Raw genomic sequence first — 208,819 nt, 5'->3', positions numbered from 1 at the left:
GACGAGGGGGTGTCGTTCGGTGCTCCGGAGCGGAAGCTGGGGATCAAGGGGTCGCCGACGCGTGAGGTGTACTTCGACGGTGTGCGGATTCCGGCGGACCGGATGATCGGTGCGGAGGGGACGGGGTTCGCGACGGCGATGCGGACGCTGGACCACACGCGGGTGACGATCGCGGCGCAGGCGCTGGGGATCGCGCAGGGGGCGTTGGACTACGCGAAGGGGTATGTGCGTGAGCGGCGGCAGTTCGGGAAGCCGATCGGGGACTTCCAGGGTGTGCAGTTCATGCTGGCGGACATGGCGATGAAGCTGGAGGCGGCGCGTCAGCTGACGTATGCGGCGGCGGCGAGGTCGCAGCGGGGGGACGGGGATCTGACGTTCTTCGGTGCGGCGGCGAAGTGTTTCGCGTCGGACGCGGCGATGGAGATCACGACGGACGCGGTGCAGTTGCTGGGCGGGTACGGGTACACCCGGGACTATCCGCTGGAGCGGATGATGCGGGACGCGAAGATCACCCAGATCTACGAGGGCACCAACCAGATCCAGCGCATCGTGATGGCCCGCAACCTGCCGTGACCCCACCGGGCACCCGGGCACCCGGGCCGGCCGTCCGCGGCCCGGTCCGGGTGTTCGAGGCCGATGCTATGTTCCGGGAATGAGCGAGAAGGAAGAGCAGGACCAGCCCATGAACGACGGGCAGCCGAAGCCCGCGATGCGCGAGGCGCTGGTCGCCGCCGCCTTCGAGCTCTTCCTGGAACGCGGCTTCGAACAGACCACGATCGACGACATCGTCTCGCTCGCCGGGGTCGGCCGGCGCTCCTTCTTCCGCTATTTCCCGGCCAAGGAGGACGTGGTCTTCCCCGACCACGAGCGCGGCCTCGCGGACATGACGGAGTTCCTCGAATCCGGCACCGGCGAGGAGGACCCGGTCCGGCACGCCGGCGACGCGGCCCGGCTCGTCCTGCGGATGTACGCCGAGCAGCCGTCCTTCTCCGTCCAGCGCTACCGGCTCACCCGCAAGGTCCCCGGCCTGCGCGCCTACGAGCTGTCCGTCGTCTGGCGCTACGAGCACACCCTCGCGCACTACCTGCGCGGCCGCTTCGCCGGGCGCGCCGACGGGCCGCTGCGGGCCGACGTGGTCGCCGCCGCCGTGGTCGCCGCGCACAACCACGCCCTGCGCACCTGGCTGCGCTCGGGTGGCGAGAGCGACTGGGTGGCCGAGGTGGACCACGCGATGTCCTTCGTCACCGACACCTGGAGCGAGCGGCCCGGCGGCGGGGGCGGCGCGTCCGACGGCGCCGGGGCGGGGGAGCAGGACGACGTCGTGGTGCTGGTCGCCAGCCGGCGGGCGCCGCTGTGGCGGATGGTGCAGGGCATCGAGAGCGCCCTCGGCGACTCCCGGCAGATCCGCCAGGACTGACCGCGCCGCCCCCGCCCGCGTTCACTCCGACGGCGCAATCGGGGCGCGGCCGCACCCGCGGGTGCGTGCGGTGCCCCCGGGCGCGGGCGAGACTCGGTCGCAGCACGCGGCCGGAGCCGGACCGGCGCGGGGAACGCGACGGAGGCGGACGATGCCCGAGCCGAGCGCAGGCCCGAGCGGCAGCGACGACCCGACCCCGACGTCCGGGCCCGCCCCGACGCCCGAACCGACGCCCGGCCCCGGCTCCGTCGCGGGAGCGGCCCCCGAGCAGGCCCCCGCCCCGGGCCTGCGTCAGGTCCTGCTGACCAAGGGCTACCTGGGCCTGCTGCTGATCTCCGCCCTGGTCGGTGTCCCCGTCTCGCTGGCCGCCTTCTGGTTCGTCGGCCTGGAGCACCAGCTCCAGCACTGGATCTGGGAGAGCCTGCCCGAGGCCCTCGGCCACGACCGCGCGCCCTGGTGGTGGCCGCTGCCCACGCTGCTGCTGGCCGGTCTGCTGCTGGCCCCGATCGTCACCCGGCTGCCCGGCCGCGGCGGCCACGTCCCGGTGGACGGGCTGGGCGGCCCGCCGGCCCCGCCGAAGGCCGTGCCCGGCGTTGTCCTCGCCGCGCTCGCCTGTCTGCCGCTCGGCGCGGCGCTCGGCCCGGAGGCGCCGCTGATGGCGATGGGCGGCGGGCTGGCGCTGCTCGCGGTCCGTCCGGCCCGACGCGCGGCCCGGCCGCAGTTGGTGCCGGTGCTCGGCGCGGCCGGTTCGACCGCGGCGATCTCCACCATCTTCGGCAGCCCGCTGGTGGCCGCGGTGATGATGATCGAGGCGGCCGGCCTCGGCGGGCCGCGACTGCTGCTGCTGATCATGCCGTGCCTGCTGGCCAGCGGCGTCGGCGCGCTGGTGTTCACCGGCTTCGGCCACTGGACCGGGCTGTCCATCGGCGCGCTCGCGCTGCCCTCGGTGCCGCACAGCGGGGTCCCGGACCCGGGCGACTTCCTGTGGGGCGTGCCGATCGCCGTCGCCGTCACCGTGGTCTGCGTCGCGGGGCAGACGCTGGGCCGGCGGGTGAAGGCGTTCACCACCGGCGACCCCGAGCACGCCGTGGCGCCCCCGACCGCGCGGGGGACGGCACTCCGCACCGTGCTGTGCGCCGTCGCGGTCGGTGCCTGCATCGCCGCGTACGCCCTGCTCACCGACCGGTCGCCGGAGGAGGCGGCGCTCTCCGGCCAGGCGACCCTGGGCACGCTGGCCGCGGACCCGGCGGCCTGGTCGGTGTTCGCGCTGCTGATGCTGACGCTCTGCAAGGCGGCGGCCTGGGGCTTCGCGTTGGGCAGCCTGCGCGGCGGTCCGATCTTCCCCGCGGTGCTGATCGGCGCCGCGTTCGGGGTGGCCTGCGGCCCGCTGCCCGGCCTCGGCACCGCGCCCGGCCTGGCGGTCGGCCTCGCCGCCGCCAGCACGGCGGTCACCCGGCTGCCGGTCACCAGCACGGTGCTGGCGACCGCCCTGCTGGGGGCCCAGGCCCCCAACCTGCTGCCGTTGCTGCTGGTCACCGCCGTGACGGCGTTCGTCGCCGGCGAGCTGGTGCGCGGGCTCGGCGAGCGGCGCCGCTCCCGGACGGCGGCCCCGGCGGCTCCGTCGCGCTGAACCCGTTCGCCGGGGCGCCGCGTTCACATCAAGGGCGGGAGCAGGGCGTTTGCCCGCCGTGTCATGGTCTGGTCGAATGGGCGCCGCAGCGCCCCGGGACAGGTGTTCGTCATGGGGCGAACTGAGCGCACGTCAACTAGAAGGCCCTGGTAGGGGCCTGCGGAGGGGCGTTTCATCCGATGATATGATCACGGCGCTTGCCGGGGGGATCGGGCGGGTGTGAGACGGAATGATCACAGGGGCGGTCCGGGCGGTGACCCCGGTGCGGACGTCCACCGGCCCACCCCAGCCTTGACGGTAAATCAGCAGCTGACCGCCACTCTCCTGAAGAGAGTCCTATGACGCATTCCCTGCAGAACCCCATTCTCTGGGCTCTTCTCGTCGTCCTCCTCGGCGCAATCGCCGTCATTGTCCTCCAGCGCCGGGCCGCAGCCTCGGCCCGACGAGAGTCCGAGGGGCTCAGAGCCCACTACGCCGCGTTGGAGAGCGACTTCTCGCAATCCGTCGAGGCGGCGCACGTGCGCGCCGACGAGGAGACCAAAACGGTCCTCAAGTCCGCCATGCGAACCCTTCAGGGCCTCGCCGCCGAACAGCAGTTGGTCATTTCCCGACTGCAGGACAAGTACGGCGACTCGGTCATCCTGGAGGACCTCCTGGAGATCGACCACACGAACTCGCAGTTCGGACGCCGTGCGCAGTCCATCGCTGTGCTCTGCGACGGCTGGCTGGGCCGGCAGCGCGAGGTGGCCTCGATCTACGACGTGGTCCGCAGCGCGCAGGGCCGCATTCGGCATTTCCGGCGGGTGGAGATTCTTTCCCAGGTCAATTACGGAATCACCAGCCGGGCCGTCGAGCCGGTGGCACTGGTACTCGCCGAACTGCTCGACAATGCTACCAGCTATTCCAGCCCCGACACGATGGTGGAAATCAATATCCGCACCGTGCCGAAGGGCATTTGCATCGTCGTCGACGACGCCGGTATCGGCATGAACGACGAGGAGCGCAGCCGGGCCGAGAAGCTCCTGATGAGTGAGCGGGTCTCCGGCGTCTCCGCGCTCGGGAACCCGCCGCAGTTCGGTTTCGCGGTGGCCGGTGTGCTCAGCGAGCGCTTCGGCTTCGAGACCTCGGTGGACTCCTCCTCGCCCTACGGCGGTGTGCGCGCGGTTCTCCTCCTGCCGCACGAACTCCTCACCGCCATGCCGGAGCAGCGGCCGGCACCGGCGGCCTCCGCCGGCTCCGTCGGCGCCGAGGCGGCGGCCCGCCATCCGTTCGAGGCCGCGACGGCCGCGACCGCGACGACCGGCCCCGACGGCCTGCCGAAGCGGCGCCGCAAGCGGCCGATGGCCGTCGTCCCGGCCGAGCCGGTCCCCGGCGGCGGCGCCCAGGGCTTCGACCCGCAGGGCTTCGGGGCCCCGGCCTACGGCGCTCCGTCCTACGGTGCTCCGGCCTACGGCGCCCCGTCCGCCGGGGCACCGGTCCGCTCCGGAGCGGAGACGGCGGCGATCATGGGCGCCTTCCAGCGAGGCACCCAGTCCGGCCGGGCGACGAATCCGGACGCCGCGGAAACCACGAGCAGCGCGACCGCTGCAAGTAGTGAAGGACATGAGTACCCGTGAACAACGATCTGTCATGGATGCTTGACAGCGCCCTGGAGATCCCCGGAGCCCTGCACGCGGTCCTGATCTCCGCCGACGGTCTGCTGATGGCCCGGACGAAGGAGATCGGCAAGGACGACGCCGACCGGGTCGCCGCCGGGATGAGCGGCGTGCAGTCGCTCAGCCGTTCGCTCGCCTTCTTCTGCAACGGCTCCCAGCACCAGTGGCGGCAGACCCTGGTGGAGTTCGACGGCGGCTGGGTCTTCCTCATCTCCGCGGGCCAGGGCGCCTACCTCGGCGTCTCGGCCTCCCCGGACGTGGACATGGCGGACATCACCTTCCGGATGCAGCAGCTCGTCGGCCAGCTCGGCAAGGCGCTGATGGCGCCGCCGCGCGAGAACCTCGGCGTGCGCCCATGACCACCCCAGGCGAGCAGGCGCCCGACGCCGCCCCGCCCCTGGTGAGACCGTACGTCATCACCAAGGGGCGGGGGCTGCCCGACGACGAGCAGCTCTCCCTGGTCACCCTGGTCACGGCGGCGGGGGACGAGCAGCAGCGCCCCACCCGCCGGCTCTCCCCGGAGGAGCAGGGCCTGCTCGAATTATGTGCCGCGGGCTACCTCACGGTGGCCGAGATCGCCGGACACACCCGGCTGCCCCTGGGCGTGGTGAGGATCCTCCTCTCGGCGCTCAGCGAAGGCGGCTACCTTCTCGTGCGGCCGCCCGTCGCGCGTGCCTCCCTGGTGGACACGCGCATCCTCCAGGAGGTGCTGAATGGACTTGAGGCCAAGTTTGGATGAGCGGGCCTACGTCCGCGACGGAGCCAACCAGACGGCCGTGAAGATCCTCGTCGTCGGCCACTTCGCGGTGGGCAAGACCACCTTCATCGGCTCCATCTCCGAGATCACCCCGCTCTCCACCGAGGAGACCATGACGCGGGCCGGGGAGGCGGTCGACGACCTCAAGGGGGTCAGGAGCAAGACCACCACGACCGTCGCCATGGACTTCGGGCGGCTGACCCTCAGCGACCGCGTCGTGCTGTACCTGTTCGGCACGCCCGGGCAGTTGCGCTTCGTGCAGATGTGGGAGGACATGGCACGCGGCGCGCTCGGGGCGCTGGTGCTGGTCGACCCCGACCGGCTGGCGGACTCCTTCGCCGTGATCGACCTCATCGAGCAGTACGGGCTCGACTACGCGATCGCCGTCAACCGCTTCGACGGCACGCCGGTCTACGAGGAGGCCGCCCTGCGGGAGGCGCTGGACCTGCTGGAAGACACCCCCGTGGTCACCTGCGACGCCCGCGACGAGAAGTCCTCCGCCGAAGCATTGATCAGACTGGTCCGTCACTTGCTGGACCGTGTCCACTAGGAGCAGACATATGGACGCTGAGTCCACCGCACTCGTGCCCCCGCCCGGGTGCCCCGCCCACGGCACCGGCGAACGGATACCCCTGTACGGGCCGCAGTTCGCGGCCGACCCGCAGGCCTACTACGCGTACATGCGCCACTTCGGCGCGACCACGCCGGTCGAACTCTCCCCGGGCGTCGAGGCCACCCTCGTCACCGACTACACCGCCGCGCTGCAGCTGCTGCAGGACCCGGCCTCGTTCCGCAAGGACTCGCGCCGCTGGCGAGACCTCAACGAGGGCCGAATACCCGCCGACAGCCCGGTCCTGCCGCTGCTCGCCTACCGCGCCAACTGCATGTTCAGCGACGGCGTCGAGCACCTGCGGCTGCGCCAGGCCGTCACCGACAGCCTCGCCCGGATCGACACCCGCCGGCTCACCCAGCGCATCGGGCAGATCTCCGACTACCTGATCGCCCAGTTCAGCGCGCGCGGCTCGGCCGACCTGGTCGGCGAGTACTCCAAGCAGCTGCCGCTGTTCGTCTTCAACGAGCTCTTCGGCTGCCCGGCCGACATCGGCGACCGGGTGCTGTTCGGGATCTCCGGCATGTTCGACGGCGTCAACGCCGCCCGGGCCGCCGACGTCCTGATGCAGGCCGCGGCCGACCTGGTGGCGCTCAAGCGCACCCGGCCGGGGGAGGACGTCACCTCCTGGCTGATGCAGCACGAGGCCGCGCTGGACAACGAGGAGATGGTCCACCAGCTGGCGCTGCTGCTGGGCGCGGGCGCCGAGCCGCTGCGCAACCTGATCGGCAACACCCTGCACCTGCTGCTCACCCAGGACCAGTACGCCCACAAGGGCGGCCTGATCGCCGAGGCGCTCGACGACACGCTGTGGGGCAACCCGCCGCTGACGAACTACGCCCCGCACTACCCGGCGGCCGACATGGAGTTCGCCGGGACCAAGCTGGAGGCCGGCGAGCTGGTGCTGGTCAGCATCGCGGCCGCCAACACCGGGGGAGCCGGCAGCAACCGGGCCCACCTGGCGTGGAGCGCGGGCCCGCACGCCTGCCCCTCCAAGGAGCCCGCCCGGCACATCACGGTGACCGCCATCGAGAACCTGCTCAACCGGCTGCCGGACATCGAACTCGCGGTGCCGGTGGACAGCCTGACCTGGCGTCCGGGGCCGTTCAGCCGGGCGCTGTCGGCGCTGCCGACCAGGTTCACCCCGGTCCAGGAGGCGCCCCGGCCCGCCACCGCGGCCCGGTCGGCCGCGCCCGCCCGTGAGGAGCACACCACGGGGGCGCGCAAGGAACGCGGGCTCTGGAGCTCCTTCCTGACCTGGCTGGCGAAGTGACCGGCAACCCGGAAAGACCGGGCGTCCCGACGCTCGGTGAGTTCGCCGCGGGCCAGCTGCGGCGGCTGTGCGAGGTCGCGAACCTCGGAGCGGAGGACGCCCGGACCTACGCGGACGTCCTCACCGGGGCGCTCGGACCGGAGGCCGGACGGCGGCTCGACCTGCCGCCGTCCGGCCGGACCTTCCTGTCCGACGACCACACGCCGGTGGAGTACTCGCTCTCCTTCCGGCCGGACGGCCCGCCCGACCTGAGGGTGCTGCTGGAGCCGGGCTGCGGCGCCGCCACCCTGGAGGAGAACGGCCGCGCCGGACTGGACGCCATCCGCGCGATGTCGCGGCGCTGGGGGTTCGACACCACCTCGCTGGACAAGCTGGAGGACCTCCTCCTGCCGCCGTCCCCGCAGGGGCCGCTGGCCCTGTGGTGCGCCCTGGAGCTGTGCCCCGGCGGCGTCCCCCGGGTCAAGGTGTACCTGAACCCCGCCGCCCACGGCGCCGACCGGGCGGCGGAGACGGTGCGCGAGGCCCTGGACCGGATCGGCCACCACCGGGCCTTCGCGGCGCTGCCGCAGGGCGAGGGCTTCCCGTTCCTCGCCCTGGACCTCGGCGACTGGCAGCAGCCCCGGGTCAAGGTCTACGTCCGCCACCCCGGCCTGTCGGCCGCCGCGGTCGGCGAGCTCTCCCGGATGCCCGCCGGGCCGTCGGCGGACGTGCTCCGGGAGTTCGCCGCCACGGCGGCCGGGACCACGGGCACCGACGCCCGGCTCGCCGGGCTGCCCGTGCTGTCCTGCCACGCCTTCACCGACCCGGCGGCCGACCGGCCGAGCGGCTTCACCCTGCACGTCCCGGTCCGCGACTACGCCCGGCACGACGGCGAGGCGCTGGAGCGGGCGGTGGCGCTGCTCGGCCGGCACGGCATGGACCCGGCCCCGCTGCTGCGGGCCCTGCCCTCCCTCACCGGGCGGCGGCCCGAGGACGGCGTCGGGCTGATCGCCTACCTGGCGCTCGCCCACCAGCGGGGCTGGCCGCCGCGGATCACGGCGTACCTCTCCGCGGAGGCCTACGCCGTCCGGCCGCCGGCCGGCTGACGGGCGGACGGGCAGGGGCTACACCGTGCGGAACTCCTGCACGTAGGGCACCACGTCGATCTGGATCGAGGCGCCCAGCCCCTGCCCGTAGCGCGCGGCGATACCGCTCAGGTAGTCGTCGACCTCCTTGCGCATCACGTCCTCGGACGGCAGGGCCTCCTCGCCGCCGATGAGCCGCGCGACCCAGTCCGCCTGGGCCTCCAGCGCCCGGGTGATGGACCCCACCGGGCGGATCAGGCCGACGAAGTACAGGCCGGGCCGGTCGGGCGCGACGATCCGCCGGTACAGCTCCACCCGGCCGCTCGGGCCGACCGGGCAGTCGGCGGGCAGGTACGGGTAGGACATCCGGTAGCCGGTGCACCAGACGACCGCGTCGGCCTCCTCGGCGGACCCGTCGGTGAACCGGACCGTGCTCCCGGCGAAGGAGTCGATCCCCGGTCTGGGGATCACCCCGCCGTGCCGGATCCGGCTGAAGATCTCGTCGGAGACCGTCACGGCGGAGGAGAAGATCGGATGGTCGGGCTCGGGGAGGCCGTAGTCCGAGAGCCGGCCCCGGGCGACCAGCAGGGCCTGCTCGATGTACTCGCGCCGCTCGGTCAGCGACATCGCGGTGAACCACGGCGACTCGGCGATCACGTCGCACGATATGCCGTAGAGCTGCTTCGGGACGACGTGCAGCCCCCGGCGGACCGACAGCACCGTCCGGGCGGCGTGCCGGGAGAGGTCCGCGGCGATGTCCACGGCCGAGGCGCCGAGGCCCACCACGACCACCCGCTGCCCGCGGAACCCGTCGCCGTCCAGGTAGTCGACGGCGTGCAGCATCCGGCCGGTGAACGACTCCGAGCCGGCCGGTACCGGATCCGGCAGCAGCGGCTCCGCGTTGGCGCCCGAGGCGAGCACCACCCGGGAGAAGCGCCGGGTGCTGGCGACCCCGTGGGCGTCCCGGGCGGCGACCAGCCAGGAGCCGTCGAACTCCTGGCGGACCGACAGCACCTCGGTGCCGAACTCGATGCGCGGCACCAGGCCCGCCCACTCGGCGAAGGCCCGCAGGTAGGAGGCCATCTCGTCGTGCCGGGGGTAGGCCGGGTAGGAGTCCGGCATCGGGAAGGCGGCGTAGCCGGTCAGCTGCTTGGCGGTGTTCAGGTGCAGGGAGCGGTAGCCGGGCCCGCGCTCCCCGGCCTGGGGCTTGCGCCAGATCCCGCCGACCTCCGGAGCCTTCTCCAGACAGACGAAGTCGATGCCCTTCACCGCGAGCGCGTGTGCGACGGCCAGGCCCGACAGGCCCGCGCCGATGACGCACACCGGCGCCCCCCCGGGAGCGTCAACGGCATACGACCCATCCAGGAAATTCCCCACGGAACACCCACCTTCCCATCCACCGGTATGGCCTTCCCCCGTCGGCGCCACCCCTCGGCGGGGCGGCGCCGACAAAGTAAACCTCAGGTCACGGCGAGCGAACAGGGACCAATGGCGTACAAATGGTGCGCGGTTGGGAAACAGACCGGGCGGAGCGGGACGGGAGCCCGAGAAGCCCGAAAACGAAAAGCGGGCCAGGATTTCTCCTGGCCCGCTCAGCGGTGTCCGAGGGGGGACTTGAACCCCCACGCCCGATAAAGGGCACTAGCACCTCAAGCTAGCGCGTCTGCCATTCCGCCACCCGGACGGGGTGTTGTCCTCACGGCTTCCTTCTGTTCGTCGGCCGCGCTGACAGATGTAACTGTAGCAGTGATCCGCTGCCGGTCCCAAAACGGCTCCGGACGGGGGACCGCAGGTTGCGGCGCCGTGTCGGCCCGTTTCACGGGGGTGGATCCCGGTCGGGGGCTGGGAGAGGATGGGCGGACGTGCTCGTGCGACCCGGGTGCAGGTCCCGGGAGTGGCACTGGGGTGCCGGTGCGGGCCAGAGACGAGGAGTGACCGTGAGCGAGCGGAGCGAGTCGGCGGAGCGGGCGGCGGCGCCGAAGGTGACGGGTGAATCCGAGGTCGCCGACCTCTGCCGCGATCTGATCCGGATCGACACCAGCAACTACGGCGACGGCTCCGGCCCGGGGGAGCGGAAGGCCGCCGAGTACGTCGCCGAGCAACTCGCCGAGTTCGGCCTCGAACCGCAGATCATCGAGTCGGCCAAGGGACGGGCGTCCACCGTGGTCCGGATCGAGGGCGAGGACCGCTCGCGTCCGGGCCTGCTGATCCACGGCCACACCGACGTCGTGCCGGCCAACGCCGCGGACTGGACGTACGACCCGTTCGCCGGCGAGATCGCGGACGGCTGCGTCTGGGGACGCGGCGCGGTGGACATGAAGGACATGGACGCGATGACCCTCGCGGTGGTCCGTGACCGGCTGCGCACCGGCCGCAAGCCCCCGCGCGACCTGGTGCTGGCCTTCCTGGCCGACGAGGAGGCGGGCGGCACCTACGGCGCCCGGTACCTGGTGGACAAGCACCCGGGCCTCTTCGAGGGCGTGACCGAGGCGATCGGCGAGGTCGGCGGCTTCTCCTTCACGGTCAACGACCGCACCCGGCTCTACCTGGTGGAGACGGCCGAGAAGGGCATGCACTGGATGCGGCTCACGGTCGAGGGCCGGGCCGGGCACGGGTCGATGGAGAACGACGACAACGCCATCACCGAGCTGTGCGAGGCGGTCGCCCGCCTCGGGCGGCACCAGTTCCCGCTGCGGATCACCAAGACCGTGCGGGCCTTCCTGGACGAGCTGTCGGACGCGCTCGGCGTCGAACTCGACCCGGAGAACATGGACGAGACGCTGCGGGTGCTCGGCGGCATCGCCAAGATGATCGGCACCACGCTGCGCAACACCGCCCAGCCGACCATGCTCGGCGCCGGCTACAAGGTCAACGTGATCCCCGGCCAGGCCACCGCGCACGTGGACGGCCGCTTCCTGCCCGGCTACGAGGAGGAGTTCCTGGCCGAGCTGGACAGCGTGCTCGGCCCGCGGGTCAAGCGCGAGAGCCTGCACTCGGACAAGGCGATCGAGACCGGCTTCGACGGCGCCCTGGTGGAGGCGATGCAGACCGCGCTGCGCGCCGAGGACCCGATCGCCCGTGCGGTGCCGTACTGCCTCTCCGGCGGGACGGACGCCAAGTCGTTCCAGGACCTCGGGATCCGCTGCTTCGGCTTCGCCCCGCTGCAGCTGCCGCCGGACCTGGACTTCGCCGGGATGTTCCACGGCGTGGACGAGAGGGTGCCGGTGGACGGCCTGAAGTTCGGCGTGCGGGTGCTGGACCGGTTCATCGACGCCTGCTGAGCCCTGCTGCGCCCTGCTGGGCACCGGGTGGCGGCCCGCTTCCGGAGGATCCGGGAGCGGGCCATCGCCGTTCTGACAGATCGATTTCCTGTTCGTCGTATCACCGGTCTGGGTGAAGCGGACGGCTGTTCCGTACCCCGTTCGCCGCAACGTCGTTCCTCCCTGTGACGACCCGGGACCGATATCCGGGTGTTCATACAGGAGGAATGATGAAGGTCAAGAAGATCGCCGCCGTGACCGCCGCCGCCGGTGGCCTGGTGCTCGCCGTTTCGGGTGTCGCCTCCGCCCACAGCGGGGCCGAGGGTGTGGCCGCCGGTTCCCCGGGCGTGCTGTCCGGCAACCAGATCCAGGTTCCGGTGCACATCCCGGTCAACGCGTGCGGCAACACCATCAGCGTGGTCGGCCTGCTGAACCCGACGTTCGGCAACACCTGCCTCAACGTCTGAGCCCATTCCGGTCGTTGAGCCGGGCCCCCGGGCGGCGTGCGCGCCGTGCCGGGGGCGCTTGTTTTCCGGGCCCGCCCCATGGTCACTCCGTAATATCCCTCGAAAGGGTGAATGAGGGTCGTGCCGGCCAACCTCCCCAAGGGTTCCTTCGTTCTCTCCCATGCAGCCGAGGACCTCTCCACCCATTCGGAAATTCCGACTTTCGGAGGGTCGTCACGTCGTCTCAAAATGTCAGGGGAAAATATGAGGAACGCAGCCAAGAAGGGGCTCCTCACAGCCGTGGCCACCGGCAGTGTGCTGGCCTCGACCGCCGGCTACGCCTACGCGGGCGCCGGCGCGGAGGGTGTCACGGCAGGCTCGCCGGGCGTCGCTTCCGGCAACTCGGTGCAGGTGCCGGTCGAAGTGCCGATCAACGCCTGCGGCAACACGATCGACGTGATCGGCTTGCTGAACCCGGCCTTCGGCAACACCTGCGCCAACAGCTCGGGGCGTCCCGGCGGCGGCGCGCACGCGGGCGGCGCCCAGAACGGCGGCCACACCGGCGGTGCCCAGAACGGTGGCGGGCAGCCGGGCGGTGCCCACCCGGGCGGTAGCCAGAACGGCGGCGCACTGCCGGGTTCGGGTGCCGCCGGCTCCGGCGCGGCCGGTTCGGGTGCGGCCGGTTCGGCCTCGAGTGCCGCGGGTGCGGCCTCGGGGGTGGCGGGGGCGGCAGCCTCCGGCACGGCCACCGGTTCACCCGGCGTGATCTCCGGCAACAGCGTCCAGGCCCCGGTGCACATCCCGGTCAACGCCTGTGGCAACTCCATCGACGTGGTCGGCGCCCTCAACCCGGCGTACGGCAACACCTGCGTCAACGCCGCCGCGCCCGCGCCCAGCACGCCCGCCGTGCCGGAGGAGGACTGCCCGGAGGAGCACGACCCGCACAACGCGCCGCCGCCCGCCGTGCCGCCGGCCTCCGAGAGCGCCGTCGAAGGCACCCCCCGGGCGGGCGGCCCGACCGAGGCTGCGCCGTCGGCGGCCCCGGCGCAGGCGCGTCCCGCCGCGGCCCGTACCGCCGCCCCGGCCGTGGAGGCCGATCACCAGCTGGCCGCCACCGGTGCCGGCGGCACCGAGCTGCTCGGCGGGGCCGGCCTGGCCCTGCTGCTCGGCGGTGGGGTGCTCTACCGCCGCGCCCGCGCCGGCGCCCGCTGAGCACGCGGGGCGCCTCGGCCCCACCGGACGTACCGGACGCGCGGCGGGCCTGCCCGCCGCGCGTCCGCCGTCACCAGCTCCGGACCTGCCGGATGATCCGCCGGCGCAGCAGCACCGTGCGGCTGCCGTCCGGGAAGAGGCGGAGCCTGTCCAGTTCCCAGTGCCCGTACTCGGCGTGATCGGTGAGCAGTTGGCGTGCCGCGTTGCGGGACGTCCCGCGCGGCATGCGCAGCGACTGGTACTCGTACTCCGGCTGCCGGACCGGCTTCGGTGGGGTCAAAACGCTCCTCCTGTGGGACGCCTGCGAGCAAGCCTACGGCCTGCCTCCGACAGCGGGCCGGGGATTTTTCGACCGCCCCGGCCCGCACCGCACTGACAGCGCATCAGTTCCGTTGCTCCTGGGGACGGCATACCCCCGGCGCGCCGCGCGAAGCGGCACCCGGACGGCCCGCGTGAACGGTCCGCTCGGGCGCCGGGCGCGCGCCGCCGGGCGGCGCCCCGGGGGACAGAACCACGCGGAACGGACATCGGGGGGGAAGTTGCGGTGAAATCGCGGGTGTAGGTGACAACCGCTGTGCGTACCGGCACCGAGGGGAGATAGCGTCTGCTCCATGTCTGATGCCGCGCAGCCCACCATTGCCGAGGTACGCGCCGCCGCCGAGGCGGTCAAGGCCGCCATCGACCGTCATCTGGAAGCGGTGTCAAGCCACAGCGCAGCGGACGATTCCGCTGTGTCCACCGCCTACGAGCAGCTCGCGACGGCGGCCATCGCGTACGACCAACTCCTCTACGAGGTCTACGACGAGGTCACCCCCTTCGAGGTCCCCGGCGACGAGGGCCCGGGCGGGTACCACGGCCCGGAGCAGCCCGAGGCGATCAGTGTGCTGATCCGCCGCGACTACCACGTCGTCGACCCGAAGCGGCTGCGCGCCCAGGCCGAGCGGCTGGACGACTCGCTGACCCCCGGCGGCGGCTCGGACGGCGGCGGGGTGAACGCCGCGATCGGCGTGCTGTTCGGAGAGTTCGAGCCGGACGAGATCGCGGCCCGCAGCGAGGAGTTCGGGCTGGAGGAGGCCGACTCCACGCTCTGGGTGGCGGCCGCCGAGCCGAGCGAGCCGGGCGAGTGGCTGCCGGAGCCGTTCGAGCACGCGGATCCGCAGCTGCTGATCTGCCGCTTCGACGTGAGCGAGGTCTACGACGACGAGGACCTCGACGACTGACCCTCGATCGACCCTCGCTGCCCGAGCCCCGCGCCCCGGCGCGCGGGGCGGAACGGGTGCTTCAGGGGCATGATTTCGGACGTTCCTCGCACCGGTCGACGGGCCCGGCGGTCCGGTCCCGGGCGGGGAGCGCCGCCCACCCTCCCGCCGGGCCCCGGTCACGCACCCGAGAAGCCGCAGGGGCCCCCTCGCACTCCGAGGGGGCCCTGCGGTCGTTCCGGGCGCGCGGCGCGCGGAGGTCGGCGGAGGTCAGTAGGACTCGGCCGCGTTCTCCGCGAGGATCGCGCGCAGCCGGGTGGTGCGGGGCGCCGCCGGGCGCTCGGCGACGGCCTGGGCGAGCGCCGGGCCGGCGGCGTGGACCACCGAGAGGTGGCGCTCGCCGCGGCCGAACGCCGTGTAGACCCACTGCCGGGTGAGCGCCGCGGCCGCGTCGTCCGGGAGCACCACCACCGCGCCCGGCCAGTGGCGGCCGACCGCCTGGTGGACGGTCAGCGCCCAGCCGTGCCGCAGCTTGCCGGCCTCGGCGGGCGGGACGGTGCGGCGCGAGCCGTCCGGGTACTCCAGGTGCAGGCCGGCCGCGTCGCCGTCGAGCACCCGGGCCAGCCGGGTGTGGCCGGGCGCGGGCGAGTCGGCGACCCGGTCGCCCGGGTCGAAGCCGCCGAACCGGCCCGGGCCCGGGTTGAGCCGGGCCTTGGCGGCGGCGTTCAGCGCGCGGGTGCCGGCCCCGCCGCCGTGCCCGGGGGTGAGCAGCACGACCTGCTCGGACGGGATGCCGAGGGCGCGCGGAATGGAGTCGGTCAGCAGCTGGACGGCCCGGTGGACGGCCTCGGCGGCGTCCTTGGCGGTCAGGATGACCACCTCCTTGTCGGGCGCCTCGACCGGCTGGAGCTCGCCGATGCCGATGCCGGAGACCAGCTCGCCGATCGGCCCGAAGTCGGGGGTGCGGGAGGCGACGGCCGGGCAGGCCTTGGCGGCCAGCAGGTCGGCGAAGAACCGGCCGGGCCCGGCCGACCAGAGCTGGCCGGGGTCGCCGCTGAGCACCAGGCGGGTGCCGTCCGCCAGCGACTCCAGCAGGGTGGCGGCCAGCTCGACGTCCAGCAGCGGGGCGTCCAGCACGATCAGCAGGTCGAGCGCGAGCGTGCCGTCGGCGTCCCGGCCGGGGCCGGCGGCGCCGGCGAGCAGCTCGGCCAGCGTGGCGACCGGCGCCGGTGCGGGGGCATCGGCGAGCGGGGCGAGCGCGGCGAAGGCGTCCCGGCCGTGGTCGGTCCAGGTGACGGCCCAGGCCCGCAGGCCGAGGCCGGTCGCGGCGGCCAGCAGGGCGGCCGGTTCGGCGCGGGCGGCCTCGCCGCCGGTGTGCAGTACCAGCGCGCTCTCGGCGGCGGCCCGGACCAGGGCGGTCGCGGAGGAGGACGGGGCGGCGGCCGCGGCGGCCTCCCAGGCGGCCGGGCCGGGGGCGGCGGGCGCCTCCTCGGCGGCCTCCGGGGCACCGTCGGCGTCTCCCTCGGTGTCGGCCTCGGTGTCGGCCTCGGCCTCGGCGTCGCCGTCCTCCGCCGGGTCCTCGCCGGGGACGAAGGTGGACATCAGGCGGACCAGGCCGTCGGCCAGGCTCTCCTCGGCCAGCGCCAGCCGCTCCAGGGCGAGCAGGGTCCGGGTCGGCGGCTCGTCCTCCTCGTCCCCGCCGGCCGCGTGTGCCTCGGCGCCGGTGAGCTCCTCCTGGAACGGCATCGCCCGGCCGTCGACCACGGCGGCCTGGATGGCGGCGGCGGAGTCCGGCACGCCGAGGCGCTCCAGCCCGGCGGCCACCTCGCCGATCTCCAGGGCCGAGTGCCCGCGCAGGGTCGCCTGCTCCAGCAGCCAGCCGACCAGGGCCTGGGCGCGCCGCTGGTCGCCGGGGCCGGCGGCCGGGCCGAGCAGGCCGCGGGCGAAGCCGTCGGCGTGCTCCGGGCGCACGCCCGGCAGGGCGAGCACGGCCCACGGGTCCGCGCGGAGCTGCTCGGCCGCGCCGTCGCCGAACACGGCCACGGCGGCGGTGGCCAGCTGGGCCGGGGCGCCGCCCGAGGTCAGCACCTCGGCGGTGGCCTTGAGCGCCTGCGCCCGCTGCTCGTCGGTCACCGGGCCGCCGGTCCCGGCCGCGGCGGGCTCGGCCGCCGGGCCCTCGGCGCCGTCGGCGGAGCGGCCGACCGACCGCACCTGCTCCGCCAGGGCCGCGACCGCCGCCGCCCGGTCCGCCGGGCCGGCCGAAAGCTCCGCGTCCGACGTCGCCGCGTCCGGCTCAGGCGAGGCCTGCCCCGGAACGACGCCCGAGCCCGCCGAGGCCTCCTCCGGAGCGCCGTTCTCCGCGTCAGTCATCGTCCGCTCCACAAAAGCTCAACTCCACATGCTGGGCGCCGCCCGCCCCTGGTGCGGGCGGTCGGCCGGGTCGGGCCGGTCCGGGGCCGCACGGGGCGGCCGGTCGTCCGGCGGTCGGTCGGTTCGGGCAGGCTCGGGTCACGGGGTCGAACGGCCGCTACAGCTCGCTCCACCCCTGGTCGGGGTAGCGGTGGACCGGCGCCGAGATGTCGTCGAGCGCACCGCGGATCTCCTCCGGAAGCGTAAGCGCCTCCACCGACAGCGCCGCCTGCAACTGCCCGGCGGTCCGCGCCCCGACCAGCGCGCTGGTCACCCCCGGGCGGTCCCGCACCCAGGCGAGCGCGACCGCCAGCGGGCTGCTGGCGAGCCCGTCGGCGGCGGTGGCGACGGCGTCCACGATCCGCCGGGCGCGTCCGCCGAGGTAGGGCTGGACGAACCCGGACAGGTAGGGCGAGGCGCCGCGCGAGTCCTGCGGCAGCCCGTGCCGGTACTTGCCGGTGAGCACCCCGCGCCCGAGCGGGGAGCCGGCCAGCAGGCCCACCCCGGCGTCCCGGGCGGCCGGCAGGGCCTCGCGCTCGATGCCGCGCTGGAGCAGCGAGTACTCCAGCTGCGCCCCGGCCAGCGGCACCCGGCCGTGGTGGGCGTGCTGCCAGGTGGCGGCCTTGGCGAGCTGCCAGCCGCTGAAGTCGCAGACCCCGACGTAGCGGGCGCGGCCGGAGGAGACGGCGATGTCCAGGGCGGACAGGGTCTCCTCGACCGGGGTGGCCGGGTCGAAGGCGTGCACCTGCCAGAAGTCGACGTAGTCGGTGCCGAGCCGGCGCAGCGAGGCGTCGAGCGCGGCGAGCAGGTGGCCGCGCGAGCCGTCGAAGCGGCGGCCGGAGGCCGGCACGCTGCCCGCCTTGGTGGCGATGACCAGCTCGGAGCGGGGGACGAGGCTGTCGGTCAGACGGGAGAGCAGGTACTCGGCGTCGCCGTCGGCGTAGACGTTGGCGGTGTCGACGAGGTTGCCGCCGGCGTCGACGAACTCCTTGAGCTGTTCGGCGGCCTCCTGCTCGTCGGTGTCGCGGCCCCAGGTCATGGTGCCGAGGCCGAGCCGGGAGACCTGCAGCCCGGTGCGGCCGAGGTGACGCTTTTCCATCGGGCGGGCCCTCTCACTGGCCGAAGGTGCGGTGGCGGGGCGCTGCGGGGCGGCGCGCCCGACGGGGACAAACTCGCAGGTGGGACGCGGCGCCCCACGTCGGCTGAGCGTAGCGGCCGGTGCCCGGGCAGGTGTGCAGACCCGCAGGACGATCACCGCCGGGCACACCGGACGGGACCGCGGCGACCGGCGGCCGGAATGTGACCCGCGCCACGCCTACTGGCCAGTAGCATGTCGGCCGGACGCGTCGTCGCGCTCCCGAGCAACCCGACTGGAAGGCAGTGCCCATGCGACTCGGCATCAACCTCGGCTACTGGGGACTCGGCATGGACGCCGACAACATCGCCGTCGCCCAGGAGGCCGACCGGCTCGGCTACGCGGTCTGCTGGGCCGCCGAGGCGTACGGCTCGGACGCGGCCACGGTGCTCTCCTACGTCGCCGCGAGGACCGAGCGGATCGACGTCGGCTCGGCGATCTTCCAGATCCCGGCCCGCACCCCGGCGATGACCGCGATGACCGCCGCCACCCTGGACACCCTCTCCGGCGGCCGCTTCCGGCTCGGCCTCGGCGTCTCCGGCCCGCAGGTCTCCGAGGGCTGGTACGGCGTGAAGTTCGACAAGCCGCTGGCCCGCACCCGCGAGTACGTGGAGATCATCCGCAAGGCGATGTCCCGCGAGCGGCTGGTCCACGAGGGCGCCCACTGGACGCTGCCGCTGCCCGGCGGCCCCGGCAAGCCGATCAAGCTCACCGTGCACCCGGTGCGCGAGCGCATCCCGCTGTACATCGCCGCGATCGGCCCGAAGAACCTGGAGCAGACCGGCGAGATCGCCGACGGCTGGCTCGGCATCTTCTTCGACCCCGCGCACGCCGCGCTCTCGCTGGACCCGCTGAAGGCCGGCCGCGCCAAGGCCGGCGCCGAGCCGGGCCGGGAGTTCGACGGCTTCGACGTCTGCCCGACCGTGGCCATCGCGGTCGGCGAGGACATCAGGGCCGGCGTCGACTCCCAGCGCGCCTACACCGCGCTCTACATCGGCGGCATGGGCAGCAAGGAGAAGAACTTCTACAACCAGCTCGCCCGCCGGATGGGCTACGAGCAGGCCGCCGACGAGGTCCAGGAGCGTTACCTGGCCAAGGACTACGCGGGCGCGGCCGCCGCCGTCCCGCACGACCTCATCGACGCCACCTCGCTGATCGGCGACACCGCCCGGATCGCCGACCGGATGCAGGCCTACGCCGACGCGGGCGTCACCACGCTCACCCTGGCCCCGGCCGGCTTCACGCTCGACGAGCGGATCACCGCGCTGCGCACCGGCGTCGAGGCGCTGGAGCGCGCCGGCCTCGCCTGACGGCCGCCGTCCCGCCCCGTGGTGCCGCACGGGGCGGGACCGCCTCAGAGCCAGTCGTGCCGCTTGAACACCCGGTGCAGCACCACGCAGACCACCACCATCAGCGAGACCGCCGCCGGGTAGCCCCACGGCTGGCGCAGCTCGGGCATGTGCTCGAAGTTCATCCCGTACACGCCGGCGATCATCGTCGGCACGGCGGCCAGCGCCGCCCAGGCGGAGATCTTCCGCATGTCGTTGTTCTGCTGCACGCTGACCTGCGCCAGATTGGCGGCGAGGATGTCCGACAGCAGCCGGTCCATGCCCTCCACCTGGTCGTTGGTGCGGGCCAGGTGGTCGGAGACGTCGCGCAGGTAGGGCACCGCCTCGGCCCGGACGTACGGCACGCCGCCGCGCTCCAGCCGCAGCATCGCGTCGACCAGCGGACCGGTGGCCCGGCGGACGGTCACCAGCTGCCGCTTGTAGCCGTAGATCCGGCCGGCGATGTCGCGCCCCACCCGGCCCGGCGCGAACACGTCCGACTCCAGCTCGTCCAGGTCCGCCTGGATGCCGACGACCACGTCCAGGTAGCCGTCCACCACCGTGTCGCAGACCGAGTGCAGCACGGCGCTCGGGCCGTACTTGAGCACCTCGGGCTGCTGCTCCAGCTGGGACCGCAGGTCCCCGAGCGGGCTGTCGGCGCCGTGCCGGACGGTCATCACGAAGTCCGCGCCGACGAAGAGCATCACCTCGCCGCTGGTCACCGCGTGCCCGCCGGGGTGGTAGCCGAGCGTCTTCAGCGCGACGAACAGCGAGTCCCGGTAGGTCTCCACCTTGGGGCGCTGGCGGGCGGCGACCGCCGCCTCGACGGCCAGCGGGTGCAGGCCGAACTCGCCGCCGACCCGGTCGAGTTCCTCGGCGGTGGGCTCGAACAGGCCTATCCAGACGAAGCCGCCCGGGCCCGCCTTCCGCGCGGCGGCGAGGCTGCCGGCCGGGTCCGCGGGCGTCGCGACCGGTCGGCCGTCGCGGTAGATGGCGCAATGGACGATCATGCGGGCCATTGTCGCCTCCGGGACGCCCCTTGGGGACCAGCCCGGGCCGGGGCGAGGATCCAGGAGACGGGCCCCCGGGGCCCGGGAGGCCGTAGGGTAGGCCCCATGCCCACCCTGCTGCTCGTCCGCCACGGCCGCTCCACCGCGAACACCGCCGGAATCCTGGCCGGTTGGACGCCCGGGGTGGAACTCGACGACGCCGGACGCGCGCAGGCCGCCGCGCTCGCCGACCGGCTCGCCCCGGTCCGGCTGGTCCAGGCGGTCAGCAGCCCGCTGGAGCGCTGCCGGCAGACCCTGGAGCCGCTGCTCGCCGCCCGCCCCGAGCTGGCCGGTCCGGCGCTGGACGAGCGGCTCGGCGAGTGCCACTACGGCGAGTGGACCGGCCGGCCGCTGGCCGAGCTGGCCGAGGAGCCGCTGTGGCGCACCGTCCAGGACCACGCGGCGGCGGCCGCCTTCCCCGGCGGCGAGTCGCTGCGCGAGCTGAGCCACCGCACGGTGGGCGCGGTCCGCGAGTGGAACGAGAAGATCGCCGCCGAGCACGGCGAGGACGCGGTCTGGATCGCCTGCTCGCACGGCGACGTGATCAAGGCGGTGGTGGCCGACGCGCTCGGCCTGCACCTGGACCACTTCCAGCGGATCAACGTCGACCCGTGCTCGGTCACCGCGATCCGCTACACCGCGCGCCGGCCCTTCGTGCTGCGGATGGGCGACACCGGCGACCTCGCCTCCCTCGCCCCGCGGCCCGCCGGCCCCGACGGCCGGGGCGGCCCGAGCGGGGACGCGGTGGTCGGCGGCTCCACCGGCACGGCCTGAGCCGTCCGCCCCGCCCCCGCGCAGCCCCGCCCCCGCCCGGCCCCACCGGGGCCTCGGCTCCCCGGTGCGGCCCCGGAGGTCGTAGGGTGACCAATGGGTCCCCGCGCCGCCGGCCCGGGCACCCCGGACCACCCAGCCCCGACCCCCGACCGAGCCCAGCGGCGTCCGCGGACGTCCACGACGATCGATACGACCCGGAGCGAGAGCGTGACCCGTCAGGTCTTCTTCTACGACCAGCCCGAACGGTTCGTGGCCGGCACCGTCGGCCAGCCCGGCGCCCGGGCGTTCTACCTGCAGGCCAGCGCCCGTGGGCGGATCACCAGCGTGCTGCTGGAGAAGACCCAGGTCGCCGCGCTCGCCGAGCGGATCGACGAGGTCCTCGACGAGGCGCTGCGCCGCAGCGGCGGCTCGGCCACCATCCCGGCCGCCGCCCCGCAGGACCTGCTGGACACCGCGCCGCTGGACCTGCCGCTGGAGCAGGAGTTCCGGGTCGGCACGATGGCGCTCGCCTGGGACAGCGTGGACGGCTGCCTGGTGGTCGAGGCCCAGGCGCTGGTCGAGGAAGAGGAGGGCGAGGAGGAGGGCGCCGCCGTCTTCGAGGACGACGAGAACGGCCCCGACATGCTCCGGGTGCGGCTCTCCGGCGCGATGGCCCGGGTGTTCGCCAAGCGGGCGCTGGACCTCGTCGCCGCCGGCCGCACGCCCTGTCCGTTCTGCAACCTGCCGCTCGACCCGGAGGGCCACCTGTGCCCGCGCGCGAACGGGTACCGGCGCTGAACGCGCCGGCCGCGCGGCCCGCCGACCCGCCGGAGCCGCCGCGGTCCGACCCCGCCGAGGCCGCCGCCCTCGCCGCCGACCCGCCCGGTGCGCTGCGGCTGCTGCGCGAGGGCGCGCTGACCGTGCACGGCCGGCTCACCGACGCCTCCAACGCCGCCCTCTACTGCACCGTCACCGCGGACGACGGCCGCGCGGCCCAGGCCGTCTACAAGCCGGTGGCCGGCGAGCGCCCGCTCTGGGACTTCCCGGACGGCACCCTGGCCGGCCGCGAGGTCGCCGCGTACGAGCTGTCCGCCGCCACCGGCTGGGGCCTCGTCCCGCCCACCGTGCTGCGCGAGGGCCCGCACGGCCCCGGCATGGTGCAGCTCTGGGTGGAGCCCGACCCGGACGCCGCCCCGCTGCTCGCCCTTCAGGACCCGAGCGGCCCCGAGGACGGCTGGCTGCCGATCGTCCGGGCCGAGGTCGGCGACGGGCGCACCGCGCTGCTGGTCCACCCCGACGACCCGCGGCTGCGCCGGCTCGCGGTGCTGGACGCCGTCCTCAACAACGCCGACCGCAAGGGCGGCCACCTGATCCCGGCCGCCGATGGCCGGCTCTACGGCATCGACCACGGCGTCACCTTCAACACCGAGGGCAAGCTGCGCACCCTGCTCTGGGGCTGGGCCGGCCGGCCGCTGCCCGCCGAGGCGTCCGCGGTGCTGGCCCGGCTGGCCGAGCAGCTGGACGGCGCGCTGGGGGAGCGGCTGGCCCCCCACCTGACCGCCGCCGAACTGGACGCCGCCCGCGCCCGGGTGGCCGAGCTGCGCGCCACCGGCGCCCACCCCCTGCCCTCCGAGGACTGGCCCTCCATCCCCTGGCCCCCCATTTAGCTGGTGGCCCGTCGGCCGGACCGACGGTTCGCAGGCGGGCGGGCCCCTTTCCCCGACGGTCCATCGACCCGGTCAGCCGGTAATGGTCTGGACCGGTGCGCTCCCGGGCAGCACACTGCGACGATGGACGAGCAACGGACCACCCCCCACCTGGACCTGCCGCTGCACCGCCTCCAGGTACCGCTGCCGCATCTGCTCCCGTTCGCGATCGGCAGCTTCGACGCGATCGGCCCGCTGTCCCGGGCCGGCTTCCCCCACCGGCACTCCTTCTACGAGATCGTCTACGTCACCGGCGGGCGCGGCGCCCACGTCCTGGACCTGGTCCAGCGGCCGGTGCAGCCCCCGCAGTTGTGCGTGATCGCCCCCGGGCAGGTGCACTACTGGGTGGACGCGGACGACCTCACCGGACAGGTCGTGCTGTTCAACGAGGACTTCCTGCTGTCCCACCCCCAGGACCTCGCCGCGCTGCGCACCCTGGCCTCCCGCCCGGCGGTGCGCCTCGGCGAGCAGGCCGGGCCGATCGCCGGGCTGCTGGCGGACATGGAGGCCGAGTACCGGGCCCGACCGGCCGGCTACCCGGGCGTGCTGCGGGCCAGCCTGCACATCCTCGTGGTGCGCGCCCTGCGGGCCTGTTCGCCCGGCGGCGCGGGCGGGCAGCCGGGCCGCACCCCGGACCTCGCGGCCGCCTTCACCCGGCTGATCGCCGGCCCGGGCGGGCTGCAGCGCTCGGTCGCCTCCTGCGCGCACGAGCTGGGCGTCTCCTCCGGCCATCTGCAGGCGATGGTCAAGCAGGCGACCGGCCGCACCCCGGGCCGGCTGATCCGCCAGCAGCAGACGCTGGAGGCCAAACGCCTGCTGGCCTGCACCGAACTGACGGTACGACAGGTGGCCAGGGAGGCGGGCTTCGGCGATCCGGCGTACTTCTGCCGGTTCTTCCGCCGGGAGACCGGGATGACGCCGGGGGAGTTCCGGACGCGGGTCGGAGGAAATCACCACGATCCCCGGATCACGTCCATCGCGGCGGCTCCGGACGGCCCGTAGGTTGACTGCTGGCCACCGGCGGGCCGCCCGGCGCGAGCGGGCGGCCCGCCGGCCCGGTCCTTGTCATGCCCCCACCATGGCAAGGGCCGCCCCCCGGACAGCACCACCAGATCCCCCACACTCACACCGAAGGAGTCGGCGCATGCCCGCGTCCGAAGAGCCTCTCACCGGGACGGACGGTCCGACCGACCGCCGGATCAGCCGCAAGACCGTCCTCCGGGCCGCCGCCGTGCTCGGCACCGCGCCGCTGCTGGTCGGCGGAGGCGTCGCGCTGGCCCGCGACCGGGTCGGCACCGGCGAGATGCCGGAGTTCACCCCCGAGTGCCACGACGGCGACGCCCCGACCATCGAGCAGACCGAGGGCCCCTACTTCAAGCCCAACTCCCCGCTGCGCACCTCGCTCATCACCGACAGCACCCCGGGCACCCGGCTCACCGTCAGCGGCTACGTCTTCGGCCGCGCCTGCCTGCCGCTGGCCAACGTCCTGATGGACTTCTGGCAGGCGGACGTGAACGGCAACTACGACAACGTCGGCTTCACCTTCCGTGGCCACCAGTTCACCAACGCCCAGGGCGCGTTCAGCCTGACCACGATCGTGCCCGGCCTCTACCCGGGCCGTACCCGGCACATCCACGTCAAGCTCCAGGCGCCCAACCGGCCGGTGGTCACCACCCAGCTGTACTTCCCGAACGAGCCGCGCAACGCCACCGACACCATCTACGACGCGCGGCTGCTGATGAACGTCCGGCAGGTCGGCTCGGCCAAGGAGGGCACGTACGACTTCGTGCTCAACGTGGCGCAGACCCCGACCCCGACCCCCACCGGTCCGACCCCGACCGGTCCGACCACGCCGCCCCCGGGCGGCACCTGGGCCGCCGGCACCTTCTACAACGCGGGTGACCGCGTCACCTACGGCGGCGCCTCCTACCAGTGCCTCCAGGGGCACACGGCCATCACCGGGTGGGAGCCGCCGAACGTGCCGGCCCTCTGGCGGCGGTTGTAGCGGCTCCGGCCGCTGACCGGAGGGTCACGGACGTCCGGTCGGCGGCAGGGCCGGCCGGGCGTCCCGTCCGCCCGCTCCGCCCCGCGAGGCCGTGCGCGGGGCGGAGCGGCGACGCCATGCGGTGAGGGCCGTCCGGTGCTGTCAAGCGCCGGACGCCATCGATCCGGAACCGCTCGGGCCACGAAAGGAAGCGAATCCAGTCGATCTTGCCGACTGGTTAGGCTTTCAAATGTTCGCACGGTTAAAGTCAATGCCATGCATGCCTGGCCCGCCTCCGAGGTTCCCGCCCTGCCTGGTCAGGGGCTCCCCCTTCGAATCCACGACACCGCGACGGGCGGCGTCCGGGAGGTCGTGCCGCAGGACGGCACCGCCCGGATCTACGTCTGCGGCATCACCCCCTACGACGCGACCCACATGGGCCACGCCGCCACCTACAACGCCTTCGACCTGGTGCAGCGGGTGTGGAAGGACGCCGGCCACGACGTCCTCTACGTGCAGAACGTCACCGACGTCGACGACCCGCTGCTGCAGCGCGCGGTCGAGACCGGCCAGGACTGGGTGGCCCTCGCCGAGCGCGAGACCGCGCTCTTCCGCGAGGACATGACCGCGCTGCGGCTGCTCCCGCCGGCCCACTACATCGGCGCCGTCGAGTCCATCCCGTGGATCGTCCCGCTGGTCCAGAAGCTGCTGGCGAGCGGGGCCGCCTACGAGCTGGACGGCGACATCTACTTCTCGGTCGAGTCCGACCCGCGCTTCGGCGAGGTCTCCGGCCTCGCCCGGGACGCCATGCGCCCGGTCTTCGCCGAGCGCGGCGGCGACCCGGACCGCCCCGGCAAGCGCCACCCGCTGGACGCCCTGCTCTGGCTGGCCGCCCGCCCCGGCGAGCCCGCCTGGGACACCGAGCTCGGCCACGGCCGCCCCGGCTGGCACATCGAGTGCGTCGCCATCGCGCTGCAGTTCCTCGGCATGTCCTTCGACATCCAGGGCGGCGGCAGCGACCTCTCCTTCCCGCACCACGAGATGGGCGCCTCGCACGCCCAGGTGGCCACCGGCGACCACCCGTACGCCAGGGCGTACGTGCACGCCGGCATGGTCGGCCTGGACGGCCACAAGATGTCCAAGTCCCGCGGCAACCTGGTCTTCGTCTCGGCGCTGCGCCGCGAGGGCGTCGACCCGGCCGCGATCCGCCTCGCCCTGCTCTCGCACCACTACCGCGAGGACTGGGAGTGGACCAAGGCCACCCTGGACGAGGCCGTCGAGCGGCTCGCCCGCTGGCGTGCCGCGGTCTCCCGGCCGGACGGGCCGGCCGCCGAGCAGCTGCTCGCCGAGGTCCGCGCGGCGCTCGCCGAGGACCTGGACGCGCCCGCCGCGCTGGCCGCGGTGGACCGCTGGGCCGCCGCGCAGCAGGCCGAGGGCGGCACCGACATCGGAGCCCCCGGCCTGGTCACCCGCACCGTGGACGCGCTGCTCGGCGTGGCCCTCTAGCGGCACAGCGGCACACACACCGAAGGGGCGCCGGGACCGAACGGTCCCGGCGCCCCTTCGCGCCGTTCCACGGGTGCCGCGGCGGCTCAGTCGTCCTCGGCGCCGTCCTGGCTCTCCCGGGCGGACGGCGGCTCCGGATCGGCGGGCCGCTCCGCGGTGGCGTGCCCGGCGACCGGCTTCTCCCCGGTCGGCCCGACGTTCTCCCGGCGCCGCAGGTAGCGCTCGAACTCGCGGGCGATCGCGTCGCCCGAGGCCTCCGGCAGCTCGGCGGTGTCCTGCGCCTCCTCCAGCTGCTGGACGTACTCGGCGACCTCGCTGTCCTCGGCGGCCAGCTGGTCCACGCCCAGCTGCCAGGCCCGGGCGTCCTCGCCGAGCTCGCCCGGCGGGATGCGCAGGTCCAGCAGGTCCTCCAGCTTGTTGATCAGCGCCAGGGTGGCCTTCGGGTTCGGCGGCTGCGCGACGTAGTGCGGCACCGCCGCCCACAGCGTCACCGCCGGCACCCCGGCGTGCGTGCAGGCCTCCTGCAGCACCCCGACGATCCCGGTCGGTCCCTCGTAACGGCTCTCCTCCAGGTCCAGCCGGCGGGCCAGCTCGGGGTCGGAGGTGACGCCGCTGACCGGCACCGGACGGCTGTGCGGGGTGTCGCCGAGCAGCGCGCCCAGGATCACCACCAGCTCGACGCCCAGCTCGTGCGCGAAGCCGAGCAGCTCGTTGCAGAAGGAGCGCCAGCGCATGCTCGGCTCGATGCCGCGCACCAGCACGACGTCCCGGGTCTTCGGCTCGGTCACCCGGATCACCGAGAGCCGGGTGGTCGGCCAGGTGATCCGGCGCACGCCGCCGTCCAGCCACACGGTCGGCCGGTTGACCTGGAAGTCGTAGTAGTCCTCCGCGTCGAGCGCGGCGAACACCTTGCCGCCCCAGGTCTCGTCCAGATGCGCCAGAGCCGCGGAGGCGGCGTCGCCCGCGTCGTTCCACCCCTCGAAGGCGCAGACCATCACCGGGTCGATCAACTCGGGAACATCTTCCAGCTCGATCACCCAGCGTCTCCCTCCGGTCGGCCACCGCCGCCCCGCCCGGCCTGAACTGCCCGGGCGCCGGCGGGCCGGATGCCGACGGTCGAACCTCTCGTCACCCATGGAACGCCTCGCTCCATGGTTCCCTACCTGCCCAGCCTACGGGCTTTGAAGCCCCGTTCCGCCGGGCCACCGGGACAGTCTGGGGGAGGGGACGGCCACGATCCACCGGTTATCCGGGCCGTCCGGCGTCCGCCGGTCGCCCGCCCGCGCCGCAGCACGGCGGCGGCGCGATGATGGGAACAGCAGGCTGCGGGAACCGGGCCGGGCGGCAGGGTGCGAGGAGCCGGCGGATGAGCGGATGGCGATGGGCGGGTGCCGCGGCGGCGGTGCTGGCGGCGGGTGCCGCCGGGGCGCTGGCGACGGTGTGGGCGGCCGGACGGCGGCTGCCGGTGGAGCACGTCAGCGGCGGCGGCCTGGAGCTGGCGCAGTCGCCCGGCGCTGTCTGGGAGGTGCTGACCGACGTCGAGCTCTTCCCGGCCTGGCGCCCGGACGTGGCGCACGTCGAGCGGCTGCCCGCCACCGCCGCCGGCCGCCCGCGCTGGCGCGAGGACGGCCGGCACGGGCACACCGTCTACGAGGTGGTGGAGAGCGAGGCCCCGCACCGCCTGGTGACCGGCATCGCCGACCCCGACCTGCCCTACGGCGGCACCTGGACCTTCGTGCTGTCCGCGGCCGGCGACGGCTGCGCGCTCACCGTCACCGAGCGCGGAGAGGTGTACCACCCGCTGTACCGGGGCGTCTCGCACTACGTGACGGGCGAGGGCGCCGCCGTCCACCGCTTCCTGGCCGCGCTCGCCCACCGGATGGCCGGATAGCCCAAGCCCCTATCGCACCCAGTCGCGCCGGTAGTCGGCCCAGTTCTGCTCGGTGGCGGCGAAGTCCACGTACAGCCCGACGCCGAAGTTCCGCCGGTGCAGGTCGTACCGCCCCAGGCCCAGCCGGATGCCCCGGATCCCGGCGGTCACCGTCTCGGCGCCGCCCCAGTGGCCCCACTTGTCCTCCCAGTAGAACGGCAGACCCATCAGCAGGTCGACGTCCTCCGGGGTGGCCTCCAGGGCGAGTTCGGTCTGGTAGGCGTTGTAGCCGCCGTAGAACCCCTCGGTCGGCATGCTGGAGTCGTAGGTCATCACCGCGATCTGGTCGACCCGGCGGGCGGTGGCCGCGAAGTACGCCTGGTCCCACCACTTGCCGTGGCCGGTGAGCGCGATGCCGACGTTGTGCTGGTAGGGCAGCGGGTCGATCTGCGGGGCGGCCACCGACAGCACGGCGCCGCGCCCGGCGGTGACCGGGCGGACCGCGTCGAGCAGGGCCAGCCAGCCCTTGGACCCGGGGCGGATCGGCTCCATGTCGAAGTGCACGCCGTCGAAGCCCTGGTCCAGCACCTGCCCGGCGGAGGCGGTGACCCGCTGCCGGGTGGCGGCGTCCTCCAGGTCGAGGGCGTCCTTCTCCGGCTTCACCTCGTCGCCGAGCCAGCTCTGCACCCGGATCCCGGGCAGCGCGCGGTGCGCGGCCTCGGTGAACCAGCGGGCGCGCGGGTGCACGGAGGGCGGCAGCGAGCCGTCGTGCTCCAGCGGGCCGGTGTGCACGTACAGGTCGCGGATGCCGGTTCCGGCCAGTCGCCGGGCGAGCTCGGCGATGTCGGCGTCACCCTTCCGGCCGTCGACCCAGGCGTGTCCCAGCCAGACCGCGTCCCGGCCCCGGGTGCGGGCCTCGGGGGAGGGGTCGCCCACGTACTGCAGGCGCAGCGCGAGCGCCGCCGAGCCGATCGGCACGGCCACCACGGCGATCGCCGCACCCAGCACCACCAGGGTCTTCCGCCACCGCGACCAGCCGCGCCAGCGCGCCCGCAGCGCGCCCGGCCGGGCCCCGGCCCACCGCAGCGTCCCGCGCACCGCGTCCCGGAAGACTGTCCGGAATTCGGTCATACCGTTGGCTCCCCCCTGACGGCCGAGCGATCAGGATACGGAACAAGTGGTCACCACCGGCCGGGGGCCGGATACCCTGGCCACGTGCGTCCCCGACTCAGCGGGTTCGCAAAGCCGACAGCCGTCGCACCCAGGGAGAAGCCCCATGGCCACTGCAGCCACCCCGTCCGTCACCCAGCAGAGCCGCGCGAACGCGCTGCGCGAGGCACTCGCCACCCGCGTGGTGGTGGCCGACGGGGCGATGGGAACCATGCTCCAGGCACAGGACCCCACGCTGGAGGACTTCCAGAACCTGGAGGGCTGCAACGAGGTCCTCAACCTCACCCGGCCCGACATCGTCCGCTCGGTGCACGACGCCTACTTCGCGGTGGGCGTGGACTGCGTGGAGACCAACACCTTCGGCGCCAACCACTCCGCGCTCGGCGAGTACGAGATCGCCGAGCGGGTCTACGAGCTCTCCGAGGCCGGTGCCCGGCTGGCCCGCGAGGCCGCCGACGCGCACGGCGCCGAGGACGGCCGGCAGCGCTGGGTGCTCGGCTCGATCGGCCCCGGCACCAAGCTGCCGACCCTCGGCCACGCCCCGTACGAGACGCTGCGCGAGGGCTTCCGGCAGAACGCGGCCGGCCTGGTCGCCGGCGGCGCGGACGCCCTGCTGGTGGAGACCAGCCAGGACCTGCTGCAGACCAAGGCCGCGATCCTGGGCGCCAAGCAGGCGCTGGCCGAGGCGGGCGTGGACCTGCCGGTGCTGGTCCAGGTGACCGTGGAGACCACCGGCACGATGCTGCTCGGCTCGGAGATCGGCGCCGCGCTGACCGCCCTGGAGCCGCTGGGCGTCGACTACATCGGCCTGAACTGCGCCACCGGCCCGGCCGAGATGAGCGAGCACCTGCGCTACCTGGCGAAGAACGCCCGGATCGGCCTGTCCTGCATGCCGAACGCCGGTCTGCCGGTGCTGGGCAAGGACGGCGCCCACTACCCGCTGAGCCCGGCCGAGCTGGCCGACGCGCACGACGTCTTCACCCGCGAGTACGGGCTGTCGCTGGTCGGCGGCTGCTGCGGCACCACGCCCGAGCACCTGCGCCAGGTGGTCGAGCGGGTGCAGGGCCGCCCGGTGGCCCCGCGCGACCCGCGTCCGGAGCCGGCCGCGGCCTCGCTGTACCAGTCGGTGCCGTTCCGCCAGGACACCTCGTACCTGGCGATCGGCGAGCGCACCAACGCCAACGGCTCGAAGAAGTTCCGCGAGTCGATGCTGGCCGGCGACTGGCAGGCCTGCGTGGAGATCGCCCGCGACCAGATCCGCGACGGCTCGCACCTGCTGGACCTGTGCGTGGACTACGTCGGCCGCGACGGCGTCGCCGACATGAAGGAGATCGCCGCCCGGCTGGCCACCGCCTCGACCCTGCCGATCGTGCTGGACTCCACCGAGCCCGAGGTGCTGCGGGCGGGCCTGGAGGCGCTGGGCGGCCGCGCGGTGCTCAACTCGGTCAACTACGAGGACGGCAACGCCCCGGAGTCGCGCTTCGGCCGGATCGCCTCGCTGGCCCGTGAGCACGGCGCCGGCCTGATCGCGCTCACCATCGACGAGGAGGGCCAGGCCCGCACCGCCGACAAGAAGGTGGAGATCGCCGAGCGGCTGATCGCCGAGCTCACCGCGGACTACGGCATCGACGAGGGCTCGATCCTGGTCGACTGCCTGACCTTCACCCTGGCCACCGGCCAGGAGGAGTCCCGCCGGGACGGCATCGAGACCATCGAGGCGATCCGCGAGCTGAAGCGCCGCCGCCCGGCGGTGCAGACCACGCTGGGCCTGTCCAACATCTCCTTCGGCCTCAACCCGGCCGCCCGGGTGGTCCTCAACTCGGTCTTCCTGCACGAGTGCGTGGAGGCCGGCCTGGACTCGGCGATCGTGCACGCCTCCAAGATCCTGCCGATCTCGCGGATCCCGGAGGAGCAGCGCGAGGCCGCGCTCGACCTGGTGTACGACCGCCGCCGGGACGGCTACGACCCGCTGCAGCGCCTGCTGGAGCTGTTCGAGGGCGTCACCTCGGCCTCGGCCAAGGCGTCCAAGGCGGAGGAGCTGGCCGCGCTGCCGCTGGAGGAGCGCCTCCAGCGCCGGATCATCGACGGCGAGCGCAACGGCCTGGAGGCCGACCTGGACGAGGCGCTGACGGCCCGCCCGGCGCTGGAGATCATCAACGACACCCTGCTGTCCGGCATGAAGGTGGTCGGCGAGCTGTTCGGCTCCGGCCAGATGCAGCTGCCGTTCGTGCTCCAGTCCGCCGAGGTGATGAAGACCGCGGTGGCGCACCTGGAGCCGCACATGGAGAAGTCCGACTCGGAGGGCAAGGGCACCATCGTGCTGGCCACCGTGAAGGGCGACGTCCACGACATCGGCAAGAACCTGGTCGACATCATCCTGTCCAACAACGGCTACAACGTCGTCAACCTGGGCATCAAGCAGCCGGTCTCGGCGATCCTGGACGCCGCGCAGGAGCACAACGCGGACGTCATCGGGATGTCCGGCCTGCTGGTCAAGTCCACCGTGATCATGAAGGAGAACCTGGAGGAGCTGAACCAGCGCAAGCTGGCGGCCCAGTTCCCGGTGATCCTCGGCGGCGCCGCGCTGACCCGCGCCTACGTCGAGCAGGACCTGCACGAGATCTACGAGGGCGAGGTCCGCTACGCCCGGGACGCCTTCGAGGGCCTGCGGCTGATGGACGCGCTGATCGCGGTCAAGCGCGGTGTGCCGGGCGCGGTGCTGCCGGAGCTGAAGCAGCGCCGGCACGCCCGGGTGGAGGTCGAGGAGCCGGAGGAGGTCAACCTCGGCCAGATCCGCTCCGACGTGGCGGTGGACAACCGGGTGCCGGCCCCGCCGTTCTGGGGGGAGCGGATCGTCAAGGGCGTGCCGTTCGCCGACTACGCCTCCTGGCTGGACGAGGACGCGCTGTTCAAGGGCCAGTGGGGCCTGAAGGCCGCCCGCACCGGTGAGGGCCCGTCCTACGAGGAGCTGGTGGAGACCGAGGGCCGGCCGCGGCTGCGGATGTGGCTGGACCGGCTGCAGACCGAGGGCTGGCTGGAGGCGGCCGTGGTCTACGGCTACTTCCCGGCCAACTCCAAGGGCGACGACCTGATCGTCTTCCACGAGGACGGCACCGAGCGGACCCGCTTCACCTTCCCGCGCCAGCGGCGCGGGCGGCGGCTGTGCCTGGCGGACTTCTTCCGCCCGGAGGAGTCCGGGGTGCGCGACGTGGTCGGCCTCCAGGTGGTCACCATGGGCAACCGGATCTCCGAGGCGGCCAACGAGCTGTTCGCCAACAACTCCTACCGCGACTACCTGGAGCTGCACGGCCTCTCCGTCCAGCTGGCCGAGGCGCTGGCCGAGTTCTGGCACGCCCGGGTCCGCTACGAGCTGGGCTTCGGCGACGAGGACCCGCAGGACGTCAAGGACATGTTCGCGCTCAAGTACCGCGGCGCCCGGTTCTCGCTCGGCTACGGCGCCTGCCCGGAGCTGGAGGACCGCGCCAAGATCGCCGAGCTGCTGAGGCCCGAGCGGATCGGCGTGGTGCTCTCCGAGGAGTTCCAGCTGCACCCGGAGCAGTCCACCGACGCGATCGTGATCCACCACCCGGAGGCGAAGTACTTCAACGCCCGGTAACGCCCGGGTTGCGCAACGTTCGCCCGATCCGGGCGACCTGGGCGTATCCTTGATGATCCTGAACGGGCCGGTCCGCTCACCAGCGGGCCGGCCCGTGCCATCCCCGGGGTCGATCCGGGCACGGACGGAAGGATCCCGCCATGACCACCATCTCCACCGCCACCCAGACCCTCGGCGGCGACGACGGCCGGGGCCTCCAGGCGGTGCTGCTGGACATGGACGGGACGCTGGTCGACACCGAGGACTTCTGGTGGCAGGCCGAGTGCTCGCTCTTCGCCGACCTGGGCTACCAGTTGAGCGCCGACGACCGCGCCCACGTGGTCGGCGGCCCGATGACCCGGGTGATCGACCACCTGCTGAGCAGCACCGGGGTGGACCTGTCGCCGGCCGACCTGACCGTGCTGATCAACCAGCGCTTCGTCGACCTGCTGGGCGGCGGGGTGCCGCTGATGCCGGGCGCCGAGCGGCTGCTCAACACGCTGGCCGCGCACGGCGTGCCGGCCGCGCTGGTGTCCGCCTCGCACCGGCACATCATCGACATCGTGCTCCGCTCGCTGGGCGCCGAGCACTTCGCCTTCTCGGTCGCCGGGGACGAGGTGCCGCGCACCAAGCCGCACCCGGACCCGTACCTGGAGGCGGCCCGCCGGCTGGGCGCCGACCCGGCCCGCTGCGTGGTGGTGGAGGACGCGCCGACCGGGGTGCGGGCCGCCGAGGCGGCCGGCTGCCCGGTGATCGCGGTGCCCTCGGTGGCGCCGATCGAGCCCGCGCCGGGGCGTCTGGTGCTCTCCTCGCTGGAGCAGGTCGACCTGGAGCTGCTGCGCTCCCTGGTGACCTCCAGGGTGTGATTGTCGTCTCATTGCAGGCGGGCGCGACCGCCCGGTAAGCGGACCGGACCGGCCGGTCCGGGGGAGCGCCCGGGGAGAAAACGGGCATTGCCTGACAACTCGTCGGAGAGGCCTGACCAGAGCCCCGCCGCCGTGTCCCAACCGTCACCTGTGCGGGTGCCGGGGGTGCGTGTTCGATATGGCACGCTACTCGGGTTCGTTCCACCCCCGAGCCCAGGCACCGCCGCTGACGGGCACCCCCGTCGTGCCCGCGGTCGCAGCCGGACCGCACCCAGAAGGACGCGACCCGTGAAGACTTCAGCTGAACGACTGGCCGTGCTCGGCTGTGCCGGAATCGTCGCCGCCACGGTGGCCGGCTGCGGCTCGGTCACCGACGCCGTCAAGGGGGACGGCGACAAGGCGATCACCATGGGCACGACCGCGCTGACCACCGCCCTGGACCCGGCGATCGCCTACGACGCCGGCTCCTGGCTGCTGATGCGCAACACCTTCCAGTCGCTGCTCAGCTACCCGGCCGCCTCCAGCGCGCCCACCCCGGACGCCGCGCAGTCCTGCGAGTTCACCGCCGGTGACGCCACCCAGTACCACTGCACGCTCCGGACCGGGCTGAAGTTCTCCAACGGCCACGCGCTGACCGCCGCCGACGTCGTCCACTCGATCCAGCGGACCCTGAAGATCAACGACCCGAACGGCCCGGCCGGCCTGCTCTCGTCGATCAAGTCCGTCGAGGCGACCAATGACACCGAGGTGGTCTTCCACCTCGCCCAGCCCGACGCCACCCTCCCGGCCAAGCTGGCCGGCCCGGCCGGCGCGATCGTCGACCAGGAGGTCTACCCGGCCGACAAGGCGGTGCCGAACGACAAGCAGGTCGGCTCCGGCCCGTACAAGATCGACTCGGTCGAGGCGATGGCCAAGGGCGGCCCGGCGAAGGTCGTGCTGTCGCCGAACGACAAGTACACCGGCGACGCCAAGCTGCGGAACAAGAAGTTCACCCTGCGCTACTTCGACAAGCCGGCCGACCTCAAGTCCGCGCTGGACAGCGGCGAGGTCGACCTCGCCGACAACAGCCTTGAGCCGAACACCGCGGCGCAGATCCTCTCCGACCAGCAGGGCGGCAAGACCGACCTGCGCGTCGTCGAGGGCGACAGCAACGACACCCGCTACCTGGTCTTCAACACCAAGGACGCCACCGCCGGCAACGTGGCCGTCCGGCAGGCCGCGGCCCAGCTGATCGACCGCAAGGCGCTGGCCCGCGACGTCTTCGCGCGCACCGTCCAGCCGCTGTACTCGATGGTCCCGGCCGGCGTCACCGGTCACAACACGGCCTTCTTCGACCGCTACGGCGACCAGGACGTCACCAAGGCCAAGGCGATCCTCGCCGCCGCCAAGGTGCCGACCCCGGTCAAGCTCACCCTCACCTGGTCGCGCTCGCGCGCCGAGGCCGCCGAGGCCGAGACGCTGAAGAAGCAGCTGGAGGCCGGCGGCCTGTTCCAGATCACCGTCCAGCAGGAGCCCGACTGGGACACCTACAAGAAGGGCTGGAACGAGGGCAAGTACCAGATGTACACGATCGGCTGGTTCGCGGACTACCCGGACCCCGACAACTACGTCGCCCCGCTGATCGTCGACGGCGGTTCCTACCACCACGGCTGGGACGACCCGCAGATCAGCCAGAAGCTGGTGCCGGAGACCCTGAAGCAGACCGACCGGGCCGCCGCGATCGGCGCCTACGCCCAGATCCAGGGCATCGTCGCCACCAACGCCCCGCTCGTCCCGCTGTTCCAGAACAAGGCGTTCTTCACCTCGCGCTCCAACATCACCGGCGTGGAGTCCACCGTCGACACCACCGGCTTCTTCCGGTTCTGGGAGATCGGCCGGTCCGGCAAGTAGCGCCCCGCCGCCCTCGGCGGCGCGCGGCGGCACAGTCAGGACGGCGGCCCGCCCGCCCCGCCCGGCCCTCGCCGGGGGAGCGGGCGGGCCGCCGTCCGTCCGCGGGCCCGCCTACAGCGTGCCCGGGCGCACCAGGCCGCTCTCGTAGGCGTACACCGCCGCCTGCACCCGGTCGCGCAGCTGCAGCTTGGTCAGCACATGGCCGACGTGCGTCTTCACCGTCGTCTCGCTGACGAACAGCTCCGCCGCGATCTCCGCGTTCGACAGCCCGCGCGCCACCAGCTTCAGCACCTCCAGCTCCCGCTCGGTCAGCGCGTTCAGCGCCTGCGGCGGCGCCTCCTCGCCCGAGGGCAGCTTGGTGGCGTACATGTCCAGCAGCCGCCGGGTGATCGACGGCGCCAGCATCGCCGCGCCGTCCGCCACCACCCGGATCGCCTGCACCAGCTCCTCGGCCGGCACGTCCTTCAGCAGGAAGCCGCTCGCCCCGGCGCGCAGCGCCTCCACCACGTACTCGTCCAGGTCGAAGGTGGTCAGCACCAGCACCTTCGCCGGGCCGTCCCGCCCCGGACCGGCGATCCGGCGGGTCGCCTCCACACCGTCCATCCGCGGCATCCGGATGTCCATCAGCACCACGTCGGGCTGCAGCGCCCGCACCTGGTCCAGCGCCTGCTGGCCGTCGCCGGCCTCACCGACCACCACCAGGTCGGACTCGGCCTCCAGGATCATCCGGAAACCGGTGCGCAGCAGCGGCTGGTCGTCGACCAGCAGCACTCGGATCGTCACCTAGGACTCCTCGCTCTTCGGATCCCCCGTGGGATCGCCCTCGTCGGACGTACGCGCCAGCGGCAGCGGATACGGCGGGGGCGTGCCGCCGAACTCCGGGCAGCTGGCCTGGTGGTCGCACCAGTCGCAGAGCCGGTTGCGGGTCGCCGGGAAGTCGCCGGTCGCGACCGCCCGGCCGATCCGCTCCCACAGCGCCAGCAGCTTGCGCTCCACCGCCAGCAGGTCCGCCTCGTCCGGGTCGTAGCTGACCACGTCCCCGCCGCCGCCCAGGTAGACCAGCTGCAGCCGCTTGGGGATCACGCCCTTCCAGCGCCAGACCACCAGTGCGTAGAACTTCATCTGGAACATCGCCTTGCCCTCGAAGTCCCGCGAGGGCGCGCGGCCGGTCTTGTAGTCCACCAGCCGGACCTCACCGGTCGGTGCGACGTCCACCCGGTCGATGTAGCCGCGCAGCAGCAGCCCCGACTCCAGCGCCGTCTCCACGTACAGCTCGCGCTCCACCGGGTGCAGCCGGGTCGGGTCCTCCAGCCGGAACCACTGGGCGACCAGCTTCTCCGCGTCCGCCAGCCAGCGGGTCAGCGCCGCGCCGTCCGGGTCCTCCGGGAACAGCCCGGCCAGCTCCGGGCGCTCGCCCAGCAGCCGCTCCCACTGCGGGCGCAGCAGCCCCAGCGCCCGCTCCGGGGTCCGGTCGGCGGCCGGCGAGTCGAACAGCCGCTCCAGCACCGCGTGCACCAGAGTGCCCCGGGTCGCCGCCGGGCTCGGCGGCTCCGGCAGCCGGTCGATCACCCGCAGCCGGTACAACAGCGGGCAGGTGAGGAAGTCGCCGGCGCGCGACGGGGACAGCCCGCTCGGGGCCGCCGCCGGGCGGGGCGCGGCCACGGCGGGGCCGCTGGTGTCGGTCTGCTGCATACCCGAGACCCTATTGCCCTGCGCTGTCATCCCGCTGCCACGGTGCTGCCGCAAAGCGCCCGAGACGGGGTATGAACCCCCTGGGAAGGCGAGGGGCGAGCGCCGGACGCCATCCCCGATCACGTAGCGTGGGCGCACCGGCGCGCGGCGCGCTGCGGGGGCGACGGACGAAGGGAACACGGTGAGCGACTCCAGGGGGCAGCAGACCTCCGACCAGCCACCGCACGGCGGCGGCCCCCGGCCCGGGCCCACACCGCCCCGCGAGCCGGAGCCCCGCGGCGGCATCCTGATGGGCCGCCCCTTCGGCGTGCCGATCTACGTCACCCCGTCCTGGTTCATCATCGCGGCCCTCATCACCTGGGTCTTCGGCGGCCAGCTCGACCGGGTGCTGCCCGACCTCGGCGCCGCCCGCTACCTGGTCGCGTTCTCCTTCGCGGTCGCCTTCTACGGCTCGGTGCTGGTCCACGAGCTCGCCCACACCCTGGTCGCCCTGCGCTACAAGCTCGGCGTGCGCCGCATCCAGCTCCAGTTCTTCGGCGGCGTCTCGGAGATCGAGAACGAGGCCGAACGCCCCTGGCGCGAGTTCTGGCTGGCCTTCGTCGGCCCGCTGCTCTCGCTCGTCCTCGGCGGCGTCTTCTACCTCGCCCTCCAGGCCGTCGAGCTCTCCACCGTCCCCGGGGTGCTGCTCACCGGCCTGATGGTCTCCAACCTCGTCGTGGCCGCCTTCAACCTGCTGCCCGGCCTGCCGCTGGACGGCGGCCGGATGCTGCGCGCGGTGGTCTGGGCGGTCACCGGCCGGCCGATGGCCGGCACCGTCGCCGCCGCCTGGGCCGGGCGCGCGCTGGCCCTCGCCGTCCTGATCGGCCTGCCGCTGATCAGCTCCGCCCGGGCGCTCGACCGCAGCCGCACCGACACCCTGGTCGACGCCGTGCTCGCCGCGGTGCTCGCCGCCATCATCTGGAACGGGGCCACCGGCGCGCTGCGCAACGCCCGGCTCAAGGAGGTCCTGCCCGGCCTGCGGCTGCGCGACCTCGCCCGCCGGGCCGTCGAGGTGACCGCCGACACGCCGCTCGGCGAGGCCATGCGGCGCGCCCACGAGGCCCGGGCCGGCGCCGTCGTGGTCGTCGACGGCCGGGGCGAGCCGATCGCCATCGTCCGCGAGGCCGCCGTGCGCTCCGTCCCCGAGCACCGCCGCCCCTGGGTCGCCGTCGGCCCGCTCGCCCGCGACCTCGAACCCGGGCTGCGGCTGCCCGCCGACCTGGCCGGCGAGGACCTGCTGCGCGCCGTGCGGGCCACCCCCGCCGGCGAGTACCTGGTCGTCGAGGAGGACGGCCGGACCTACGGGGTCGCCGCGCTCACCGACATCGAACAGCGGCTGACCGCCGCCGTCACCGGGCGCTGAAAGGATCACCTGGTAAGCCGGACGGTTCGTTTCCCTTAGGATTGTCCGCATGTCCGAACCGACCGGTGCCGCCCGCCGACGAGGGCCCTTCCAGGTCGGGGACCAGGTCCAGCTGACCGACCCCAAGGGCCGCCACTACACGTTCACGCTCCAGGCCGGGAACCAGTTCCACACCCACAAGGGTGCGTTCCCCCACGACGAGCTGATCGGCGCCCCCGAGGGCACGGTCGTGCGCACCACGGGGAACGTCCCGTACCTCGCGCTGCGCCCCCTGCTCCCCGACTACGTCCTGTCCATGCCGCGCGGCGCCGCCGTGATCTATCCCAAGGACGCGGGGCAGATCCTGGCGATGGCCGACATCTTCGCCGGCGCCCGCGTGGTCGAGGCCGGCGTCGGCTCCGGCGCGCTCTCCACCTACCTGCTGCGCGCCGTCGGCGACACCGGCATGCTCGCCTCCTACGAGCGCCGCCAGGACTTCGCCGACATCGCCAAGGGCAACGTCGAGCGCTACTTCGGCGGGCCGCACCCGGCGTGGAAGCTCACCGTCGGTGACCTCCAGGACAACCTCGTCGAGAGCGACGTCGACCGCGTCATCCTCGACATGCTCGCCCCGTGGGAGTGCCTGGACGTCGCCTCCAAGGCGCTCGTCCCCGGCGGCCTCATCTGCTGCTACGTGGCCACCACCACGCAGATGTCCAGGACCGTCGAGGCGCTGCGCGAGCACGGCACCTTCACCGAGCCGCAGGCCTGGGAGACCATGGTCCGCACCTGGCACCTGGAGGGCCTGGCGGTCCGCCCGGACCACCGGATGATCGGCCACACCGGCTTCCTGCTCACCGCCCGCCGGCTCGCCGACGGCGTCGAGCCGCCGCTGCGCCGCCGCCGCCCGGCCAAGGGCGCCTACGGCGAGGACTACGACAACGGGGCGCCCGAGCCGTCCCTGCAGGAGCGCGCGGCCGCCCGGGCCGCCGCCCGCGCCGAGGCCGCCGAGCAGGTCGACCTCGGCTGAGCAGGCCCCCGGGAAACCTCCCGGAAGGGGTGGTACGGCAGAGCCGTACCACCCCTTCCGCGTTCCCGCACACCCGCGCCACCGCACGGCCGCCCCGGTGTGGGACGATGCTCGCTCATACAGACCACTGGAGGGGACGCCTGGTGGAGACCGCGGTCGGGACGACGGCTGGACAGCAGACCGCCACGGGCCGCAGCGGCCCCCGGCACGGGCGCACCGCCCCCTGGCACTGGGCCTTGACGGTGGCCGGCTGCGCCGCAGTGGTGGCCGCCGCGCTCGCCGCGGGCCCCGCGAGCGGCGCCCCCGGGCCCGTCCGGCCCACCCCCAAGGCCCTCCCGGCCGCGGCCGCCCCCGACCCCGCGAAGGCCGAACTCCCGCTCGACTGCGGACCGTTCCCGGTGACCGTGGCCGTCAGCTTCGCCGCCGACCTCGGCGACGGCCGCCCCGGCACCGTCGCCGCCGCGCACTGCGCCGCCGAGAACGGCACCCCGCCCGACGCCGTCTACCTGCTCGGCCCCGGCCCCGGCGGGCGCCCCGTCGTGCTGGCCACCCTGCTCTCCGAGCGGGAGAACCTCACCGTCAGCCGCCTCGCGCTGCGCTCCGACGGCGCCCTCACCGCCCACGCCCAGGGCTACTCCGGCGACGACGTGCCGCGGTTCGCCCCCGACATCTCGCTCGACCTCACCTGGACGCGCAAGGGCGGCGGCTGGGACCGCTCCCAGACCGCCGCCCCGCTGAGCCTCACTTAGCAGACGCGCCCGCCTACTCCGCGTCAGGCCCGTACACCTCGACGCCATCGGCGGCCCGGCGCACATGGATGCAGTCCCCGGGGCAGTCCTTCACCGAGTCCACCACGTCCTGAAGGAGCGTCAGCGGCACCGGCACCGTCTCGCCGGGCTGCTGGCGCAACTCGTCGTCCTCGCCCTTCACATAGGCGAGGCCGTCGATGTCCAGCTCGAAGACCTCCGGCGCGTACTGTGCGCAGATGCCGTCGCCGGTGCACAGATCCTGGTCGATCCACACCTCCAGCGGCTCGGCAGCCGCCGTCGACTCGCTCACCGACATGATGATTGTCCGCCGTTTCTGTCCCGGGACGCCCCGTCCTGGGGCATTCCCGCCATTCGTACAACGATCGGACCCCGTGCGTCGGTCGCGATCGGATATCGACTCGATCGACGATACATCTGGTCCGCTTTGGCCCGTGCGCGGTGGGTATCCCCCTAGCAGAGGGGAAGCACGCGAGGGCGAAGATCGGACACGCCCGTTCCATCTTTCTTGATCTAGGGGTTTACGGACCCCTGGTCCCAGGTAGGGTCTGGAAGCGTCCAGCTCCCCGGAGGAGGTGAGGACCGTGGCAGCCCACGATGACGACTACAACCGCAGCACCGGCAGGCCCGCTCGTGGTTCCGACGAGGCCGCTCAGGTCTCGTACCTTGAGCAGGAAATCGCCGTGCTGCGCCGCAAGCTCGCCGACTCGCCGCGCAATTCGAGAATCCTCGAAGAGCGGATCGTCGAGCTCCAGACCAACCTGGCCGGCGTGACCGCCCAGAACGAACGGCTCGCCTCCACCCTGCGTGAGGCCCGCGACCAGATCGTGGCCCTCAAGGAGGAAGTGGACCGGCTGGCACAGCCCCCGGCCGGATTCGGCGTCTTCCTCAGCTCCAACGAGGACGGGACGGCCGACATCTTCACCGGGGGCCGCAAGCTCCGCGTGAACGTCAGCCCCAACGTCGACCTCGACGAGCTGCGGCGCGGCCAGGAAGTGATGCTCAACGAGGCCCTCAACATCGTGGACGCGATGGCCTTCGAGCGCATCGGCGACCTCGTCACCCTCAAGGAGGTCCTGGAGGACGGCGAGCGGGCCCTGGTCATCGGCCACACCGACGAGGAGCGGGTGGTCCGCCTCGCCGAACCGCTGCGCGAGATCACCCTCCGGGCGGGGGACGCCCTGCTGCTGGAACCGCGTTCCGGCTATGTGTACGAGGTCGTGCCGAAGGCCGAGGTCGAGGAGCTGGTCCTCGAGGAGGTCCCGGACATCGACTACCGCCAGATCGGCGGCCTGGCCAACCAGATCGAGCTGATCCGCGACGCGGTCGAGCTGCCCTACCTGCACGCCGAGCTGTTCAAGGAGTACGAGCTGCGCCCGCCCAAGGGCGTGCTGCTCTACGGCCCGCCCGGCTGCGGCAAGACGCTGATCGCCAAGGCCGTGGCGAACTCGCTGGCCAAGAAGGTCGCCGAGGTCACCGGCCGGCCCCAGGGGAAGAGCTACTTCCTCAACATCAAGGGCCCCGAGCTGCTCAACAAGTACGTCGGCGAGACCGAGCGGCAGATCCGCCTGGTCTTCCAGCGGGCCCGGGAGAAGGCCGGCGAGGGCACGCCCGTCATCGTCTTCTTCGACGAGATGGAGTCGCTCTTCCGCACCCGCGGCTCCGGCGTCAGCTCGGACGTCGAGAACACCATCGTCCCCCAGCTGCTCGCCGAGATCGACGGCGTGGAGGGCCTGGAGAACGTCATCGTCATCGGCGCCTCGAACCGCGAGGACATGATCGACCCGGCCATCCTGCGGCCGGGCCGGCTGGACGTCAAGATCAAGATCGAGCGCCCGGACGCCGAGGCGGCCAAGGACATCTTCTCCAAGTACCTCAAGGACTCGCTGCCCTTCCACCCGGACGACGTGAAGGAGCACGACGGCTCCGTCGAGGCCACGGTGGCCGCGATGATCCAGTCGGTGGTGGAGCGGATGTACTCCGAGACCGAGGAGAACCGCTTCCTGGAGGTCACCTACGCCAACGGTGACAAGGAGGTCCTGTACTTCAAGGACTTCAACTCCGGCGCGATGATCCAGAACATCGTCGACCGGGCCAAGAAGATGGCCATCAAGGACTACCTCGACCACGGCCAGCGCGGCCTGCGGGTCTCCCACCTGCTCAACGCCTGCGTGGACGAGTTCAAGGAGAACGAGGACCTGCCGAACACCACCAACCCGGACGACTGGGCCCGGATCTCCGGCAAGAAGGGCGAGCGGATCGTCTTCATCCGCACCCTGGTCACGGGGAAGCAGGGCGCCGAGTCCGGCCGCTCCATCGACACTGTCGCCAACACCGGGCAGTACCTGTAACGACCCGGTCCGGGCCTCCCGGAACGCACGCACACCGTCCGGCTGTGGCGCCTCGCGGCCCCGCAGCCGGACGGCGCGTCTCGGGGCCCGCCGGTCGCTACGGCGTTCTAGGCTCGACCCACCGTTCGCGGGCAGACGGCCGGCGTCGGTGTTGTTCAGCGGTACGTCAGTGTGGACCGCCCGCCGGGGGCGGCGCACCGGGCAAGGAGGGCCGCATGACCGTACGGCGCGTGATGGGCATCGAGACCGAGTACGGGATCTCCGTGCCCGGGCACCCCAACGCCAACGCCATGCTCACCTCGTCCCAGATCGTCAACGCGTACGCGGCGGCGATGCACCGGGCACGGCGGGCCCGCTGGGACTTCGAGGAGGAGAATCCGCTGCGCGACGCCCGTGGCTTCGACCTCGCGCGGGACGTCGCCGACGCCAGCCAGCTGACCGACGAGGACATCGGCCTCGCCAACGTCATCCTCACCAACGGCGCGCGGTTCTACGTGGACCACGCGCACCCCGAGTACAGCTCGCCCGAGGTGACCAACCCGCGCGACGCCGTGCTCTGGGACAAGGCCGGCGAACGGATCATGGCAGCCGCCGCACAGCGCGCGCTGGAGCTGCCCAACGGGCAGAACATCCACCTCTACAAGAACAACACCGACAACAAGGGCGCCTCCTACGGCACCCACGAGAACTACCTGATGAAGCGGGCGACCCCGTTCGCCGACATCGTCCGCCACCTCACCCCGTTCTTCGTCTCGCGCCAGGTGATCACCGGCGCCGGCCGGGTCGGCATCGGGCAGGACGGCTCCGCCAACGGCTTCCAGATCAGCCAGCGCGCGGACTTCTTCGAGGTCGAGGTCGGCCTGGAGACCACCCTCAAACGGCCGATCATCAACACCCGGGACGAGCCGCACGCCGACGCCGAGAAGTACCGCCGGCTGCACGTGATCATCGGGGACGCCAACCTCTCCGAGATCTCCACCTACCTCAAGCTCGGCACCACCTCGCTGGTCCTCGCGATGATCGAGGACGCCTTCATCACCTCCGACCTGGCCGTCGACCAGCCGGTGCGCACCCTGCACCGGATCTCCCACGACCCCACGCTGAAGCACCTGGTCACGCTGCGCAGCGGGCGCCGGCTCACCGCCGTCCAGCTCCAGCTGGAGTACTTCGAACTGGCCCGCAAGTACGTCGAGGACCGCTTCGGCACCGACGCCGACGAGCAGACCGTGGACGTGCTGGCCCGCTGGGAGGACGTGCTGGGCCGCCTGGAGCGCGACCCGATGTCGCTCTCGCGCCAGCTGGACTGGATCGCCAAGCGGGAGATCCTGGAGGGCTACCGCAGCCGGGACGCCCTGGAGTGGGACAACCCGCGGCTGCAGCTGGTCGACCTCCAGTACAGCGACGTACGGCCCGAGAAGGGCCTCTACAACCGCCTGGTGGCCCGTGGACGGTTCGACCGGCTGGTGACCGAGGAGGACGTCGTCAGGGCCGTCACCAAGCCCCCGGAGGACACCCGGGCGTACTTCCGCGGGCGCTGCCTGGAGCAGTACGCCGAGCACGTCGCGGCGGCCTCCTGGGACTCGGTGATCTTCGACCTGCCGGGCCGGGACTCGCTCCAGCGGGTGCCCACCCTGGAGCCGCTGCGCGGCACCCGCAACCACGTCAAGGAGTTGCTGGACCGCTGCCGCACGGCGGAGGACCTGCTCCGGGTGCTCTCCGGCGGGTAGCCCGGTGACTTTCCGATCACCACGGGTGAACGCCGGACAAATGGGAATCATCCGGGGAGGCGGCGGACGTTGGACAGGAAGCGCCACCGGCAAACCGGAAGCGGGTTGTCGCACCTTGTGTATAGGGTCGATGCAGCAAGCGACGACCAAACCGTGCCACACGATCGAGCGGGGTGAGGTAAATGGCAAGCAAGGACACCGGCGGCGGCCAGCAGCGGGCGAACCGCTCCTCCGAGGAGGTCGAGGAGCAGGCCGCGGAAGCGCAGAATTCGGATGACCTCAAGGAGCGCCAGGAAAAGCTGAGCGACGACGTCGACGCGGTCCTGGACGAAATCGACGAGGTCCTGGAATCGAACGCCGAGGATTTCGTGCGGCAGTTCGTGCAAAAGGGCGGCCAGTAATCCCGGCCGGAATCCGGGCGGCCGCCCGGCGGCATTCGGGAATTCACGGTTGCGACCGATGACGGCGGACGGGCGGCGGAAGCCGTCCGTCCGCCCGGTCCGGCCCTCCGCCGTGCTGGACAGTGATCGTCCGGCCGGTAGGGTGCGGGCAGTGCGCGCTTCAAGCTACCTGGAAGGAATCGTGTGGAAGCCAACACTCGTGGCACCGGGCGTCTACCGGCTGCCTTCCTGACCCCGGGATCCTCGTCGTTCCTCGATTTCCTGGAGGCCCACCGGCCCGAGCTGATCCCCGGCCGGCGCAAGCTGCCCGAGGGCGTCATCGAGGCCCCGCACGGCACGACCATCGTCGCCGCGGTCTTCGCCGGCGGTGTGGTCCTCGCCGGCGACCGCCGCGCGACCATGGGCAACGTGATCGCCCAGCGGGACATGGAGAAGGTCTTCCCGGCGGACGAGTACAGCGCGGTCGGCGTCGCCGGCACCGCCGGTCTCGCGATCGAGATGGTCCGGATGTTCCAGCTGGAGCTGGAGCACTACGAGAAGATCGAGGGCACCGTGCTCTCCCTGGAGGGCAAGGCCAACCGGCTCACCACCATGATCCGGGGCAACCTCGGCATGGCGATGCAGGGCCTCGCGGTCGTCCCGATGTTCGCCGGCTACGACCTCGACCTCGGCCGCGGCCGGATCTTCACGTACGACGTCACCGGCGGCCGCTCCGAGGAGCGCGGCTTCGCCGCCACCGGCTCCGGCTCGGTCTTCGCACGCGGCTCGATGAAGAAGCTGCACCGCGAGGACCTCACCGCCGAGCAGGCCGCCACCATGGTCGTCCAGGCCCTCTACGACGCGGCCGACGACGACTCCGCCACCGGCGGCCCCGACCTCGCCCGCAAGATCTTCCCGATCGTCTCGCTGATCACCGAGGACGGCTTCCGACGGCTCACCGAGGCCGAGGTCGCCGAGATCGCCGTCTCCATCACCGACCAGCGCCTGGCCCACCCCAACGGGCCGCAGGCCCCGCTGCTCTAGCCATCAACTGAGGAAGGAAGGGACGACCGCCGGTGTCGACACCGTTCTACGTCTCCCCCCAGCAGGCCATGGCGGACCGCGCGGAGTACGCCCGCAAGGGCATCGCGCGCGGTCGCAGCGTGGTCGTGCTCACCTACGCCGACGGCATCGTCTTCGTTGCCGAGAACACCTCCCGGGCGCTCCACAAGGTGTCCGAGATCTACGACAAGATCGCCTTCGCGGCGGTCGGCCGGTACAACGAGTTCGAGAACCTGCGCATCGGCGGCGTCCGCTACGCCGACCTGCGCGGCTACACCTACGACCGGGCCGACGTCACCGCCCGGGGTCTGGCCAACGTCTACGCCCAGACGCTCGGCACGATCTTCTCCTCGGTCGGCGAGAAGCCCTACGAGGTCGAGCTGATCGTCGCCGAGGTCGGCCGCACCGGCGACGACGACCAGATCTACCGGCTCACCCCGGACGGCTCGGTCGTCGACGAGAAGAACTACGTCGTGGTCGGCGGCAACGCCGACTCGATCGGCAACTACCTCGGCCAGCGGCACCGCAGCGGGTTCTCGCTCACCGAGGCGGTCAAGGTCGCCGTGGACTCGCTCGCCCGCGACCCCAACGGCGGCAGCCCGCGCAGCCTCACCCCCGACCAGCTGGAGGTGGCGGTCCTGGACCGCCAGCGCTTCCAGCAGCGCAAGTTCAAGCGGATCCTGGGCGGTCAGCTCGCCCGGCTGCTCGACGGCGACGAGTCCGCCGAGTCGGACGACTCGGACGACACGGGCGGAACCGGCGGAACCGGCGGATCGAACGGATCGAACGGATCGGACGGAACGGAGAAGCCGGCGGCCACCCCGCCCGGCGACTCCGACCAGTAGTGCCCACGGGGTCCCTGCGGCGGCCGGTGACGGCGGCCGCACGGGACCCCGGTGCCCCTGCGGCGGCCCGGACGGGCTTTCGCGGAGGCGGTTTCGGACAGCTCCCATCAGAGAATGGATGGCCCATGGACCGCCGAATTTTCGGGCTGGAGAACGAGTACGGCGTCACCTGTACGTTCCGCGGGCAGCGCAGGCTGTCCCCGGACGAGGTCGCGCGCTACCTCTTCCGCCGCGTAGTCTCCTGGGGCCGCAGCAGCAACGTGTTCCTGCGCAACGGTGCCCGCCTCTACCTCGACGTGGGCTCCCACCCCGAGTACGCCACCCCCGAGTGCGACGACGTCGTCGAGCTGGTGACGCACGACAAGGCGGGCGAACGGATCCTCGAAGGGCTGCTGGTCGACGCCGAGCGGCGGCTGCACGAGGAGGGCATCGCCGGGGACGTCTACCTCTTCAAGAACAACACCGACTCGGCCGGCAACTCCTACGGCTGCCACGAGAACTACCTGGTGGCCCGGCACGGCGAGTTCTCCCGGCTGGCCGACGTGCTCATCCCGTTCCTGGTGACCCGGCAGCTGATCTGCGGGGCCGGCAAGGTGCTGCAGACCCCGCGCGGCGCGGTCTACTGCGTCAGCCAGCGCGCCGAGCACATCTGGGAGGGCGTCAGCTCCGCGACCACCCGTTCCCGTCCGATCATCAACACCCGCGACGAGCCGCACGCCGACGCCGAGCGCTACCGCCGGCTGCACGTCATCGTCGGCGACTCCAACATGTCGGAGACCACCACCCTGCTCAAGGTGGGCTCCACCGACCTGGTGCTGCGGCTCATCGAGGCCGGCGTGGTGATGCGCGACCTGACCCTGGAGAACCCGATCCGGGCGATCCGCGAGGTCAGCCACGACCTCACCGGCACCCACCAGGTGCGGCTGGCCAACGGCCGGGAGGCCAGCGCGCTGGACATCCAGGAGGAGTACTACACCAAGGCGCTGGAGTTCGCCGACCGCAAGGGCATCAACACCGGCACCATCGCCCGGGTCCTCGACCTGTGGGGCCGCACCCTGGAGGCGGTCAGGACCGAGCGCCTGGACGGGGTCGCCACCGAGATCGACTGGATCATGAAGTACAAGCTCATCGAGCGCTACCGCGAGAAGCACCAGATGAGCATGAGCAACCCCCGGGTCGCCCAGATCGACCTCGCCTACCACGACATCCACCGCCGCCGCGGCCTGTTCTACCTGCTCCAGGCCAAGAACCAGGCGCAGCGGGTGACCACCGACCTCAAGACCTTCGAGGCCAAGTCGATCCCGCCGCAGACCACCCGGGCCCGGCTGCGCGGGGACTTCATCCGCCGGGCGCAGGAGCAGCGCCGCGACTTCACGGTCGACTGGGTGCACCTCAAGCTCAACGACCAGGCGCAGCGCACCGTGCTCTGCAAGGACCCGTTCCGGTCGGTCGACGAGCGGGTGGAGAAGCTGATCGCCGGCATGTGACCGGCGCGCGGGCGGGGGGAGCGGCGCGCGGGCCGCGTCCCCCCGTCGGTGTGATCTTCGCGGTGCCCGGTCCCGGTGGTGTCTACCGGGGCCGGGCACCGTCTGCGCATACGCTGTCCGTCGAGTCCGGAGAGCCGACTTTGACCGACAGTTAGGAACGCCGTGCGCCGCACCGCCGGGTTGCTTCTCACCCTGCCCCTGCTGCTGGCGGTGGCCTGCAGCAGCTCCACCAAGCCCGCCGGCCAGGCCACGCCCACGGCGTCGCCGACCGCCGCGCCCACCGTGCCCGCCCCGGTGAACGAGGCCTCGCCGATGCCGACGCTGTCGGGCGGGGGCTTCGGGAGCAAGGCCACCATCACCATCCCCGAGGGGCAGCAGCCCAGCGGGCAGTTCGTGGTGAACACCGTCAGCGAGGGGGACCGCTCCACGGTCAACAAGGGTGACTGGGTGACGGTCAACTACACCGCCAAGGACTGGACCACCGGCAAGGACCTGCCCAGCTCCTACGACTCGGGCGGCAAGCCGCAGCTCTACCAGGCGGGCAACGGGCAGCTGGTGCCGGCCTTCGACCAGAGCGTGATCGGCAAGAAGGTCGGCAGCCGGCTGCTGGTGGTCGCCCCGCCGGCCGCCGCGTTCGGCACCCAGGGCTCCACCCAGCTCGGCGTCGGCCCCGGCGACACGGTGGTCTTCGTGCTCGACATCGTGGAGAGCCTGCCGCCGGACACCACGCTCTCCGGCACCATGACGCAGGCGCCGGCCAACCTGCCGCAGGTCAAGGACAACGGCAAGGCCGCCGTCACCATCACCGTGCCGGCCGGGCAGGCCCCGCCGACCGACCTCCAGCAGGCCGTCCTGATCAAGGGCGAGGGCAAGCAGGTCAAGTCCGGGCAGACCCTGGTCGTGCAGTACACCGGGGTGCTGTGGAGCAACGGCCAGCAGTTCGACTCCTCCTGGAGCCACGGCGGCGCCCAGGCGCTGCAGATCGGCACCGGCAGCGTGATCGAGGGCTGGGACAAGGGCCTGGTCGGCCAGAACGTCGGCAGCCGGGTCCTGCTCGTGGTGCCGCCGGCGCTCGGCTACAAGGACCAGGCGCAGGGCTCCGTGCCGCCGAACTCGACCCTGGTGTTCGTGGTGGACATCCTGGAGGCGGTGTAGCCGCGTGATCCACGGAGATCCCCCGCGCGGGCTGGTTCGAATGCGGGGGGATTCCGTACGCTTGGGCGGGCGCTCGCACGGGCAAGCGCCCGTCCTCATCCTGACCTGTCATACTGCCCTCGCACTGTGGTAGGCGCCGCCGGCGCCCGGGGTCCGGGCGGGCAGTGCGGCAGCACCCCGGCGCCACCACGCCGGCCGTAGACCTCGAAGACCTCGTGGCGAGATGGATGGGGAGTCATGTCTGAGAAAGCGTCGAGCCCGGGCGGGTCCGGTACCGCGCACGGTAACTCCGCCGGAGACCCGGCCGACTCGCGGCCCGGCGGCCCGCTCCCGGGTGACGGTGAGTCGATCATCGTCCCGCCGGCGATCCTGCGGCAGCAGGCCGGGTGGGGCGGGTCAGGGGAGGCGCCGCGGACCGCGACGACGAAGACCGAGGACGCTCCGCAGATCTTCGCTTCCACCGTCCGCCGCCAGGACACCTCCGAGGCCGGGTACGACGAGAACCCGGGCAACGTCGGCAAGCTCGGCGTGATCCTCGGCACGGTGCTGGGCGTCCTGCTCATCGGCAGCGCCGTCACCCTGTACCTGGTGAACAAGGACGGCTCGTCGGACGACGCCGCCGCCAAGCCGGACACCGCCAAGTCCGCTCCGGCCACGCCGACCGCCGAGCCGGTCCCGCCGATCAAGGACAGCGCCAAGGTGCTGCCCAACGTCACCGGGGACTTCGGCACCAAGGCCACCATCGAGGTGCCCGCCGAGCAGGCCGACGGCAGCTTCGTCGTCAAGGTCCTCTCCGAGGGCAACGGCCCCAAGGTCGAGAAGAACTCCTGGACCTCGGTCGACTACACCGGCAAGGACTGGAACACCGGCAAGGACATCCCGTCCTCGTACGACGACAAGGGCAAGCCGCAGATCTTCCAGGCCGGCACCGACGCGCTGATCCCGGCGCTGGACCAGGCTGTCGTCGGCAAGAAGGCCGGTTCCCGGCTGCTCGTCGTCGCCCCGCCGGCCGCCGCCTTCGGCGCCCAGGGCAACCCGAGCATGTCGATCGGGGCGACGGACAACCTGATCTTCGTCATCGACATCCGCAACAGCAACGCCCCGGACGCCGTCGTCAGCGGCACCGTGACCCCGCCGCCCGCGGACTTCCCGCAGGTCAAGGACAACGGCAAGAAGCCCGCCGACATCACCCCGGTGCCGGGCGCCGCCGACCCGACCGAGCTCAAGAGCCACGTCCTCATCAAGGGCGAGGGCCGCAAGGTCGAGAAGGGCGAGAAGATCCTCGTCCAGTACACCGGCGCCCTGTACAAGGACGGCAAGGTCTTCGACTCCTCGCTGAGCAAGGGCCAGGCCTTCTCCTTCCCGCTCGGCGGCGGCCAGGTCATCGCCGGCTGGGACCAGGGCCTGGAGGGCCAGACCATCGGCAGCCGCGTCGAGCTGGTCATCCCGGCCTCGCTCGGCTACAAGGACCAGGCCCAGGGCGACATCCCGGCCAACTCCACGCTGGTCTTCGTCGTCGACATCCTCGACGCCGGTCAGGGCTGATCCACTTTCGGGTGACAATGGTGTGCGTGTGACCTTCGGGGCCGGCCGCGTGGCCGGTCCCGGACGGGCGGCGGGCGCCCGTACCGTGGTCCGGGAACGGACCGGGGTGCGGGCGCCCGCCGCTTGGTCATGGAACGAACCAACCGTGAGATGAGGCACTAGTGAGCAAGCCCGAGATCGACTTCCCGGTCGGCGACCCGCCGGCCGAGCTGAAGATCCGCGACATCACCGTCGGCACCGGCGCCGAGGCCAAGCCCGGCCAGGTCGTCGAGGTCCACTACGTCGGCGTGACCTACGCGACCGGCGAGGAGTTCGACGCCAGCTGGAACCGCGGCTCGACCTTCAAGTTCCCGCTCGGCGGCGGCCGCGTCATCGCCGGCTGGGACCAGGGCGTCGTCGGCATGAAGGTCGGCGGCCGCCGCGAGCTGGTCATCCCGCCGCACCTGGCCTACGGCGACCAGTCGCCGACCCCGGCCATCCCGAAGGGCTCGACCCTGATCTTCGTGGTCGACCTGATCTCCGTCTGAGGACGCTGATCACCAGGGCCGCACCCCCGGTGGGGGGTGCGGCCCCACGTCATTCCCCCCTCGGCTTTTGCGGGGTGTACCGCTACCGGTACGGTCGGTCCCGCCGGGTCGATGACGACGCCCGGCGGGCGCACCCCGCGCGCTGCGCGGCACACCGGAAGGGTCACCGATGGCGATCGCCAAGGCAGAGCGGCTGATGAATCTCGCCCTGTGCCTGATGAACACCCGACGTCCGCTCTCCAAGAAGGAGCTGCGGGAGTCCATCGAGGCCTACCGCGAAGCCTGGCAGAACAGCAGCGAGGAAGCCTTCAACCGGATGTTCGAGCGGGACAAGGACGACCTGCGCGAACTCGGACTGGTCATCGACGTCGACGAGAACGCCCTCGACGGCGAGCTCGGCTACCTCGCCCGCGCCGACCGCAACCGCCTGCCGGAGATCGCGCTCGACGCCGAGGAGGCCGCCGCGCTCACCCTCGCCGCACGGGTCTGGCAGCAGGCGAAGATGAGCGGCGCCGCCAGCGGCGCGCTCCAGAAGCTGCGCGCCGCCGGGATCCCGTTCACCGAGACCGAGCGCCGACCCGCCCTCGAACCGCGCATCCCCGCGCGCGAGGCCGCCTTCGAACCGCTGCTCACCGCCGCCCGCGACCGCCGCCCGGTCGCCTTCGAGTACCGCAAGGCCGGCGCCGCCGCCGTCGAGCAGCGCACCGTCGAGCCGTGGGCCCTGGAGTGCTGGCGCGGCCACTGGTACCTGGCCGGCTGGGACCGGGACCGCGAGGACGCCCGGGTCTTCCGGCTCAGCCGGATCACCGGCAAGGTCCGCGCCCGCTCCGGCGCCTTCCTCGGCACCGTGCCCGAGCACGTCGACGTCCGCGCCACCGTCGCCAAGTTCGCCGGCGAGGGCGCCACCGCCACCGCCGTGGTCAGGGTTCGCCGCGGTGCCGGCTTCCCGCTGCGCACCAAGGCGCTCACCACCCGGCGGGCCGACGACAGCTGGGACGAACTGGAGATCCCGTACGGCAACGGGCTCGGCGCAGACCTCGCCGAGTTCGGGCCGGACGTGCTGGTGGTCGGCCCCGAGGAGCTGCGGGCCGACGTCATCGACCGGCTGCGCGCGGTGGCCGGCACTGCGGAGGGTGTGCGGGTATGAGCGAGCGAACCATCGGAAGGTGCGTCGTGTGCGAGGCGCCCGCCGAGCGTGGCGAGGTGGACGCATGAGTAACGCGATCGACCAGACGCGGCGGATGCTCTCGCTGGTCACCTATCTGCGCGAGCGTCCCGGCGCGGAGGTCGCCGAGGTGGCCCGCGCCTTCGGCATCAGCGAGCGCGAGCTGATCGCGGACCTCAATGTGCTGCCGATGTGCGGCACCAGCTTCCGCGGCGGCGACCTGCTCGACATCGACACCGACGGCGAGCGGATCTGGTGGCACAACGTCGACGACGTCGCCCAGCCGCTGCGGCTGGCCGCCGACGAGGCGACCGCGCTGCTCGTGGCCGCCCGCGCCGTCGCCGGCCTGCCCGGCCTGCGGGCCGGCGACCGTGAGGCGCTCACCCGGGCCGTCGCCAAGATCGAGAACGCGGCGGGGGAGAGCGCCGAGGGCAGCGCCCGGGTCGGCGTCACCTTCGAGGCCGAGAGCCATGTCTTCGCCGACATCGACCGCGCGCTCAGCGAGGGCCGCCGGCTGTGGCTGCGCTACTACTCGCACGGCCGCGGCGGCATGACCGAGCGCGAGGTCGACCCGATCCGGCTGCTCACCGAGGGCCACACCTACCTGGAGGCCTGGTGCCGGACCTCCGAGGACCACCGGATGTTCCGGCTCGACCGGGTCGCCGAGATCAAGGTCCTGGACGTCCCCGCCGACCCGCCCAAGCGCGAGCCGCGCGACCTCTCCGGCGGGCTGGTCAACCCCTCCGCCGACGACCCCGAGGTCGTGGTGGAGGTCTCCTCCGGCGGCCGCTGGGTCGCCGAGTACTACACCCACGACCGGGCCGAGGAACTGCCCGACGGCGGACTGCGGATCACCCTGCGCAGCGCCGACCCCACGCAGCTGCGCCCGCTGGCGCTGCGGCTGGGCCGCGACGGGCGGATCGTCTCGCCGCCGGAGCTGGCCGGACAGGCGCGGGCGGCGGCGCTGGAGGCGCTGGCGCACTACGGGGAGGGGCAGGTCTGAGCCGTGGAGCCCGGTACCAGATTCAAGGTGTACTGCTCGGAGTGCCGGGAGAAGGTGGAGCTGCCGGTCGAGGCGTTCCGTCTGACCTTCGGCCGTACGGCGGCGCAGGCGCACTACAGCTTCGGGTGCCCGCTGTGCGGGGCGGCGGTGCGCAAGCCGGCCGGCGAGAAGATCGTCTCGGCGCTGACCGGGGCCGGGGTGCGGACCATGCGGCTGGTGCCGGCCGAGGGGTGAGCGGGGGCCGATAGGGTGGGGGCCATGTCCTGGATGCTCGTCGCCGCCGTTCTCCTCGCCACCGCCGGCCTGCTGGTGCTCGGCGTCCTCGCGGTCCGGCTCTGGCTGGACGTGCGGGCGCTGGCGAAGGGCGTGGACGCCGCCTCCCGGGCGCTGGCCGAGGCGGCCGGGGACCTCACGGCCGCGGCGGCGGGCCGCTCCTGAACGGCGGACCTGCCGGGAGCGCCGAACGGGGGCACCCGGGGGCTGCTGCTCGGAGGCCGGGGCGCGTTACGCTCTCAGTTGGCTCCTGAGCGCGAACGGGGGCCGCTGTCCTGTTCGGGCGGCCGTCGTCAGCGCGTCATCCGCAGCGGTTACCATCCCCGCAGCGGGCGGCCGGTCGGTGCCGCCGAGACTGAAGGTGGTCGAGCATGCGGGTCTCGTTCACCGCGATCCTCCTGGTCGCGGTCATTGCCATTGTGCTCTTCGGCGCCAAGCGGCTGCCGGAGCTGGCGCGTTCGCTCGGGCAGTCCGCACGGATCCTCAAGAGCGAGGCCAAGGCGATGCGCACCGACGGAAAGGCCGACACCCCGGCGCCGCCCGCCCCGGCGGTGGCCGACGGCGGTGCGGCGAAGACCATCCAGTCCGCCCCGGGTGCGTCCGCGACCGCCCGTCCGGTGAACGAGCAGTCCGCTCCGGACGGCGGGGCGCGCTGAACGCGCGGCACGCGCGACCACTGGAGGCCCGTCGACCGGCGGGCCCCGACGCACGAGTTGAGGACCGGGGTTGAGCAAGCTCACCAAGGCGTCGAAGACGCCCAAGGATCCCGAGGGACGGATGGCCCTCGCCGACCACCTGCGGGAACTGCGGAACCGGGTGGTCAAGTCGGTCCTGGCGATCGTGGTGTTCACGATCATCGCGCTGATCTTCCACAAGCAGATCGAGACGCTGCTGCTCAAGCCGATCCAGCGGTGTACACCGGAATTCCTCGCGGCGCCCACGGGCCGCTGTGCGGAGGTCTCGACCATCGGTCTGACCGCGGGCTTCAACTGGATGCTCAAGGTCGCCCTGACCGCCGGTGTGGTCGCCACCGTCCCGGTCTGGCTGTACCAGCTGTGGGCCTTCGTGGCGCCGGGCCTGCACAAGCACGAGCGCAAGTACACGGTCATCTTCATGGTCTGCGGCGCGCCGCTCTTCCTGGCCGGCGTGGGGCTGGCGATCCTGCTGCTGCCGCTGACCGTCGACGTGCTGCTCTCGTTCACCCCGGAGGACACCACACCGATCCTGCCGCCCGCGGACTACTTCGACATCGCCACCCGGCTGGTCCTGGTCTTCGGTCTGGCCTTCGAGTTCCCGCTGCTGCTGGTCATGCTGAACATGACCGGCATCGTCACCGGCAAGCGGCTGCTGGGCTGGTGGCGCGGCATGGTGATGGGCATCACCGTGTTCGCCGCCTTCGCGACGCCCAGCGCCGACCCGCTCAGCATGCTGGCGCTGGCCGCGCCGATCTGGGCGCTGTACTTCCTCGCGGTCGGGGTGGCGATGATGAACGACCGGCGCAAGGCCCGGCGCAACCCGGACCTCGCGCTGAGCGACGAGGAGGCCTCGCACGTCGACCTCTCGGTGGCGCCGGTCGCCGGGGCCGAGGCGATCGAGGCGTCGAGCACGCCGAGCGCCTCCGGCCAGGTGCCGGCCGCCCGTCACGAGCAGATGGACGACATCACCTGAGCCGGTCCACCCGCTGACCCGGGACCCTGAGCCCCGGCCCGCCGCTTCCTGCGGCGGGCCGGGGCTTTTCGGTGTCTTTCGTCCGTTCCGGGTGGGCGGTCTTGGCAGGTTCGATGGCATGTGACATATTACTGACGTGTCCCACTCCCAGAGACTCCCCGACGTCGTGGTGGTCGGTGCCGGTGTCGTCGGCGCCGCCTGCGCGTACTACGCCGCCCGGTCCGGCCTCGCCGTCGACGTCGTCGACCGCGGCCCGGTCGCCGGCGGCACCACCGGCGCCGGCGAGGGCAACCTGCTGGTCTCCGACAAGGAGCCCGGCCCCGAGCTCGACCTCGCCCTGTACTCCGGCGGCCTGTGGCGCGAACTCGCCGACGAGTTCGGCGCCGCCGTCGAGTACGAGGCCAAGGGCGGCCTGGTGGTCGCCGCCACCCCCGCCCGGCAGGAGGCGCTGCGCGCCTTCGCGGCCGAGCAGGCGGCGGTCGGCGTCACCGCCGAGGAGATCCCCGGCGAGCGGCTGCGGGAGCTGGAGCCGCACCTCGCGTCCGGCCTGGCCGGTGGCTTCCACTACCCCCAGGACGCCCAGGTCCAGCCCGCGCTGGCCGCCGCCCACCTGCTGCGCGCCGCCCGCCGGGCGGGCGCGCGGCTGTCCACCGGCGAGGCCGTGCGGGCCGTGCGGATCGGGGCGGACGGAGCCGTGCGCGGCGTCGAGACCGAGCGGCGCCGGCTGGACGCGGCCGCCGTGATCAACGCCGCCGGCACCTGGGGCGGCGAGCTGGCCGCGCTGGCCGGCGTCCGCCTCCCGGTGCTGCCGCGGCGCGGGTTCGTGCTGGTCACCGAGCCGTTGCCGCGGATCGTCCGGCACAAGGTGTACGCCGCCGACTACGTGGCCGACGTCGCCAGCGGCTCGGCCGCGCTGCAGACCTCGGCCGTGGTCGAGGGCACGCCCGGCGGACCGGTGCTGATCGGCGCCAGCCGGGAGCGGGTCGGCTTCGACCGGACGCTCTCGCTGGAGGTGCTGCACCGGCTGGCCGCCCAGGCCGCCGGGCTCTTCCCGGTCCTGGCCGGGGTGAACGTGATGCGCGCCTACCGCGGCTTCCGGCCGTACCTGCCGGACCACCTGCCCGCGATCGGCGCCGACCCCCGGGTGCCCGGGCTGTACCACGCCTGCGGCCACGAGGGTGCGGGCATCGGCCTGGCCCCGGCCACCGGGCTGCTGATCGCCCAGCAGCTCACCGGCAAGGAGCCCGACCTCGCCCTCGCCCCCTTCCGGGCCGACCGCTTCCCGGCCGAGGACGCCGCCTGAGCCTCCGGCCGAGGCCCGACAACCCCACGATCGGCTCATGAGCTGAACGGAGAACCCCCACCCATGCGCCGTAGCCGCACCCCCGCGGAGCTGGTCCGGGCCGAACCCGGGCCCGCGCACACCATCGACTTCGACGGCCGGCCCGTGCCCGCGCTGCCCGGGCAGACGATCGCCGCCGCCCTGTGGGCCGACGGCGTGCTCGCCTGGCGCACCACCCGGGTCGGCGGCAAGCCGCGCGGGGCGTTCTGCGGGATCGGCGCCTGCTTCGACTGCCTGGCCACCGTCGACGGGCGGCCCAACCAGCGCACCTGCCTGCTGCCGGCCGAGCCCGGCACCACCGTCACCACCCAGGAGGGCCACGGCCGTGCCGACCTCGACGTCTGAGCCCCTGACCGGTGCGCCGCGGCCGTACGACCTCGCGGTGATCGGCGCCGGCCCGGCCGGCCTCGCCGCCGCGGTGACCGCCGCCGACCTGGGGCTGCGCTGCGCCCTGGTCGACGCCGGGCGGAGCACCGGCGGACAGTACTACCGCCACCCCGCCCCCGGCCTCGGCGCCGACCGGCCCGACCGGCTGCACCACGGCTGGTCCGTCTACACCGGCCTCGCCGACCGGCTCGCCGCCCACCGCGCGGCCGGGCGCGTCGACCTGCTCTCCGGCCACCAGGTGTGGGCGCTGGAGCGCGGCGGGGAGCGCGACTGGCGGCTGCACGCCACCACCGGCCCGGACGCCGACGACCGGGCGACCGTCCGGTCCGCCGCCGTCCTGCTCGCCACCGGCGCGTACGAGCGGCAGCTGCCCTTCCCCGGCTGGACGCTGCCCGGGGTGGTCACCGCCGGCGGCGCGCAGGCCATGCTCAAGGCCGGCCTGGTGCTGCCCGGCCGACGGATCGTGGTGGCCGGGAGCGGCCCGCTGCTGCTCGCGGCGGCCTCCTCCCTGGTCACCGCCGGCGCCGAGGTCCCCGCGGTGGTCGAGGCCACCGCGTACCTCGGCTACGCCCGGCGCCCCGGCGTGCTGGCCGCCGTCCCGGCCAAGCTGGTCGAGGGCGCCGGACACGGCTCGGCGCTGCTGCGCCACGGTGTGCGGCTGCGGCCGCGCAGCGCGGTCGTCGAGGCGCACGGAACGGACCGGGTCACCGCGGTCACGGTGGCCCGGTTGGACGCCGCCTGGCGTCCGGTACCCGGCAGTGAACGGCGGATCGAGTGCGACGCGCTCGCCGTCGGTCACGGCCTGGTCCCGCAGATCGAGCTGGCCACCGAGTTGGGCGCGGCCATCCGCACCACGCCCGACGGGACGGCCGCACTCAAGGTCGACGCCCGCCTGCGGACCACCGTCCGCGGGCTCTGGGCGGCCGGCGAGACCTGTGGGGTGGGCGGCGCCGACCTGGCGATCGCCGAGGGCGAGCTGGCCGCGCACGCGGTCGCCGACCGGCCGGTGCGCTCCGCGCTGCTGCGCCGTCGCTCCCGGCTGCGGGCCTTCGCCGAGCTGATGGCCGCCGCCCACCGGCCCGGCCCGGGCTGGACCGACTGGCTGCGGGAGGACACCGACGTCTGCCGCTGCGAGGAGGTCCCGGCCGGGCGGATCCGCGAGGCGGTGGACGAGCTGGGCGCGGGCGACGCGCGCACCGTCAAGCTGCTGACCAGAGCCGGGATGGGCTGGTGCCAGGGCCGGATGTGCGGTCCGGCGGTGGCCTGCCTGGCGGGCGGCGGCGCCGTGCCGGACGAGGTCCGGGCCGACAGCCGGCCGCTCTCCTGTCCCGTTCCGCTGGGCCAGCTCGCGGCCGAGCGGGACGAGCGGGCCGAGTCGTCCGAGCGGGCCGAGTCGTCCGAGCGGGCCGGGCAGGCCGAGCAGGACTGAGTCAGGACCGAACACCGGCCCGGGCCCGTCCGAACAGGACCGGGCCCGGACCGGTCCAGGACCGGGCTCGTCCGAAATCGCCCGGCGGAGCCCCTTGTGTCCGCCGCGCGCCCGCTAATAAAATGTCACACCTCACCAAGGAGTCACCTGTGTCCCACGACATCACCACCCCCTGGCGCGGCATCATGGTCGCCACCACGCTCCCGCTGCGTGCGGACCTCTCGGTCGACTACGACGCCTACGCCGACCACGTCCGCTGGCTGATCGAGTCGGGCTGCGACGGCGTCGTCCCCAACGGCTCGCTCGGCGAGTACCAGACCCTGACCGCCGAGGAGCGCGCCAAGGTCGTCGAGGTCGCGGTCGAGGCGGCCGGCGACGGCTCCCGGGTGATGCCCGGCGTCGCCGCCTACGGCAGCGCCGAGTCGCGCCGCTGGACCGAGCAGGCCGCCGAGGCCGGCGCCGGCTCCGTCCTGCTGCTGCCGCCGAACGCCTACCGCGCCGACCGGGCCGCCGTGCGCGCCCACTACGCCGAGGTCGCCAAGGCCGGTCTGCCGATCGTGGCCTACAACAACCCGATCGACACCAAGGTCGACCTCGTCCCGTCGCTGCTCGCCGAGCTGCACGGCGAGGGCTCGATCGTCGCGGTCAAGGAGTTCAGCGGCGACGTCCGCCGGGCGTACGAGATCGCCGAGCTGGCCCCCGGCCTCGACCTGCTGATCGGCGCCGACGACGTGCTGCTGGAGCTGGCCCTGGCCGGCGCCGTCGGCTGGATCGCCGGCTACCCGAACGCGCTGCCGGAGGCGAGCGTCGCGCTGTACAAGGCCGCCGTCGCCAAGGACCTGGGCACCGCGCTGCCGCTGTACAAGGCGCTGCACCAGCTGCTGCGCTGGGACTCCAAGACCGAGTTCGTCCAGGCGATCAAGCTCTCCATGGACATCGCCGGCCGCCCCGGCGGTCCGACCCGGGCGCCGCGCCTGCCGCTGACCCCGGAGATCGAGGCGGCCGTCCGCGCGGCCACCGAGAAGGCGCTGGCCGAGGGTCTGGCCTGACCCGCACCCAGTAGTTCCGGAGTCCGGACCGGCCGGCTGCGGCGGCAGCCGGCCCCCTGGCCGGGGTCGACCCACCCTCACCCCGCCAGCTCCCCGGAACGACGGGCTCACCCACCCTCCCCACCACCACGGAGCGTCAGCAGATGCGCAGCCGTCACGTCTTCCACGCCGTCGACTCGCACACCGAGGGCATGCCCACCCGGGTCATCACCGGTGGGTTCGGCGTCATCCCCGGCGCCACCATGGCCGAGCGCCGCGTCCACTTCCAGCAGCACCTGGACGAGTTCCGGACCCTGCTGATGTACGAGCCCCGCGGCCACGCCGCGATGAGCGGCGCCATCCTGCAGCCGCCGACCCGGCCGGACGCCGACTGGGGCGTGCTCTACATCGAGGTCTCCGGCCTGCTGCCGATGTGCGGCCACGGCACCATCGGCGTCGCCACCGTGCTGGTGGAGACGGGCATGGTGCCGGTCGTCGAGCCGGTCACCACCGTCCGGCTGGACACCCCGGCCGGCCTGGTGATCGCGGACGTCGCGGTGGAGAACGGCGCCGCCAAGGCGGTCACCATCCGCAACGTGCCGTCCTACTCGGTGGCGCTGGACCGGAAGATCGAGGTCCCCGGCCACGGCACGGTGACCTACGACCTCGCGTACGGCGGCAACTTCTACGCCATCCTGCCGCTCGCCGAGTTCGGCCTGCCGTTCGAGCGCGAGCGCAAGCAGGAGATCCTGGACGCGGGCCTGGCCCTGATGGACGCGATCAACGCCGGCCCGGACCGCCCGGTGCACCCGGAGAACCCGTCCATCCACAGCTGCCACCACGTCCAGCTGCTCGCCCCCGGCTCCACCGCCGAGCACTCCCGGCACGCGATGGCCATCCACCCCGGCTGGTTCGACCGCTCGCCCTGCGGCACCGGCACCTCGGCCCGGATGGCCCAGCTGCACGCGCGCGGCGAGCTGCCGCTCGACCGGGACTTCCGCAACGACTCCTTCATCGGGACCACCTTCATCGGCCGCCTGGTCGAGGAGACCGAGGTGGCCGGGCGTCCCGCGGTGGTGCCGACCGTCACCGGGCGGGCCTGGGTCACCGGCACCGCCCAGTACTTCCTCGACCCCAGTGACCCGTTCCCGGCCGGCTTCCTGCTCTGAGCACCCGGCCGTCCCCGTCTTCACCCCTCCCGTCGAATCCCCCGAAGGGCTGCCCGCAGTGACGATCCGTTCGTACAACCCCGCCGACCCCTCGGACCTCGTCGCCGAGGCGCCCCGCCCCGGCACCGAAGCCGTCGAGGCCGCCGTCGCCCGTGCCCGCACCGCGCAGAGCGGCTGGCTCGCCGCCGGCGCCGGCGCCCGCTCGGCCGCGCTCACCCGGATCGCCGAGGCGGTCGAGGCACACGCCGAGGAGCTGGCCGAGCTGGTCGTCCGCGAGGTCGGCAAGCCGATCGCCGAGGCGCGCGGCGAGGTCGCCCGCACCGTCGCGATCTGGCGCTACTACGCGCAGGCCCCGTTCGCGGCCACCGGCGAGGTGCACGAGACCGCCGCCGGGCCCGGCCTGCTGCTCACCCGCCGCCGCCCGTACGGGGTCGCCGGGCTGATCACGCCGTGGAACTTCCCGCTGGCGATCCCCACCTGGAAGGCCGCCCCGGCGCTGGCCGTCGGCAACAGCGTCGTCCTCAAGCCCTCCTCGGAGGCGATCGGCGTCGCGCTGCGGCTGGGTGAGCTGATCGCCTCCGCCGGGCTGCCGGCGGACGTCTTCACCGTGCTGCCCGGCGGCGGCGCCGAGGGCGGCACCCTGGTCGCCGCGGCCGACGTGGTCTCCTTCACCGGCTCCACCGGGGTCGGCCGCCAGGTCGTCCGCACCGCCACCGAGAGCGGGATCCCGGTCCAGGCCGAACTCGGCGGGCTGAACACGGCGATCGTGCTGCCGGACGCCGACTTCGACCAGGCCGCCGCCCACCTCGCCAACGCGATCGCCGGCTACGCGGGCCAGAAGTGCACCGCCACCAGCCGGGTCGTCGCGGTCGGCGAGGCCTACGAGCCGCTGCGCGCCGCGCTGGTCAAGGCGCTCGGCCAGGTCGACGAGACCTCCTGCGGCCCGGTCATCAACGAGGCCACCCGGGACGAGATCACCGCGGCCGTCGTCTCCGCCCAGGAGGCCGGCGCCGAGGTGCTGACCGGTGGCGGCGTCCCGCAGCGGGACGGCTGGTACCTGGACCCGACGCTGGTCGCCGGGGTGCCGGAGGACCACCCGCTGCGCCGCGAGGAGTTCTTCGGCCCGATCGCCGTGCTGCAGGCGGCGGCCGACCTGGACGAGGCGATCGCGCTCGCCAACGACACCCCGTACACCCTGTCCGCCTCGGTGCACACCGGGAACCTGGACGCGGCGCTGGCCGCCGCCGACCGGCTGAACGCGGGCATGATCCGGGTCAACGCCCCCTCCAGCGGCGTCGACTTCCACCTGCCGTTCGGCGGCGCCAAGGGCGCCAGCCACGGCGCCCGCGAGCAGGGCCAGGCCGCGCTGGACTTCTACACCCAGAGCCGCACCGTCACCCTGCTGCCGGCCGGGGGTGCCTGATGACGGGCCAGACCGACGGCGGCGCCGCCCTGCACATCGACACCGTCGACTACCACACGGCCGGCGAGCCGTTCCGGATCGTCGTCGCCGGTACGCCGGTGGTCCCCGGTGACAGCGTCGCCGAGCGGCGGGCGATCGCCATCGGCGCCGGCGGCACCGCGACCGCGCCCCGGCCGAGCGCGCTGGACGACATCCGGCAGCTGCTCACCCGCGAGCCGCGCGGCCACGCCGGGATGTACGGCGGCTTCCTGGTGCCGGCGGACGACGACGAGGCCGACCTCGGTGTGCTGTTCTGGCACAAGGACGGCTACTCGACCGCCTGCGGCCACGGCACCATCGCGCTCGGCGCCTGGGCGGTCGACTCCGGCCTGGTCGCGGCGCCCGACTACGGCGTCGCCCGGGTGCGGATCGACGTGCCGTCCGGCCGGGTCACCGCGCTGGTCCACCGGGCCGCCGGGCGGACCACCGGGGTGACGTTCCGCAACGTGCCCTCCTGGGTGAGCGAGCTGAAGCTGCCGGTGGAGACCTCGCGCGGCACCGTCGAGGTGGCCGTCGCGCACTCCGGCGCCTGCTACGTCTCGGTTCCGGCCGCCGCGCTCGGCCTCTCGGTGAGCCTCGGCCGACTGCCCGAACTCACCGCGATCGGGCGGGAGATCCGCGCCGCGCTGGCCGGCTCCCCGGCGGTGAGCCACCCGGTCGACCCGCGGCTGTCGGGCGTCTACGGGGTCATCCTGTACGACGAACTCCCGGCGGAGGACGGCACGGTGAACCAGCGCAACGTCACCGTCTTCGCGGACGGCCAGATCGACCGCTCGCCGTGCGGCTCCGGCACCTCGGCCCGGCTGGCGATCCTGGCCGCCGAGGGACGGCTCGCGCCCGGCCAGGAGCTGCGGCACGAGTCGATCGTCGGCACCGTCTTCGGCGGCCGGGTGCTGGCCGGCGGCGACCCGTGGGGCGACGGGGTGGTCACCGAGGTGACCGGCACCGCGCACCGCACCGGCGAGCACCGCTTCGTGCTCGACCCGCAGGACACCCTCGGCGCGGGGTTCCTGCTGTGAGCGGGGACGTGAGGACGGCCCCGGCCGTCGTGCCCGCCCCGGAACCGCCCGGCGCGGCGGCTGAGCCGCTCCAGCCCGCCGCGCCGGGCCCGGACGAGGTGCTCGCCGCGGCCCCCGTCGGGCTGACGCCCGCCGAGGCGGCCCGGGCGATCGAGCGGGTGCTGCTCGACGGGCTGGACCCGGAGGCCGCGCCCGCCCGCTCGGCGGTGCCGGTGCCCGCCGGGGAGCTGCTGATGATGCCGGCCGCCTCGGCCAGGTACACCGGGGTGAAGATCGCCGGGGTGGCTCCCGCCAATCCGGCCGTCGGGCTGCCCCGGATCACCGGCAGCTACCTGCTGCTCGACGGTCCGACCCTGCAGCCGCTCGCCCTGCTCGACGGCATCGCGCTCACCTCGCTGCGGACCCCCGCGGTCACCGCCGTGGCGCTGGACCGGCTGGCGGTGCCGCAGGCCGGGCACCTGGTGCTGTTCGGCTCCGGCCCCCAGGCGTACGGCCACCTGGACGCGCTGCTCGCCGTCCGCCCGCTGACCCGGGTGACCGTGGTCGCCCGCAGCGAGCAGCGCGCCGAGGCGCTGGCCCGGTACGCCCGGGCCCGCGGTGTGGCCGCCGCCGTCGGCACCCCGGCCGACGTCGCGGACGCGGACCTGGTGGTCTGCTGCACCACCGCCCGCACCCCGCTGTTCGACGGCGCGCTGGTGCCGGACCACGCGGCGGTGGCGGCGGTCGGCTCGCACGAGGTGGACGCGCGGGAGGTGGACGAGGTGCTGGTCGGCCGGTCCGCGCTCTACGTGGAGGCCCGCTCGGTCGCGCTGCGGGAGGCCGGTGACCTGCTGATGGCGGGGGTGACCGGCGCCTCGACGCTGTGGAACCTGGGCGAGCTGGTCAACGGCGAGGCGCCGGTGCCGACCGACCGGCCGAGGTTCTTCAAGAGCGTCGGCATGGCCTGGGAGGACCTCGCGGTCGCGGCGGAGGCGCATCTGCGCGACACCGCCTGATTCTCCGGCCGGCGCGGGGCCCGCTGTGGGGCCCGACGCACGGTGCCGGCGCCTCGGCGCTGCGCCGGCACCCACCCCCGGACCCGTTGCCCTGGAACGGGGGGTGGTCGTTGGTGCGACCGGCCGGAAACGCGGCCGACGTGGTGGGACGGGATCCCCCGCCACGTCGGCCGCTTCTTTGTCTTTCGCCGCCCCTCCCCGCGCTGCCCCTGCTCTGCCGCGTCCCGGCTACCGGTAGGTGTCGATCAGACGGGCCAGGTGGCGGCCGGTGAGGTGGAGCGGTTCCTCGCTGCGGGCGACCTGGGCGGCGAGCTCGGCGCCCTCCAGGGTGTTGATGACGGTGGCGGCGAGCTCGCGGGCGTCGGTGAGGGCGATGCCCGCGCCGTGCAGCTTCTCCTCGACGAGGGCGCGCCAGTGGGCGAAGGCCTCGGTGACGGCCTGCTCGATCACCGGGGCCCGGCCGACCGTCTCCAGGGCGGTGGTGGTGATCGGGCAGCCGTCCTGCCAGTCGGAGTCACGCAGCGCCTCGGCCAGCAGGCGGGTGCAGGCGGTGATCGCCTCGGCCGGGTCGTCGGTGCTGTCCAGCCCCGCGCGCAGCAGGTCGGCGAACTCCTGGTCGCCGTGGCGGATCGCCTCGGCGGCCAGCTCCTGCTTGCCGCCCGGGAAGAAGTGGTAGACGGAGCCGAGGGTGGCCTGCGCCTCGCGGGAGATCTGCTTGATGCCGGTGCCCTCGAACCCCTGGCGCTGGAGCAGCCGGGAGGTGGCCCGGACGATCCGGTCGCGGGTGCCGGTGGTGGTCGTCTGCACGGGGTTCGCGGGGTTCACGGGCGTCAGTCTAGCCGGGAATTGAATAGAGCGTTCGTTCCAGTGCTGTGCTAGCGTCAGGCCCTGGATAGAGCGTTCGTTCTAGTCGCCTCCGGAGGGGATCCCCATGTCCGCCGCACCGCAGCAGCACAGCAAGCCGTCCGTCACCCTGATCGGCCTCGGTCCGATGGGCCGGGCCATGGCCGGCGCCTACCTGGACGCCGGATACGCCGTCACGCTCTGGAACCGGACCGCCGGGCGGGCCGCCGACCTGGTCGCCCGGGGCGCCGTCCTCGCGCCGGGCGCGGCCGAGGCGGTCGCGGCCGGCGAGCTGGTCGTGCTCAGCCTCACCGACTATGACGCGGTGTTCGCCGTGCTGGCCGCCGCCGAGCCAGCACTGGCCGGCCGCACCGTCGTCAACCTCAGCTCCGACACCCCCGAGCGGGCCCGCGAGGCCGCCCGGTGGCTGGCCGGGCGGGGCGCCGGGCACCTCACCGGCGGGGTGCAGGTGCCGCCGTCCGGCATCGGCCGGCCCGGGTCGTCCACCTTCTACAGCGGCCCGGTCGAGCTGTTCCGGCGGCACCGCGCCGCCCTGGAGGTGCTGACCGGCGCCGACTACCGGGGCGACGACCCCGGGCTCGCGCAGCTGTACTACCAGATCCAGATGGACCTCTTCTGGACGTCGCTGGCCGGCTATCTGCACGCCACGGCCGTCGCCGAGGCCAACGGCATCCCGGCGGACGCGTTCCTGCCCTACGCCGAATCGACCGCCGCCTCGATGCCGGGCTTCCTCGCCTTCTACGCGCCCCGGATCGCCGCCGGGAACCACGAGGGGGACGTCGACCGGCTCACCATGGGCCTCGCGAGCATCGAGCACGTGCTGAACACGGTGGAGGCCTCCGGGGTGGACGGCGGGCTGCCGCGGGTGCTCGCGGACACCTTCCGGCGGGGCGTCGAGGCCGGGCACGGCGGGGCCAGCGCGACCAGTCTGGTCCGGCTGTTCAAGGGGGAGTGAGGAGAAGGAGTCAAGCAGTGGGCCGCCGACCGTTGTCACCGGGCGGCGGCCCTGTCACCATGGGTCCGGTCACGTGTCGAGATCGCTGACGTATCATCCGAATCACGGAATGTTGCACACTCAACGTAACGTGACATTGTACGCTGGTGTTCTGCACTCACCGGAGGAACACCATGGCCGACCTCAAACCCCGCACCCTGATCTCCGTCCAGGAGCGGCTGCGCGACCAGGTCGCCCACGCCCTGCGGGCCGCCCTCATCTCCGGCGAGCTGCGCCCCGGTGTCGTCTACTCCGCGCCCGCCCTCGCCGCCGACTTCGGCGTCTCCGCCACCCCCGTCCGCGAGGCCATGCTCGACCTCGCCCGCGAGGGCCTGGTCGAGGCCGTCCGCAACAAGGGCTTCCGGGTCACCGAGCTCACCGAGCGGGACCTCGACGACTTCACCGAGATCCGCGCCCTCATCGAGGTCCCCACCGTCGGCCGGGTTGCCCGCACCGCCAACGCCGACCAGCTGGAGGCGCTGCGCCCGCAGGCCGAGGCGATCATCGCCGCCGCGGGCAAGCAGGACCTCATCGGCTACCTGGAGGCCGACCGCCAGTTCCACCTCGACCTGCTCGGCCTGGCCGGCAACACCCGCCTGGTCGAGGTCGTCGGCGACCTGCGCAAGCGCTCCCGCCTCTACGGCCTCAACCGCCTCGCCGAGCGCGGCGAGCTGGTCTCGTCGGCCGAGGAGCACCTGGAGCTGCTCGACCTGATGATCGCCGGCGACGCCCCGGCCGCCGAGTCCTGCATGACCCGCCACCTCAGCCATGTCCGCTCGCTCTGGGCCGAGGACCAGCAGGGGGCGGAGGAGGAGTCCCGCACCGGCCTGCGCCTGCGGGCCCGGTAGGGGCAAACCACTCGTTCGGGCGAAAGCGCCAGGATTGGGTAGGGATGTGGCCCTGAGTCCTACGATGATGTTCCCGACATCGGCAACAAGGAGGATTTCGTGTCCGCCGCCGCAGTGGAAGAACCGTTCGAGCAGCCCACGCTGCTCGAAGTCGCCGAACTGATCTCCGAGCAGTTCGCCGGCTATCGGGTCGAGATCATCGGGAGCCAGATCACCGTGACGCCGTCGCCGAACATGAAGCACGGTCGGTCGGTCAAGCGGCTAGACCGCGTCTTTCTCGCAGCAGGTCTGGACGAAGGCGAAACCGAAGTGTTCCAGGGCATCGGCATCTGGTTGCCCGACGGCCCGTCCGACTTCGCGATTCCGGACCTGGCGATCGTCGACGCGAACAGTGACGACAAGCTGATCGAGCAGAACAGCTACGATCCGGCCATCTTCCGCCTGGTGGTGGAGGTGACCTCCTCCAATCTCAGTGATGACTTGAAGCGGAAGCCCGCCGCGTACGCCTCGGCGGGCGTGCCGGTGTATCTCATCGTGGACCGGACCAACCAGCGGATCATGGTGCTCACCGATCCGCAGAACGGTGAGTACCGGGTGCACGCCGTCCACCACCCCGGGCAGATGTTCGAACTGCCTGAGTCCATCGGGGCGTCGGTGAAGCTGTCGGTGGACGACGTGCTGGCCGCCCAGAAATAGGTCACACCCCCGCCGGGACCGACAGCCTGCCGTCGTTGACCTCTGCCACCTGGTCGACGGCGGTCAGGTGGGTGCGGTCGTGGGTGACCAGGACGGTGGCGGTGGCGCGCTGGTGGGTGAGGGTGGTGAGCAGCTCCAGGACGGCGGCGCCGCGTTCGTGGTCGAGGGCGCTGGTGGGCTCGTCGACCAGCAGGACGGTGGGGTCGTTCATCAGCGCGCGGGCGATGTTGACGCGCTGGCGCTGACCGCCGGAGAGCTGGTGCGGGCGGCGGGCCGCCTGGTCGCGCAGGCCGACGGCGTCCAGCAGCTCCAGGGCCCGGGGGAGGGCGGTGCGCGGTGCGCGGCCGTCCAGATGGGCCATCACCTGGAGCTGTTCGACGGCGGTGAGCGAGGGCAGCAGGTTGGGCTGCTGGAAGACGATGCCGATCCGGTCGCGGCGCAGCGCCGTCAGCGCGGCGCGGTCCAGGCCGGTGGTCTCCGTGCCGTCCACCGCCACCCGGCCGGAGTCCGGGGCGATCAGGGTGGCGGCGACCGCCAGCAGGCTGGACTTGCCCGAGCCGGACGGGCCCACCACGGCGGTGACGGTGCCCTTCGGGACGGTCAGCGAGACGTCGTCGAGGGCGGTCAGCCGGCCGTCGCCGTCCGGGTAGGTGAGGGTGACGTGGTCGAGGACAAGGCTCATCGGGCGCTCCCCAGGGCGGTCAGCGGGTCGACGGAGGTGATGCGGCGGACGGACAGGGCCGCGCCGACCGCGCCGAGCGCGATCATGACGACGGCGGGTACCAGCACGGTCGGGGCGTCCAGGACGAACGGGACGGCGGAGCCGATCAGCGCGCCGAGGCCGGCCGCGAGCGCCGTGCCGAGCGCGGTGCCGAGCAGCAGCAGGACGACGGCCTGCCCCAGCGCGTCGCGCAGCAGGTAGCGGGTGGAGGCGCCGAGGGCCTTGAGGACGGCGATGTCGCCGCTGCGCTGGATCGTCCAGACCGTGAAGAACGCGCCGATCACCAGCGCCGAGATGGCGAACAGGAAGCCCCGCATCAGCTGCAGCGAGCCGTTCTCGGAGGTGTAGGAGCCGATCGCGGCGAGCGCGTCGTCCCGGGTGCGGGTCTCGGTGCCGAGGGTGGCGTCGGCGGCGCCCAGGTCGGCGCCCTCGGTGGTGGTCAGCGCGACCACGGTGGCGTGCCCGGCGCCGCCGGGGGCGGCCCGCTGCCAGTCGGTGAGCGTGGTCCAGACGACCGGGGTGTGGCTGTAGGAGGCGTCCCCGGAGACGGCCGCGACGGTCAGCGGGTGGCCGGCGACGGTGAACGCGTCGCCCGGGCGCAGCCCGCCGAGGTCCTCGGCGGCGGTCTCCGACAGCACCGCCCGGCCGGCGGCGAGGTCGGCGCCCCGCGGGGCCAGCGTGGAGCCGTCGGGCACGCCGAAGACGGAGAGCGCGGCGGTGCGCGGGCCGGCCGCCGCCTTGGTGGTCGCGATGCCGAGCGGCTGCGCGTCGGTGACGCCCGGCGTCCGGGCCCAGCCCTGCCACTGCTCGGGGGTGACCTGGGAGTCGGTGAACGACAGCTTCTGGCCGTCGGCGGGCCGGCCGAAGGCCAGGTGGTCGGCGGACAGGCCGGTGATCGCCGAGATGTTCTGCCGGCCCAGCCCGGCCGTCAGGCCGGACAGCAGGCCGACCAGCACCGTGATCAGCACGATGACGGTTCCCATCAGGGCGAACCGCCCCTTGGCGAACCTCAGATCCCTCCAGGCGACGAACACCGCAAGCCCTTCCGCTCGATCCACTGCGACACTGGAAAGACTCGTCGAAGAAGGGCCCCCCGGGCATCGCACCGGGGATTGCATCCTCGGCATCGAAGGGCAGAAGCGCACGTCAACCTTTCGATTGATGCCGGGCGGCCGCACGCACCCTAGGCTGGACGGATGGCGACCGATCGACTTCGTACCACCCCCGTCGCCCGCGTCCTCCAGGTCTGCCTGCACCTGCTCGTGGCGGGCCTGCTGGCGCTCGCCGTCGTCCGGGCCCTGGCCGGCCGGGGCGGCGACCCGGCGGCCGTCACGGCCGCCGCCACCGCGATGGCCGCCGTCTACACGGCCGGGCCGCTGATCGGCGCGGTCGGCCGCTCCCACCGGGCCGCCGGGCTCTGGCTCGCGCTGCTCGCCGTCACCTGGGCGGGCGTGCTGGTCGCCAGCCAGGACGGTGTCTGGCTGGCCTTCCCGCTGTACTTCCTGGAGCTGCACCTGCTCGGCCGGCGCGCGGGACTGGTGGCGGTGGGGCTCACCGCGTTCGCCTCGATCGCCGCGTACTCCGCGCACCAGCACACCTTCAGCCTCGCGGCGGCGATCGGGCCGCTGCTGGGCGCCGCCGTCGCCACCGCGACCGTCCTCGGCTACCAGGCGCTCTACCGGGAGAGCGAGGAGCGGCGCCGGCTCATCGACGAGCTCACCGCCGCCCGCGCCGACCTCGCCGCCGCCCATCACGCGGCCGGCGTCCTCGCCGAGCGCGAGCGGCTCGCCCGGGAGATCCACGACACCCTCGCGCAGAGCCTCACCAGCATCCAACTGCTGCTGCGGGCCGCGCAGCGGGCCCTTCCGGAGCGCACCGACGCCGCCGCCGAGTACGTCGAGCAGGCCCGGCAGGCCGCGCAGGACAACCTCGACGAGGCCCGCCGCTTCGTGCGCGCGCTCACCCCGCCGGCGCTGGAGAGCGACACCCTGCCGGTCGCGCTGGAGCGGCTCTGCGCGACGACGTCGGCGCGCAGCGGGCTGCCGGTGCGGCTGCGCGTCTCCGGCGAGCGGGTCCGGCTGCCCGTGCCGCACGAGGTGGCGCTGCTGCGGATCGCGCAGTCGGCGCTCGGGAACACGGTGCGGCACGCGCGGGCGACGCACGCGGAGGTGACCCTCAGCTTCATGGCGGGGGAGGTGGCGCTGGACGTGGTGGACGACGGGGCGGGGTTCGAGCCGTCGGCCGTCGGCGGACCGCAGGCGTCGGCGGACGGGGACGGCGGGTTCGGGCTGCCGTCGATGCGGGCTCGGGCGAGGGCGCTCGGTGGCACGTTCGCGGTGGAGTCCGCGCCGGGGGAGGGCACGGCGCTCGCCGTACTGCTGCCGGTGCCCGACGCTTCGAGTGGTTCGAATGAGGAGTCCTCGTGACCGACGCGGTGATCCGCCTGCTGCTCGCCGACGACCACCCGGTGGTCCGGGCCGGGCTGCGGGCCGTGCTGGAGAGCGAGCCGGACTTCGCGATCGTCGCGGAGGCGGCGACCGCCGAGCGGGCCGTCGAGCTGGCGGCGGAGGTGGACGTCGACGTGGTGCTGATGGACCTGCAGTTCGGGCCCGGCTCGGCGATGAACGGGGCACAGGCCACCGCCGCGATCACCGCGCGGGGGCCGGGGGCGCCGCGGGTGCTGGTGGTGACGACGTACGACACCGACGCGGACACCCTGCCGGCGCTGGAGGCCGGGGCCACCGGGTACCTGCTGAAGGACGCGCCGCCGGAGGAGCTGGCGCGGGCCGTGCGGTCGGCGGCGGCGGGGCGGACGGCGCTGGCGCCGACGGTGGCGGACCGGCTGCTGGAGCGGATGCGGGTGCCCGCGGCGGCGCTGAGCGTTCGGGAGACGGAGGTGCTGGGGCTGGTCGCCGACGGGCTCACCAACCAGGCGATCAGCCGGCGGCTGCAGCTGAGCCTGGCGACGGTGAAGTCGCATCTGGTGCACATCTACACGAAGTTGGGTGTGGAGTCGCGGACGGCGGCGGTGCGGGAGGCGCGGGCGCGGGGGTTGATCCGGCGCGGGGGGTGAGCGGGGGGTGAGGGGTGCCCTGCGGGCGGCTTGAGGGGGGAGGGGTCGGAGAGGGTGTGGAGTCGCGGGCGCGGGGGTTGATCCGGCGCGGGGGTTGATCGCGTACGGGGGCGATCCCGGTGCGGGGGGTGATCGCATACGGGGGCGATCCCGGTGCGGGGGTTGATCCGGCGCGGGGGCTGACGCGGTGTGGGAGGGGCCGGGCGTGGGCCGGGGCCGGGCGTAGGGTGGGCGGGTAGCCCGAGTACCCCCGGTGTGCCGTGTGAGTGGAGGATCCCCGGATGGCCGTGCGACTCGACGAACTCCTCGTGCCCGTGATCGCCGCGCCGATGGCCGGCGGGCCGTCGACACCGGAGCTGGCGGCCGCCGTGAGCGGGGCGGGCGGGCTCGGGTTCCTCGCCGCCGGGTACCGGAGTGCCGAGGACACCTTCGCGCAGGTCCGCCGCGTCCGGGAGCTGACGGACCGCCCGTTCGGTCTGAACCTCTTCGTACCGGCCGAGCCCGGCGACCCGGCGGCCGTCGCCGCCTACCGGGAGCGGCTGCGGCCGGAGGCCGAGAAGCACGGCGTGACCCTGCCGGAGGCGATCGCGCCGGACCGCGACGACTGGGACGCCAAGATCGCCGGACTGCTCGCCGGGCCGGTCCCGGTGGTCTCGTACACCTTCGGCCTGCCCTCCGCCGAGGAGGCCCGGGCGCTGCGCGCGGCGGGCACGTTCCAGGTCGGCACGGTGACCACGCCGGAGGAGGCGCGCCGCGCCGAGGCGGTCGGGATGGACGCGCTCTGCGTGCAGGGGCCGGAGGCCGGCGGGCACCGGGGCACCCACCGGACGGCGGACCGGCCCGGTGAGCTGCCGCTGCTCGAACTGCTGCCCGCCGTCCGGGCGGTGACCGGGCTGCCGCTGATCGCGGCCGGTGGGCTGTCGGACGGCGCGGCCGTCGCGGCCGCGCTGCGGGCCGGGGCGGTGGCGGTGCAGCTGGGGACGGCGCTGCTGCGCGCGGACGAGGCCGGGACGACGCCGGCGCACCGCGCGGCGCTGACCGGTTTCGAGGCGACGACGGTGACCCGGGCGTTCACCGGCCGCCCGGCGCGGGCGCTGCGCAACGACTTCACCGACCGGTTCGGGCCGTACGCGCCGGCCGCCTACCCGGACGTGCACTACCTGACCCAGCCGCTGCGCGCGGCGGCGGCCCGGCGCGGCGACGCGCAGGCGATGCACCTGTGGGCGGGCACGGGCCACCGGGCGGCGCGCGGCGGTCCGGCGGCGGAGCTGGTGACGGAGCTGTGGAAGGACGCCCGGGCCGCCGGGGTGTGAGACCCGGCGGCCACGGGAACGCGGGGGATCAGCCGAGCAGCTCGGCCATCCAGGCCTCGATGGCCGGCACCGTGCGGGGCAGCGCGCCGGACATCAGGCGCGCGCCGTCGGCGGTGATGACCAGGTCGTCCTCGATCCGGATGCCGAGGCCGCGCAGTTCGGCGGGCAGTGTCTCGTCGTCGGGCTGCAGGTAGAGGCCGGGCTCGACGGTGAGTACGTGGCCCTCCTCCAGGACGCCGTCCAGGTACGTCTCGGCGCGGGCCTTGGCGCAGTCGTGGACGTCCAGGCCGAGCATGTGGCCGGTGCCGCAGAGAGTGTAGCGGCGGTAGACACCGCTGTCGTCGGCGAGCGCCTCCTCGGCGGAGACCGGCAGGACGCCCCAGTCGGCGAGGCCCTCGGCGATGACGCGGGCGGCCGCGGCGTGGAAGTCGCGGAAGCGGGCGCCGGGGCGCAGCGCGTCGATGCCGGCCTGCTGGGCGGCGAGCACGAGCTCGTAGGCCTGCCGCTGGACCGGGGTGAAGGTGCCGTTGAGCGGCAGGGTGCGGGTGATGTCGGCGGTGTAGAGGGTGTCGGTCTCCACACCGGCGTCGAGCAGCAGCAGCGCGTCGGGGTCGAGGGCGCCGTCGTTGCGGATCCAGTGCAGGACGCAGGCGTGGGCGCCGGAGGCGGCGATGGTCTCGTAGCCGATGCCGTTGCCCTCGGCGCGGGCGCGCAGGTTGAACACGCCCTCGATCCAGCGCTCGCCGCGGTGGTGGCGCAGGGCGGTGGGCAGGGCGCGCACGACGTCCTCGAAGCCGAGCACGGTGTGGTCGACGGAGAGCTGGAGCTGCTCGACCTCCCAGCTGTCCTTGACCAGCCGCAGCTCGGACAGGACGGCGGCGAACAGTCCGTCGTTCCGGGTGAGCTCGTCGGCGCCGGGGCGGCCGGTGGCGGCGTCCAGCGCGGGGTCGACGCCGGTGAGGACACGGGTGGCGGGCCGCGGGCCGGTGAGCAGCTTCTCCAGCTCGTCGAGGTGCTCGACGCGCACGCCGGTGAGCCGGGCGGCCTCGTCGAGGTCGGGGCGGCGGCCGACCCAGAACTCGCCGTAGCGGCGGTCGCGGAAGAACTCGGCGCCGCGCACCGGGTCGCCGCCGCGCGGGGAGCGGGGGCGCAGGTAGAGGACGGGCTCGTGGCCGTCGGGGCCGGTCGGCTCCAGGACGAGGACGTGGCCGACCTGGTCCTCGCCGGTGAGGCCGGTGAGCCAGGCGTAGGCGCTGTGCGGGCGGAAGCGGTAGTCGCAGTCGTTGCTGCGGACCTTGAGCTGGCCGGCCGGGACGATCAGCCGCTCGCCGGGGAAGGCGGCGGAGAGCCGGGCGCGCCGGGCGGGGGTGACGGCGTGGCCGGGGACCCGGTCGTCGGCGGGCAGCGGGGTGGGCGCCCAGGAGGTGCCCATGAAGGCGTTGAGGGCGTCGGAGACGGGGAGGTCGTGGCTTCCGGTGTTGAGGCCGGTCTGACGGAGGGTCACCGGTTGACTCCTAAGCGGGTGGTGCGGATTCGGGGGAGGTGGGGGTCGGCACGGACACAGCTCGGTAACGGGTGCCGTCACCTCTTGTGCAGTGCAATTTCACATTACTATGTTACGGGTCACACCACGGAGCGGCTAGACCCCTTGAGGTCGCCCTCCGCGGCTGGTCCCGGATCCACCCCCGGGGCGGACGACGGGCCTTCACGGCGGCCCCCCACTGCGGAGTCAGATATGAACAGGCGTACTCAGACCGCCATCGCGGCGGCCATCGCGGCGGCACTCTCCCTCGGCCTCGCGGCCTGCGGCAACAAGGACAAGGGCGACAACGGCGAGGAGAGCGTCGCCACCTCCACCAAGGGCCCGGGCGCCGAGAACGGGACGATCGTCGGCGGCACGCCGGTCAAGGGCGGCACCCTGACCGTGCTGACCAACCAGGACTTCGCCCACCTCGACCCGGCGCGCAACTGGACCCTGCCGCAGATGGACTTCGGTACCCGGCTGATCTACCGCACCCTGGTCACCTTCAAGGCCGCGCCGGGTGCCGCTGGCAGCGAGATTGTCCCGGACCTCGCCACCGACGTGGGCCGCCCGTCCGACGGCGGCAAGACCTGGACCTTCACGCTGAAGGACGGTCTGAAGTACGAGGACGGCACCCCGATCAAGTCCTCCGACATCAAGTACAACGTCGAGCGCTCGTTCTCCCCGGACCTCACCGGCGGCCCCGACTACGCCGTCCAGTACCTGGCCGGTGGCGAGAACTACAAGGGCCCGCTGACCGGCGAGCACCTGCCGAGCATCGAGACGCCGGACGACAAGACCATCGTCTTCCACCTCAAGCGCCCGGTCGCCGAGTTCTCCTACACGGCCACCCTGCCGACCTTCGCGCCGGTCCCGCCGGCCCAGGAGAAGGGCACCCAGTACGACACCCGGCCGTTCTCCTCCGGCCCGTACAAGATCGAGTCCTACGACCGCGGCAAGCAGCTGGTGCTGGTCCGCAACACCAACTGGGACCAGGGCTCCGACACGGTCCGCAAGGCCTACCCGGACAAGATCGTGGTGACCCAGGGACTCAAGGGCGGCCAGGTCGACGACCGGATCATCGCCAGCGAGGGCGCCGACGCCTCCTCGATCGAGATGCCGTGGATGCGCCCGGAGTCCGTGCCGAAGGTGCTGCCCAAGGCCGACGTCAAGGCCCGCATGGTGGCCGAGCGCACCGGCTGCACCGACAACCTGTACATGAACACCTCCAAGGCCCCCTTCGACGACCCGAAGGTGCGCGAGGCGATGATGTACGCCGTCGACCGGGAGGCCCAGGTCACCGCGTGGGGCGGTCCCGCGCTGGCCGAGGTCGCCACCTCCTACCTGCCCCCGTCGCTGACCGGCGGCGAGAAGGCCGACCCGCTGAAGATCCCGGTCACCGGCGACCCCGAGAAGGCCAAGGAGCTGCTGAAGGCGGCCGGCAAGACCGACCTCAAGGTCTCGCTCACCGTCTCGCTCGGTGACAAGACCCGCGGCGAGGCCATCCAGCAGTCGCTGTCCAAGGCGGGCGTCCAGGTCACCGTCAACACCGTCGACCCGTCCGCCTTCACCGACACCCTCGGCGACACCAAGAACGCCCCCGAGCTGACCATCAACGGCTGGTGCCCGGACTACCCGTCCGGCGCGACCTTCCTGCCCTTCATCTTCGACGGCCGCACCATCAAGGAGAAGGGCAACCAGGGCAACTACAGCCAGTTCCGCGACCAGGCCACGATGGACGAGATGGACCGCATCGCGACCCTGACGGACGTCGAGGAGGCCAACAAGGCCTGGAAGAAGCTGGACGAGGACCTCATGAAGAAGGCCCCGGCCGTGCCGCTGATGTGGCAGCGCCGCGCGCTGCTGGTCGGCACCAACGTGGCCGGCGCGTTCGGCAACTCCGGCTACGCCGGAATGATCGACATGGCCACCATCGGCCTCAAGGACCCCTCGAAGAGCCAGGGCTGAGGGAACCTTCGCAATGAGCAGTACTACCACTGAGCCCGCCGCCGCGCCCGTCGCGGCGGCGGGCCCCGCGAAGGCCTCCGGGCGCGGGCCCTGGCGGCTGGTCTGGGACCAGCTCTGGGCCAGGGGCTCCGCCCGCTTCGGCCTGATCACCGTCGTCGTCCTGGTGCTGCTGGCCGTGCTGGCCGGCCCGCTCAGCGCGCTCGGCGGCTGGTCCCCCGAGGAGTTCGACAAGCGCGCCATCGACCCGTACCTGGGCGGCGTGCCCAAGGGCGACTTCGGTGGCATCGGAGCCCGGCACTGGCTCGGCGTCGAGCCGGTCACCGGCCGCGACCTGTTCGCCCGCGTCCTGCACGGCGGTCAGGTGTCGCTGATGATCGCGTTCATCGCCACCGCCGTGGTCGTGATCGCCGGCACCCTCGCCGGCATCGCGGCCGGCTACTTCGGCGGGCGGGTCGACACCCTGCTCTCCCGGCTGATGGACCTCACCATGTCCTTCCCCTCGCTGATCTTCATGATCGCGATGATGTCGGTGGCCAAGGACGTCAACCGGATCCTGCTGATGACCACGGTGATCGGCCTGTTCGGCTGGCCCGGCATCGCCCGCGTGGTCCGCGGCCAGACCCTCTCGCTCAAGCACCGCGAGTACGTCGAGGCCGCCAAGGTCGGCGGAGCGCGCTCCTGGCGCATCCTCACCCGGGAGATCCTGCCGAACGTCTCCGGCCCGATCATCGCGTACACCACGCTGCTGATCCCCGGCATGATCGCCACCGAGGCCGCGCTCTCCTACCTGGGCGTCGGCGTCCGGCCGCCCACGGCCTCCTGGGGCCAGATGATCGCCGAGTCGATCGTGCACTACGAGACCGACCCGACGTACTTCCTGATCCCGACGGCCTTCCTCTTCATCGCCGTGCTGGCGTTCACCCTGCTCGGCGACGCGCTGCGGGACATCCTCGACCCCCGGGGAGGCCGGTCGTGATCCTCTACCTCGGCCGCCGGCTGATCGGCGTGGCGGGCATCATGCTCGCCATCTGCGCCATCACCTTCACCATCTTCTACCTGCTGCCCAACGACCCGGCCGCGGCCGCCTGCGGCAAGACCTGCAGCCCCGACCGGCTCGCCGAGGTCAAGGCGGCGATGGGCCTGGACAAGCCGATCTGGGAACAGTTCGGCGCGTACCTGGCCGGCATCGTGGCCGGCCGCGACTACGGCAGCGGCCCGAGCGCCGTCCACTGCGGCTTCCCCTGCCTCGGCTACTCCTACGAGTACTCGCTGCCGGTCTGGGACCTGCTCGTCGACCGCCTGCCGGTCTCCGTCTCGCTCGCCCTCGGCGCGGCGGTGCTCTGGCTGGTCCTCGGCCTCGGCGCCGGCGTCACCTCGGCGCTGCGCAAGGACAAGCCGACCGACCGGATCCTGATGGTGCTCTCGGTCGGCACCGCCTCGCTGCCGGTCTACTTCACCTCGATCATGCTGATCTGGGGCGTCGTCCGCAGCGCCGGCCTGCTGCCCTACCCCTCGTACCACCAGTTCACCGACAACCCGTTCGAGTGGGCCTCCAACCTGCTGCTGCCCTGGATCGCGCTGGCCCTGCTGTACGCGGCCCAGTACGCGCGGCAGAGCCGCAACTCGATGATCGAGGCGCTGAACGAGCCGTACATCCGCACCGCCCGCGCCAAGGGCATGCCGGCCCGCACCGTCACCGTCAAGCACGGGCTGCGCTCCGGGATGACGCCGATCCTCACCATCTTCGGCATGGACCTCGGCGGCCTGCTCGCCGGTGCCGTCATCACCGAGTCGATCTTCGGTCTGCCCGGCATCGGACGGCTCTTCTACGACGGGCTGCTCCGCTCCGACCAACCCGTCATCCTCGGCGTCACGTTGCTCGCGGCCTTCTTCATCGTGGTCGCGAACCTGCTGGTCGACGTGCTCTACGCGTACGTCGACCCGAGAGTGAGGTACTGATGACCGCCCTTCTGGAGGTCGAAGACCTCAAGGTCTCCTTCACCACCCCGCGCGGCGTCGTCCGGGCCGTCGACGGCATCGACTTCACCGTCGAGGCCGGGAAGACCCTCGGGCTGGTCGGCGAGTCCGGCAGCGGCAAGTCCGTCACCTCGCTCGCCGTCATGGGCCTGCACCGCGGCGCCTCCGTCACCGGCTCGATCCGGCTGCACGGCCAGGAGCTCAACGGGCTCGGCGAGCGGGAGCTCGGCACCGTCCGGGGCCGGCGGATCGCCATGATCTTCCAGGACCCGCTCTCCAGCCTGCACCCCTTCTACACCGTCGGGGAGCAGATCGCCGAGCACTACCGGGTGCACTTCAAGGCCTCCCGCAAGGCCGCCCGCCAGCGCGCCGTCGAGATGCTCGCCGAGGTGGGCATCCCCGAACCGGCCCGCCGGGTCGACGAGTACCCGCACCAGTTCTCCGGCGGCATGCGCCAGCGCGTGATGATCGCGATGGGGCTCGCCTGCGAGCCCGAACTGCTGATCGCCGACGAGCCGACCACCGCGCTCGACGTCACCGTCCAGGCCCAGATCCTCGATCTGATCGCCCGGATCCAGCAGGAGCGCGGCCTCGGCGTCGTGATGATCACCCACGACCTCGGCGTGGTCGCCCGGGTCGCCCACGAGGTGCTCGTCATGTACGGCGGCCGCGCCGCCGAACAGGCGCCCGTGGACCGGCTGTTCGCCGCCCCCGCGCACCCCTACACCCGCGGGCTGCTCGACTCGCTGCCCCGCCTGGACGACACCGACGACGCCCCGCTGCGGGCCATCCCCGGCAGCCCGCCGTCGCTGATCGCCCCCGCCCCCGGCTGCTCCTTCGCCCCGCGCTGCGCCCGCACCACCGCCGCCACCGCCGAGGAGCACGCCCGCTGCCTGGCCGAGCGCCCGCAGTTCGGCCCGCTCTCTCCCGGCCACCAGGCCGCCTGCCACCTGCCGCTGGTGCCGGAAGGAGCCCTGGGATGACCGCGACGACAGAGCCGGCCGAGCCCCTGCTGACGGTCCGGGACCTGGTGAAGACCTTCCCCGGCCGCCGCTCGCGCACCGGCAAGGCCGGTGCCCCGATCCGGGCGGTGGACGGGGTGAGCTTCGACGTCGGCGCCGGCGAGACCCTCGGCCTGGTCGGCGAGTCCGGCTGCGGCAAGTCCACCACCGGGCGCATGGTCGTCCGGCTGATCGACCCGACCTCCGGAACCGTCACCTTCGACGGCACCGAGATCGGCGGCCTCAGCCAGGCGCAGCTGCGCCCGCACCGCAAGCACCTGCAGATGGTCTTCCAGGACCCCTACTCCTCGCTCAACCCCCGCCAGACGGTGGCCCGGATCATCTCCGAGCCGCTGCTGGTCCAGGGCACCGGCGCGGCCGACGCGCGCAAGCGTGCCGCCGAGCTGATGGAGCTGGTCGGCCTCATCCCCGAGCACCTGGACCGCTACCCGCACGAGTTCTCCGGCGGCCAGGCCCAGCGCATCGGCATCGCCCGATCGCTGGCCACCTCGCCCCGGCTGGTGGTCGCCGACGAGCCGGTCTCCGCGCTGGACGTCTCCATCCAGGCCCAGGTGGTCAACCTGATGGAGCGGCTCCAGGACGAGCTGGGGCTGGCGTACATCTTCATCGCGCACGACCTCTCGGTGGTCAAGCGGGTCTGCGACCGGGTCGCGGTGATGTACCTCGGCCGGATCGTCGAGATCGGCGACAAGCACCAGGTGTACGCCAACCCCGCGCACCCGTACACCAAGGCACTGCTCTCCGCGGTGCCGCTGCCGGACCCGGCGGCCGAGCGGGAGCGCGAGCGGATCGTGCTGATCGGCGACCCGCCGAGCCCGGCCGACCCGCCGCCCGGGTGCAGCTTCCACCCGCGCTGCCCCAAGGCCCAGGAGGTCTGCCGGACCGAGCGGCCGCTGCTGCGGATCGCCGGACCCGGCGGGCGCGAGGCGGCCTGCCACTTCCCGGAGAACTGACCCGGGACCCGGTCTCGCGGCCGAGGGCGTCCGCCGATGGGCGCGCCCCGGCCGCGGCTCGACCGCCGTACCGTCCAGTCACCCCCACGGCGGGCGGTACGGCACCACCCGCGCGCGGAGCATCGGCTCCGCGCGCACACCGAAGAACGCCCGGTCGGGCGCGGCGGGGAGCCTGATGAGGGCCGCGTCCGACCGGGTCCACCCGACCGCAGCCCGCGGCCGGGTGCGGCGGGCTCGCCGGACCGACCTGGGTCGTCGGTCCCGGCGGGCCCGTTCGTCGTTCCGGGGTTCTGCTCGGGTTCAGCGGGGGCCGGGCTCCTCGGTGGGCAGCCGGCGCGGGCCGGGCCCGTCGGCGGCGAGCGCGTCCCGCGGGTTGAGCACCCGGCAGCGGCGCAGCGAGAGGCAGCCGCAACCGATGCAGCCGGTCAGCTCGCTCTCCAGCCGCTCGATCTCCCGGCGCCGGGCCGCGAGCAGCGCCGCCCAGCGGCGCGAGATCCGCTCCCAGTGGCGCTTGTCCGGCATCCGGTCGGCCGGCAGTCCGGCGAACACCTCGGCCACCTCGGACAGCGGGACGCCGAGCCGCTTGGCGACCAGGATCAGCGAGAGCCGGCGCAGCACGTGCCGGTGGTAGCGGCGCTGGTTGCCGGAGGTGCGCTCGGAGGCGATCAGCCCCTGCTCCTCGTAGAACCGCACCGCGGAGGCGGCCACGCCGGCCCGCCGGGCGACCTCGCCCACGGTCAGCAGATCGGCCGGGCGGGGCCCGGCGTCCGCGCCCCCCGGGGCGTCGGCGGCACTGTCCATACGCGTCCTTGACTTCAAGTTCCCTTGAACTATTAGCGTACCGAAGCGTGACCGACTCCTCGCCCGCCAAGACCGCCTCCACCCCCTCCGGCCAGGGACGTCACGCTCCGGACGCGGGGCCGTCGGCGTCCTCGGGCGGCTGGGGCGAACTGTTCTCCCGGCCGTTCGCCGCCCCGGCCTCGATCCTCGCGGGCGGCGTCGCGCTGTACGCGATGAACCTCTACTTCACCGCCGCCCTGCTTCCCTCGATCGTCGAGGACATCGGCGGCGCCCGCTACTACGCGTGGGTGGCGACCGGCTTCCTGATCGCCGCGGTGATCGCCGCGATGCTGGTCAGCCGGACGCTGGCCCGGCTCGGGCCCTCGCGCGCCTATCTGACCGGCTTCCTGGTGTTCGCCGGCGGCGCGGGGCTGACCGCGGCCAGCCCGTCGATGGAGGCGCTGATCGCCGGCCGGATCGTCCAGGGCCTGGGCGGCGGGCTGATGGCCGGCCTCGGCTACGCGGTGATCCGCACCGCGCTGCCGGAGCGGCTGTGGACCAGGGCGGCCGGGCTGGTGTCCGCGATGTGGGGCGTGGGCACGCTGGTCGGCCCCTCGCTGGGCGGGCTCTTCGCCGAACTCGGCCTGTGGCGCGGGGCGTACCTGCTGCTCCTGGCGGCGGCGGTGGTGCTGGCGGTGCCGGCCCGGCGCTCGCTGCCCGGGCCGTCCGGGCCGGGGCGGCCGGCCGAGCCGCTGCCGCTGGCCTCGCTGCTGCTGCTGACCCTGGCGGCGGCGACGTTCAGCATCAGCTCGACGGTGCCGCGCGGCTGGGCGACGGTGCTGTGCATCGTGCTGGGCCTGGCCCTGCTGGCCGGCTTCGTGCTGGTGGAGCGCGGCGGCGCGGCGACCGTCCTGCCGAAGCTCACCTACCGGTGCGGCAACCACCTGAAGTGGATCTACCTGACCGTCGCGGTCTACTGCACCGGGGTGATGACCGAGACCTTCATCCCGCTGTTCGGCCAGGAGTTGGGCGGGCTGAGCCCGCTGGCGGCCGGGTTCCTGGGCGCGACGGTGTCGGCGGGCTGGACGTCCGCGCAGCTGTTCAGCGTCAGCCTGGGCGCGGAGCGGGCCCGCGCGCTGGCGATCCGGCTCGGCCCGGCGGTGCTCACGGCGGGCCTGCTGGCGTACGGGCTGCTGCAGACCGGCTCGGCGTCCGGCGGGCGGGTGCTGCTGTGGGCGGTGGTGCTGTTCGCGGGCGGCACCGGCATCGGCGTCGCCTTCCCGCACCTGAGCGTCACGGCGATGCGCAGCACGGACGACGAGGTGGAGGGCGCCAAGGCGGCGGCCGGGCTCAACACTACCCAGCTGATCGCCTTCTCGGTGAGCTCGGCGCTGGCGGGGACGCTGGTGAGCATGGGCGGGGACTCGACGCTGGACGGGGCCCGGTACATGGTCTTCGGGCTGGGCGCGCTGACCGTGTTCGGCACCGCCACGGCGGCGATGAGCCTGCGGCGTCCGGCCCGGAGCTGAGGGGGACGGACGCGACCGCCCCGGCCCTCCGTGGGGGAGGGCCGGGGCGGCCTCTTTCCGTGGGTACCTGTCTTCCACGGGAGCCCGGTGCTCAGGACACCGGGGGTGCGGGGGGTGTCAGGACGCGGGGGCCACCCGGACGGTGGTGATCCGGCCGCCCTGGGCCTCGCGGACCACCTCGATCTTGGTGTTGGTGTCCGGCACGTTCACCGCGAGCTGCGGGGTGGCCGGGTCGCGGTAGACACCGGTGTGGTCGTTGAAGACCGGGACGGCCGGCTTGGACTCGACCCGGACCGGGACGCCCGCCTTGTGCAGGGTGAAGGCGGTGGTCGGCTTGAGCGAGAAGGTCGCGTCGTAGGTCTGCGCCCGGCCGTTGACCAGGGTGCCGTCGGCGAAGCGGACCGGCGCCGGGCGGGCGTCGATCGGCAGGATCTGGCCGCCGCCCAGGTGGTCCCTGGTGTTGTTGTCGCCGTAGGCGGTGTCCCAGAGCCAGATGAGCACGCCCTCCTGGTACGGGTAGTTGTCGACGATGTCCTTCTTGCCGTCGACGCCGGTGTACCCGAAGCTGTACGGCCCCGTCTTCAGGAAAGCGCCGTAGCCGGTGTAGCGGCGGTTCTCCACCAGGTACGCGCGCGGGTGCTGCTTGACGAAGCTGCGGCCGGTGACGACGGTGAAGCCGGTGCTGGCCCAGTCGGCCGTGCCGTTCTCGGCGCCGTCGGCGAACAGCTCGGTGGCGCCGGCGGTGATCTTCACCGCGTCGACCAGCACACCCTTGCCATGGGTGTTGTTGTCCGAGGTGACGTGGAAGCGGAGCTTGACGTTCTTCCCGGCGTAGCCGTCCAGCGGGATGTGCAGCTGCCGGTAGGCGCCGGACGTGCCGCTCAGACCGGGAACGTTGGCGCTGGTGTTGCCGATCGGGGCGCCGTCCACGGTGCCGGGCAGAGCCGTCCAGCGCTTGCCGCCGTCGGCGGAGGCCTCGACGGTCAGGAAGTCGAAGTCCTGCTCGATGTCGTACCAGACCGCCGCGTCGAGGGCGGCCGGGCCGGTGACCGGGGTGAGGTCGACGTCGCGGGCCAGCGCGTTGTCCAGGTCGTCGCCGGTCTGGCTCCACCACTGCTTGGCGCCCTCGCGCGGGTCGGCGAGGTCGGTGGTGGTGGTGCTGTCCGGCAGGTGGACCAGGACGGCCTGCGCCTGGTCGGTGTTGTAGCCGCTGACGCCCAGGGCGTGGCTGGAGCGGGTGGCGGCCTGCGCCTCGTCGTAGTCGAGCCAGCCGAACTGCAGCTTGCTCCAGGCGTCGAGGTCGCCCGGGTAGCCGCCGGTGGTGTTCCTGCCCTTGCCCAGGTACGAGCCGGAGGACATCAGCGACCAGAAGTTGACGCTGTTGTCGCCGCCGTTGGTGCTGTACAGGTCGGGCAGGCCGAGGTTGTGGCCGAACTCGTGGGAGAACAGGCCGACGCCGCTGTTCTCACCGGCCTGGACGTAGTCGTAGACGTACAGGCCGGTGTCGCCGACCGGCGCGCCGCCGATCTTGTTGCCGTCCGGGCCGACCTGCCCGGTCGGGTCGGGGAAGGTCCAACTGCGGTGCGCCCACAGCGCGTCGGCGCCCTGCGCGCCGCCGCCCCAGGTCTCGTCGACGCCGGCGTGCACCACGACGACGTTGTCGAGGTAGCCGTCGGGCTGGCTGAACTCGCCGTCCTTGTCGTGGTCATAGCGGTCGTAGACGTCGTACTGGGCCAGTTCGGCCTTGACGTCGGCGGCCGTGCGGCCCTTGGCGAGCTGGCTGTCGTACCAGGCCTTGACGGCGTCCCGGATGAACTCCTGGCCCTGGGTCCAGGCGCCGGAGCCCTGCGGGCCCTTGTTGGAGCCGTAGCGGGCCTCGTTCCAGGGCAGGGTGACCCAGTCGCTGACGGTGCCCTCGATGTCGTACCGGCCGGAGGACTGGGTGCGGTAGTAGTTGCGCATCGAGACCGCGCCGGGCGAGTCGTCGAAGAACATCTTCTGGTAGTACTGCCGGCTGAAGTCCTGGTCCCAGAGCGTGTGGTTGTCGCTCTTGCCGGGCTTCGGGATGCTGTTGTGCTGCGGGCCGGGGGTGCCGCCGTAGCGCGGCTGGCCGTTGTAGAGGGTGGTGTTGTCGACCTGGTCGCCGAACTGGGCCAGGATGACGAAGACCTTGTCCTTGCGCTGCTGGGCGAGTTGGACGTAGTCGTTGCCGATCCGCACCTTGGCGGGGGCCCGGCGGCCGGTGGTCTTCGCCACGGCGCCCTTGTTGACCTGCTCCAGCGCCTTGGCGCGCAGCGACTGGCGCTCGCGCTCCTGCGGGGCGAGCGGGGCGGGCGGGGCCTCGAGCCCGCCGGCCTCGGCGCCGCTCTCGACGGTGAGGGTGGGCGCGGGGGAGGGGGTGGCGGCCTGGGCGGGGGACCCGAGGAGGGTGGCCGCTATCGCGCTCGTGGTGAGCGCGGCCGCGAACGCCGCGGACAGTCTGCGCAACTGACCGGTCCTTTCCGGACGGGGGTGGTCGGGTGAGCGCAGGTAATATTTCACATGTCATGGGTCACACGGAAGACTTCGGGCGCGGGTCTCGGCCGCGACGCCGAGCGCCGCACGGCCCGGGTGGGTCCGTGCGGCGCTCGGAGGGTGCCCGATCGGTCCGCCGATCAGCCCAGGGAGGTCCGCAGGAAGGCGAGTTCGGCCTGTGCCAGCTGCTCGTTCACCCCGCCCGGCGTCATGTGGGTGACCCCCGGCAGCGCCAGCAGGCTGTGCGGGCGGCCGGCCCGGGTGAGCGCCTGGGAGAGCAGCAGGGTGTGCGAGGGGTGCACGTTGTCGTCGGCCAGGCCGTGGATCAGCAGCAGCGGCCGGGTCAGTGACGGCGCGTCGTCCACCAGGCAGTCGGCCGCGTAGCCCTCCGGGTTCCGCTGCGGCAGGTCGAGGTAGCGCTCGGTGTACGCGGTGTCGTAGAGCCGGAAGTCGGTGGGCGGGGCGCCCGCGCAGGCCGCGTGGAAGACGTCCGGGCGGCGCAGCACGGCCATCGCCGCGAAGTAGCCGCCGTAGGACCAGCCGCGCACGCCGACCCGGCCGAGGTCGAGGTCGGGGTGCGTGGCGCCGAGCGCCAGCAGCGCGTCCACCTGGTCGTCCAGCGCCACCTGGGAGAAGCGGCGGAAGATGGTCCGGGTGAAGGCGGGGGAGACGAACGGGGTGCCGCCGTTGTCGACGGTCACCACCGCGAAGCCCTGGTCGGCCCACCACTGCTTGAGCTGCCAGCGGCGCGGCTCGTTGGCCACCGCCTGGTAGCCGGGGCCGCCGTAGACGTCCAGCAGCACCGGCAGCCGGCGGCCGGGGACGTGGCCGCGCGGGTAGACCACGGCGCTCGGCAGGGCGCGCTCGGTGACCCGGGCCAGCCGCGGCTGGACCCGGTACGGCAGGGCGGCCGAGCGGTCCGTCAGGACGGTGGTGCCGTGCGGGCCGCGGGCCTCGCGGCGCACGCCGTCCGGGCCGGCCGAGACGAGCAGCAGGGTGTCGGCGGCGGCCAGCGCGCTGTGCACACCGGGGCCCTCGGAGAGCCGCTCGGGGACGCCGCCGTCCGGGTCGACGAGGTGGACGTGCTGGTCGAACGGGTCGCCCTCGCCGGTCTCGCAGAGCAGCTTGCCGCGCAGCCGGCCGACCACCCGGCGGATCTGCAGGCCGGAGGTGTCCAGCGGCTTGCCGTCCAGGGCCAGGCCGCGGGCGTCGGGGGTGTCGTGGACGGTGAGCAGCCGGCCGTCGGCCAGCCGGGCGGGGGTGCCGGGCAGGTCGTCGACCCAGAACGCGTCGGTGGTGCGGGAGAGTTCGGTGGTGGCGCCGGTGGCCGGGTCGGCGCTCAGCAGCAGGACGTTCTGCTGCAGCCGGTCGGCGACGGTGAGCAGCAGTTCCTCGGCGCCGGCCCACTCGGCGGCGCAGAGGTAGGGGAACCCGGTGGTGTCCCAGTCGAGTTCGACCCGGGTGCCGTCCAGGCCGAGCACCCAGAGCCGGACGTCGGCGTTGGGGCCGCCGGCCTGCGGGTAGGCGAACTGCTCGGGGGCCTGCTCGGGGTGGGCCGGGTCGGCGAAGTGACGCGGCGGGACGGCGGACTCGTCCACCCGGGTGGCCAGCACGGCGCCGCCGTCCGGACGCCACCAGTGGCCGCGGTGGCGGCCGAGCTCCTCGGCGGCGGCGAACTCGGCGACGCCCCAGCGGGCGCCGTCCTCCGGGCTGAGCCGCTGGCGGCCGGGGACGTCGGCCGAGGCGACGTACAGGGCGTCGTCGGTGACGTAGGCGACGAGTTCGCCGGTCGCGTTCGGGCGGGGGTCGAAGGCCGGGCCGGCGGTGGGGATCTCGGTGGTGCGGCCGGTGGCGGTCTCGGTGCGGAAGAGCCGGCCGTCCAGGACGAAGACGGCGACGGCGAGGTCGGGGGTGGCGGCGAAGGTGCCGATGCCGGCGGCGGTGAGCCGGCTCCGCTCGCGCAGCCGGCGCTCGACGGCGGGCAGGGCGTCGGTGGCGCCGGTGCGGCCGGGGGCCAGGGCGGCGGGGTCGGCGACCTCGCGCTCCTCGCCGGTGGTGAGGTCGAGGAGGTGGAGGCGGTCGAACGCGTCCTCGGGACCGCTGGAGCGGAGCAGCAGCAGGCGGGTACCGTCCTGGTGGAACGAGATCGCCCGCGGGGCGCCGAAGCCGAAGCGCCCGGTCCGGGCGCTCAGGGAGAGGTAGGAGTCGGTGATGGTCACCGCCCGATGGTCGCCGCGGGACCGGCTCGCCGACCAGTGGAACGACATGTGAAATGTCACACATCACGTGATCCAGGTAACAGGAGGAGCGCATGACCCAGGCCCCGCGGACCGCCGGACCGCCCGAGCCGCTGGCCGGCACCGAGACGCTGTTCTCGCTGGACCCGGCGGTGGTGCACCTCAACCACGGCTCCTTCGGGGCCGTGCCCGTCTCCGTCCAGCAGCTCCAGCGGCGGCTGCACGAGGAGCAGGAGGCCGACCCCGACGGCTTCTTCGCCGACCTGCCCGCCCGCGTCGCCACCGCCCGGGCCCGGATCGCCGCCGCCCTCGGCACCGAGCCCGACCTGCTCGCCCTGGTGCCCAACGTGACCGACGCGATCGCCGTCACCCTGGCGAACGTGCCGCTCTCCGCCGGGCACCACGTCCTGGTCACCGACCACGGCTACGGCACCGTCACCGAGGCCGTCCGGCGGCGGGCCGAGGACGCCGGCGCCGAGCTGCGCACGGTGGCGCTGCCGCTGGACCTGCCCGACGGGGACGCGGTGCGCGAGGCGGTGCTGGCCGCGGTCACCGACCGCACCGTGCTCGCCGTCCTGGACGGCATCACCTCGCCGACCGCCCGCCGGGTCGCCACCCCGGACCTGCTGCGCGAGCTGCGCGGACGCGGCGTGACCACCGTGGTGGACGCCGCGCACGAGCCCGGCATGCTGGCCGGGCCGGTCCCGGCGGAGGCCGACTTCTGGTTCGGCAACCTGCACAAGTGGGCCTTCGCCCCGCGCGCCACCGGCGTGCTGGTGGTGCGCCCGGAGTGGGCCGGCAAGATCCGTCCGCTGATCCTGTCCTGGGAGGACCACCAGGGCTACCCGGCCTCCGTCGAGTGGCGCGGCACCCTGGACTACACGCCCTACCTGGCCGCCCCGGCGGGTCTGAACCTGCTGGAGGCGTTCGGCCCGGGAGCGGTGCGCGCGCACAACGAGCGGCTCGCCGCGTACGGTGCCGGGCTGGTCGCCGAGCGCGTCGGGCTGGCGGCGCTGCCGTCCTCGGCGGGGCTGTCGATGCGCGCGCTGAGGCTGCCGCCCGGGGTCGCCGAGACGCTGCCGCAGGCGCAGGAGCTGATGGCGCAGATGTGGCGGCGGCACGCCGTGCGGACGGTGGCGCGGCCGTGGTCGGGCGGCGGGGTGCTGCGGGTGTGCGCGCAGCTGTACAACCGGGCGCCCGAGTACGAGGTGCTGGCGGCCGGGCTCGCCGGGCTGCTCGGGTAGCCGGTGCCGGCCGTCCCGCCGGCCGTCCTGCCCGCCGTCCGTCGGGTCAGTCGGCGGCGGCGCGCAGCTCGGCGAGCAGGGCGTGCTGGTCGGCGATGAGCCCGGTGAGGATCCGCCGGGCCGCCCGCAGCAGGTCGGCGACGTCCCCGCCGGCCAGCGCGTACACCACCGTGCTGCCCTCCCGGGTGGCGGTGACGATGCCGGACCGGCGCAGCACCGCGAGCTGCTGCGAGAGGCGGGAGGGGTCGACCTCCAGCTCCGCCAGCAGCTCGCGCACCGGCGTCGGTCCGGCCTGCAGCAGCTCCAGGACCCGGATCCGGACGGGGTGGCCGAGCATCCGGAAGAACTCGGCCTTGGCCTGGTACAGCACGACCGCCACGGCGCTCCCTCCCTGTTCCCCTCCCCGGTGCGTCCCCGGCCGTCAGATCTCCAGCGCGGTCTCGATCCGCTTCAGCTGGTGGCGGGCCATCGCGAGGTTGGCGCGGCCGCGGTTGAGCGCGAGGAAGAGGAACAGCCCCCGGCCGCTCTGCGTGGTCAGCGGCCGGAGCAGGTGGTACTGGCTGGTCAGGCTGACCAGGATGTCCTCGATCTCGTTGTCGAGCAGGTTGAGGTGCTCCATCGCCCGCATCTTGGCCCGTACGACGTCGGTGTTCCCGGCGGCGGCGACGTTGAGGTCCAGCTCGCCGCCGTCACCGAGGGTGCCCAGTGCCATGCCGCTGCCGTAGTCGACCAGGGCGACGCCGATCGCGCCCTCGATCGCCATGGCCTCCTTGAGCGAGGTCTCCAGGTTCGCCATCGTTGCGCTCCTCCCGTGGGTCCGGTGGGGGTCACCGGGACGTGGCACCGAATGTAGGCAGGCCGCACGGCGTGTCACCGTGGATGACCGGAGTCGTTCGAAGCTGGTCACCCGATGACCGCTTGAAGACATTTGCAACTATGGATGTGAGAGAGAAGCGATCCCTTGCCCGGGAAAAAACGGTGCTATCGATGTCAGCCCCGCCGGGTAACCTCTCGCTGAGATGCGAGATCACACCACCGACCCCCGCGACCCCCGGACGGCGATGAACACCCCTGAGCGCGAGCCCTCCGACGGCCGGGAGACCTCCGACGAGCGGGAGCTCGGCCCCGCCGAGGCCTTCGCCGCCTCCCGCCTCCGGGCCAAGGAGCAGGCCACCGCCCTGTACGGCTTCCAGCAGCTCTACGACTTCGAGCTGGACGACTTCCAGCTGGAGGCCTGCCGGGCCCTGGAGGCCGGCGAAGGCGTCCTGGTCGCCGCGCCCACCGGCTCCGGCAAGACCATCGTCGGCGAGTTCGCCGTCCACCTCGCCCTCCAGGGCGGGCGCAAGTGCTTCTACACCACGCCGATCAAGGCGCTGTCCAACCAGAAGTACGGGGACCTCGTCAAGCGCTACGGCGCCGCCAAGGTCGGCCTGCTCACCGGCGACAACTCCGTCAACGGCGACGCCCCGGTCGTGGTGATGACCACCGAGGTGCTCCGCAACATGCTCTACGCGGGCTCCAGCACCCTCGACGGCCTCGGCTACGTGGTCATGGACGAGGTCCACTACCTCGCCGACCGCTTCCGCGGCGCCGTCTGGGAGGAGGTCATCATCCACCTCCCCGAGTCCGTCACCCTGGTCTCGCTCTCCGCGACCGTCTCCAACGCCGAGGAGTTCGGCGACTGGCTGGACACCGTCCGCGGCGGCACCCGGGTCATCGTCTCCGAGCACCGGCCCGTCCCGCTCTGGCAGCACGTGATGGCCGGAAACCGGATGTACGACCTGTTCGCCAGTCCGGACCGCGACGGCCGCCCCAAGGGCAGCCTGCGCAACCCCGGCAAGGCCGTCAACCCCGAACTGGTCCGCCTCGCCCGCAGCGAACCCGACCGCAACCCGCGCGACAGGTTCGGCCGCGGCCGCGGCCGCTCGATGCCCAACGGCCGCCCCGGCCGGGTCTGGACGCCGGGCCGCGTCGACGTCATCGACCGGCTCGACTCCGAGGGCCTGCTGCCCGCGATCACCTTCATCTTCAGCCGGGCCGGCTGCGAGGCCGCCGTCCAGCAGTGCCTCTCCTCGGGCCTGCGCCTCAACAAGGACGCCGACCGCGCCCGGGTCCGCGCCATCGTCGAGGAGCGCTGCGCCGACATCCCCGACGAGGACCTGCACGTCCTCGGCTACTTCGAGTGGCTGGACGGGCTGGAGCGCGGCATCGCCGCCCACCACGCCGGCATGCTGCCGCGGTTCAAGGAGGTCGTCGAGGAGCTGTTCGTGAAGGGCCTGGTCAAGGCCGTCTTCGCGACCGAGACCCTCGCCCTGGGCATCAACATGCCGGCGCGCTCCGTCGTCATGGAGAAGCTCGTCAAGTGGAACGGCGAGACCCACGCCGACATCACCCCCGGCGAGTACACCCAGCTCACCGGCCGGGCCGGCCGGCGCGGCATCGACATCGAGGGCCACGCCGTCGTGCTCTGGCAGCGCGGCCTCGACCCGGAGGCGCTCGCCGGTCTCGCCGGCACCCGCACCTACCCGCTGAAGTCCTCGTTCCGGCCGTCCTACAACATGGCCGTCAACCTGGTCTCCCAGTTCGGCCGGCACCGCTCGCGCGAACTGCTGGAGACCTCCTTCGCGCAGTTCCAGGCCGACCGCTCGGTGGTCGGCATCGCCCGCCAGGTCCAGCGCAACGAGGAGGGCCTGGACGGCTACCGCGCCTCCATGACCTGCCACCTCGGCGACTTCGAGGAGTACATGGCGCTGCGCCGGCAGCTCAAGGACCGGGAGAACGAACTCGCACGCGAGGGCAGCAGCCAGCGCCGTGCCGCCGCCGTCGAGTCCATCGAGCACCTCAAGCCCGGCGACGTCATCCACGTGCCGACCGGCAAGTTCGCCGGCCTCGCCCTCGTCCTCGACCCCGGCCTGCCGCCGGTCAGCCGCTCGCCGCGCGGCGGCCCGCGCCACCCCGACTACCAGGACGGGCCGCGCCCCGTGGTGCTCACCGCCGAGCGGCAGGTCAAGCGGCTCGCGATGATCGACTTCCCGCACCCGGTCGCCGCGATCGAGCGGGTGCGCATCCCCAAGTCCTTCAACCCGCGCAGCCCGCAGTCCCGCCGCGACCTCGCCTCCGCGCTGCGCACCAAGGCCGGCCACCTGGAGCCCGAGCGGTTCCGGCGCGGCCGCGCGGCCGCCGCCGACGACCCCGAGATCGGCCGGCTGCGCGCCGCCCTGCGCCAGCACCCCTGCCACGGCTGCGACGAGCGCGAGGACCACGCCCGCTGGTCCGAGCGCTACCACCGGCTGCACCGCGACACCGAGCTGCTGGAACGCAAGATGCGCTCCCGCACGCACACCATCGCCCGCACCTTCGACCGGGTCTGCGGTCTGCTCACCGACCTCGGCTACCTCAGCGGCGACACCGTCACCGACGACGGCAAGCGCCTCGGCCGGCTCTACGGCGAGCTCGACCTGCTCGCCTCCGAGTGCATCCGCGAGGGCGTCTGGAGCGGCCTCGCCGCCGCCGAACTCGCCGCCTGCGCCTCGGCGCTCGTCTACGAGGCCCGCCAGTCCGACGACGCCACCGCCCCCCGGGTCCCCGAGGGCGCGGCGAAGACCGCCCTCGGCCAGATGGTCCGGATCTGGGGCCACCTCGACGCCCTGGAGGAGCAGCACCGCATCAACACCGCCGAGGGCGTCGGCCAGCGCGAACCCGACCTCGGCTTCGCCTGGGCCGCCTACCGATGGGCCCTCGGCCACTCGCTGGACTCCGTCCTGCGCGACGCCGACATGCCGGCCGGCGACTTCGTCCGCTGGACCAAGCAGCTGATCGACGTCCTCGGCCAGATCCAGGACGCCGCCGGGGAGGACGCCGAACTCCGCAAGACCGCCCGCAAGGCCGTCGACGGCCTCCGCCGCGGCATCATCGCCTACTCCTCCGTCGGCTGACCCCCGGGGGGTGCCGGGCATGGCGATGTTCGTGCACCTGACGGCGGCGGCCGACGCGCCGCGCATCCGGCGGTCCGGGATCCGAGCGGTGAGCGTCGGACCGGGCGGTGCGCGCGCGGGGTGTACTGCTTCCCGGTGGTGAGTGACGCCGGTATCCGAGACTTGTCTCGGAGACCGGCGTTGGTCGTTGCGGGGTGGTCTGGTCCGCCGTCGCTCTGCGGGGCAAGTGCGTGGAGTGGGAAGTCGATGAGGTCGATTTCCCACTCCACGGCGTGCCACCTGACCCGGCGGCCTCCCGCTCCGGGCGAGGGGCCGCCACCGATGATCCGCCGTCTCGCCTCGGGGTAGGGCCAGTGGAGTGGGAAGTCGATGCGGCCGACTTTCCACTCCACGGCCACCTCATCTGGCCTGGTTGCCCCTCGCTCTTTCGAGCGAGGGGCCGTCGTCGCCAACTGCGCGCACCGCTTCTGCTCGGGTGAGTGCGGAGGGCGATGGGGCCGACGTTCTCCTCCTCGGTCACCGTGGCTGGCCCGGGTTGCCTCTCGTTGGCTTCGAGTGGGCGAGGCCGTGGAGTGGAAAGTCGATGGGACCGACTTTCCACTCCACGGCCGCACTATCAGCCAACCACGATCCGCCATCCCCCTCGGGGCCAGGGCCGCCGGAGTGGGAGGTGAATGGGGCCGACTTCCTACTCCGTGATCACCTGGGCTGGCCTGGGCTGCCGCCGCTCGGTGACTTCGGGGGAGGGGGCGGCTGCTATCCGTCCGCGCTGGGGAGTGGGAAGTCGGCGAGGTCGACTTTCCACTCCGGGCGTGCTCAGCCTGGCTGGGGTCGGCGGTACTGGCTCAATGGTTGGCAGATCTTCCTCTGGGAGTGGGAAGTCGGCGTCACCGACTTCCCACTCCGGAGCCGTACCTGACTCGCAGTTGGCCGGCGCCCCGGCCGGGGTGGTGGGCGTAGGGGTTGGGGTCAGCTGGGTGGGGGGCCGGCGGCTTCCAGGCGGTGGACCAGGGCGCGGAGGGCGCGGAGTTCGTGGTCGAGGGCCTGGGCGCCGGCGGGGGTGAGGGTGATCCAGGTGCGGGGGCGGCGGCCGGCGTAGCCCTTGTTCACCGCGACCAGGCCGGACTCCTCCAGGACCTTCAGGTGGCGGGAGAGGTTGCCGTCGGTGAGGCCCAGTTCCTGCTTGAGGAAGGCGAATTCGACGCTCTCGGCCTCGCGGGCGATCGCCAGGATCCCGAGCCGGACCCGCTGGTGGACGGTGTCGTCCAGGGCCAGGGTCGGATGCTGCTCCTCGGGGTCGTCCGCAACGCTCATGAGGTGACCGTACGGGATGCGGCGGACCTGCGGCGCTCGGCGGTCCACTGGGCCAGGCCCGCGGCGAGGAGGACCGCGGCGAGCAGCAGCGCCTTCGGCCGGGAGCCGACGGCCCAGCCGGTGTCGACGTGGTCGAGCCACGGCAGCCAGCCGTAGCCCCAGAACCCCGAGAGGTAGACGGTGAGCAGCGCGGCGTGGGCGAGCCCGGTGACGGCGACCAGCCGGTTGCGCTCGGTGAGGCCGAGGACGAGCAGGCCGAGACCGACCACGTACCACGGCGAGGTGTAGTCGTTCTCGAGGAAGCCGAAGCGATCCCCCGGCATCCGGTGCGCGCGCAGCAGGACGAGCGGGATGGCGGCGATCAGGACGCCGGCGACGGCCGCGGTGCCGAGCCAGGCGCCGCGGTGCGGGACGATGCCGCGGGTCTCGCCCCGCCGCCGGTACCAGTGGGCCAGCGCGAACCAGGCCAGCGGGATGAGGGCGTACCAGATGCCCCAGCCGACGAAGCGGAGGATGGCTCCGTCGAAGTCGTCCCGCACGCACGGGCCGTCGAGCGAGTGCTGCACGCAGAGGTCGATGTACTCCGAGTAGGCGAAGGTCGGGTACGAGGTGATGCTGCGCCCTTCGAGCGGGAAGTTGTAGGCCTCCCGGGCGATCGGCACGGCCGCCAGCGCCAGCAGCCCGAAGCCGATCAGCGGGACGCCCGAGCCGCGCAGCCGGGTGCGGGCCCGGGCGCGCAGGCCCTCCGTGGCGGCGAGCAGGGCCGCCGGGTCGCTCCGGTGCAGTGTGTCCATGGTTCATCCACCCCTGGTGACGTGACGTCGTGTCAGTGGCTCAACTTTGCATCGCAAAGTAGATTGCGGTCAAGAGTTCACGGCACCGCAAAGCAAAGCGGGCCCGCCGCACGGATGCGACGGGCCCGGGAAGGGGGTGGGTCAGCGGGCGGAGAGGGCCTCCAGGACGCGCTCCAGGGAGGTGCCGAGGCCCCAGCGGGCGGCCAGGGACTCCAGGGTCATCGGGTCGAGGGGCTCGCCCGGGAGGGCGGGGTCGAAGTCGGGGACCGGGGCGTCGGTGGCGACGCGGACCACGGTGGGGGCGACGTCCAGGTAGGCCGAGGCCTCCAGGAGGTTGCGGCGCCGCGCCGGGGTGAGCCCCGAGCCGATGTCCTGGGCGGCGGCGCGGATGCCGGACAGGTCGCAGTACTCGTGGATCAGCTGGGCGGCCGTCTTCTCGCCGATGCCCTTGACGCCGGGCAGGCCGTCGCTCGGGTCGCCGCGCAGGGCGGCCAGGTCGGCGTACTGGGCGCCGCGCACGCCGTACTTCTCCAGCAGCAGCGCGTCATCGGTGGCCTGCAGGTTGCCCATGCCCTTGACCGGGTACAGCACGGTGATCGCGCGGGCGTCGTCGACCAGCTGGAACAGGTCGCGGTCGCCGGTGACGATCTGCACCGGGCCGGTGGCGCGCGCGGTCAGCGTGCCGATCACGTCGTCCGCCTCGTAGCCGGGGGAGCCGATCCGGGCGATGCCGAGCGCGTCCAGCACCTGCTCGATCACCGGGACCTGCGGGGCGAGGGTGTCCGGCACCTCCTCCTCGCCGTCCGTGGCGGCCTCGGCGACCCGGTGGGTCTTGTACGAGGGGATGAGGTCCACCCGCCACTGGGGGCGCCAGTCGGCGTCCATGCAGGCGACCAGCTGGTCGGGCCGGTGGTCGTGGACCAGCCGGGCGATGAAGTCCAGCAGGCCCCGGACGGCGTTGACCGGCTCACCCTGCGGCGAGCGCAGGGTGTCCGGTACGCCGAAGTAGGCCCGGAAGTACAGGCTGGCGGAGTCGAGCAGCATCAGGCGGGGTGCGGTCACGCCTCCGATCATGCCGTACCCGGCCGACACGGAAGGCCTCCTAGTGCTGGTGCGGCCCGGCGCGGTGGACGGGGCCGTGGGCGTCGGCGCAGTGCTCGGGGGTGAGGTCGCCGGGCGTGGTGATCTGCAGCAGCGCGCCGGCCTCGTCCTCGCCGACGTGGTCGACCTGGAGGGTGCTGTGGGTGATGCCGTACTCGTCGGCGAGCCGGCGCTGCAGTTCGCGCCGCACCGCGTGGCAGTCGCCGCCGGGGGTGACCAGGATGTGCGCGGAGAGCGCGGGCTGGCCGGAGGTGATCTCCCAGATGTGCAGGTCGTGGATCTCCTCGACGAGCGGCTGGGCGACCAGCCGGTCGGCCACCGCGTCCGGGTCGACGCCGGCGGGCGCGGCCTCCAGGAAGATCCGCCCGGAGTCGCGGACCAGGCCGATGCCCGCCTTCAGCATCAGCGCGACCACGATGAGGGAGGCGATCGAGTCGGCCCGGGCGAAGCCGGTGGTCACCATGATCACACCGGCCACGGCGGTGGCGATGAACGCGTACAGGTCGGTGAGGACGTGCTGGAAGGCGCCCTCGACGTTCAGCGAGCTGCGGTTGGCCTTGGACATGCACCAGGTGGCGGCCAGGTTCACCACGATCCCGACCAGCGCGGTGACCAGGACCAGCGAACCGGTCACCTCCGGCGGCTCGAACAGCCGGCTGATCGCCTCGTAGCCGAGCCAGGCGGACAGGACCAGCAGCGTCACGCCGTTGGCCTGGGCGGAGAGGATCTCCGCGCGCTTGAGGCCGTAGGTGTAGCCGCCGCGCGCCGGACGGGCGGCCAGCCGCATGGCGACCAGTGCGAGGACGATCGAGGCGGCGTCGGTGAGCATGTGCGCGGCGTCCGAGATCAGCGCCAGCGACTGGGCGGCGAAGCCGACCACCACCTCGCCGGCCATGAACACCACGATCAGCGCGAGCGCGCTCACCAGCCAGCGGCGGTCGGCGTCGGCGGCGACACCGTGGGAGTGGCCCGAGTGGCCCGATTGGCCGCCGTGACCGCCATGGGCGTGACCGCCGGGACCACCGCCGGCCTGCTTCCGGTCATGCTCATGATCATGGTGGGAGTGCTCGTGGCCGGCCATCGAAGTCCTCTCCTGGAACGCATGAAAGCACGGGGGTAAGGGGCGGGACGGGCGACCGCCCCGCACTCGAAGTGAACCGCAGATCGGACGAAGATCCAAAGGCTGCACTGGAGACCGTTGTCATTGCCGTGCGGTAACCCCCGTCCGGTATCGTCGCGCCGCCGCTGAACAGGGGAGAAGCAGATGGAGACGACCGGACGGGTGGGCCTGGGCACGATCGCCCGCGAGTGGGGCCGGATCGGCATCACCGGCTTCGGGGGGCCGCCCGCGCACATCCTGCTGCTGCGCCGGCTCTGCGTGGAGCGGCGCAAGTGGCTCTCCCCGGAGGAGTTCGAGGACGGCATCGCGGCGACCAACCTGCTGCCCGGCCCGGCCTCCACCCAACTCGCGATCCTCACCGCCTGGCGGCTGCGCGGCACCCCGGGCGCGCTGGTCGGCGGGGCCTGCTTCATCGCCCCCGGCCTCGCGCTGATCCTCGCCCTGGCGGTGCTGTTCCTGGCCGGCGACCCGCCGAGGTGGGTGCTCGGCGCGGCCGCCGGGGCCGGGGCGGCCGTCCCGGCGGTCGCTGTGCAGGCGGCCACCTCGCTGGTCCCCGCGAGCTTCGGCCGGGCCGGCCGGGGCCGCGCCGCCCGCGCCCGCTGGGCCGGGTACGCGCTCGCCGGGGCGGTGGCGGCGGTGCTGACCGGGCCCTGGCTGGTGCTGGTGCTGATCGCCTCCGGACTGGCCGAGGTCGCCGTCCGGGGACGAGGACGGGGACGGACACGGGAGCGGGCAGGGGAGCCGGGACGGGGGCCGGGACGCGAACGCGCCGGCGGTGGCCCCGGCGGCCTGCTGCCGCTCGCCGCCGGCCTGCCTGCGCTCGGCGGGCTCGGCGCGGTGGCCTGGGTGGCGTTCAAGGTGGGCGCGCTCTCCTACGGCGGAGGGTTCGTGATCATCCCGCTGATGCAGGACGACGCCGTCAGCCGCTACCACTGGATGACCGACGGACAGTTCCTCAACGCCGTCGCCCTCGGCCAGGTCACCCCCGGACCGGTGGTGCAGACCGTCGCCGTGGTCGGCTACGCGGCCGCCGGGATCGCCGGCGGGCTGCTCGCCGCGACGGTCGCCTTCGCGCCGTCCTTCCTCTTCGTGATCCTCGGCGGCCGGCACTTCGACCGGCTGCGCGCCGACCGGCGGGTGCAGGACTTCCTCACCGGCGCCGGCCCGGCCGTGATCGGCGCCATCGCCGGCTCGGCGCTGCCGCTCGCCGCCGCGCTCGCGTACGGCTGGCAGTGGGTGGTGCTGGGTTGCGCGCTGCTCTGGCTGGTCGCCGCCCGGCGCGGGGTGGTGCTCGCCCTGCTGGCCGCCGGGGTGGCGGGGGCGGCCGCGACGGCGGCCGGACTGCCCCTGCCGTAGCCGCCGCGCGGGCGCGCGGACCTGCCCCGCGCGCCCACCTCACGCGGGGACCTACCCCATGGCCGAGCCCACCTCCACCGGCTCCAGTTGCACCGGCCGCGCCGCCGTCGCCGCCCGCACCAGCGCCTGCATCACCCGCAGGTCGTCCCCCTGCTCCGGATGCCACTGCACCCCCAGCGTGAACCCCGGCCCCTCCACCGCCTCCACCGTCCCGTCCGGCGCGTGCGCGCTCACCCGCAGTCCCGTCCCCAGCCGGTCCACCGCCTGGTGGTGGAAGGTCGGCACGGACAGCTCCGGCTCCGGCAGCAGCCCGCCCAGCAGCGTGCCCGGCACCGGCCGCACCAGGTGCGTCCCGTACCGGCCGGGCGTGCCGCCGTGCACGTCCACCTCGACGACGTCCGGCAAGTGCTGGATCAGCGTGCCCCCGCACACCACGTTGAGCACCTGCATGCCCCGGCAGATCCCCAGCAGCGGGATCCCGGCCGCCAGCGCCGCCCGCAGCAACGCGCTCTCCCAGACGTCCCGCTCCACCGTGTCGATGTCGCTCAGCGGGTGCGGCGGCTGCCCGTAGTAGGCGGGGTCGATGTCCGGCCCGCCCGCGATGACCAGGGCGTCGAGCCGGGCGATGACCTCCGGCGCGCGTTCGGGGGCGTCCGGCGGCAGCAGCACCGCGATCCCGCCCGAGTCCTGGACGTACGCGGTGTACCGCTGCGGCACCAGGGCCACCCGGCGGTCCCGCCAGTCGCTCCAACTCGCGTCCACCAGATAGGTGCTGACGCCGACAAAAGGCCTGCGATCCATGGCGCGCATTCTCCTCCCGCACCGCCTGATCCCTCGTCAACCTCGCACCTCGGCGCGCCACACCCGCCCGCCCTCTTCCGTGCCCTCCGCGACAGGCCGTACGGTTCGCTGTGACCGTTCGCTGTGACCGCTCGGTCTCGCTGCGTGATCGAGGAGGAGGGCGTCCGCCATGTCCGACCGCACCACCGCGCCCGGCACCACCGCGCCCGGCAGCCCCGGGGCCGCGCCCGGCGCCGCCCCCGGCACCCCGCCGCGCCGCGCCCCGCTGACCCTGAACGAGCTGCGCGCCCTGGTCGACGTCGGCGAGATCCACACCGTCGCCCTCGGCTTCACCGACATGCAGGGCCGCCTCCAGGGCAAGCGCTTCGCCGCCCGCTTCTTCCTGGACGAGGTCGCCGAGCACGGCGCCGACGCCTGCGAGTACCTGCTCGCCGTCGACGTCGAACTCAACACCGTGGACGGCTACGCGCTCTCCTCCTGGGAGACCGGCTACGGCGACTTCGCCATGCGCCCCGACCTGTCCACCCTGCGCCTCACCCCCTGGCAGCCGGGCACCGCCCAGGTCACCGCCGACCTGGCCGGCCGCGGCGGCCACCCGGTCGCGGCCGCGCCCCGCCAGCTGCTGCGGCGCCAGATCGCCCGGCTCGCCGAGCACGGCCTGGCCGCGGACATCGGCACCGAGCTGGAGTTCCTGGTCTTCCGCGACACCTACGAGCAGGCCTGGCAGGGCGGCTACCGCGGCCTCACCCCGGCCAACCTCTACAACGCCGACTACTCGCTGCTCGGCACCGCCCGGGTCGAGCCGCTGCTCTCCCGGATCCGCACCGAGATGGCCGGGGCCGGCCTGGTGGTGGAGTCCGCCAAGGGCGAGTGCAACCTCGGCCAGCACGAGATCGCCTTCCGCTACGCCGACGCGCTCACCACCTGCGACCAGCACAGCGTCTACAAGACCGGCGCCAAGGAGATCGCCGCCCAACTCGGCTGCGCGCTCACCTTCATGGCCAAGTACGACCAGCGCGAGGGCAACAGCTGCCACATCCACCTGTCGCTGCGCGACGCCGTCGGCGCCCCCGCGTTCGCCGGCGCGGACGGCCGGATGACCGACACCATGCGGCACTTCCTGGCCGGACAGCTCACCGCGCTGCGCGAGTTCACCCTGCTGTACGCGCCGAACATCAACTCCTACAAGCGCTACCGCCCGGGCTCCTTCGCCCCGACCGCCGTCGCCTGGGGCCGGGACAACCGGACCTGCGCCTACCGGGTGGTCGGGCACGGCGCAGGGCTGCGGATGGAGAACCGGGTGCCCGGCGGCGACGTCAACCCGTACCTGGCGGTGGCCGGCATGATCGCCGCCGGACTCGACGGGATCCAGCGGAAGCTGGAGCTGCCGGCCCCTTGCCTCGGCAACGCCTACGCCGTCGACGACTACGCCCGGGTGCCCGGATCGCTGCGCGAGGCCGCCGACCTGTGGGGCGCGAGCGAACTCGCCCGCACCGCCTTCGGGGACGACGTGGTCGAGCACTACCTGCACATGGCCCGGGTCGAGCAGGCCGCCTACGACAGCGCGATCACCGACTGGGAGCGCTACCGATCCTTCGAGCGGATGTGAGCACCATCGACACGACCACCACCCTCGCCGAGGCCCAGCCCGCCGTCCGCGCCGTCCGCGATCCCGCCACCGGCGAGGTCCTCGGCACCGTCCCCGACACCACCCCCGAACGGCTGGACGCCGCCGTGCGGCGCGCCGTCGAGGCGCAACGCGGCTGGGCCGCCCTCGCCCCCGGGGAACGGGCCCGGCTGCTGCGGCGCTTCGCCGACCAGGTCGAGGTGCACGTCCCCGAACTCGCCGCCCTGGAGGTCGCCGAGGCCGGCCACACGATCGGCAACGCCACCTGGGAGGCGGGCAACGTCCGCGACCTGCTGGAGTACGCCGCCGGGGGAGTGGAGCGGCTGACCGGCCGGCAGATCCCGGTGGCCGGCGGGCTGGATGTCACCTTCCTCGAACCGATCGGCGTGGTCGGGGTGATCGCGCCGTGGAACTTCCCGATGCCGATCGCCGCCTGGGGCTTCGCGCCCGCGCTGGCCGCCGGGAACGCCGTCCTGCTCAAGCCCGCCGAGCCCACCCCGCTCACCGCGCTGCGACTGGCCGAACTCGCCCTCGCCGCCGGGCTGCCGGAGGGCCTGTTCCAGGTGGTGCCGGGCGCCGGGCCGGTGACCGGCCGGGCCCTGGTCGACCACCCGGCGGTGCGCAAGATCGTCTTCACCGGCTCGACCGTGGTCGGCAAGGAGGTCGCCGCCCGCTGCGCGGCCCGGGCCAAACGGGTCACCCTGGAGCTCGGCGGCAAGAGTCCCAGCATCGTCTTCGCCGACGCCGACCTCCGGGGCGCCGCCGACCCGATGTCCTTCCTGGACAACTCCGGCCAGGACTGCTGCGCCCGCAGCCGGATCCTGGTCCAGCGCGAGGCCTACGACGACTTCCTGGCGCTGCTGCTGCCCGCCGTCGAGCGGATCCGCACCGGCGACCCGGCCGATCCGCGGACCGCGCTCGGCCCGCTGATCTCGGCCGCGCAGGTCCGCCGGGTGGCGTCGTACGTGACGCCCGAGCTGCCGGTGCTGGCCCGCGGCGCGGTGCCGGACGGGCCCGGGTACTGGTACCCGCCGACGGTGCTGGCGCCCACCCGGGCGGACGTGCCGGCGGTCACCGAGGAGATCTTCGGCCCGGTCGCGGTGGTCCTGCCGTTCACCGACGAGGCGGACGCGCTGCGGCTCGCCAACGCCACCCGGTACGGCCTGTCCGGCTCGATCTGGACCCGCGACCTCGGCCGGGCGCTGCGGCTCGCCCGGGGCGTCGCGGCCGGCAACCTGTCGGTCAACTCGCACGCCTCGGTGCGGTACTGGACGCCGTTCGGCGGCTTCGGCGAGTCCGGGGTCGGCCGCGAGCTGGGGCCGGAGGCGCTGGCGCACTTCACCGAGACCAAGAACGTCTTCATCCGGACCGAGGAGTAGGAGCACCCGGTGACCCCCCAGCCCCACCACCCCCACGCGTCCGACAAGTCCGAGAAGGCCGCGCAGCCCGCGGCGCCGCTCTGCCGCCGGCTGGTCGGCCGGACGGCCGTGATCACCGGCGCGGGCAGCGGGATCGGCCTGGCCTCGGCCCGCCGGCTCGCGGCCGAGGGTGCGAAGGTGGTCTGCGCCGACGTCGACGAGACCACCGGCAAGGCGGCCGCCGAGGAGGTCGGCGGCCTCTTCGTGCACACCGACGTCACCGACCCGGCGATGGTCGAGGCGCTCTTCGACGAGGCCTACGAGACGTTCGGCAGCGTGGACGTCGCCTTCAACAACGCGGGCATCTCGCCGCCGGAGGACGACTCCATCCTCACCACCGAACTGGACGCCTGGCGCCGGGTCCAGGAGGTCAACCTGACCTCGGTCTACCTCTGCTGCAAGGCGGCGCTGCCGTACATGCGCCGTCACGGGCGCGGCTCGATCATCAACACCGCGAGCTTCGTGGCCCGGATGGGCGCCGCCACTTCGCAGATCTCCTACACCGCCTCCAAGGGCGGCGTGCTGGCGATGTCCCGCGAGCTGGGCGTGCAGTTCGCCCGGGAGGGCATCCGGGTCAACGCGCTGTCGCCGGGGCCGGTGGACACCCCGCTGCTGCGCGAGCTGTTCGCCAAGGACCCGGAGCGGGCGGCGCGCCGGCTGGTGCACATCCCGCTCGGCCGGTTCGCCCGCCCGGAGGAGATCGCCGCCGCAGTGGCCTTCCTCGCCAGCGACGACTCCTCCTTCATCACGGCGAGCGAGTTCCTGGTGGACGGCGGGATCGCCGGCGCGTACGTGACGCCGCTGTAGGGCTCCCGGAGGGCCGGGGAAGCACCTTCTCACCGTAATCTCATGGAAAACACCGGAATTCGGCGCCCAGCTGATTTCGCGCTTATCCGGCTGCCTTTAGATTCTTTGTCGTGAGTGAGCAGATCCCCGCCGGGTGGTACCCGGACCCGAAGGACATCACCAGCGACCCGAGACCGCAGCGCTGGTGGGACGGCAAGGGGTGGACGGCCGACACCCGGCCCGCGCCCTCGGACGCGCCGCCGCCGCAGGCCCCGCCGGTCGGCGCTCCGGGGCCGGACGAGGCCGCCGGGCCCCGGGTGCTGGAGGGGGAGGTGCTGGAGGGCGGGCCGTCGGCCCGCTACCCGGAGCCGCCGCCCTTCGGCACCGCCTACGGTTCGGTGGCGCCGCCGCCCCCGAAGCAGCGGCGCAAGCCGTCCAAGGTGGTGATCGCGGCGGCGGTGGCGGCCGTGCTCGGCCTGGGCGTCGGCTCGGGCGTCACCTACCTGGCGATGGACGACCATAGCGACCGGCATCGCGTCGCGCGCTCCGCGGACGCCTACGGGCCGGACGGCGACGGCCGGTGGCGCGGCCTGCCGGACTTCGGCGGCCCCGGTGACGACAACGGCGGCGGCAACGGTTCCGGCGGCAACGGCGGCAACAACGGCGGCAACAACGGTGGCAACGGCAAGGGGAACGGCAACGGCCCCGGCACCGGCAGCGACCGGGCCGTGGACGTCGTGAACCGGCTCGTCCTGCCCGTCCCCTCCGGCTGGGAGGGCGGCACCACCCGCGACGGTTTCGCCGCGCTCAGCATCGGCTCCTACGAGTGCGAGGGCGGCGGCACCTGCTCGCTCGGCGGCGCCAACACCGGTCGGATCGACGGCGGCGGCACCGACGTGCAGGCGGCGGCCAAGGCCGACATCGAGAAGGCCGCCAAGGACTCCTACAACGAGATCGTCTCGCACGAGGAGGTCAAGTCCGAGGCGGTCAAGGTGGACGGCCGCGACGGCTACCTGGTCCGCTGGAAGGTGGACGCCGCCAAGGGCAACGACGGCTATGTGCAGACGGTGGTCTTCCCGTCCGCGGACGGCAAGTCGCTGGTCTCGGTGCACCTGGGCTTCGACATCGCGGCCAAGGCGCCGGACGTCACGGTGATGGACACCATCGTCAAGGGCATCGACGACTACAGCGGCAGGCTGCCGGCCATCCCGGGCCTGCCGGGCGGCGGCGGCCCGAACGACGGCGCCAGCGGCACTGCGAACACCTGACCAGGCCTCGGTTCGGCTCACGCACGGCGGCGGCCCGCCCGGAAGACTCCGGGCGGGCCGCCGCCGTTCTCACACACGCGGGATCGGCCGGGGCAGGGCCGACGGGGGATGGATCGGCCCCGGCCCCGGCTTCCGGCGGTCAGCCGTCGTGTCGCACAGCCTCGACCCGACGGCGCCGGAGCACCATGCCGGCCCAGCCGACGCCGATCGCGGCGGCACCCGTGAGCAGCAGCGGGCCGGTGGCGGAGCCGCCACCCACCGCCGCGCTGTCGGCCGCGACGACCTTGCCGGCGGGCTCCTCGGCGTTGCCGCCGTGCCCGTGGTGGGCGACGGTGGACTTGGACTGGCCGGCGGCGATCTGCTCCTCGCTGGGCGCGGCCGGGGCCTGCGCGGCGAGCGCGGACACCGCACCGGCGGTGGTGGCACCCTTGCCGAAGTCGACGTCGGAGCAGCTGTAGAAGGCCTCCGGGCTGTCGGTGCGCTGCCACACCATGTAGAGCAGCTGACGGCCGGTGCGCTGCGGCAGGGTGCCGCTGTAGTTGTAGTAGCCGTTGTCCGAGGTACGCGAGGTGGGCACCTGGGCGACCGGCACCGCGTCGAGGTCGGACCACTTCAGCGGCTGGGTCGGGTCCCAGCTCTGCTTGGTGATGTAGATGGTCTGGTTGCCCTGGTGCGCGGCGGTGACCCGGAACTTGAAGTCGACCTTGCCGGCGGTGACCGCGGTGGCGGGCCAGTCGGCGCGGGGCAGGTCCAGCGCCTTGTACTTGTCGCGGCCGGCGGAGCAGAGCTTGCCGTCCGGGATCTGCGCCTGGTGGTTGCCGGCGACGCTGGGGAGGTTGACCTCGTTCCAGTCGTACAGCGGCTGGGTGCCGCCCAGCGCGACGAGGTCCTTGCAGATCTGCGACTTGGGGGTCTCCGGGCCCTCCGCGTAGCAGGCCGCGACCCGGCTGACCGGGTTGGTGACCGTACCGTGCGCGCCGGCGGTGCCGATGCCGACGGAGGTGACGGAGAGGAACGCGGCGCCGATGACGCCGACGGACATGGCGGTTCGCTTGATGGACATGGGGTGGGGACTCCTTGACCGTGAACCGGGCCGAGGCTGTGGGGGACTGCCGGGCACGTCTGCCCGAGGGGCCCGCCGACCCGGCGCGCGGCCCCTGGGCTGAGCGTATGATTGGACTAGACCAGCTGGCAATAGTGCGTTGTTGGCCACTTTTTGACGGAATGTAGCCTCGTGAGCAGCGCAAAGGCCCGAAGGGGCGCCTGGGTTAGGCATCCCTTCGGGCCTGCTTAAGGCGGGGCCAAGGTTCTCCGCGGCCCCCGGCGGGTCTACTGCCGCCCGATCTGCGGGCCGGTCTGGATGACGTTGCCGTGCACCGTCATGTCCCGCATCGTGTTGATGACGGGGCCCGTCGTGATGGACTGCGGCTGTTGCGGCGTGAACTCTTCCAGCAGGGAACGCAGTTCCCCCGCCGCCTGCGGGTCCTGGCGCAGCAGCCGGCGGATCCGGTTGCGCACCTCGGCGGTCTGGTCGTCGACCAGGCCGGTGTCGCCGTCCGCCCGGACCACCTCGACCCGGATCTCCTCCAGCTCGGCGGACACCTCCTCGGCGTCCCGGCCGCGCCCCAGCAGTCCCGCGAGCCGTGAACGCAGCTGCGTCCAGGCCTCGGTGGCCATCAGTCCGACCACCGTCGTGGCACCCGTGGTCACCAGCTGCGCGATCTCGGCCTCCACGGCCTCCCCCTCCGCCCGTTCCGTTGTCCGCTCCCACGGTAGTGGAACGCGGACCGCCCGGGACGGAGGAACAGCTCAGAGGAAGGTGTGTCCCTCGCCCCGGTAGGTCGGCACGGTGCGCACCACCGCGTCCCCCTCCACCAGGTGCAACTCGGCGAACCGCTCGCAGAGTTCCCCCGCCTTGGCGTGCCGGAACCAGACCCGGTCGCCGATCAGCAGGTCGTCGGCGGCGGCGCCGAGCAGCGGCGTCTGCACCTCGCCGGCCCCCTCCATCGGGTCGTAGCGCAGCCCCGGCGGCAGGTACGGCACGGGGGAGCGGTCCGGGCCGGCCGCGCCGGACGCGGGGTAGCCGCCGCCGAGCACGGTCACCACGCCCACCCCGGGGCGGCGCACCACCGGCTGGCCGAACAGCGCCGCCGGCCGGCCGCGGAAGGCCCGGTAGTGGTCGAACAGCTGCGGCTGGTAGAGCCCGGACCCGGCCGCCACCTCGGTCACCGCGCGCTCGGAGACCGTCGACTCGACGCTGCCGGTGCCGCCGCCGTTGACGAACTCCAGCTCGGCCACCCGGCGCAGCATCCGGACGGTGGCCGCCCGGCGCTCGGCCAGCTCGGCCCGCGCCCGGGTCTGCATCATCCGCACCAGCGCCGAGCGCACCGGCCGTCCGGGCACCGCGTCGCCGACGCCGGCGACGTGGCCCTCGTAGGCCATCAGCCCGACCACCCGGAAGCCCCGGCGGTGCTGCACCAGCTCGGCGAAGGCGGCCACGTCCTCGGGGGTGCGCAGCGGGGAGCGGCGGGCGCCGACCCGCACGCGCCCGCCGAGCAGGTGCAGCGAGGTGTCCAGCTCCAGGCAGACCCGCACCTCGGCGGAGCCGGCCCGGGCGGCGTCGACCAGGTCCAGCTGGGCGGGGTCGTCCAGCACCACGGTGACGGCGGCGGCGAGCCCGGGGTCGGCGGTCAGCTCGGCGAAGCCCGCCCGGTCGCTGGAGGGGTAGGCGAGCAGGATGTCGCGCAGGCCGGAGCGGGCCAGCCAGAGCGACTCGGCGAGGGTGAAGCCCATCACCCCGGCGAAGCCCTCCACGGCCAGCGCCCGCTCCAGCAGGGCGCGGCAGCGCACCGACTTGCTCGCCACCCGCACCGGCTTGCCGCCGGCCCGGCGTACCAGGTCCGCGGCGTTGGCGTCGAAGGCCGCCAGGTCGACGACGGCCACCGGGCCGTCCAGGTGGGCGGTGGCCCGGTCGTACCGGGCGCGGTCGGCGGCCGGCGTGGGCACGAACACGGGACGGGCGGCGCCGGCGGCGGCTTCGAGCGTGGCCATGGGCGCAGACTGCCACACCGCGCCTACCCACGGGTAGGGGACGGACGGGGGACCTTCGGTCCGTGTGGGCGTGGAGGCCGGTGGCATAGGGTCGGCCGGGTGGACCGCAAAGACTTCTCCAACCCGGCGTTCGTCGGCAAGAACATCCCCGACCCGGGCTTCTCCGGGGACGACGGCACCGCCGACCCGGCGCTCGCCGCCGCGCTCGCCCGCTGGGCGCAGGACCGCGCGGCCGAGCCGGAGGTGCTGGCGGCGCTGACGCCCACCCGGCTGATGGTGCCGATCGTGGCGATCCTCGGCGAGGTCGAGGTGGACGCGCACGGGCACCGGCACGAGAAGACCAGCGACATGGCCGTCCCGGTGCTGGAGGCCGCCGACGGCCGCCGCGCGCTGCCGGCCTTCACCTCGCTGGAGTCGCTGGCCCGCTGGCGGGCCGACGCCCGTCCGGCGCCGACCGCGGCCCCGCAGGCGGCGATGGTCGCCTTCTCCGAGCGCGCGGACACCCTGCTGGTGGACCCGGCCGGGCCGGTGCCGTTCCAGCTGTCCGGGGCCCGGCTGCGCGCGCTGGCGGAGAACCGCCCCTATCTGCCGCCGGCGGCCGACCCCGAGGTGCGCGCGGCGGTCCGGGCGCTGCTGGCGGCCGAGCCGCAGGTGACCGCCGGGCTGCTGGCGGCGGCCGAGGACTCGGACGGGGTGCTCGCGGTGATCCTCGACCCGGCGCTGGACCCGGCCGGGATGCAGGCGGCCGCGCAGCGGGTCGGGGAGGCGGTGGCCGGCGACCCGGTGCTGCGGGTGCGGCTGGACCGGGGCCTCGACCTCGCGGTGCTCCCGGCGAGCGCCGAACTGCCGGGCGAGCCGTTCTACCGGCGGTAGGAACGAACGGCGCGCCCCGTGTCAGGTGACACGGGGCGCGCCGCCGCCGGTGGTCCCGGGATCAGGAGTAGACCGGGCCGGTGAACTTCTCGCCCGGGCCGGCGCCCGGCGCGTCCGGGACGATCGAGGCCTCGCGGAAGGCCAGCTGCAGCGAGCGCAGGCCGTCGCGCAGCGGAGCGGCGTGGAAGTTGCTGATCTCCGGGGCGCCGGCGGTGACCAGTCCGGCCAGCGCGGTGATGAGCTTGCGGGCCTCGTCGAGGTCCTTGTCCTTCTCGCCGCCCTCGGCGAGGCCGCACTTCACGGCGGCCGCGCTCATCAGGTGCACCGCGACGGTGGTGATCACCTCGACGGCCGGGACCTCGGCGATGTCCCGGGTGAGGTCGTCGAAGCCGATCGCCTCGTCGTCCGCGGCGGGGTTCTGGGTGGGCTCGCTGCTCAAGGGGGGCTCGTTCCGTCGTGCCGGTGTCCGTACAGAGGGAGCGTACAAGCCGGGGCGCGCGGGGGCGGAATAGCATTCGACCCCCCGGCGCTGTATGCTTCGAGACTGACCGGCCAGACGTCCTCACGGAGGTCCGGCCAGCAAGTGGAGGCTCCACCCAGGAGGCCCGAGAGGGCAACCGCGAAAGTCTCCCACCTGATCGGCCTCGCGGTCGACGGGTCCCGGTCCGCGACGGGCGCCCAGTGCGCCGACGGTCGCCGCAGCGCCCCTCACCGGGTGCCGCCCCCGGTTGTGTGGAGCCCCGCTTGTACCGAGCGGGGCTTTTTTCGTGTCGCGGTGTGAACGGCCGAACGGAGCCGGGTACAGCGCAGCACGAATGAAGCCCCGCCCAGTGGTCGAGTCCACTACGTGCGACCGCCGTCCGACGGCCGCATCGCAGAAGGTGCAACCGAGGAGGCCCCATCAGCACCGAGCCCCGCATCAACGACCGGATTCGCGTCCCCGAGGTGCGACTCGTCGGTCCCAGCGGCGAGCAGGTCGGCATCGTGCCGCTTGCCAAGGCGCTGGAGCTCGCGCAGGAGTACGACCTCGACCTGGTCGAGGTCGCGGCGACCGCCCGGCCGCCGGTGTGCAAGCTCATGGACTACGGCAAGTTCAAGTACGAGTCGGCCATGAAGGCCCGTGAGGCGCGCAAGAACCAGGCGCACACGGTCATCAAGGAGATGAAGCTCCGGCCGAAGATCGACCCGCACGACTATGACACCAAGAAGGGTCACGTCGTCCGGTTCCTCAAGCAGGGCGACAAGGTCAAGATCACGATCATGTTCCGCGGTCGTGAGCAGTCCCGCCCCGAGCTGGGCTTCCGTCTGCTCCAGCGGCTCGCCGACGACGTCCAGGACCTGGGCTTCGTCGAGTCCTCGCCGAAGCAGGACGGCCGAAACATGATCATGGTTCTCGGCCCGCACAAGAAGAAGACCGAGGCGATGGCCGAGGCCCGCGCCGCCGCGGACGCCCGCAAGGCCGAGCGCCAGGGCCGGACCCCCGGCTCCGACGCCGCCGTTGCCGAGTCCGACGAGCCTGCCGAGGCCCAGGACGCCGCCACCGAGGTGGAGGCCCCCGAGGCGGAGGCCCCCGAGGCCGCCGCTCCGGTCGAGCAGCCGGCCGAGGCCTCCCAGGGCGCCTGACCCATCCGGTCAGGAGGTCCGGGAGACCGGCCACCAGGGTGACGGGGCGTCCCGCCCGGTCACCGCAGATCCATCCTTCACGCCCGCGCGGCGCACACCGCGCGGGCGTGGACGGACCGACGAGGAGATACGGCGAAATGCCGAAGCAGAAGACGCACAGTGGCGCCAGCAAGCGCTTCAAGATCAGTGGCTCTGGCAAGGTGCTGCGCGAGCGCGCCGGCCGCCGCCACCTCCTGGAGCACAAGCCCTCGACGCTGACCCGCAAGCTGGCCGGGACGATCGAGCTGGCCCCCGCCGACGCCAAGAAGATCAAGAAGCTTCTCGGCAAGTGATCGCCCTCCCGCCCGGCGCGAGCCGAGTGCGGGGCAGCTGATCCTTCCCGACCCATTCGAATGACGGACCACGTGAAGCAGTCCGTGGTCCAACTCAAGGAGTAATCAAGTGGCACGCGTCAAGCGGGCAGTCAACGCCCACAAGAAGCGCCGGGTCATCCTGGAGCGCGCCAGCGGCTACCGCGGCCAGCGCTCGCGCCTGTACCGCAAGGCCAAGGAGCAGGTCACCCACTCGCTGGTCTACAACTTCAACGACCGCAAGAAGCGCAAGGGCGACTTCCGTCAGCTGTGGATCCAGCGCATCAACGCTGCGGCCCGTGCCAACGGCATCACCTACAACCGCTTCGTGCAGGGCCTGAAGGCCGCCAGCGTCGAGATCGACCGCAAGATGCTGGCCGACCTGGCCGTCAACGACCCGGGTGCGTTCGCCGCCCTGGTCGAGGTCGCCCAGAAGGCGCTGCCGGCCGACGTGAACGCCCCGAAGGCCGCCGCCGACGCCGCCTGATCTTCCGAGATCGGTCGAGCTCTGACCGGACCCGCAGGCTCGCCTGCGGGTCCGGTCCTGCTTTTACCCCGTCCTTCAGCGCCTCCAGAGAACGAGACCATGCCGAGCACCGACACCCCCCTGCTGACCTCCCTGCGCTCGCCGCGCGTCGTCGCCGCCCGCCGGCTGGCCAAGCGCAACCAGCGCACCAAGGAGCGCCGCTTCCTGGCCGAGGGCCCGCAGGCCGTCCGGGAGGCCGTCGCCTTCGGCAGGCTGCCGGGCACCGGCGAGCACGCCGTGGTCGAGGTCTACGCGACGCCGGAGGCCGCCGAGCGGCACGCCGGCATCGTGGGGAGCGCCCTCGCCGAGGGGCTGCCGGTGCTGACCGCCACCGACGAGGTCATCGCGGAGATCTGCGACACGGTGACCCCGCAGGGCATCGTCGCGCTCTGCCGCTTCATCGACACCCCGTTCGACGAGGTGATCGGGGCCCGCCCCAAGCTGGTCGCGATCCTCGCCCATGTGCGCGACCCCGGCAACGCCGGCACCGTGCTGCGCACCGCCGACGCGGCCGGCGCGGACGCCGTGGTGCTCACCGACGCCTCCGTCGACCTGTACAACCCCAAGGCCGTGCGGGCCTCGGTCGGCAGCCTGTTCCACCTCCCGGTCGCCGTCGGCGTGCCGGTCGAGGAGGCGATCGGCCGGCTGCGCGAGGCCGGGGTGCGGGTGCTCGCCGCCGACGGCGCGGGGGAGCGCGACCTCGACCAGGAGCTCGACGAGGGCACCCTGGGCGCGCCGGGCGCATGGGTGTTCGGCAACGAGGCGTGGGGGCTCCCGGAGGAGACCCGGGCCCTGACCGACGAGGTCGTGCGGGTACCGATCCACGGGCACGCGGAGAGCCTCAACCTGGCCACCGCCGCCGCCGTCTGCCTCTACGCCTCGGCCCGCGCCCAGCGCTCGCCCGGCGGCTGCCGCGCCACGCGCTGACCCGTGCGCCGACCCGCGCCGGCAACTCGTCGTGAGCCCTATTACACGAGGCTGCGAGGCGCTAGGGTCTGCCTCGGTGGGGGGAAAGACACGGTGGGTAATCGGGGAGGACACCCATGGTCGGCAGCGGGCCAGAGCTCGACCCGGACGACCTGCCGGACGGGCTGGTGGTCGCCGACGCCCTGGGCCGGGTGGTCTGCTTCAACCGCGCCGCCGCCCGGCTGACCGGCATCGCCCCGCGGGCGGCGCTCGGCGGCGCGCTGGAGGACGTCCTGCCGCTGGAGGACCTCGACGGCCGGCGCTGGTGGCAGCTGACCGACCCGTACGGCGGCCTGGCGGTGCGCACCGGCCAGCCGGAGCGCAATCTGCTGCTGCCCGGCGGGCGCGAGGTGCTGGTCTCCGCCCGCTACGTCCGCGAGCGCCCCGGCGGCCCGCTGGAGCGGCTGGTGATCGCCCTGCGCGGCACCGAGGCGCGCCGGCGCACCGAGCGCAGCCACGCCGAGCTGATCGCCACCGTCGCGCACGAGCTGCGCTCGCCGCTCACCAGCGTCAAGGGGTTCACCGCGACGCTGCTCGCCAAGTGGGAGCGGTTCACCGACGGGCAGAAGCGGCTGATGCTGGAGACCGTGGACGCCGACGCCGACCGGGTCACCCGGCTGATCGCCGAGCTGCTGGACATCTCCCGGATCGACGCCGGCCGGCTGGAGCTGCGCAAGCAGGTCGTCGACCTGGCCGCCGCGGTGCGCCGGCACATCGACCGCAAGGTCGCCACCGGCATCGCCGAGGACCGCTTCGACATCCGGGTCAGCGAGCCGCTCACCGTGCTGTGGGCCGACCCCGACAAGGTCGACCAGGTGCTCGCCAACCTGCTGGAAAATGCGGTGCGGCACGGCGAGGGGACTGTCACCATCGAGGTGGCACCGGCCAAGGAGGTCGTCGAGGCCCCCGTCTGGGAGCGCCCCGGCACCCCGCCCCGCATCGTGGAAGGCACAGCGGTCACCGTGAGCGACGAAGGCAGCGGCATCCCCGAGGAGGCGGTGCCGCGCGTCTTCACCCGCTTCTGGCGCGGCTCCAAGCGCGGCGGCACCGGGCTCGGCCTCTACATCGTCAAGGGCATCGTGGAGGCCCACGGCGGCTCGATCCGCGTCGACCGCGCGCCCGGCGGCGGCGCCCGGTTCCGATTTATCCTGCCCGCAGGGATCCCCGACTTCATGCTGTGAGCATGCGCTGGGCGGTCCCCCGGGCGGGCTTGACGGCAGCCGCGCTACGCGCTGCGACTACACTCGACCTTTGGCGTTGTGGAACGCCCTGCGCGGCCGCGCCGCGGACACCCCGCCTCCCCGGTTCGGAGAACGGCTGCCCGTGCCCCGGCCACGCCGGGCGTGACGCGAAGGCACGAGCCCCTTACCTGAGCACGGACGAGCAGGAGCACGGGAAAGATAGAGATGTCGGCACCCAACAAGTCGTACGACCCGGTCGAGGTCGAGGCCCTCAAGCCCGAGGTGGTGGAGGCGGCCCGGGACGAGGCCGTCGCCGCGTTCGCCGCCGCCACCAGCCTCGACGAGCTGAAGCAGGCCAAGGTCGCCCACACCGGCGACCGCTCCGCCCTGTCCCTCGCCAACCGCGAGATCGGCGCCCTCCCCCCGCACGCCAAGGCCGCCGCCGGCAAGCTGATCGGCCAGGCCCGGGGCGCCGTCAACCAGGCGCTCGCCAAGCGGCAGGCCGAACTGGAGGCCGAGCGGGACGCCCGGGTGCTGGTCGAGGAGGCGGTGGACGTCACCCTGCCCTACGACCGCACCCCGCGCGGCGCCCGCCACCCGCTGACCACGCTGGCCGAGCGCATCGAGGACACCTTCGTCGCGATGGGCTACCAGGTCGCCGAGGGCCCCGAGGTCGAGGCCGAGTGGCTCAACTTCGACGCCCTCAACCTGGGCCCGGACCACCCGGCCCGCTCCATGCAGGACACCTTCTTCGTCCAGGCCCCGGACGGCTCCGCCGACTCCGGCGTGGTGCTGCGCACCCAGACCTCCCCGGTCCAGGCCCGCACCATGCTCGACCGCGAGCCCCCCGTCTACGTGGTCTGCCCCGGCCGGGTCTACCGCACCGACGAGCTGGACGCCACCCACACCCCGGTCTTCCGGCAGGTCGAGGGCCTGGCGGTGGACGAGGGCATCACCTTCGCCGACCTCAAGGGCACCATCGAGCAGCTGGTCTCGACCCTGATCGGCGACGGCCTGGAGCTGCGCTGGCGGCCCTCCTACTTCCCGTTCACCGAGCCGAGCGCCGAGATCGACCTGCAGTGCTTCGTGTGCCGCGGCGAGTCGGTCGGCAACCCGGACCGCCCCTGCCGCACCTGCGGCTCCGAGGGCTGGATCGAGCTCGGCGGCTGCGGCGTGGTCAACCCGCGGGTGCTGGTCGCCTGCGGCGTGGACCCCAACCGCTACAGCGGGTTCGCCTTCGGCCTGGGCCTGGAGCGGATCCTGATGAACCGTCACAACGTCGCCGACATGCGCGACATGGTCGAGGGTGACGTGCGCTTCACCCTCCCGTTCGGGATGGAGATCTGATGCGCGTCCCGCTTTCCTGGCTGCGCGAGTACGTCGACCTGCCGGCCGGCGAGACCGGCCGCGACGTGGCCGAGCGGCTGGTCCGGGCCGGCCTGGAGGTCGAGACCGTCGAGCAGCTCGGCGGCGACCTCAAGGGCCCGCTGGTGGTCGGCGAGGTGCTCTCCATCGAGGAGCTGACCGGCTTCAAGAAGCCGATCCGGCACTGCTTCGTCAACGTCGGCGACGCCAACGGCACCGGTGAGCCGCAGGAGATCGTCTGCGGCGCCAGCAACTTCGCCGTCGGCGACAAGGTCGTCGTGGTCCTGCCCGGCGCCGTGCTGCCCGGCCCGTTCCCGATCGCGGCCCGCAAGACCTACGGCCAGACCTCGGCCGGCATGATCTGCTCGGCCCGCGAGCTCGGCATGGGCGACGACCACAACGGCATCATCGTGCTCCCGCCCGAGTACGAGCCCGGCACCGACGCGATCGAGCTGCTCCAGCTCGTCGACGAGGTGCTCGACATCGCCGTCACCCCGGACCGCGGCTACTGCCTGTCCATGCGCGGCGTCGCCCGCGAGGCGGCGGCCGCCTACGGGCTGCCGCTGGCCGACCCGGCGCTGCTCGACGTGCCGCCGGCCAACTCCTTCGGCTACCTGGTGAAGGTCAGCGACCCGGCCGGCTGCGACCGCTTCGTGGCCCGCACCGTCGTCGGCCTCGACCCGGCCGCCAAGTCCCCGATCTGGCTCCAGCGCCGGCTGCAGAAGGCGGGCATCCGCCCGATCTCGCTGGCCGTCGACATCACCAACTACGTGATGCTGGAGGTCGGCCAGCCGCTGCACGCCTACGACAAGCAGCGCGTCGACGGCCCGATCACGGTCCGCCGGGCCGAGGCGGGCGAGAGCCTCACCACCCTCGACGGCGTCAAGCGCACGCTGTCCGCCGAGGACCTGCTGATCTGCGACAACAGCGGCCCGATCGGCCTGGCCGGCGTCATGGGCGGCGCCTCCACCGAGATCCTCGACCCGGCCGCCGGCCCGGGCACCACCGAGGTGATCATCGAGGCGGCGCACTTCGACCCGGTCGCCATCGCCCGCGGCGCCAAGCGGCACAAGCTGCCCTCCGAGGCGTCCAAGCGCTTCGAGCGCGGCGTCGACCCGGAGGCCGCCCGCGCCGCCGCGCAGCGCGCCGTCGACCTGCTGGTGCTGATCGCCGGCGGTACCGCCGAGGCCGGTGTCACCGACATCGCCGCCCCGCACCCGGTGCGCACCATCACCATCGCCGCCGACCTGCCCGACCGGGTCGCCGGCACCGTGTACGGCCGCGAGACCGTCACCCGGCGCCTGCAGGAGATCGGCTGCTCGGTCGCCGGCGCCGACGTCCTGGAGGTCACCCCGCCGACCTGGCGCCCCGACCTCACCGACCCGTACGACCTCGCCGAGGAGGTCATCCGGCTGGAGGGCTACGACAACGTCCCCGCCCGGATGCCCACCGTCCCGCCGGGCAAGGGCCTGACCGAGGCCCAGCGGATGCACCGGCGGGTCGGCGTCGCGCTGGCCGGCGCCGGCTACGTCGAGGTCAACAACTACCCGTTCGTCGGTGAGGCCTCGTTCGAGGCGCTCGGCCTGGAGCCGGAGGACCGGCGGCGGCGGACCGTCACCCTGGTCAACCCGCTCAACGACGAGGAGCCGGGGCTGCGCACCACGCTGCTGCCGGGCCTGCTCGGGGCGCTGCGCCGCAACGTCGGCCGCGGCAACACCGACCTGGCGATCTTCGAGACGGGCACGGTGTTCCTGCCGAAGGACGAGCTGTCGGTCGCCCCGCGCCCGGCCGTCGACCGCCGGCCCAGCGACGAGGAGCTGGCCGCGCTGGACGCCGCGCTGCCGCACCAGCCGCGCCGGGTCGCCGTCGCGCTGGCCGGCGAGCGGCTGCCGTCCGGCTGGTGGGGCAAGGGCGCTCCGGCGTCCTGGGCCGACGCCATCGAGGCCGCCCGCACGGTGGCCCGCGCCGCCGGCGTCGAGCTGACCGCCCGCCAGGGCCGGCTGATGCCGTGGCACCCGGGCCGCTGCGCCGAGCTGGTGGTGGCCGGCACCGACCGCGTGGTCGGCCACGCCGGTGAGCTGCACCCGCGCGTCGTCAAGGCGATGGGCCTGCCCGAGCGCACCGGCGCGATGGAGCTGGACCTGGACCTGCTGGCCGCCGACGGCGCCGCGCGGGTCGAGGGCCCGGCGGTTTCCGGCTTCCCGGTGGCCACCCAGGACGTCGCGCTGATCGTCGACGACGCCGTGCAGGCCGCCGACGTGGAGGCCGCGCTGCGCGCCGGGGCCGGTGAGCTGCTGGAGGCCATCCGGCTGTTCGACGTCTTCACCGGTGAGCAGGTCGGCGCGGGCAAGAAGTCGCTGGCGTACGCGCTGCGGTTCCGCGCCGCGGACCGCACGCTGACCGCCGACGAGGCGAGCGCCGCCCGCGAGGCGGCCGTCGCCGAGGCGGTCGCCCGCACCGGCGCGGTGCTGCGCGGCGCCTGACGCCGAATCGGCGCGCTGACGCAAGGGCCCCGGCCGGGATCACCGGCCGGGGCCCTTGCGCGTGCCCTTCGGCGTGCCTTTGCGGGCAATCCCCTTGCGCCGCGCCCGGCGTGAACGCTTCAATCAAGTTAGGAAACTTTCCTAACTCTCACGAGTCCGGGCCACCCCCATGCCCGGGCCCAGGGAAACGGAGCGTCAGATGCGTACCCAGCACCGCACCGCCCGCACCGCCCGCCTCGCCCTCGCCGCCCTGCTGGTCGCCGCCCCGGCCACCGTCGCGGCCGCCGGCACCGTCCACGCCGCCCCCGCCGCCGGCACCGTCCGGCTCGCCGCGGTGGGCCTGGACGACCCGCACAAGAAGGACATCGCCATGCAGCTGGTGTCCAGCGCCGAGAACTCCTCGCTCGACTGGAAGGCCCAGTACAAGTACATCGAGGACATCAACGACGGCCGCGGCTACACCGCCGGCATCATCGGCTTCTGTTCCGGCACCGGCGACATGCTCGAACTCGTCGAGCACTACACCGACCTCAAGCCGGGCAACATCCTCGCCAAGTACCTCCCGGCGCTGCGCAAGGTCAACGGCACCGACTCGCACTCCGGCCTCGGCTCCGCCTTCGAGCGCGACTGGGCCACCGCCGCCAAGGACACCATCTTCCAGCAGGCCCAGAACGAGGAGCGCGACCGGGTCTACTTCAACCCCTCGGTCAAGCAGGCCAAGGCCGACGGCCTGCGCGCGCTCGGCCAGTTCATCTACTACGACGCCATCGTCATGCACGGCCCCGGCACCAGCTCCGACAGCTTCGGCGGCATCCGCAGCGCCGCCATGAAGAAGGCCAGGACCCCGGCCCAGGGCGGCGACGAGGCCACCTACCTCAAGGCCTTCCTGGACGCCCGCAAGGTGATCATGAAGCAGGAGGACGCCCACTCCGACACCAGCCGGGTCGACACCGAGCAGCTGGTCTTCCTCAACGCCAAGAACTTCGACCTCAACCCGCCGCTGAAGTGGAAGGTCTACGGCGACAGCTACGTCATCAACAGCTGACGCGCCGCCGCGCGGTGGCGGGAGGGTCCGGTGCCGACCGGCCCTCCCGCCGCCGGGGCTTTATTCGGATGACGCCCGAACACGCGCGCTGGTAGCGTCCCCGGCGTGGCAAAGCTGAACCAGATCATCGCCGTCGAAAAGGGCGTCAAGTCGAAGTCCTTCCAGGAGCTGACGCAGTCCCACCAAGACCTGCAGAAGACCCCGTTGCTGGCCGGCATCTCCCGGACGTACCAGCCCAAGGACGAGGAGGGCGAGCAGCTTCCCCCCGAGTCCACCCGGGTCCAGGTCATGGCCGAGGACGTCCTGCGGGCGACGGCCACCACCCTGACCCGGCTGTTCGACGTCACCGCGACCAAGGACTGGGCCAACACCGAGGCCCGCGCCGACGTCGTCGTCGACGGCCGCACGCTGATCGCCCGGGTGCCGGTCACCTACCTGCTCTTCCTGGAGAAGCAGCTCACCGACCTGCGGACCTTCGTCCGCAAGCTGCCCGTCCTGGACGCCGCCGAGGCCTGGAGCCACGACCCGTCCACCGACGCCTGGAAGACCGAGGCGGTGCGCACCATCCGCACCAAGAAGGTGCCGCGCAACCACGTCAAGGCCGAGGCCACCGAGAAGCACCCGGCGCAGGTCGAGGTCTACTACGAGGACGTCGCGATCGGCTACTGGACGACCGTGAAGTTCTCCGGCGCCCTGCCCGCCCGACGGGTCAACGAGCTCCTGGAGCGGGTCGAGAAGCTCCAGCAGGCCGTCCAGTTCGCCCGCGAGGAGGCCAACGGCGCCGAGGTCGACGACCAGCGGGTCGGCGACGCGGTGTTCGGCTACCTGTTCGGGTAGCCCCATGAGCCCCCCGGGTGAGACCGGGGGTGGCGCGAAAAGCGCAAGCTGACACTGAAGTCGAAGCTGATACCGGGGAAACAGTGGGGGTTCGAATCCCTCCTCCGGCACCACGTGCCGGGGTAGCCCAAGTGGCAGAGGCGCCCCGTAAGACTCAGACTCTCGCTCAAGTCTCAGCATTCGCCGCCGAGCGCCGGATCGACCGGGTGTGCGCTACAGCGTAGGTTGCGGGTTCGACTCCCGTCTGCGCCTCTCCATGGCGCGGTAGCTTTAACGGCAGAGCGACGCTGTGAAACTGACCCACACCCTTAAACGTGCCGGTGCGCAGCAATTGGGTGGCACATCAGGGGCCCGGGAGATGGATACCGCTCCCGGGCCCCGTCACATGCGCGCCGCCGTCGTCGTCAGGCGGTGGCGGTGTAGTCGTAGAAGCCGCGGCCGGACTTGCGGCCCAGCAGACCCGCGTCGACCATCCGGGACAGCAGCGGGGGAGCGGCGTACAGCGGCTCCTTGTACTCGTCGTACATCGACTCGGCGATCGAGACGATGGTGTCCAGGCCGATCAGGTCGCACAGCCGCAGCGGCCCCATCGGGTGGGCGCAGCCGGCCTCCATGCCCTTGTCGATGTCGGAGGCGGTCGCCACGCCCGTCTCGAACATCCGCACCGCGGACAGCAGGTACGGCACCAGCAGCGCGTTCACCACGAAGCCGGCCCGGTCGCGGGCGCGGATCGGGGCCTTGTGCAGCACCTCGGTGGCGAATGCCTCCACCCGGTCGGTGGTGGCGGCCGAGGTGGTCAGGGTCGGGATCACCTCGACCAGCTTCTGCACCGGCGCCGGGTTGAAGAAGTGCAGGCCGATCACCTGCTCCGGGCGGGAGGTGGCGGCCGCCAGCTTGACGATCGGGATCGAGGAGGTGTTCGAGGCGAGGATCGCGTCCCGCCGCTCGACCACCCGGTCCAGCGTCTCGAAGATCTTCACCTTGACGTCCTCGCGCTCGGCGACCGCCTCGACCACCAGGTCGCGGTCCGCGAAGTCCGCCAGGTCGACGGTGAACGCCAGCCGGGACAGCGCCTCGTCCCGCTGCTCCTCCGTCAGCTTGCCGCGCTTCACGGCGGTGTCCAGCGAGTTGGTCAGCCGGGCGCGCCCGAACTCCAGCGCCTCCCCACTGGCCTCGGCGACCAGGACGTCCAGCCCCGCCCGGGCGAAGACCTCCGCGATGCCCGACCCCATGAGTCCGCAGCCGATCACTCCGACGCGCGCGATGTCACTCACTCAGTTGCCCTTCGGTGGTGCTGGGGGTCGCCCAGCGACAAGTGGCCCAGCGGCTGCTGTCCGGCGGTTCGGACGCACCGGTATGTGCGGACCGGTGTACCGTCCCGACGACGTTACTACTCCCTACCGGTGAGTAGGTCATCCCCTCCCCGGCGGACTCCGGGTGGACTCCGCGGCCCGCGGGTTCCCCCGAACGGGTGGGCCCGCCCGCGTCGCGGGTGCGCTCCCGTCCCGCCCGGCCCGCCGGGCGACAGAATGCGGGGCCGGACCGCGGGTGGTCCTGGACGGACGGAGGGAGCACGGGCATGCCGACGGGATCGCTCACGGGACAGGTCGCCCTGGTCACCGGCGCCGGCCGCGGCATCGGCCGGGAGCTCGCCATCGGCCTGGCCGCCGAGGGCATGGCCGTCGGCCTCCTCGGCCGCACCCAGGAGACCCTCACCGACACCCTCAAGGAGTGCGTGCGGCACGGCTCGCGCGGCGTCGCCGTCACCGCCGACGTCACCCGCCCCGGCTCGGTCCGCGAGGCCGTGCGCCTGGTCGAACGCGACCTCGGCCCGGTCGACCTGCTGGTCAACAACGCCGGCCAGATCGACGCCGCCGAGGTCCCGCTCTGGGAGACCGACGTCAACCAGTGGTGGCAGGTCGTCGAGGTCAACCTGCGCGGCCCCTACAACCTGCTGCGCTGTGTGCTGCCCGGCATGGTCGAGCGTCGCCGCGGGCGCGTCGTCAACCTCAACTCCGGCTTCGCGCTGCGCCCCGACGGCCACTACACCGCGTACGCCACCTCCAAGGGCGCGCTGCTCCAGCTCTCCGACAACCTCGCCGACTCGCTCGCCGAGCACCGCGTGGTGATCCTCGACATCAGCCCCGGCGCGGTCGAGACCGACATGACCGCCGGCATGCCGATGTTCCACGACACCACGACCTGGGGCTCCATCCCGTACATGGTCGCCGTCACCGTGGACGCCGCCCGCGGCCGCTTCGACGGGCTGCACGGGCGCTTCCTGCACGCCGGCCGGGACAACCTGGAGGAGATCGTGCGCCGCGCCGGAGAGATCCGCGAGCTGGACGCCCGCACGCTTCGGCTGCGCCCCTACGGGCCCGACGACCCGATGGGCTGAGCGCTCAGAGCGCGGTGAGCGCCGCCAGCTCCCGATCGGTCAGCGAGCCCGGCGCCCGGCCGGTGCGGGCGAACTCCCCGGCCAGGCGCTGCAGCGCCTCGTTGAGCGGCGCCGCCACCCCGTGCAGCCGGGCCAGCAGCGCGATCTCGCCGTTCAGGTGGTCCGCCTCGATCGAGCCGGTGCCGCGCGCCAGGCTCTGCCAGGACGACGAACCGCTCCGCCGCTCGCCGTCCACCGGCGCCAGCCGCAGCGACTCGCGCACCGCGCGGGCCTGCTCGGCCGGGTCCCGGTGGGCGATGCCGGCGGCCGCCAGCACCGCCGCGCCCTCGGCGCCCACCCGCTCCTGCAGCGCCCGCAGCGCCTCGTCCCCGCGCTGTCCGGCCACCGCGTCCAGCGCGTTGCCGAGGTTGCCGAGCAGCTTGGCGTACTTCCAGCTCATCACGTCGGCCTCCACCGGGGCGTTGAAGCCCGAGGCGCCGAGGTCGGCGGCGATCGCGGCGGCCCGCGGCCCGCCGGTGCCCGACGGGTAGCCGCCCAGCCGCAGCACCCCGCTCACCGGCGTGCCGCCGGCGCTCACCCGGCCCGGCGCCAGATGGGTGGACGGCATCCACACGCACATCGCCAGCACCTCGCGGAACAGCCGCAGCGCGAGCCGCTCGTTCTCCACCCCGTTCTGCGCGCACACCAGCGGCAGCCGCTCGGCGGCCGTCCCGCCCCCGGCCACCGGGCACGGCGCCCACGCGGCGAGCGCGGCGGCGGTGTCCTGCGTCTTCACGGCGAGCACCAGGACGTCGTCCGCCCGCAGCTCCACCTCCGGCGGACCGCCGGCCGCCGGGATCCGCAGCGTCCGCACCCCCTCCGGGGTGCCGAACCGCAGGCCCTCCGCGCGCAGCGCCGCCAGGTGCGCGCCGCGCGCCACCAGGACCACCTCGTGCCCGCCCTCGTGCAGCCGGGCACCGATCGTGCCGCCCACCGCACCCGCCCCGATGATGATGTACCGCATCCCCGAAGCATGCCACGGGCACCGGGGGCGTCCGAGGGCTCCCGCCGGACGCGCGACGCCGGGCCACGCGCGCTCCGGCCCGGCGGCCCCCGTGCCCCGGCGTCAGGCGAAGAGGCGGCTCGCGGTCACCGGGGTGAGGCCGGCCTTGCCGAGGCCGTCGAGGATGCCGGGCAGCGCGTCGACCGTGCAGCGGTGGCCCAGGTGCAGGGCGACCACCGAGCCGCCGCGCACCGAGCCGAGCACCCGGCGCTGCAGCTCGGCGGCGTTCGGGTCGGCGTAGTCGCGCGGGTCCACGTCGAAGGAGAGCACGTGCTCGTACCCGACCGCCTTCGCCTGCTCCCGCACCATCGGCGTCGCGTACTGGGCGGCCGACGGGCGGAACCAGCGGCCGATCGAGCCGGTGAGCCGCTGCAGCCGCTCCGCGCACTGGGCGATCTCGGCGCGCGCCCGGTCCGGGGCCATGGTGGAGATGTTCTGGTGGTTCTGGGTGTGGTTGCCCAGCTCGTGGCCGCCGTCCAGGATCCGCCGGGCCATCTGCGGCTGCTGGTCCAGCCAGCTGCCGACGACCATCACGGTGAGTCCGACCCCGCGCCGCTCGGCGATCTCCAGCAACGCGGTGGCGAGCGCCGGGTCACCGCTGCCGTGGAAGGTCAGCGCGACACCGCGGCCGTTGCGCGGCCCGTTCGCGACCTCCACCGGGGTGCCGGGCGCCAGCGGCGGCAGCACCGGCGGGGCGGGCGGCGCGGTGGCGGCGGCCGCGACGGCGGCGGGCGGGTCGGAGGGGGCGGCCGTCGCCGCGTCGGGCGCCGGGGAGGCCGGCCCCTCGCCGCCGGGCCAGGCCGGGTCCACGGTGCCCGACGGGTCCGGCGACGCCGGGCGGACGGCGAACGCCCCCGGATCGGTCCGGCGGCGGCCGGGGTCGCCGCAGGCGGTGAACAGGCCGCCGACGGCGGTGAGGGCGGCCAGTTTGACGGTGGTGCGCAGGACGGTGCGCCGGTCGGCAGTCATCGGCAGCCAGCATAGAGACGGCGCCGGCCGGCGGCGACCGCCGGACAGGTCCGGCCCGGGCCCTCCCGGACCGGTCGTTGACGTGCACACACACCATGGTTCGGATGCTGCGGAAACCTGAACTTCCGCTGTTTCCAAGGCATGTCGTCGGTTACGATCACGGCGCACCGTGCGGTGGGGGCCGCCATCGGCCGCCCGCCGGTCGCGGGGCAGGGGACAGGAACCGTCCGGCAGCACGGACTCCGGACACCGCGGACACCAGGGGGCGGCAAGATGGGCGAGGACAGCACGGTGGCGCGCGGCGTCACCGGCACCGACTGGGAGTGGGCGCGCGCCGACGACTGGCAGCCGCCGACCGAGCTCGACACCGGGGTCCCGCACACGGCCCGGATGTACGACTACTACCTCGGCGGCAAGGACAACTTCGAGGCCGACCGCAAGGCCGCCGAGGCCGCCATCGCCGCCTACCCGGCGCTGCGGCTGCTGGCCCGCACCAACCGCGAATTCCTCGGCCGAGCGGTCGAGTTCGCGGCCGGCCGGGGCATCCGGCAGTTCGTCGACATCGGCACCGGCATCCCCGCCATCGGCTCCACCAGCGAGGTCGCCCGCCGGGTCGCCCCGGACGCCCGGGTCGTCTACGTCGACAACGACCCGATCGTGGCCACCCATGCGCGCGCCCTGCTCGCCGGCCACCCGTCCGGGCACACCTCGGTCATCGAGGCGGACCTGCGCGAGCCCGAGGCGATCCTCGCCCACCCCGCGCTGCGCGCCGCCGTGGACCTCGGCGAGCCGGTCGCCCTGATGCTGGTCGCCGTCCTGCACTTCATCCGCGACGAGGACGGCGCCGAGCGGATCGTCCGCACCCTGCGCGACGCGCTCGCTCCCGGCAGCGCGCTGATCCTCTCGCACGGCAGCCCCGACTTCGCCTCGCGGGAGAGCGCCGCCGAGGGCACCCGGGTCTACCGCAGCGCCAGCGCCCCGCTGGTGCTGCGCCCGCGGGCGGCCGTCGAACCCTTCTTCGGCGACTTCGAGTTCGCCGGGCCCGGCCTCGTCCAGCTCCCGCTCTGGCGCCCCGACGCCGGCCACGTCCGCACCGGCGACCTCCCCGAGGGCTGGCAGGACGTCTCGGCCTACGCCGGCGTCGCCTTCAAGCGCGCGTGAGCGCGGACCTCCCGCCGCTGCCCGGGCCCGCGGCCGACCTGCTCGCCGCCGTCGGCGCCCCGCCCCGGCTGACCGCCCACCTCTCGCTGGTCCACGAGGTCGCCCGGGCGATCGTCGAGTGGTGCGCCGGGTACGGGGTGCCGGTGGACCGGGAGGCCGTGCTGTTCGGCGCCGCCACCCACGACATCGGCAAGGTCGTCCACCGCGAGGAGCTCTCCGTCCCCGGCTCGCTGCACGAGCGGGCCGGGTACGAGCTGCTGCTCGCCCGCGGCGTGCCGGAGCGGCTGGCGCGCTTCGCCGGCACCCACGGCAGCTGGGGCGCGCCGGGGATCACCCTGGAGGACCTACTGGTCAGCCTGGCCGACAAGGCCTGGAAGGACAGCCGGGTGCGCGACCTGGAGGACGTGGTGGTGGCCCGCCTCGCGCGGGCGGCCGGGCGGGAGAGCTGGGAGGTGTTCTCCGACCTCGACGAGCTGCTGGCCGGGATCGGCGCCGACGCCCCGCACCGGCTCGCCGTCCAGGCGGTCCACCCGGTGGACTGAGCGCGCCGCGCCCGTACGGGGAAAAACCGGGCGACGGGCGCGGCCGGGCGGTGTTAGCTTGCCGGACATGCGAGCGCTGACCGATCCCGAGATCCGTGCGTCCTTCGTCAACTGTTCCAAGGGCGAGGCGCGGCGGCTGAACCTGCCCCGGGGCCTGGCCGAACTCCCCTGGGAGGACCTCGACTTCCTCGGCTGGCGGGACCAGGGCGCGCCCGACCGGGCCTATCTGGTGGCCGAGCACCGCGGCGACCTGGTCGGCGTCACCCTGCGGGTGCCCTCGTTCCGGCGCAGCATGACCAAGACCAACGTCTGCTCGCTGTGCATCACCGCCCACGCGGGCTCCGGGGTCGCGCTGCTCACCGCCCGCCGGGCCGGTGCGGCGGGGCGGGAGGGCAACACCGTCGGCACCTACATCTGCGCCGACCTCGCCTGCTCGCTCTACGTACGCGGGCGCCGGACGTCCGCCTCGGTCACCCGGCCCGACGCCTCACTCCCGCTGGAGGAGCAGATCGCGCGCACGGTGGCCAACCTGGACACCTTCCTGACCCAGGTCCGCACCGACACCCTGGCCGCCTGAGCGGCGCGGTTCCCGCCTGCCGGCCCGGCGGCCGAGCGCCCCGCCGGGCCGTCCGCGACGCGGTCAGGCCCAGATGGAGAGCCGGGCCGTGAAGGGGGAGAAGTCGAGGACGTCGCAGAAGTACGAGACCGCCTGGCCCCGGGCCACATAGGCCTTGCCGGCGGCGTGGCACGCGTCACCGCTCGGGTACATGCCGACGTAGACGTAGCCGGTGGTCCTGGTCGTCGAGGCCTGGGCGGCCGGGGCGGCCAGCAGCCCGCCCGCCGCGAGCAGGCCGGCCAGAACCATGGTGGAGACCGCCTTGCGCATGGCCATGCCGGTGCCTTCCTTCTTCGGACACGAGCGCCGGACTGCCCGCCCGGTGCTTCGTGGCGAGCCTCCTCCGCCTCCCGGACCCACGGCAATGGTCGAGACCAATTCGGCAGGAAGCTGCCGTGGCCTTGCGGGACGCCGCGCCGGGCGGGTCACCGGCCGCCGCGCAGGCCGTCCAGTTCGCGGCGGTCGCGCTTGGTCGGCCGCCCGGCGCCCCGGTCCCGCACGCCCGGCGCGGCGACGAACTCGCGCGCCGGTGGCGGCGGGCTGTTGTCGACCAGGCACTCCGCGGCGACCCCCGCGCCGACCCGCTTGCGGATCAGCTTGGTCACCACGACGACCCGCTCCCACCCCTCCAGGCGCACCCGGACCTCGTCACCCGGCTTCAGCGCCTGCGCCGGCTTGGCCCGCTCGCCGTTGACCCGCACGTGCCCGGCCTTGCACGCCGCCGCCGCGGCCGAGCGCGTCTTGGCCAGCCGCACCGACCAGATCCAGGCGTCCACCCGGACGCTTCCCTTGTCTTCGACCATCCTCCGAGCCTAAGGCCTGCGGCCCGACGCCCCAGGCCCGAGGCCCGCGGCGGGCTCGTCCGGTCAGCGCCGGCCGGGCGCCTCCTGGACGGCCCAGCCGTTGCCGTCGGGATCGCTGAAGAAGACGAACGAGTTCCACAGCTCGCCCCGCCCGTCCACCCGGTCACCGTCCTCGAAGTGCTGCACCGGGCTCACCTCCACACCCCGCGCCGCCAGCTCCGCGTGCGCGCGGTCAATGTCCGGCACCACCAGCTGCAGCCCCTTCAGCGAACCGGGCGGCGCCTCGGTCAGCCCGGTCCCCACCACGATCGAGCAACTGGAGCCGGGCGGCGTCAGCTGCACCACCCGCACCCCGTCCCGGATCCGGCTGTCGTGGTCGACGGTGAAACCGGCCTGTTCCTCGTAGAAGAGCTTCGCCCGGTCGACGTCCGCCACCGGGACCACCACCACCTCGAGCTTCCAGTCCATGGCTTCGCCCCTTCCGTCGGGCCCTCCCAGTATCGGCCGCCGCCCCGGTCCGCGCGCGGGCGCCGGTCGGCCGGCCCGGGCGCCGGTCGGCTAGCCTGGGCGGCGATGAACCAGCTCGCCACCGCCGCCGCGACCCCCTTCCCGACCCCGTGGGGCACCCTCGGCCTCACCCGCTACCCGGAGGACCCGCGCGAGCGGCTGCGCGCCTGGGACGCCGCCGACGAGTACCTGATGCGGCACCTGGCCGGGGAGAGCGACTCCGCCGAGGGCGGGCCCACCGCCCTGGCCGGCCGTGCCGTCACCGTCCTCGGCGACCGCTGGGGCGCGCTCACCACCGCCCTCGCCACCGCCCCCGCCGGGCAGGCACCCGCGCGGATCACCCAGATCAGCGACTCCCACCTCGCCCAGCGCGCCACCGCGGCCAACCTCGCCCGGGCCGGCGCCGACCCCGCCGCGGCCCGCCTGCTCACCACCCGCGACACCCCGCCCGGGCGGACCGACGTGCTGCTGGTGCGCGTCCCCAAGAGCCTCGCCCTGCTGGAGGACCAGCTGCACCGGCTCGCCCCGGCCCTCCACCCGGACACCGTGGTCCTCGGCACCGGCATGACCACCGAGATCCACACCTCCACGCTGCGGCTCTTCGAGCGGATCCTCGGCCCCACCCGCACCTCGCTCGCGGTCCGCAAGGCCCGGCTGATCCTCTGCACCCCCGACCCGGCGCTGGAGCCCGGCCCCAACCCCTGGCCGCACCGCTACGCCCTGCCCGGCGGCATCGGCCCCGCCTCCGGGCGCACCGTGGTCAACCACGCCGGCACCTTCTGCGCCGACCGCCTCGACATCGGCACCCGCTTCCTGCTCGCCCACCTGCCCACCGCCGCCCCCGGCGCCCGCATCGTCGACCTCGGCTGCGGCAACGGCGTGGTCGGCACCGCCGCCGCCCTCGCGGCCCCCGGCGCCGAGCTGGTCTTCGTCGACGAGTCCCACCAGGCCGTCGCCTCCGCCGAGGAGACCTTCCGCGCCAACCTCGGCCCGGACGCCCCCGCCGAGTTCCTCACCGCCGACGCGCTGGGCGACGCGGGCCTGCCGGCCGGCTCGGTGGACCTCGTCCTCAACAACCCGCCGTTCCACTCCCACCAGGCCACCACCGACGCCACCGCCTGGCGGATGTTCACCGGCGCCCGCCGCGCGCTGCGCCCCGGCGGCGAACTGTGGGTGGTCGGCAACCGCCACCTCGGCTACCACGTCAAGCTCCGCCGGCTGTTCGGCAACTGCCGCACGGTCGCGGGCAATCCGAAGTTCGTGGTGCTCAAGGCCGTCAAGCGCTGAGCGGCCCGCCGAGGCCGAACCCGGCAGGCGGCCCTGCGCATACTCCTTGCATGAATGTTCCGTACTGCGTATATTCATGCCACGACGAAGGAGGAACGCCATGGCATTGCGAGTCGCCGTCGCCGGCGCGAGCGGATACGCGGGCGGTGAGGTGCTGCGCCTGCTGCTCGGCCACCCGGAGGTGGAGATCGGGGCGCTGACCGGCGGCTCGAACGCGGGCACCCGGCTGGGGCTGCTCCAGCCGCACCTGCTGCCGCTGGCCGACCGGGTCCTGGAGCCGACCACCCCGGAGGTGCTGGCCGACCACGACGTGGTGTTCCTGGCGCTGCCGCACGGCCAGTCCGCCGCCGTCGCCGAGGCGCTCGGCGGGAACGTGCTGGTCGTCGACTGCGGCGCCGACTTCCGGCTCAGGGCCGCCGCCGACTGGGAGCAGTTCTACGGCTCCGCGCACGCCGGCACCTGGCCCTACGGCCTGCCCGAGCTGCCCGGCCACCGCGCCGCGCTCAAGGGCAGCAACCGGATCGCCGTCCCCGGCTGCTACCCGACGGCCGTCTCGCTGGCGCTGTTCCCCGCCTACGCGGCCGGCCTGGCCGAGCCCGAGGCGGTGATCGTCGCCGCCTCCGGCACCTCCGGCGCCGGCAAGGCCGCCAAGACCCACCTGCTCGGCAGCGAGGTGATGGGCAGCGTCAGCGCCTACGGCGTCGGCGGCGTCCACCGGCACACCCCGGAGATGTCCCAGAACCTCACCCCGCTCGCGGGCGAGCCGGTCACCGTCTCCTTCACCCCCACCCTGGTCCCGATGCCGCGCGGCATCCTCGCCACCTGCTCCGCCAAGGCGAAGCCCGGCGTGGGCGCCGAGGAGCTGCGGGCGGCCTACGCCGAGGCCTTCGCCGACGAGCCGTTCGTCCACCTGCTGCCCGAGGGCCAGTGGCCGCAGACCAGCAGCGTCTACGGCTCCAACGCCGCCCTGGTGCAGGTCGCCCTGGACGCGGCCGCCGGGCGGATCGTGGCGATCAGCGCGATCGACAACCTGGTCAAGGGCACCGCCGGCGGCGCGGTGCAGAGCATGAACATCGCCCTCGGCCTGCCCGAGGAGCTGGGCCTTCCCGTGAACGGAGTCGCACCGTGACCGACCACCAGAACGTCGGCGTCACCGCCGCCCAGGGCTTCCGGGCCGCCGGCGTCACCGCCGGGATCAAGGCCTCCGGCACCCCCGACCTCGCGCTCGTCGTCAACGACGGGCCCTCGCTCGCCGCCGCCGGCGTCTTCACCTCCAACCGGGTCAAGGCCGCCCCCGTGCTCTGGTCCGAGCAGGTCCTCAAGGGCGGCACCGTCTCCGCCGTCGTCCTCAACTCCGGTGGCGCCAACGCCTGCACCGGCCCGCTCGGCTTCCAGGACACCCACGCCACCGCCGAGAAGGCCGCCGCCGAGCTGGAGCTCAACGCCGGCGAGGTCGCCGTCGCCTCCACCGGCCTGATCGGCGTGCGGCTGCCGATGGACATCCTGCTGCCCGGCGTCACCACCGCCGCCGCCGCGCTCAGCGCCACCGGCGGCGAGCAGGCCGCGATCGCCATCAAGACCACCGACACCGTCCACAAGACCGCGCAGGTCACCAGCCCGTCCGGCTGGACCGTCGGCGGCATGGCCAAGGGCGCCGGCATGCTCGCCCCGGGCCTGGCCACCATGCTGGTGGTGCTCACCACCGACGCCGCGGTGGACGCCGCCGCGCTGGATGCCGCGCTGCGCGACGCCACCCGCACCACCTTCGACCGGATCGACTCCGACGGCTGCATGTCCACCAACGACACCGTGCTGCTGCTCGCCTCCGGCGCCACCGGCACCGTCCCGGAGGCGGCCGAGTTCGACGAGGCCGTCCGCACCGTCTGCGCCGACCTCGCCCGCCAGCTGATCGGCGACGCCGAGGGTGCCAGCAAGGACATCCGGATCGACGTCACCGGCGCCGCCACCGAGCAGGAGGCCGTCGACGTCGCCCGGGTGATCGGCCGCAACAACCTCCTCAAGTGCGCCATCCACGGCGAGGACCCCAACTGGGGCCGGGTGCTGGCGGCGATCGGCACCACCGACGCCGCCTTCGACCCCGACCGGCTGGACGTCGCCATCAACGGCGTCTGGGTCTGCCGCGACGGCAGCGTGGGGGAGGACCGCGACCTCGTCGACATGACCGGCCGCGAGGTCGTCATCACCGCGAACCTCAACGCCGGCGAGGCCGGGGCCACCCTGTGGACCAACGACCTCACCGCCGACTACGTGCACGAGAACAGCGCCTACTCCACCTGACAGCCGCCACCAGAGCCGGGGAAGCAGAACAGTGCAGATCGCACCCAAGGGCGAACAGGCCCGCAACAACACCGCGTTGCCCAAGGCCATGACGCTCATCGAGGCCCTGCCGTGGCTGGAGCGCTTCCACGGCAAGACCGTGGTGATCAAGTTCGGCGGCAACGCCATGGTCGACGAGGAGCTCAAGGCCGCCTTCGCCAAGGACGTCGTCTTCCTGCGCTTCGCCGGCCTGCACCCGGTCGTGGTGCACGGCGGCGGCCCGCAGATCAGCGCCCAGCTCGACAAGCTCGGCCTGGAGTCCTCCTTCACCAACGGCCTGCGGGTCACCACCCCCGAGACCATGGACGTGGTCCGGATGGTGCTCGCCGGCCAGGTGCAGCGCGAACTGGTCGGCCTGCTCAACCAGCACGGTCCGTTCGCGGTCGGCCTGACCGGCGAGGACGCCCACACCATGACCGCCGTCAAGCGGTACGCGGTGGTCGACGGCGAGCAGGTCGACATCGGCCTGGTCGGCGACATCGTCAACATCGAGGCCGGCGCGGTGAAGGGACTGATCGCCGACGGCCGCATCCCGGTGATCTCCTCGATCGCCCGCGGCGCCGACGGCCACGTCTACAACATCAACGCCGACACCGCCGCCTCCGCCCTCGCGGCCGCGCTCGGCGCCGAGATGCTCGTCGTCCTCACCGACGTCGAGGGCCTCTACAAGGACTGGCCGGACTCCGACGACGTGATCAGCCAGCTCGACGCCTCCGAGCTGGAGGAACTGCTGCCCACGCTGGCCAGCGGCATGCTGCCCAAGATGGAGGGCTGCCTGCGCGCCGTGCGCTCGGGCGTCGGCACCGCCCGCGTCCTGGACGGCCGGGTGCCGCACAGCCTGCTGCTGGAGATCTTCACCGACGAGGGCATCGGCACGATGGTCGTGCCCGACGACGAACCGACCGTGACCGGGGGACTCGCATGACTTCCAACGCCCAGCTCACCGAGCGCTGGCAGCACTCCTTCACCGACAACTACGGCACCCCCCGGATCCCGCTGGTCCGCGGCGAGGGCAGCAAGCTCTGGGACGCCGACGGCAAGGAGTACACCGACCTGCTCGGCGGCATCGCCGTCAACGCCCTCGGCACCGCCCACCCGGCCGTCGTCGAGGCCGTGAGCCGGCAGATCGCCACCCTCGGCCACGTCTCCAACCTGTTCATCGCGGAGCCCACCGTCGCCCTCGCCGAGCGGCTGCTGCGCCTGGACGGCCGCCCCGGCCGGGTGTTCTTCTGCAACTCCGGCGCCGAGGCCAACGAGGCCGCCTTCAAGATCGGCCGCCGCACCGGCCGCACCCACCTGGTCGCCCTCCAGGGCGGCTTCCACGGCCGCACCATGGGCGCCCTCGCGCTCACCGGCCAGCCCGCCAAGCAGGAGCCGTTCCGCCCGCTGCCCGGCGACGTCACCCACGTCCCGTTCGGCGACGTCGAGGCGCTGCGCGCGGCCGTCACCACCGAGACCGCCGCCGTCTTCCTGGAGCCGATCCAGGGCGAGAACGGCGCGATCCCGCTGCCCGACGGCTACCTGGCCGCCGCCCGCGAGATCACCCGCGCCACCGGCACCCTGCTGGTGCTGGACGAGATCCAGACCGGCGTCGGCCGCACCGGCCACTGGTTCGCCCACCAGGCCTTCGAGGGCATCGAGCCGGACGTCGTCACGCTCGCCAAGGCGCTCGGCGGCGGCCTGCCGATGGGCGCGGTGCTGGCCTTCGGCGAGGCGGCCGAGCTGCTCACCCCGGGCCAGCACGGCACCACCTTCGGTGGCAACCCGGTGGCCGCGGCGGCCGGCCTCGCGGTGCTCGACACCATCGAGTCCGAGGGCCTGCTGGAGCACGCCCGCAAGCTCGGCGAGCGGCTGCGGCACGGCGTCGAGGCGCTCGGCGACCCGCTGGTCTCGCACGTGCGCGGGGCCGGGATGCTGCTGGGCATCGTGCTCACCGAGCCGGTCGCGGCCGAGGTCCAGGCGGGCCTGCAGGAGGCCGGCTTCCTGGTGAACGCCGCGGTGCCGGACGCCGTGCGGCTCGCCCCGCCGCTGGTGCTCACCGAGCAGGAGGCGGACGCCTTCCTGGCGGCGCTGCCGGCCGTGCTGCGGGCCGTCCGGGAGGGCGCCCCGGACGATGCGAACCGCGCGTAGTCCGGGAGAATAATCACATGACCGTACCCAACTCTGAGCAGTCCGCCGCCGGCCCGACGCCGCAGGTCCCGCAGACCCGCACCGCGCGCCACCGGAGGATCGTGGACCTGCTCACCCGCCAGCCCGTGCGCTCGCAGAGCCAGCTCGCCAAGCTGCTCGCCGACGACGGACTCGTGGTCACCCAGGCCACCCTCTCCCGGGACCTGGACGAGCTGGGCGCGGTGAAGATCCGCAACCGGGACGGCGCGCTCATCTACGCCGTCCCCGCCGAGGGCGGCGACCGCACCCCGCGCGCGCCGATGGGGGAGTCCGCCACCGAGGGCCGGATGGCCCGGCTGGCCGGCGAGCTCATGGTCTCCGCCACCGCCTCCGGCAACCTGGTCGTGCTGCGCACCCCGCCGGGCGCGGCGCAGTTCCTCGCCTCGGCGATCGACCAGGCGGAGGTGTTCGAGATCATCGGCACCATCGCCGGCGACGACACCGTCCTGCTGATCAGCCGTGACCCGGCCGGCGGCCAGGCGCTCGCCGACCACCTGATGCAACTCGCCCAGGCGAAGGCGCAGTAGTCCCCGTTCCACCCCCTGTGGGCCCGGCTCCGGCCGGGCCCACAGGCGTCTCCGGAGGCCGTCCGGCCGTCGCGTTTTGAGTTTCATACGGAGTAGTGCATACTTATGCCTATCGCCGTAAGCCTGTTCGCACAGTTGTGAAGGAGAAAGCCGTGACCGAGCGCGTCGTACTCGCCTACTCGGGCGGTCTGGACACGTCCGTCTGCATCGGCTGGATCGCCGAGGAGACGGGCGCGGAGGTCATCGCCGTCGCCGTCGACGTCGGCCAGGGCGGCGAGGACCTGGACGTCATCCGCCAGCGGGCGCTGGACTGCGGTGCCGTCGAGGCCGAGGTCGCCGACGCCCGCGAGGAGTTCGCCGACGAGTACTGCCTGCCGGCCCTCAAGGCCAACGCCCTCTACCAGGGCGAGTACCCGCTGGTGTCCGCCCTCTCCCGGCCGGTCATCGTCAAGCACCTGGTCGCCGCCGCGCAGAAGCACGGCGCCACCACCGTCGCCCACGGCTGCACCGGCAAGGGCAACGACCAGGTCCGCTTCGAGGTCGGCATCAACTCCCTCGCCCCGGGCCTCAAGTGCATCGCCCCGGTCCGTGACTACGCGATGACCCGGGACAAGGCCATCGCCTTCGCCGAGTCCAAGGGCCTGCCGATCGCCACCACCAAGAAGTCCCCGTACTCGATCGACCAGAACGTCTTCGGACGGGCCGTCGAGACCGGCTTCCTGGAGGACATCTGGAACGCCCCGATCGAGGACGTCTACGAGTACACCCAGAACCCGGCCACCCCGCGCGAGGCCGACGAGGTGGTCATCACCTTCGAAGCCGGCGTCCCGGTCGCCGTCGACGGCCGCAAGGTCACCGTCCTGCAGGCCATCGAGGAGCTGAACAAGCGGGCCGGCGCCCAGGGCGTCGGGCGCCTCGACATGGTCGAGGACCGGCTGGTCGGGATCAAGTCCCGGGAGATCTACGAGGCCCCCGGCGCGATCGCCCTGATCACCGCCCACCAGGCGCTGGAGAACGTCACCGTCGAGCGCGAACTCGCCCGCTACAAGCGGCAGGTCGAGCAGCGCTGGGCCGAGCTGGTCTACGACGGCCTCTGGTTCTCCCCGCTCAAGCGCGCCCTCGACGGCTTCGTCAACGAGGCCAACCAGCACGTCTCCGGCGACATCCGGATGGTCCTGCACGGCGGCCGGGCCGTCGTCAACGGCCGCAAGTCCGAGCAGTCGCTGTACGACTTCAACCTCGCGACCTACGACACCGGCGACACCTTCGACCAGTCGATGTCCAAGGGCTTCATCGAGATCTTCGGCCTCTCCTCGAAGATCGCCGCCCGGCGCGACCTGGGCTGAGACCGCCCCGGCCCCGGCCGCACCCGGCCGGGGCCGCCCCTCCCCACCCCCCTCTTCCCGCACGTCAGCAAGGAGCCAGCGATGTCCGCCGACCACACCGCCTCCGGTGGCGACGTCCGCCTCTGGGGCGCCCGTTTCGCCGACGGCCCGTCCGAGGCCCTGGCCAAGCTCTCCGCCTCGGTGCACTTCGACTGGCGCCTCGCCCCCTACGACATCGCCGGCTCCAAGGCCCACGCCCGCGTCCTGCACAAGGCCGGCCTGCTGGACGACAGCGAACTCGCCGCGATGCACGACGGACTGGACCGGCTCCTCGCCGACGTCGAGGCCGGCACCTTCACCGGCACCGTCGCCGACGAGGACGTCCACACCGCCCTGGAGCGCGGCCTGCTGGAGCGCCTCGGCCCCGACCTCGGCGGCAAGCTGCGGGCCGGCCGCTCCCGCAACGACCAGATCGCCACCCTCTTCCGGATGTACCTGCGGGACCACGCGAAGACCATCGGCGGCCTGCTGCTCGACCTCCAGCACGCCCTGGTCGGCCTCGCCGAGGCCCACCCGGACACCGCGATGCCGGGCCGCACCCACCTCCAGCACGCCCAGCCCGTGCTCTTCGCCCACCACGTCCTCGCGCACGTGCAGGCCCTCGGCCGCGACGCCGAGCGGCTGCGCCAGTGGGACGCCCGCACCGCCGTCTCCCCGTACGGCTCCGGAGCCCTGGCCGGCTCCTCGCTCGGCCTCGACCCGCAGGCGGTCGCCGCCGACCTCGGCTTCGAGGGCGGCTCGGTCGGCAACTCCATCGACGGCACCGCCTCGCGCGACTTCGTCGCCGAATTCGCCTTCGTCACCGCGATGATCGGGATCAACCTCTCCCGGATCGCGGAGGAGGTGATCATCTGGAACACCAAGGAGTTCGGCTTCATCACGCTGCACGACGCCTTCTCCACCGGCTCGTCGATCATGCCGCAGAAGAAGAACCCCGACATCGCCGAACTCGCCCGCGGCAAGTCCGGCCGGCTCATCGGCAACCTCACCGGCCTGCTCGCCACCCTCAAGGCCCTCCCGCTCGCGTACAACCGCGACCTGCAGGAGGACAAGGAGCCGGTCTTCGACTCCTGCGACACCCTCGAGGTCCTGCTGCCCGCCTTCACCGGCATGATGGCCACCCTCACCGTCCACCGCGAGCGGCTCGAGGAGCTCGCCCCGGCCGGCTTCTCGCTCGCCACCGACATCGCCGAGTGGCTGGTCAAGCAGGGTGTGCCGTTCCGGGTGGCGCACGAGGTCGCCGGCGCCTGCGTCAAGGAGTGCGAGGCCCACGGCATCGAGCTCGCCGACCTGACGGACGCGCAGTTCGCCGAGATCTCCGAGCACCTCACCCCCGAGGTCCGCACCGTGCTCAGCGTGCACGGCGCGATCGCCTCCCGCAACGGCCGCGGCGGCACCGCCCCCAGCGCCGTCGCCGTGCAACTCGCCGAGGTCAAGGCCGACCTGGCCGCCCAGCAGCAGTGGGTCACCGGCTGACCATCAGGTCACCCGGTCACCCGGTCAACCCGGTCAACCCGGTCACCCGGGGGAGGGGCGCGGCGGACGAACCGCCGCGCCCCTCCCGCGCGCACGCCACCGGACGGCCGTGACCGGCCCGGCCCCCACCGGGTCAAGCACGGCATGCGCACCGACCACTCGCCCCGCCCCTCGGCCCCGGCCACCCCGTCCGCCCCGTCCGCCGAGGACGAGGTCCTCGCCGTCCTGCGCCGCCGCCTCGTCCGCGAGGCCGTCGCCGCCCTGCCCGGACGCTGCCCGCAGCTCGTCGCCGCCCTCGTCGAGGACCCGCCGCCCAGCTACCGCGAGCTCGCCCGCCGCCTCGGCATGCCGCGCGGCTCCATCGGCCCCACCCGCGCCCGCTGCCTGGCCTGCCTGCGGGTCCTGCTGCACACCGAGCGCCACGCCTGACCCGGCGCCCGCCGCCCTTCACCCCGTCGGACGTGACGCTCGCCACGTCCACCGCGGGCGCCGGGGGTGACCCTCGCCACGTCCGGCGGCCGCGAGGTTGAGACCAGCTGACGCGGGGGTAAGGCGCTGGCGAACGCCGCTCTTGACGGTGACGCGCCCGCCCCGATACTGACCGTGAGCGCGCCGCCGCCGGTACGGCCCCACCAGGGCCGTGCGGGCCGGTACGTTCGTGCGCCACCCCGGTCTGGGCGGATCCCCGGCCGGGACAACACCTCCGGCAGGGACTCGGTGCGACACCCTCACACCCGCGCGCCGGCACAAGGATGGGGAGGCCCCCGCACATGGGCATGAGCGTCATCATTTCGACCGCCGACACGGACGACGCGGAGCAGATCCTCAAGCTCCAGTACCTCGGCTACCAGAGCGAGGCCGAACTCTACGGGGACTGGGCCATCGAGCCGCTGACCCAGACCCTGGAGAGCCTGCGCGCCGAACTGACCGAGCAGCACGTCCTGGTCGCCCGTCTCGGCGAGGAGATCGTCGGCACCGTCCGCGGCCGGCTCGGCCCCGACGGCGTCGGCCGGATAGGGCGGCTGGTCGTCCACCCCCGGATGCAGCGCCACGGCCTCGGCGGCCGCCTGCTGGAAGCCCTCGAACAGCGCCTCGCCGAGGACGGCGCGGTGACCTCGTACCAGCTCTTCACCGGTCACCGCAGCCTCGGCAACCTGCGCCTCTACGCCCGCCAGGGCTACCGGCAGACCACCGTCGAACAGGTCAGCGGCCGGGTCAGCCTGGTGCACCTCGAGAAGCCCGCCGCCGCCCCGCTCGCCGCCACCGCCTGAACGCCCCGACCGCCCCGGTCCTCGTCGGCGCCGCCACCATCCGGACCCCCGGTGGCGGCGCCGAGCCGTATCGCCGCTGCTCAGCACGGTAGGTGTCCGCATTGCGGACAGCCCTCGCAAATAGTTGGGCGTACCCCGGCCCATCTGTTTTACTGGCTTACATGACTGCGACGACGAAATGGACCCCCACCGGCACACTGCCGGCAGGTGAGCGTGCCATGTGCCGTCGAATGTGTCACCGCTGAGGGCCACCGCCCCCGGCACCCGCTGAGAGTGCCTCCCCCTCGCGCCCCGAAGCGAGGATCCCGCGCCGCTCCCGTCCGTGCGAGCGCGCCCAGCCTGCCGCAACCCCCTTCTCCCGGCTGTCCGCCCGCCCGCGGACGCCGGTGACTCGTCGGGGCCGCGCCGTCGCGCGGTCCGCCCGCCCAGCGGCGACGATCAAGGGACGGCAGGTCCGCATCCCCCAGGCATGACGCCGTCCGCGTCGCCGACCGCAGCGCGGTCCGGCGGCCGCGCGCCGTCCGTCCGCCCCCGACCCACGGAAGCAGCTGTGATCACCACCACGGACCTCACCAAGGTCTACCGATCCCGCGGCCGCGAGGTGACCGCCCTCGCGGGCGTCGACCTCCACGTCCGCCCCGGCGAGGTCTACGGAGTCGTCGGCACCAGCGGCGCCGGCAAGTCCACCCTCATCCGCTGCGTCAACATGCTGGAGCGCCCCAGCTCCGGCACCGTCACCGTGGACGGCGTCGAACTCACCGCCCTCGCCGGCGGCGAGAACCGGGCCGGCAAGGAGCTGCGCGAGGCCCGCCGCCGGATCGGCATGGTCTTCCAGCACTTCAACCTGCTCGCCTCCCGGACCGTCCAGGAGAACGTCGAACTCCCGCTGGAGATCATCGGCCTGGACCGCACCGAGCGCCGCCGCAAGGCCGCCGAGCTCCTCGACCTGGTCGGCCTCGCCGACAAGGCCCGCAGCTACCCCGGCCAGCTCTCCGGCGGCCAGAAGCAGCGCGTCGGCATCGCCCGCGCCCTCGCCGGCGACCCCAAGGTGCTGCTCTCCGACGAGGCCACCTCCGCGCTCGACCCCGAGACCACCCGCTCCATCCTCAAGCTGCTGCGCGACCTCAACCAGCAGCTCGGCCTCACCGTGCTGCTCATCACCCACGAGATGGACGTCATCAAGTCCGTCTGCGACTCCGCCGCCCTGATGCGCGGCGGCCGGGTCGTCGAGTCCGGCGCGCTCACCGACCTGCTCGCCGAGCCCGACTCCGAGCTCGCCCGCGAACTCTTCCCGCTCGGCGAGTTCGGCACCGGCCACCCCGGCGCCACCGTGCTGGAGATCACCTTCCAGGGCGACACCCCCGCCCAGCCCTTCGTCTCCCAGCTCGCCCGCACCTACCAGATCGACATCAACATCCTCGGTGCCGCCGTCGAGACCATCGCCGGCCGCATGGTCGGCCGGATGCGGGTGGAACTGCCGGGCAGCCACCAGGACAACGTGGTGCCCATCGGCTTCCTGCGGGAGCAGGGCCTGCAGGTCGACGTCCTCGACGCCGCCCGCACCGCGAAGACGAACGGAGCGGGCGCATGACCTGGGACCAGATGCAGGAACTGATGGGGCCCGCCACCTGGGAGACCCTCCAGATGGTCGGCGCCGCCACCGTCGGCACCGTCCTGCTCGGACTGCCGCTCGGCGTGCTGCTGGTGCTCACCGACAAGGGCGGCCTGCTGCAGAACCGGCCCGTCAACAAGGTGCTCGGCGCCGCCGTCAACATCGCCCGCTCGGTGCCGTTCATCATCCTGATGATCGCCCTGATCTCCTTCACCCGCTGGCTGGTCGGCACCTCCATCGGCTGGGAGGCCGCGACCGTGCCGCTCACCATCGGCGCGATCCCCTTCTTCGCCCGCCTCGTCGAGACCTCCGTGCGCGAGGTCGACCGCGGCCTGGTCGAGGCCGTCCAGGCGATGGGCGGCTCCACCTGGACCATCGTGCGCAAGACGCTGATCCCCGAAGCCCTGCCCGGCCTGGTCGCCTCCGTCACCACCACGATCATCACCCTGATCAGCTACTCCGCCATGGCCGGCGCGGTCGGCGGCGGCGGCCTCGGCACCCTCGCCATCAACTACGGCTACTTCCGCTTCGAGACCGCGTTCATGTGGATCATCGTCGCCGAACTGGTGATCATCGTCACCGTCGTGCAGCTGCTCGGCGACTGGGCCGTCCGCTCCCTCGCCCACCGCGGCCGCGGCGGCGGCCGCACCCGCCTGCTCCGCCCGCGCGGCCGCGTCACCGCCGCCCCGGCCACCCCCGACGACGAGCTCGTCGCCCCCTAGACCTCCCGCGTCCGACCCCGGACCCGGCTCCCAGGTACCACGCAGAAAGGCACTTTTCGTGCGCAACGCCCTGAAGTTCACCAGCGTCCTCGCCACCGCCGGCATCGCCCTCTCCCTGGCCGCCTGCGGCAGCAACGGCGACTCGAAGTCCTCCTCGGACCCGAACGCGCCGCTCACCGTCGTCGCCAGCCCCACCCCGCACGGCCAGATCCTCAAGTACGTCAAGGACAACCTCGCGGACAAGGCCGGCCTCAAGCTCACCATCAAGGAGGTCACCGACTACGTGACCCCCAACACGGCGGTGCAGGACGGCTCGGCCGACGCCAACTACTTCCAGCACGTGCCGTACCTGGAGGACTTCAACAAGAAGCACGGCACCCAGATCGTCTCCGTCGAGACGGTCCACCTGGAGCCCCTCGGCCTCTACTCCAAGAAGGCCAAGGCCGTCGGCGAGATCAAGGACGGCGCCACCATCGGCCTGCCCAACGACGCCACCAACGAGGGCCGCGCGCTCAAGCTCCTCGCCGACAACAACCTGATCACCCTCAAGGACGGCGTCGGCACCGCCGCCACCCCCGCCGACGTCACCGGCAACCCGAAGAACCTCAAGTGGAAGGAGCTGGAGGCCGCCCAGCTGCCCCGCTCCGTCGACGACCTCGACGCCGCCGTCATCAACGGCAACTACGCCATCGATGCCGGCCTCAAGCCCACCAGCGACTCGCTCCTCCTGGAGAAGGCCGAGGGCAACCCCTACGCCAACATCCTCGCCGTGAAGCAGGGCAAGGAGAACGACCCCCGGGTCAAGAAGCTCGCCGAGCTGCTCCACTCGCCCGAGGTCAAGAAGTACATCGACGACACCTTCAAGGGCGCCGTCATCCCGGCGTTCTGATCCGACCCGGCCGCGCCGCCGACCCGTCCCGCCGGACCCCACCGGGCCCCCGCCGCAACCAGGCGGGGGCCCGGTCGGGCAGTATGCACCAGTGACGGTCCGACAGGCCCACATCTGACGTACCGTCGTCCGGTCCGTGCACCGCGTGACCACCCGGCACCGGCGAGGCGTACGGTGTGTCCACGACCCGGCGAGGAGAGACGGCATGGCAGCGAGCTTCCCCGAGACCGCCATCAGCACCGAACGGCTGCTGCTGCGCCCGCTTGCGGAGGACGACGCCCCCGGACTGGCCGCCATGATGGCCGACGAACTCGTCCTGGCCTGGACCGACCAGCCCCACCCCTTCACCGAGGCGCACGCCGCCGACCTGGCCCGCACCCTCGCCCCCGCCCACCGCGCCGCCGGCCACGGCATCGTCCTCGCCGTCACCGAACACCTCACCCAGCGCCTGGTCGGCCTCGTCGAACTCCGCAACACCGACTGGCGGCTGCGCTCCACCGAGATCGCCTTCATCACCGCCGCCTGGGCCCGCGGCGAGGGCTACGCCCCCGAAGCCGTCCTCGGCGTCGCCCAGTGGCTCTTCGAGGACCGCGGCTTCCTGCGGCTGGAACTGCGCACCGCCGCCGGCAACACCGCCGCCCAGCAGGTCGCCCAGAAGATCGGCGGCATCAGCGAGGGCGTGCTGCGCAGCGCCTGGATAGTCCGCGGGGAGTCCGGCGAGGCCGCCGGGGCGGACAGCCGCAGCGACCTCATCCTCTGGAGCCTGCTGCCCGAGGACCTGGAAACCCCCGAGGCCCCCGCCCCCGCCTGGGCCGGCGGCGACCGCTACGTCCTGCGCGACTGAACCCGTCGAGGCGGCTTCCCGCCGGGCACAGGTGTGCGAGATGTCCGCGCCGGGGGGATCACACCCGGTAGCCTCTGACCGGCGCCGGTGTGCGGCGCCGGACGGCGCACGGATGGCGAGGGAGACAGCCGCAGATGGCTGACCGGATCACGGTCATCGGGTGGGACGGCACACCACTGACCGAGGCCGCCGCCGCGGCCCTCGCCGCGGCCACCCTGGTGGCCGGCGCCCCCTACCAGCTCAAGGCCCTCCCGGTGCCGGCCGCCGCCGAACGCATCGCCCTCGGCAGCATCCAGCTCGCCGCCCGCCGGATCGCCGAACACCGAGGCGCCGCCGTCGTCATCGCGGAGGGCGACCCCGGCTTCTTCGGCGTCGTCCGCACCCTGCGCCGCCCCGAGTACGGCCTCGAACTCGAAGTCCTGCCCGCCGTCTCCTCCGTCGCCGCCGCCTTCGCCCGCGCCGGCATGCCCTGGGAGGACGCCCAGGTCGTCAGTGCCCACGGCGGACGGCTGCGCCGCGCCGCCAACGTCTGCCGCGCCCACCCCAAGGTCGCCGTCCTCACCGCCCCCGGCGCCGGCCCCAGCGAACTCGCCCTGATGCTCCACGGCGTCCACCGCACCTTCGTGGTCTGCGAAGCCCTCGGCACCCCCGACGAGGACATCACCGTCCTCACCTCCGACCGCGTCGCCGACCACATCTGGCGCGACCCCAATGTCGTCCTGGTGATCGGCGGGAGCAGCGCCGGCGGCCCCGGCGGCGGACCGCAGGGCGGCGGCGCCGGCGAAGCGGCCGGCTGGCTCGCCGGACGCCCCGTCGGCTACCCCGGCCCCGACCGCGGCTGGGCCCTGCCCACCGACACCTACACCGGCACCGGGCGCACGCCCGGCGCGACCGACACGCTCCCGGCGCATGTGCGCGCGCTCGTGCTCGCCCGCCTGGGCGCCCGCCCCGGCGACCTCGTCTGGTCCGTCGGCGCCGGCAGCGGCGCGCTCGCCGTCGAGGCCGCCCGTTTCGGCGCCGCCGTCGTCGCCGTCGAGGCCGACGGCTCCGCCTGCGCCCGCCTCGCCGTCAACGCCCGCCGCTACGGCGTCGAGGTCGAGACCGTCCACGGCCACGGCCCCGACGTCCTCGGCGAACTCCCCGAACCCGACGCCGCCGTGGTGGAGAACGGCGGCCCCGACGTCGTGCGCGCCGTGCTCTCCCGCCGCCCCGAGCGGATCGTCGCCGTCGCCCGCACCCTCGCCGAGGCCGAGGAGGTCCGCCGCACCATCGCCGACGCCGGCTACCGCGCCGACGGCGCGCTGCTCCAGTCCGCGCCGCTGCTCGCGCCCCCGGGCGCCCCCGGTGCCTCCGGCACGTCGGCCGCCGACGGCCACGGACTGCGCCTCGGCGTCGGCGACCCCGGCACCTTCCTGCTCTGGGGTGAGCAGAAAGCGTGAAGGCCCGGTGTCGATTCCGGCCGGAGCGCCGCGGGTGCCGGCACCGCCCGGCCGGCCCGGACGGTGATCCAGGTCGCATCCGGACACTGATTCGAGAGGCGGCGGCGCCGGGCCGGTAGTGTGGCGTCCGGGACGGCTGCGGCCTTCGCCGGCCCGCCCGACCCGGTCGGTTCGTCACCTTCCCGACGCGGTACGGACCGGTACGGCTCGAAGTGTGGGCAATTCGACGGGCCGCCCGCCGGACCTGGAGAATGCCGTAGGGTCCGGTGCGGTCGTACCGGTTGCCCCGGCTTGTCGTTGTTTCAGATGACGCACCGCCCGTCCCGGGTGGTACGCGGGCCGGGGTGCCGCAGCGCACCGGAAGGACTTCGGCCGCAGCGCCTCGGCGCGGCGGCCGTGTGTGGTTGAGGGGCGGGCCGGTGCAGGCCCGGCCCGTGCGGATGGGCGCTGCGGTCGGTGATCGCGTCGCCGAGGGCGCGGCAGCGGCCTGGAAGGAGCTTTGACATGACCGATGGCGGCCACGTCCCGAACGAGGGACTGCCGGAGCACCTGCTCGCCGGGCCCGACCCGCTCGGCGGCCCCGAGGGCGCCGCGGCCGTCGCACCCGGCGTCCCCACCCAGGGCGCCCCGCTCGGCGCGCCCGGATTCGCCGCCCCCGGCGACGGCTGGACGGTCGACCCCGGCGCCCAGCGCCCCGCCTTCCACTTCGTCGACCAGCCCGACGGCCTCGACGACGAGGACGACGTCCTGCTGATGCCCGGCCCGCAGGGCTCCTGGGGCGAGCCGGCCGCCGACCAGCAGACCCCGCCCGGCACCCCCGTCGAGCCGTCCTGGCCGCCGCTGGACCCGCCCGTGCTCGGCGCCGCCCACGGCACCGCGCCGGCCCAGGCCCCGCAGGCCGCGCCGCACGCCCAGCCCGCGCCCCAGACCGTCCCGGTCCAGGGCCAGGGACCCGAGGCGATGACGGCCGCTCAGCAGCCGCGCCGCCCGCTGCACGCCGGCCCGCCGATCCCGGACCCGTCGCTGATGACCGGCCAGGTCCCGGTCCGCTCCCTCGCCGACCGCGGCCCCTCCACCGGTGGCACGCCCGCCCACGGCATCCCGATCGTGCCGGCCGCCGTCCAGCCCGAGCAGCCGCCGGCCGCCGTCGCGGCTCCCGCTCCCGCGCCTGCTCCCGCGCCCGCCGTCCAGGCCGTGCCGGTCGCCCAGCCGGCCGAGGCCGCCGCAGCCCCGCCGGCCGCCGCGCCCGTCGCCCAGGCCCCGGCACCGGTGGAGGCCGCCGCGCCCGCCGCCGTGCCGGTCACGCCCGTCGAGACCGCCGTCGCGCCCGCCCCCGCCCCGGTCGCCGAGCCGGCCGTGGTGGCCCCGGAGGCCGTGGCCGTCGCCGAGGCCCCGGCCGTCGAGGCCGTCGCCGCGCAGCCGGTCGCGCCCGTCGGGACGCCCGAGACCGCCGAGCCGGCCGCCGGCCCCGCCGTCGACCCGGCCGCCGAGGCCCCGGTCGAGGCCGTCGTCGAGCAGCCCGCGCAGGGCGCCGACGCCGCCGTCGAGCAGGTGGCGGGGGAGGTCCCCGCCGACGGCCAGCCCGCCGCCCCGGGCGGCCAGCCGCGCCGCATCTCCGCCTTCCTCGCCGCGCCGACCCCGCACGGTCTGCCGCAGGTCGAGGCCGTCGACCCGGCCGCCCCGGCCGCCGTCGAGACGGAGGCGGAGCAGTCCGCCCCCATAGCGCCCACCGTCGACCAGGCCCCGGCCGAGGCCGCCGCGCCCGTCCCGGCCGAGCAGCCCGTCGCCGAGCCGGCCGAGCCGGTCGCCACCGAGCCCGTCGCCGAGCCGGTCGCGGAGGCCGTCGCCGAGCAGGCCGTCGAGCCCGTCGTGGAGCAGCCCGTCGCCGAGGCCCCGGCCGCCGAGCAGCAGCCCGCTGTCGAGGCCGTCGCCGAGACCGCGGTCGGCACCGGCGAGATGCCCTCGGGCCAGCCCGTAGCCGTCCCGGTCGCCGAGGCCGCCGCCCCCGCGGACGCCCCGGTCGCCGCCGAGCCGGTCGCGGAGGCCGTTGCCGAGCAGGCCGTCGAGCCCGTCGTGGAGCAGCCCGCCGCCGAGGCCTCGGTCGAGACCGCCGAGGCCCAGCCGGAGGCCGTCGCCGCCACGGACGCCACCGCTCCCGCGGAGGCCCCCGAAGCCGCCACCGAGCCCGCCGAGGTCACCGAGGCCCCCGAGGCCGAGGCCCCCGCCGAGGCCACCGAGCCCGCGGACGCTGCCGACGCCGTCGCCGAGCAGGCCGTCGAGCAGGCCGAGGCCGTCGAGCCCACCGAGGCCGTCGTCCCCGCCGAGGGCGCCGAGGCCGTCACCGAGCCCGCCGAACCGCGCGGCCCGGCCGCGCCCGGCTACGACGACGCCGGCCGCGAGGCCGTCCACCAGGTCATCCGCGAGCGCCGCGACATCCGCAACGGCTTCCGCCCCGACCCGATCCCGCACGAGGTGCTGATCCGCGTCCTGGAGGCGGCCCACACCGCCCCCAGCGTCGGCTACTCGCAGCCCTGGGACTTCGTGGTCATCCGCTCCGCGAAGACCCGCCGCAAGATGCACGAACTGGCCGAGCGCCAGCGCGAGGCGTACGCGGACTCGCTGCCCAAGGGCCGCGCGAAGCAGTTCAAGGAAATCAAGATCGAGGCGATCCTCGAGACGCCCGTCAACATCGTGGTCACCGCCGACCGCACCCGCGGCGGCCGGCACACCCTGGGCCGCCACACCCAGCCGCAGATGGCCCCGTACTCGGCCGCCCTCGCGGTCGAGAACCTCTGGCTGGCCGCCCGCGCCGAGGGCCTCGGCGTCGGCTGGGTGAGCTTCTTCGACGAGGAGGAGCTGGTCCGCGAGCTCGGCCTGCCCGAGCACCTGGAGGTCGTCGCCTACCTGTGCGTCGGCTTCGTCGACGCCTTCCCGGACGAGCCCGAGCTCCAGCAGCAGGGCTGGGCGAAGAAGCGCCCGCTGTCCTGGGTGGTCCACGAGGAGCAGTACGGCAACCGCGCCCTGCCGGGCGAGGACCCGAACAACCTGCTCTCGGAGACCCTGCGCGGCATCCGCCCGCTGGACGCCAAGGCGCTCGGCGAGGCCTGGGACCGCCAGAAGCGGATGACCAAGCCGGCCGGCTCGCTCGGCATGCTGGAGATCATCTCCGCCCAGCTGAGCGGCCTGTCCCGCAAGTGCCCGCCGCCGATCCCGGAGCCCGCCTGCGTCGCGGTCTTCGCCGGCGACCACGGCGTGCACGCCCAGGGCGTCACCCCCTGGCCGCAGGAGGTGACCGCCCAGATGGTCGGCAACTTCCTCGCCGGGGGAGCGGTGGTCAACGCCTTCGCCAAGCAGATCGGCACCGAGGTCTGCGTGGTCGACGTCGGCGTGGCCGCCGAGCTGCCGGACGCGATCCAGCAGGGCCGCACCACCGGTCTGCTGCCGCGCAAGGTCAAGCCCGGCACCGACGACATGACGCAGGGCCCCGCGATGACCCGCGAGGAGGCCCTCAAGGCGCTGGAGGTCGGCATCGAGACCGCCCGCGACCTGGTCGCGGCCGGCAACAAGGCCCTGGTCACCGGCGACATGGGCATCGCCAACACCACCGCCTCCGCCGCCCTGATCTCGGTGTTCACCGGCCTGGACCCCGCCGAGGTCACCGGCCGCGGCACCGGCATCGACGACGAGACGCACACCCGCAAGGTCGAGGTCGTCCGGGCCGCCCTGGCCCTGCACCAGCCCGACCCGGGCGACCCGATCGGCGTCCTCGCCGCCGTCGGCGGCCTGGAGCACGCGGCCCTCGCCGGCTTCCTGCTCGGCGCGGCCAGCCTGCGCACCCCGGTCATCCTGGACGGCGTGATCGCCGGCTCGGCCGCGCTCGTCGCCAAGGCGATCGCCCCCGAGGTGCTGGCCGCCTGCATCGCCGGCCACCGCTCCGCCGAGCCCGGCCACCAGGCCGCGCTGGCCAAGCTCGGCCTGCGTCCGCTGATCGACCTCGACCTGCGGCTCGGCGAGGGCACCGGCGCCCTGCTGGCCCTGCCGCTGGTGCAGAGTGCGGCCCGCGCGATGCACGATGTAGCCACCTTCGACTCCGCCGGGGTCACCGAGAAGGCCTGACGCTCGTCCGAACCGCTCCGCGTACCGGCCCGAGGGCGCGCCGGTGCGCGGAGCGGCGCAGCGCCGCACCCCCACACCCTCACCGATCCAGGAGCACCACCGATGACCGCGCCCACCCCTCACCCCAGCACCGAGGGCCGCACCCCGTACCCCGTCGGCCTGCTGCTGGCCGGCCGCCGCGTCGTGGTGGTCGGCGGCGGTCACGTCGCCCAGCGGCGGCTGCCCGCGCTGCTCGCCACCGGTGCCGAGGTGCACCTGATATCCCCGGCCACCACCCCGGCCGTCCAGGCGATGGCCGACGCCGGGGAGCTGACCTGGCACCGGCGGCCCTACCAGGAGGGCGACCTCGCCGACACCTGGTACGCGCTGGTGGCCACCGACGACCCGGCGGTGAACGCCGCCGTCAGCGCGGAGGCGGAGCGCGAGCGGGTGTTCTGCGCCCGCAGCGACGACGCCTCCGCCGCCACCGCGTGGACGCCGGCCAGCGGCCGCGACGCCGGGGCGACCGTGGCCGTCCTCACCGGCGACCCGCGGCACTCGGCCGCGCTGCGCGACTCGATCGTCGAGGGGCTGCGGGACGGCTCGCTCGCCGCCCGCCAGTACCGCGCGCACGGCGCGGGGGTGGCGCTGGTCGGCGGCGGCCCGGGCGACCCGGACCTCATCACGGTGCGCGGCCGGCGGCTGCTCGCGGACGCGGACGTGGTGGTGGCCGACCGGCTCGCCCCGCGCGAGCTGCTGGCGGAGCTGCCGGAGCACGTCGAGGTGATCGACGCGTCGAAGATCCCGTACGGGCGCTTCATGGCGCAGGAGGCGATCAACCGGACGCTGGTCGAGCACGCCAAGGCCGGCAAGTTCGTGGTGCGGCTGAAGGGCGGCGACCCGTACGTGTTCGGGCGCGGCGGCGAGGAACTGCTGGCCTGCGCCGAGGCCGGGCTGCCGGTCACGGTGGTGCCGGGCATCTCCAGCTCGATCAGCGTGCCGGCGGCGGTCGGCGTGCCGGTCACCCACCGGGGGATGACCCACGAGTTCACCGTGGTCTCGGGCCACGTGGGGCCGGACGACGAGCGGTCGCTGACGAACTGGGGCGCGCTCGCCCGGATGACCGGCACCCTGGTGCTGCTGATGGCCGTCGACAAGATCGGCGCGATCGCGGCCCGGCTGATCGAGGAGGGCCGCGCCGCCGACACCCCGGTGGCCGTGGTCCAGGAGGGCACCACCGCCGCCCAGCGCCGCGTCGACGCCACCCTGGCCACCGTCGCCGCCACCGTCGAGGCCGAGGGCGTCAAGCCCCCCGCGGTCATCGTGATCGGCGACGTCGTCGACGTCCTCGCCGCCGCCACCCCCGCTTCCTGACAAGGGCCCGTTCCCCCGCACTCCGCCACGTGTGGACGTGGCGGAGTGCGGGGAAGCGGGCCACCGCCGCACCCCCGCCTACTCCAGCGGCTGCTCCGTCCAGATCACCTTCCCGGTCGCCGTGTACCGCGTCCCCCAGCGGTCCGCGAACTGGGCGACCAGGAACAGCCCGCGCCCGCCCTCGTCCGTGGTGGCCGCGTACCGCAGGTGCGGCGACGTGCTGCTGCCGTCCGACACCTCGCAGATCAGTGCCCGGTCGAGCAGCAGCCGCACCTTGATCGGCCCCGTGCCGTACCGGATCGCGTTGGTCACCAGCTCGCTCAGGATCAGCTCGGTGACGAACGCCGCCTCCGCCAGCCCCCACCGCTCCAGCCGCTCCGCCACCGCCGCCCGCACCCCCGCGACCGCCGCCGGATCCGACGGCACCTCCCACTCCGCCACCTGCCCCTCCGGCAGCCCCCGGGTCCGCGCCACCAGCAGCGCGATGTCGTCCTGCGGCCGCGTCGGCAGCAGCGCCCCCAGCACGTCCGCACAGGTCTGCTCCGGCGTCCGCAGCGGTCCTGCCAACGCCGCCCGCAGCAGCTCCAACCCCTCGTCGATGTCCCGCTCGCGGTCCTCCACCAGCCCGTCCGTGTACAGCACCAGCCGGCTGTCCTCCGCCACCTCCAGCTCCACCGTCTCGAACGGCAGCACCGCCAGTCCCAGCGGCGGCCCGGTCGGCAGCTCCGGGAACACCACCGACCCGTCGGGCCGCACCAGCGCCGGCGGCGGATGCCCCGCACTCGCCACCGTGCACCGCCGCGCCACCGGGTCGTAGATCAGGTACAGGCAGGTCGCGCCCGTCACCGCCCCCGAACCGCCGGTCGCCGACTCCTCCAGGTCGATCCGGTTCACCAGCTCGTCCAGGTGCCCCAGCAGCTCGTCCGGCGGCAGGTCCAGCGTCGAGAAGTTGTGGATCGCCGTCCGCAGCCGCCCCATCGTCGCCGCCGCGTGCAGCCCGTGCCCCACCACGTCCCCCACCACCAGCGCCACCCGGGCCCCCGGCAGCGGGATCAGGTCGTACCAGTCCCCGCCCACCCCCGCCTGCGCCGGCAGGTACCGGTGCGCGACCTCCAGCGCGTTCTGCTCCGGCAGGCTGCGCGGCAGCAGACTGTGCTGCAGCGTCACCGCCATCGCGTGCTCCCGGGTGTACCGGCGCGCGTTGTCGACGCACACCGCCGCGTGCGCGACCAGCTCCTCCGCCAGCGCCAGGTCCTCCTCCTCGAACGGCTCCTCCCGTTCCGAACGCCAGAACCGGGCGATCCCCAGCAGCACCCCGCGCGCCTTCAGCGGCACCCGCACCAGCGAGTGCACCCCGTACGCCAGCACCCGCGCCGCGGCCTCCGGATCCTGCTCCCGCCACCCCGCGGCCTCCGCCAGCCGCGGCTCCACCCCCGGCAGCCCGCTGTTCAGCGCTCCCGCCAGCGGCGTCGACGGCGCCACCTCCAGCACCGTGCCCACCGGGTAGAACGGCACGTCGTCCCGCACCGACGCCAGCGCCGTCCGCCGCATCCGCAACACGGTCCGACCGGACGGCGGCTCGTCGCCCTCCAGCACCTCGTCGGTCAGGTCCACCGTGACGATGTCGGCGAACCGGCCCACCGTCACCTGCGCCAGCTCCTCCGCCGTCCGCGTCACGTCCAGCGTGCTGCCCACCGTCACCCCGGCGTCGTACAGCAGCCGCAGCCGCCGCTGCGCCACCTCGGCCCGCCCGGACAGCGCCAGCAGCTCGGTGGAGTCCCGCAGCGTCGCCACCGACCCCGGCGGCCCGCCGTCCCGGTCCGTGGGCCGCACGTTCACCGCCAGCAGCCGCTCACCGGCCAGCACCATCTCGTCGGTGACCGTCCGCCCGTCCGCCAGGAGCTCCAGCGGCGCCGGCTCCAGGCCCAGCTCGGTCAGCGGACGGCCCTCGGCGTCCGGCGGCAGGCCCAGCAGCCGGCGCGCCTCGTCGTTGCAGAGCAGCAGCCGGCCGTCCTCGCCGATGATCAGCACACCCTCGCGCACCGAGTGCAGCACGGCCGCGTGGTGCTCGTACATGCGCGTCATCTCGGCCGGCCCGAGACCGCGGGTCTGCCGCTTCAGCCGCCGGCTGATCAGCGCCGTCCCGCCGGTCGCCAGCGCGAGCCCGGCGGCCGCCGCCCCCAGCACCACCGGCAGCTGCCGCTCGCTGGCACTGCTCACATTGGCGATCGTGATGCCCGCCGCCACCGCTCCGACCACCTGCCCGTTCGGCGCCTGCACCGGCACGATGGCCTGCACCAGCGACCCGATCGTGCCCTGGACCTGCTCGATCACCACCTGCCCGTTCAGCGCGGGCTGGTAGTTGCCGATGACCTTGTGGCCGATCCGGTCCGGGTTGGGGTGGGTCAGGCGGATGCCGTCGGTGTCGACCACGACGATGAAGTCCACGTGCGCGTTGATCCGCGCCGACTGCGCCGAGGGCTGGAGCAGTGCGGTCGGGTCGGGGGAGCGCAGCGCCGCGACGATGCCCGGCGAGTGGGCGAAGGTCTGGGCGACCGCGACCGAGCGGTTGGTGGCCTCCTGCCGGGCGTCGTTGCGGGACTGCACCACCAGCGCGACCACCGCCGCCACCACCAGCAGCAGCACCACCACGACCTGGAGCGCGAAGACCTGTCCGGCCACCGACCGGCCCCGGGCCGGTGCGGGCCGGGCCGTTCGGGATCGCTGGTGCCGACCGTGTGGGCGCCCACCGGGCGAGTCGGCGACGGTACCGGTGGATCGGGAGCTGGAGGTGGAACCGGCCGCACCAGGGTCCGACGGAGCCCAAGATCGGCCCGGAAATCGGGCCATACGTCATATTTGCACTCCACGTGGCGACGGGCCAAGGCCGACCACTCCGCGCATTGGGCCGGTTGGCCTTCCCCGGCCCGACTTGGCAAGATCGCAGGGTGTCCGAACCCCGCACCATCACCGACCCCGCCGACCCGCGCCTCGCCGACTACACCGGCCTGACCGACGTCGAACTCCGCCGCCGCCGCGAACCCGCCGAGGGCCTGTTCATCGCGGAGGGCGAGAAGGTCGTCCGCCGCGCCCTGGCGGCCGGCTACCGGATGCGGTCGATGCTGCTGACCCCGAAGTGGCTGGACGTGATGGCCGACGTCATCGCCGAGGCCGACGCCCCCGTCCACGTCGTCGAACCCGCCCTGGCCGAGGCCGTCACCGGCTACCACGTCCACCGCGGCGCCCTCGCCTCGATGGAGCGGCAGCCGCTGCCGGACGCCGCCGGACTACTGGCCGGCGCCCGCCGGGTCGCCGTCCTGGAGGGCCTGGTCGACCACACCAACCTGGGCGCGATCTTCCGCAGCGCCGCCGCCCTCGGCATGGACGCCGTGCTGCTCTCGCCCGACTGCGCGGACCCGCTCTACCGGCGTGCGGTGAAGGTCTCGATGGGCGCCGTCTTCGCCGTCCCCTACGCCCGGCTGGACCCCTGGCCGAGCGCCCTGGACACGGTACGCGCCGCCGGCTTCAGCCTGCTCGCCCTCACCCCGGCCGACACCGCCGTCGACCTGGCCGCCCTCGCCCCGCACCGCCTCCCCAAGGCGGCCCTGATGCTCGGCGCCGAGGGCGACGGCCTCACCCCCCACGCCCTCGCCGCCGCCGACCACGCCGTCCGCATCCCCATGGCCCACGGCGTCGACTCCCTCAACGTCGGCGCCGCCGCCGCCGTAGCCTTCTACGCCGTCACCGCCACCTGACCCCCACCGGCCCCCGGCCTGTGGCGCCGCCTGGAAGGTCGGCCCCGCCGACGTCCTGCTCCAGCGAGCCCCATCTCGCAGGGCTCCCGTCCGCGCCCGCTTCCAGCGGCCCGCCGTGGCGCCGCACGGAATGGCCCCGCCGAGTTCCGACTGCGGCGCATCCCGCCGGCAACGGCACCCATGCCTGGCGGCTCGCCGTGGCAGCGCCTGGAAGCCGGGTCCGCCGACCTTCCACTCCGCATCCCGCCGGCTACGCGGCCCCGTGCCGCTTCGTGCGGCCCGCCCTGCTGCCGCCCAGGGACTCGGGTCGGCAGACTCTCTACCTTGTCGAGCCCGTGTTGCCGCTTGGGAAGTCGTGCGTCGCCGACTTTCTGCTCCGCGCGCGCGCTCACCGCTCGCGGGGGCTTCCGCCCGCGCCCGCATCCGGCGGCCTGCTGTGGCGCCACCTGGAAAGCCGGGCCCGCCGACTTCCTGACGCCGGCGACCCTGTGTTGCCGCTCGGGACGGCGGGGCCGCCGGGTTTCCGGTCCCCGGTCAGCCGGTGGGGGTGGTGGGGGGTGCGGGGGCGGCGGCGGGGGGTGGGGTGGTGACCGGGGGAGTCATGGTGGGGGAGCCGGGCCAGGACTCCTCCAGGGTGCCGTCCGGGCGCAGGGTGTAGCGGGTGGACGTGGCGGCCCCGGTCTGGGCGACCCGCTCCTCCCGTACCAGGGCACCGTTCTCCAGCCGCCAGGCCGCCGTGGCCTGCGGATCCGCCGCCGAGGAGCGCGAGGTCAGGGCGACCGGGGTGGCCCCGTTGAAGGAGAACAGCTGCACCAGGTCGACCGGCACCGAGCCCTCCGAGCGCCGCAGTACGATCACCGTGGCCGGCTCGCCCTTGTACCGCGCCGGGAGGACCGCGCTGAGCACGACCTGCGGCCCCGCGCCCGACGCCGAGCGGCCGTCCCGCAGGGCGATCGCCGGACCGCCCGCCGGATCCAGGTAGGAGCGGTTGGGCCAGTCGACCCCCGGGGCCAGGCCCTGGGCGGGCAGCAGCCCGCCGTCCGCGCCGCCGCCGGCCGGGGCCCCGTGCGCCGCGGCCGCCAGCGGGGTGGTCGACGGCGCGAGCCCGTCCGCCGAGAGCCCCGTCCCGGTCGACGCCTCCGGAGCCGGGGCGGCCGTGCCCGGGGAGGCCGATGCGGCCGCGGAGCTCGTGGGCGCCCGCAGGCCCTGCTTGTCCCGGTTCTCGCACCCCTGCGCGGCCGCGATGGCCAGCGCCACTCCCACCGTCACCGTCACGAACACCACCAGCCGTTGCCGCAGCAGCCGCTGCCGCGCCGTCCCTGGGCGCCCGCCGGGGGCGGGCGTGTGCTGCCGGTCGCCCGCGCGGCCGCGCGGCCGGGCCGGCCGCTGCGCGCGCTCGCGCGCGGGCGGCGGGGTCTGCTGGCGCTCGCGCATCGGCCGGGTGGCCTGGGCCGCCTCCGGGCGGGGGAGCGGAGCGGTGGCCGCCTGCCCGTCGCCCGGCCCGGGGACCCGCCGCGGCGCGCCACCGGCCGCGCCGGCCCTGACCCGGGCGGAGGCGGCGGCCTGCTCGGGTGCCCGCCCTGGCGCCGGGACGCCGCGCGGTGCGGCGGCCGGCGGTGCGGCCGGCACCGGTCCGGCCGGACGAGCCGGGTGCGCGGGCCGGCCGGGGTGCGCCGGGTGCCCCGGAACCCCGGCACGCTCCGTGCCGGGTCCGGGCGCGGCACCGGGGACGGCCCCCGCCCGCCCCGCGCCCGCCGCACCGGCGGCGCCGGCCGCGGCCTGGCCGCGCGCGGCCCCGCGCCCACGGCCGAACGGTCCGCCGGAGCCCTGCCCCGCACCGCCGCCCGCCACCGGCCCGGGCCCCGCCGCGCCGCGCGCGGCCAGCTCGCTGAGCCGCTCGTGCAGCGCGGCCGCGCCGGGCCGCTCGGCGGGCTCCTTGGCCAGGCAGGCCCGGATCAGCGGCGCCAGCTGCGGCGGCACCGCCGACAGGTCGGGCTCCTCGTGGACGACGCGGTAGAGCATGACCTCCGAGGAGGCCCCGGAGCCGAACGGGGTGTCCCCGGTGAGCGCGTACGCGAGGGTCGCGCCGAAGGCGAAGACGTCGGTCGCGGGCGTGACGGCGGCCCCCCGCACCTGCTCGGGCGCGAGGAAGCCGGGCGAGCCGACGGCGGTGCCGACGTGGGTGAGCGTGCTGGCCCCGCGCGACCAGGCGATGCCGAAGTCGATGATGCGCGGCCCGCGCGGCGAGAGCAGGATGTTGGACGGCTTGAGGTCGCGGTGGACGACGCCGGCCTCGTGCACCTTGACCAGCCCGTCGGCCAGCGCGGCCCCGATCCGGGCGACCTCGGGCCAGCCGAGCGCCCCCTCGTCGCCGACCCGCTTGTACAGCGAGGGCCCGGGGACGTAGGCGGTGGCCAGCCAGGGCCGGTCGGCCTCGATGTCGGAGCCCATGACGCGGGCGGTGCAGCCGCCGCGGATCCGGGAGGCGGCGGCGATCTCCCGCGCGAAGCGGGTGCGGAACTCGACGTCCTCGGCCAGCTCGGAGCGGATCAGCTTGAGCGCGACGCGCTGCCCCCGGCGGTCCGACCCGAGGTAGACCACGCCCATGCCGCCGGCTCCCAGCCGCCGGTGCAGGCGGTACGGCCCGACGATGCGGGGGTCCTCACGCCTCAGCCGCATCATCGCCATTCTCGTTTCCCCGTCAGACTGTGGGTGAGGCCCCGTCGGATGGGGCGTCGTCAGTTCCTGTCTGGCACAGCTTACGGACTGCCCGCTGCGGTGTGCTGATACGCAACACCTGTAGCCACCGTCCGATTGTCGGATCTTGGACTGACATCCGGGTGGCGCGCCGGCGGTGCGCTGCCGAATCGTTTCTCGGGGTCACCCCTCAGGGTTCCCCCTGGGACCGGGTCGCGGACGTCTCCCCCTGCGGTAGTACTCCCCAGGTCTGATCGTCATCCTCCGGGAGGCCCGGAGAACAGTACGACGGCATGACGCCCGCCAACCCCCTCCCGCCATACCGTTGTTCTCAGCGGTGGACGGGGAGCTCGTCCCCCGAGGTAAGCCGTCCACCGCGTCCACGTGCACCACCGTCCACCCACCGGCCGAGCTCATGAAAGAGGAGTCAAGGGCATGGCACCGCAGCCCACGGGATCCACCTCCGGCCGTCGCCGGCCGGCCTTCACCCAGCCCGGCGCCGCGGAGCCCACCCGGCACCCCGCCGTGGCGGTGGCCATGGCACTGCCCTGCGCGGTGCTGCTGGCCGTCCTGTTCGGCGGCTGGGAGCAGATGGCCAACCAGGCCCAGGCGGTGGCCGAGCTGCTCGGTCACTGACCGGCCGGCCGGGCACCCCGGGTGCCCACCAAGCAGGCACTGATCCCCTGGGGACGGGGAGCCAGTGCCGCCGGGGAGGCCGCGCCCGCGATGACACGCGGACGGGCGAGAGCGGCGCGCAGAGCGCCCCGGCAGGCGGAGACGCCGCGTACGGACGTCGGTGAGGGCGACCGTACGCGGCTCTTCTGCTGTCCCACAGCCCTCAGCCATCCGGAGAAGCCGCCGGGGAACGCCGAAACGGCCGGGGCCGCGACCTGTTACGAGTCGCGGCCCCGGCCGTCACTGTGCGCGATACTGGGATTGAACCAGTGACCCCTACCGTGTCAAGGTAGTGCTCTCCCGCTGAGCTAATCGCGCCTGGTAAGGCGTTGCTGCAGCAGGCCCTGAAGGGCCTGACGTGCGCGATACTGGGATTGAACCAGTGACCCCTACCGTGTCAAGGTAGTGCTCTCCCGCTGAGCTAATCGCGCGGGTGCGGTGCGACCGCGGTGAACTCCGTGGTCCGGGGACCGGAAGATCAACGTGCGCGATACTGGGATTGAACCAGTGACCCCCACCGTGTCAAGGTGGTGCTCTCCCGCTGAGCTAATCGCGCGGGGCAGGTGTCCGGCAGAGCCGGGCATGGTGCGCGATACTGGGATTGAACCAGTGACCCCTACCGTGTCAAGGTAGTGCTCTCCCGCTGAGCTAATCGCGCGGGGAGGCCACCCGGCGGAGCCGGGCGAGCCTCTTGGAGGTGGAGACGGGATTTGAACCCGTGTAGACGGCTTTGCAGGCCGTTGCCTCGCCTCTCGGCCACTCCACCAGGCAACACTCGAAGGACGATCTTACACTGTCCTTCGTCGAGCGGACGACGAGATTCGAACTCGCGACCCTCACCTTGGCAAGGTGATGCTCTACCAACTGAGCCACGTCCGCCTGTCTGCCGGGATCCTCACCGGTTTTCCCGGCTGCGCTCCGTGGCGACGTGTTGAACTCTAGCGGATTCCCGGGCCAGCGAAAAATCCGTTCCCGCAGCGTGCCCGCCGGACGCCCCCGGCCCACCCCGGCGCGGACCGGCCCGGACGCCGCCGGCGCGGGTGGATCGGCACCGTGCGTGACACCCCCAGGTCACCCGGCGTACGCCCGCGTGACGCCCGGCTCTGCTCGCGCCCCCCGACCTACACTTCAGGCACCGCAACCCGAGCAAAGCCCCCGTGCAGGAGAACCGTGTCCGGCCACCCCGACCCCCAGCACCCCCTCGCCCGCTTCGGCGGCCGCCTGGCGACCGGGCTGCGCGACGTCACCTCCGACCCGGCCGCCCTGGACTCCGCCGGCTGGTGGGCCGTCGCCTACGACTTCGAGGGCCGGCTCACCTGCGCCCGCTTCGACGACGTCCGCCCGGCCCCCGCCCCGCCCTCCGGCGCCGGCTGGCTCGGCCCGTCCGCCGGCGACTGGCGCAGCTCGCTCGACCGCACCGCCTACCTCGCGGGCGTGCGCCGGGTCCGCGAGCACATAGCGGCCGGCGAGGTCTACCAGGCCAACCTCTGCCGGGTGCTCTCCGCGCCGCTGCCCGACCCGGCCCGCTCCGACATCGACGCCCTCACCGGCCTGCTCGCCCACGGCAACCCGGCCCCCTTCGCCGGGACGATCCGGCTGCCCGGACACGGTGTGGAGATCGCCACCGCCTCGCCCGAGCTCTACCTGCGCCGCGCCGGCCGCACCGTCTCCTCCGGCCCGATCAAGGGCACCGGCCGCACGGAGCACGACCTGCTCGACAAGGACCACGCCGAGAACGTGATGATCGTCGACCTGGTCCGCAACGACCTCGGCCGGGTCTGCGCCACCGGCACCGTCACCGTGCCCGACCTCTGCGCGGTCGAGAAGCACCCCGGCCTGGTCCACCTGGTCTCCACCGTCGAGGGCACCCTGCGCCCGGACGCCGGCTGGCCCGAGCTGTTCGCCGCCACCTTCCCGCCCGGCTCCGTCACCGGAGCCCCCAAGTCCAGCGCCCTGCGGATCATCGAAGCCCTGGAGACCGCCCCGCGCGGCCCCTACTGCGGCGCCGTCGGCTGGGTGGACGCCGACCGCGGCGAGGCCGAACTCGCCGTCGGCATCCGCACCTTCTGGATCGACCGGAGCGACCCCGCGGCACCCGAGCTGCGCTTCGGCACCGGCGCCGGCATCACCTGGGGCTCCGACCCCGACCGCGAATGGGCGGAAACCGAGCTGAAGGCCGCCCGCCTGGTCGCGATAGCGTCGGGCACCGACATCCGCCCCGACACCGCCTGAACCCGACACCGCCCGAACCCGATACGGACCCGCGAGGAGCACCCCGCGATGCAGCACCCGACCACCAGCTGGGTCAACGGCACCCTCGTCGACTCCGCCGACCCGGCCCTGCCCGTCCTGGACCACGGACTCACCACCGGCGACGGCGTCTTCGAGACCATGAAGGCCGTCGACGGCCGGGCCTTCGCCGTCACCCGCCACCTGGAACGGCTCACCCGCTCCGCCCGCGGCCTCGGCCTGCCCGACCCCGACCACGACCTGGTCCGCGAGGCCTGCGCCGCCGTGCTCGCCGCCAACCCGATGCCGCTCGGCCGGCTGCGCATCACCTACACCGGCGGCACCGCGCCGCTCGGCTCCGAGCGCGGCGACGCCGGCCCCACCCTGGTGGCCTCCCTCGGCACCGCCACCCGCCGCCCCGACACCACCGCCGTCACGGTCGTCCCCTGGCGCCGCAACGAGCACAGCGCCGTCGCCGGCCTCAAGACCACGTCCTACGCCGAGAACGTCGTCGCCCTCGCCGCCGCCCACCGGGCCGGCGCCTCCGAGGCCCTGCTCGCCAACACCGCCGGCCGGCTCTGCGAGGGCACCGGCTCCAACGTCTTCGTCGTCCTCGGCGGCCGCCTGCTCACCCCGCCGCTCGCCTCCGGCTGCCTGGCCGGCATCACCCGGCAGCTCGTCGTCGACTGGTGCGGCGCCGAGGAGGCCGACCTCCCGCTCGACGCCCTCCAGGAGGCGGAGGAGATCTTCCTGACCTCCTCCCTGCGCGACGTCCAGGCCGTCACTCGCGTCGACGACCGCGAACTGCCCGGCCCCGGCCCGGTCACCGTCAAGGCCATGGCCACCTTCGCCGAGCGCAGCGGCGACGACCTCGACCCCTGAGCGCCCCCGCCCCGGAGGCGAGCGGGCGGCAGGGGGAACCTCCGGCGGGGACGGCGGCGTCCGAGCCGGTAGAAGAGCCGGACGGCGGGGAAGGGACCCCGACATGACCACCACGCTGCGCCCCGAGAGCCCGGAGACCCCCACCCCCGCCGGCGGCCGCACCCGGCGCTGGCAGATCTGCGTCAACGGCCGCCCGGTCGGCGGCCTGCGCACCACCGCCGTCCCGCGTGGCGGCCAACTCTGGGGCGAAATAGCGGAGTTGGAGGTGCGCAGCGGCCGCGGCCGGGGGTACGGGACGATCGGCGCGCTGGCCGCCGAGGAGGTGCTGCGCGGCTGGGGCTGTACCCGGGTGGACGCCGACATCCCCGAGGGCGCGCAGGTCGCCCGCTCGCTCGCGGTCACCCTCGGCTACACCGAGCGGATGCGGAACATGGTGAAGCGGCTGGACGTGCCGCCCGCCCTGCCGCCCGGCGCCACCGCCCGCCCGATCGGCGCCGCCGAGTTCCCGGCCTGGCTGGCCGAGGCCAAGGCCGGCTACCTGCACGACCTGCGCTCCTCCGGCCTCGGCGAGGAGGAGGCCCGCGCCAAGTCCGACGCCGACCACGCGAGACTCCTGCCGCAGGGCGCGGACACCCCGGGCGTCGCGCTGCGCCGGCTCTTCGGGCCGGGGGAGGAGCCGCTGGGATCGCTCTGGCTGGCGCTGCGGCTGCGCGACCTGCCCGACGGCTCCCCGCTGGCCTGGGTGATGGTGGTCGAGGTGGCCGAGGCCCACCGGGGCCGCGGCCACGGCCGCGCGCTGATGCTGCTCGCCGAGCACGTCTGCCTGTCGGCGGGCGTCCGCGACCTCGGGCTGAACGTCTTCAGCGGCAACGAGGTCGCGATCCGCCTCTACGAGTCGCTCGGCCACCGGGTCACCAACCGTGTCTACGGCAAGCCGCTGCTGTGACCGGCGGCGATGTGCCGGTCACCCCGGGGAAGGGTCAGGACGCCTTCGCGGCCTCGACGGCGGCGACGATGCGCTCCAGCAGGCCGTCCTGGCTCTTCCCGCCGTCGAGGCGCTGTCCGGCGATCACGTACGTCGGCGTGCCGGTGACCCCGATCGCCCGGCCCTCGGCCTGGTCGGCGTCCACGGTCAGCATGTGCCGTCCGTCCACCAGGGCGGTGTCCACCTCCTCGGCGTCCACCCCGACCGCCCGGGCGACCTCCAGCAGCACCTCGGTACCGCGCGCCTCCAGGTCCTCGACCCGCTCCAGCAGCGCCTCGACGAAGGGCCAGCCGAGGCCCTGGGCGAACGCCTCCTCGGCGGCCTCGGCGGCGGGGTAGGCGTGCTTGTGCTTCTCCAGCGGGAAGTGCCGGAGCTCGATCGGCAGCGCGTCGCCGTAGCGGGCGCGCAGCGCGCGGACGTCGTCCAGGGCGGTGCGGCAGTCCGGGCACTGGAGCTCGCACCAGAACTCGAGACGGGGGAGGGAACCTTCGATCATGCCCCCAGTGTTCCATCAGTGGGCCCTGTGCCGTTCCGGCGCCCGGGCCCGGCCAGACCGCCAGACCACAGCGATGGGAGGTCCGACGAGATGATCAGTCCGACATGCAGTCCGACGTGCAGTCCGACATGCGGTTCGACTCGCCGTCCGACTGGCGGAGCGACGGCCGCCAGGATGGCCGAAAGCGCGACCGTGACCGCGGCGGCGCCGGGCGAGGGGAGGCGGCCGTGCTGACCGGGGCGGTCGCCTTCGCGCTCACCGCGGGGGGCGTGGCCGTGGCGGGCCTGCGGGCCTACCGGCGGCGCCTCCTCTCCGCGACCCGCTGGTTCGCCGTCGCCCTGCTGCCCGCCGGCCTCTACCTGACCGGCCTGTTCCCGGTGGCCCGGACGATCGGCGACGAGATCGCCGACTGGGCGGTCAAGCTGGTCTTCGACCCCCGGGTGTGGACCGGCATCGTGCTGCTGGCCGTCTCGGTGGGGCTGCTGGTCACCACCCGCTGGGCGGGACGGCGCGGCGCCGTGACCGAGGGCCGCGAGGCCGCCACCCCCGCCGCCGGGCCCGCCCCGGCCCGTCCGGCCGTGGCACCGGCCGCCGGCGCCCCGGCCGCCCAGGCGGCGCCGAAGCGCGCCGAGAAGCCCAAGCGGGCCGGGCAGGGCAAGGACGACGACGGCCTCGGCGACTTCGCCGACATCGAGGAGATCCTGCGCCGCCGGGGCATCTGAGCGCCGGGCCGGCGGGCGCTCAGGCCGAGGGGACCGCGTCCGCCGAGCGCTGGCGGGCCCGGTAGGCGGCCACGTGCAGCCGGTTCCCGCAGGTCCGGCTGTCGCAGTAGCGGCGCGAGCGGTTGCGCGAGAGGTCCACGAAGACCCGCGCGCAGTCCGGCGCCTCGCAGCGGCGCAGCCGTTCGCGCTCGCCCGCGGTGAGGATGAACGCCAGCGCCATGCCGAGCTCGGCGGCCAGGTGGTCGCCGAGGGCGGCGTGCGGCGCGAAGTAGTGGATGTGCCACCCGTGGTGGTCGTGGTTGGTCAGCCGGGGCGTCGTGCCGGCGGCCGCCACCAGGGCGTTGACCAGCTCTGCGGCCTCCTCGGTGGACTCCGTGCCGAAGACCTCGCGCAGCCGGGAGCGCAGCCGGTGCACCTGGCGCAGGTCGTCCTCGGTCAGCGAGTCGACCTCGCTGATCTCCTGCCGGACCACGAAGGCGTCGAGCGCGGCCACGTCGGGCATCAGCTCGGTGCCGCACACCTCGGGGGCGGTGTTGAGCAGCTCGACGAGGATGCTCAGCGCGCACTCGGTGTCATGGGTGATCAGCACGTGGAGGCTCCTCGTGCGGAGGGGGCCGTGGGCACCCCGCGACTACGGGTCATTCCCAGACCTTACCGGTGCGGTGCGGTGCGGTGCGGCGGCTTGCGTCGAAGACGTGTACGGATTCCGTCAGTCTGTACGGAGTTCGCGCCGGGGGCCCGCGCCCGGCGGTGTCCGCCCGGCCAGGCGTCCGGCCAGGCGTCCGGGCAGCGGGGCGGGAAGGGGGCGGGAAAGCGAGCGAAGGGCGCCGGGAAGGGCCCGGAGAAACGGCCGCGCCCGGCACGGAGGCCGGCCATCCGTGGGATGGCCGGCTCCGGTGCCGGGCGCCTTCGGTGCCGCAGGCCCCCTCCGGTTTGGAAGAGAACCGTTTCGTCACCGGCCCCGAGACCGCGTCGTGCGCGGCTGAGTCTGCTGCCGTGCCCCCGAGTAGGACGGCTGCGGTTGACGGCAGGGGCTACGACCCCGCCGACAACGGGGTGTGACCGCCTCCGGTCGGGGTCAGCTTTCGGCGAGGATGTGGGACAGCTCCCGGTCGAGGTCGAAGTGACGGTGTTCGGTGCCGGGCGGCACGGCGGCGTCGGTCCGCTTGAGGAACGACTCAAGCGCCCGGGCCGGGGCCTCCAGCAGGGCTTCTCCTTCCGGAGAGCTCAGGGCGATGCAGACCACCCCTTGTCCGTGGCTGCGCGACGGCCACACCCGGACATCGCCCGTACCGGTGGGTCGGTGCAGCCCCTCCGCAAGGAGATCTCGGGCGAACACCCACTCCACGGTCTCGTCGGCGCCGGTGTGGAAGGTGGCGTGCACGGCATAGGGGTCGGCGGTGTCGTAGCGCAGGCCCGCGGGGACGGGCAGTGAGGACTCGCTGGACACGATGAGGCGCAGGTGCAGCTCGCAGCTGACCGTGGTGTTCATAAGCGCCATGGCCTTTCGCTCAGTGTGCGCTCGGGGAATCGCACGTCGGCGAACGGACCATCCCACCTCCACGACCGATGTAAACCCCTCTGTCCCGATTCGGGCGCGAGTCGTACCCCTTACGGCGCATTGCGGAATCGCCACAGAGCGCCCGGGGGGCGATTACCCGGGGGCTTCTCGGTTAGTTTCCTGGCATGACTGTGCGAAGCGACGAGGCACGCGGTGACGCGGGCGGGAACACCGGAACGGGGGACGGGATCGTGCCGGACGACACGGGGGCGCCGACGGGTGCGGGTGAGGACGGCGCGGAGCCGGACGCCCGGGGTGCGGAGGACGGCAAGCCGCTCGGCTCGCGCGCGCCGGGGTTCATCCGCCGCTCCCGCCCACTGCACCTGAGCTGGCAGGTGGCCGTCTTCCTGGTCGGCCTCGCCGTGGTGGTGCTCGGTGTGATCATGCTTCCGCTGCCCGGCCCCGGCTGGGTGGTCATCTTCCTGGGCATGGGCATCTGGGCGACCGAGTTCGTCTGGGCCCAGCTGGCCCTGCGCTGGACCCGCCGCAAGGTGGCCGAGGCCGCGCAGAAGGCCCTGGACCCGCGGGTCCGGCGCCGCAACCTGACGCTCACCGCGATCGGCCTGGTGCTGATCGCCGCGCTCGGCGGCTGGTACCTGTGGAAGTACGGGCTGGTCATGCCCTGGAAGATCGACGAGGACTGAGCCTCCCCGCCCCGCCCGCCGGCGAGCCGGGCGGGGCCGTCCGGGGGAGGCGGCGTGTTCGGACCACCCCCCGGGATGCGGTAATGTTTTCCCTGCACCCGGGCGATTAGCTCAGCGGGAGAGCACTTCGTTCACACCGAAGGGGTCACTGGTTCGATCCCAGTATCGCCCACCGGAATGCATTGTGATATGTGAGGCCCAGCCGATTATCGGCTGGGCCTCACATGTATTTCCGCAATCCGGCGAACGGTGCCGGGAATGTGCTGAGGCGCAGTCACCTTCCGCGTCGCGCAGGAGTTCTGCGGATGCGTCGGACGCACTCCCCGAACGAGTTGTACGGCACCCCCCGAATGGTGCTACAGTTCTTCTCGTTGCCCGGGCGATTAGCTCAGCGGGAGAGCACTTCGTTCACACCGAAGGGGTCACTGGTTCGATCCCAGTATCGCCCACCGGACAGCACGCAGGCCCTGATCGGGAGACCGGTCAGGGCCTGCGGCGTTCCCGGACCCGGCCCGCTACGCCGCCACCTCGCACTCGTGCTCCGGCGACAGCCGGCGGCCGCAACCGCACCGGGCCGGCCGCAGCGGCCACGACAGGTCCACCCGCTCGTCCGCCCCCGACCGGTCGAACCACGCCTGCAGCCCCCGCGCCTGCGCCGCGTGCCAGACCGCCTGCCGCAGGTGCAGCTCCGCCGCCGTCAGCCCGCCCAGCGCCCCCGGGTACCGCGCGCCGATGGTCCGCACCACCTCCAACGCCGCCGTCGCGTCCGCCCCCGCGTCGTGCGCCCCGGTCAGCTCCACCCCGTAGTGCGCGCAGAGGTCGGTCAGCGTCCGCCGGCCCCGGCGGTAGCGGTCCACGTGCTTGTCCAGCACCCGCGGGTCCAGCACCAGCAGCGCCGCCGGGCCGATCGCCTCGGTCAGCGACACCCCCCGGTGCCGGCGCAACTCCCGGTCCAGCAGCGTCAGGTCGTACGGCGCGTTCATCACCACCACCGGCCGCCCGGCCCGCGCCTGCTCGGCGAGCGCGGCCGCCACCTCCGCCACCACCACCGGCGCCGGCCGCCCGTGCGCCCGCACCCGCTCGTCGGTTATCCCGTGCACCGCGCGGGCGCCGTCGGGTATCGGCACGCCGGGATCGGCGAGCCAGCCGGTGGCCACCGGGGCCGCGCCCGGGGCGGGTTGGACGACCAGCGCGGCCGAGACGATGCGATCGGTCTCGACGTCCACACCGGTGGTCTCGGTGTCGAAGGCGGCGAGCGGACCGGTGAACCAGTGCTGCTGCATGACTGCCCCTCGAAAACAGCGCGTTCCCGCCCCGGTGATACCCGCCCCTGACGCCCCCTCAACCGTTTGGCGCAGCACCGGCCGGGCACCCTGCCCACGGGTGCCCTGTTCGAATCCGGGACGGGGCCCGGGGGACGGGGGAGGACGGACGGTCATGGCGCTGACGCAGCCGCAGCCCGACGAGGCGGCGGCCGTCCTGCGGGGCGATCTGGCGGTGACCGCGTGCATGGAGACCCTGCAGGTCGGTTATCTGCACGCGGTCGTCGCCGCGGCCGGCTGCTCGCTCTCCCAGCCGTTCCCCGACAACGGCATCGACTGGCACGTCAGCCACGGCTCGCACAGCCACGAGGTCGACGACGAGGTCACCGTCAAGATCCAGCTGAAGGCCACCCAGCAGATCGCGCCCGACCCGCGCGGCGCGTTCTTCTCCTTCACCCTGGACAACGACCACCTGCGCAAGCTCGCCCGCCCGCGGGTCGCCGTGCCCCGGATCCTCGTCGTCATGCTGCTGCCCCGCCGCGTCGACCGCTGGCTCGCCGCCCGCCCCGACGCCCTCGAACTTCGGCACTGCTGCTACTGGGTCAACCTGGCCGGCCACCCCGTCACCGGGCAGCGCCGGACCAACGTCCGCGTCCCCACCGCGAAGGTCTTCGACGACCGCGCCCTGTGCGACATCATGGCCAGGATCGGCGCGGGCGGCAGCCCGTGACGGCCCGGCCCCGGCCGGGAGGAGCCGCCCCATGACACTGCCCCACGGGCCGATGGGTCCCACGCTCGGCGAACCGCCGCAGACCGGGCCGCTGCCCGATCCGGCCGCCGTCGACCCCGCGGTGCTCGCCACCCTGCTCGCCCGGCACGGCTGGGTCCGGCGCGGCGGACCCGCCGCCCGCTACGGCCGCTGGACGCCGCCCGAGGGCACCGACCCCGGTGTCAGCCTGCTCGTCCCCGCCGGCGACGGCTTCGACGACGCGGTCGACCTGCTCACCGACGCCGTCACCGCGCTCTCCCGCTCCGCCAGCCCCTCCGCCCGCGCCATCCTGCTCGCCCTGGCGCTGCCCGGCGACGAGCTCCAGTGGCACCGCGACCTCGCCGCGGCCCCCGGCACCACCACCCCCGGCGCCGCGCCCTGGGACGATGCCGAACGGCTCCGGAACGCCGCCCGCGCCATGCTCGCCGCCGGCGCCAAGGCCGGCCGCACCCGAGCCGCCTACTTCGGCGCCCGCCTCGACGCCTGGGCCGGCGACTTCCTCGACCGGGTCCTGGTCGTCGGCGACGGCCCCGGCCTGACCGCCTACACACCCGCCCCCGAGGGCCGGGCCGCGGTCACCACCCTGGTCCGCGCCCTGGAAGCGCTGCGTGACGCCGTCGACTACCGCCGGGTCAGCGGCGGCGAGGCCTTCGAGAACGCCGTCCAGTCCGGCGTCAGCCGAGAACTGGTCGAATCCGTCCGGGAACTGGTGCGCGGCGCCACCGCCGGCCGGTTCACCGTCGCCTGGTCCGCCGCCGCCGGCACCCCCGGCGGCTTCGGCGACCGCCGGATCGCCGTCGAGTTCTCGCCCGGCGACCTGCCCGCCCTGGAGGAGGCCGCCGAACTACTCGAACGCATCGAGCCCGCGGTCGCCGTGACCATCGTCGGCCTGGTCGTCCGCCTCAAGCGCGCCGACCCCGCCGGGCCGGGCAGCGTCCGCCTGCGGGTGCTCGGCGGCGCCGAGGTCGACGAGATCAAGGTCCGCCTCCCCGGCCCCGCCTACCGGCTCGCCGCCGAGGCCCACCTGGCCGGCACCCCGGTACGGATCAGCGGCCGCCTGGAGCGGCGCGGCGGCTTCCGGCGGCTCACCCGGCCCACCGGCCTGGAACCCTGCGGACTGGAGGACGCCGAGCGCGAGCGCCTGCTCAAGACCCTGGGGGAGGGGGACCGGGGGTAGGAAGGGTACGGAGGTGACGGTGGGGCCACCGGTCTCGGTACCATCGTCAGGCGCAGCGCTGTGCTGCGCCCTCTGAATCCAGCACGTCAGGAGAGACCGGTGACGGACGTCCGGGTAATCATCAACCGCGAACCCGATCGGGAAGAGCGCGTGGTGACCACGGGCACTACGGCCGCCGAGCTCTTCGCCGACGACCGCTCGATCATCGCCGCCCGGGTCGGCGGCCGGCTCAAGGACCTCGCCTACGCCCTCCAGGACGGCGAGGAGGTCGAGCCGGTCGAGATCTCCAGCCCCGACGGCCTCGACATCCTGCGCCACTCCACCGCGCACGTCATGGCCCAGGCCGTGCAGCAGCTCTTCCCGGAGGCCAAGCTCGGCATCGGCCCGCCGGTCAAGGACGGCTTCTACTACGACTTCGACGTCGCGACGCCGTTCCACCCCGATGACCTCAAGGCCATCGAGAAGAAGATGCAGGAGATCATCAAGCGCGGGCAGAAGTTCTCCCGCCGGGTGGTCACCGACGAGGGAGCCCGCGAGGAGCTGGCCCACGAGCCGTACAAGCTGGAGCTGATCGGCCTCAAGGGCTCCGCCGCCACCGCCGGCGAGGGCGCCGACGTCGAGGTCGGCGCCGGCGAGCTCACCATCTACGACAACCTGGACGCCAAGAGCGGCGAGCAGTGCTGGGGCGACCTCTGCCGCGGCCCGCACCTGCCCAGCACCCGGATGATCCCGGCGTTCAAGATCATGCGCTCGGCCGCCGCCTACTGGCGCGGCAGCGAGAAGAACCCGATGCTGCAGCGGCTCTACGGCACCGCCTGGCCGAGCAAGGACGAGCTCAAGGCGCACCTGGAGTTCCTGGAGGAGGCCGCCAAGCGCGACCACCGCAAGCTCGGCAACGAGCTCGACCTCTTCTCCATCCCCGAGGAGATCGGCTCCGGCCTCGCCGTCTTCCACCCCAAGGGCGGCATCATCCGCCGCGCCATGGAGGACTACTCGCGCCGCCGGCACGAGGAGGAGGGCTACGAGTTCGTCTACACCCCGCACGCCACCAAGGGGAAGCTCTTCGAGAAGAGCGGCCACCTGGACTGGTACGCGGACGGTATGTACCCGCCCATGCAGCTCGACGAGGGCGTGGACTACTACCTCAAGCCGATGAACTGCCCGATGCACAACCTGATCTTCGACGCGCGCGGCCGCTCGTACCGTGAACTGCCGCTGCGCCTGTTCGAGTTCGGCACCGTGTACCGGTACGAGAAGTCCGGCGTGGTGCACGGCCTGACCCGCGCCCGCGGCTTCACCCAGGACGACGCGCACATCTACTGCACCCGTGAGCAGATGGCGGACGAGCTCGACTCGACCCTCACCTTCGTGCTCAACCTGCTGCGCGACTACGGTCTGACCGACTTCTACCTGGAGCTGTCCACCAAGGACCCGGAGAAGTTCGTCGGCACCGACGACGCGTGGGAGGAGGCCACCGCCGTCCTCGCCGCCGTGGCCGAGAAGCAGGGCCTGCCGCTGGTCCCGGACCCGGGCGGCGCGGCCTTCTACGGCCCGAAGATCTCGGTGCAGGCGCGCGACGCCATCGGCCGGACCTGGCAGATGAGCACGATTCAGCTGGACTTCAACCTGCCGGTCCGTTTTGATCTTGAGTACACGGCGGCGGACGGCTCGCGCCAGCGGCCGGTCATGATCCACCGGGCGCTGTTCGGCAGCATCGAGCGGTTCTTCGCGGTGCTGCTGGAGCACTACGCCGGTGCCATGCCGCCGTGGCTCGCCCCGGTCACCGTGACCGGCATCCCGATCACCGACGAGCACGTGCCGTACCTGCTGGAGGTCGCGGCCGAGCTGAAGAAGCGCGGGATCCGGGTCGAGGTGGACACCTCGGACGACCGGATGCAGAAGAAGATCCGCAACGCCCAGAAGACCAAGGTCCCGTTCATGCTGATCGCCGGCAACGACGACGTCGAGGCGGGCGCGGTCTCCTTCCGCTACCGCAACGGCGAGCAGAAGAATGGCGTCCCGGTGGCCGAGGCCGTCCAGGAGATCGTGGACGCGGTGGAGCGCCGGATCCAGGTCTGACACCGTCACCCGTACGTGGTCGCGGGGCGGGCTCCTTCAGGAGTCCGCCCCGCGCGGCTTTGCAAGCCCGGTTGGGCGAATATGCTGATCAGCATGACGACTGAGCCGGAACTGCAGCAGGGCGTCGGGGAGCCGGACGGCTTCCGCCGCCTGTGGACCCCCCATCGGATGGCCTACATCCAGGGCGAGAACAAGCCCACCGGCCCGGCTCCGGACGACGGTTGCCCGTTCTGCTCGATCCCGTCGCTGACCGACGAGGACGGGCTGGTCGTCGCGCGCGGCAACACCGTGTACGCGGTGCTCAACCTGTACCCGTACAACGGCGGGCACCTCATGGTGGTCCCGTTCCGGCACGTGGCGGACTACACCGAGCTGGACGAGGCGGAGACGGCCGAGCTGGCGGTGTTCACCAAGAAGGCGATGACGGCGCTGCGCGCGGCCTCGGGCGCGCACGGCTTCAACATCGGCATGAATCAGGGCGCGGCGGCCGGTGCCGGCATCGCCGCCCACCTGCACCAGCACGTGGTGCCGCGCTGGGGCGGGGACACCAACTTCATGCCGGTGGTCGGCCACACCAAGGTGCTGCCGCAGTTGCTGGCGGACACCCGGAAGATGCTGTCCGAGGTCTGGCCGCAGGGCTGACGCGCTCAGCGAGGAGGGCCCCGCCGGCGATCGGCGGGGCCCTCCGTCGTGCGTGCTCAGGCGTCGTACTGGTCGACCTTGAACGGCCGGCTGCCCTGGGCCTCGGCCTTGAGGCCGGCCGCGCGGCCCTTGAAGGCGCGCTCGGTGTCGAGGTCGTGCTCGGCGAGGAACTCCAGGGTGGCGGTGTGGACGGCGGCGAGCACCGGGTGGGAGGCGTTGAGCGCGTTGTCGGCCATGGTGCGGGTGCCCCAGGGCTGGCCGGCCCAGGTGTGCCGCAGACCGAAGGGTTCGGGCAGGCCGAGGCCGCCGCCGAGCCAGGAGAGCAGGCCGGGCGTCCGGTAGAAGGGGGCGCGGACGGCCTGCCGGACGACCTCGTCGTTGTCGATCAGCCGGAGCTTGACCGTGCGGTCCTCCCAGAACCGGAAGGTCTTGGCGACGGACTTCTCCTTGTCCTTGGGCTTGTCGCCGAAGAATCCGTCGATGGGGCCGAGGGCGTAGCCGGCGACGGTGATGTTGAGGGTGTTGGCGAGCAGCACGACGGTGACGGTGAAGGTCAGGACGAGCTTGCCGTCGTGGGTGATGAACTGGGTGGCGAGGTAGTGCCGGGGGCCGCCGGCGAAGGTCTGCTTGTCGGCGATGGCCTGGACGGCGAAGTCGCGCATGTGGTCGCCGTCCATGTCGGCGTTGCCGGGGCGGCTGATCTCGTCGGCGCTCTCGCCGACCTCGTAGACGATCCACTGCTTGACCTGGACGTTGGGCATGCCGCTGTTGGCGACCTCGCTGATACCGAGGGCCTTGAGGTGGCCGGAGATCTTGCGGACGAGGTCCCAGGGGTGGAACTGGCGGAAGTCGATCTGGCCCTCGGCGGGGCGCAGGGTGTCGATGAGCTTCCACTCGCCCCAGCGGCGGCCGGCGCCGAGGATGCCCTTGGGGCCGGCGTAGTGCTGGACGTTGGTCTCCTGCTCGGACTCCAGCCGGCCGAGCTTGGCGCGCAGGTCGGCGGCCTTCTTGTCGAGGTCGTCGCGGGGGACGGCCATCGGGACGGTCGCGGCGACGGCGTTGCCCTCGGCCAGCGAGAGCCAGCGGGCGCGCAGGTCGACGGCGGTGCGTTCGACGATGCGGCGGGCGAGGTACCAGCCGATGACCGGGGCGAGCATGACGACGCGCAGGTAGAGGCCGAGGATGCCGCCGGCCGGGGGCTTGATCGCGAGCAGCACGGCGAGCGCGGCGGCGAGGATCAGGACGATCGCCCCGTAGACGCCGGCGTTCTTGGGGTTGTCGCGCCGGAGCCAGGCGCGCAGCTGGAAGGCGCCGAGCCAGGCCAGGGCGCCGGGCAGGCAGAGCAGGCCGGTGACGACGGAGATGGTGGACAGTTGGCGGTCGCGGTTGCGGCGGATCTCCTCGGCGGCGAGGCAGTGCTCGACGATCTGGCGGGTTTCGATCCCGAAGGCGGGGACCAGGGGCTTGCGGTCGCCGCCGAGGGTGCGGGAGATGAGCGCCTTGCTCCAGGCCTCGCCGAGGTTGGGCTCGAAGAGGGCGAAGCGGCCCTTCTTGGCGGTGGTCCCGGCGAGCTTGGCGGCGCCGTCCTGCAGCGTGGTGTCGCGGTACGCCACCGAGGAGATCGCCTGGGTGCCGGCGGTCTGCGGGCCGGCATCGGTCCGGGGTATCTGCGCACCCGGGGTCATGTCGAGTGTGGTCACGGTGGCGTCCCCTCCTCCCCTTCGTCCTGCGGCAGGTTACCGTGCCGGGGCACCGGCGCGGGCATGATCGTCTGAAGTGCCGTCACGAACGGGCCACGGTGGGCCTGTGGGGCATGATGCCCACGTTTCGGCTGTTCGACGCACCTGGTCGCGGGCCGCCGGGCCCGATGGTGCACGATGGCGGCATGGAGAGCGGTGGGCTGACGGATCCGGTGCTGGTGTTCGACGGGGACTGCGGGTTCTGCACGTCGTGCGTGCGGTGGGCGGAGCGCTATCCGCGGCAGACGCTGGCGTCGGGGGGCTGGGAGGCGGTGCCGTTCCAGTTCGCGGACCTGGCGGCGCTGGACGCGGTGGCCGGGGGGCGCGGTGAGGTGTCCTGGGAGCGCGCGGAGCGCGAGGTGCTGTGGGTGACGCCGGCGGGCCGGGTGTACGGCGGGGCGCAGGCGGTGGCGCGGCTGCTGATGCGTTCGGGCGGGGTGTGGGCGTACCTGGGCGGGGTGCTGGCGTTGGCGCCGGTGCGCTCGGTGGCCGCGCCGGTGTACCGGTGGGTGGCGCGCAACCGGCACCGGATGCCGGGCGGCACGTCGGCCTGCGCGCTGCCGCGCCGCTGATCCGGCGTGACCCGGAAGAGCGTGACCCGGCGGAGAGGACCTAGTCCCGGTCGGTGAAGCGGGTGGCGAGGGCGGCGGGCATGGGTTCGTGGCGCAGGTGGGCGCGGCTGAACTCGGCGGTGCCGTGGGTGAGGGAGCGCAGGTCGACGGGGTAGCGGGCGAGTTCGAGCTCGGGGACCTCGGCGCGCAGCAGGGTGAGGCCGGGCCCGCCGGTCTCGGTGCCGAGGACGCGGCCGCGGCGGGCGGAGAGGTCGCCGAGGACGGCGCCGAGGTAGTCGTCGGGCAGCAGGACGCTGACGGCGGCGACGGGTTCGAGGAGCCGGATGACGGCGTGTTCGGCGGCGTCGCGCAGGGCGAGGGCGGCGGCGGTCTGGAAGGCGGAGTCGGAGGAGTCGACGGAGTGCGCCTTGCCGTCGGTGAGGGTGACCCGGATGTCGACGAGCGGGTGGCCGGTGGCGACGCCCTTGGCGAGCTGGGCGCGGACGCCCTTCTCGACGGAGGGGATGAAGTGCTTGGGGACGGAGCCGCCGACGACGTGTTCCTGGAACTCGAAGCCGGAGCCGGCGGGGAGGGGTTCGACCTCCAGGTCGCAGATGGCGTACTGGCCGTGGCCGCCGGACTGCTTGACGAGGCGGCCGTGGCCGGCGGCGGCGGTGCCGAAGGTCTCGCGCAGGGCGACCCGGTGTTCGACGGTGTCGACGTGGACGCCGTGGCGGTTGCGGAGCCGGTCGAGGACGGCTTCGGCGTGTGCCTCGCCGGTGCACCAGAGGACGAGCTGGTGGGTGTCGGGGTTCTGTTCGAGGCGCAGCGCGGGGTCTTCGGCGGCGAGCCGGGAGAGGGCCTGGGAGAGCTTGTCGTCGTCGGCCTTGCTGTGCGCCTCGACGGCGACGGGCAGCAGGGGTTCGGGGAGGTTCCAGGTGTCGAGTTCGGCGGAGTGGCCGGGTTCCTGGACGGTGTCGCCGGCGCGGGCGGTGGTGAGCTTGGCGGCGCAGACGAGGTCGCCGGCGACGGCGTGCGGGACGGGCCGCTGGAGTTTGCCGAAGGGGCTGGTGAGGCCGGTGACGCGTTCCTCGGCGTCCTGGTCGGCGGGGTGGTCGGGGCCGGTGAGGCGGATGCGGGTGTCGGGGCGCAGGGTGCCGGCGTAGAGGCGCAGCAGGCTGACGCGGCCGACGTAGGCGTCGCCGGTGACGCGGACGACCTGGGCGGCGAGGGGCGCGTCGGGGTCGCAGTCGGGGGCGGGGCGGGTGCGTTCGGCGGGGGTGGGGAAGGTGGTGGTGATGAGGTCGAGGAGTTCGGTGGCGCCGAGGCCGTGTTCGCTGGTGGGGACGGCGGGGTGGAGGGTGCAGGCGAGGACCTCGCGGCGCATGCCGGCTTCGAGGGAGTCGGTGTCGGGGGTCTCGCCGGTGAGGTACTGCTCCATGAGGGTGTCGTCCTGGCCGGAGATGGCTTCGACGAGGCTCTCGCGGGCGGCTTCGGTGTCGGGCAGCGGGTCGGCCTGGCCGTAGGTGTGGCCGGTGAGGAGGTCGATGCTGCCGTCCGGGTGGCCGTCGTGGTGGACGGGCAGGAAGAGCGGCCGGAGGGTGTCGGGGCCGAGGCCGAAGGCGTCGTGGCAGGCGGTGAGGATGTCGTCGAGGCTGCCGCGGGCGATGTCGAGCTTGGCGACGGCGAGGGCGCGGGGGATGTTCTCGGCGGCGCACTCGCGCCACAGGGCCCGGGTGGGGGCGGTGACCGGGTCGGTGGCGGAGACGACGAAGACGGCGGCGTCGGCGGCGTGCAGGGCGGCGCGCAGGTCGGCGGCGAAGTCGGGGTGGCCGGGCGGGTCGAGCAGGTTGATCTTGGTGCCGCGCCATTCGAGGGGCAGCACGGAGAGCTGGACGGAGCGCTGCTGCTGGTGCTCGATGGGTTCGTGGTCGGAGACGGTGGTGCCGTCGGTGACCCGGCCGGGGCGGCCGACGGCGCCGGCGGCGTGGGCGAGGGATTCGGCGAGAGTGGTCTTGCCCACGCCGGCGCAGCCGATGAGGACGACGTTGCGCAGGTCGCCCGGTCCGGCGACGGCGGGGGCCTGGCCGGCTCTGGCGGTGCTGCGGTCGGGCATCGGGGTCTCCTCCCGTCGCGCCGGGACTGTGGGTGAAAGTCTAGGTGCGATGGGGGCGGGGGGCGCGCGAGCGGCATGCGGGGGTGGTGTGTGCGCGGGGGAGGTCGGCGGGCGTGGCTACGATGGGTGGGCCGGATGGGCTGATCCATCGGGTCGTCTGCCGCGCACTCTGGCCGCAGGCGGGTACCAGGGAGATCGGAGCGGTCGGGAAGGCCATGCTCAACAAATACGCGCGTGCCTTCTTCACACGTGTTCTGACCCCGTTCGCCGCGTTCCTCATCCGTCTGGGGGTGAGCCCGGACACCGTGACGCTGGTCGGTACGGCCGGTTCGGTGGCGGGTGCGCTGGTGTTCTTCCCGCGCGGGGAGTTCTTCTGGGGCACCATCACGATCACGCTGTTCATCTTCTCGGACCTGGTGGACGGGAACATGGCGCGGCAGCTGGGGCGGTCCACGAAGTGGGGGGCGTTCCTGGACTCGACGCTGGACCGGGTCGCGGACGCGGCGGTCTTCGGCGGTATCGCCATGTGGTACGCGGGCAAGGGCGACAACGACCTGCTGTGCGCGGTGGCGGTGTTCTGCCTGGCGAGCGGGCTGGTGGTGTCGTACACCAAGGCGCGCGCGGAGAGCCAGGGGCTGCCGTGCGACGTGTCGGGGCTGGTGGAGCGGGCCGAGCGGCTGGTGATCAGCCTGGTGGCGGCCGGTGTGGCGGGTCTGCAGACGTTCGGGGTGCCGTACGTGGAGTGGCTGCTGCCGGTGGCGCTGTGGCTGGTGGCGGTCGGCAGTCTGGTGACGGTGTTCCAGCGGATGCTGACGGTGCGCCGTGAGGCGTTCGAGGCGGACCGCATGGCGGCCGGGAGCTGAGAGGGGGCGGTCCCGCGGTGAAGGACCGAGTGGTGGACCGACTGGTGTACACGGCGTACGCGGCGGGCTGGGGGGCGCTCAAGCACCTGCCCGAGCCGGCGGCGCGGTCGCTGTTCGACCGGCTGGCGGATTCGGCGTGGCGGCGGCGCGGCAAGCGGGTGCTGCAGTTGGAGGCGAACCTGCTGCGGGTGTGCCCGGAGGCGGACGAGGCCCGGCTGCGGGAGCTGTCGCGGGCGGGGATGCGCTCGTACATGCGGTACTGGCAGGAGTCGTTCCGGCTGCCGGTGTGGGGCCGCGGGCGGGTGCTGCGGGATGTCCGGGTGGACGGCTTCGAGCACGTGCAGGAGGCGCTGGACGCCGGGCGGGGCGTGGTGGCCGCGCTGCCGCACATGGCCAACTGGGACCTGGCGGGCGCCTGGGTGGCGTCCCGGGGGTACCCGTTCACGACGGTGGCGGAGCGGTTGAAGCCGGAGCGGCTGTTCGACCGGTTCGTGGCGTTCCGGGAGGGCCTGGGCATGGAGGTGCTGGCGCTGACCGGCGGCTCGGTGAGCGTGGTCGGCACGCTGGCGCGGCGGCTGCGGGCGGGCCGGCTGGTCTGCCTGGTGGGCGACCGGGACCTCTCGGAGGCGGGCATCGAGGTGTCGTTCTTCGGCGAGGCGACGCGGATGCCGGCCGGTCCGGCGGCGCTGTGCCAGCGGACCGGGGCGGCGCTGCTGCCGGTGTCGCTCTGGTACGAGGGGCGGACCATGCGGGGGCGGGTGCACCCGGAGGTCGTGGTGCCGGCGGAGGGCGACCGGGCGGAGAAGACCCGGGCGATGACGCAGGCGATGGCCGCGGTGTGGGAGTCGGCGGTCCGGGAGCACCCGGAGGACTGGCACATGCTGCAGCGCTTCTGGCTGGCCGACCTCCCGGTCCGTGAGACGGTGGAGGCGGAGGCCGCCCGGGCCGGGGGCGCTGTGCGGCAGGCCGTCCGGGAGCCCGCCGCCCGTCCGCCGGCGGAGGCGGCCGGGGAGCCGGCGGCCGAGGCGTCGGGGGCCTGAGGCCCCCGGTCGGACCGCCCTCGGACCGCCGTCCGCGCCGGACGGCACCGCACCGCATCGCCCGCAGGATTTCGAGGAGACCCGTGAAGATCGGCATCGTCTGCCCGTACGACTGGGACGTCCCCGGCGGCGTGCAGTTCCACATCCGGGACCTCGCCGAGCACCTGATCGGCCTGGGCCACGAGGTGTCGGTGCTGGCGCCGGCCGAGGACGACGAGGCGCTGCCGCCGTACGTGGTGTCGGCGGGGCGGGCCGTGGCGGTGCCGTACAACGGCTCGGTGGCGCGGCTGAGCTTCGGGATCCTGTCGGCGGCCCGGGTGCGGCGGTGGCTGCATGACGGGCGGTTCGACATCCTGCACGTGCACGAGCCGGCCTCGCCGAGCCTGTCGATGCTGGCGGCCTGGTCGGCCTCGGGGCCGATGGTGGGCACCTTCCACACCTCCAACCCGCGCTCGCGGGCGATGATCGCGGCCTCGCCGATCCTGCAGCCGGGGCTGGAGAAGATGCGGGCGCGGATCGCGGTGAGCGAGTACGCGCGGCGCACCCTGGTGGAGCACCTGGGCGGGGACGCGGTGGTGATCCCCAACGGCGTGGACGTCGGGTTCTTCGCGGGGGCGGAGCCGGACGAGCGCTGGACCGGCGGCGCGGCCGAGGGGCGGCCGGGGACGATCGGCTTCATCGGCCGGATCAACGAGCCGCGCAAGGGGCTGCCGACGCTGCTGGCGGCGCTGCCGCGGATCCTCGCCGAGCGGCCGGGGGTGCGGCTGCTGGTGGCGGGCAAGGGCGACGAGGAGGAGGCGGTCGCCGGGCTGGCGCCGGAGGTCCGGGCCCAGGTGGAGTTCCTCGGCATGGTGAGCGACCGGGACAAGGCCCGGCTGCTGCGCAGCGTGGACCTGTACGTGGCGCCGAACACCGGCGGCGAGAGCTTCGGGATCATCCTGGTCGAGGCGATGTCGGCGGGGGCGCCGGTGCTGGCGAGCGACCTGGACGCGTTCAAGCAGGTGCTGGACGGCGGGGACGCGGGCGAGCTGTTCCCGGTGGAGGACGCGGACGCGCTGTCGCGGACGGCGCTGCGGCTGCTGGGGGACCCGGCGCGGCTGGAGGAGCTGCGCAAGGCGGCGTCCCGGCACGTGCGGCGGTTCGACTGGTCGACGGTGGGCGCGGACATCCTGGCCGTGTACGAGACGGTGACGGCGGGGGAGGCCGCGGTGGTGGAGGACGAGCGCAGCGGCCGCCGTGGCCGGTTCGGGCTGGCCCGGGACTGAGCGGGCGGCGGGCGCGGCTAAGGTCGGACGCGGTTTCCCTGTCCGTAGCTCCTGTTGTCCCTGGAGGGCCCGATGCCGCAGATCTCCGTCGACTACTCCCCGAGCCTGGCCGGCTCCTTCGACCGCCGTGAGCTGGGCCTGGCGATCAACCGGCTGGCGGTGGAGACCATCGCCGCCAGGCCGGAGGGCTGCAAGACGATCTTCCGGGCGACCGATCCGGAGGTCGTGGTCGGGCAGAGCGAGCGCCCCGAGGCGCAGCTGTTCGTGCAGTTCCAGATCTTCCCGGGGCGCAGCCCGGAGGCGAAGTCGGCGCTCACCGAGGGGGTCCTGGCGCTGCTGGCGGAGCGGGTGAAGCCGGCACCGGGGGAGCGGCTGAACCTGGCGGTGGACGTGCGTGACATCGACCGCGAGGCCTACCGGAGCACGGCGATCGAGGGGTGATCCGGGGGCACCCGGTAGCGTAGCGCCCCGTGACTACCTGGATCTGGGCCGGCGTGGCCGTGGTGCTGTTCGGCATGTACCTCAGTTGGACGGCCGGAAGGCTGGACCGGCTGCACGCCCGGATCGACGCCGCCCGTGCGGCGCTGGACGCGCAGCTGGTCCGGCGGGCGTCGGTGGCGATGGAGCTGGCGACGTCCTCGCTGCTGGACCCGGCGGCGTCGCTGCTGCTGCTGGACGCGGCGCACGCGGCGCGGCAGGCGGAGGACGAGCAGCGCGAGGTGGCGGAGAGCCAGTTGAGCCTGGCGCTGCGGGCGGTGTTCGCGGAGCCGGAGCAGGTGGCGGCGCTGGTGGCGGAGCCGGGCGGCGAGGACGCGGTGCGGGACCTGACGGCGGCGGTGCGGCGGGTGCCGATGGCGCGGCGGTTCCACAACGACGCGGTGCGGGCGGCGCGGGCGGTGCGCGAGCACCGGCTGGTGCGCTACTTCCGGCTGGCGGGCAAGGCGCCGTTCCCGATGGCCTTCGAGATGGACGACGCGCCGCCGGTGGCGCTCACGCCGGAGGGCGCGCCCGCGTAGCGGGGCCGGTCCGTGGTACGGGTCTCACCTGTCGTGACGGGTGGGTCCGGATACGGCCTCTTTGTCGTATCCCGCCGGACCGGCTGGCCTTGGTGGCGCATGGAGTGCCCCTGCCTTCCGCCTACCATAGGGCGATAGCACTGGTTCATCTTCGAGTGAGGTCTCACGTGTCCACCACCCCCACCACCGCAGACCAGCCGCAGATCGGTACCGCCCGGGTGAAGCGCGGCATGGCCGAGCAGCTCAAGGGCGGTGTGATCATGGACGTGGTCAACGCCGAGCAGGCCAAGATCGCCGAGGACGCCGGCGCTGTGGCCGTCATGGCCCTGGAGCGGGTGCCCGCCGACATCCGCAAGGACGGCGGCGTGGCGCGCATGTCGGACCCGAACATGATCGAGGAGATCATCGGCGCGGTCTCGATCCCGGTCATGGCCAAGTCCCGCATCGGCCACTTCGTCGAGGCCCAGGTCCTGCAGTCGCTCGGTGTCGACTACATCGACGAGTCCGAGGTGCTGACCCCGGCCGACGAGGTCAACCACTCCGACAAGTGGGCCTTCACCACCCCCTTCGTCTGCGGTGCCACCAACCTGGGCGAGGCGCTGCGCCGCATCGCCGAGGGCGCGGCCATGATCCGTTCCAAGGGCGAGGCCGGCACCGGCAACGTCGTCGAGGCGGTCCGCCACCTGCGCCAGATCAAGAACGAGATCGGCCACCTGCGCGCGCTGGACCACAACGAGCTGTTCGCCGCCGCCAAGGAGCTGCGCGCCCCGTACGAGCTGGTCAAGGAGGTCGCCGAGCTCGGCAAGCTGCCGGTCGTGCTGTTCTCCGCCGGTGGCGTGGCCACCCCGGCCGACGCCGCGCTGATGCGCCAGCTGGGTGCCGAGGGCGTCTTCGTCGGCTCGGGCATCTTCAAGTCGGGCGACCCGGCCAAGCGCGCCGCCGCGATCGTCAAGGCCACCACCTTCTTCGACGACCCGAAGATCATCGCCGACGCCTCCCGCAACCTCGGCGAGGCCATGGTCGGCATCAACTGCGACACCCTGCCGGAGAGCGAGCGGTACGCCAACCGCGGCTGGTAATGCGCTGTGGACGGCCCGCCGCGCGGTGAGATCATCGGCGCGGCGGGCCGCCGTGCGTCGTCCGTTCGAGAGTCAAGAGGTACGAGAAGTGTCCACTCCAGTCATCGGCGTCCTCGCCCTGCAGGGTGACGTCCGCGAGCACCTGATCGCGCTGGCCGAGGCCGACGCGCTGGCCCGCCCGGTCCGCCGCGCGGAGGAGCTGGCCGAGGTCGACGCGCTGGTGATCCCCGGCGGGGAGTCCACCACGATGTCCAAGCTGGCGCTGCTGTTCGGCGTGATGGACCCGCTGCGCGAGCGGGTGGCCGCCGGCATGCCGGTGTACGGGACCTGCGCCGGCATGATCATGCTGGCGGACAAGATCCTGGACGGGCGCGAGGACCAGGAGACCGTGGGCGGCATCGACATGACGGTGCGCCGCAACGCCTTCGGGCGCCAGAACGAGTCCTTCGAGTCCGGCATCGCCTTCCAGGGCCTGGACGACGCCCCGGTGCACGGCGTGTTCATCCGCGCCCCCTGGGTGGAGTCGGTCGGCGCGGGCGTCCGGGTGCTGGCCGAGCTGCCGGCCGCCGACGGCCCGGAGAGCCGGATCGTGGCGGTCCGCCAGGGCAATCTGCTGGCCACCTCGTTCCACCCGGAGCTCACCGGCGACCACCGTGTGCACGCCTACTTCGTGCGCATGGTCGAGGAGCACCTCGCCGCCGCGTGACCGCGCGTGCATGACCGTGTGCGGTCGGGACGCGGCCGCACCGGTAAGATCTCATCTGTTCATTTCCCTTTGGCGACGTAAAGGAGCTGGCGATGTCCGGCCACTCTAAGTGGGCTACCACCAAGCACAAGAAGGCCGTGATCGACGCCAAGCGCGGCAAGCTCTTCGCCAAGATGATCAAGAACATCGAGGTGGCGGCGCGCACCGGCGGTCCGGATCTGAACGGCAACCCGACCCTGTACGACGCCGTGCAGAAGGCCAAGAAGAGCTCGGTCCCGATCGACAACATCAACCGTGCGATCAAGCGCGGTGGCGGTCTGGAGGCCGGCGGCGCCGACTACCAGACGATCATGTACGAGGGCTACGGCCCGAACGGCGTCGCGGTGCTCATCGAGTGCCTCACCGACAACCGCAACCGCGCCGCCTCCGACGTGCGCGTGGCGATGACCCGCAACGGCGGCTCGATGGCCGACCCGGGCTCGGTCTCCTACCTGTTCAACCGGCGGGGTGTCGTCGTCGTCCCGAAGGCGGACGGCGTGGACGAGGAGAAGCTCCTGGACATCGTCCTCGACCACGGCGCCGAGGAGGTCAACGACCTGGGCGAGGCGTTCGAGATCGTCTCCGAGCCGGGCGACATGGTCGCCGTGCGCACCGCGCTGGTCGACGGCGGCGTCGACTACGACTCGGCCGACGCCAACTTCGTCCCGAGCATGCAGGTCGAGCTGGACGTCGACGGCGCCCGCAAGATCTTCAAGCTGATCGACGCCCTGGAGGACAGCGACGACGTGCAGAACGTCTTCGCCAACTTCGACATCAGCGACGAGGTCGGTGCGCAGCTCGACGCCGAGTGATCGTGCCCCCTCCCGGCCCGGCGGTCCCCAGGACCGCCGGGCCGGTGTCGTTCGGGGCACTGTCGGTGGCGGGGGGTAGCCTTCGCAGGTCGATGCTCGAATCCAGAAGGGGCGGGAATGCCGTGGTGCGGGTGCTGGGTGTCGACCCGGGGCTGACCAGGTGCGGGGTCGGCGTGGTCGAGGGCGCGCCGGGCCGGCCGTTGCGGATGGCCGGGGTCGGGGTGGTGCGCACCCCCGCCGAGGCGGAGATCGGGCAGCGGCTGCTGCTGGTCGAGCAGGGCCTGGAGGCCTGGCTGGACGAGCACCGGCCGGACCTGGTGGCCGTCGAGCGGGTCTTCGCCCAGCACAACGTCCGCACCGTGATGGGCACGGCGCAGGCCAGCGCGGTGGCGATGCTCTGCGCGACCCGGCGCGGCATACCGGTCACCCTGCACACCCCGAGCGAGGTCAAGGCCGCCGTCACCGGCTCGGGCCGGGCCGACAAGGCGCAGGTCACCGCCATGGTGCAGCGGCTGCTGCGGCTCGACGCGCCGCCGAAGCCGGCCGACGCCGCCGACGCGCTGGCGCTGGCCATCTGCCACATCTGGCGCGGCGGCGCCGCCAACCGCCTGGAGGCCGCGATCCGGGCGGCCCGTACCACCTCCCCGCAGGGCCTGAAAGGAACCACCCGATGATCGCCTTCGTGCAAGGACCCGTGGCCGCGCTGTCCGGCGGCATCGCGGTGGTCGAGGTCGGCGGGGTCGGCATGGCCGTGCAGTGCACGCCGAACACGCTGGCCGCGCTGCGGCTCGGCGAGCCGGCCCGGCTGGCGACCTCGCTGGTGGTCCGGGAGGACTCGCTGACCCTGTTCGGCTTCGCGGACGACGACGAGCGGGCGATCTTCGAGATCCTCCAGGCGGCGCCCGGCGTCGGTCCCAAGCTGGCGCAGGCCATCCTCGGGGTGCACAGCCCCGACGCGCTGCGCGTGGCGGTGGCGAACGGCGACGAGAAGGCGCTGGTCGCGGTGCCCGGCATCGGCAAGGCCAAGGCCGCCAAGCTGCTGCTGGAGTACAAGGACAAGCTGGGCGCCCCGCACGGCGCGGTCCCGGCGCAGAAGCCGGTCGCCACCGGGCCGGCGCCCTGGAGCGAGCAGCTGCACTCGGCGCTGGTCGGCCTCGGCTACGCGCCGCGCGAGGCGGACGACGCGGTCGCCGCCGTCACCCCGGAGGCCGAGGCGCAGCCGGTGCCGGACGTCGGCGCGCTGCTGCGCCTCGCGCTGCGCGGACTCAACCGCTCTCGCTGAAGCCATCTGACGACCTGTCCTTTTGTCGACACCGCCGACACCGACGACACTGCCGACACCGATGTGGGAGCCGCCTCCGATGAGCCCGTACGACTCCGAGCCCGCCGACCGGCTGGTGACCGCCGCCGCCGACGGTGAGGACCAGGCCGTCGAGGCGGCGCTGCGCCCGCGGCTGCTGGACGAGTTCATCGGCCAGGAGCGGGTGCGCGAGCAGCTGTCGCTGGTGCTCCAGGCGGCCCGCCAGCGCGGCTCCGCCCCCGACCATGTGCTGCTCAGCGGGCCGCCCGGGCTCGGCAAGACCACCCTGTCGATGATCATCGCGGCCGAGCTGGGCGCCCCGATCCGGATCACCTCCGGCCCGGCGATCCAGCACGCGGGCGACCTCGCGGCGATCCTCTCCTCGCTCAGCGAGGGCGAGGTGCTGTTCCTCGACGAGATCCACCGGATGTCCCGGCCCGCCGAGGAGATGCTCTACATGGCGATGGAGGACTTCCGGGTCGACGTGATCGTCGGCAAGGGGCCCGGGGCGACCGCCATCCCGCTGGAGCTGCCGCCGTTCACCCTGGTCGGCGCGACCACCCGGGCCGGTCTGCTGCCGCCGCCGCTGCGCGACCGGTTCGGCTTCACCGGGCACATGGAGTTCTACGCGCCCGCCGAGCTGCAGCGGGTGGTGCACCGCTCGGCCGCGCTGCTGGACGTGGAGATAGACCCGGCCGGCGCCGCCGAGATCGCCGGCCGCTCCCGGGGCACGCCGCGGATCGCCAACCGGCTGCTGCGCCGGGTGCGCGACTACGCGCAGGTGCGCCACGACGGCGTGATCACCGCCGGGATCGCCGGCCAGGCGCTGGACGTCTACGAGGTGGACGCCCGTGGTCTGGACCGGTTGGACCGGGCGGTGCTGGACGCGCTGCTGCGGCTGTTCGGCGGCGGCCCGGTCGGGCTGTCGACCCTGGCGGTCGCGGTGGGGGAGGAGGCCGAGACGGTCGAGGAGGTCGCCGAGCCGTTCCTGGTCCGCGAGGGCCTGCTGGCCCGCACCCCGCGCGGGCGGATCGCCACCGCCGCGGCCTGGGCGCACCTGGGACTCACCCCTCCGGCGCAGCCCGGACGCGGTGCGGCGCCCGCACAGCCCGGGCTCTTCGCCGCGGACCGGGACGGTGCCGCCGACCAGGGCTGACGAGGCGCCGTCGCGCTGAGCCGAACGGGTGACGGCGGAGCGTGTGCGGATCATGCGCGCCCGTCGTGCGGGGCGCCTGCCGAAGCCGGGGCGGAAGTCCGGGGAAACTGTGCAGGCGGAGGGTCGCCACTTTCGGCGGCAGGATGCGATGCTTGGCGTTGTCCGATCAGTTCGGGGTCGCCTAGACTCCGCCGGACCGCCCCTCTCACCCGACGGGACGACCCATTACCACACAGGCCGCCGGCCGGCGGCCCGTAAAGGACCCTGGCTGCAGTGAACCTCATCATCCTTCTCCTCCCGATCCTCGCGATCGTGCTCATGTTCCGGTCGCAGAAGAAGCGCCAGCAGCAGATGCAGCAGATGCAGACGTCGCTGGAGCCGGGGGCGGGCGTGCGGACCATCGGCGGCCTGTACGCGAAGGTGAAGGCGGTCAACGACGAGACCGTCGAGCTGGAGATCGCGCCGGGCGTGGTCACCCACTTCACCAAGAGCGCGATCGCCGCGGTCCTGGAGGCCGCCGAGTACGACGCGATCATCAACGGTCGTCCGGACGAGGACGAGGGGGTCGACGCCTCGGACGAGGACGCCGAGGTGGAGGCCGGGTCGGCCGACGCGAAGCCGCTGTCGTTCAGCAAGGACGACGCCACCGGCGGTGACGCGAAGGCCGAGGCCGAGGGCGGGGCTCCCGCGAGCAAGTAGTACGGTCGGGCACCCGCCCGGCCGCGCGGCGTTCCGCCGCGAGCCCACAGGACTCAGGGCCGCAGTTCCGCCACTCCCCGCCCAGCCGCGTGCCGGGCGGGGGTCGGTGGGGGGAAGTGGCATGGACAGGGAGAAACGAGCAAGGTGGCAACACCCAAGTCGCGCCCGCGCGACGGTTACCCAGGGCGGGCGCTGGCCCTCATCCTGGTCGTCACCGTCGGACTGGTCGCCCTCATGTTCGGGACGGGCACCACCAAGCCCCGCCTCGGGATCGACCTCGCCGGCGGAACCAGCATCACGCTGAGCGCGAAGTCGACCGACCCCAAGGCGATCAACAAGTCCAACATGGACATCGCCACCGGGATCATCGAGCAGCGCGTCAACGGTATGGGCGTCTCCGAGGCCGAGGTCCAGACCCAGGGCGACCGCAACATCATCGTGAACATCCCCAAGGGCGGTGACAAGCAGAGCGCGGCCGACCAGGTCGGCACCACCGCGAAGCTGTACTTCCGCCCGGTCCTCGCCCTCGCGCCCAGCGGCCTCCAGGTCCCGGCCCCGACCCAGACCCCGTCGGCGGACGCGAGCGGCACCCCGAGCGCCGCCGCCACCCCGAGCGCCACCGGCACGCCGAGCGCCGCCGCCGCGACCGGCACCCCGAGCGCGAGCGCCACCAAGCAGGGCCGTCCGGCCGGTGAGGCCCTCGCGGCCGACAACCCGACCACGCCCGCCGCCACCGGAGCCGCCGCCACCGGCACCCCGAGCGCCGCGGCCGCCACCGGCAGCCCGAGCGCCGCCGCGACCGACCCCGCCGCCCCGGCCCCGCAGGACCTCTCCGCGGCGATGACCCAGGGCACCGTCCCGCCGGAGCTGGCCGCCCAGTTCGCCGCGCTGGACTGCTCCAAGCCCGACCAGCGGAGCAAGAACTACCAGAGCGCCGAGGGCGCGCCGACCGTCGCCTGCACCCAGAAGGAGGAGAACGGCGCCTTCTACAAGCTCGCGCTCGGCCCGGTCGCCGTCTTCGGCTCGGACGTCTCCAAGGCGCAGGCCACCATCGACACCCAGCAGGGCGGCGGCTGGCAGGTCCAGCTGCAGTTCAACGGCAAGGGCACCGACGCCTTCACCGCCGTCACCGGCCAGCTGGCCAGCCAGCCCGAGCCGGCCAACCAGTTCGCCATCGTGCTGGACGGCCAGGTCGTCTCCCACCCGTACGTGCGCGGCGCGATCCCCGGCGGCTCGGCCGTGATCTCCGGCAGCTTCAAGCAGTCCGAGGCGCAGAACCTCGCGAACGTGCTGAGCTTCGGCGCCCTGCCGCTGGAGTTCACCACCAGCGACGTCACCACCGTCTCCCCGCAGCTCGGTGGCGACCAGCTGAAGGCCGGCCTGGTCGCCGGTCTGATCGGCATGGTCCTGGTGGTCGCCTACTCGCTGATCTACTACCGCGGTCTGGGCCTGATCTCGATCGCCGGTCTGATCGTCTCCGCGGTGCTGACCTACTCGATCATGAGCCTGCTCGGCTCCGGCATCGGCTTCGCGCTGAACCTGCCGGCGGTCTGCGGCGCCATCGTCGCGATCGGCATCACCGCCGACTCCTTCATCGTGTACTTCGAGCGCATCCGCGACGAGGTCCGCGAGGGCGCTCCGCTGCGCCCGGCCGTCCAGCGGGCCTGGCCGCGCGCCCGGCGCACCATCCTGGTCTCGGACTTCGTCTCCTTCCTCTGTGCCGCCGTGCTCTACCTGGTCTCGGTCGGCAAGGTCCAGGGCTTCGCCTTCACGCTGGGCCTGACCACGGCGCTCGACGTCGTCGTCATCTTCCTGTTCACCAAGCCGCTGATCACGCTGCTGGCCCGCCGGAAGTTCTTCTACGAAGGCCACCCGTGGTCCGGCCTGGACCCGAAGCGGCTGGGCGCCCGCCCGCCGCTGCGCAGCACCCGCCGCCGCACCCCCTCGTCCGCCGCCGTGAAGGGGGCCTGACACCGTGTCGCGCTTCTCCAATCTGGGCCACAAGCTCTACCAGGGCGAGGTCAGCTTCGACTTCGTCGGCCGCCGCAAGCTCTGGTACAGCATCTCCGCGGTGATCGTCCTGATCGCCGGGATCGGCCTGGCGATGGGCCTGCACCTGGGCATCGAGTTCAAGGGCGGCTCGGTCTACACCGTGTCCAAGCCGGGGCTGTCGGTGTCGCAGGCGCAGGAGGCGGTCGACAAGATCGTCTCCTCGCACCCGCTGGTGCAGTCGACCGACAACGGCAAGATCCGGATCCAGGTCTCCTCGGAGGACAAGACCACCTCCTCGGAGTTCACCGGCAAGCTGTCGCAGGAGATCGGCGTCCCGGTCCAGGACATCGACACCCAGGTGATCGGTCCCAGCTGGGGTGAGCAGATCTCCAACAAGGCGCTCACCGGTCTGATCATCTTCATGATCCTGGTGACGATCTACCTGGCGATCGCCTTCGAGTGGCGGATGGCGGTGGCCGCCCTGGTCGCCCTCATCCACGACCTCCTGATCACCATCGGCGTCTACGCCCTGGTGGGCTTCGAGGTCACCCCCGGTACGGTGATCGGCTTCCTGACCATCCTCGGTTACTCCCTCTACGACACGGTCGTCGTCTTCGACACCGTGAAGGAGAACACCAAGGACCTCACCAAGCAGAACAAGCTCACCTACAGCGAGGCTGCCAACGCGGGCCTCAACCAGACCCTGGTCCGCTCGCTCAACACCACCGTGGTCGCCCTGCTCCCGGTGGCGGCGCTGCTGTTCATCGGTGGCGGTCTGCTCGGTGCCGGCACCCTGAACGACATCTCGCTGGCGCTGTTCATCGGTCTCGCCGCCGGTGCCTACTCCTCGATCTGCGTCGCCACCCCGCTGCTCGCGCAGCTGAAGGAGGAGGCGCCGGAGATGAAGGCCCTGGCCAAGCGGGTCGCCCAGCGCCGCGCCGCCGACGCCAAGGCCGCCGCGGCCAAGGAGGCCGGCGAGGTGGAGGAGATCGCCGACGAGGACCTGCCGGCGGGTATGGTCGGTCAGCGCGGCCGGGCGGCCGGCACCACGCGTGCCAAGGGCCGTCCGTCCACCAAGCGCTGACCTCCGCCGACCGTAAGGGACCCTTCGTGACCACCGCCGACAACGCACTGGCCGAGCTGCTCACCAGCCGGATCCGGGACGTCCAGGACTACCCGAAGCCGGGCGTGCTGTTCAAGGACATCGCGCCGCTGCTCGCCGACGCCGAGGCCTTCGCCGCGCTCACCCGGGCGCTGGCGGAGCGGGCCACGGAGCTCGGGGCCACCAAGGTGGTCGGCCTGGAGGCGCGCGGCTTCGTGCTGGCCGCCCCGGCGGCCTTCGCGGCCGGGGTCGGCTTCGTGCCGATCCGCAAGCAGGGCAAGCTGCCCGGCGAGGTGTTCCGCCGCTCCTACGAGCTGGAGTACGGCTCGGCGACGCTGGAGGTCCAGTGCGACGCCTTCGCGCCCGGTGAGCGGGTGCTGGTGGTGGACGACGTGCTGGCCACCGGCGGGACCATCGGCGCCTCGCTGGACCTGGTCAAGGAGGCCGGGGCCGAACTGGTCGGCGTGGTCGTGCTGATGGAGCTCGGCTTCCTCGACGGCCGCGGGCGGCTGGCCCCGCACCTGGGCGGCGCTCCGCTGGAGACGCTGGTCACGGTCTGAACACGCACGGCCCGGGCGGGCGGCGGTCGGAACACCCGGCCGCCGCCCGCTGTTGTGTCGGGAGGGTGTCCGCCGTGTGTGCGGGCCCGGCCGACCAAACGTCCCGGCGCGAGGCTCGGTACCATGAAGATTCATCCCCTCCCGGTTGCGCGGGGCGCGGCCCGAGCCGCGCGGCGCCCGCGGGGGGCAGGCCGAGCGCCCTGAGGAGTGTCCTTGCCCGACGAGGTTGTGCCCACGGCAGCCGCGGCCGCCCCCGAGAACCGGCCCACGCCCTCGGCGGCCACCCCGGCACGCCCGGCGCCGACCCCGTCCCGCCCGCCCGCCCCGGCCGGCCGCGGCTCCGCCGGCGGCGGGGGCATGCGGGCCCGCCTGGCCCGCCTCGGCGGCCAGCGCTCCAGCGTGCTCAACCCCGTCCTGGAGCCGCTCTTCCGCTCCATCCGGGCCAACGACCCCAAGGCCGACCCGGCGCTGCTGCGCGACATCGAGAAGGCGTACGCGGTCGCCGAGAAGTGGCACCGCGGGCAGAAACGCAAGAGCGGCGACCCGTACATCACCCACCCGCTGGCGGTCGCGACCATCCTGGCCGAGCTGGGCATGGACGCCCCGACGCTGATGGCCGGGCTGCTGCACGACACCGTCGAGGACACCGACTACGGCCTGGAGACCCTGCGCAAGGACTTCGGCGACTCGGTGGCCCTGCTGGTGGACGGCGTCACCAAGCTGGACCGGGTCAAGTTCGGCGAGGCCGCGCAGGCCGAGACGGTCCGCAAGATGGTCGTCGCGATGGCCAAGGACCCCCGGGTCCTGGTGATCAAGCTGGCCGACCGGCTGCACAACATGCGCACCATGCGCTACCTCAAGCGGGAGAAGCAGGAGAAGAAGGCCCGCGAGACGCTGGAGATCTACGCCCCGCTGGCGCACCGGCTGGGCATGAACACCATCAAGTGGGAGCTGGAGGACCTCGCCTTCGCGATCCTCTACCCCAAGATGTACGACGAGATCGTCCGGCTGGTCGCCGAGCGCGCCCCCAAGCGGGACGAGTACCTGGCGACCGTCATCGACCAGGTCCAGGGCGACCTGCGCGGCGCCCGGATCACCGCCTCCGTCACCGGCCGGCCGAAGCACTACTACTCGGTCTACCAGAAGATGATCGTCCGGGGCCGGGACTTCGCCGAGATCTACGACCTGGTGGGCATCCGGGTCCTGGTCGACACCGTCCGCGACTGCTACGCGGCGCTGGGCACCATCCACGCGCGGTGGAACCCGGTGCCGGGGCGGTTCAAGGACTACATCGCGATGCCCAAGTTCAACATGTACCAGTCGCTGCACACCACGGTGATCGGTCCCGGGGGCAAGCCCGTCGAGCTGCAGATCCGCACCTTCGACATGCACCGCCGCGCCGAGTACGGCATCGCCGCGCACTGGAAGTACAAGCAGCGCGCGGTGGCCGGCGCCTCCAAGGTGCGCACCGACACCCCGACCCAGACCCGCAAGGACGACAAGGCCGGCGCCGTCAACGAGATGGCCTGGCTGCGGCAGCTGCTGGACTGGCAGAAGGAGACCGCCGACCCCAGCGAGTTCCTGGAGTCGCTCCGCTTCGACCTGGCCAGCAACGAGGTCTTCGTCTTCACCCCCAAGGGCGACGTCATAGCCCTGCCGGCCGGGGCCACCCCGGTGGACTTCGCGTTCGCGGTGCACACCGAGGTCGGCTACCGCACCATCGGGGCCCGGGTGAACGGGCGGCTGGTGCCGCTGGAGTCGACCCTGGAGAACGGCGACACCGTCGAGGTGTTCACCTCCAAGGCGGAGAACGCCGGACCGTCCCGCGACTGGCTGGGCTTCGTCAAGTCCCCGCGCGCCCGCAACAAGATCCGCGCCTGGTTCTCCAAGGAGCGCCGCGAGGAGGCGATCGAGCAGGGCAAGGAGGCCATCGCCCGCGCGATGCGCAAGCAGGGCCTGCCGATCCAGCGGATCCTCACCGGCGACTCACTGGTCACCCTCGCCCACGAGATGCGCTACCCGGACATCTCCTCGCTGTACGCGGCGATCGGCGAGGGCCACGTCACCGCGCAGAACATCGTCCAGAAGCTGGTGCAGGCGCTGGGCGGCGAGGAGGGCGCCACCGAGGACCTCGCCGAGACGGCCACCCCGACCCACGACAACCGGCGCGCGGTGCGCCGCCGGGCCAAGGGCGACCCGGGCGTGATCGTCAAGGGCGTCGAGGACGTCTGGGTGAAGCTGTCGCGCTGCTGCACCCCGGTCCCGGGCGACGCCATCGTCGGCTTCATCACCCGCGGCAACGGCGTCTCGGTGCACCGCGCCGACTGCGTCAACGTCGAGGCGCTCAGCCAGCAGCCCGAGCGGATGATCGAGGTCGAGTGGGCGGCCACCCAGTCCTCGGTCTTCCTGGTGGCCATCCAGGTCGAGGCGCTGGACCGCTCCCGGCTGCTCTCGGACGTCACCCGGGTGCTGTCCGACCAGCACGTCAACATCCTGTCGGCGGCGGTGCAGACCTCCCGCGACCGGGTGGCGATGAGCCGCTTCACCTTCGAGATGGGCGACCCCAAGCACCTGGGCCACGTCCTCAAGGCGGTCCGCGGCGTCGAGGGCGTCTACGACGTCTACCGGGTCACCTCGGCCCGCAACAAGTAGCCGGACCGGCGTACGGGAAGGGCCCCGGGGAGCGATCCCCGGGGCCCTTCCGCGTGTGTCGTCCGCGGCCGGATCAGCCGCTGAACTCCTCCTGGCTGCGGTGCGCCTGGTCCAGCAGCTCCTGGACGCCGGCCAGCTCGGACTCCAGCTTCGCCGCCTTGGAGGCGTTGCCGGCCGCGCGGGCCTTGTCCAGGTCGGAGCGGAGCTTGTCCGCCTTGGCCTGGAACAGGCCGACCATGCCGGCGGCGCGGGCCTTGGCCTCCGGGTTGGAGCGCTTCCACTCGGCGTCCTCGGCCTCGCGGATCGCCCGCTCGACCGCGTTCAGCCGGCCGTCCAGCTTCGGGCGGACGTCGCGCGGAACGTGGCCGATCGCCTCCCAGCGCTCGTTCACCTCGCGCAGCGCCGCCTTGGCGGCCTTGAGGTCGGTGATCGGCAGGATCGCCTCGGCCTCGCCGGCCAGCGCCTCCTTGAGCTTCTGGTTGGCGACCTGCTCGGCGTCGCGCTCGCTGAACACCGCGGAGCGGGCCTGGAAGAAGACGTCCTGGGCGCCGCGGAACCGCGCCCACAGCTCGTCCTCGACGTCGCGCTGGGCGCGGCCGGCGGCCTTCCAGCGCGCCATCAGGTCGCGGTAGCGGGCCGCGGTGTCGCCCCACTCGGTCGAGGAGGAGAGCGCCTCGGCCTCGGAGACCAGCTGCTCCTTGGTGAGCCGGGCCTGCTCGCGCTCGGCGTCCAGCGCCGCGAAGTGCGACTTGCGGTGCTTGGAGAAGACCGAGCGGGCGTGCGAGAAGCGGTGCCACAGCTCGTCGTCGCTCTTGCGGTCCAGGCGGGGCAGGCCCTTCCAGGTGTCCACCAGGGCGCGCAGCCGGTCGCCGGCCTCCCGCCACTGGGTGGACTCGGCGAGCTGCTCGGCCTCGGCGACCAGGGCCTCCTTGGCGGAACGGGTCTCGTCCTGGGCCTTGGCGCGGGCCGCCTTGCGCTCCTCGCGACGGCTCTCGATCTCGCCGGCGAGCGCGTCCAGCCGCTGGGCCAGCGCCGCCAGGTCGCCCACCGCGTGTCCCTCGGTGACCTGCTCGCGCAGGTGCTCCAGGGCGGCCTGGGCGTCCTTGGCGGCCAGGTCGGTGGTGCGCACCCGCTTCTCCAGCAGGCCGATCTCCACCTCGATGCCCTGGTACTTGCGCTCGAAGTAGGCGAGCGCCTCCTCGGGCGAGCCGGCCTGCCAGGAACCCACGACGCGTTCGCCGTCGGCGGTCCTGACGTAGACCGTGCCCTGCTCGTCCACACGGCCCCACGGGTCGCTGCTCATAGCGCGTCCTCCACATGACGTCGCGCCCGCGCCGGGGCGGTACGCGTCCGTCGTCCACAGTTGATGTGCGGCGGACCGATGAGTCCGCCGTCCCCGTCCGCCGTGTCCTGCTGCCGAGGGTGACGGCCGGCGGGTCTGGGCACCCTACACAACGCCAACATAGGCGACCAGGACCGGTGCTGTCCGCATCCGGGCCGGGCGATTTCGGGCCGGGGCCGCCCCGGCGCGCCGCGCGGGCGGGTCGGGGCGGCCCCGGAGCGGGTCAACCCTTGGCGGCGGTCACCGAGTTCAGGGTGACGTCGGCCATCGGGTGGCCGTCCCCGCCGCCCTCCAGGGTGCCCGCGGCGGCGATCTTCTGGAGCACGTCCAGACCGCCGGTGATGGTGCCGAACGGGGTGTAGTTGGGCGACAGCGTGGTGTCCTTGTAGACCAGGAAGAACTGGCTGCCGTTGGTGCCCGGGCCGGCGTTGGCCATCGCCACGGTGCCGGCCGGGTAGGTGGCACCGGTGAGGTTCTCGTCGGCGAACTTGTAGCCGGGGCCGCCGGTGCCGCCCGGGGCGGTGGCGCTCGCGGTCGGGTCGCCGCACTGCAGCACGAAGATGCCGTCGGTGGTGAGCCGGTGGCACTTGGTGTGGTCGAAGTACTGCTCGCCGGCCAGGAAGGCGAAGGAGTTCACGGTGTGCGGCGCCTTGGCGGCGTCCAGCGACAGCGTCACCTTGCCGCAGTTGGTGTCCAGCGTCACCGCGTAGGTGGCCTTGGTGTCGACGGTCATCGCCGGCTCGGCCTGCCACTGCTTGCCGTTCGGGGCGCCCGGCGCCGGCTCGGCGCAGCCCTCGACCGGCTTGCGGGTCGGCACGGTGGGTTCGGTCGGGGTCGGCGCGGCCTGCGCGGTGGGGCCGTCCTTCTTCTTGTCGTCCGAGTCGAAGGCGCCGGTCGCGAAGAGGGTGCCGCCACCGGCCAGCACCACCACGGCGAGCGCGGCGCCGAGGATCGTGTTGCGCCGCTTGCGCGCGGCCGCCGCGGCGACCCGGCGCTCCATCTGGCGCTCGTACTTCTCCCGGGCGAGCTGCCGCCGCCGCTGTTCGCTGCTGACCACCGGCTCTGTCTCCTACGGATGTGCTGATCGCGGATGTGGGGGCTTCGTCTGTGTGCGACGCCGATGCGGATCATCGCACCCATCGGCGGCCAAGTGTAGGGACCGCGACCGTAAGAACGGGGTGAACCGTTCAGCTCGAAGTGAACCTGTCACGCCCATCTGGTTCGCAACCGGGCCCGCACCGCCGGTAGGCTGCCCCTACATCACAGTTCGTAGCCGCAGCCGAAGCCGCCACGGCGAGGAACGCCGAAGACCCGAAGACCGACACCGAAGGACGCGCGTGTTCATCGCCGGATTCCCCGCTGGAGCCTGGGGCACCAACTGCTACCTGGTCGCCCCGGGGGCGGGCGAGGAGTGCGTCATCGTCGATCCGGGCCACCAGGCGGCCGCCGGCGTCGAGGAACTGGTCCGCGAGCACCGGCTCAAGCCGGTCGCCGTGCTGCTCACCCACGGCCACATCGACCACGTCGCCTCCGTGGTCCCGGTCTGCGGCGCCAAGGGCGTCCCGGCCTGGATCCACCCCGAGGACCGCTACATGATGAGCGACCCGGAGAAGGCCCTCGGCCGCTCCCTGGGCACCCAGCTGATGGGCGAGCTGACCGTCGGCGAACCCGACGACGTGCGCGAGCTCACCGACGGCAGCGTGCTGGAGCTGGCCGGCCTGTCCCTCACCGTCGACCACGCCCCCGGCCATACCGGGGGGTCGGTGACGTTCCGGACGCCCGGCGCCGAGGACCTTCCCCCGGTGCTCTTCTCGGGCGACCTGCTCTTCGCCGGCTCCATAGGGCGAACCGACCTCCCGGGCGGGGACAGCGCGGCGATCATGCGCTCGCTGGCCCGGGTGTGCCTGCCCCTCGACGACGCCACCGTGGTCCTCTCCGGCCACGGCGGACAGACCACCATCGGCCGCGAGCGCGCCACCAACCCCTACCTCCGGCAGGCAGCGGGGGCGGCCGGCGCCCCGGCTTTCCCGCGACGAGGAATGTGACGGAAGAGAAGTTGAGCACCTTCACCGCCCCCAAGGGCACCTACGACCTGCTGCCGCCCGGCTCCGCGACCTTCCTGGCGATCCGCGAGGCGATCGCCGCCCCCGCCCGCCGGGCCGGTTACGGCTACATCGAGACCCCGGTCTTCGAGGACGTCAAGCTGTTCTCCCGCGGTGTCGGCGAGTCGACCGACATCGTCAGCAAGGAGATGTACACCCTCACCACCAAGGGCGGCGACGAGCTCGCGCTGCGCCCCGAGGGCACCGCCTCCGTGCTGCGCGCCGCGCTCCAGGCTAACCTGCACAAGCAGGGCAACCTGCCGGTCAAGCTCTGGTACTCCGGCTCCTACTACCGCTACGAGCGCGCCCAGAAGGGCCGCTACCGCCAGTTCTCGCAGGTCGGCGCCGAGGCGATCGGCGCCGAGGACCCGGCGCTGGATGCCGAGCTGATCATCCTGGCCGACGACGCCTTCCGCGCGCTCGGCCTGAGCGACTACAGGCTGCTGCTCAACAGCCTCGGCGACAAGCAGTGCCGCCCGGTCTACCGCGCCGCCCTGGTCGAGTTCCTGGCCGGCCTGGACCTCGACGAGGACACCCGCCGCCGCGCCGAGATCAACCCGCTGCGGGTGCTGGACGACAAGCGCGAGTCGGTGCAGGCCCAGCTCGGCGGCGCCCCGATGCTGCGCGACTACCTCTGCGAGGACTGCAAGGCCTACGACGAGAAGGTCCGCGAGCTGCTCACCGCCAACGGCGTCGCCTTCGTCGACGACCCCAAGCTGGTCCGCGGCCTCGACTACTACACCCGCACCACCTTCGAGTTCGTGCACAACGGCCTCGGCGCCCAGTCCGCGATCGGCGGCGGCGGCCGCTACGACGGCCTGTCCGAGATGATCGGCGGCCCGGCGCTGCCCTCGGTCGGCTGGGCGCTCGGCGTGGACCGCACCTTCCTGGCCCTGGAGGCCGAGGGCGTCGCCCTCGACCTGCCGGCCGCCACCTCCGTCTACGCCGTCGCGCTCGGCGAGGAGGCCAAGAACGTCCTGTTCGCCAAGGTGATCGAGCTGCGCCGGGCCGGCGTCGCCACCGACCTCGCCTTCGGCGTCAAGAGCATCAAGAACGCCATGAAGTCCGCCGACCGTTCCGGCGCCCGCTTCGCCCTCGTCGCCGGTGACCGCGACCTCGCCGAGGGCGTCGTCCAGCTCAAGGACCTCACCACCGGCGAGCAGAACCCCGTCGCCCTCGACGCACTCGTCACCACCCTGAAGGAGAAGCAGCTGTGATCCGCACGCACGACGCGGGCACGCTCCGCCCGGAGCACGCAGGCACCACCGTCACCCTGGCCGGCTGGGTCGCCCGCCGCCGCGACCACGGCGGCGTGGCCTTCATCGACCTGCGCGACGCCTCCGGCACCGTGCAGATCGTGGTCCGCGACCTCGACTCGGTGCACGGCCTGCGCGCCGAGTACTGCGTCAAGGTGGTCGGCGACGTCCGCGTGCGGCCCGAGGGCAACGAGAACCCGGACATCCCGACCGGAGCCGTCGAGGTCGTGGTCAGCGAGATCGAGGTCCTCTCCGAGGCCGCGCCGCTGCCGTTCCCGGTCGCCGAGTACGAGCCCGGTACGGTCAACGAGGAGGTCCGCCTCCGCTACCGCTACCTCGACCTGCGCCGCGAGGGCCCGGCCAAGGGCCTGCGCCTGCGCTCCAAGGTCAACAACATCATCCGCCGGGTGATGGAGGAGAACGACTACCTCGACATCGAGACGCCGTACCTCACCCGCTCCACCCCCGAGGGCGCCCGCGACTTCCTCGTCCCGGTCCGCCTGCAGCCCGGCCACTGGTACGCGCTGCCGCAGTCGCCCCAGCTGTTCAAGCAGCTGCTGATGGTGGCCGGCATGGAGCGCTACTACCAGATCGCCCGCTGCTTCCGCGACGAGGACTTCCGCGCCGACCGCCAGCCGGAGTTCACCCAGCTGGACATCGAGGCCTCCTTCGTCGACCAGGAGGACATCCTGGCCCTCGGCGAGAAGATCATCGGCGCCATCTGGCGCGAGGTCCACGGCTACGAGATCCCGAACCCGCTGCCGCGGATGACCTACGCCGACGCCATGGGCCGCTACGGCTCGGACAAGCCGGACGTCCGCTTCGGCCAGGAGCTCACCGACCTCACCGGGTACTTCAAGGGCACCGACTTCCGGGTCTTCCAGGCCCCGTACGTCGGCGCCGTGGTCATGCCCGGCGGCGCCTCGCAGCCGCGCAAGCAGCTCGACGCCTGGCAGGACTGGGCCAAGGCGCGCGGCGCCCGCGGCCTCGCCTACGTGCTCATCGACGCCGAGACCGGCGAGCTGCGCGGCCCCGTCGCCAAGAACCTCTCCGAGGAGCACCTGGCCGGCCTGGCCGCCGCCGCCGGCGCCAAGAACGGCGACGCGATCTTCTTCGCGGCGGGCAAGGAGCGCGCCTCGCAGGAGCTGCTCGGCGCCGCCCGTCTGGAGATCGGCCGCCGCTGCGAGCTGATCGACGAGTCCCAGTGGGCCTTCCTCTGGGTCGTCGACTTCCCGATGTTCGAGCCGATCGAGGACGACAAGGGCGCGTTCCAGGGCTGGCACGCCGTGCACCACCCCTTCACCGCCCCCACCGCGGAGTCGCTGGCCACCTTCGACACCGACCCGGGCGCCGCGCTGTCCAACGCCTACGACCTCGTGCTCAACGGCTCGGAGCTGGGCGGCGGTTCGATCCGTATCCACCAGCGGGACGTGCAGAAGCGGGCGTTCGACGCGATCGGCCTCTCCGAGGAGGAGGCCGCCTCGCAGTTCGGCTTCCTGCTGGACGCCTTCAACTACGGCCCGCCGCCGCACGGCGGTGTCGCCTTCGGCCTGGACCGGATCGTCACCCTGCTCGGCGGGTACGACACCATCCGGGACGTCATCGCCTTCCCGAAGACGTCCACCGGCGGTGACCCGCTGACCGGTGCCCCCACCCCGATCACCCCGGCGCAGCGGCGCGAGGCCGGCGTCGACGCCCAGCCGAAGGTCCGCGAGGACGGCAAGTCCGAGGGCCAGGCGAAGGCCTGACACCCCGTCGGCCGACATCGGCTAACCTTTCACGGCCCCGGACGGCATTTCCGCTGTCCGGGGCCGGTCCACAACGGTGTGCGACAGAGAGAGGGTTTCCTGTGAAGGTCAGTACCAGGATCGAGTGTCCCGAGGACGCGCCCGCCACCAGACGTGTCCACATGGCCGCCTTCCCCGGTCCCGACGAGGCCGACCTGGTCGACGCGCTGCGCCGCGACCCGGCCTGGCTGCCGGACCTGTCGGTGGTCGCGGTCAACGACTCCGGACTGGTGGTCGGCCACGCGCTGCTCACCCGGCTGCGGGTCGGCAAGGGCAAGGGGCTGGCGCTCGCGCCGGTCGCCGTCGCCCCCGAGTGGCAGCGCAAGGGCGTCGGCGAGCTGGTGGTCAGGGCCGCGCTGACGGCCGCCGAGGACGCCGGCGAGAAGCTCGTCGTCGTGCTCGGCGATCCCGACTACTACGGCCGCTTCGGCTTCATCCCGGCCCAGCGGCACGAGGTGAGCGGCCCGTTCGAGGTGCCGGACGGCTTCCTCCAGACGCTCGCGCTGCCCGCGTACGACGGCTCCCCGCGGGGCCTGTGCCACTACCCCGAGCCCTTCGAGGCCGTCTAGCCCCTCGGGCCGTCCGGCCCCGTCGCTATCGACGGTGCCGTCAGATCGACGGTGCCGTCCGGGGCGACCGAGCCGGCTCTCCTCCGAGACCTATCGTCGTGCGACAGCTGCGCACGAACGCGGTCATGGCGGGCGTCGGCTCCCGGTCCTTCGGCCAGTACAGCCCGACCTGGCTCGGGCTCAACCCTCGCACCGGCCGGTACGCGACATCCTCGCGCGGTGCCAGCCGGCTCATCGTCTCCGGGGCGAAACCGACGCCCTGGCCGCACACCACCGCGGCCAGCCACTCGTCGGTGTTGTGCGCCACCGCGCCGATCCGCACAGGTCGCCCGCCCCGCTCCCGGACCGCCAACCAGTAGTCGCGCCAGTGCCCGGCCTCGTGCGGGATCGCCACGAAGGGCTCGTCGAGCAGCTCCTCGAAGTCGATCACCGCACGGGCGGCCAGCCGGTGCCCGGCCGGCAGCGCCGCGCAGCGCGCCTCCTGGCCCAGCACGGCCACGCTGTACCGCTCGGAGAGCGACGGCGGGGCGTGCCAGAGCGTCAGGTCGATCTCGCCGGCGGCCAGCCCCGAGGTCGGGTCGAACCAGTTGTTCTGCCGCAGCTCCACCTGCCAGCCCGGCATCCGGCGGGCGAAGTCCGCCACCGTGCGCTGGGTCATCAGGTTGATGATGCCGCCCTCGAACCCCACCCGCAGCGTCGAGCCCTGGTCCGCCGCGGCCGCCCGGGTGGCGCGCAGCGCCTCCTCCCAGCCCGCGAGCAGCACCCCGGCGTGCGCGGCCAGCGCCCAGCCGGCCCGGGTGGGGGCCATGCCGCGCCGCGACCGTTCGAACAGCTCCACCCCGAGCAGGCTCTCCAGCTGGCGGATCTGCTTGGTCAGCGTCGGCTGGGAGACGAAGAGCCGGGCCGCCGCGGCGGTCAGCTGACCCTCCTCGCAGACCGCGGCGAAGCTGCGCAGCAGGCGGGTGTCGACATCCATGCCCCAAGGTTATGGAATCGGAAATTGGACCCGTCCGGCAGGTCTGGGTCATGGTTGAGCGCTCGGTCTTCGGACCGGCCGACGGGGGAGCGGGGCAGCGGCGGTTCAGGGGGCCGCCGCTGCCCGGCCGGAACCCCCCGGACCTGCGGCAACCCGTTCCAGGACGTACGGTGAAGGGTCATCAGCACCCACCGAACGGAGGCACCCGGGTGGCAGCGAAGGCCCAGCGCGAGCAGAGCGCCCCGGACGGACGGACCGATCCGGACGAGCGCCTGGCGAAGAAGCCCTACGAGCGGGAACTGCTGCGGCTCCAGCACGAGCTGGTGAAGCTCCAGGAGTGGGTGCGCGCCGAGGGCGCCCGGCTGGTCGTGGTCTTCGAGGGCCGCGACGCGGCCGGCAAGGGCGGCGCGATCAAGCGGGTGACGGAGTATCTGAACCCGCGCATCGCCCGGGTCGCCGCGCTGCCCGCGCCCACCGAGCGGCAGCGCACCCAGTGGTACTTCCAGCGTTACGTCGAGCACCTGCCGGCCGCCGGGGAGATCGTGCTGTTCGACCGCAGCTGGTACAACCGGGCCGGGGTGGAGAAGGTGATGGGCTTCTGCACCGACGAGGAGTACTGGCAGTTCCTGCACCAGTGCCCGACCTTCGAGCGGATGCTCACCGAGTCCGGCCTGCTGCTGCGCAAGTACTGGTTCTCGGTCAGCGACACCGAGCAGGAGCGGCGCTTCCGGGACCGGCTGGAGGACCCGATGAAGCACTGGAAGCTCTCGCCGATGGACGTCGAGTCGATCACCCGCTGGGAGGACTACTCGCGGGCCAAGGACGAGATGTTCCTGCACACCGACACCCCCGACTCCCCGTGGAACGTGGTGGAGAGCGACGACAAGCGGCGGGCCCGGATCAACATGATCGCCCACCTGCTGTCCACCGTGCCGTACCGCGAGGTGCGGCCGCCGAAGATCGAGCTGCCGGACCGCCCGGCCTCGCGCGGCTACCAGCGGCCGCCGCGCGACCGGCAGCGGTACGTCCCGGACCACGCGGCGGGTCTGGGTTCGTAGCGGCGTCCGGCCCGGCGCCCGGCCCGGTCCGGCGCCCGGCCCGGTCCGGCGTCCGGCCCGGTCCGGCCCGGCGCCTCCGCCGAACGGCCGTGCGGCGTTGCCGCCACCGCCGCGCGGCCGTCCGATGGAGGTGCTCGGATTCGGATGAGGTCAGGAGACCGCCCATGTTCGTTCGCACCGGCTACTTCACCGGCGACCCCGCACGCGTCGACCGGGCCCTCGACGGGCTGTCCGCCGAGGCGGTCGGCCTGCTGTCGGCGGAGCCCGGCTACGTGGGCTACGGGCTGTTCGCCGACCGGGAACTCGGCATCATCACGATGGGCTCGTGGTGGGCGACCCGGCAGAACGAGCGGGACAGCGCCGAGCGGCTGCGCGGGCGGCGGGACGAACTGCTGGCCCCGTTCGCCGGGACGGCGACCGTCGACGTCTGGGAGGCCGCGGAGGTCGCCCAGGCACCGGCGGTCGCCCCGGGTTCGTGGTTCCGCCTCGTGCGGTTCGACCTCGCGGGCGCGGACCGCGAACGGATCGCCGCCCGCTTCCGGGAGGACGGCCTGCCCGCCCAGCGGCGGATCGACGGCTGCCTCGGCGGTTCGATGCTGCTCAGCGCCGAGGACGAGCGCGGCGCGGTGGGGATCCTGTTCGCCGACCGGGCCTCGCTGGTGGCCTCCCGCGGCCCGGCCGCGGAGATCCGCGCCCGCGGGGTGACGGCCGGCGGGCTGGCGCTGCGCTCGCTGGAGGAGTTCGAGACGGTGCTGCTGGACGTCCGGGAGTCGTAGCGCACAGGGCTGTCGGCGGGCTCGCATAGGCTTCCGGTGTGGACGAACCGGACCTCTTCACCGCCGCCGCCGAGGAACGCCAGAGCAAGGAGCCCGGCCGGGCGCCACTCGCCGTGCGGATGCGCCCGCGCACCCTCGACGAGGTGGCCGGGCAGCGGCAGCTGCTCAAGGACGGCTCCCCGCTGCGCCGGCTGGTCGCGGGCGCGCGCGGCCCGGCGGCGACCAGCTCGGTGATCTTCTGGGGCCCGCCCGGCACCGGCAAGACCACCCTGGCGCACGTCATCAGCCAGGCGGTGGAGGGGCGGTTCGTCGAGCTGTCCGCGATCACCGCCGGCGTCAAGGAGGTCCGCGCGGTCATCGACGGCGCGCGCCGCGCGGTCGGCATGACCGGCCGGGAGACGGTGCTCTTCCTCGACGAGATCCACCGCTTCTCCAAGGCCCAGCAGGACTCCCTGCTGCCCGCCGTGGAGAACCGCTGGGTCACCCTGATCGCCGCGACCACCGAGAACCCGTACTTCTCGGTGATCTCCCCGCTGCTCTCCCGCTCGCTGCTGCTCACCCTGGAGTCGCTGACCGACGACGACATCCGGGCGCTGCTGCGCCGCGCGGTCGCCGACGAGCGCGGTCTGGAGGGCGCGGTCGAGCTGAGCCCCGAGGCCGAGGACCACCTGGTGCGGCTGGCCGGTGGCGACGCCCGCAAGGCGCTCACCACGCTGGAGGCGGCGGCCGGCGCGGCGCTGGAGAAGGGCGAGGCGAGCATCACGCTGGCCACCACCGAGACCGCCGTCAACCACGCGGCCGTCCGCTACGACCGGGACGGCGACCAGCACTACGACGTGGCCAGCGCGCTGATCAAGTCGATCCGGGGCAGCGACGTGGACGCCACGCTGCACTACCTGGCCCGGATGATCGAGGCGGGGGAGGACCCGCGGTTCATCGCCCGGCGGCTGATGATCTCGGCCAGCGAGGACGTCGGCCTGGCGGATCCGACGGCGCTGCAGACGGCCGTGTCGGCGGCCCAGGCGGTGGCGCTGATCGGCTTCCCGGAGGCGCGGATCATCCTCTCCCAGGCGGCCATCGCGCTCGCGCTGGCGCCCAAGTCCAACGCCGCCTACCTGGCGATCGACGCGGCGCTCGCGGACGTCCGGCAGGGGCTGGCCGGCCCGGTGCCGCCGCACCTGCGGGACGCGCACTACGGCGGCGCGGGCAAGCTGGGGCACGGCAAGGGGTACCGCTACCCGCACGACCTGCCGGAGGGCATCGCGGCCCAGCAGTACGCGCCGGACGCGGTGCACGGCAAGGCCTACTACCAGCCGACCCGCCACGGCGGAGAGGCCCGCTACGCGGACGCGGTGGAGTGGACCAGGGCGCGCCTTCGGGGGGAGTCGAAGAGGCCCTCGAAGGGCAAGGAGAAGCCCGGGTCGGAGGGCGAGTGATCTGCCGGTATACTCGGGCGGAGTGCCGTATCCCGGGACGGCGGTGAGGGGAGACCCTGACCGACCGGCCACACCAGCGGGGCAACGGTGACGGCTCCCTCGCGGGAGCCCAGGAGCGTCGCGCACCGTCTCGGTGTCGCGTGCAGCCCACCAACACAACCTTGGTGGGCCACCCGTGTGCTTGCACATCTCGTGCCCGGCTCCGGAGAGCGGCTGATCGCACTGCCCCCGGGCGGTGGGGTTTTCTCCGGGCCGCGACGTGCGACCTCCGTCAACACCTGGTGAAGCCGTATTCGTAAGCAAGGAAGGTTTGGTTCATGGCGAACCAGAAGCGTCCCAAGGTCAAGATCGCGCGTGCGCTCGGCGTGCCGCTGACCCCGAAGTCCGTCAAGTACTTCGAGGCCCGCCCGTACCCGCCCGGCCAGCACGGCCGTGGTCGCAAGCAGAACTCGGACTACAAGGTCCGTCTGGTCGAGAAGCAGCGTCTGCGCGCTCAGTACGACCTGAGCGAGAAGCAGATGGCGCGCGCGTTCGACCGCGCGAAGAAGGCCGAGGGCAAGACCGGTGAGGCGCTCGTCGCCGAGCTGGAGACCCGCCTCGACGCCCTGGTGCTGCGTTCGGGCATCGCCCGCACCATCTACCAGGCCCGTCAGATGGTCGTCCACGGCCACATCGAGGTCAACGGCGGCAAGGTCAACAAGCCGTCGTACCAGATGAAGCCGGGCTACGTGGTCACCGTCCGCGAGCGCAGCAAGGAGAAGGTCCCGTTCCAGGTCGCCCGTGAGGGTGGCAACGCGGGCGAGGGCCAGACCCCGAAGTACCTCGAGGTCAACCTGAAGGCCCTGGCCTTCCGCCTGGACCGCGCGCCGCAGCGCAAGGAGGTCCCGGTGATCTGCGACGAGCAGCTCGTCGTCGAGTACTACTCGCGCTGACCCGCGAGCGGTATCACCTGCGGTACCCAGCGAGCCCCCGTCGCCCTTGTGGCGACGGGGGCTCGCCCCTTTGTCCGGGGTGGGTCAGTACGACTCGCCGGTCATCGCGGAGGCGAGCCGCAGGTGCGGGCGGGCCTCCTCGGCGCGGCCCTGGCGCTCCAGGGTGCGGCCGAGCATCAGGCGGGCGTAGTCCTCGGTCGGGTCGGCGTCCAGCACCCGGCGCAGCTCGGCCTCGGCCTTGCGCAGCTGGGCGGAGTGGAAGTAGCTGCGGGCCAGCAGCAGCCGGACCGACAGGTTGGCCGGCTCCTCGGCGAGCACGCCTTCGAGCATCCGGGCGGCGTCGGTGTACGCCTTGGAGTCGAAGTAGAAGTTCGCCATGCGGTAGTCGTCGGCGATGTTGGCCACGGGGTGCTCCTTCCGAACGGTGGTTCCGCCCGCTCCAGCAATGAACAAGATTCAACTATTCCCGGGTCCTGCTGGCGGTCCTCACCGTCCCACGGGGGAGGGCCGGGGTGCCGGCGGCAGCGGTCCGGGGCCGGGGCGCGGGCCCGGGCCGTCCGGCTGCCCGCCGCCGCCCAGCGCCCGGTGCACGGCGGCGTCCGGGCCGAGCCGGGCGCCGGCGGCGAAGAAGTCGGTGGACTCCTGCTCGGTCAGCCCGGCGACGGTGCGCTCCTCGCAGGCCCGGTGCGGGCCGTTGAAGGTGTGCGAGCCGAAGAACGGCTTGCCGACCGCGCACCGGATCCGGTGCGCGGCGCCCTGCAGCACCCGGGCTTCGCGCAGGTCGCCCGGCTCCCCGGGGCCGGCCGGCTCGGTCTCCAGCAGCGCCAGCAGGTCGATCGCCAGCACGATGCCCAGCAGGTCGTTGAAGAGGTGGTTGAGCCGCAGGCTCTCCCGGGCCAGCGTCCGGGCCGGGCGGATCTCGCCGCTCAGCCAGTGCGAGTACGCCAGCGCGTAGAGGACGTGCGCGTACGCCCACTGCTCGCCGTGCTCCTCGCACAGCTCGCGGACCCGGCCGAGCCAGAGCTCGCCGCTCTCCCGGTCGCCCCGGAAGAGGTGGGCGATGCCCAGCTCGGACATCGCCATCAGCACGTTGCCGTCGAGCTCGCCGATGGTGCGGTAGTGCCGGAGCGCCTCCTCGAACAGCTCGACGGCGCGGGCCGGATCGTCGCCGATCAGCGCGGCGCAGCCCTGCCGGTGCACGGCGTGGGCCAGCGCGCGGTCGTCGCCGGTGGCCAGCGCCTGGCGGCGGCACTCCTCCAGGGCGGGCCGGGCGGCCGCCAGGTCGCCCTGCAGGGTGGCCGTGTAGCCGGTCACCCAGAGGGCCTTGGCGCGGGCCCCGGTGGGTTCGGCGTCGAGGGCCAGGGCCCGCTCCAGCCAGTGCCGCCCCTCGCCGAGGCGGCCGCAGCCGACCCAGTGGAACCAGAGGGTGCCGGCCATCAGCAGGGCGGTCTGCTCCTCGCCGGGCTCGGTCAGGCTGAACTCCAGGGCGGCCCGCAGGTCGGCGTGCACCAGGGCGGTGCGCTCGGCGGTCTCCGCCTGCCGGGGGCCGAACCACTCGACCTCGCCCCAGGTGGCCATCCCCAGGTACCAGTCCCGGTGCCGGCGCAGCAGCCGGTGCTCCCCGCCGCCCGCCCGCAGCCACCGCAGCCCGTACTCGCGCACGGTGTCCAGCAGCCGGAACCGCACGCCGTGGGGGCCCTCCTCGCGCAGCACCAGGGACGTGGCGACGAGTTCGGTGAGGTGGTCGAGCAGCTCGTCCGGGTCGACGCCCTCGCCGGTGCAGACGTACTCGGCCGCGTCCAGGTCGAAGTCGCCCGCGAAGACCGAGAGGCGGGCCCAGAGTAAACGTTCCTGCACCGTACAGAGCTCATGGCTCCAGTCGACCGTCGTGCGCAGCGTCCGATGGCGCGGCAGGGCGGCCGGATCGCCGCCGGTCAGCAGCCGGAACCGGTCGTCCAGCCGGTCGCGGATCTGCTCCACCGACAGCGCCCGCAGCCGTCCGGCGGCCAGCTCCACGGCCAGCGGGATGCCGTCCAGCCGGCGGCAGAGCCGGGCGATCGCCCCGGCGTTCGCCGCGGTGACCTCGAAGGAGGGCAGCACCGCCCGGGCCCGGTCCGCGAACAGCCGCACCGCGTCCGGCGGGACGGCCGGCGGGCCGTCCGGCTCGGCGGGCCCGACCGGCAGCGGGGCCAGGGGCAGCAGGTGCTCCCCGGCGGTGCGCAGCGCCACCCGGCTGGTGGCCAGCACCCGCAGCCCCGGCAGGTCCCGCAGCAGCGCCGCCGCCAGCTCGGCGCAGGCCGCCGCCAGGTGCTCGCAGCCGTCCAGCACCAGCAGCATCCGGCGCCCGGCCAGTTGCTCGGCCAGCACCTCCAGCGGGGCCCGCGCGGTGCCGTCGGTCAGCCGCAGCGCCTCCAGCACGGCGTGCCCGAGCAGCCGCCCGTCCCGCACCGGCGCCACCTCGACCAGCCGGCCGCCGTCCGGGAACGCGCCCGCCGCCCGGGCCGCCGCCCGCAGCGCCAGCCGGCTCTTGCCGACCCCGCCGGGGCCGGTGACCGTCACCAGCCGGTGCCCGGCCAGCAGCAGGGCCAGCTCGGTCAGCTCCCGCCGCCGGCCGACGAAGCTGGTGACCTCCGCCGGGAGCCGCCCCGGTACCGGGCGGTCCGGCCGCGGTGTCGATTCCCCGTCCAAACCCTGCTCCCCGCTTCGAGGCCCGGGCCGGGCCGGCCCGGGCGTGCGTCCGTCCGTCTGCGCCGCCTGGGTGGCGGCCCGCCTGGCAGAACGAGGTGACCGGCGGGTAGGTTACGCGCGCGGATCGCACACCCGGTCGGATCGCCGCGCGCCCCGCGCGGGAAACCCGGTCCGGAAAGTCCGTGCGGTCGCGATAGGGTTCCCTAGGGCGTCATGCCCCGAAGAACCGCAAGGCGAGGGAGCGCGCAAAGGTGTCCGTGGGAGAGCTGGCCGGCCTGCTCGTCGCCGTGTTCTGGGCGGTCCTGGTCACCCTGCTCGCCGTCGTGCTGGTCCGGCTGTCGCGGGTGCTCAAGGAGGCCACCGTCCTGGTCTCCGCCGTCACCGAGCAGGCCGTGCCGCTGCTGACCGACGCCGGCGCCGCCGTGCGCAGCGCCAACGAGCAGCTGGAGCGGGTGGACGAGATCACCGCCAACGTGCAGGACGCGGCGGCCAACGCCAACGCGCTCTCCTCCACCGTCGCGGCCACCCTCGGCGGCCCGCTGGTCAAGGTCGCGGCGTTCAGCTACGGCGTGCGCAAGGCGGTCGCCAAGCAGCAGGGCACCGCCACCCTGCCGGCCCAGCCGGCCGAGCGCGAGGAACTGGCCCGGCTGATCCGGGCCGAGGTGCGCGCCGCGACCGCGCCGAAGAGCGGCCTGCTCTCCCGGGTCCGGCGCGCGGTGAGGAGCTGACGCATGGTGCGACGCGTCTTCTGGATGGCGGTCGGCGCCGGCGCCACCGTCTGGGCCATGAACAAGGCCAACGAGGCCGTGCACCGGCTCACCCCGGACAGCCTCTCCGGCACCGCCGCCCGCGGTGCGCTGCAGCTGGGCGACCTGGCCAAGCAGTTCGCCCGGGACGTGCGGGCCGGCATGACCGAGCGCGAGGAGCAGCTGCGCGAGGACCTCGGGCTGGACGGCACCGCCGTCGTCGAGCCGCGCCGCCGCGGGGCGCTGCGCGGCGAGCCCCAGTACCGAGCTATCTCGGCGGCGCCCGGGAGCCCGGCCGCCGCCCTGCCTCCGTCCGGCAGTACCCGCGCATCGTCGTCCGACGGTGCCCGCACCACCCCCCAAGCCATCGAGAAAACGCCCCGGCGCGCGCTTCCGCCGCGGGGCGGTACCAACCGGAAGGACCACTAATGGAGTCGGCAGAGATCCGCCGCCGCTGGCTGCGCTTCTTCGAGGAGCGCGGCCACACCGTCGTTCCGTCGGCGTCCCTGGTCGCCGACGACCCCACCCTGCTGCTGGTCAACGCCGGCATGGTCCCGTTCAAGCCCTACTTCCTGGGCGAGGTCAAGCCGCAGTTCTCGCGCGCCACCAGCGTCCAGAAGTGCGTGCGCACCCTGGACATCGAGGAGGTCGGGAAGACCACCCGGCACGGCTCCTTCTTCCAGATGTGCGGCAACTTCTCCTTCGGCGACTACTTCAAGGAAGGAGCCATCAAGTTCGCGTGGGACCTGCTCACCACCCCCGTCGCGGACGGTGGCTACGGCCTGGAGCAGGAGAAGCTCTGGATCACCGTCTACCAGGACGACGACGAGGCCGAGCAGATCTGGCGCGAGGTCATCGGCGTGCCCGCCGAGCGGATCCAGCGCCTCGGCATGAAGGACAACTTCTGGTCGATGGGCGTCCCCGGCCCGTGCGGCCCGTGCTCGGAGATCAACTACGACCGCGGCCCCGCGTACGGCGAGGAGGGCGGCCCGGCCGTCAACGGCGAGCGCTACCTGGAGATCTGGAACCTGGTCTTCATGCAGTACGAGCGCGGCCACGGCGACGGCAAGGACGGGTTCGAGATCCTCGGCGACCTGCCGAGCAAGAACATCGACACCGGCCTCGGCCTGGAGCGCCTCGCCGCCATCCTGCAGGGCGTCGACAACCTCTTCGAGATCGACACCAGCCGGATGATCCTGGACCGGGCCGCCGAGCTGACCGGCCACCGCTACGGCGCCGACCACAAGTCGGACGTCTCGCTGCGCGTGGTCACCGACCACATCCGCACCGCGCTGATGCTGGTCGGCGACGGCGTCACCCCCGGTAACGAGGGCCGCGGCTACGTGCTGCGCCGCATCCTGCGCCGCGCCATCCGCAACATGCGCCTGCTGGGCGCCACCGAGCCGGTGGCCAAGGAGCTCATCGACACCGCGATCAAGGCGATGGCCCCGCAGTACCCGGAGCTGGAGACCGACCGCAAGCGCATCGAGACGGTCGTCGTCGGCGAGGAGGCGGCCTTCCTGCAGACCCTGAAGGCCGGCACCAACCTGCTGGACGCCGCGGTCACCGAGACCAAGCAGTCCGGCGGCGTGGTGCTCTCCGGCGACCAGGCGTTCAAGCTGCACGACACCTACGGCTTCCCGATCGACCTGACCCTGGAGATGGCCGAGGAGCAGGGCCTCCAGGTCGACGAGGCCGGCTTCCGCCGCCTGATGCAGGAGCAGCGGGACCGCGCCAAGGCGGACGCCAAGGCCAAGAAGATGGGCCACGCCGACGTCGCCGCGTACCGCGAGGTCGCCGACACCTCCGGCGCCAGCGTCTTCACCGGCTACACCCTCACCGAGGGCGAGGCCACCGTGGTCGGCCTGCTGGTGAACGGCGCCCCGGCGCCGGCCGCCACCGAGGGCGACGAGGTCGAGATCATCCTCGACCGCACCCCGTTCTACGCCGAGGGCGGCGGCCAGCTCGCCGACCACGGCCGGATCCGGCTGGACTCCGGCGCGGTCGTCGAGATCCGCGACGTCCAGCAGCCCGTCCCGGGTGTGATCGTGCACTCCGGCGGCGTGCTGTTCGGCGAGGTCGTGCTCGGTTCCTCCGCGTACGCCACCATCGACGTGGAGCGCCGCCGGGCGATCGCCCGCGCCCACTCGGCCACCCACCTGACCCACCAGGCGCTGCGCGACGCGCTCGGCCCGACGGCCGCCCAGGCCGGTTCGGAGAACGCCCCGGGCCGCTTCCGCTTCGACTTCGGCTCGCCCGCCGCCGTGCCCGGCAGCGTGCTCACCGACGTCGAGCAGAAGATCAACGACGTGCTGACCCGCGAGCTGGAGGTCACCGCCGAGGTCATGACGATGGACCAGGCCCGCAAGGCCGGCGCCATCGCGATGTTCGGCGAGAAGTACGGCGACGAGGTCCGCGTCGTCACCATCGGCGACTTCTCCAAGGAGCTGTGCGGTGGCACGCACGTCGGCAACACCGCCCAGCTGGGCCTGGTGAAGCTGCTCGGCGAGTCCTCGATCGGCTCCGGCGTGCGCCGCGTGGAGGCGCTGGTCGGCGCCGACGCGTACCGCTTCCTGGCCCGTGAGCACACCGTGGTCGCCCAGCTGACCGAGCTGGTCAAGGGCCGCCCGGAGGAGCTGCCGGAGAAGATCTCCGGGATGCTCGCCAAGCTCAAGGACGCCGAGAAGGAGATCGAGCGCTTCCGCGCCGAGAAGGTGCTCGCGGCCGCCGCGGGCCTGGCCGACTCGGCCGAGGACGTGCACGGCATCGCCGTGGTGGCCGCGCGGGTCGCCGACGGCACCGGCGCCGACGAGCTGCGCAAGCTGGTCCTGGACGTGCGCGGCCGCCTCGGCTCGCGCCCGGCCGTGGTCGCCGCCTTCACCGTGGCGAACGACCGCCCGCTGACCGTGATCGCCACCAACGAGGACGCCCGCGGCCGCGGCATCAAGGCCGGCGAGCTGGTCCGCACCGCCGCCAAGACCCTCGGCGGCGGCGGTGGCGGCAAGGACGACGTCGCCCAGGGCGGCGGCACCAACCCGGCCGCGATCGACGAGGCCGTCGCCGCGGTGCGCGGCCTGGTCGCGGAGCGTGCCTCCTGATGGGGTCCGCGTTCTGATGGAGTTCGAGGAGAAGCCCTTCCGGCGCGGACGGCGGATTGCCGTCGACGTCGGGGACGCCCGGATCGGGGTCGCGTCCTGCGACCCCGACGGGGTGCTCGCCACCCCGGTGGAGACCGTCCCGGCCGGTGTGAAGTCGCAGGCCCGGATCGCCGCGATCGTCGAGGAGTACGGCGCGATCGAGGTGATCGTCGGGCTGCCGCGCTCACTCAGCGGCAAGGAGGGGCCGGCGGCCGAGAAGGTCCGCGGCTACGCGGCCCGGCTGGCCAACCGGCTCTGGCCGGTGCCGGTCCGGCTGGTCGACGAGCGGATGTCGACGGTCACCGCGACCCACGGGCTGCGCGCCTCGGGGGTCAAGGCCAAGAAGGGCCGCTCGGTGGTCGACCAGGCCGCCGCGGTGGTGATCCTGCAGACCGCGCTTGAGTCCGAACGGGTGAGCGGACGCCCGCCGGGTGAGAGCGTCGAGGCCCGAGGAGGTGCTGCTCCTCGACGAGCCGGACAACTACCTGGACGTCCCGGGCAAGCGCTGGCTGGAGGAGGCCATCAAGGCCACCCCGAAG

General features: G+C 73.5%; 186 protein-coding genes, 9 tRNA genes and 3 pseudogenes. 144 read left to right on the top strand and 54 right to left on the bottom strand.

Annotated features, from left to right (window positions below):
• From ABTX81_RS16655 to ABTX81_RS16615, 9 genes are all read left to right on the top strand, one after another.
• Window positions 1–573, top strand: a 573-nt coding sequence (locus tag ABTX81_RS16655; protein WP_350545571.1) for an acyl-CoA dehydrogenase family protein, incomplete at its 5' end; no start/stop codon positions are given.
• A gap of 79 nt (window positions 574–652) precedes the next feature.
• Window positions 653–1,417: a TetR family transcriptional regulator gene (locus tag ABTX81_RS16650; protein WP_350545566.1), complete on the top strand. Its 765-nt coding sequence runs from the start codon at window positions 653–655 to the stop codon at window positions 1,415–1,417.
• A 151-nt stretch (window positions 1,418–1,568) separates the two neighbouring features.
• Complete coding sequence (locus ABTX81_RS16645; protein ID WP_350545561.1) at window positions 1,569–3,047, top strand: chloride channel protein; 1,479 nt, start codon at window positions 1,569–1,571, stop codon at window positions 3,045–3,047.
• 338 nt (window positions 3,048–3,385) lie between these two features.
• Window positions 3,386–4,663, top strand: coding sequence for an ATP-binding protein (locus ABTX81_RS16640; protein ID WP_350545558.1), 1,278 nt, complete (start codon window positions 3,386–3,388; stop codon window positions 4,661–4,663).
• A complete protein-coding gene (locus ABTX81_RS16635; protein ID WP_350545553.1) occupies window positions 4,660–5,061 on the top strand; it encodes a roadblock/LC7 domain-containing protein in 402 nt (133 codons plus the stop codon). Before ABTX81_RS16640 ends, ABTX81_RS16635 begins: the two co-directional genes overlap by 4 nt.
• Window positions 5,058–5,441 carry a DUF742 domain-containing protein gene (locus tag ABTX81_RS16630; protein WP_350545550.1) on the top strand — a complete coding sequence of 128 codons (384 nt, stop codon included), beginning with the start codon at window positions 5,058–5,060 and terminating at the stop codon, window positions 5,439–5,441. Before ABTX81_RS16635 ends, ABTX81_RS16630 begins: the two co-directional genes overlap by 4 nt.
• Complete coding sequence (locus ABTX81_RS16625) at window positions 5,416–6,009, top strand: GTP-binding protein (RefSeq protein WP_350545548.1); 594 nt, start codon at window positions 5,416–5,418, stop codon at window positions 6,007–6,009. The genes ABTX81_RS16630 and ABTX81_RS16625 overlap by 26 nt, the downstream gene beginning before the upstream one ends.
• Before the next feature lie 10 nt (window positions 6,010–6,019).
• Window positions 6,020–7,342, top strand: coding sequence for a cytochrome P450 (locus tag ABTX81_RS16620; protein ID WP_350545546.1), 1,323 nt, complete (start codon window positions 6,020–6,022; stop codon window positions 7,340–7,342).
• Window positions 7,339–8,427 carry a tryptophan dimethylallyltransferase family protein gene (locus ABTX81_RS16615; RefSeq protein WP_350545544.1) on the top strand — a complete coding sequence of 363 codons (1,089 nt, stop codon included), beginning with the start codon at window positions 7,339–7,341 and terminating at the stop codon, window positions 8,425–8,427. The genes ABTX81_RS16620 and ABTX81_RS16615 overlap by 4 nt, the downstream gene beginning before the upstream one ends.
• A gap of 18 nt (window positions 8,428–8,445) precedes the next feature.
• On the opposite strand, the gene ABTX81_RS16610 is transcribed toward ABTX81_RS16615, so the two are convergent.
• Together ABTX81_RS16610 and ABTX81_RS16605 are read right to left on the bottom strand one after the other, a co-directional pair.
• Window positions 8,446–9,729 carry a flavin-containing monooxygenase gene (locus ABTX81_RS16610; RefSeq protein WP_350545541.1) on the bottom strand — a complete coding sequence of 428 codons (1,284 nt, stop codon included), beginning with the start codon at window positions 9,727–9,729 and terminating at the stop codon, window positions 8,446–8,448.
• A gap of 276 nt (window positions 9,730–10,005) precedes the next feature.
• Window positions 10,006–10,090 (bottom strand) — tRNA-Leu (locus ABTX81_RS16605).
• A 253-nt stretch (window positions 10,091–10,343) separates the two neighbouring features.
• Here ABTX81_RS16605 and ABTX81_RS16600 point away from each other — a divergent pair.
• The 3 genes from ABTX81_RS16600 (at window position 10,344) to ABTX81_RS16590 (ending at window position 13,324) form a co-directional block, all read left to right on the top strand.
• Complete coding sequence (locus ABTX81_RS16600) at window positions 10,344–11,687, top strand: M20/M25/M40 family metallo-hydrolase (protein WP_350545538.1); 1,344 nt, start codon at window positions 10,344–10,346, stop codon at window positions 11,685–11,687.
• A 209-nt stretch (window positions 11,688–11,896) separates the two neighbouring features.
• Complete coding sequence (locus ABTX81_RS16595) at window positions 11,897–12,133, top strand: chaplin (protein ID WP_350545535.1); 237 nt, start codon at window positions 11,897–11,899, stop codon at window positions 12,131–12,133.
• Between the two features lie 243 nt (window positions 12,134–12,376).
• Window positions 12,377–13,324: a chaplin gene (locus ABTX81_RS16590; RefSeq protein ID WP_350545532.1), complete on the top strand. Its 948-nt coding sequence runs from the start codon at window positions 12,377–12,379 to the stop codon at window positions 13,322–13,324.
• 70 nt (window positions 13,325–13,394) lie between these two features.
• Here the strand turns inward: ABTX81_RS16590 and ABTX81_RS16585 are convergent, their stop codons facing one another.
• Entirely contained in the window at window positions 13,395–13,604 is a 210-nt protein-coding gene (locus tag ABTX81_RS16585) for a DUF5703 family protein (RefSeq protein WP_037846781.1), read from the bottom strand.
• Between the two features lie 331 nt (window positions 13,605–13,935).
• On the opposite strand from ABTX81_RS16585, the gene ABTX81_RS16580 reads away from it, so the two are divergent.
• A complete protein-coding gene (locus ABTX81_RS16580; RefSeq protein WP_344344439.1) occupies window positions 13,936–14,544 on the top strand; it encodes a hypothetical protein in 609 nt (202 codons plus the stop codon).
• Between the two features lie 249 nt (window positions 14,545–14,793).
• Here ABTX81_RS16580 and ABTX81_RS16575 read toward each other — a convergent pair whose 3' ends face one another.
• Window positions 14,794–16,893 (bottom strand): ATP-binding domain-containing protein, encoded by a 2,100-nt coding sequence (locus ABTX81_RS16575; protein ID WP_350545527.1) that lies wholly within the window; start codon window positions 16,891–16,893, stop codon window positions 14,794–14,796.
• A 157-nt stretch (window positions 16,894–17,050) separates the two neighbouring features.
• The gene (locus tag ABTX81_RS16570) at window positions 17,051–18,031 is read right to left on the bottom strand and encodes an aldo/keto reductase (protein ID WP_350545524.1); all 981 of its coding nucleotides are present in this window, start codon (window positions 18,029–18,031) and stop codon (window positions 17,051–17,053) included.
• Between the two features lie 287 nt (window positions 18,032–18,318).
• Here ABTX81_RS16570 and ABTX81_RS16565 point away from each other — a divergent pair, with 287 nt between their 5' ends.
• Window positions 18,319–19,377: an LLM class F420-dependent oxidoreductase gene (locus tag ABTX81_RS16565; RefSeq protein WP_350545521.1), complete on the top strand. Its 1,059-nt coding sequence runs from the start codon at window positions 18,319–18,321 to the stop codon at window positions 19,375–19,377.
• A gap of 44 nt (window positions 19,378–19,421) precedes the next feature.
• Here the strand turns inward: ABTX81_RS16565 and ABTX81_RS16560 are convergent, their stop codons facing one another.
• Window positions 19,422–20,414, bottom strand: coding sequence for a magnesium and cobalt transport protein CorA (locus tag ABTX81_RS16560; RefSeq protein ID WP_350545519.1), 993 nt, complete (start codon window positions 20,412–20,414; stop codon window positions 19,422–19,424).
• Window positions 20,415–20,510: 96 nt separating this feature from the next.
• Between ABTX81_RS16560 and ABTX81_RS16555 the strand changes: the two genes are divergently transcribed.
• The 6 genes from ABTX81_RS16555 to mshC all read left to right on the top strand — a co-directional run bounded on the left by ABTX81_RS16555 (window position 20,511) and on the right by mshC (window position 26,393).
• The gene (locus ABTX81_RS16555) at window positions 20,511–21,218 is read left to right on the top strand and encodes an MSMEG_4193 family putative phosphomutase (protein ID WP_350545516.1); all 708 of its coding nucleotides are present in this window, start codon (window positions 20,511–20,513) and stop codon (window positions 21,216–21,218) included.
• A gap of 207 nt (window positions 21,219–21,425) precedes the next feature.
• The gene (locus ABTX81_RS16550) at window positions 21,426–21,995 is read left to right on the top strand and encodes a DUF3090 domain-containing protein (protein ID WP_350545512.1); all 570 of its coding nucleotides are present in this window, start codon (window positions 21,426–21,428) and stop codon (window positions 21,993–21,995) included.
• A gap of 92 nt (window positions 21,996–22,087) precedes the next feature.
• Window positions 22,088–22,864, top strand: a complete 777-nt coding sequence (locus tag ABTX81_RS16545) for an SCO1664 family protein (protein WP_350545615.1) — start codon at window positions 22,088–22,090, stop codon at window positions 22,862–22,864.
• A 123-nt stretch (window positions 22,865–22,987) separates the two neighbouring features.
• Window positions 22,988–23,905, top strand: a complete 918-nt coding sequence (locus tag ABTX81_RS16540; protein WP_350545509.1) for a helix-turn-helix domain-containing protein — start codon at window positions 22,988–22,990, stop codon at window positions 23,903–23,905.
• Window positions 23,906–24,047: 142 nt separating this feature from the next.
• Complete coding sequence (locus tag ABTX81_RS16535) at window positions 24,048–24,908, top strand: dioxygenase family protein (RefSeq protein ID WP_350545504.1); 861 nt, start codon at window positions 24,048–24,050, stop codon at window positions 24,906–24,908.
• Between the two features lie 255 nt (window positions 24,909–25,163).
• Window positions 25,164–26,393 (top strand): cysteine--1-D-myo-inosityl 2-amino-2-deoxy-alpha-D-glucopyranoside ligase, encoded by a 1,230-nt coding sequence (gene mshC / locus ABTX81_RS16530; RefSeq protein ID WP_350545500.1) that lies wholly within the window; start codon window positions 25,164–25,166, stop codon window positions 26,391–26,393.
• Between the two features lie 86 nt (window positions 26,394–26,479).
• Here the strand turns inward: mshC and ABTX81_RS16525 are convergent, their stop codons facing one another.
• Window positions 26,480–27,430: a PAC2 family protein gene (locus ABTX81_RS16525; protein WP_350545497.1), complete on the bottom strand. Its 951-nt coding sequence runs from the start codon at window positions 27,428–27,430 to the stop codon at window positions 26,480–26,482.
• Window positions 27,431–27,759: 329 nt separating this feature from the next.
• Here ABTX81_RS16525 and ABTX81_RS16520 point away from each other — a divergent pair, with 329 nt between their 5' ends.
• Window positions 27,760–28,284, top strand: coding sequence for an SRPBCC family protein (locus ABTX81_RS16520; RefSeq protein WP_350545494.1), 525 nt, complete (start codon window positions 27,760–27,762; stop codon window positions 28,282–28,284).
• 9 nt (window positions 28,285–28,293) lie between these two features.
• Here the strand turns inward: ABTX81_RS16520 and ABTX81_RS16515 are convergent, their stop codons facing one another.
• Window positions 28,294–29,394, bottom strand: a complete 1,101-nt coding sequence (locus tag ABTX81_RS16515; protein ID WP_350545489.1) for a glycoside hydrolase family 18 protein — start codon at window positions 29,392–29,394, stop codon at window positions 28,294–28,296.
• 145 nt (window positions 29,395–29,539) lie between these two features.
• Here ABTX81_RS16515 and metH point away from each other — a divergent pair, with 145 nt between their 5' ends.
• The 3 genes from metH to ABTX81_RS16500 all read left to right on the top strand — a co-directional run bounded on the left by metH (window position 29,540) and on the right by ABTX81_RS16500 (window position 35,784).
• Window positions 29,540–33,049, top strand: a complete 3,510-nt coding sequence (gene metH / locus ABTX81_RS16510) for a methionine synthase (RefSeq protein WP_350545485.1) — start codon at window positions 29,540–29,542, stop codon at window positions 33,047–33,049.
• A gap of 140 nt (window positions 33,050–33,189) precedes the next feature.
• A complete protein-coding gene (locus ABTX81_RS16505) occupies window positions 33,190–33,894 on the top strand; it encodes an HAD family hydrolase (RefSeq protein WP_350545481.1) in 705 nt (234 codons plus the stop codon).
• Window positions 33,895–34,182: 288 nt separating this feature from the next.
• A complete protein-coding gene (locus ABTX81_RS16500; RefSeq protein WP_350545480.1) occupies window positions 34,183–35,784 on the top strand; it encodes an ABC transporter substrate-binding protein in 1,602 nt (533 codons plus the stop codon).
• A gap of 111 nt (window positions 35,785–35,895) precedes the next feature.
• Here the strand turns inward: ABTX81_RS16500 and ABTX81_RS16495 are convergent, their stop codons facing one another.
• Window positions 35,896–36,567, bottom strand: a complete 672-nt coding sequence (locus tag ABTX81_RS16495) for a response regulator (RefSeq protein ID WP_148647703.1) — start codon at window positions 36,565–36,567, stop codon at window positions 35,896–35,898.
• Window positions 36,568–37,476 carry a RecB family exonuclease gene (locus ABTX81_RS16490; RefSeq protein WP_350545476.1) on the bottom strand — a complete coding sequence of 303 codons (909 nt, stop codon included), beginning with the start codon at window positions 37,474–37,476 and terminating at the stop codon, window positions 36,568–36,570.
• A 181-nt stretch (window positions 37,477–37,657) separates the two neighbouring features.
• Between ABTX81_RS16490 and ABTX81_RS16485 the strand changes: the two genes are divergently transcribed.
• The 3 genes from ABTX81_RS16485 (at window position 37,658) to ABTX81_RS16475 (ending at window position 40,636) form a co-directional block, all read left to right on the top strand.
• Entirely contained in the window at window positions 37,658–38,878 is a 1,221-nt protein-coding gene (locus tag ABTX81_RS16485; RefSeq protein ID WP_350545473.1) for a site-2 protease family protein, read from the top strand.
• Between the two features lie 49 nt (window positions 38,879–38,927).
• A complete protein-coding gene (locus ABTX81_RS16480; RefSeq protein WP_350545471.1) occupies window positions 38,928–39,887 on the top strand; it encodes a tRNA (adenine-N1)-methyltransferase in 960 nt (319 codons plus the stop codon).
• Between the two features lie 143 nt (window positions 39,888–40,030).
• Window positions 40,031–40,636, top strand: a complete 606-nt coding sequence (locus ABTX81_RS16475; protein ID WP_350545468.1) for a hypothetical protein — start codon at window positions 40,031–40,033, stop codon at window positions 40,634–40,636.
• Between the two features lie 13 nt (window positions 40,637–40,649).
• Here the strand turns inward: ABTX81_RS16475 and ABTX81_RS16470 are convergent, their stop codons facing one another.
• A complete protein-coding gene (locus tag ABTX81_RS16470) occupies window positions 40,650–40,952 on the bottom strand; it encodes a ferredoxin (RefSeq protein ID WP_344321798.1) in 303 nt (100 codons plus the stop codon).
• Window positions 40,953–41,238: 286 nt separating this feature from the next.
• Here ABTX81_RS16470 and arc point away from each other — a divergent pair, with 286 nt between their 5' ends.
• The 24 genes and pseudogenes from arc to ABTX81_RS16350 all read left to right on the top strand — a co-directional run bounded on the left by arc (window position 41,239) and on the right by ABTX81_RS16350 (window position 64,673).
• Entirely contained in the window at window positions 41,239–43,005 is a 1,767-nt protein-coding gene (gene arc, locus ABTX81_RS16465; RefSeq protein WP_350545465.1) for a proteasome ATPase, read from the top strand.
• A gap of 215 nt (window positions 43,006–43,220) precedes the next feature.
• Entirely contained in the window at window positions 43,221–44,732 is a 1,512-nt protein-coding gene (gene dop / locus ABTX81_RS16460; protein ID WP_350545462.1) for a depupylase/deamidase Dop, read from the top strand.
• A 182-nt stretch (window positions 44,733–44,914) separates the two neighbouring features.
• On the top strand, window positions 44,915–45,133 hold the full coding sequence (locus tag ABTX81_RS16455; RefSeq protein ID WP_344321819.1) for a ubiquitin-like protein Pup: 219 nt from the start codon (window positions 44,915–44,917) through the stop codon (window positions 45,131–45,133).
• A 154-nt stretch (window positions 45,134–45,287) separates the two neighbouring features.
• Window positions 45,288–45,365 (top strand): annotated as a pseudogene (locus ABTX81_RS16450) (endonuclease VII domain-containing protein); the annotation flags it as partial.
• Window positions 45,362–46,156 (top strand): proteasome subunit beta, encoded by a 795-nt coding sequence (prcB, locus tag ABTX81_RS16445; RefSeq protein WP_350545613.1) that lies wholly within the window; start codon window positions 45,362–45,364, stop codon window positions 46,154–46,156. The pseudogene ABTX81_RS16450 and the gene prcB, both read left to right, overlap by 4 nt.
• A 32-nt stretch (window positions 46,157–46,188) precedes the next feature.
• Window positions 46,189–47,019 (top strand): proteasome subunit alpha, encoded by an 831-nt coding sequence (gene prcA / locus ABTX81_RS16440; RefSeq protein WP_350545458.1) that lies wholly within the window; start codon window positions 46,189–46,191, stop codon window positions 47,017–47,019.
• A 125-nt stretch (window positions 47,020–47,144) separates the two neighbouring features.
• A complete protein-coding gene (pafA, locus tag ABTX81_RS16435) occupies window positions 47,145–48,506 on the top strand; it encodes a Pup--protein ligase (protein WP_350545455.1) in 1,362 nt (453 codons plus the stop codon).
• A 162-nt stretch (window positions 48,507–48,668) separates the two neighbouring features.
• Window positions 48,669–49,661 (top strand): FKBP-type peptidyl-prolyl cis-trans isomerase, encoded by a 993-nt coding sequence (locus ABTX81_RS16430; protein WP_350545452.1) that lies wholly within the window; start codon window positions 48,669–48,671, stop codon window positions 49,659–49,661.
• Window positions 49,662–49,898: 237 nt separating this feature from the next.
• Window positions 49,899–51,206: an FKBP-type peptidyl-prolyl cis-trans isomerase gene (locus ABTX81_RS16425; protein ID WP_350545448.1), complete on the top strand. Its 1,308-nt coding sequence runs from the start codon at window positions 49,899–49,901 to the stop codon at window positions 51,204–51,206.
• A 161-nt stretch (window positions 51,207–51,367) separates the two neighbouring features.
• Window positions 51,368–51,733, top strand: coding sequence for an FKBP-type peptidyl-prolyl cis-trans isomerase (locus ABTX81_RS16420; protein WP_350545445.1), 366 nt, complete (start codon window positions 51,368–51,370; stop codon window positions 51,731–51,733).
• Between the two features lie 169 nt (window positions 51,734–51,902).
• Window positions 51,903–52,880: a helix-turn-helix transcriptional regulator gene (locus ABTX81_RS16415; protein WP_350545440.1), complete on the top strand. Its 978-nt coding sequence runs from the start codon at window positions 51,903–51,905 to the stop codon at window positions 52,878–52,880.
• Between the two features lie 64 nt (window positions 52,881–52,944).
• On the top strand, window positions 52,945–53,901 hold the full coding sequence (locus tag ABTX81_RS16410) for a helix-turn-helix transcriptional regulator (protein WP_350545436.1): 957 nt from the start codon (window positions 52,945–52,947) through the stop codon (window positions 53,899–53,901).
• Window positions 53,902–53,904: 3 nt separating this feature from the next.
• Window positions 53,905–54,135 (top strand): hypothetical protein, encoded by a 231-nt coding sequence (locus tag ABTX81_RS16405; protein ID WP_350545433.1) that lies wholly within the window; start codon window positions 53,905–53,907, stop codon window positions 54,133–54,135.
• A 24-nt stretch (window positions 54,136–54,159) separates the two neighbouring features.
• Complete coding sequence (locus ABTX81_RS16400) at window positions 54,160–54,339, top strand: hypothetical protein (RefSeq protein ID WP_350545430.1); 180 nt, start codon at window positions 54,160–54,162, stop codon at window positions 54,337–54,339.
• Between the two features lie 206 nt (window positions 54,340–54,545).
• Window positions 54,546–54,830: a Sec-independent protein translocase subunit TatA gene (gene tatA / locus ABTX81_RS16395; protein WP_350545427.1), complete on the top strand. Its 285-nt coding sequence runs from the start codon at window positions 54,546–54,548 to the stop codon at window positions 54,828–54,830.
• Window positions 54,831–54,951: 121 nt separating this feature from the next.
• Window positions 54,952–55,842, top strand: coding sequence for a twin-arginine translocase subunit TatC (tatC, locus tag ABTX81_RS16390; protein WP_502892791.1), 891 nt, complete (start codon window positions 54,952–54,954; stop codon window positions 55,840–55,842).
• Between the two features lie 136 nt (window positions 55,843–55,978).
• Window positions 55,979–57,145, top strand: coding sequence for an NAD(P)/FAD-dependent oxidoreductase (locus tag ABTX81_RS16385; RefSeq protein WP_350545422.1), 1,167 nt, complete (start codon window positions 55,979–55,981; stop codon window positions 57,143–57,145).
• Window positions 57,146–57,208: 63 nt separating this feature from the next.
• A complete protein-coding gene (locus tag ABTX81_RS16380; RefSeq protein WP_350545419.1) occupies window positions 57,209–57,529 on the top strand; it encodes a (2Fe-2S)-binding protein in 321 nt (106 codons plus the stop codon).
• Window positions 57,510–59,000, top strand: a complete 1,491-nt coding sequence (locus ABTX81_RS16375; protein WP_350545417.1) for an FAD/NAD(P)-dependent oxidoreductase — start codon at window positions 57,510–57,512, stop codon at window positions 58,998–59,000. Before ABTX81_RS16380 ends, ABTX81_RS16375 begins: the two co-directional genes overlap by 20 nt.
• A 185-nt stretch (window positions 59,001–59,185) precedes the next feature.
• Window positions 59,186–60,049, top strand: coding sequence for a dihydrodipicolinate synthase family protein (locus tag ABTX81_RS16370; protein ID WP_350545611.1), 864 nt, complete (start codon window positions 59,186–59,188; stop codon window positions 60,047–60,049).
• Between the two features lie 143 nt (window positions 60,050–60,192).
• A complete protein-coding gene (locus ABTX81_RS16365; protein WP_350545414.1) occupies window positions 60,193–61,197 on the top strand; it encodes a proline racemase family protein in 1,005 nt (334 codons plus the stop codon).
• A 49-nt stretch (window positions 61,198–61,246) separates the two neighbouring features.
• Window positions 61,247–62,620 carry an aldehyde dehydrogenase family protein gene (locus ABTX81_RS16360; protein WP_502892790.1) on the top strand — a complete coding sequence of 458 codons (1,374 nt, stop codon included), beginning with the start codon at window positions 61,247–61,249 and terminating at the stop codon, window positions 62,618–62,620.
• On the top strand, window positions 62,620–63,678 hold the full coding sequence (locus tag ABTX81_RS16355) for a proline racemase family protein (protein ID WP_350545410.1): 1,059 nt from the start codon (window positions 62,620–62,622) through the stop codon (window positions 63,676–63,678). Before ABTX81_RS16360 ends, ABTX81_RS16355 begins: the two co-directional genes overlap by 1 nt.
• A gap of 98 nt (window positions 63,679–63,776) precedes the next feature.
• Complete coding sequence (locus tag ABTX81_RS16350) at window positions 63,777–64,673, top strand: ornithine cyclodeaminase family protein (RefSeq protein ID WP_502892789.1); 897 nt, start codon at window positions 63,777–63,779, stop codon at window positions 64,671–64,673.
• Window positions 64,674–64,901: 228 nt separating this feature from the next.
• Here the strand turns inward: ABTX81_RS16350 and ABTX81_RS16345 are convergent, their stop codons facing one another.
• Window positions 64,902–65,498, bottom strand: a complete 597-nt coding sequence (locus ABTX81_RS16345) for a TetR/AcrR family transcriptional regulator (RefSeq protein ID WP_350545408.1) — start codon at window positions 65,496–65,498, stop codon at window positions 64,902–64,904.
• A gap of 106 nt (window positions 65,499–65,604) precedes the next feature.
• Here ABTX81_RS16345 and ABTX81_RS16340 point away from each other — a divergent pair, with 106 nt between their 5' ends.
• The 3 genes from ABTX81_RS16340 (at window position 65,605) to ABTX81_RS16330 (ending at window position 68,075) form a co-directional block, all read left to right on the top strand.
• Window positions 65,605–66,492: an NAD(P)-dependent oxidoreductase gene (locus tag ABTX81_RS16340; RefSeq protein ID WP_350545406.1), complete on the top strand. Its 888-nt coding sequence runs from the start codon at window positions 65,605–65,607 to the stop codon at window positions 66,490–66,492.
• A 173-nt stretch (window positions 66,493–66,665) separates the two neighbouring features.
• Window positions 66,666–67,379: a GntR family transcriptional regulator gene (locus ABTX81_RS16335; RefSeq protein ID WP_350545404.1), complete on the top strand. Its 714-nt coding sequence runs from the start codon at window positions 66,666–66,668 to the stop codon at window positions 67,377–67,379.
• Window positions 67,380–67,478: 99 nt separating this feature from the next.
• Window positions 67,479–68,075, top strand: coding sequence for a Uma2 family endonuclease (locus tag ABTX81_RS16330; protein WP_350545402.1), 597 nt, complete (start codon window positions 67,479–67,481; stop codon window positions 68,073–68,075).
• A gap of 1 nt (window position 68,076) precedes the next feature.
• Here ABTX81_RS16330 and ABTX81_RS16325 read toward each other — a convergent pair whose 3' ends face one another.
• Both ABTX81_RS16325 and ABTX81_RS16320 read right to left on the bottom strand, forming a co-directional pair.
• Window positions 68,077–68,757 (bottom strand): ABC transporter ATP-binding protein, encoded by a 681-nt coding sequence (locus tag ABTX81_RS16325; RefSeq protein ID WP_350545400.1) that lies wholly within the window; start codon window positions 68,755–68,757, stop codon window positions 68,077–68,079.
• Window positions 68,754–69,830, bottom strand: coding sequence for an ABC transporter permease (locus ABTX81_RS16320; protein WP_350545606.1), 1,077 nt, complete (start codon window positions 69,828–69,830; stop codon window positions 68,754–68,756). The genes ABTX81_RS16325 and ABTX81_RS16320 overlap by 4 nt, the downstream gene beginning before the upstream one ends.
• Window positions 69,831–69,992: 162 nt before the next feature.
• On the opposite strand from ABTX81_RS16320, the gene ABTX81_RS16315 reads away from it, so the two are divergent.
• From ABTX81_RS16315 to ABTX81_RS16305, 3 genes are all read left to right on the top strand, one after another.
• On the top strand, window positions 69,993–71,222 hold the full coding sequence (locus ABTX81_RS16315) for a sensor histidine kinase (protein WP_350545398.1): 1,230 nt from the start codon (window positions 69,993–69,995) through the stop codon (window positions 71,220–71,222).
• Entirely contained in the window at window positions 71,219–71,869 is a 651-nt protein-coding gene (locus ABTX81_RS16310) for a response regulator (protein WP_350545396.1), read from the top strand. The genes ABTX81_RS16315 and ABTX81_RS16310 overlap by 4 nt, the downstream gene beginning before the upstream one ends.
• 281 nt (window positions 71,870–72,150) lie before the next feature.
• On the top strand, window positions 72,151–73,182 hold the full coding sequence (locus ABTX81_RS16305; RefSeq protein ID WP_350545393.1) for a nitronate monooxygenase: 1,032 nt from the start codon (window positions 72,151–72,153) through the stop codon (window positions 73,180–73,182).
• Between the two features lie 28 nt (window positions 73,183–73,210).
• Here ABTX81_RS16305 and ABTX81_RS16300 read toward each other — a convergent pair whose 3' ends face one another.
• The gene (locus tag ABTX81_RS16300; protein WP_502892788.1) at window positions 73,211–74,614 is read right to left on the bottom strand and encodes an aminopeptidase P family protein; all 1,404 of its coding nucleotides are present in this window, start codon (window positions 74,612–74,614) and stop codon (window positions 73,211–73,213) included.
• A gap of 303 nt (window positions 74,615–74,917) precedes the next feature.
• On the opposite strand from ABTX81_RS16300, the gene ABTX81_RS16295 reads away from it, so the two are divergent.
• The 5 genes from ABTX81_RS16295 to ABTX81_RS16275 are packed head-to-tail and all read left to right on the top strand — an operon-like array spanning window position 74,918 to window position 80,624.
• Window positions 74,918–76,672, top strand: coding sequence for an ABC transporter substrate-binding protein (locus ABTX81_RS16295; protein WP_350545388.1), 1,755 nt, complete (start codon window positions 74,918–74,920; stop codon window positions 76,670–76,672).
• A 13-nt stretch (window positions 76,673–76,685) separates the two neighbouring features.
• Window positions 76,686–77,648 carry an ABC transporter permease gene (locus tag ABTX81_RS16290; protein WP_350545385.1) on the top strand — a complete coding sequence of 321 codons (963 nt, stop codon included), beginning with the start codon at window positions 76,686–76,688 and terminating at the stop codon, window positions 77,646–77,648.
• Complete coding sequence (locus ABTX81_RS16285) at window positions 77,645–78,631, top strand: ABC transporter permease (protein ID WP_350545381.1); 987 nt, start codon at window positions 77,645–77,647, stop codon at window positions 78,629–78,631. The genes ABTX81_RS16290 and ABTX81_RS16285 overlap by 4 nt, the downstream gene beginning before the upstream one ends.
• Complete coding sequence (locus tag ABTX81_RS16280) at window positions 78,631–79,632, top strand: ABC transporter ATP-binding protein (protein ID WP_350545377.1); 1,002 nt, start codon at window positions 78,631–78,633, stop codon at window positions 79,630–79,632. The genes ABTX81_RS16285 and ABTX81_RS16280 overlap by 1 nt, the downstream gene beginning before the upstream one ends.
• Window positions 79,629–80,624 (top strand): ABC transporter ATP-binding protein, encoded by a 996-nt coding sequence (locus ABTX81_RS16275; RefSeq protein WP_350545373.1) that lies wholly within the window; start codon window positions 79,629–79,631, stop codon window positions 80,622–80,624. Before ABTX81_RS16280 ends, ABTX81_RS16275 begins: the two co-directional genes overlap by 4 nt.
• 300 nt (window positions 80,625–80,924) lie before the next feature.
• Here ABTX81_RS16275 and soxR read toward each other — a convergent pair whose 3' ends face one another.
• Window positions 80,925–81,425 (bottom strand): redox-sensitive transcriptional activator SoxR, encoded by a 501-nt coding sequence (soxR, locus tag ABTX81_RS16270; protein WP_350545369.1) that lies wholly within the window; start codon window positions 81,423–81,425, stop codon window positions 80,925–80,927.
• Between the two features lie 47 nt (window positions 81,426–81,472).
• Between soxR and ABTX81_RS16265 the strand changes: the two genes are divergently transcribed.
• Window positions 81,473–82,933, top strand: a complete 1,461-nt coding sequence (locus ABTX81_RS16265; RefSeq protein ID WP_350545366.1) for an MFS transporter — start codon at window positions 81,473–81,475, stop codon at window positions 82,931–82,933.
• Window positions 82,934–83,050: 117 nt separating this feature from the next.
• Here the strand turns inward: ABTX81_RS16265 and ABTX81_RS16260 are convergent, their stop codons facing one another.
• Together ABTX81_RS16260 and ABTX81_RS16255 are read right to left on the bottom strand one after the other, a co-directional pair.
• Window positions 83,051–85,420: an immune inhibitor A domain-containing protein gene (locus ABTX81_RS16260; protein ID WP_350545361.1), complete on the bottom strand. Its 2,370-nt coding sequence runs from the start codon at window positions 85,418–85,420 to the stop codon at window positions 83,051–83,053.
• 167 nt (window positions 85,421–85,587) lie between these two features.
• Window positions 85,588–87,666 carry a S9 family peptidase gene (locus tag ABTX81_RS16255; RefSeq protein WP_350545356.1) on the bottom strand — a complete coding sequence of 693 codons (2,079 nt, stop codon included), beginning with the start codon at window positions 87,664–87,666 and terminating at the stop codon, window positions 85,588–85,590.
• A gap of 92 nt (window positions 87,667–87,758) precedes the next feature.
• On the opposite strand from ABTX81_RS16255, the gene ABTX81_RS16250 reads away from it, so the two are divergent.
• Complete coding sequence (locus ABTX81_RS16250; protein ID WP_350545351.1) at window positions 87,759–88,928, top strand: aminotransferase class V-fold PLP-dependent enzyme; 1,170 nt, start codon at window positions 87,759–87,761, stop codon at window positions 88,926–88,928.
• A gap of 46 nt (window positions 88,929–88,974) precedes the next feature.
• Here ABTX81_RS16250 and ABTX81_RS16245 read toward each other — a convergent pair whose 3' ends face one another.
• Window positions 88,975–89,307, bottom strand: a complete 333-nt coding sequence (locus ABTX81_RS16245; RefSeq protein WP_350545347.1) for an ArsR/SmtB family transcription factor — start codon at window positions 89,305–89,307, stop codon at window positions 88,975–88,977.
• 42 nt (window positions 89,308–89,349) lie between these two features.
• Window positions 89,350–89,724 carry a hypothetical protein gene (locus ABTX81_RS16240; RefSeq protein WP_350545343.1) on the bottom strand — a complete coding sequence of 125 codons (375 nt, stop codon included), beginning with the start codon at window positions 89,722–89,724 and terminating at the stop codon, window positions 89,350–89,352.
• A 265-nt stretch (window positions 89,725–89,989) separates the two neighbouring features.
• Here ABTX81_RS16240 and ABTX81_RS16235 point away from each other — a divergent pair, with 265 nt between their 5' ends.
• A complete protein-coding gene (locus ABTX81_RS16235; RefSeq protein WP_350545603.1) occupies window positions 89,990–92,863 on the top strand; it encodes a DEAD/DEAH box helicase in 2,874 nt (957 codons plus the stop codon).
• Between the two features lie 19 nt (window positions 92,864–92,882).
• Window positions 92,883–93,004 (top strand): annotated as a pseudogene (locus ABTX81_RS39655) (HEAT repeat domain-containing protein); the annotation flags it as partial.
• 828 nt (window positions 93,005–93,832) lie between these two features.
• Here ABTX81_RS39655 and ABTX81_RS16230 read toward each other — a convergent pair.
• The 4 genes from ABTX81_RS16230 to ABTX81_RS16215 all read right to left on the bottom strand — a co-directional run bounded on the left by ABTX81_RS16230 (window position 93,833) and on the right by ABTX81_RS16215 (window position 97,153).
• Entirely contained in the window at window positions 93,833–94,177 is a 345-nt protein-coding gene (locus ABTX81_RS16230) for a winged helix-turn-helix domain-containing protein (protein ID WP_350545338.1), read from the bottom strand.
• The gene (locus ABTX81_RS16225) at window positions 94,174–94,971 is read right to left on the bottom strand and encodes a hypothetical protein (RefSeq protein ID WP_350545335.1); all 798 of its coding nucleotides are present in this window, start codon (window positions 94,969–94,971) and stop codon (window positions 94,174–94,176) included. The genes ABTX81_RS16230 and ABTX81_RS16225 overlap by 4 nt, the downstream gene beginning before the upstream one ends.
• A gap of 141 nt (window positions 94,972–95,112) precedes the next feature.
• Window positions 95,113–96,045 (bottom strand): 5'-3' exonuclease, encoded by a 933-nt coding sequence (locus ABTX81_RS16220; protein ID WP_350545601.1) that lies wholly within the window; start codon window positions 96,043–96,045, stop codon window positions 95,113–95,115.
• 28 nt (window positions 96,046–96,073) lie between these two features.
• Entirely contained in the window at window positions 96,074–97,153 is a 1,080-nt protein-coding gene (locus ABTX81_RS16215; protein WP_350545331.1) for a cation diffusion facilitator family transporter, read from the bottom strand.
• Window positions 97,154–97,336: 183 nt separating this feature from the next.
• On the opposite strand from ABTX81_RS16215, the gene chrA reads away from it, so the two are divergent.
• The gene (gene chrA, locus ABTX81_RS16210) at window positions 97,337–98,548 is read left to right on the top strand and encodes a chromate efflux transporter (protein WP_350545326.1); all 1,212 of its coding nucleotides are present in this window, start codon (window positions 97,337–97,339) and stop codon (window positions 98,546–98,548) included.
• Between the two features lie 51 nt (window positions 98,549–98,599).
• On the opposite strand, the gene ABTX81_RS16205 is transcribed toward chrA, so the two are convergent.
• Window positions 98,600–99,349 carry a gamma-glutamyl-gamma-aminobutyrate hydrolase family protein gene (locus ABTX81_RS16205; protein ID WP_350545322.1) on the bottom strand — a complete coding sequence of 250 codons (750 nt, stop codon included), beginning with the start codon at window positions 99,347–99,349 and terminating at the stop codon, window positions 98,600–98,602.
• A gap of 169 nt (window positions 99,350–99,518) precedes the next feature.
• Between ABTX81_RS16205 and ABTX81_RS16200 the strand changes: the two genes are divergently transcribed.
• The 4 genes from ABTX81_RS16200 to ABTX81_RS16185 all read left to right on the top strand — a co-directional run bounded on the left by ABTX81_RS16200 (window position 99,519) and on the right by ABTX81_RS16185 (window position 104,448).
• On the top strand, window positions 99,519–100,958 hold the full coding sequence (locus tag ABTX81_RS16200; protein ID WP_350545317.1) for a glutamine synthetase family protein: 1,440 nt from the start codon (window positions 99,519–99,521) through the stop codon (window positions 100,956–100,958).
• Window positions 100,955–102,355 (top strand): aldehyde dehydrogenase family protein, encoded by a 1,401-nt coding sequence (locus ABTX81_RS16195; RefSeq protein ID WP_350545313.1) that lies wholly within the window; start codon window positions 100,955–100,957, stop codon window positions 102,353–102,355. The genes ABTX81_RS16200 and ABTX81_RS16195 overlap by 4 nt, the downstream gene beginning before the upstream one ends.
• Before the next feature lie 90 nt (window positions 102,356–102,445).
• Window positions 102,446–103,201 carry a 3-oxoacyl-ACP reductase gene (locus tag ABTX81_RS16190; RefSeq protein ID WP_350545598.1) on the top strand — a complete coding sequence of 252 codons (756 nt, stop codon included), beginning with the start codon at window positions 102,446–102,448 and terminating at the stop codon, window positions 103,199–103,201.
• Between the two features lie 110 nt (window positions 103,202–103,311).
• Complete coding sequence (locus ABTX81_RS16185; protein ID WP_350545309.1) at window positions 103,312–104,448, top strand: DUF2510 domain-containing protein; 1,137 nt, start codon at window positions 103,312–103,314, stop codon at window positions 104,446–104,448.
• A 139-nt stretch (window positions 104,449–104,587) separates the two neighbouring features.
• Here ABTX81_RS16185 and ABTX81_RS16180 read toward each other — a convergent pair whose 3' ends face one another.
• The 3 genes from ABTX81_RS16180 to ABTX81_RS16170 all read right to left on the bottom strand — a co-directional run bounded on the left by ABTX81_RS16180 (window position 104,588) and on the right by ABTX81_RS16170 (window position 107,499).
• The gene (locus ABTX81_RS16180) at window positions 104,588–105,511 is read right to left on the bottom strand and encodes a lytic polysaccharide monooxygenase auxiliary activity family 9 protein (RefSeq protein WP_350545306.1); all 924 of its coding nucleotides are present in this window, start codon (window positions 105,509–105,511) and stop codon (window positions 104,588–104,590) included.
• A gap of 266 nt (window positions 105,512–105,777) precedes the next feature.
• Complete coding sequence (locus tag ABTX81_RS16175; protein WP_350545302.1) at window positions 105,778–106,182, bottom strand: hypothetical protein; 405 nt, start codon at window positions 106,180–106,182, stop codon at window positions 105,778–105,780.
• A 75-nt stretch (window positions 106,183–106,257) separates the two neighbouring features.
• Window positions 106,258–107,499, bottom strand: a complete 1,242-nt coding sequence (locus ABTX81_RS16170; RefSeq protein ID WP_350545299.1) for an amino acid deaminase/aldolase — start codon at window positions 107,497–107,499, stop codon at window positions 106,258–106,260.
• Between the two features lie 99 nt (window positions 107,500–107,598).
• Here ABTX81_RS16170 and ABTX81_RS16165 point away from each other — a divergent pair, with 99 nt between their 5' ends.
• Window positions 107,599–108,372, top strand: a complete 774-nt coding sequence (locus tag ABTX81_RS16165; protein WP_350545295.1) for an SseB family protein — start codon at window positions 107,599–107,601, stop codon at window positions 108,370–108,372.
• A 61-nt stretch (window positions 108,373–108,433) separates the two neighbouring features.
• On the opposite strand, the gene ABTX81_RS16160 is transcribed toward ABTX81_RS16165, so the two are convergent.
• Window positions 108,434–108,811, bottom strand: coding sequence for a DUF1844 domain-containing protein (locus ABTX81_RS16160; RefSeq protein WP_344343568.1), 378 nt, complete (start codon window positions 108,809–108,811; stop codon window positions 108,434–108,436).
• A 461-nt stretch (window positions 108,812–109,272) separates the two neighbouring features.
• Here ABTX81_RS16160 and infC point away from each other — a divergent pair, with 461 nt between their 5' ends.
• The 9 genes from infC to ABTX81_RS16115 all read left to right on the top strand — a co-directional run bounded on the left by infC (window position 109,273) and on the right by ABTX81_RS16115 (window position 118,748).
• Entirely contained in the window at window positions 109,273–109,995 is a 723-nt protein-coding gene (infC, locus tag ABTX81_RS16155; RefSeq protein WP_350545594.1) for a translation initiation factor IF-3, read from the top strand.
• A 137-nt stretch (window positions 109,996–110,132) separates the two neighbouring features.
• A complete protein-coding gene (rpmI, locus tag ABTX81_RS16150) occupies window positions 110,133–110,327 on the top strand; it encodes a 50S ribosomal protein L35 (RefSeq protein ID WP_045701618.1) in 195 nt (64 codons plus the stop codon).
• 109 nt (window positions 110,328–110,436) lie between these two features.
• The gene (gene rplT / locus ABTX81_RS16145; protein ID WP_030395970.1) at window positions 110,437–110,832 is read left to right on the top strand and encodes a 50S ribosomal protein L20; all 396 of its coding nucleotides are present in this window, start codon (window positions 110,437–110,439) and stop codon (window positions 110,830–110,832) included.
• A gap of 99 nt (window positions 110,833–110,931) precedes the next feature.
• On the top strand, window positions 110,932–111,798 hold the full coding sequence (locus ABTX81_RS16140) for a TrmH family RNA methyltransferase (RefSeq protein ID WP_350545291.1): 867 nt from the start codon (window positions 110,932–110,934) through the stop codon (window positions 111,796–111,798).
• A 116-nt stretch (window positions 111,799–111,914) separates the two neighbouring features.
• A complete protein-coding gene (locus tag ABTX81_RS16135) occupies window positions 111,915–113,018 on the top strand; it encodes a sensor histidine kinase (RefSeq protein WP_350545289.1) in 1,104 nt (367 codons plus the stop codon).
• A 225-nt stretch (window positions 113,019–113,243) separates the two neighbouring features.
• The gene (gene pheS, locus ABTX81_RS16130; protein WP_350545287.1) at window positions 113,244–114,365 is read left to right on the top strand and encodes a phenylalanine--tRNA ligase subunit alpha; all 1,122 of its coding nucleotides are present in this window, start codon (window positions 113,244–113,246) and stop codon (window positions 114,363–114,365) included.
• Window positions 114,365–116,866, top strand: coding sequence for a phenylalanine--tRNA ligase subunit beta (pheT, locus tag ABTX81_RS16125; protein ID WP_350545284.1), 2,502 nt, complete (start codon window positions 114,365–114,367; stop codon window positions 116,864–116,866). The genes pheS and pheT overlap by 1 nt, the downstream gene beginning before the upstream one ends.
• A gap of 199 nt (window positions 116,867–117,065) precedes the next feature.
• The gene (locus ABTX81_RS16120) at window positions 117,066–117,911 is read left to right on the top strand and encodes a chitosanase (protein ID WP_350545281.1); all 846 of its coding nucleotides are present in this window, start codon (window positions 117,066–117,068) and stop codon (window positions 117,909–117,911) included.
• 105 nt (window positions 117,912–118,016) lie between these two features.
• Entirely contained in the window at window positions 118,017–118,748 is a 732-nt protein-coding gene (locus ABTX81_RS16115) for a DUF7873 family protein (RefSeq protein WP_350545278.1), read from the top strand.
• Between the two features lie 404 nt (window positions 118,749–119,152).
• On the opposite strand, the gene ABTX81_RS16110 is transcribed toward ABTX81_RS16115, so the two are convergent.
• Window positions 119,153–120,022, bottom strand: coding sequence for a 3-hydroxybutyryl-CoA dehydrogenase (locus ABTX81_RS16110; protein WP_350545275.1), 870 nt, complete (start codon window positions 120,020–120,022; stop codon window positions 119,153–119,155).
• 305 nt (window positions 120,023–120,327) lie between these two features.
• Here ABTX81_RS16110 and ABTX81_RS16105 point away from each other — a divergent pair, with 305 nt between their 5' ends.
• Complete coding sequence (locus ABTX81_RS16105; RefSeq protein ID WP_350545272.1) at window positions 120,328–121,146, top strand: SDR family NAD(P)-dependent oxidoreductase; 819 nt, start codon at window positions 120,328–120,330, stop codon at window positions 121,144–121,146.
• Window positions 121,147–121,150: 4 nt separating this feature from the next.
• Here the strand turns inward: ABTX81_RS16105 and ABTX81_RS16100 are convergent, their stop codons facing one another.
• On the bottom strand, window positions 121,151–122,149 hold the full coding sequence (locus ABTX81_RS16100) for a ketopantoate reductase family protein (protein WP_350545269.1): 999 nt from the start codon (window positions 122,147–122,149) through the stop codon (window positions 121,151–121,153).
• A 102-nt stretch (window positions 122,150–122,251) separates the two neighbouring features.
• Window positions 122,252–123,157, bottom strand: a complete 906-nt coding sequence (locus tag ABTX81_RS16095) for a polysaccharide deacetylase family protein (RefSeq protein WP_350545267.1) — start codon at window positions 123,155–123,157, stop codon at window positions 122,252–122,254.
• A gap of 273 nt (window positions 123,158–123,430) precedes the next feature.
• Here ABTX81_RS16095 and ABTX81_RS16090 point away from each other — a divergent pair, with 273 nt between their 5' ends.
• The 3 genes from ABTX81_RS16090 (at window position 123,431) to ABTX81_RS16080 (ending at window position 125,437) form a co-directional block, all read left to right on the top strand.
• Complete coding sequence (locus ABTX81_RS16090; protein ID WP_350545266.1) at window positions 123,431–124,318, top strand: SAM-dependent methyltransferase; 888 nt, start codon at window positions 123,431–123,433, stop codon at window positions 124,316–124,318.
• Window positions 124,315–124,860 carry an HD domain-containing protein gene (locus tag ABTX81_RS16085; RefSeq protein ID WP_350545264.1) on the top strand — a complete coding sequence of 182 codons (546 nt, stop codon included), beginning with the start codon at window positions 124,315–124,317 and terminating at the stop codon, window positions 124,858–124,860. The genes ABTX81_RS16090 and ABTX81_RS16085 overlap by 4 nt, the downstream gene beginning before the upstream one ends.
• Before the next feature lie 67 nt (window positions 124,861–124,927).
• On the top strand, window positions 124,928–125,437 hold the full coding sequence (locus tag ABTX81_RS16080; RefSeq protein WP_350545261.1) for an FBP domain-containing protein: 510 nt from the start codon (window positions 124,928–124,930) through the stop codon (window positions 125,435–125,437).
• Between the two features lie 63 nt (window positions 125,438–125,500).
• Here the strand turns inward: ABTX81_RS16080 and ABTX81_RS16075 are convergent, their stop codons facing one another.
• The 3 genes from ABTX81_RS16075 to ABTX81_RS16065 form a co-directional block, all read right to left on the bottom strand.
• Window positions 125,501–125,752, bottom strand: a complete 252-nt coding sequence (locus ABTX81_RS16075) for a hypothetical protein (protein ID WP_350545258.1) — start codon at window positions 125,750–125,752, stop codon at window positions 125,501–125,503.
• Window positions 125,753–125,901: 149 nt separating this feature from the next.
• On the bottom strand, window positions 125,902–126,279 hold the full coding sequence (locus tag ABTX81_RS16070; protein WP_350545256.1) for an RNA-binding S4 domain-containing protein: 378 nt from the start codon (window positions 126,277–126,279) through the stop codon (window positions 125,902–125,904).
• A gap of 63 nt (window positions 126,280–126,342) precedes the next feature.
• Complete coding sequence (locus ABTX81_RS16065) at window positions 126,343–126,747, bottom strand: VOC family protein (protein ID WP_350545253.1); 405 nt, start codon at window positions 126,745–126,747, stop codon at window positions 126,343–126,345.
• 105 nt (window positions 126,748–126,852) lie between these two features.
• On the opposite strand from ABTX81_RS16065, the gene ABTX81_RS16060 reads away from it, so the two are divergent.
• From ABTX81_RS16060 to cobA, 17 genes are all read left to right on the top strand, one after another.
• Complete coding sequence (locus ABTX81_RS16060; RefSeq protein WP_350545250.1) at window positions 126,853–128,073, top strand: methyltransferase; 1,221 nt, start codon at window positions 126,853–126,855, stop codon at window positions 128,071–128,073.
• A gap of 100 nt (window positions 128,074–128,173) precedes the next feature.
• Complete coding sequence (gene argC, locus ABTX81_RS16055) at window positions 128,174–129,202, top strand: N-acetyl-gamma-glutamyl-phosphate reductase (protein ID WP_350545247.1); 1,029 nt, start codon at window positions 128,174–128,176, stop codon at window positions 129,200–129,202.
• Window positions 129,199–130,371 (top strand): bifunctional glutamate N-acetyltransferase/amino-acid acetyltransferase ArgJ, encoded by a 1,173-nt coding sequence (gene argJ / locus ABTX81_RS16050; RefSeq protein WP_350545244.1) that lies wholly within the window; start codon window positions 129,199–129,201, stop codon window positions 130,369–130,371. Before argC ends, argJ begins: the two co-directional genes overlap by 4 nt.
• Before the next feature lie 88 nt (window positions 130,372–130,459).
• Window positions 130,460–131,335, top strand: a complete 876-nt coding sequence (argB, locus tag ABTX81_RS16045) for an acetylglutamate kinase (RefSeq protein ID WP_350545592.1) — start codon at window positions 130,460–130,462, stop codon at window positions 131,333–131,335.
• Window positions 131,332–132,540, top strand: a complete 1,209-nt coding sequence (locus tag ABTX81_RS16040) for an acetylornithine transaminase (protein ID WP_350545240.1) — start codon at window positions 131,332–131,334, stop codon at window positions 132,538–132,540. Before argB ends, ABTX81_RS16040 begins: the two co-directional genes overlap by 4 nt.
• Before the next feature lie 17 nt (window positions 132,541–132,557).
• Entirely contained in the window at window positions 132,558–133,106 is a 549-nt protein-coding gene (locus ABTX81_RS16035; RefSeq protein WP_350545237.1) for an arginine repressor, read from the top strand.
• 152 nt (window positions 133,107–133,258) lie between these two features.
• Window positions 133,259–134,452 (top strand): argininosuccinate synthase, encoded by a 1,194-nt coding sequence (locus tag ABTX81_RS16030; RefSeq protein ID WP_350545232.1) that lies wholly within the window; start codon window positions 133,259–133,261, stop codon window positions 134,450–134,452.
• Between the two features lie 81 nt (window positions 134,453–134,533).
• On the top strand, window positions 134,534–135,967 hold the full coding sequence (gene argH, locus ABTX81_RS16025) for an argininosuccinate lyase (RefSeq protein WP_350545227.1): 1,434 nt from the start codon (window positions 134,534–134,536) through the stop codon (window positions 135,965–135,967).
• 144 nt (window positions 135,968–136,111) lie between these two features.
• Complete coding sequence (locus ABTX81_RS16020) at window positions 136,112–136,396, top strand: RNA polymerase sigma factor (protein ID WP_350545223.1); 285 nt, start codon at window positions 136,112–136,114, stop codon at window positions 136,394–136,396.
• 341 nt (window positions 136,397–136,737) lie between these two features.
• The gene (locus tag ABTX81_RS16015; RefSeq protein ID WP_350545219.1) at window positions 136,738–137,238 is read left to right on the top strand and encodes a GNAT family N-acetyltransferase; all 501 of its coding nucleotides are present in this window, start codon (window positions 136,738–136,740) and stop codon (window positions 137,236–137,238) included.
• A 550-nt stretch (window positions 137,239–137,788) separates the two neighbouring features.
• Window positions 137,789–138,829, top strand: a complete 1,041-nt coding sequence (locus ABTX81_RS16010; protein ID WP_350545215.1) for a methionine ABC transporter ATP-binding protein — start codon at window positions 137,789–137,791, stop codon at window positions 138,827–138,829.
• Window positions 138,826–139,572 (top strand): methionine ABC transporter permease, encoded by a 747-nt coding sequence (locus ABTX81_RS16005; protein ID WP_350545211.1) that lies wholly within the window; start codon window positions 138,826–138,828, stop codon window positions 139,570–139,572. The genes ABTX81_RS16010 and ABTX81_RS16005 overlap by 4 nt, the downstream gene beginning before the upstream one ends.
• Before the next feature lie 58 nt (window positions 139,573–139,630).
• On the top strand, window positions 139,631–140,461 hold the full coding sequence (locus tag ABTX81_RS16000; protein ID WP_350545207.1) for a MetQ/NlpA family ABC transporter substrate-binding protein: 831 nt from the start codon (window positions 139,631–139,633) through the stop codon (window positions 140,459–140,461).
• Window positions 140,462–140,666: 205 nt separating this feature from the next.
• Window positions 140,667–141,305 (top strand): GNAT family N-acetyltransferase, encoded by a 639-nt coding sequence (locus ABTX81_RS15995; protein ID WP_350545203.1) that lies wholly within the window; start codon window positions 140,667–140,669, stop codon window positions 141,303–141,305.
• Between the two features lie 134 nt (window positions 141,306–141,439).
• Window positions 141,440–142,744 carry a precorrin-6y C5,15-methyltransferase (decarboxylating) subunit CbiE gene (cbiE, locus tag ABTX81_RS15990; protein ID WP_350545200.1) on the top strand — a complete coding sequence of 435 codons (1,305 nt, stop codon included), beginning with the start codon at window positions 141,440–141,442 and terminating at the stop codon, window positions 142,742–142,744.
• Between the two features lie 504 nt (window positions 142,745–143,248).
• Complete coding sequence (cobT, locus tag ABTX81_RS15985; protein WP_350545197.1) at window positions 143,249–146,860, top strand: nicotinate-nucleotide--dimethylbenzimidazole phosphoribosyltransferase; 3,612 nt, start codon at window positions 143,249–143,251, stop codon at window positions 146,858–146,860.
• 102 nt (window positions 146,861–146,962) lie between these two features.
• Complete coding sequence (cobA, locus tag ABTX81_RS15980) at window positions 146,963–148,213, top strand: uroporphyrinogen-III C-methyltransferase (RefSeq protein WP_350545192.1); 1,251 nt, start codon at window positions 146,963–146,965, stop codon at window positions 148,211–148,213.
• Between the two features lie 78 nt (window positions 148,214–148,291).
• Here cobA and ABTX81_RS15975 read toward each other — a convergent pair whose 3' ends face one another.
• A complete protein-coding gene (locus ABTX81_RS15975; protein ID WP_350545188.1) occupies window positions 148,292–151,063 on the bottom strand; it encodes a SpoIIE family protein phosphatase in 2,772 nt (923 codons plus the stop codon).
• Between the two features lie 98 nt (window positions 151,064–151,161).
• Here ABTX81_RS15975 and ABTX81_RS15970 point away from each other — a divergent pair, with 98 nt between their 5' ends.
• The gene (locus ABTX81_RS15970; RefSeq protein WP_350545185.1) at window positions 151,162–151,968 is read left to right on the top strand and encodes a TrmH family RNA methyltransferase; all 807 of its coding nucleotides are present in this window, start codon (window positions 151,162–151,164) and stop codon (window positions 151,966–151,968) included.
• 534 nt (window positions 151,969–152,502) lie between these two features.
• Here the strand turns inward: ABTX81_RS15970 and ABTX81_RS15965 are convergent.
• The gene (locus tag ABTX81_RS15965; RefSeq protein ID WP_502892785.1) at window positions 152,503–154,647 is read right to left on the bottom strand and encodes a serine/threonine-protein kinase; all 2,145 of its coding nucleotides are present in this window, start codon (window positions 154,645–154,647) and stop codon (window positions 152,503–152,505) included.
• A 453-nt stretch (window positions 154,648–155,100) separates the two neighbouring features.
• Between ABTX81_RS15965 and ABTX81_RS15960 the strand changes: the two genes are divergently transcribed.
• Entirely contained in the window at window positions 155,101–155,301 is a 201-nt protein-coding gene (locus ABTX81_RS15960; protein ID WP_350545180.1) for a hypothetical protein, read from the top strand.
• 285 nt (window positions 155,302–155,586) lie between these two features.
• Here the strand turns inward: ABTX81_RS15960 and ABTX81_RS15955 are convergent.
• From ABTX81_RS15955 to ABTX81_RS15930, 6 genes are all read right to left on the bottom strand, one after another.
• A tRNA-Val gene (locus ABTX81_RS15955) sits at window positions 155,587–155,658 on the bottom strand.
• A 41-nt stretch (window positions 155,659–155,699) separates the two neighbouring features.
• Window positions 155,700–155,771: transfer RNA gene (locus ABTX81_RS15950), tRNA-Val, on the bottom strand.
• A gap of 53 nt (window positions 155,772–155,824) precedes the next feature.
• Window positions 155,825–155,896: transfer RNA gene (locus ABTX81_RS15945), tRNA-Val, on the bottom strand.
• Between the two features lie 27 nt (window positions 155,897–155,923).
• Window positions 155,924–155,998 (bottom strand) — tRNA-Val (locus ABTX81_RS15940).
• A gap of 34 nt (window positions 155,999–156,032) precedes the next feature.
• Window positions 156,033–156,106 (bottom strand) — tRNA-Cys (locus ABTX81_RS15935).
• A gap of 40 nt (window positions 156,107–156,146) precedes the next feature.
• A tRNA-Gly gene (locus ABTX81_RS15930) sits at window positions 156,147–156,219 on the bottom strand.
• Between the two features lie 291 nt (window positions 156,220–156,510).
• Here ABTX81_RS15930 and ABTX81_RS15925 point away from each other — a divergent pair.
• The 3 genes from ABTX81_RS15925 to ABTX81_RS15915 all read left to right on the top strand — a co-directional run bounded on the left by ABTX81_RS15925 (window position 156,511) and on the right by ABTX81_RS15915 (window position 159,397).
• Window positions 156,511–157,572, top strand: coding sequence for a chorismate-binding protein (locus ABTX81_RS15925; protein WP_350545177.1), 1,062 nt, complete (start codon window positions 156,511–156,513; stop codon window positions 157,570–157,572).
• 48 nt (window positions 157,573–157,620) lie between these two features.
• Complete coding sequence (locus ABTX81_RS15920; protein WP_350545175.1) at window positions 157,621–158,451, top strand: aminotransferase class IV; 831 nt, start codon at window positions 157,621–157,623, stop codon at window positions 158,449–158,451.
• A 103-nt stretch (window positions 158,452–158,554) separates the two neighbouring features.
• Window positions 158,555–159,397 carry a GNAT family N-acetyltransferase gene (locus ABTX81_RS15915; protein WP_350545172.1) on the top strand — a complete coding sequence of 281 codons (843 nt, stop codon included), beginning with the start codon at window positions 158,555–158,557 and terminating at the stop codon, window positions 159,395–159,397.
• Window positions 159,398–159,431: 34 nt separating this feature from the next.
• On the opposite strand, the gene ABTX81_RS15910 is transcribed toward ABTX81_RS15915, so the two are convergent.
• The gene (locus ABTX81_RS15910) at window positions 159,432–159,932 is read right to left on the bottom strand and encodes a DsbA family protein (RefSeq protein WP_350545170.1); all 501 of its coding nucleotides are present in this window, start codon (window positions 159,930–159,932) and stop codon (window positions 159,432–159,434) included.
• 104 nt (window positions 159,933–160,036) lie between these two features.
• Between ABTX81_RS15910 and ABTX81_RS15905 the strand changes: the two genes are divergently transcribed.
• Entirely contained in the window at window positions 160,037–160,654 is a 618-nt protein-coding gene (locus ABTX81_RS15905; RefSeq protein WP_350545168.1) for a hypothetical protein, read from the top strand.
• Between the two features lie 19 nt (window positions 160,655–160,673).
• On the opposite strand, the gene ABTX81_RS15900 is transcribed toward ABTX81_RS15905, so the two are convergent.
• Together ABTX81_RS15900 and ABTX81_RS15895 are read right to left on the bottom strand one after the other, a co-directional pair.
• Window positions 160,674–161,243: a CGNR zinc finger domain-containing protein gene (locus ABTX81_RS15900; protein ID WP_350545166.1), complete on the bottom strand. Its 570-nt coding sequence runs from the start codon at window positions 161,241–161,243 to the stop codon at window positions 160,674–160,676.
• A 489-nt stretch (window positions 161,244–161,732) separates the two neighbouring features.
• Window positions 161,733–162,146 carry an SsgA family sporulation/cell division regulator gene (locus ABTX81_RS15895; protein ID WP_030056266.1) on the bottom strand — a complete coding sequence of 138 codons (414 nt, stop codon included), beginning with the start codon at window positions 162,144–162,146 and terminating at the stop codon, window positions 161,733–161,735.
• A gap of 194 nt (window positions 162,147–162,340) precedes the next feature.
• On the opposite strand from ABTX81_RS15895, the gene ABTX81_RS15890 reads away from it, so the two are divergent.
• The 3 genes from ABTX81_RS15890 to ABTX81_RS15880 all read left to right on the top strand — a co-directional run bounded on the left by ABTX81_RS15890 (window position 162,341) and on the right by ABTX81_RS15880 (window position 163,308).
• Window positions 162,341–162,859 carry a TIGR02611 family protein gene (locus ABTX81_RS15890; RefSeq protein ID WP_350545162.1) on the top strand — a complete coding sequence of 173 codons (519 nt, stop codon included), beginning with the start codon at window positions 162,341–162,343 and terminating at the stop codon, window positions 162,857–162,859.
• A gap of 100 nt (window positions 162,860–162,959) precedes the next feature.
• Window positions 162,960–163,031 (top strand) — tRNA-Val (locus ABTX81_RS15885).
• Between the two features lie 205 nt (window positions 163,032–163,236).
• Window positions 163,237–163,308 (top strand) — tRNA-Val (locus ABTX81_RS15880).
• A gap of 66 nt (window positions 163,309–163,374) precedes the next feature.
• On the opposite strand, the gene ABTX81_RS15875 is transcribed toward ABTX81_RS15880, so the two are convergent.
• A complete protein-coding gene (locus ABTX81_RS15875) occupies window positions 163,375–164,142 on the bottom strand; it encodes a 3'-5' exonuclease (protein WP_350545159.1) in 768 nt (255 codons plus the stop codon).
• A gap of 154 nt (window positions 164,143–164,296) precedes the next feature.
• Here ABTX81_RS15875 and ABTX81_RS15870 point away from each other — a divergent pair, with 154 nt between their 5' ends.
• From ABTX81_RS15870 to ABTX81_RS15855, 4 genes are all read left to right on the top strand, one after another.
• Entirely contained in the window at window positions 164,297–164,851 is a 555-nt protein-coding gene (locus tag ABTX81_RS15870; protein WP_350545157.1) for a DUF4365 domain-containing protein, read from the top strand.
• A gap of 31 nt (window positions 164,852–164,882) precedes the next feature.
• A complete protein-coding gene (locus ABTX81_RS15865) occupies window positions 164,883–166,067 on the top strand; it encodes a hypothetical protein (protein WP_350545153.1) in 1,185 nt (394 codons plus the stop codon).
• A 99-nt stretch (window positions 166,068–166,166) separates the two neighbouring features.
• A complete protein-coding gene (thrS, locus tag ABTX81_RS15860) occupies window positions 166,167–168,146 on the top strand; it encodes a threonine--tRNA ligase (RefSeq protein ID WP_350545150.1) in 1,980 nt (659 codons plus the stop codon).
• An 81-nt stretch (window positions 168,147–168,227) separates the two neighbouring features.
• Window positions 168,228–168,788, top strand: a complete 561-nt coding sequence (locus tag ABTX81_RS15855) for an HIT family protein (RefSeq protein ID WP_350545146.1) — start codon at window positions 168,228–168,230, stop codon at window positions 168,786–168,788.
• Between the two features lie 56 nt (window positions 168,789–168,844).
• Here the strand turns inward: ABTX81_RS15855 and ABTX81_RS15850 are convergent, their stop codons facing one another.
• Window positions 168,845–170,488 carry an AbeC-like domain-containing protein gene (locus ABTX81_RS15850; protein ID WP_350545143.1) on the bottom strand — a complete coding sequence of 548 codons (1,644 nt, stop codon included), beginning with the start codon at window positions 170,486–170,488 and terminating at the stop codon, window positions 168,845–168,847.
• A 185-nt stretch (window positions 170,489–170,673) separates the two neighbouring features.
• On the opposite strand from ABTX81_RS15850, the gene ABTX81_RS15845 reads away from it, so the two are divergent.
• Window positions 170,674–171,099 (top strand): thiol-disulfide oxidoreductase DCC family protein, encoded by a 426-nt coding sequence (locus ABTX81_RS15845; RefSeq protein WP_350545140.1) that lies wholly within the window; start codon window positions 170,674–170,676, stop codon window positions 171,097–171,099.
• 40 nt (window positions 171,100–171,139) lie between these two features.
• Here the strand turns inward: ABTX81_RS15845 and ABTX81_RS15840 are convergent, their stop codons facing one another.
• A complete protein-coding gene (locus ABTX81_RS15840; RefSeq protein ID WP_350545137.1) occupies window positions 171,140–173,194 on the bottom strand; it encodes an elongation factor G-like protein EF-G2 in 2,055 nt (684 codons plus the stop codon).
• A 215-nt stretch (window positions 173,195–173,409) separates the two neighbouring features.
• Between ABTX81_RS15840 and pgsA the strand changes: the two genes are divergently transcribed.
• The 16 genes from pgsA (at window position 173,410) to ABTX81_RS15760 (ending at window position 189,475) form a co-directional block, all read left to right on the top strand.
• Window positions 173,410–174,057, top strand: a complete 648-nt coding sequence (pgsA, locus tag ABTX81_RS15835) for a phosphatidylinositol phosphate synthase (protein ID WP_350545135.1) — start codon at window positions 173,410–173,412, stop codon at window positions 174,055–174,057.
• The gene (locus tag ABTX81_RS15830; protein ID WP_502892787.1) at window positions 174,054–175,097 is read left to right on the top strand and encodes a phosphatidylinositol mannoside acyltransferase; all 1,044 of its coding nucleotides are present in this window, start codon (window positions 174,054–174,056) and stop codon (window positions 175,095–175,097) included. The genes pgsA and ABTX81_RS15830 overlap by 4 nt, the downstream gene beginning before the upstream one ends.
• Before the next feature lie 83 nt (window positions 175,098–175,180).
• Entirely contained in the window at window positions 175,181–176,362 is a 1,182-nt protein-coding gene (locus tag ABTX81_RS15825; protein ID WP_350545129.1) for a glycosyltransferase family 4 protein, read from the top strand.
• A gap of 72 nt (window positions 176,363–176,434) precedes the next feature.
• Entirely contained in the window at window positions 176,435–176,803 is a 369-nt protein-coding gene (locus tag ABTX81_RS15820) for a 5-carboxymethyl-2-hydroxymuconate Delta-isomerase (protein WP_350545126.1), read from the top strand.
• A 74-nt stretch (window positions 176,804–176,877) separates the two neighbouring features.
• Window positions 176,878–177,378 carry a hypothetical protein gene (locus ABTX81_RS15815; RefSeq protein ID WP_350545589.1) on the top strand — a complete coding sequence of 167 codons (501 nt, stop codon included), beginning with the start codon at window positions 176,878–176,880 and terminating at the stop codon, window positions 177,376–177,378.
• A gap of 167 nt (window positions 177,379–177,545) precedes the next feature.
• Window positions 177,546–178,457: a pyridoxal 5'-phosphate synthase lyase subunit PdxS gene (gene pdxS, locus ABTX81_RS15810; protein ID WP_350545123.1), complete on the top strand. Its 912-nt coding sequence runs from the start codon at window positions 177,546–177,548 to the stop codon at window positions 178,455–178,457.
• 88 nt (window positions 178,458–178,545) lie between these two features.
• Complete coding sequence (gene pdxT / locus ABTX81_RS15805) at window positions 178,546–179,163, top strand: pyridoxal 5'-phosphate synthase glutaminase subunit PdxT (RefSeq protein WP_350545121.1); 618 nt, start codon at window positions 178,546–178,548, stop codon at window positions 179,161–179,163.
• A gap of 92 nt (window positions 179,164–179,255) precedes the next feature.
• A complete protein-coding gene (locus ABTX81_RS15800; RefSeq protein WP_350545118.1) occupies window positions 179,256–180,014 on the top strand; it encodes a YebC/PmpR family DNA-binding transcriptional regulator in 759 nt (252 codons plus the stop codon).
• A gap of 125 nt (window positions 180,015–180,139) precedes the next feature.
• The gene (gene ruvC, locus ABTX81_RS15795) at window positions 180,140–180,688 is read left to right on the top strand and encodes a crossover junction endodeoxyribonuclease RuvC (RefSeq protein WP_350545586.1); all 549 of its coding nucleotides are present in this window, start codon (window positions 180,140–180,142) and stop codon (window positions 180,686–180,688) included.
• Window positions 180,685–181,296, top strand: coding sequence for a Holliday junction branch migration protein RuvA (gene ruvA / locus ABTX81_RS15790; RefSeq protein ID WP_350545116.1), 612 nt, complete (start codon window positions 180,685–180,687; stop codon window positions 181,294–181,296). Before ruvC ends, ruvA begins: the two co-directional genes overlap by 4 nt.
• Window positions 181,297–181,375: 79 nt before the next feature.
• The gene (ruvB, locus tag ABTX81_RS15785) at window positions 181,376–182,470 is read left to right on the top strand and encodes a Holliday junction branch migration DNA helicase RuvB (protein ID WP_350545113.1); all 1,095 of its coding nucleotides are present in this window, start codon (window positions 181,376–181,378) and stop codon (window positions 182,468–182,470) included.
• 273 nt (window positions 182,471–182,743) lie between these two features.
• Entirely contained in the window at window positions 182,744–183,169 is a 426-nt protein-coding gene (gene yajC, locus ABTX81_RS15780; protein WP_350545111.1) for a preprotein translocase subunit YajC, read from the top strand.
• 144 nt (window positions 183,170–183,313) lie between these two features.
• Window positions 183,314–185,140 carry a protein translocase subunit SecD gene (gene secD, locus ABTX81_RS15775; RefSeq protein ID WP_502892784.1) on the top strand — a complete coding sequence of 609 codons (1,827 nt, stop codon included), beginning with the start codon at window positions 183,314–183,316 and terminating at the stop codon, window positions 185,138–185,140.
• A gap of 4 nt (window positions 185,141–185,144) precedes the next feature.
• A complete protein-coding gene (secF, locus tag ABTX81_RS15770; protein ID WP_350545109.1) occupies window positions 185,145–186,245 on the top strand; it encodes a protein translocase subunit SecF in 1,101 nt (366 codons plus the stop codon).
• A gap of 26 nt (window positions 186,246–186,271) precedes the next feature.
• Window positions 186,272–186,823: an adenine phosphoribosyltransferase gene (locus ABTX81_RS15765; RefSeq protein ID WP_350545105.1), complete on the top strand. Its 552-nt coding sequence runs from the start codon at window positions 186,272–186,274 to the stop codon at window positions 186,821–186,823.
• A gap of 228 nt (window positions 186,824–187,051) precedes the next feature.
• Entirely contained in the window at window positions 187,052–189,475 is a 2,424-nt protein-coding gene (locus ABTX81_RS15760; protein WP_502892786.1) for a RelA/SpoT family protein, read from the top strand.
• A gap of 73 nt (window positions 189,476–189,548) precedes the next feature.
• On the opposite strand, the gene ABTX81_RS15755 is transcribed toward ABTX81_RS15760, so the two are convergent.
• Together ABTX81_RS15755 and ABTX81_RS15750 are read right to left on the bottom strand one after the other, a co-directional pair.
• Window positions 189,549–190,778: a DUF349 domain-containing protein gene (locus ABTX81_RS15755; protein WP_350545101.1), complete on the bottom strand. Its 1,230-nt coding sequence runs from the start codon at window positions 190,776–190,778 to the stop codon at window positions 189,549–189,551.
• 262 nt (window positions 190,779–191,040) lie between these two features.
• Complete coding sequence (locus ABTX81_RS15750) at window positions 191,041–191,874, bottom strand: peptidylprolyl isomerase (RefSeq protein ID WP_350545099.1); 834 nt, start codon at window positions 191,872–191,874, stop codon at window positions 191,041–191,043.
• A gap of 280 nt (window positions 191,875–192,154) precedes the next feature.
• Here ABTX81_RS15750 and ABTX81_RS15745 point away from each other — a divergent pair, with 280 nt between their 5' ends.
• The 4 genes from ABTX81_RS15745 to ABTX81_RS15730 all read left to right on the top strand — a co-directional run bounded on the left by ABTX81_RS15745 (window position 192,155) and on the right by ABTX81_RS15730 (window position 196,531).
• Window positions 192,155–192,862, top strand: coding sequence for an MBL fold metallo-hydrolase (locus ABTX81_RS15745; protein WP_350545096.1), 708 nt, complete (start codon window positions 192,155–192,157; stop codon window positions 192,860–192,862).
• Between the two features lie 11 nt (window positions 192,863–192,873).
• Window positions 192,874–194,136 carry a histidine--tRNA ligase gene (gene hisS / locus ABTX81_RS15740; protein ID WP_350545094.1) on the top strand — a complete coding sequence of 421 codons (1,263 nt, stop codon included), beginning with the start codon at window positions 192,874–192,876 and terminating at the stop codon, window positions 194,134–194,136.
• Window positions 194,133–195,923 carry an aspartate--tRNA ligase gene (gene aspS, locus ABTX81_RS15735; RefSeq protein ID WP_350545092.1) on the top strand — a complete coding sequence of 597 codons (1,791 nt, stop codon included), beginning with the start codon at window positions 194,133–194,135 and terminating at the stop codon, window positions 195,921–195,923. Before hisS ends, aspS begins: the two co-directional genes overlap by 4 nt.
• 161 nt (window positions 195,924–196,084) lie before the next feature.
• Window positions 196,085–196,531 (top strand): GNAT family N-acetyltransferase, encoded by a 447-nt coding sequence (locus ABTX81_RS15730; RefSeq protein WP_350545090.1) that lies wholly within the window; start codon window positions 196,085–196,087, stop codon window positions 196,529–196,531.
• 40 nt (window positions 196,532–196,571) lie between these two features.
• On the opposite strand, the gene ABTX81_RS15725 is transcribed toward ABTX81_RS15730, so the two are convergent.
• Window positions 196,572–197,507 (bottom strand): LysR family transcriptional regulator, encoded by a 936-nt coding sequence (locus tag ABTX81_RS15725; protein WP_350545088.1) that lies wholly within the window; start codon window positions 197,505–197,507, stop codon window positions 196,572–196,574.
• Between the two features lie 272 nt (window positions 197,508–197,779).
• Between ABTX81_RS15725 and ppk2 the strand changes: the two genes are divergently transcribed.
• The 4 genes from ppk2 to rpsD all read left to right on the top strand — a co-directional run bounded on the left by ppk2 (window position 197,780) and on the right by rpsD (window position 201,709).
• Window positions 197,780–198,565: a polyphosphate kinase 2 gene (gene ppk2, locus ABTX81_RS15720; RefSeq protein WP_350545579.1), complete on the top strand. Its 786-nt coding sequence runs from the start codon at window positions 197,780–197,782 to the stop codon at window positions 198,563–198,565.
• Between the two features lie 164 nt (window positions 198,566–198,729).
• A complete protein-coding gene (locus tag ABTX81_RS15715; RefSeq protein ID WP_350545086.1) occupies window positions 198,730–199,341 on the top strand; it encodes a hypothetical protein in 612 nt (203 codons plus the stop codon).
• 38 nt (window positions 199,342–199,379) lie between these two features.
• Window positions 199,380–200,777 carry a replication-associated recombination protein A gene (locus ABTX81_RS15710; protein ID WP_350545084.1) on the top strand — a complete coding sequence of 466 codons (1,398 nt, stop codon included), beginning with the start codon at window positions 199,380–199,382 and terminating at the stop codon, window positions 200,775–200,777.
• Between the two features lie 317 nt (window positions 200,778–201,094).
• Entirely contained in the window at window positions 201,095–201,709 is a 615-nt protein-coding gene (rpsD, locus tag ABTX81_RS15705; RefSeq protein WP_350545081.1) for a 30S ribosomal protein S4, read from the top strand.
• A gap of 84 nt (window positions 201,710–201,793) precedes the next feature.
• Here the strand turns inward: rpsD and ABTX81_RS15700 are convergent, their stop codons facing one another.
• Window positions 201,794–202,087 (bottom strand): tetratricopeptide repeat protein, encoded by a 294-nt coding sequence (locus tag ABTX81_RS15700; protein ID WP_350545576.1) that lies wholly within the window; start codon window positions 202,085–202,087, stop codon window positions 201,794–201,796.
• Window positions 202,088–202,195: 108 nt separating this feature from the next.
• A complete protein-coding gene (locus ABTX81_RS15695) occupies window positions 202,196–204,397 on the bottom strand; it encodes an ATP-binding protein (RefSeq protein ID WP_350545079.1) in 2,202 nt (733 codons plus the stop codon).
• 251 nt (window positions 204,398–204,648) lie between these two features.
• Between ABTX81_RS15695 and ABTX81_RS15690 the strand changes: the two genes are divergently transcribed.
• The 4 genes and pseudogenes from ABTX81_RS15690 to ruvX all read left to right on the top strand — a co-directional run.
• A complete protein-coding gene (locus ABTX81_RS15690) occupies window positions 204,649–205,125 on the top strand; it encodes a DUF948 domain-containing protein (protein ID WP_350545076.1) in 477 nt (158 codons plus the stop codon).
• A 3-nt stretch (window positions 205,126–205,128) separates the two neighbouring features.
• Window positions 205,129–205,572: a DUF6167 family protein gene (locus tag ABTX81_RS15685; RefSeq protein ID WP_350545074.1), complete on the top strand. Its 444-nt coding sequence runs from the start codon at window positions 205,129–205,131 to the stop codon at window positions 205,570–205,572.
• Window positions 205,572–208,241 (top strand): alanine--tRNA ligase, encoded by a 2,670-nt coding sequence (gene alaS, locus ABTX81_RS15680; protein ID WP_350545072.1) that lies wholly within the window; start codon window positions 205,572–205,574, stop codon window positions 208,239–208,241. Before ABTX81_RS15685 ends, alaS begins: the two co-directional genes overlap by 1 nt.
• Before the next feature lie 16 nt (window positions 208,242–208,257).
• Window positions 208,258–208,725, top strand: a pseudogene (ruvX, locus tag ABTX81_RS15675) (Holliday junction resolvase RuvX); the annotation flags it as partial.
• Between the last annotated feature and the right edge of the window lie 94 nt (window positions 208,726–208,819).

This window comes from Kitasatospora sp. NPDC097605, from assembly GCF_040302725.1.
Classification (GTDB): Bacteria; Actinomycetota; Actinomycetes; order Streptomycetales; family Streptomycetaceae; genus Kitasatospora.
This window is presented reverse-complemented; position numbering and strand designations above follow the sequence as displayed.

Coding starts and splice junctions, on each gene's coding strand:
- ABTX81_RS16015 (WP_350545219.1), top strand. CDS start 136,738: ATGGGCATGAGCGTCATCATTTCGACCGCCGACACGGACGACGCGGAG.
- ABTX81_RS15700 (WP_350545576.1), bottom strand. CDS start 202,087: ATGGCGAACTTCTACTTCGACTCCAAGGCGTACACCGACGCCGCCCGG.
- ABTX81_RS15905 (WP_350545168.1), top strand. CDS start 160,037: ATGCAGTCCGACGTGCAGTCCGACATGCGGTTCGACTCGCCGTCCGAC.
- ABTX81_RS16295 (WP_350545388.1), top strand. CDS start 74,918: ATGAACAGGCGTACTCAGACCGCCATCGCGGCGGCCATCGCGGCGGCA.
- ABTX81_RS16620 (WP_350545546.1), top strand. CDS start 6,020: ATGGACGCTGAGTCCACCGCACTCGTGCCCCCGCCCGGGTGCCCCGCC.
- ABTX81_RS16180 (WP_350545306.1), bottom strand. CDS start 105,511: ATGTCCATCAAGCGAACCGCCATGTCCGTCGGCGTCATCGGCGCCGCG.
- ruvB (WP_350545113.1), top strand. CDS start 181,376: ATGAGCCCGTACGACTCCGAGCCCGCCGACCGGCTGGTGACCGCCGCC.
- mshC (WP_350545500.1), top strand. CDS start 25,164: ATGCATGCCTGGCCCGCCTCCGAGGTTCCCGCCCTGCCTGGTCAGGGG.
- ABTX81_RS16645 (WP_350545561.1), top strand. CDS start 1,569: ATGCCCGAGCCGAGCGCAGGCCCGAGCGGCAGCGACGACCCGACCCCG.
- ABTX81_RS15875 (WP_350545159.1), bottom strand. CDS start 164,142: ATGCAGCAGCACTGGTTCACCGGTCCGCTCGCCGCCTTCGACACCGAG.
- ABTX81_RS16200 (WP_350545317.1), top strand. CDS start 99,519: ATGTCCGACCGCACCACCGCGCCCGGCACCACCGCGCCCGGCAGCCCC.
- ABTX81_RS16630 (WP_350545550.1), top strand. CDS start 5,058: ATGACCACCCCAGGCGAGCAGGCGCCCGACGCCGCCCCGCCCCTGGTG.
- ABTX81_RS15865 (WP_350545153.1), top strand. CDS start 164,883: ATGACACTGCCCCACGGGCCGATGGGTCCCACGCTCGGCGAACCGCCG.
- ABTX81_RS16275 (WP_350545373.1), top strand. CDS start 79,629: ATGACCGCGACGACAGAGCCGGCCGAGCCCCTGCTGACGGTCCGGGAC.
- argC (WP_350545247.1), top strand. CDS start 128,174: ATGGCATTGCGAGTCGCCGTCGCCGGCGCGAGCGGATACGCGGGCGGT.
- ABTX81_RS15855 (WP_350545146.1), top strand. CDS start 168,228: ATGCTGATCAGCATGACGACTGAGCCGGAACTGCAGCAGGGCGTCGGG.
- cobT (WP_350545197.1), top strand. CDS start 143,249: ATGACCGATGGCGGCCACGTCCCGAACGAGGGACTGCCGGAGCACCTG.
- ABTX81_RS16300 (WP_502892788.1), bottom strand. CDS start 74,614: ATGGGCACCTCCTGGGCGCCCACCCCGCTGCCCGCCGACGACCGGGTC.
- ABTX81_RS16065 (WP_350545253.1), bottom strand. CDS start 126,747: ATGGACTGGAAGCTCGAGGTGGTGGTGGTCCCGGTGGCGGACGTCGAC.
- ABTX81_RS16140 (WP_350545291.1), top strand. CDS start 110,932: ATGCCGAGCACCGACACCCCCCTGCTGACCTCCCTGCGCTCGCCGCGC.
- ABTX81_RS15965 (WP_502892785.1), bottom strand. CDS start 154,647: ATGCGGCTGAGGCGTGAGGACCCCCGCATCGTCGGGCCGTACCGCCTG.
- ABTX81_RS16315 (WP_350545398.1), top strand. CDS start 69,993: ATGGCGACCGATCGACTTCGTACCACCCCCGTCGCCCGCGTCCTCCAG.
- ABTX81_RS16575 (WP_350545527.1), bottom strand. CDS start 16,893: ATGACTGACGCGGAGAACGGCGCTCCGGAGGAGGCCTCGGCGGGCTCG.
- ABTX81_RS16650 (WP_350545566.1), top strand. CDS start 653: ATGAGCGAGAAGGAAGAGCAGGACCAGCCCATGAACGACGGGCAGCCG.
- ABTX81_RS16490 (WP_350545476.1), bottom strand. CDS start 37,476: ATGCAGCAGACCGACACCAGCGGCCCCGCCGTGGCCGCGCCCCGCCCG.
- pafA (WP_350545455.1), top strand. CDS start 47,145: ATGGACCGCCGAATTTTCGGGCTGGAGAACGAGTACGGCGTCACCTGT.
- ABTX81_RS15910 (WP_350545170.1), bottom strand. CDS start 159,932: ATGATCGAAGGTTCCCTCCCCCGTCTCGAGTTCTGGTGCGAGCTCCAG.
- pheS (WP_350545287.1), top strand. CDS start 113,244: ATGTCGGCACCCAACAAGTCGTACGACCCGGTCGAGGTCGAGGCCCTC.
- ABTX81_RS16040 (WP_350545240.1), top strand. CDS start 131,332: ATGACTTCCAACGCCCAGCTCACCGAGCGCTGGCAGCACTCCTTCACC.
- ABTX81_RS16400 (WP_350545430.1), top strand. CDS start 54,160: ATGTCCTGGATGCTCGTCGCCGCCGTTCTCCTCGCCACCGCCGGCCTG.
- ABTX81_RS15815 (WP_350545589.1), top strand. CDS start 176,878: ATGTACCTCAGTTGGACGGCCGGAAGGCTGGACCGGCTGCACGCCCGG.
- tatA (WP_350545427.1), top strand. CDS start 54,546: ATGCGGGTCTCGTTCACCGCGATCCTCCTGGTCGCGGTCATTGCCATT.
- ABTX81_RS16470 (WP_344321798.1), bottom strand. CDS start 40,952: ATGTCGGTGAGCGAGTCGACGGCGGCTGCCGAGCCGCTGGAGGTGTGG.
- ABTX81_RS16535 (WP_350545504.1), top strand. CDS start 24,048: ATGCCCGCGTCCGAAGAGCCTCTCACCGGGACGGACGGTCCGACCGAC.
- ABTX81_RS15730 (WP_350545090.1), top strand. CDS start 196,085: ATGGCCGCCTTCCCCGGTCCCGACGAGGCCGACCTGGTCGACGCGCTG.
- ABTX81_RS16365 (WP_350545414.1), top strand. CDS start 60,193: ATGCGCAGCCGTCACGTCTTCCACGCCGTCGACTCGCACACCGAGGGC.
- ABTX81_RS15915 (WP_350545172.1), top strand. CDS start 158,555: ATGACCACCACGCTGCGCCCCGAGAGCCCGGAGACCCCCACCCCCGCC.
- ABTX81_RS16240 (WP_350545343.1), bottom strand. CDS start 89,724: ATGGCGAACCTGGAGACCTCGCTCAAGGAGGCCATGGCGATCGAGGGC.
- ABTX81_RS16570 (WP_350545524.1), bottom strand. CDS start 18,031: ATGGAAAAGCGTCACCTCGGCCGCACCGGGCTGCAGGTCTCCCGGCTC.
- ABTX81_RS16425 (WP_350545448.1), top strand. CDS start 49,899: ATGTCTGAGAAAGCGTCGAGCCCGGGCGGGTCCGGTACCGCGCACGGT.
- alaS (WP_350545072.1), top strand. CDS start 205,572: ATGGAGTCGGCAGAGATCCGCCGCCGCTGGCTGCGCTTCTTCGAGGAG.
- ABTX81_RS16075 (WP_350545258.1), bottom strand. CDS start 125,752: ATGGCCATGCGCAAGGCGGTCTCCACCATGGTTCTGGCCGGCCTGCTC.
- ABTX81_RS15920 (WP_350545175.1), top strand. CDS start 157,621: ATGCAGCACCCGACCACCAGCTGGGTCAACGGCACCCTCGTCGACTCC.
- ABTX81_RS16035 (WP_350545237.1), top strand. CDS start 132,558: ATGACCGTACCCAACTCTGAGCAGTCCGCCGCCGGCCCGACGCCGCAG.
- ABTX81_RS16215 (WP_350545331.1), bottom strand. CDS start 97,153: ATGGCCGGCCACGAGCACTCCCACCATGATCATGAGCATGACCGGAAG.
- ruvA (WP_350545116.1), top strand. CDS start 180,685: ATGATCGCCTTCGTGCAAGGACCCGTGGCCGCGCTGTCCGGCGGCATC.
- ABTX81_RS16555 (WP_350545516.1), top strand. CDS start 20,511: ATGCCCACCCTGCTGCTCGTCCGCCACGGCCGCTCCACCGCGAACACC.
- rpsD (WP_350545081.1), top strand. CDS start 201,095: ATGGCGAACCAGAAGCGTCCCAAGGTCAAGATCGCGCGTGCGCTCGGC.
- ABTX81_RS15845 (WP_350545140.1), top strand. CDS start 170,674: ATGGAGAGCGGTGGGCTGACGGATCCGGTGCTGGTGTTCGACGGGGAC.
- ABTX81_RS16355 (WP_350545410.1), top strand. CDS start 62,620: ATGACGGGCCAGACCGACGGCGGCGCCGCCCTGCACATCGACACCGTC.
- ABTX81_RS16070 (WP_350545256.1), bottom strand. CDS start 126,279: ATGGTCGAAGACAAGGGAAGCGTCCGGGTGGACGCCTGGATCTGGTCG.
- ABTX81_RS16520 (WP_350545494.1), top strand. CDS start 27,760: ATGAGCGGATGGCGATGGGCGGGTGCCGCGGCGGCGGTGCTGGCGGCG.
- ABTX81_RS16135 (WP_350545289.1), top strand. CDS start 111,915: ATGGTCGGCAGCGGGCCAGAGCTCGACCCGGACGACCTGCCGGACGGG.
- pgsA (WP_350545135.1), top strand. CDS start 173,410: ATGCTCAACAAATACGCGCGTGCCTTCTTCACACGTGTTCTGACCCCG.
- cbiE (WP_350545200.1), top strand. CDS start 141,440: ATGGCTGACCGGATCACGGTCATCGGGTGGGACGGCACACCACTGACC.
- ABTX81_RS16020 (WP_350545223.1), top strand. CDS start 136,112: ATGCGCACCGACCACTCGCCCCGCCCCTCGGCCCCGGCCACCCCGTCC.
- ABTX81_RS16580 (WP_344344439.1), top strand. CDS start 13,936: ATGTCTGATGCCGCGCAGCCCACCATTGCCGAGGTACGCGCCGCCGCC.
- ABTX81_RS15890 (WP_350545162.1), top strand. CDS start 162,341: ATGACTGTGCGAAGCGACGAGGCACGCGGTGACGCGGGCGGGAACACC.
- ABTX81_RS16170 (WP_350545299.1), bottom strand. CDS start 107,499: ATGGCCACGCTCGAAGCCGCCGCCGGCGCCGCCCGTCCCGTGTTCGTG.
- ABTX81_RS15715 (WP_350545086.1), top strand. CDS start 198,730: ATGTTCGTTCGCACCGGCTACTTCACCGGCGACCCCGCACGCGTCGAC.
- ABTX81_RS16225 (WP_350545335.1), bottom strand. CDS start 94,971: ATGGACACACTGCACCGGAGCGACCCGGCGGCCCTGCTCGCCGCCACG.
- ABTX81_RS15870 (WP_350545157.1), top strand. CDS start 164,297: ATGGCGCTGACGCAGCCGCAGCCCGACGAGGCGGCGGCCGTCCTGCGG.
- ABTX81_RS16415 (WP_350545440.1), top strand. CDS start 51,903: ATGGCGATCGCCAAGGCAGAGCGGCTGATGAATCTCGCCCTGTGCCTG.
- ABTX81_RS16235 (WP_350545603.1), top strand. CDS start 89,990: ATGAACACCCCTGAGCGCGAGCCCTCCGACGGCCGGGAGACCTCCGAC.
- ABTX81_RS16540 (WP_350545509.1), top strand. CDS start 22,988: ATGGACGAGCAACGGACCACCCCCCACCTGGACCTGCCGCTGCACCGC.
- argB (WP_350545592.1), top strand. CDS start 130,460: ATGACGCTCATCGAGGCCCTGCCGTGGCTGGAGCGCTTCCACGGCAAG.
- metH (WP_350545485.1), top strand. CDS start 29,540: ATGGCCACTGCAGCCACCCCGTCCGTCACCCAGCAGAGCCGCGCGAAC.
- ABTX81_RS16105 (WP_350545272.1), top strand. CDS start 120,328: ATGCCGACGGGATCGCTCACGGGACAGGTCGCCCTGGTCACCGGCGCC.
- ABTX81_RS16595 (WP_350545535.1), top strand. CDS start 11,897: ATGAAGGTCAAGAAGATCGCCGCCGTGACCGCCGCCGCCGGTGGCCTG.
- ABTX81_RS16515 (WP_350545489.1), bottom strand. CDS start 29,394: ATGACCGAATTCCGGACAGTCTTCCGGGACGCGGTGCGCGGGACGCTG.
- ABTX81_RS16625 (WP_350545548.1), top strand. CDS start 5,416: ATGGACTTGAGGCCAAGTTTGGATGAGCGGGCCTACGTCCGCGACGGA.
- ABTX81_RS16370 (WP_350545611.1), top strand. CDS start 59,186: ATGGTCGCCACCACGCTCCCGCTGCGTGCGGACCTCTCGGTCGACTAC.
- ABTX81_RS16060 (WP_350545250.1), top strand. CDS start 126,853: ATGAACCAGCTCGCCACCGCCGCCGCGACCCCCTTCCCGACCCCGTGG.
- ABTX81_RS16290 (WP_350545385.1), top strand. CDS start 76,686: ATGAGCAGTACTACCACTGAGCCCGCCGCCGCGCCCGTCGCGGCGGCG.
- cobA (WP_350545192.1), top strand. CDS start 146,963: ATGACCGCGCCCACCCCTCACCCCAGCACCGAGGGCCGCACCCCGTAC.
- ABTX81_RS16455 (WP_344321819.1), top strand. CDS start 44,915: ATGGCAAGCAAGGACACCGGCGGCGGCCAGCAGCGGGCGAACCGCTCC.
- ABTX81_RS15840 (WP_350545137.1), bottom strand. CDS start 173,194: ATGCCCGACCGCAGCACCGCCAGAGCCGGCCAGGCCCCCGCCGTCGCC.
- ABTX81_RS15975 (WP_350545188.1), bottom strand. CDS start 151,063: ATGGCCCGATTTCCGGGCCGATCTTGGGCTCCGTCGGACCCTGGTGCG.
- ABTX81_RS16560 (WP_350545519.1), bottom strand. CDS start 20,414: ATGGCCCGCATGATCGTCCATTGCGCCATCTACCGCGACGGCCGACCG.
- ABTX81_RS15995 (WP_350545203.1), top strand. CDS start 140,667: ATGGCAGCGAGCTTCCCCGAGACCGCCATCAGCACCGAACGGCTGCTG.
- ABTX81_RS16590 (WP_350545532.1), top strand. CDS start 12,377: ATGAGGAACGCAGCCAAGAAGGGGCTCCTCACAGCCGTGGCCACCGGC.
- ABTX81_RS16335 (WP_350545404.1), top strand. CDS start 66,666: ATGGCCGACCTCAAACCCCGCACCCTGATCTCCGTCCAGGAGCGGCTG.
- ABTX81_RS15800 (WP_350545118.1), top strand. CDS start 179,256: ATGTCCGGCCACTCTAAGTGGGCTACCACCAAGCACAAGAAGGCCGTG.
- ABTX81_RS16090 (WP_350545266.1), top strand. CDS start 123,431: ATGGGCGAGGACAGCACGGTGGCGCGCGGCGTCACCGGCACCGACTGG.
- soxR (WP_350545369.1), bottom strand. CDS start 81,425: ATGGACAGTGCCGCCGACGCCCCGGGGGGCGCGGACGCCGGGCCCCGC.
- ABTX81_RS16230 (WP_350545338.1), bottom strand. CDS start 94,177: ATGAGCGTTGCGGACGACCCCGAGGAGCAGCATCCGACCCTGGCCCTG.
- ABTX81_RS16080 (WP_350545261.1), top strand. CDS start 124,928: ATGCGAGCGCTGACCGATCCCGAGATCCGTGCGTCCTTCGTCAACTGT.
- ABTX81_RS16120 (WP_350545281.1), top strand. CDS start 117,066: ATGCGTACCCAGCACCGCACCGCCCGCACCGCCCGCCTCGCCCTCGCC.
- dop (WP_350545462.1), top strand. CDS start 43,221: ATGACCGTACGGCGCGTGATGGGCATCGAGACCGAGTACGGGATCTCC.
- ABTX81_RS16325 (WP_350545400.1), bottom strand. CDS start 68,757: ATGAGCCTTGTCCTCGACCACGTCACCCTCACCTACCCGGACGGCGAC.
- ABTX81_RS15685 (WP_350545074.1), top strand. CDS start 205,129: ATGGTGCGACGCGTCTTCTGGATGGCGGTCGGCGCCGGCGCCACCGTC.
- ABTX81_RS16410 (WP_350545436.1), top strand. CDS start 52,945: ATGAGTAACGCGATCGACCAGACGCGGCGGATGCTCTCGCTGGTCACC.
- ABTX81_RS16100 (WP_350545269.1), bottom strand. CDS start 122,149: ATGCGGTACATCATCATCGGGGCGGGTGCGGTGGGCGGCACGATCGGT.
- ABTX81_RS16480 (WP_350545471.1), top strand. CDS start 38,928: ATGTCCGAACCGACCGGTGCCGCCCGCCGACGAGGGCCCTTCCAGGTC.
- ABTX81_RS16205 (WP_350545322.1), bottom strand. CDS start 99,349: ATGGATCGCAGGCCTTTTGTCGGCGTCAGCACCTATCTGGTGGACGCG.
- tatC (WP_502892791.1), top strand. CDS start 54,952: ATGGCCCTCGCCGACCACCTGCGGGAACTGCGGAACCGGGTGGTCAAG.
- ABTX81_RS16250 (WP_350545351.1), top strand. CDS start 87,759: ATGACCCAGGCCCCGCGGACCGCCGGACCGCCCGAGCCGCTGGCCGGC.
- ABTX81_RS16380 (WP_350545419.1), top strand. CDS start 57,209: ATGCGCCGTAGCCGCACCCCCGCGGAGCTGGTCCGGGCCGAACCCGGG.
- rpmI (WP_045701618.1), top strand. CDS start 110,133: ATGCCGAAGCAGAAGACGCACAGTGGCGCCAGCAAGCGCTTCAAGATC.
- ABTX81_RS16565 (WP_350545521.1), top strand. CDS start 18,319: ATGCGACTCGGCATCAACCTCGGCTACTGGGGACTCGGCATGGACGCC.
- ABTX81_RS15895 (WP_030056266.1), bottom strand. CDS start 162,146: ATGAACACCACGGTCAGCTGCGAGCTGCACCTGCGCCTCATCGTGTCC.
- ABTX81_RS15820 (WP_350545126.1), top strand. CDS start 176,435: ATGCCGCAGATCTCCGTCGACTACTCCCCGAGCCTGGCCGGCTCCTTC.
- ABTX81_RS16640 (WP_350545558.1), top strand. CDS start 3,386: ATGACGCATTCCCTGCAGAACCCCATTCTCTGGGCTCTTCTCGTCGTC.
- ABTX81_RS16005 (WP_350545211.1), top strand. CDS start 138,826: ATGACCTGGGACCAGATGCAGGAACTGATGGGGCCCGCCACCTGGGAG.
- ABTX81_RS15755 (WP_350545101.1), bottom strand. CDS start 190,778: ATGAGCAGCGACCCGTGGGGCCGTGTGGACGAGCAGGGCACGGTCTAC.
- ABTX81_RS16305 (WP_350545393.1), top strand. CDS start 72,151: ATGGCCGTGCGACTCGACGAACTCCTCGTGCCCGTGATCGCCGCGCCG.
- ABTX81_RS16220 (WP_350545601.1), bottom strand. CDS start 96,045: ATGATCGGAGGCGTGACCGCACCCCGCCTGATGCTGCTCGACTCCGCC.
- ABTX81_RS16340 (WP_350545406.1), top strand. CDS start 65,605: ATGTCCGCCGCACCGCAGCAGCACAGCAAGCCGTCCGTCACCCTGATC.
- ABTX81_RS16280 (WP_350545377.1), top strand. CDS start 78,631: ATGACCGCCCTTCTGGAGGTCGAAGACCTCAAGGTCTCCTTCACCACC.
- ABTX81_RS15960 (WP_350545180.1), top strand. CDS start 155,101: ATGGCACCGCAGCCCACGGGATCCACCTCCGGCCGTCGCCGGCCGGCC.
- pheT (WP_350545284.1), top strand. CDS start 114,365: ATGCGCGTCCCGCTTTCCTGGCTGCGCGAGTACGTCGACCTGCCGGCC.
- ABTX81_RS15725 (WP_350545088.1), bottom strand. CDS start 197,507: ATGGATGTCGACACCCGCCTGCTGCGCAGCTTCGCCGCGGTCTGCGAG.
- argH (WP_350545227.1), top strand. CDS start 134,534: ATGTCCGCCGACCACACCGCCTCCGGTGGCGACGTCCGCCTCTGGGGC.
- ABTX81_RS16095 (WP_350545267.1), bottom strand. CDS start 123,157: ATGACTGCCGACCGGCGCACCGTCCTGCGCACCACCGTCAAACTGGCC.
- chrA (WP_350545326.1), top strand. CDS start 97,337: ATGGAGACGACCGGACGGGTGGGCCTGGGCACGATCGCCCGCGAGTGG.
- ABTX81_RS16505 (WP_350545481.1), top strand. CDS start 33,190: ATGACCACCATCTCCACCGCCACCCAGACCCTCGGCGGCGACGACGGC.